This window comes from Bradyrhizobium monzae (assembly GCF_021458635.1).
Classification (GTDB): Bacteria; Pseudomonadota; Alphaproteobacteria; order Rhizobiales; family Xanthobacteraceae; genus Bradyrhizobium.
The window spans coordinates 1-225,765 of sequence record NZ_JAIRDQ010000005.1 but is presented as its reverse complement, the minus strand read 5'-3'; the positions used below and the strand labels follow the sequence as shown (position 1 = coordinate 225,765).

Here is a 225,765-nt window from a genome sequence, read left to right as displayed (position 1 = left end):
CCAGCTCGAGCACCAGCCGGGCCGGCTGGCCGTTGGCCGCCTCGAGAACATAGGAATTGGTGACCTTGGCAGGCCCGGCCAGGTCGAACACGATTCGGGAGCCACCGGGCATGACGAGCCCGTAGCGGAAGGCCTTGACCAGCCCTCGCCCGGCCCCGGTGCCCGGGCCCAGCTGAAAATTCACCTGGGGGACATCGACCACGACCCGGTAGGGATCGGCGAGCGTCGTGACGCGGAAGCTGACGGTCTGGTCGAGGTCGAGGATGAAGCGGGTCTGCTTGCCGTCGCCGGCCAGGCGCGCAGCTGTCGCAGTCGGAAAATTCGCCGTCACAACAGAGGGTTGCGATGGGCTCTCGGCGGCGCTGAGACGCGAGGAATCGGCGCACGGCAATGCCGCGGCGCACAGAAGCGCAACCCCCAGCAAAACCCTTTGATTTGTGCGGCTCGCCACCGAATCCGTGCCTCCGAGCAGCCCTCTTTAACGCAATAGAACCACAGGGTTAATCGATCCTTAATGACGGAAACGCGAAACTCTTCGACTGTGACCAGCGTGCGACGCTCCCTTGCACGGCTGGCCCATTCCTCGTATGTACGGATTGCTGACGGCCAATAATTTTCCGGTTGTGTCGCATTCAGCCTCCCGGTGCAGCGCCGGAACTCCCAAGGTTTGGGAATTCCAGCGTTTTTCCGTTCCCCTCTAAGACCAGCGCGGTGCGCGGCAGCGAGGTGGAACGGGGCAAGCCCCGGCGGCGGACGGTTTCCGGTTACCACGCTGTATCCGGGACAGTTTCGACAGCGACGCGGCCAGTTACCCGATCCCTTAATCCCAAGGGGGCGGTTCGTGATCCCAGGGCGAGCGCGCACGCGCCATGCCTGGCCAGCAGCAACTGATTAGGGGCGGCCCCGCCGCCCAATGTTTCATACGGGCCGACGCTTGATGCGCCAGACTGTGCCGACGAATTCTGAAGGACCTTTCGCGACGCTGCGGAGTGACACTCCCGCGCGCCGCTTCGGTCCTCCGGCTTCCGATTCGGCGAGGCGCGAGAGACGGCGTTTCGGCCTTCCCCTCACCCCCGAATCAGGTGGACCGTCGCGTCACCCGGCAGCGCAGCTCGCGCCCACGGTCGATCGCGCCCGCCGCCGCCAAGAGTTAAGACATGCCCAACAAGATGTTGATCGATGCCACCCACCCGGAAGAGACCCGGGTCGTCGTGGTCCGCGGCAATCGCGTCGAAGAGTTTGACTTCGAGACCGCGCAACGCAAGCAACTGCGCGGGAACATCTACCTCGCCAAGGTCACAAGGGTCGAACCCTCGCTCCAGGCCGCTTTCGTTGAATATGGCGGCAACCGCCACGGCTTCCTGGCCTTCAGCGAAATCCATCCCGACTACTACCAGATCCCGGTGGCCGACCGGCAGGCGCTGATCGAGGCCGAAGAACAGGCCCATCGCGAAGCCGAGGAAGAGAGCGAGAACCGCTCTCACGGCCGCCGCCGCTCGCGCCACCGCAATGCCCGCCGCCGCGGTCAAGGCGAACGCGTCCGCAGCGACATCGTCGAGGGTCTCGGCGCCGATCCGGCCGCACAGCCGGTCGAGGGCCAGGCCCTGCCGGAGCATGCCGACGGCGCTGCGCATGAGGGCGAGCATCTGCACGCCGCTGCCGAGCATCACGGCGAGCACGAAGGTCACGACCACGATCATCATGACCATGATCACGACGATCACGGGCATGACGATCACGAGCACGATGATCACCATCACGCTCATGATGACGAGCACCATCACGCTCATGATCATGAAGACCATGGCCATGACGACGAGCACGATCATCACGACCACGCTCATGCCGAGGATTCGCCCGCGCCTGTCGCCGCTATTGGCGCTGAGCCCGTTGTTGCGGCCGAGACCGTTGAGGCCACCGTCTCTGAAACGCATGCCGAGGCTTTTGCCGAAGCCGTGACTTCCGTCACCGAGCCGGCCGATGCCGTCTACGCTGCCGGTGAGAGCACTGAAGCCCCGCATCAGGATGCGGAAGCCAGGGCCGACGAAGACGACGAGGACGATGAAGACGGCGAGGAAGCCGAAGAGGAGCACGTCGAATCCGTCGGCGGTGACGACGTGCTCGAGGAAGTGCCGGAGCGCACCTTCCGTCCGCGCCGCCAGTACAAGATCCAGGAAGTCATCAAGCGCCGCCAGGTGATGCTGGTGCAGGTGGTCAAGGAGGAGCGCGGCAACAAGGGCGCGGCGCTGACGACCTACCTCTCGCTCGCCGGCCGATACGCCGTGTTGATGCCGAACACCGCCCGTGGCGGTGGCATCAGCCGCAAGATCACCTCCGCCCAGGACCGTTCGCGCCTGAAGGAAGTGGTGCAGGATCTCGACGTGCCCGAGGGCATGGGCATCATCCTGCGCACCGCGGGTGCCGCCCGCACCAAGCCCGAGATCAAGCGCGACTTCGAGTACCTGATCCGGATGTGGGAGACGGTGCGCGACCTGACGCTGAAGTCGCAGGCCCCGACGCTGGTCTACGAGGAAGGCTCGCTGATCAAGCGCTCGCTGCGCGACCTCTACAACAAGGAGATCGACGAGATCTCGGTCGCCGGCGAGTCCGGCTACCGCGAAGCCCGCGACTTCATGAAGATGCTGATGCCCGCCAATGTCAGCGCGGTGAAGCAATATCGCGACGGCCAGCCGCTGTTCTCGCGCATGGGCGTCGAAAGCCAACTCGACGCGATGTTCTCGCCGACCGTGCAGCTGCGCTCCGGCGGTTACATCGTGATCAACCAGACCGAGGCGCTGGTCTCGATCGACGTCAACTCCGGACGATCGACGCGCGAGCACCATATCGAGGACACCGCGCTCAAGACCAATCTGGAAGCGGCCGAAGAGGTCGCCCGACAGCTCCGCCTGCGCGACCTCGCCGGCCTGATCGTCATCGACTTCATCGACATGGACGAGAAGCGCAACAACCGTGCGGTCGAGCGCAAGCTGTCCGACTGCCTGCGGCAGGATCGCGCGCGCATCCAGGTCGGACGCATCTCGCATTTCGGCCTGCTCGAGATGTCGCGCCAGCGCATCCGTGCGAGCGTGCTGGAATCCTCGACCGATCCCTGCCCGCATTGCGGCGGCACCGGCCATGTCCGTTCGGTGTCCTCGGTAGCGCTGCAGTTGCTGCGCGGCCTGGAAGAGATCTTGATGAAGGGCGCGACCCACAACCTCGTGGTCCGCACCCGCACCGACGTCGCGCTCTATGTGCTGAACCACAAGCGCGGTCATCTGCGCGATCTCGAAAACGGCTTCAAGGTCTCGCTTTCTGTCATCGCCGACCCCAGCGTCAGCGGACCGCAAGCCTATCTCATCGACCGCGGCGAGCAGGTGCATACGCTCGAAGCCGCCAAGGCGCTGCTAGCGGCCCAGGCCGCCGCAAGCCCGCCGCCGCTGGTCGAAGAAGCCTATGACGACGAGGAGCTCGATGCGGAACTGGAATCCGAAGTCGAGACCGAGGAGACCGAAGGTCTCACCGAGGAGCAAGCTGCAGGCGATGCATCGCCCGAGCAGGACGGCCAGCGACGCAAGCGCCGTCGCCGCCGGCGCGGTCGCGGCGGTCAGCGCGACGGTGAGGCGCGCGAGGATGGCGCCCCCGCCTCTCTTGAAGGGGCCGTAGCGGCCAGCGAAGGCGAAGAGGATGCCGACACCGAACAGGAGGGTGAGGAAGGCGAGGACCAGGCCGCCCGTGGCGAGCAGCAGGGCAACAGCGATCGTCGTCGCCGGCGTGGTCGCAGGGGCGGGCGTCGTCGGCGCGGTAACGGCGAGGAAGGTCTCGCCGGCTCCATCGGCGACGAGCTCACCGGCAATCAGCCGTCGGAAGCAACCGAGGCGGTCGCTGATTTCGACAGCTCCGGCAGCGAGACCGCTCCGTCGATTGCGCATTCGGAGCATATCGCGCCGGTCGAAGCGTCTCAGCCCGAGTTTCAGTTGCAGGCACCGGTCGAAACGCCGGCGCAGCCCGCGCCTTCCGCCGCTGTTGCTGAGGAAGAGCCCGCATCCGACGACAAGGCGGCGCGACGCCGCTCCACCGTCCGGGAGAAGGTGAGCTTCCTGTCGAGCCCGAGCGAGCCGGCCACCCCGGTTGCGGCAGCGCCGGAGCCGGTTGCTCCGCCCGCGCCCGAGCCTGCTACGGACGTGGCAGCCGAGACGCCAGCGGCCCCGCGTCGCGCCGGCTGGTGGTCGCGCCGTTTCGGCAGCGGCGAATAGAACGAAAACCAGATGAAACCGCCCGGTCAAACCGGGCGGTTTTGATTTGGCGAGGTCATATCCAATGCAAAGCGCAATCATTCTCGGCGGCGGCATGGTGGGCGTCGGCGCCGCCTTGCATCTGAGGCAACGCGGCTGGACCGTCTCGCTGGTCGACCGCAGGGAGCCCGGCCGCGAGACCAGCTACGGCAACGCCGGGATGATCCAGGCGGAGGCGGTGCGGCCCTATCCGATGCCGCGCGACCTCGCCTCGCTCGTGAAGATCGCGACCGGCCGCACCAATGACGTGCGCTACAGCTTGTCCTCGCTGCATCGCCACGTCGAGCCGCTGCTCCGCTATTGGTGGCATTCGGCGCCGAAGCGGCATCGCGAGGCGATCGCCGCCTGGGCGCAGCTGATCGCCTATGCGACCCCCGAGCACGACATCCTGATCCGCGAAGCCCATGCCGACAATCTGATCCGCCGCGCCGGCTATCGCGCACTGTTTCGCGATGCTGCTGCGCTCGACCATTCGATCAAGGCCGCAGAGGAAGACCGAAGCGAGTTCGGCGTGAATTATCGCGTGCTCTCGGGCAGCGAACTGACCAAGGCCGAACCGATCCTGCGCGCCGACCTTCCCGGCGCGATCCATTGGCTCGACACCTGGACCGTGTCCGATCCCGGCGCCCTGGTCACCGCCTATGCCAATCTGTTCGAACGCCTCGGCGGCATCATCGTGCTCGGCGATGCGCAGTCGTTGCAGCAGACCGCGACCGGATGGTCGGTCGACACCGACAATGGCCGCATCGATGCCGCCAACGCCGTCGTGACGCTCGGGCCGTGGTCGCCGGATCTCCTGCACAAGTTCGGCTACCGGATTCCGTTGGTGCGCAAGCGCGGCTACCACATGCATTACAGCGGCGGCGCCTCGCTCGATTTGCCGCTGGTCGACAAGGGCCAGGGCTACGCCATGGGACCGATGGCCAAGGGCATCCGCATCACCACAGGCGCGGAGCTGACGGGGCCGGATGCGCTGGCAACGCCGGTGCAGCTCGCCAGCGCCGAAGCCTCCGCACGCGAGCTGATCGATCTCGGCCAGCGCGCCGAGCCCGAGCCTTGGTTCGGCACCCGCCCCTGCACGCCCGACATGGTGCCCGTGCTTGGCCGTGCCCCACGCCACCGCGGCCTCTGGATGAATTTCGGCCACGGTCACCAGGGCTTTACGCTGGGCCCCGCCACCGGGCGCCTGCTCGCGGAGATGATGAACGGCGAGACGCCCTCGATCGATCCGACGCCGTACCGGCCGGAGCGGTTCTAGCTCTCCGCTTTCGCGGCGAGCACTGAGAGCGCAGCCGTCAGAAGCATCAGCGGGTCATCGCCCACGATATCACCGCCCCCGACATCAGAGATGCCGGTTAAACGCGCGAGGCCGCGAATTCCGTCAGTCGATCTGCGTGGCCAGAATTTTTCTGATCCGCTCGGAATGCTCCGGCGTCGCCGGGTTGTAGACGACCATGCCGAGATCGGGCCGGCCGTCGACCGAGAACGCCGAATATTCGAACGCGATCGGACCGAGGACGGGATGGCGCAGATGCTTGACGCCCTCGCCATAGTTGCGGACGTCGTTGTCGGCCCACAGCCTCGCGAACTCGGGACTCTGGCGACACATCTCGTCGACGAAGTCGGCGACATGCGAGACCGCGCCGGCGCGCGCCGCGTCCGCCCGGAACGCCGCGACCACGAAGCGGGCCACGCTGTCCCAATCATATTGCGCGGCCCGGATGTTGGGCTCGCTGAAGATCAGCCGCAGGATGTTGCGCCGTTCCGGCGGAAGTTTTGAATAGTCGGTCAGCACGAGCGTCGCCGCGCGATTCCAGGCGACGACGTCCCAGATCGCGGTCCTGATGATGGCGGGGCTGGTCTCCAGCGCATCGAGCACGCGCTGAAGCCGTGGCGAGACGCCCTCACTTGCCTGGTAACGGACTTCGGGCGGACGGCCGAGCCCGATCAGGAACAGATGCTCGCGCTCGACATCGGTCAGCATCAGCGCGGCGGCGATGCGGTCGAGCACGTCGGCCGACGGCGCGCCACCGCGGCCCTGCTCCAGCCAGGTGTACCAGGTCGGGCTGATATTGGCCCGCTGCGCGACCTCCTCGCGCCGCAGCCCCGGCGTACGCCGGCGACTACCGCCGAAGCCGAAGGCAGCCGCGTCGAGCCGGGTCCGGCGGTCTTTCAGATAGGTCCCGAGCAGGTTCTCGCTGGAGGTATCGCTCATCCTGTTAGCTATTATACCCTGATAATATTACTACTTTACCCGGATAATCCTAGCGCAGATGCTGTCTCACACCAACCTGGAGATTGCTCATGCGTGTATTCGTCACTGGCGCCACCGGCTTCGTCGGCTCTGCCGTTGTTGCCGACCTGATCGCCGCCGGCCATAGCGTCACCGGCCTCGCCCGCTCCGATGCGGGTGCCGCATCGCTCGCCGCAATGGGGGCAAAGGTCCACCGCGGCTCGCTGGAGGACCACGCCTCCTTGCGCAGCGGCGCCGCCGGCTCCGATGGCGTGCTGCATCTCGGCTTCAACCACGACTTCTCGAAATTTTTGGACAATTGCGAGCTCGACCGCCGCGCCATCGTCGCGCTCGGTGAAGAACTCACGGGCTCTGACCGCCCGCTCATCGTCACCTCCGGCGTGGCGCTACTCGCGCCTGGACGTCTCGCGACCGAGGATGACGAGGCGGCACACGGCTTCCCACGCGTGTCGGAATCGACCGCGCTCTCGCTGGCCGGCGTCCGCGCCGCTGCGGTGCGACTGCCGCCAACGACGCATGGCGAAGGCGACCACGGCTTTGTCCCGATCCTGATCAACCTCGCCCGCCAGAAAGGCGTGGCGGCTTATATTGGCGACGGCATGAACCGCTGGCCCGCCGGGCACCGCTTCGATGCGGCGCGCGTTTACAGGCTGGCGCTCGAGCAAGGCGCAACCGCACCGCGCTATCATGCGCTCGCCGAGGAAGGCATCCCGTTCAAGACGATTGCCGAGGTCATCGGCAAAAGACTCGGTGTGCCAGTGGTCTCGAAATCGCAGGACGAAGCGGCCGAACATTTCGGCTGGTTCGCGCAATTTGCCGGTGTCGACGTGCCGACATCGAGCGCGAAGACACGCGCCCTGCTCGGCTGGGCGCCGAAAGAAAAAGGGCTGATCGAGGATCTCGACCAGCCCTATTACTTCAAGGCCTGACGGCGCATTACGCCGCGCGATGCAGCTTGCAGATCAGTCCGTCGTGACCGCGGTCTCGAGGTCGGTCGGATCGATCTGCTGGCTCAATCGCGCATTGAGCTTGTCGCGATCGAGCTCGCCCTCCCACCAGGCGACGATCACGCAGGCCACACCGTTGCCGCAGAGATTGGTGAGTGCGCGGCACTCGCTCATGAACTTGTCGATGCCGAGCACGATCGCCATGCCCGGCACGAGCCGGGGATCGACCACGGCGAGCGTCGCGGCCAGCGTGATGAAGCCCGCACCGGTGATGCCGGAGGCCCCCTTCGAGGTCAGCATCGCCACCACGAGGATCGTGAGCTGCTGGCCGAAGGTGAGATCGAAGCCGAGCGCCTGTGCGATGAACAGGGTCGCCAGCGTCATGTAGATGTTGGTGCCGTCGAGGTTGAACGAATAACCCGTGGGCACCACCAGACCGACCACCGACTTCGAGCAACCGAGCCGTTCCAGCTTCTCCATCAGGGATGGCAGCGCGCTTTCCGACGACGAGGTGCCGAGCACGATCAGCAGCTCGTCCTTGATGTAGGCCAGGAACCTGAAGATCGAGAACCCTGCAAACCGCGCGATGGTGCCGAGCACCACGATCACGAACAGCGCCGCGGTCAAATAGAACGTCGCGATCAGGCCCATCAGATTGAGGATCGCACCGGTGCCGAACTTGCCGATGGTGTAGGCCATCGCACCGAACGCACCGAGCGGTGCGGCGCGCATCACGATGGAGATGACGCCGAACACCGCATGCGCGGCGTCGTCGATGAAGCCGCGGATCACATGCCCACGCTCGCCAAGACCCATGATCGCAAAGCCGAACAGCACCGAGAACAGCAGCACCTGGAGGATCTCGCCTTGCGCGAAGGCGCCGACCACGGTGTCGGGAATGATGTGCAGGATGAAGTCGACCGACTTCTGGCCTTCGGCCTGCTTGGCATAATTGGCGACCGCTTGCGCGTTGGCGGCAGCATTGCCAAAGCCAGCGCCCGGCTTCACGACGTTGCCGATGATGAGGCCGATGACGAGCGCGAAGGTGGAGACGATCTCGAAATAAACCAGCGCCTTGACGCCGATGCGGCCGACTTTCTTGGCATCCTGGATGTGCGCGATACCGGAGACCACGGTGCAGAAGATGATCGGCGCGATCACCATCTTGATCAGCTTGATGAAGCCGTCACCGAGTGCCTTGATCCAGTCGTTGGTAGCAACCGTCGGCCAGAGCCAGCCGACGATCGCGCCGAGCACGATGGCGATCAGCACCTGGACGTAGAGAATTTTATACCACGGCTTGGCGGCGCTCGGTGCGGCTGGCGCGCCGGTCATTGTTGTCGTTGTCATTGTTTCACTCCCCCTCAAAATTCAGAGCCAGCCAAGATCAACTTGGCCGGCCCTGTCAATTGGAACATTCCGTACAGTGAAATCTAGCCGCGGCGATCGACGATCCGTCGCGCCGCCGGCATCAGCGCAGCGCCTAGCGCATTCTTGACCACGGAGGCCGCAATGAACGGCGCGACGCCAACCAGCCAAGCCTTATTTGCGCCAAGGCCGATGCCGTAGGCCAGCCAGCCGAAACCGGCGATGAAAATCACGACATGGCCGACCGCCATGGCCGCGAACAGCAGCACGACGTTGCGATCCCAGCCTCGTTCGGCGAACCAGCCGATGACGAAGGCAGCCAGCACGAAGCCATAGAGATAACCGGCGGTGGGACCGATCAGCGGTGCGATTCCACCGACCGGACCGGCGAACACCGGCAGGCCCATCGCGCCTTCGGCGAGGTAAGCGATCATGGTTGCGCTGCCAAGGCGCCAGCCATAGGCCGCGCCGATCATCAGCACGACCAGGGTCTGCAACGTCATGGGCACGTAGGGCAGCGGCAGGTTCACCTTGGCCGACAACGCCATCAGCGCGGAGCCGAGTCCCACCAGGACGACGGCGCGCAAGGCGCCGACGGTCTCACCCGGTCGGGTCGGCCACATCACTGCGGCAAGAGGAGAATGCGACGTGGCGGCGGACTGGACGGTTCGGTCAGACAAGATGCACTCCGGAAGGCTGTTCGAAACTGGCGGCTATTTAAGCCAGTGAGCGATCCGGTCAACTGCCTCCCGCATCTCGGCAGCCGAGCGCGCATAGGAGAATCGGATGAACGAGCGGCCATGGATCGGATCGAAATCGACGCCCGGCGTTGCCGCAACGTGGGCCTTCTCCAGCATCTGCTTGGCGAACTCGAAACTATCGGACGTGAAGTCCGAGACGTCGGCATAGAGATAGAACGCGCCATCCGCGGGCAGGAATTTGCTGAGGCCCGCCTTGGGCAATCCCTCGATCAGGATGCGCCGGTTTTCCTGGTAGCCGTGCTTGATCTCCTCCATCTCGGCCGCACCGTCGAAGGCGGCTTCGGCCGCGATCTGCGACAGCGACGGCACCGAGATCGAGAGGTTCTGCTGCAGCCGCTCGATCGGCCGCACCAGAATCTCGGGCACGACCATCCAGCCGACGCGCCAGCCCGTCATGCAAAAATACTTCGAGAACGAATTGATCACGAGTGCGTGCGGAGACAGCTCTGCCGCCGTCACAGCGGGAAATGCATAATCGAGTCCGTGATAGATCTCGTCGGAGATGAAGCGGATGCCGGCATCCTCAGACGCCGCGATCAGGCCGGCGAGCGCCTCGCGCGACATCATCGTTCCCGTCGGATTGGCGGGGCTGCCGACCAGCACACCCTTCAGCGGCGCCTTGCGATGGACGGCGAGCAGCGCCTCGCCGGTCAGCGCGTGACGCGTCTCGTCGGTGGTCTCGATCAGCACCGGCTCGCAGCCGAGCGCGGTGAGGATGTGACGGTACGGCGGATAGCCCGGCACTGTCACCGCGACGCGATCGCCGGGCTCGAACATCGACAGGAAGGCCAGGATGAACCCGCCGGAGGAGCCCGTGGTCACCACGATTCGCTCCGGGCTGACGGCACAGCCATAGGCATCGCGATAATGCCGCGCGATGCGCTCACGTAAGGAGGGGATGCCGAGCGCCGAGGTGTAGTCGATCCGCCCCGCAGACAGCGCGGCCTGCGCCGCCGCGATTGCGGTCTTCGGCGCGCCGGCCGCGGGTTGGCCGACCTCCATGTGAATGACATCGCCGCCGTCCGCCTCGATCCGGGCCGCCGCGGCCATCACGTCCATTACCATGAACGGGGGAACATCACTGCGGCGGGAGGGCTCGAGCCACTGCCCCACGCGGTTCCTCAATGTCGCATCGTGCATCGATTTCTGCTATTCGCTGGCCGACCGGTCCGTTCGGTCCGGAAAACGGGCGCTTGCGCCCCAGACTAGCCGCATTATACGGCTCATAAGGGCATATCGCGTATCCGGTCCGCCGCCAATCGCCAAAACCAATCACAAAAGCTGCATTCCAAGTCCGCTTGCAAAGCCCGTTTGACCCAGACCGTTTGATGTTGCTCCAGATCGCATTGCGCAAAAAGGCCTCCGCCCTCACCGCCCTCGTCTCGGCGGCAGCGATCGCGCTGCTGCCGGTCCCGGCGACGCAGGCGCAGGAAGGCCGCGGACCGCCGGTCCTGCGCGACACCGAAACCGAGCAGCTGTTGCGCGAATATACGCGCCCGATCCTGCGGGTTGCCGGCCTGGAGAAGCAGAACATCCAGATGGTGATCATCAACGACAGCTCGTTCAACGCGTTCGTCGCCGATGGCCGCCGCATCTTCGTCAATTACGGCGCGATCCTGCAGTCGGAGACGCCGAACCAGCTGATCGGCGTGCTCGCCCACGAGACCGGGCATCTGGCCGGCGGCCATCTGTCCAAGCTGCGCGAGCAGCTCGCCAATGCCCAGACCCAGATGATCATCGCCATGCTGCTCGGCGCCGGCGCGCTCGTAGCGGGTGCGAGCCGCGGCTCCAGCAATAGCAATAACGGGCTCGCCAATGCCGGCGCGGCCGCGATCGCCGGACCGCAGGAAATGATCCGCCGCTCGTTGCTATCCTACCAGCGCCAGCAGGAAGAGAACGCAGACCGCGCCGGCGTGAAATTCCTGACCGCGACCCAGCAGTCGCCGAAGGGCATGTACGAGACCTTCAAGCGCTTCACCAGCGAGAGCCTGTTCGCGGCACGCGGCGCCGATCCCTATCTGCAATCGCACCCGATGCCCGCAGAGCGCGTCGCAGCGCTTCAGGAGTTCGCCAGCACCAGCCCTTATTGGGACAAGAAGGACGATCCCGCGCTGCAGCTCCGCCACGACATGGTGCGCGCCAAGGTTTCCGCCTTCATGGAGCGGCCGGAGCTGGTGTACCGCCGCTATCCCCTGACTAATGACAGCATGCCGGCGCGCTATGCCCGCGCCATCAGCACCTATCTGCATGGCGATTTGCGCAGCGCGCTGACGCAGATCGACGCGCTGATCGCGGTGCAGCCGAACAACCCGTACTTCTACGAGGTCCGCGGCCAGGCCCTGCTGGAGAGCGGCAAGCCGGCCGACGCGATCGCCCCCCTGCGCAAGGCTGTCGCACTCTCGAACAATGCGCCCCTCATCGAGATGTTACTTGGGCAGGCACTGGTTGGAACCGATAATAAGGCCTACACGGACGACGCCGTTCGGATTCTCCGTGCCGCAGTGGCGCGGGAGCCCGAGGCCCCTCTCGGCTACATGCAGCTCGCGATGGCCTATGGCCGAAAGGGAGACTATGCAGAGGCGGATCTCGCCTCCGCCCAGGCCGCCTACTTGCGCGGCGACAACAAGACCGCTCGCGAGCTCGCCACGCGCGCGAAAACCCGTTTCGCCGTCGGCACGCCCGGATGGGTCAAGGCCGACGACATCGTGGCGTCTAAACCGCCGCGCAACTAGCCTGATCACGACACTAACCTGATCACGACATCCGCCACTATGACGTCACGACACTGCGATTAAGTCCGCCGGGACGTTTTCGACACCTGCTCTGGATAAGAGGATTTGCCAATGCCTTCGCTGCGCCTGCTTGCTCCCGCGCTGTTTGCGCTTGCCATCTTCGGCGCAACGGGACCGGCTTCGGCCGACAGCTTCTCGGATGCCCAGCGCACCGACATCGAGGCAATCATCAAGAACTACCTCGTCAGCCATCCCGAGGTGCTCGAGGAGGCCATGACCGAGCTCAGCAAGCGCCAGGCCGATGCCGAAACGAAGAAGCACGAGGCCAGCATCGCGCAGAACTCGGATGCGATCTTCAACTCGCCGCGCCAGGTCGTGCTCGGCAACAAGGACGGCGACGTCACCTTCGTCGAGTTCTTCGATTACAATTGCGGCTACTGCAAGCGCGCGATGGGCGACATGCTCGACCTGATGAAGGCCGATCCCAAGCTGAAGGTCGTGCTGAAGGAGTTTCCGGTGCTGAGTCAGGGTTCGGTCGAGGCCGCACAGGTCGCGGTCGCCGTGCGCATGCAGGATCCCTCCGGCAAGAAATATCTCGACTTCCACCAGAAGCTGCTCGGTGGTCGTGGCGCCGCCGACAAGGCACGCGCGATGCAGGCGGCCAAGGAAGCCGGCCTCGACACCGCGAAGATCGAGAAGGACATCGCGAGCCCCGAGGTGCGCGCCACCATCGAGGAGAATTTCAAGCTCGCCGAAGCGATGGGCATGAACGGCACGCCGAGCTACGTGATCGGCAAGCAGATTGTGGTCGGCGCCGTCGGCCTCGACGGCCTCAAGGAAAAGATCGGCGTTGCCCGCTGCGGCAAAGCGACCTGCTGACCACGCTCCACAACGTTACGCATGCGAAAAGGCCGGCTGAAAAGCCGGCCTTTTCCTTTTGCGCCAAACCTTGGCGCAATCCTGCAAGCTCGTTCACCTGGCGTTCAACAAACAAATCCTGCGGAACAGGAGATGTTTCGGAACAAGTGACACCTCCTCCCGTTGTCGGCGCGGGCAATGACGCAAAGAAACACCTGAGGAGAATTCAATGTCGAACCGCTTTATGATCTCGGTTGCCGCAATTGCACTGATCGCCGGCACCGGTCTGGCGAACGCACAAGGCACGATGAAGAATGACAGCGGCGGCGCCGGCGCGCAGCCGATGCAGCACTCGCAGCCGGCCGGCGGCGCCGCTGAACATGGCGCAACAGGCAAGGAATCCGCAAGTCCGCAGAAGGGCACCGTGGGTCAGGCCGGCGGCGCCATGAAGTCCGGCGAAGAGAAGTCCTCCGGCGCGATGGAGAAATCCGGTGCGGCAGAGAAATCCGGCGGGATGGAGAAGTCCGGCGCGATGAACAAGAACGCGGCTGACGAGAAGGCCGGCGCGGCCAAGGGTGAGCACGCCCAGAGCGCGCAGGACAAGTCAGCCCAGGACAAGTCGAAGAGCATGAGCTCTGAATCATCGACCAAGTCCGGCAGCAAGGACATGAAGGCCGAGGATAACAAGGCCGGCGCCGCCAAGAGCAACAATGCCGAGAACCGTCCGGCTGCGACCGACAGCAAGTCCCAGACCACGACCGGCAACGCCGCGACCTCGGCGACCGCCGCTCCGCCGGCGGAGAAGCGGACCCAGATCGTGTCGGCGATCAAGTCCGAGAAGATCGAGGAGACGACCAACGTCAACTTCAACATTGCGGTCGGCACGACCATCCCGGCGAGCGTTCGTTTCCATCCGCTCCCGGCACGGATTGTCGAAATCTATCCGGAATGGCGCGGCTATGACGTGATCTTCGTGCACGGCCAGTACATCATCGTCCGTCCGCAGACGCGCGAGATCGTCTACATCATCGAGGGCTAAGCCGCCTCGCTGACGTCCCAATGAGCCCTTGCCGAGCGATCGGCAGGGGCTTTTGGGCTATCGGACAGCCTCCTCCGCTGGTCCGGACCGGAAGCCATGCTTTGGACTGGTTAACAAGCAATTTCCGTAGTTTCCGCACAGGTTTTTGCACACCGGATGAAGTGCCTGAAGCGGTCCTGGAGGCCCTTCAAGGCTTCCCCTGGGTCACTTTGTTACCTATAACCCCCGCCACGCCGAAACACGCGCCGGGACACGAATGGCCGAACCAGCAACCGACACGATCCTCGTTCTCAACGGGCCGAACCTCAACATGCTGGGGACGCGCGAGCCCGAGAAGTATGGTCATGCGACGCTGGCCGACGTCGAGGCGCTATGCCGGGAGACGGCCGCGACCTTCGGCCTCAAGGCCGATTGCCGGCAGTCCAACCGCGAGGGCGAGCTGATCGACTTCATCCACGAGGCGCATGCCCGCAAGATGAAGGGCATCATCATCAACGCCGGCGGTTATTCGCACACCTCGATCGCGTTGCACGACGCGCTGCTCGCGGTGCAGATCCCGACCGTCGAAGTGCACGTGACCAACATCCACGCCCGCGAGAGCTTCCGCCACCACTCCTACACGGCGCGCGCGGCTTTCGCCTCGCTCTGCGGCTTCGGCATCGAGGGTTACCGCCTCGCCATCCAGGGCCTTGCCGCCAAGGTCGGCATCAAGCCCAAAGCCTGACGCTCCCCCATCACACAGAACATTCGGATCAAAGAACATGGCGCGCCAGCCAGACGACAAAGCAGCCGCAAAGTTTTCCAGCGAGGATTCCGCACTGGTCCGCGAGCTTGCTCTGCTGCTCGATGAGACCAGCCTCACCGAGATCGAGATCGAGCGCGCCGGCCTGCGCCTGCGCGTCGCCCGCAACATCAGCGTCGCCGCGACCATGCCTGTTCCGGTCGCGCATGCAGCGCCCGGGCTTGTCGCAGCACCTGCCGCAGCGCCCGCGGCTGCCGCGGCTGACATGTCGAAGCATCCGGGTGCCGTGTCCTCGCCGATGGTTGGCACTGCCTATTGGGCGCCGGAGCCCGGCGCCAAGCCGTTCGTCGAGGTCGGCTCGAAGGTCTCGGTCGGCCAGACCCTGCTGATCATCGAAGCGATGAAGACCATGAACCAGATCCCCTCGACGCGCGCCGGCACGGTGACGCAGATCCTGGTCGAGGACGGCCAGCCGGTGGAGTTCGGCGAGCCGCTCGTCATCATTGAGTGAGGGAGTGGCGAATAGCGAGTAGCGCATAACTACTCTGCCTTATTCGCCATTCGCTATTCCCCATTCGCCCGTGAGGCACCATGTTCGACAAGATCCTCATAGCCAATCGCGGCGAGATCGCCCTTCGCATCCTGCGCGCCTGCAAGGAGCTCGGGATCGCGACCGTCGCCGTACACTCCACCGCCGACGCCGACGCCATGCATGTGCGTCTGTCGGACGAGAGCGTTTGTATCGGGCCGCCGCCATCCAAGGACAGCTATCTCAACGTGCCCGCGCTGCTCGCGGCCTGCGAGATCACCGGCGCGGACGCCGTGCATCCCGGCTACGGCTTCCTGTCTGAGAATGCGCGCTTCGCCGAGATCCTCGGCGAGCACAATCTGCAATTCATCGGCCCCAAGGCCGAGCACATCCGCCTGATGGGCGACAAGATCGAGGCCAAGAAGACCGCGAGGAAGCTCGGCATCCCCGTGGTGCCCGGCTCGGACGGTGCAGTTGGTCCCAACGACGATGCGATGGCGATCGCCAGGAAGATCGGTTTTCCCGTGCTGGTGAAGGCGGCGGCCGGCGGCGGCGGCCGCGGCATGAAGGTCGCGCAGAGCGAAGCGGATCTCCAGGTGGCGCTGTCGACGGCGGCCAACGAGGCCAAATCGGCCTTCGGCGACGCCTCCGTCTATCTGGAAAAATACCTCCAGAAGCCGCGCCACATCGAGATCCAGATTCTCGGCGACGGCCGCGGCGGCGCGATCCATCTCGGCGAGCGCGACTGCTCGCTGCAGCGCCGCCACCAGAAGGTCTGGGAGGAAGGCCCCTCGCCCGTGCTGGCTGCGGCTGCGCGCGCCAAGATCGGCGAGACCTGCGCCAAGGCGATGCGCGAGATGAAATATCTCGGCGTCGGCACCATCGAATTCCTGTTCGAGGACGGCGAGTTCTACTTCATCGAGATGAACACGCGCATCCAGGTCGAGCATCCCGTCACGGAGAGCATCACCGACATCGATCTCGTGCTGGAGCAGATCCGCATCGCCGCCGGCGGCGACCTGCCGGCCAAGCAGAGCGAGATCCAGATCATCGGCCACGCGATCGAGTGCCGCATCAACGCCGAGAACCCGCAGACCTTCCGCCCGTCGCCGGGTCGCATCACGCAATATCATCCGCCGGGCGGGCTCGGTGTCCGCATCGATTCCGCGGTCTATCAGGGCTACACGATCCCGCCTTATTATGATTCCCTCGTCGGCAAGCTGATCGTCCACGGCAAGACCCGCGCCGAATGCCTGATGCGGCTGCGCCGGGCACTCGACGAGATGGTGGTCGAGGGCATCGAGACCACCCTGCCGCTGTTCCGCGACCTGGTTCGCCAGGACGACATCATCAACGGCGACTACCACATCCACTGGCTGGAGCAGTACCTCGCCGGTAAGACGGAACCGGGTTCAAAATAGCTTCTGGCCGCAAGGAACCCTTTGCCTTCATGGGCGTTTTGAGCACTCAGCACTGCTCGAAGGGGGCTCTTTGAATTGCACTGGTGTCAGGCGAGACCGTCGTGACAGCTGAGGAGCAGCGGCGGCGCGCATTTTGGCAAGTCCTGCTGTTCACAGCCGGCCTCCTCGTGCTGACCTCGATCAGCGCAGGCTCCGTCTACCTCGTCAACGAGGCGCGCGACGACAACAAATGGGTTCTCCACACCATCGAGGTGGAGAACCAGGTTAATGCGTTGCTGCTCGAGGTCCGTCGCGCCGAGAGCGGCGCGCGCGGCTACCTGCTGACGCGGGAGACGAATTTCCGGAACGACCATGACAAGGCCGTCGCCGCGATCATCCCTGCGCTCGAAAGGCTGACGCGCCTGATCGGCAACAGTCCGGCGCAACGCCAGAGCATCGAGCAACTCAGCGCCGCGATCCAAACCCGCCTCGGCCAGTTCGCGCGCGAGATCGATTTCGTCGGCCAGGGCCAGCCGGAGAAGGCTGCGGCGCTCGCCAGCGAAGCCGCCACCGCCGGCACCACGATCACCATCGGCAGCGTCGCGAGCGCGATGATCCGCGAGGAGGAGCGTCTGTTCCGGCTTCGCTCGATCAGCGCCGACCGCAGCCAGACGCTGGCTGCCTCCCTCACCGGCATTGGTTCCGGTCTCGTCGTGCTGCTGGCCCTGATCTCGATCTGGCTGGTACGGCGCTCTGCCCGCGCCCGCGACGACGCCGAAACACGCCTGCGGGACGCCAATCTCAATCTGGAAACCACCATCGACGAGCGCACAGCAGACCTGCGCGAAGCCAACGACGAGATTCAGCGCTTTGCCTATATCGTCAGCCACGACCTGCGCTCGCCGCTGGTCAACATCATGGGCTTCACCAGCGAGCTCGACGAATTGGGCAAGGACATCTTTCGACGGATCGGAGGGCTCACGGGTGTGCCGGCAGGCGGCCCGCCCGTCGATGTCGCAGAGATTCCGCTCGACGGTCCCGACAAGCAGATGTCGACGGATTTTTCCGAAGCGCTCGGCTTCATCAAATCCTCGATCGCCCGGATGGATCGGCTGATCTCGGCGATCCTCAACCTCACCCGCGAGGGCCGGCGCGAGTTCCAGCCGGAGAAGATCGATACCCGCGACTTTATCGAGGCCATCGTCTCGTCGGTGGCGCATCAGGCGGCCGAGGCGCAGGCCGAGATCCACATCGAGCCGCTGCCGAATATCGTCAGCGACCGCCTTGCGCTAGAGCAGATCTTCTCCAATCTGATCGATAACGCGATCAAGTATCTGAAGAACGGGGTCCCCGGCGAGGTCAGAATTCGCGGGCGCACCAAGCTCGGCTACGCTATCTTCGAAATCAGCGACAACGGCCGCGGTATCGATCCGAAGGATCATCAGCGGATTTTCGACCTGTTCCGCCGGGCTGGAACCCAGGACAAGCCCGGCCAGGGCATCGGTCTTGCCCATGTACGCGCACTTGTGCGCCGCCTCGGCGGCACGATGTCTGTATCGTCGGAACTGAACGCGGGCAGCACCTTCACGATCACGCTGCCCATCTCGTGGAACGCCAGCAACCGGAACGCCGACCAATGACACTGCCCGTCACCATCATCATGATCGAGGACGACGAGGGCCACGCCCGGCTGATCGAGCGCAATATCCGCCGTTCCGGCGTCAACAACGAAATCGTGTCGTTCACCAACGGCACCGAGGCGATGAAGCATCTGTTCGGCGCCGACGGCACCGGGCTGAAGCAGAAGGGCAACGCGCTCCTGATCCTGCTCGACCTCAACCTGCCCGACATGAGCGGGATCGATATCCTGAAGCAGATCAAGGAAAACAAATATCTCAAGGCCTCGCCCGTGGTGGTGCTGACCACGACCGACGACAGCCAGGAGATCAAGCGCTGCTACGAGCTCGGCTGCAACGTCTACATCACCAAGCCCGTCAATTACGAGAATTTCGCCAATGCCATCCGGCAGCTCGGCCTGTTCTTCTCGGTCATCCAGGTCCCGCCCGCCGCCTCATGACCCAGCGCATGCCAACCCTGCTTTACATCGATGACGACGGCGCGCTGGCGCGCCTGGTCGATCGCGGCCTGACGCGGCGCGGCTACAAGGTCATCCATGCCGCGAGCGGCGAGGAAGGCCTCGAGCGCATCCGCACTGCGACTAGCCAGCGCAGCATCGATGTCGTGGCGCTCGACCAGTACATGCCGGGTCTCGACGGGCTCGAGACGCTCGAGCAGATCATGGCGATCCCGGATGCCCCGCCGGTGGTGTTCGTCACGGCGTCGCAGGATTCCAGCATCGCCGTCACCGCGCTGAAGGCAGGCGCAGCGGACTATCTGGTCAAGGACGTCAAGGGCGACTTCATTCCCCTGCTGCACGTCGCGGCCGAAGGCGCGCTGCGCCAGGCCGCGTTGCAGCGGGCGCGCGAGGAAGCCGAGGCCGAGATCCACGCCTCGCGCGACCGTTACGCCGCGCTTGCCGCCGAGCGCGAACTGTTGCTGCGCGAGGTCAATCACCGCGTCGGCAATTCGCTCCAGATCATCGCCTCGCTGTTGCACCTGCAGGCGAGCTCCGCTGCGCAGGACGAGGTCAAGGCCGCGCTGACCAACGCGATGGGCCGCGTCGCCGCCGTCGCCCAAGTGCACCGCCGCCTCTACACTTCGCAGGATCTGAAGAGCGTCGTGCTCAACCAGTATCTGGACTCCCTGCTCGAGGATCTCCGCCGCTCCGCCGAAGGTAACCGGATGTCGCGCCTGACGGTGAAGGCCGAGCCGATCGAGATCGACCCGGACCGCGCGGTCGCCGTCGGCATCATCGTCAACGAGCTGGTGATGAACGCGGTCAAATACGCCTATCCCGACGGCGCCGGCCCGATTCATGTCGAGCTGACCTCGCAGGGCGACGATCTCTTGCTGTCGATCACCGACGACGGCGTCGGCGACAACGTCAAGGCTGATCCGCGCTCCACCGGCATGGGCCAGCGCATCGTCGCCGCGATGGCCACCAAGCTCGATGCCACCGTCGAGCGCGATCCCGCGCATTCCGGAACTCGCATCATCCTGCGGTTCCAGCGCACGCCCGCAGCCCCCGGCAAGGCGAGCACCGCGGCGGCTGGTTGATCCCGCATCCGGAATTGCCCCCCATCGCACGCGCATCGCGATCCTGCTATGATCGGACGCTATGACTTCGCGCGACTCCGCCTCGTCTGAAATTACGCCGGCCGTGCTGCTGCGCGCCTATGCCTGCGGCATCTTTCCGATGGCCGAGAGCGCCGACGACCCGACCCTGTTCTGGGTCGAACCGGAAATGCGCGGCGTGATCCCGCTTGCCGGCTTTCGCGTCGCTTCGCGGCTTGCGCGCACGGTGCGCTCGGATGCGTTTCGCGTCACCGTCAACACCGCGTTCAAGGCGACGATCGCCGGCTGCGCCGCGCCGCAGGCCGGACGCGAGGACACCTGGATCAACAAGCGCATCCGCGACCTCTATGGCGGGCTCTACGAGCTCGGCCACTGCCACAGCGTCGAGGCCTGGCAGGGCGACGACCTCGTCGGCGGGCTGTACGGCGTGAGCCTGGGGCGCGCCTTCTTCGGCGAGAGCATGTTTCACACCGCGCGCGACGCCTCGAAGGTCGCACTGGTGCATCTGGTCGCGCGGCTGATCCATGGCGGCTTCGAGCTGCTCGACACGCAATATGTCACGGAGCATCTCAAGAGCTTTGGTGCGGCCGAGATCTCGCGGCGGCGCTACACCGCGCTGCTCGACAAGGCGCTCGCCGGCGAGCCCGGGGATTTCCTGAGCCTCTCCGGCGGCGAAGCGATCCCGGGCACACGCGCGCTCGAGATCATCGCCTCGCGGCAATAAGTCAGATTATCGGCCGAAGCCCGGGGATTTGGCCTAGCGGCCAAACCCGGGAATACCGAACAGACCCGGCCGCTGCTCCGGCGGCGGGGGTGGCACCGGCTGCTGCTGCTGGATCGGCGGCAGAGGCTGCGGCGGACGCTGCTGCACAGCCTGCTTGGGCGCGGCCTTCTTTTGCGCTGGCGGCGGCGGTGGCGGCGCAGGCTTGGTCGCGGGATCCGGCGCCGCGGTCGCAATGGTCTGCTGCGGCTCTTTGCAGTCGGTGAGCCAGATATCGTAGATCGGGTGCTCGACGCCGTGCAGGCCGGGGCTCGCGGCATACATCCAGCCGGAGAAGATCCGCTTCACCTCGCCCTGCAAGGTGATCTCGTCGACCTCGACGAAAGCGTCAGTGTTGGCGGCTTCGGTGGCGGGCCGTGTATAGCAGGCGTCGGTCTTCACCCGCAGCGCGCCGAATTGCACGGTCTCGCCGATATCCTCGTCGAAATTGATGATGCGACCGGTGATCTTGTCGAGGCCGGAGAAGGTCGCCTTCTTGTTCACGATCTTCTGGGCCGGCGGCTCGGTGACGACCTCGTCGCCCGGCTGAAGGGTCGCAGGCGCCTGCGGCACGGCGCCCTGCTGCGTCCCGCCCTTCTGCTGCGGCTGGCGCTGGCCGGGCGCTCCCGGAGCAGCACCCGGCGGCGCAACCGCGACGGGCGGCTGGTTCTGCGGAGCGATGGCGGTGCCCGGGGGCGGCGCCAGCGGTTGGGTCTCGACCGGCCCGGGCATGACGTTCCCCTGGCGGCTCGGCGGCGGCATCGGGCGCGACGGCAGCACGCGGCCCTGCGGCGGCAGCTCAGGCACCTCTTCGTCGTCATCAGGGGTCGGCTGCGGTTGCGGCTGCCCACCACGGGGGATCGTCCCCGGCGGCCGCAGCGGCGGCGGATCGGAGAAGATCGTGCCGATCTGCGCCTGCGCAGGCGTCGCTACCGTCAAAGCGGCAGCGGCCAAAAGCGCCGCAAGACCTGTCAGGGTAATGGTTCGAAACATAATCTCGTGCGGCTTCAACAGCGAATCGGGCTTGTTGGACATTCTACAGGGGATACCGCCGCTCGCAGGCCATCCGGTTAACACGGCGAATACGGCGGGGAAAGGGCGGCCGTAGCTTGGTGGCGTCACGCGACGTCATTAGCGATCACGAGCGCCCTTACCTCTATGAGCTTGGTGAATGTCTAGCGTGGCGATTAATCAGCGAGGTCGCCAGCAGTGCGCGCACCAAATCCCCAGCGAGCCCAGCCAGCGGCCCCTAGAAAAGGTCTCGCCCTCAAAACCATTCAAACCCTTGTCCAGGCCGCTCAGCCGGGCATGTGGGCGCACGAACGCGGGCTGTGCCTTGCGGTCGCCAAAGTGGCTCAGCCTTCTGGGCGCTCCGCTATTCGACGGAAGCCGGACGGCGGCGGCTGATGACCCTACAACAATACCAACCGATCGATGCAGCCGGACTGAAGGCCCTCGAATGGCAGGGCTGCGGAACTCCGCAAGCTGATCAAGGCAGGACGCGACCCGTTGGCCGAACGAGACGCGGACAACGCCGCTACCGCTACGACGGCCACGACGGTCAGCCGAACAGCCGTCGATACATTCGAGGAAGTCGCGCGCGACTACATCGCTCAACAGAAGGATGGCTGGAAAAATGCCAAACACCTTCAGCAGTGGGAAAACACGCTCGAAATCCATGCATATCCGATCATCGGCAAGTTGCTCCCGCACGAGATCACGACCGATGATGTGTTGAAGGTCTTACGACAGAACCACGAGCGCGCGGGAAAGACAGGCACGCTTTGGACGGGCGCGCGCGAAACAGCATCGCGACTCCGTATGAGAATCGAAACCGTCATCGGCGCCGCGAAGGCGAAAGGGATAACCAACTCCGACACGCGCGAAATCTGGATCAACCATCACAACCCAGCGCAATGGAAGGATCATCTTGAACATTGGCTAAACGGGAAACAATCAAAAGGACATTTCACCGCGATGGACTGGAAAGACGCCCCCGCATTCATGATCGAATTGCGCGAGAAACCCGACTACCGCGCAAAGGCATTGATGCTGACAATTCTTTGCGCAACGCGCACAAACGAAACACTCAACGCGCAACGGACCGAATTCGACCTAGACAATGCGATCTGGATCATCCCCGAGGAACGCATGAAAGGTCCGAGAGGCACACCCGGCTGAATTCGCAGAACTGCGTGCAGCGTGGCTACACCAGCAGTTTAATTGAAGGGGTAGGACGGCCGCGCCCTCCTCCCGCGCCATTGTCGCCGCACGTGAAATTCGGACATACATCAGAATGACTAGCCATCTCACTCGTCGTGACGATGGAACTACAAATAGTCACCGAAAGCCCGATCCATCTAGGCCGTGAACCTATAAACGCGCCGGGGCGGACGGCTCGCTGGAGGCCGCTATGTCCCCATGGCTGGCTTTCTGTTGCACAGCAGCGCAGCGCCGCTAAGGGCACACCTTCCCTCTTGCCTTAGCGATCCGCGGCGAGAACCCGGCACCCCAGGCGGGGGGCTAGCGCCCGCTGAGACCGCTTGCTGGACGTTCGTCTCGTTCCGGGCCGTTCGCACCGATTGTTTTCCCTGCAAACTTGATCCAACATTGCCACCTTCAGCCGAGCACGGGAGACATCTGTGGCTCGCGTCATTTTTATCCTGCTGGCTCTCACCGCAACCGCACACGCTCAAGCGGTAGTCTTCACCTTTGACCAGTGGGCGCGACTGTCGCCTGGATTGCAGGAGATTTACATTTCGGGAGCACTTGACGCGGTTTTCACAATCGCTGTTCCGGCTCAAGCGGGTACCGCCAAGTTTTACAATGACTGTGTTGTGAAGAAGCAGATAAAGGCCCACGACATTGTTCAAGAGATGCAGGTCATTGTCCGTTCGCGGCCTGAGCTGTATCCCAAGCCAGCTACGGCCGTATTATCGCAGTCACTGATAAAGTTATGTGGCACGCCAAATCCTGAGTGAAGTGGCAATGTTTGACCGAGACCTTTGAGCCGTTGCATGGCCAATCGCCCCCGGGCGCGCAGCTAGTCGAGACATTCAAGCGGCGCCTTGTTGCCCGTTACACGGGGCATTTTGTGTGCTCTGTGGGCTACACGTCAATTGTATTTCATTCCTCTGCCTATTTTGCCTAGATTTCCCGCAATCTCGGCGTAAGGGGTGAAACGTCGCGAAAAATTTCGGGGGGATCGTCAATGCGGTGCCTTGGATGGGTTTGGGGACGCGGTTTTTCTCAGCTGCGCTTGTGCGTTGGAGCGGTTGTCGCTCTGCTATCGCTTCCCACTCAAATGGCTCGCGCCGATGAAGGCGGCGTCAGCTTCTGGATACCCGGATTCTTCGGCAGCCTCGCGGCGGCCCCCGCGCAGGCGCCGGGATGGCAGATGACCTCGATTTCTTATCATACCTCGGTTTCCGCGGGCGCTGATGTTGCTCGCGCGCGAGAGTTCGAAATCGGTCGCCTTAACGGAGTTCTGGCGGCAAACGTGAGCGCCAACGTCAATGCAAGCGTGAATGTTGAGTTTTTGGCCGCGACCTACGTCTTCGCGACACCGGTCTTGGGCGGTCAGGCTTCTACCACCCTGTTGGCAGGCTACGGTGCCAACTCCACATCGCTTGCGGGAACGATCACGGGAACATTGACAGGGCCGAACGGCGGCACCTTTCCCTTCGGGCCGCGCTCCGATGCAATCAACAGCACGATCGTAGGATTTACCGACCTCATCCCGCAATTCGCGATCAAATGGAATGCCGGCGTCAACAATTACATGGCCTACGTCACCGCGGACCTCCCGGCTGGCGCGTACGACTCAATGCGGCTTGCAAATATGGGGATCGGGCACTGGGCGATCGATGCCGGCGGCGGCTACACCTATTTCGACCAACAGAAGGGGCATGAATTTTCGGCGGTGCTCGGATTCACATACAACTTCGTCAATCCTGCGACTCAATATCAGAATGGCGTTGACATGCACCTCGACTGGGCTGCGTCGCAATTCCTGACCAAGCAGTGGCAGGTCGGACTTGTCGGTTATCTCTATCAGCAGCTCGGTTGCGACAGCGGCTCCGGCGATCGCGTTGGCTGCTTCCGGTCGCGCGTGGTCGGCGTTGGCCCGCAGGTCGGCTACATCTTTCCGATCGGAGACAAACTGCAGGGCTATCTCAACCTGAAGGCCTACGGCGAGTTCGCCAACGAAAATCGGCCAGCGGGCTGGAACCTCTGGCTAACGTTCAACCTTTCGCCCGCGGCGACACCGCCGACGTCCTCAAGGCCGATGTTCACGAAATAGAAGCGCCGGAGCCAACGCATCACTGTGATGGGGAGGTTCTGGCGCGACTTCCGCCGTGGGTCCAAAATGCGAAGAACTCAACCTGAGCAAATCTAGTCGGTTGTTCCTCAATAAGGGGACGTCAACGAGAAGCTCTGCAAGAGGGGGTCGTCGGACATTGATTGCATCAATCCGCATCTACGCGCTAGTCGCGCGCGGGCACCGGCTTCGGCGTGATGGTCGCCGCTGGAAGCGGCGTGCGAGTCAACTCGGAAGACGCTAACGGCGTGAAATCTGGGTTCTGGTCGTTGCCGACCCGTATGCCGGAATAGGCGACGAGCCCGTCAGCGGTAGCGACCGCGTCGCCCGAGCGTAACGAGCCGTCCATCGCGAGATCGACTGACGCAAGACCGGCGGGATTGTGGCCGTTGCAGGTGCAATCGGTTCGCAGCGCCTTCCGATAGGCAAAGGCGTTTTCGCTATCGGCGTATCGTTCGCCGGTTGCGGCATAGGCTCTGTCGATGCTGGAGCCGAAGAAAACTTTGGTCGGGCTTGCCGGACAGAAGGCTTGGCACATCTGCGCCGGCGAGGCCGCGCCGCGCATCAGCGGAAAATATTTGCCGTCGCAACTGCGCACGCAGAAGGCAGGTCCCGCGCTTACGACGGCCGGCCGCGGCGGTGGTGATTGCGGATTGTTTTTGAATGACGAGGTCTGCTGCTGTTGCTTCAGGCCGCCACCGAAAAAGAAATCAAGCAAGCCTTCGGCCGCACTCATTTCGGGCGTCAGCGCCACGGGGCCAACGATGGCGACAGCAACAAGCATGCGGCGCAGCTTGCGCTGAAAGGACAATTCGGTACGCATCGCTTGCTCCACCTGACGCAACGAACTCCCTTCAGCACTAAGGGCGCTTGCGGCAATCGTGGATACGAAACACGCTCTAAGCTGGGCGGAGAAGGGGAAAGAAATAGGCGAGTGGGCGCGGCAAGGGCCAATTTCGGCCGTTATGGGGCGCCGTCGGAGCCGTGATCCCCCCGGAGTTCGCGCCGCGTTGAAACCGACCGAAGTCCGGTTCGGGTCATTCGCGACCACGTTGAATCGGCAGCAAGTCTCGCGATGTCCGTTATTGCGCCGAAAGCGGAAGTAAATTCAGAGCATCTGAGCCCGCGCAACAGGTTATGAAGGTCTGCAAAATGGACCGCCGGTCAGATCACACTCGCGTCCGATACAGGTGCAACGAAACGTGCGGGTCCACCATGTTGCGCTATTGCGATGTCGGGCGGAAACATCATCCGCCGCGCTTCTGCGCAAACGCTTGAAATGACTTGCGATGATCATCACAATAAATTTTCATTCACCAAACGACTAGCCAGTGTCGCCGATGCGATCACCGCTTGGGCCGTCGAAAAGTCGCAACCGTTATGGCAATCAACGCCAGAGTGCCTATCGCGAAAGGTCCATCGGCAGCACCACGTAAGATGCCGAGAACTTCAATTGAAAGATGGTTTGCCGCGCTTTTGCGGTGGTTCATTGAAGCCCGGAACGTGATCCTTGGCGAGATGCCAAGCCAGCTCCGACCAAGCAATGGCCGTTTTTGCCGGATCGAATTGAAACGCGTTGGTAGGATCGAGGTCATAGTGGGCAAAAAGAGCCCTCATTTTCCTCTCGTGAAGCTGGCGAACTTCGTCGTCGCTCGGCCGCGTGAGCAACGTCCATCTCGGAATCGGCTCCGCTAAAATCCCATCGTAAACTGTCTTTGGTCTGCCCGCTTTTGGCATGGGGTTCGATCTCAGGCGCTGAAAGCCCCACTGGACGTTGCCAGAATCGGTCGCGCTGAGGAGATTAGCCCCACCTTTGCGACTGCGAATACCCCCGAAGGGGCACCGCACCCTTTTCCCTTAGATGCTTGGTTAGTCGCTATTGGTGAGCGAAAACCGCCAAACATTGAAAATATTGGCTTTTTGGCCTTGACGGGCGGAAAGGGCGGCATCTCTGCCCTGCCCACCGCCGGCGTGACAGGCCGGGTGCCGAATGGGATAGTTGGCGGCCTCTCCCCGGGGCAGAAGCGGGCATTGCCCCCCGAAAATGACGTCCAACGATAACCTGAACCTCAAGGGGGTCCCTGCCCATGCCCGTCGTGCTCGATCCCGATGCCGCCGCCGTCTACAAGGCTTTCCAGGAGGCCGGCCGCCCCGCCTACGAGACGCTGACCGCCGCCGAAGCCCGCGCTTATTACCTCCAGGGCCGCGTCGCCACCAACCCCGAGCCGCCGGAGCTCGCGCGCGTTGCACCGCTGTCGATCCCGGCGCCGCACGGATCGATCCCCGCACGCATCTACGTGCCGAAGCAGCCGCGCCTCAAGGATGGCCTGGCGCCTGCGCTGGTGTTCTTCCATGGCGGCGGCTGGGTGATCGGCGATCTCGACAGCCACGACGTCGTCTGCCGGCAGCTCGCCGACGCGGGCGCCCTGATCGTGATCGCGGTCGATTACCGCCTCGCGCCCGAACACAAATTTCCAGCCGCCACCGACGATGCGATCGCCGCGACCAAATGGGTCGCCGCGCACGCGCGCGGTCTCGGCATCGACGCCGCGCGCCTCTCGATCGGCGGCGACAGCGCCGGCGGCAATCTGACGGCGGTCACGGCGCTTGCCGCGCGTGACGGCGATGGCCCGAAGCTCGCCGGCCAGGTACTGATCTATCCCGCCGTCGACTTCGCCATGACGCACGACTCGCACAGCGAGCCCGAGACCAGCGTGCTGCTGACGCATAGTGTGATCCGTTGGTTCCGCGACCACTATCTCAACGGCACCGCCGACATCCACGACTGGCGCGCCTCGCCCGCGCGCGTCGAGAATTTGGCCGGGCTGCCGCCGGCCTATGTGCTCACGGCCGGCGCCGATCCCTTGCGCGACGAGGGCGACGAATACGCCGCACGCCTGAAACAGGCCGGCGTCAACGTGACCTATAAGCACTTCCCCGGCCAGTTCCACGGCTTCCTCACCATGGGCAAATTGCTGCGAGAGGCCAATGTCGCCGTGAGCGAGATCGGCGCGTGGCTGAAGGCACTGGGCTGACAGCACCATCATTCGAATGTCGTCTGCGCTCAAAACTGTCTTCGCCCTTCCGATTCGCGGCCTGAGCTGGCTTGGCGGCCAGGGCACGCGCGCGGTGGCGTCCGTCGTGTTCATCGCGGCCGCAGTGCCGCCGCTCGGCGCGCTGCTGCGTCCCTACGTCACCGAGGCGATCCTCGTTCTGCTCTGCATCTCCTTCATGCGGGTCGATCTCGCCGCGCTGTACGGACATCTGCGCCGGCCCGCGCTGGTGGCGACCGCCACGGCCTGGACCACGATCGGCGTGCCGCTGATCGTCGGACTGGTCGCGCATGCGACCGGGCTCACCGACCGCGCGCCCGGCCTGTCGCTGGCGCTGATGCTCCAGAGCATGGCATCGCCGATGATGGCCTCTCCGGCGCTGGCAGCGCTGATGGGCCTCGATGCCACGCTGGTGCTGGTCACGCTGGTGAGCGCAACCGCGATCGTGCCCTTCACCGCGTCGCTGTTCGCGAGCCTGTTCCTCGGCGGCATGCTGAGCATCTCGCCGCTCACGCTCGGGCTGAAGCTGCTCGGCATCCTCGCAGCATCGCTGCTCGCCGCAACCGCAATCCGCTGGATCTTCGGCGCTGAGGCGATCCGGCGCCACAAGCAGCCGATCGACGGCTTCAACATCATCATCCTCCTGATCTTCGCGTCCGCGATCATGGGCGATGTCGTCAGCGATCTGGTGGCGCAGCCGGTCTTCACGATCAGTCTCGCAGCTCTGTCGTTCGCGATCTATTTCACGCTGCTCGCGGTCACGACCTTGCTGTTCCGCCGCATCGGCTATGAGCGCGCGCTGGCGCTCGGGCTGATGGTGTCACAGCGCAATCTCGGCCTGATGCTGGCCGCGACCGCCGGCGCACTGCCGCCCACCACCTGGCTCTATTTCGCGATGACGCAGTTTCCGATCCATCTGTCGCCGTACATGCTGACGCCGATCGCGCGGCAGCTGACGGCAAGAGCGGAGAGGCCCGCTACGGCTGCAAGCGAGACGGCCTCATCGACCTGACAGCCAAACCGGGCATCGCGTCAGCGTGTGGAATAAAATAGGACAAAAAACACGACTAGAGCGAATGCCACTTCCATGCCCGATATGGCTCGATCAAGAGTGGTGTAGGTTTTTGGAAAACGCCGTCTTGCCAACTGCCCAAGGCAAAACGCTATCGCTGCAAGCGCGACGAATAAGAGCAAGCCGACTGACTTCGTCCACATGAATCCATGCCTACCCCGCCCGCGCCGCGCGCCGCAGCGCCTGCGGCGGCTGGCCGAAGGCGCGGATGAAGGCGCGACGCATGCGCTCCGGGTCGCGGAAGCCGGTCGCCTCGGCAACAAGCTCGATCGCCTCGCGCGAGGACTGCACGCGTTCGCGCGCGACCTCGATCCGCAACCGCTCGATCGCCTTCGACGGCGTCGTGCCGGTCTCCGCGGCAAAGGCGCGCGCAAAGTGCCGCGCGCTCATGCCGGCGCGATCGGCGAGGTTTTCCACCGTCAGCGGCGCGTCGAGATTTTCCCGTGCCCATGACAACAGCGCGCCGAAGCGTCCGTTCGGTGTCTTCAATTCCAGCAGCGACGAGAACTGCGACTGGCCGCCGCTGCGGCGATGATAGAGCACGAGCTGGCGCGCGGTCGCCTGCGCGATCTCCTCGCCATGGTCCTCGGTGACCATCGCCAGCGCGAGGTCGATGCCGGCGGTGATGCCCGCCGACGTCCAGACATTGCCGTCGCGGGTAAAAATCTGGTCCGGCTCGAACTTCACCTGCGGATAGCGCGCGACGAAATCGCGCGTGCGGCCCCAATGCGTGGTGGCGCGGCGGCCATCGAGCAGGCCGGCCTCAGCCAGCACATAGGCGCCCGAGCAGACGCTGGCGACCCGCACGCCGCGCTTCGCCAGCCGCTGCACGAAGGCAAGCGTGGTCGGACAGCGCGCCGCCGCCGAGACGCCCACGCCGCCGGCCACGACCAGCGTCGTGATCGCGTTCGCCGATTTGAAATCGCGCGCCATCATCTCGACGCCGGAGGACGAGCGCACCGCGCCCGCATCCACCGCCAGGACCCGCAGCGCAAGTGGCTTGTCGCTGGCACGCGCCGCGATCTCGAACACCGAGATCGGGCCGGCCGCATCGAGCAATTGGAAATCCGGGAAGATCAGGATGCCTATCATGGTCATGTCCGAAAGTGAGGGAATTACGCCATTTTGGACAGGAGCGCATCATGCCAATTTGCTGACGTCAAGCTCTTCATTGGAGGTTTTCATGTCGGCACCGCTCAAGATCGGACTTCTGGTGTTTCCGCACGTCACCCAGCTCGACTTCACCGGTCCGTTGCAGGTGTTCTCGTCCGTGCCCGGCGCGACGGTGCACCTGGTCTGGAAGACGCTGGACCTCGTGCCGAGCGATTCCGTGCTGATGCTGAAGCCGACCGTAACGTTCGCCGACTGCCCGCAACTGGACGTGATCTGCATTCCCGGCGGTTTCGGCACCGATGCTCTCCTCAACGACGAGGAGACTCTCGACTTCGTCCGCGAGCAGGCATGCAGCGCCAAGTTCGTCACGTCGGTCTGCACGGGATCGCTGGTGCTGGGCGCGGCCGGGCTCCTGAAGGGCTACAACGCCGCCACCCATTGGAGTGCGATGGAGATGCTGACGCTGTTCGGTGCGACCCCGACCAAGACGCGCGTCTGCGTCGACCGGAACCGCGTGACCGGCGGCGGTGTCACCGCTGGAATCGATTTCGCGCTGACGCTGGTGTCGCTGCTGGTCGATCGCACGACGGCGGAAGCGATCCAGCTTCGGCTCGAGTACAATCCGGCGCCCCCGTTCAATTCAGGCTCGCCCGACACGGCATCCCCCGACGTGCTCGCCTTGCTCAGAGAGCGCGGCGCGCCCGGGCAGGCCCGCCGGCTTGAAGCGGTCAAGCGTGCGTCGGCGCGGGTGATGTAGCGCACGGGTCTCAGCTCTCGTGCCCCGGACGCACCGCAGCGCTTCTTCAGCGGTGCGCTGCAGAGCCGGGGCCCATGCATCAGCGAATGCGTGGCCCGATGGGTCCCGGCTCTGCGCAGCAGCGTAAGAACGCTTCAGCGCGTCCGGGACACGTGCCTCACCCCAACCAAAGAAAAAGGCCGCTCGGTTTCCCGAGCGGCCTTTCCTGTCTCACGGCGGCTGCACATTTCATCGGGCGATTTCGGAGCTTCCAGACCGGGGGCCTATCTCCCGATCGAGTCCTGGTCGGCGGCCGCTGCATTTCGGGACAGTCGCGAGCTGTTGCCCGAACCGAACGCGATGGTCTCCCATCTCCGTAAGATGGGTTCATTGAGCCGCATCGCTCGCGCCGGCGCAACGCCCCGGTCGCAGGCATCCCCACTGATCCCGTTGTCCACAGCGAAGTAATCAGGATGCGTGTGCATCCAATCCCGGGATGGAGCCAGCCTCGATCCGCACTTACTCCCCGGCACGGGGCGTGCCGCCGATCGCTTCGTGCGCGCATCTTATTATTCCGGCCTGCTCGCCAAGGACGGGGATGCTCCCACGTCGCTCGCAGGCCTGTTCAGTGTGATCCGCAACGTCTCGGTGCCGACAGGCATCGCGACGCCCGGCGAACCCAACATTTCGTCGACGCTGTGGCGCACGGTCGCAGATCAGAAGAATCTGATCTATTATTTTGAATCCGCTCACACGCCGAATACCGTTGGCACCGACTTGAAGAAGTTTGACCTGTCTGCCGGCGCCTACCAAGAGGCTGGAGCTCACGGGCAGCGAGATCTATTCAGACGAGGTCTCGGCTCAATTCAAGCCGGCCGCTCCGTCCAAGCTGCACTGAAGACCTGTTCTTCGGAATTCCGCATAAGCTGAAATCCAAACGTCGCACTAACGAAATTCGAGGGAGCCGGCAAATGTGCACACGGGTGATGTTTCAAGGCGACAAAGCGGTTCTGACTGCGCGCTCGATGGACTGGAGCGTGGATCTCAAGAGCAACATCTGGGTCTTCCCGCGCGGCATTGCGCGCGACGGGCAGGTGGCCAAGAATCCAGTCAAATGGACGTCGAAATTCGGCAGCGTCGTCGCCGGGGTTTTCGACATCGCAACAACCGACGGCATGAACGAAAAAGGCTTGACCGCGAACCTGCTCTGGCTTGCCGAGTCAAAGTACCCGGAGCCCGACGACAGCAAGCCGGGCCTGTCGATCGCGGTCTGGACGCAATACGTGCTCGACAACTTCGCGACCGTGGCGGAGGTCGTCGAAGGCATGCGGAATGCGAATTTCCTGATCACGACAGGCGCGTTCCCGGGGCAGGAGGAACTAAGGGCAACCCTACATCTGGCGGTGTCCGATCCGTCCGGTGACAGTGCGATCTTCGAGTTCATCGACGGCAAGCTGGCGATCCATCACGACCGCTCCTATCACGTGATGACCAACTCTCCGACGTTCGATCAGCAACTCGCGCTCAACGCCTATTGGCGGAACATCGGAGGCGCAGTGATGCTGCCCGGCACCAGCCGCGCCGCCGATCGCTTCGTGCGGGCCACCTACTATTCGGAGCTGCTGCCAAAGGATGTCGACACGCCGACGGCAGTGGCAGGTATTCTCAGCGTGATCCGCAACGCCTCGGTACCGATCGGCGTCGCCACGCCGGGCCAACCTAACATATCAACCACGCTATGGCGGTCGATCTCGAACCAGACCAGCCTCACCTATTGTTTCGAGACGGCCCGAACGCCCAACACGTTCTGGATCGACTTGAAGAAGTTCGATCTGTCGGATGGCGCGCCGACGAAGAGACTGGAGCTGACGAACGGCCAGATTTACGCCGGCGAAGCGTCGGAACAGTTCAAGCCGGCCGCTCCGTTCAAGTTGCGATGATCGTTGACGCGAGGCGTTGCGGCAGAGTGCAGCCAAATGGCGTTTTGAGATGCCATCGGAACTGGCATCTCGTTCGTCTTGCGATTGCAGCTTACCCGTCCCGGGCACGTTCGGCGCGCATGTGAGGAATCGTTCCGGCTCCGTCGGAACGGAAAAGCTCTAGCCGGGCGTCCAGGGCTGGTAGTCGCCGGTCGCCTTGGGGCGCTTGCCGCTCGCGAGCGTCGAGCCGGACGGACGGTAGGCCTTGGCCGTACCCGTCGGATTCGGCTGGTGCGGCTTCTCCCATTCGCGCGGCTGGTAGTTCTGCTCGGTCGGCGGCACGTCGACGACGTGATGCATCCAGCCATGCCACCCCGTCGGGATACGGCTGGCTTCGGCGTAACCATTGTAGATCACCCAGCGCCGCTCGAAGCCGAGCGTGGGGTCGATCTTGCCGCCGGCCGTCCGGTAGTAGCGGTTGCCCTGCTCGTCCTGGCCAACCAGCTCTCCGAACCGACGGGTCCAGAGTTGGGTGCCAAAGGTCTGGCCGTTCCACCAGGTGAAGAGCTTCAGGAAGAATTGTTTCATGCGGCAAGGGCCCTGCTTCGTGGGGTCCTGATGCCATCCGGGCGGTCAAATGTCCAGTTCGCCCGGTGCGGTCGTGCCCAGCCCTAACGCGGTGACACGGGCATTCGGGATGCCGCAAATCGGTCATGATCCGTTCATGCCGGGTACAGCGCCGACATGGAAATCTGCCCCTCATGCGCAAACCGGCGTGATCCCAGGAACTGCAGCCCTTTCAAGGGATTTGCTTCTGGGAAAAGGGAGTTTGAACATGAACAGTCTGAGAGTTTTGAGTGCAGCCGCAGCGCTGGCACTGGTTCTTCCGATGGCAACCCCAAGCTTCGCCCAGGGTCCCGGCGGTCACGGCGGCGGCGGCCACATCGGCGGCGGCGGTGGCGGTGCTCATTTCGGTGGTGGTGGCGGCGGCGGAGCCCATTTCGGCGGTGGCGGTGCCCGCATGGGCGGCGGCGGCTTTAGCAGCGGTCCCCGGATCGGTGGTGGCGGCGGCAATTTCGCGGCCGCGCGCCCGAGCGCCGGACCCGCCTTTAGCGGCGGTGGCGGCAACTTCGCTGCGGCCGGAGGCCATTGGAATGGCGGCGGCGGCAACTGGCACGGCGGCGGCTGGCGCCATCGCGGTGGCGGCTTCTGGCCTGGCTTCGCCGCGGGTGCGGCGATCGGCGGCCTCGGCTCCTACGCCTATTACGGCGGCGGCTATTACAATGACCCCTACTACGACGACAGCTACTATGACGACAGCGCGTCGGTCGCCGTGGTGCCCGACACTGGCGGCGATTCGTCGGCCTATTGCGCTCAGCGCTATCGGTCCTACGACCCGGCATCCGGCACCTATCTCGGCTACGACGGTCTGCGTCATCCCTGCCCGTAACGCAGCCTGACGACCAACAACTATGAGCGGCACCGACCAACGGCGCCGCTCATTTGTTTTGGCCGCCTCTCGGCGAACAAGACGGCGAGAACGGTTCGCATAGACCGCGCATGAACCACGCGCCCGGCGACGATAGGTCCTGCGATCTTCCGCGCTGAGCTCTTGCACGTCTTGTCGCGAACGCACCCACGCGTCGTCATCCCGTCGGGTGACGTACGCCGCACGCCCGGAGAGCAGCTTTCGCGGATCGCGCGGATTTGCCTCAACCTGTCATTGAAGTCCGATGAAATTCACCTGCCACCCGGAACCTGCAGAGGCGCTATGCATTTCGCCGTGCATATCTACTTCGGCCCAATCCAAAATTGACCCGGCGCACGATTCGCCTATATCACCAATCGCTGTGGGGACTTCGATCTACTAGGAAGGGTCATGCCGCGTATTCTCGTGGTCGATGACGATCCGATGGTCGGCGCGACCATCGAGGTCCTCCTCCTGCGCCAGGGCTTCGACGTCACGCTTACCGACGGCGGCGAAACGGGGCTTGCTGCGCTCGAAGCGCAGACGTTTGATGTGATGCTGGTTGATATCTTCATGCCGCATATGCGCGGCTTCGAATCCATCCGCATCTTTCACGAGCGTGCGCCGGCGATCCCGTTGATCGCCATGTCGGGCTACGCCTTCGCCTCATCCGCCTCGCCCTCCCCGGACTTCCTCCGCATGGCGCTGGAGCTCGGCGCATCGCGCTGCCTGCGCAAACCGTTCACGCCCGGGACGCTGTTGACGACCATCCGGGAGTGCCTCGGCGAGAGCGCGCCGCCGAAGGACCAGAAAGAGGCCCCTTGATACCCTCGCAGCGCATCATTCTCGGTGCTGGACTTGCCATCCTCCTCCTCATCACCGCCGCCTCGATCGGGCTCGACGTCAAGTCGCGGTCGGACGCCGCCTGGGTCAATCACGCTGTCGAGGTGCTGAAGAAGATCTCCGATGTGCGCCTGCAAGTCAGCCGCGCCGAGAGCGCGGCGCGCGGCTACGAGATCTTCCACGGCAACGGTTTTGTCGAGGAATTCCAGGCCTCCCGGAGCCGGATCGCACCGGCATTGGCCGACCTCAAGCTCGCCATTCGCGACAATCCGGACCAGATGGCGTTGCTCGAGGCCACGGAGCCTCTCCTCCTTCGCCGCCTTGAGGTCGCAGCCGAAGCGCTTCGGCTGCGCGCAAGCGGCGATGACGACGGCACCAAGGCGTTGCGGGACCGCGCCGAGGGTCGCGGCCTGATGGAAACTCTCACGGGAAATCTGGAGCGGCTCGCCGGCGGCGAAGAGCAGCTGCTGGCCAGCCGCGAAGCCGACTCCCGCCGGACCGGGATCGTGCTGCTCGGCATCGACGTGATCGGCGCGCTGGTGATTCTGCTGCTCGTCCTGATGTTGACGCGCGAGAGCCAGCGGACCCAGATCGCCCTCAAGAGCACGCTGCTTGAAACCACCGCGGCCAATCAGCAACTCGAAGCCGCCGTTGCCGAGCGCACCGAGCATCTCGTCACCGCCCATGACGAGCTGCGCCTGTCGGTCAACGTGCTCCAGAGCACGTTCCGCAGCATGGCGGAGGCCGTGCTGGTGATCGACACCGAGGGCAACGTCCTTTTGTCCAATCCGGCCGCGGAGCGCATGCTGCTGCACCGCACCGGCATGAACCTGCGCAATCTGCGCGCACTGTCCGATGTGTTCCGCGGCGACGGCGTCACGCCGCTCGAGTCCGACGAACTGCCGTCGGTGCGCGTGCTGCGCGGCGACGCGTTCGAAGCGCTGGAGATGATCGTCCGCCCGCACAGCGGCAACAACGCGCGCCATCTGATGGTCAGCGGCCGGCCGATGCGCGACGGCCAAGGCGGCATCTCCGGCGCCGTGCTGGTCTATCACGACGCGACCTCGTCGCGCGAAACCGAGCGGCAGCTGCACCAGTCGCAGAAGCTCGATGCGATCGGCAAGCTCACCGGCGGCGTCGCGCACGACTTCAACAACATGCTGACCGTGATCTCGGGCAACACCGAGACTCTGGTGGCGAGCCTGAAGGGTCAGCCGGAGCTGCAGCGCACGGCGCGCCTGATCGATGATGCCGCCGAGCGCTGCGCCGAGCTGATCCAGCATCTGCTGGCGTTCGCGCGCAAGCAGCCGCTGCAGCCGCGCGACGTCGAGATCAACGCCGCCATCGCCGACATCGCAAAACTGTTGCGCCCCACCCTCGGCGAGCAGATCCAGATCGAGACCGTGCTCGAGCAGGGCCCGATGACCTCGCACATCGATCCGTCGCGGCTCACCAATGCCGTGCTCAACATGGCAATCAACGCCCGCGACGCCATGCCGAACGGCGGCAAGCTCCTGCTCGAGACCCACCGCGTCGTGCTGGACGAGGCTTATGCGCAAGCCAATGCCGAGGTGCGGCCCGGCCCCTATGTGATGCTCGCCGTCAGCGACACCGGCACCGGCATGCCGCCGAGCGTCCAGGACAAGGCGTTCGAGCCGTTCTTCACCACCAAGGCGGTCGGCAAGGGCTCGGGTCTCGGCCTCTCGATGGTCTACGGCTTCGTCAAGCAGTCCGGCGGCCACATCAAGATCTACAGCGAGCAGGGCCACGGCACCACGATCAAGCTCTATTTGCCGCCGGGCGAAGGCACGTCGGAAGCGACGGCCGCGATCGCGCCGCAGGCCGAAGGCGGTGCCGAGACGATTTTCGTGGTCGAGGACGACACGCTGGTGCGCAACTTCGTCACCGCCCAGCTGCAGAGCCTCGGCTACAAGACGGTCGCCGCCGCGGACAGCCGTGCCGCGCTGCAACTGATCGAGGCCGGCCAGGCGTTCGATCTCCTCTTCACCGACGTCGTCATCCCCGGCGGGATGAGCGGCCGCGAGCTCGCCGACGAGGTGGCGAAGCGCCGGCCGGGCGTGAAGGTGCTCTACACCTCCGGCTACACCGACAACGCCATCGTCCATCACGGCAAGCTCGACGACGGCGTCATGCTGCTGACGAAACCGTATCGGAGAAACCAGCTCGCGGAGATGATCCGGAAGGCGCTGGGTGGCGGCGGGATGGCGGCGGGCTAACGCGTCGCCAGCACCACGGCCGCGAGCGTGAAGACCAGCGAGGCGATCTGGCCCGGCCCGAGCGGCTCTCCCAGCGCGAGTGCTGACGCCACGACGCCGATCACCGGCACCGCCATCGTGCCGATCGCAGCCACCGAGGCCGGCAGGCGGGCGAGTGCTGCGAACCAGCTGACATAGGCGATGCAGAACTGCACCACGGTCGAATAGATCAGCAACCACCAGCCGATTGGCGTCACCTTGTCCAGGTGCGAGGTCTCGATCAGCAGGCCGACGATCGAGATCGGCAGGCAGCCGATCCCGATCTGCCAGGCGGCTGCGGTGACCGGCGGCAGGTGGATCGGGTACTTCTTCGAGAATACCGTGCCGACGGCAAAGCCGATCGCACCGCACAGCGCCATGATGATGCCCGGCAGCTTCTCCGTGCTGGCGGCAACGCCGTTGCCGCCCATGATCGAGGCGAGCCCGGCAAAGGCCATCACCAGTCCGAGCGTGCGCAGCACCGTCGGCCGCTCCCCGAGCACGGGCCAGGCGATCAGCGAGGCCCAGACCGGCATGGTGTAGGCAATCAGCGCCGCCTCGCTCGCCGGCAGCCAGAGCAGCGCCAGCCCCATCAGCACCATCCAGCCGGTGACGTTGAGGATGGCGGCCGTCGCCAGCCGCGGCCAGATCGCGGGCGCGAGCTTCAGGCTGTCGCCGCGCACCAGCGCGAGTGCTGCCAGCAGCACGGCGCCGAGCACGCCCGTGACCCCGCGCAGGGTCAAAGGCGGCAGCTCACCGAGCAGGAACTTTGTCACCGGCCAGTTGAAACCCCAGCCGATCGAGGTGATCGCGAGGAACATCAGGCCGGCCGGGGCGATGCGCGGTCGCGCATCCCGACGAGTCGAATCAAGCATGTGGGTATCCGGCGGAAATCGGGGTCAGATTGGCGCGGATTTAGGCCCCGCACCACCACCCCGGCGGACATGCCTGCCCTCACCGTCCGTAGCCCTACGTGAGTCCCGCCCACGCAAGCCCGGACCTCAAAAATATACCTGCCCTGTGAACAGCGGGGCGAAGGGTCCATATCGTCGCGGGATGCAAATTTTTTCGGTTGGGAATCCCTGAGGACTCACTGATACTTGGCTCAACAACAGGTGAGGGCTTGCCCCCTGTTATCCCCCGCAATCCACCATATTTAGTATTTGATTCAGGAACTCGCACTAGTTCTTGACGGGCGCAACGGAGAGTCCTAGCTTTCGATCCGTTCGGCGCGAGTGAGTTTGCGTCCCGCCGGCACTCCCCCAAAGGGTCCGCTAAACTGCACTCCGCCAAGCCAGACGAAGGCAGCGGGATGAGGGCTTGTCTGCCCGCAGATCGCGGACTTTTCGGGCGCCAGAACGGGCCGGCAACAGGCTCGGATGGCATTGGTAGACGGTGTGACGGTGTGGGGCGTTTGAACGCATGTCGGGCTCGTCGCTTTGGGGCGGATGGGCCTGGGCATGCCGGCGGATGATCGGTGCGCGCATCGAGGAATCGCGTCGGGAGAAACTGGGCCGGATCCACCGGCTGAACTGCGGTGCCTTTGGGCCGATCGGGCCTGGGTGGAAACGCGAAATGAAATGTCGACCCGGATGCCTGAACCGAGGCAGCCCGGTCAAAGAATAGGACGGGGCAAGACCATGCGGATTGAGCGGCGCCACACCACTTCGGGACAGTCACCTTACGCCGGGATCGATTTCCGGCTGACCACGTCGGAGATCAGGAATCCCGACGGCTCGGTCGTGTTTAAAATGGACGGCGTCGAGGTCCCGACCGAATGGTCGCAGGTCGCCTCCGACGTGCTCGCCCAGAAGTATTTCCGCAAAGCCGGTGTCGCCGCGCGCCTGAAGAGGGTCGAGGAAGAGTCCGTCCCCTCCTTCCTGTGGCGCTCGGTGCCCGACACCGAGGCTCTCGCCCTCCTGCCCGAGAAAGAGCGTTTCGTCAGCGAGCTCAGCGCAAAACAGGTGTTCGACCGCCTCGCCGGCTGCTGGACCTATTGGGGCTGGAAGGGCAATTATTTCTCCTCCGACGAGGACGCCCAGACCTTCTACGACGAGCTCCGCTACATGCTCGCCATGCAGATGGTCGCGCCGAACTCGCCGCAATGGTTCAACACCGGTCTGCATTGGGCCTATGGCATCGACGGCCCCGGCCAGGGCCACTATTACGTCGACCCCTTCACCGGCAAGCTGACAAAGTCCAAGTCGGCCTACGAGCACCCGCAGCCGCACGCCTGCTTCATCCAGGGCGTCGGTGACGACCTCGTCAACGAGGGCGGCATCATGGACCTCTGGGTCCGCGAAGCCCGCCTGTTCAAATACGGCTCCGGCACCGGCTCCAACTTCTCGCGCCTGCGCGGCGAAGGCGAAAAGCTCTCCGGCGGCGGCCGCTCGTCCGGCCTGATGAGCTTCCTCAAGATCGGCGACCGCGCAGCCGGCGCGATCAAGTCGGGCGGCACCACGCGCCGCGCCGCCAAGATGGTCGTCGTCGACGTCGATCACCCCGATATCGAGACCTATATCGACTGGAAGGTGAAGGAGGAGCAGAAGGTCGCCGCCCTCGTCACGGGATCCAAGATCAACCAGAAGCACCTCAAGCTGGTGCTGAAGGCCTGCGTGAACTGCGAAGGCTCCGGCGACGACTGCTTCGACCCCGAGAAGAACCCTGCCCTCCGCCGCGAGATCAAGCTCGCGCGCCGCAGCCTCGTGCCTGACAATTACATCAAGCGCGTCATCCAGTTTGCAAAACAGGGCTACAAGGACATCCAGTTCGACACCTACGACACCGACTGGGATTCGGAAGCCTACCTCACCGTGTCCGGCCAGAACTCCAACAACTCGGTCTCGCTGAAAGACGATTTCCTCCGCGCTGTCGAAACCGACGGCGACTGGAATCTCGTCGGGCGCACCACGAAGAAGATCACCAAGACGCTGAAGGCGCGCGACCTCTGGGAAAAGATCGGCTACGCCGCCTGGGCGTCGGCCGACCCGGGCCTGCACTTCAACACCACCATGAACGACTGGCACACCTGCAAGGCGTCCGGCGACATCCGCGCGTCGAACCCCTGCTCCGAGTACATGTTCCTGGACGACACCGCCTGTAACCTGGCGTCCGCGAACCTGCTCACGTTCTACGACACAACGACAAAACAGTTCGACGTCGCCGGCTACGAGCACCTCTGCCAGCTCTGGACCATCGTGCTCGAAATCTCCGTCATGATGGCGCAGTTCCCCTCGCGCGCGATCGCCGAACTCTCCTACGAGTTCCGCACGCTCGGCCTCGGCTACGCCAACATCGGCGGTCTGCTGATGACCATGGGTCTCTCTTATGACTCCAAGGAAGGCCGCGCGCTCTGCGGCGCGCTGACCGCCGTGATGACCGGCATCACCTACAAGACCTCGGCCGAGATGGCGGCCGAGCTCGGCACCTTCCCCGGCTACAAGAAGAACGCCGCGCACATGCTGCGCGTCATCCGCAACCACCGCCGCGCCGCCCACGGCCAGTCCAACGGCTATGAGGCGCTCAGCGTCAACCCGGTGCCGCTCGACCTCGTCTCCTGCCCGCAAGGAGACATCGTCACGCGTGCGCAGGCGGCCTGGGATGCGGCGCTCGAACTCGGTGAGAAGCACGGCTATCGCAACGCCCAGACCACGGTGATCGCGCCGACCGGCACGATCGGCCTGGTCATGGATTGCGACACCACCGGCATCGAGCCGGACTTCGCGCTCGTGAAGTTCAAGAAGCTTGCCGGCGGCGGCTACTTCAAGATCATCAACCGCGCGGTCCCTGCGGCGCTGCGCGCGCTCGGCTATCGCGAGAGCGAGATTGCGGAGATCGAAGCCTACGCCGTCGGCCACGGCTCGCTGTCCAACGCCCCCGGCATCAATGCCTCGACGCTGAAAGCCAAGGGCTTCACCGACGAAGCCATCGCCAAGGTCGAAAAGGCGCTTCCGACTGCCTTCGACATCAAGTTCGCCTTCAACAAGTGGACCTTTGGCGAAGACTTCATCCGCGACCAGCTCGGCATCGGTGCCGAGGCGATCGCAGCCCCCGGCTTCGACCTGCTCCAGGCCGTGGGCTTCACCAAGCGCGAGATCGAGGCGGCCAACGTCCACATCTGCGGCGCGATGACTGTCGAAGGTGCGCCGCACCTGAAGGCCGAGCACTACTCCGTGTTCGACTGCGCCAATCCCTGCGGCAAAATTGGAAAACGCTATCTGTCGGTCGAGAGCCACATCCGCATGATGGCGGCGGCGCAGCCCTTCATCTCGGGTGCGATCTCCAAGACCATCAACATGCCGAACGACGCCACGGTGGAGGACTGCAAGTCCGCCTACATGCTGTCGTGGAAGCTGGCCTTGAAAGCCAACGCGCTCTATCGCGACGGCTCGAAGCTCTCCCAGCCGCTCAACTCGCAGCTCATCAGCGACGACGAGGACGAGGACGATGCGGTCGAGGCGCTCTACGAGAAGCCGATGGCGGCGCGTGCCACCCAGGTCTCGGAGAAGATCGTCGAGAAGCTGGTCGAGCGCATCATCGTGATGCGCGAGCGCGAGAAGATGCCGGATCGCCGCAAGGGCTACACCCAGAAGGCGGTCGTCGGCGGCCACAAGGTCTATCTCCGGACCGGCGAATATGACGACGGCCGTCTCGGCGAGATCTTCATCGACATGCACAAGGAAGGTGCCGCGCTTCGCTCCTTCATCAACAACTTCGCCATCGCTGTCTCGCTGGGCCTCCAGTACGGCGTGCCGCTGGACGAATATGTCGACGCCTTCACCTTCACCCGCTTCGAACCAGCGGGCCCCGTGCAGGGCAACGACAGCATCAAGTACGCGACCTCGATCCTCGACTACGTCTTCCGCGAGCTGGCGGTGAGCTACATGTCGCGCTTCGATCTCGCCCATGTCGATCCGACCGAGTCGAATTTCGACGCGCTCGGCAAGGGCGTCGAAGAAGGCAAGGAGCCGGAGGAGCCGAACCACCAGGCGACCAGGCTGGTCTCGCGCGGCCTCACCCGCTCCCGCACCGACAATCTGGTGGTGATGCGCGGCGGCTCCGCGGCCATTGCCTCCGGCAGCGACAACGCGCCCGCCGGCGGCAACAAGGTCACCTCGCTCGCCTCCCACGGCGCCACCGCCCGCGGCGCGGGCGATACCCTGGAAGGCGCCGTCGCCCTGAAGCAGGAAGCCAGCCACGACCTCTCCCCCACGGAGAAGCTCGAGGCCCTGCAGTGGAGCAAGGCCGGCAGCGCCGCGCAGACCGCCGTGCCCAGCAAGGCCGAGCGCCGCGCGGAAGCCAAGGCCAAGGGCTACGAAGGCGAGATGTGCAGCGAGTGCGGCAACTTCACGCTGGTGCGCAACGGCACGTGCATGAAGTGCGATACTTGCGGCAGCACGACGGGGTGTTCGTGAGCGTTCGATACGACGTGAGGAGATAGGAACACAGAACTGCGACCCCAAACGAAACTGCCTTCGCAAAGCAGCCATTCGAATGGATACGTCGCATCCCGAGACCCGACCCGCCGCTAAAGTCTGGTAGATATGAGCTTCCAGAGATATAGCGGCGCCCCTCGGGGCGGCTCGGGGCTACCGATGACGGTTCTAGAACGTCGGAGGTGGGCCGATGCACCTGTGAACGACGGCTTATTCGTTCGATGGGACGTGAGACGCAACCCAAACGGATTGCGCCGGCGTGATCCGAGGGCATTCCAATGCGAAAACCTCAGATCATCATCGAAGTCAGGGTGAATGTTGCGCTGTGCCTCTTCGGAGTCGCAGCGATCATCAAAGCCCTGATGTAAAGATAGAAGCAGAAGTCCACTCATGGACTTCTGCTTCTTTATTTTAAGTTTGTTTTGAGCTCTGACGGGCGAAACGATGCTTGTAGAGGCCGCGGCGAAAGCGATCGGCTTCGCAGGGGCGCAATCTGACCCAATTGTTGCGGGGCGCCTGTCATTCGGTTGCGCCATACTCTCACTCGGCTCACAGGTTGCGTAAACTGCGGGGAACAATGCGCAAGAATAGAAAAAAGCGAGCAGGCTCAAATCGGTCGGCTCAACAAACGCCCCCACGCAACAAGGCCTATTTCGAGCAGCCGCCACAGCGAACACGAGACGACAGTTTCTCGCTTTTCCACTACACCACGCCTTCAGGCCTGATCGGCATCATTGAGACAAAATCTCTTTGGGCCACACATGCTAGTTTTCTGAACGATACGACGGAATGCCAACTGCTCAGTCGCCTTTTGACGCCGCAAATTGAGGCCGATTTCAGAAAGCTCGTTCCTAAGTTGATGGAATGCGGTGCCTTTCGGCCAGAGATTCAATACGCCTTGCGAGGCGACGCATTGACTACCGAGGCGGAGAAAGCAACTTCAGCCATCCTAAGGGCTGTTGATCGTACCTCACCGATTCACATTACGTCGTTCTGCCGGCACGCGGTGGGCGCACCAGAGTGTGATCACGGGCTGCTAAGTCAGTGGCGCGGCTACGCCAAAGGAGGCTTTGCAATCGAATTTGATGAAAGCCAACTGGACGACTTAATTCTGGAGGAGACAAACGCCCACTCGTATCAGGGCCTCATAACCAGGCAGGTCGAATACCATGATCATCGGAAGGCCGCAAAGATCGACCGGTTCGAAGGTTTGGCTGCAGCCACATTAAAAGTTGGCTTTCGGGAGAACACTCCAAATCTAGCTGCGCGGCCGGAAGTCAGCCAGCTTCTCGGAGACCGTGACCTCGAATCCTATATTCGGGCCTTTGTCGAAGCGGTACCGTTTTTGAAGAGCCCACGCTTCGCCGAAGAGAACGAATACCGCATCGTTGCGCTCCCAACGCGATCGGCGAAGCTCGTCGCCAGCATTCGCGACAAGCGCCCCTGGAAGGAGATTTCCTTTCGCGAGGGATGGGGCGGCACCATGGTCCCGTTCGTGCGACTATTCAAGGATCTCAAAAATCCTCTACCCATCAAGAAGGTCATCGTCGGCCCACATCGCGATCAAGAAAATCAGATGCTTGCGGCCAAAATATTGTTGGAGAAGCACGGGTTTGATGTTCAGGTCGTAAAATCGGATACGGCTCTCAGAAGCTAGCTCGTAGGATGGGTTGAGCCCTTGCGAAACCCATGCTGTTTCCGCGCGGAGGAACCTTTGATGGGTTTCGCTTTCGTTCTACCCATCCTACGAGCTTCTTCTCAAACGAAGGCCAGCCACCCGAGCCGCCGCATATCCACGTCAAAGGCGGCGGCCGGGATGCCAAGATCTGGCTTGAGCCGGGCATATCAATAGCCGACAGTTATGGCTTCAATCCGCGGGAACTTTCGAATATCCTGCGCGTGGTGGAAGACAACCGCGATCTTCTTCTGAAGGCTTGGCATGACCATTTCGGCAATTAGCGTCCGCTTCGACGAACACACGATGTGGGTCGAACTGTCCGATGGAAGGACACTCGGGATCCCGCTCGCGTGGTTTCCGCGCCTGCTGCATGCAACGCCAGATGAACGCGAGCAAGTCGAACTCAGCCGCGTCGGCCTGCACTGGGAAGCGTTGGACGAAGATATCTCCGTTGCTGGCCTGCTCGCAGGACGCGGCGACGTAACGCGCTCCACGGAGCACGCAGCCTAGGCGGCCGATCCGCCCCACGGGCGCTTCCCCGCGAAGCTGGAATTGCGGCGCTGGACTGCACCCTTGAAGTGAGACACGATAATTTCAGCTCGTAGGATGGGTAGAGCTGCAGCGAAACCCATCAACCGCAACCACAGGACGATGATGGGTTTCGCAAGGGCTCAAGCCATCCTACGAGCTGTCACCGGAATCGTGCGGCCATAATCGCAGTTTGGTTCCGGCTTCAATGCTCATCGATACCCCACCGCCGAAATTGCCTTTGCGCTCGCTCCCTTCCCTCCTAAACTCCCAACCCAACCGGCATGGGTTCCGACGGGCCCGGTAGAAGCGGAGTCGAGTTATGCCCAAACCGGAAAGCTTCCCGATCGAGAAGATCTTCGTTCCCACGAAGCAGAAGAAGGCTATCAAGCCCGAGACCGTCGGGGAGATCGCGGAGAGCATTCTGGACATCGGACAACAGGCTCCCATTTCGGTTCGGCTCGACGGAGACCGCCTCGTTCTGGTCGAGGGACTGCATCGGCTCGAAGCCTGCAAGGCGCTCGGCGAGACAACTATTGTCGGTGTCCTGGTCCCGGCCGAGCTTGCTCAACCCAAGCCGCTGCTCGCCGAACGACCCGAAGTCGAGGCAGAGCGCATCAAGATGGCGCGATTGAAACAGTTGCGCCTCGAGAAGGAAGCCGCAGAGGCATCGACGGCTGCCTTGAAGAGCGTCAACGCAACGGAAGCGCCGCGCGCCCGTCCGACGAAAGGCGTCCGCGACAATCTGAAGGCATCACCGGGCCGGACTGCGAAATCGGCACCGAGAACATTGTCGGACTGGATCACGCAGCAAAAGGGCAGCGGCGGCCGCTATTGATTGCCGGCTGCAAATTCCGGAGACAGTGCACCGAGGCCGCCACAATTTCTCCTTCGCACGCGCGTTGTGTTGGACGGTGGCGAGGCCTATCATTCCTGCGATCGGACTGCCGCCCTCCCATTAGCGCCCGACTGGATGGAGCGTGCATCGGTGCCTGAAGCGGACGACTCCAAACCTGATACCGGCAAGCCTGATGCCGCCAAACCTGATGCCGCCAAACCTGATGCCCTCAAGGCGGACGAGGTCCGCGCCGATGGCGGGTTGGCGCGGGCCTATGACCAGATCAAGAGCGCGGAGCAAGATCTTGCGCGGCTGGACCGGCTGGTTTCCGGAATGGAACACGGCAACGATCGTCCGCGGGTCTCGCAGGCAAGTGCCGGCGCGAAGGCGGCCAAGACTCCCGAGGACGAGACTCCCAAGGACAACGCGCCGGCGCCGGGTAGCCAAGTGCGCAATGAAGGCCTGCGGGGAGATCGGCCCATGCTACGCGCTTTGGTTATCCTCGTGCTGGCGATCGGCCTTCTCGGTGCCGCCTTCGCTTCGCAATATCGCGATGAGGCCAAGTCAATCAGCAAGTCGATCATGGCGCGATGGGCTCCGCCGGCCGCCAGTCAGCCACCACGAGCCTCCGCGGTCGAAAGTCCGGCGCAACCGCCGGCGGTGCAACTTGCTGCTGCCGATGAGTCAACGCCGGTGCCCGCGCCGCCGCCCAGCAAGGAAACGGAAATCGCTCCAAAAGCTGACGCTCCAAGAACTGCTGATGCGCCAAAAACCGGCGCCCAAGCCCCTGACCCGTCATCGTCCGACCTCGCGCAATCGCTCAAGACCATCACCAGCGAGCTTGCGAGCATCAACGGAAAGCTCGAGCAACTGAAGAGCCGCAGCGAGCAGACGCTGCGCGAGCAGGCCGACGCCATTCAACAGCTCAAGGCGGCGCAGGAGAAGGATGCGGCGGACAATGCGCGCCTCGCCGCGCAGGTCCAGGCGCTGCAAACGCAACTGACGGCTCCATCGGCGTCTGCATCCGCGAAACCCGTCGTGCGGAGCGCGGTGAGCAACGACACGGCTGCGCCCGCACGGCCGCACGTGCAAGCGGCCGCACCCCGACGGCCCAGGCCTCCGCCGCGAGGACCCTGGATGCCGCCGCCCTATATGGATCCTTACGGCGACCCGGATTGGTGAGCTCGCAGAAGTCACGCTCCCCCCAAGACCCATGCCAAGCAAACGCAAGCGCCTCCTCCCCCGCCTTCGCAGCATCCGGCGGGCACGAAAGACGTTTGCGCGGGCGCCGCGGATGGTTCGGATCGTGGGCAGCATAGCGGTGTTGCTCGCGATCGTCGTGCTGGTGAACATCGCCTATCAATTGATCCGCAAGCCAACCGAGCTCTTCGTCTTTGCCGGCAACACTCTCGACAAGGAGCCGGCCGAGACCTGGCGCCAATACGGCCCCCTCTTCCGCACCTATTCCACCGCGACGGTCACGCCCGAATTGCTGGCCGCACTGGCGCAGGTCGAGAGTTCAGGCAATCCGGTGGCCCGCACCTATTGGCGCTGGCGATGGAGCTTCAATCCCCTCGCGATCTACCGGCCCGCCTCCAGCGCCGTCGGCCTCTTCCAGATGACCGATCCGGCCCTCACCGAGGCCGCGCGGTTCTGTGTCCGCGACAACGCGGTCACGGCGTCAGGCTGCGGGTTCAGGGGCCTCTACCCGCGCGCGATCCCGAGCCACGCTGTCGAGCTGGCATCGGTGTATCTGGACCGCCAAGTGGCCCTGGTTCTCGACCTCGCCGGCGACGTGAAGGCGAGCGCGCGCGAGAGGCAGGATCTCGCCGCCTTCATCCATCTCTGCGGCGCGGGTCCGGCCACGGCCTATGCGCGCCGCAAGTTTCAGATGATCGCGGCCGAGCGCTGCGGCGATCACCTCGTCGCGGCGTATGTCGCGAAGGTCAACGCGATGAAGCCGCAGTTTCAGCGCCTTGCGGCGGAGGACGACAAGTAGTGTCGTAGGATGGGTGGAGCACTTGCGAAACCCATCCGACAAGCTTCAGACCGTCGCTTCCGTATCCGGCATTGCACTCTTGCCGTCGCCCACACCTCGCTGCCGGCTGCCGGCCGAAAAGATGTCGTGGACGAGGCCGAGTTTCCCGAGCCCGAGAATGATCAGGCCGTTGATGTCGATCTCGTACCAGGCGTGCGAGAGGTAGGCATCGCGCGGAAAGCGGTGATGGTTGTTGTGCAGCCCTTCGCCGAAAGTGAGGATCGTGGTCACCAGCTCGTTGGTCGTGCCGTCGTTGAGCTCATAGCGGCGATAGCCATAGCGGCCGTCGCTATGGCAGACCGAGTTGACCAGTGACGTCGCCATGGTCATGAGGTAGCTGCGGAACAGGCCGGAGAACAGCACGCAGCTGATCATCGTGTGCACGCCGCCAAAGGCGTAGCCGATGCCGCCGGGAATGATGATCGCCGACAGCGCGTACCAGTACCAGCGCGTCCTGGTGAAGAACATGGCGATCGGGTCGGCCAGAATGTCCCTGGCATAGTATTCGGAATCGGTGGTCGCCTGATCCCACACCCAGCCGCCTTGCGCATGCCCCATCCCCTTGGCGAAGGAGCCAATGCGGTTGCCGTCGCCGTCATAGTAAGGGCTGTGGACGTCGCCGGGCTTGTCGGAGTGAAGATGGTGCCGCCGGTGGTTGCTCACCCATTTCAGGATCGAGCCCTGCACCGCCATCGTGGCGATCGCAGCGAGGATCGTCCGCATCACCGGACCGGCCCGATAACTCCGATGCACGAAGTAGCGGTGCATGAAGCCGATCCCCATCGTGGTCAGCATGAACATGCCGGCGAAGACCGAAACCTCCACCCGCCCGATGCCTTGCCAGAAGGCCCAGATCAGCGCGCCGATCGAGCCCAAAATCATCAGGGCGAACGAGATGTAGGAATCGCGAAATTTTGCGTCGACCACCGGGCCGTCGACCAGCACGCCGGGCGGCATTTTCGGGGCCGGAGAGTCCTCCGACGCCACGCGCTCAATTACGGTCATTCCAGCCGGTCCATTCCCTAGAAAATCTCGTCATCTGCAACGTACGGTATCGACGGGGGTCATTTCTAGCAAGGCCGGGGAAGCGTGGAGCCGGAACACAGGTTAACGGCAAATAGCGCGTCAGTGAAGGTGCCGTAGGGTGGGCAAAGACGCAGAGCGCCGTGCCCACGAGCCAGTTCTACGGCCGGGAATGGTGGGCACGCTTCTGCTTTGCCCACCCTACGAGAGCCGATCGTTCCGAGAGCCGGGCTCTACCACCAATACGGCCAGCGCCACCCCTCATAACGAACATAGGACGGCACGAACGGCGGGCCGTAGGCATCCACCCGGTCGTCTTCGGGTCGATAGCGATAGCGCGGAACAACATTGTAATCCCACGGCGTCGGCCGGAGCACGGGCGCCGTGACGACGAGCCTTTCTTGCGGGGCGCGAACGACAACGGCCTTCCTCGCCCTGGCCTCAGCGCCTGACATTCCGAGGCTGCACAGCACTACGGCCGTTCCGAGCGCACATGCGACTGTCCTGATCTTCATGCGTTGGTCTCCTTGCCCGGGAAGAGTGCAAAAGGACGCAAAGCAAGGCAAGCGAATTTCGATCACGACTTGGTAGCGGCGTAGCCCGTAGCAGCCGTTCGGCCTAGGCCGCCCTTTGCGGCGCGTTGATATCCTTTAGGCTCTGATCGCTTTGATGGATGGCGAGAATATTGATGCCGAGAGCGAAGGCCTTGTAGCCGTTGTCGGCGAGCCATCGCTCGAGTTGCGGGATGTCCGTCTTGATCTTTTCAATCAGCAGGATCGGGTGGTTCTTGTTGATGGTGTCCCGGGCCCCGCTGAGGGCTTCCATCTCCATACCTTCGATGTCGATCTTGATGAAATCGACCCGCGGCAGATTGAGCTCGTCCAGCGTCATCTTCCGGACGACGACGGTGTTGTCGGCGTAATTGATGGGCTGGCCGATGAATTCGTTGTTCGGGCGCTGCTGCAGTTCCAGGCTGCCGAAGCTCGACGGCGTGAAGTAGTCCGGATTTGGAATTGGCAGCGTGCCGGATTCAGACGACACGGCCGCATGCACGGCGAGCGCATTGAAGCAATTGTTGATCGCGATGTTGCCGGCCAGCGCATAGTAGATTCGCTCCTGCGCCTCGATCGCGATCACCGAGCCCCAGCCGGTCATCGCCGAAGCCCATTCGATGGTGTGAACGCCGATATTGGCGCCGCAGTCGATCGCGATCACGCCGTCCCCGTGGTGCTTGCGCCGCAAGGCCAGCAGCTCGAGCGCGATCTTGACTTCGCCGGGATCGAAAGCGGCCGCGTTGAGGATCTGAAATCCCACGCCATAGCCGCGGTCGGGGGCGACCATGCGATAATCGAAACGATTGACGATCATCGTTCCATGGCTGGACGAGGCCATGACAAAGGCCAGCTTTTGCCCCGCGATCGGCATTGTCGAATCTCCCCCTCAGAGTAGCTGCCTCTATCCCAACGCCAGCTTATGCGGAGCTTGTCCTGATCCCCTGGGATGGCAGAGCGGTCGCATTTGAAAGTGATTTCCCTGCGGCCATATGCGATCGCCCCCAAAGAGCGACCCGGCGCGGTCGATTGCCTTTCGGGCTCAGGTGTGGTCCACCAGCGCATCGGCCAGACCGGGCGCGATCAGCACGGCGAGGCCGACGTACACTCGAACGTTGCGCGAGAGCGCAATCTCCGGGAGGGATCACCATGAACGGCAATCGGTATTATGGCGTCCGCGTCGAGGGCGCGAAATACGGTGTGGGCTTCGGCTCGGCGCTCGCCGTCGCGATCTCCTACACCAACAACCACTCGATCCCATGGGCGATCATCCACGGGATCTTGGGTTGGCTCTACGTGATCTTCGTCGCGTTGTTTCGCTGACGCCCCGCCACTGTCCCTGCTTAGCTCCGAGATCGAGACCCATCATGACCGACGCCACCAAATGCCCCAACTGTCAGTCGGAGCACGCCTATCAGGATCGCGGCCTCTGGATCTGCCCGGAATGCGCCCATGAATGGAGCGCTGCGGGCGATGCGGCCGCACAAGCACCGCAGGAGGCAGGTGTGCGCGATGCCCATGGCAATGTGCTCACTGACGGCGACAGCGTCATCGTGATGAAGGACCTCAAGGTCAAGGGCTCATCGTCGGTCGTCAAAGGCGGCACCAAGGTGCGCAATATCCGTCTCCAGGACGCGACCGACGGCCACAACATCGCCTGCAAGATCGACGGCATCGGCGCCATGAACCTCAAGTCGGAGTTCGTTAAGAAGGCATGAGTTTCCGGGCGGATGCGGCTCCTGCAGCCCGCCGGCAAAGAGCGGTTCGTCGCAGCGCGCTTTATCGCTGCCTTTGCGCGAGGTAGAATCCGCACAGCACCGTGACGAGGCCGGCGGCCTGCAGCGCCGTCGGCGGCTCGCCGAGCAGCAGCCATCCCGTGAGCAGCGTCAGCGCCGGCACACAGGCCGGAAACACGGCCGCACGCGCAACGCCGAGGCGCTGCACCGAGACGGCAAACAGATAGAGCGCGGCAGGACCTGCGAGCACGCCCTGCGCCAGCGCCTGGATCGCGTTCTCGGTGACGCCGAGCGCGGCAACGTGGGCGAGACCGACGGTCGCGATGTAGATCGGCAGCAGCAGCAGCGACAGCACGTTGATGACGAGCGCGGCCGACACCGCCGAGACGCGCCAGTGCCGCAGCAGCGCGCCGAAGCCTGCGAACATCAGGCCGGTCAGCACGAAGATCAGATCGCCCTGGACGCCGTCGACGCCGATATGGCCGATCGATTCCGCGCCGATCACGCCGAGCCCGCCGACGATGACGATCGCGCCGGCAACGCGCGAGGCGGAGATCCGCTCCTTCAGGAACAGAGCGGCCAGCAACAAGCCGCCGAGCGTCGCACACGAAGGCTGGATCACGCTGCCATGGCCGAGCGGAACGAACTGGAACCCGGTGTAGGAGATCAATGACATCACGGGGCCGCCGAGCACCATCAGCGCAAGACCCCTCGCCCAGCCGATGCCGCAGAGGTCGGAGATGCCGGCGCGCCACACCAGCGGCAGGAAGGCGATGCCCGACCAGACGTAGCGATGCACCAGGAGATCGACTGGCGTGAAACCGACCTTGAGGCCGTGCCGCGTGCCGGCAAAGCCGAGCGCCCAGAACAGCGCGGCCAACAGCCCGCAAACGACGCCGAGAAGCGCCTGCGTCGCATCGTTCGTTTGAGTGAGAGCGTCAGCGCCGCTCGTTCGCTGATCCATGGCCCAAGCCATATGTCAGTGCGCAGGTCGGCTCAACCCGCGCGGTTGCAGGGCTGGCACGCGATGCGACCTTTAGGCCGCATCGAAAGCTGCGGCTCGCCGCAATCGGACTCGGTCATCCCAGCAGCACTTCCGCGCAGATGCGCATCGCGCGCGCGATGAAGCTCATCAATGAAGGTGCGCTCGACGAGGACTCGGGGTGACGCCCGCAACGCGGCTCGGCATCTCATCGCGCCATCTGGCGCCGCTGTTCGAACGCCATGTTGGCGCGACGCCACAGCAGCTTGCGAAGACGCTTCGCGTCCGGCGCGCCAAGCGCCTGCTCGATGCCGGCGAGCACACCAGTGCCGAGGGTCTAATCGCTCAGAAGAAGCCGGGGCTGAGATCGAGCCCATAAGTCAGGCTCAGCACGAACACGAACAGCGCGGCGGCTGCGAACATTGCGAGATTCCGGACGATGAATTCGCGCGGCGAATTGGCGACAACAACGGCTTTTTGCGCAACAGGCATGACGGGCTCCATTATGAAAACGATTCTTGGCCGCCAATATGCGGCGCCCGCATCAAGCGCTGCGATCTGCAAAACAAGTATTAAGGAGATCACACTCGTTTTGAACGCCGGTACACAAGTCGCGCGTTGCGAGGAGTTTTTCCGCCGAAGGATTCTCAGGCAGCGCATCAACACGCGATAGGAGATGAAAAGCGCCCACGGCGTGATCGATCAATTCACCGCGATGACATGACGGCCGCAGACAAAATAAATGGCCGGGACGAGCCCGGCCATGACGTCGTGAAGGTTTTGGTACCGGGCTCCCGGCCCAGCGCAATGCCGGTCTTAGCGGGCGGAGCCCACGGTCGCAGTCTTCAGCTTGCGCGGCGTCAGCACGGCGGCCTGAAGCGCCGTCACGCTGGTGGCGGGCGCCGCCACCTGCTGCTCGACATGGGCGGCGCCGAGCACGCGAACCTGCATGGGCGAGGCCGGAATGCCGTTGACCTCATAGGCCGGCAGCTCGGCGGCAAAGGTGGCAGTCGTGCCCACGAGAGTGAGGACGGCGACTGCGATCGACAAAGTTTTCTTGTTCATGGTGATGCTCCAAAGAGAAGTTCGGAGCACATGTAAGTCCAATTTGCTGCATTGCGATATGCGTTGTTGCAACGCAATATCGCACGCTGTGCATAGCAATTTGGTCAACGCGCCGGACGCCTTGGGCAAATCGCCTCGCCCGTTGCTGCGCTTTCAGCGGAAGAATCGCAAACAGGAGGCCCCTACTTCAAAGCGGTCGCCAATGCTTGCAGCTTTGCGACGAGATTGGTGCCGAGTGCATAAATGACTTCAATAATCGCGAGCGCAATGCCCGCTGCGATCAGGCCGTATTCGATTGCTGTGGCACCGGATTCATCAGCCACGAACTCAACCAACGAGCGTTTCAATTTCACAAGCATATCCTTCCCAGATGCACCGGACGTTGCCGGCACGCGAGCAATGCACTTCCACAATCCAAGATTGAGTAAATCGGGATAGCTCAATTTGATGGACATACGAAGGCGAATTTGCCTGCTTTTCCTGCCCATGGACGCCGGAAGCCACGCGGGAACCAAAGTTGCATTCCAGCAACACTCGCGTGAAAAGCCGTTTTGAGGGGATTTGCGCCGTTGCACCGCCACATCGTTCCCCGAACAATTGACGCGCCGCGTGCTTGGCTGTGCAATCTGGTTCGCTGACGAACCTTGGAGGCAGGGATCATGAATGATCGGCGGTCTCTTCTTGTGGCGGTCTCGTGCCCCTCGGCCGTGATGGCCGGCTGGCTGGCGCTCTCCCTCTCCGCCTACGCGCCTGCCTTGATCGAGAACAGCGGCGCCAATGTAGCCGCCGTCTCCCACGCCAAAGATCTTACCCATCTCGAGCTTGCCGACATCCCGCGCGCGGCGACGATCGATGATGGCATCGCCCTGACCGCCGACATCGCCGCCGCCGCGGCTGCAACACCGAGCGTGGCACTAGTCGAAGCACCGCCGCCCGAGACGCCCGCTCCCGCCGTGCAACTCGCCTCGGCCGACCCAACTGACATGGTTGCGGCCTCCTCACCCGCGCCACAGATCGCACCTGAACCGGCTCCGGTCGCAGGCGAGGCCGCCGCCGTTATCAGCGAAGCTGCCCCCGTCGCGAGCGAGGCTGAGCCCGCGCCGGAGCCCACCGTCAAGCTTGCATCGGCCGATCCCGGCGACGTCGTGCCGTCGGAGGCTCTGTCACCCGCGGCGATCGCGAGCGGGCCCGTGGCGGAAAGCAAGGCGTCGCCGCCTGCCGATACCGTGGCCGTGCTCGACGAATGCTTCGTCATGGATGCCTGCATCGATCGCTATCTCTGGGCGCTCTATCAGCGCACGCCGAAGGAAGACTCGATCAAGGTCGAGGACCGCCGCGCCGTCACCATCAAGCGCAGGGGCAAGAAGGTCACGGTGATGCGCAGCTTCACCAAGCTCGTCGACGAGGATTTTGCCTGGAAGGATCCGAAGGCGGCTGAGCACGCCAAGATGGCGCTGATGGATTACGTCATCGGCGGTATGGACAAGAGCTTCAAGCAGAAGCTGTTTCGCACGCTGCTCGCGGCCGAAGCTGCCGGTCTCTCGCCGGGAATCACCAGCGCATTCCGTGACGACTATCGCCAGGAAATCGCGAGTGGCCTGAAGGCCGCCTCCAACCGCTCCTATCACGGCGGCAGCCTTCGCGGCGGCTACGGTCACGGCATGGCAGCCGACATCGTCAGCACCAAGGGCGACAACCGCGCACAGCGCTGGGTCTCGACCGAGGTGTTGTGGAAGTGGGTTGACACCAACGGCAAGGCGCTCGGCATCGGCAGGCCCTATCTCGGCCGCGATCCGCCGCATGTCGGCGCGATTGACGGTGCGGAATATATCTCGAAGCGCGGCGTTGCGACCGACCGCAAGGAAGCTGCCAACACCAAACCAAAGAAGGCGCGCGCTTTGGCCCGCGCCAGGCTGCCGAAGGCCCAGGCGGCGCGGGAGCAGAAGAGCCCCGCAAAGCCGCAGAAATCGGCACAATCCGCCGCGAAGCGAACGACCTGAGCCGTCGCTCAGTTTCCTGAGGCCGGCAAGGGCACGAGACGCATCTCTTCCGATCCTGCGGCTTGCGTGCGAACGAGCACGGCAAAGATGGTCTCGACTGCAAGCCGCACCGCCGCCTCGATTGCCGTGCCCTTGGCGAGGTGCGCCGCGATCAGGCCGGTGAGGAGATCGCCGGTGCCGTAGGGCCGGATCGGCAATCGCGGCGTCGCAAAGCGCGATAATTGCCCGTCAGCACACAGGATCGTCTCCACCTGCCCCACAGACGTGTCGGCGAGCGTGCAGCCGGTGACAACGACGTCGATCCGGCGTTGTCCCGTAATTGCAGCCGCTGCAGCACGCAGGCCGTCCGTGTCTGCGATCTTGACCCCGGAGAGCAGCTCGAGCTCGAACTGGTTCGGCGTGATCAAATGTGCGGCCGGCAACAAGCGGTGCCGCACCACGTCCAAAATGCCGTCGGCGACATACACGCGGCCGTCGTCGCCGATGACGGGATCGCAGAGATAAACCAGCTTCGAATTGCGCGACAGCGCCCGCTCGACAAAATCGGCGATGACGACGGCGTTGTCGGGCGAGCCGAGATAGCCGGTGACGAGCACGGCCGCCTCATCGACAAGGTCCCGCTCCTCGACACCTCGCAGCAGATCGGCGATGAGCTCGGCGTCGAGTACGCGACCCCGCAAGGTCGGATAGCGCGGATGGTTCGACAGCAGCGTCGTCGGCACTGCGGCGACGTTGACGCCCTCCGCCTGCATGGCGTGGACGGCAGCGCTGTTGCCGACATGGCCGTGAACCACCTGGCTTTGAATCGAGATGACGAGCATGCAGAGGTCCGTAGGATCAAAAACTCGATGTGGCAAGCGTAGCCCGGATCACGAAACGTCGTACCCGAGTCCCGGTCGCAGCGCCTGCATCTTCCGCGCCAGTCTCGGCCCCTGAGGTCGTCAGCCCCCTGTCGCAGGCTCGTCACTCACACGTGATACTTGCTCCCGACAAAAGCCATGTTGCGCGTGGTAAACATACCTACCGCGCGGTATCTTTCGTGCGCCACGCTCGAGATCGCCATGACGTCCGCTTTCACCTCCTATGCCGCGCTTGCCCTCGCCATCGTGTTCGAGGTGACGGCGTCCGCCTTCCTGCAGCAGTCCGCGCAATTCACCCGGCCCTGGCCGACGCTGGCGATGGTGCTGTTCTACGTCGCCTCGTTCTACGCGCTGTCGGTCGCGATCCGTGTCATTCCCTTGAGCATCGCCTATGCGATCTGGGGCGGGGTCGGCATCATCCTGACTGCCACCGTCTCCTTCGTGATGTTCCGCCAGATGCTCGACGCCGCAGCCTTCGTCGGTATCGCCCTGATCGTTTCCGGGGTCGTGGTCATCAACCTGTTCTCGCAGACGACGGCGCATTGATGCCGGCGAGTGCCTATACGCGCGCCAAGCAGCCCGAGCAGGTGCGGCGCGCCCTGCTCGACCACGCCGCAGCGATTGCCATGGACCACGGCGTTTCCGGCGTCACGGTGCAGGCCGTGGCGGCGGCGGCCGGCGTCACCAAGGGCGGGCTGTTTCATCATTTCGGGAGCAAGCAGGCGCTGATCGAGGGCCTGTTCGCCGATCTGCTCGCCCGCGTCGATGCCGAGATCGACGCGGCGATCGAGGCGGATCCGAAGCCACGCGGCAGTTTTACGCGCGCCTATGTCAACGCGGTGTTCACCGGCAGGGCGTTTGGCTTCGCCACGCCCTGGGCCGCGCTGAGCATGGTGGTCGTCACCGATCCGTCGCTGCGCAAGCTCTGGAACGACTGGATGAAGGCGCGCCTGAAACGCCACGGCGCCACCGATGCGGCGCCAGAGCTTCAGATCGTGCGTCTGGCCGCAGACGGCGCCTGGCTGTCCTTCGTCACGACGGGACAGACGCGCATGAATGCCGATTTACGCGCCGTGCACGACCGCCTGATCGCACAAACCTCTCGGCGCGGGTAGCCGGGCGACGACTACTGGCTCTGCGCCGGCTTAGGCGGACGCGGCTTGGATCGGGGTGACTTTGCGCCAGACTTCGCCGGAGCACCTGGCGGCGGCGTATCGACCGACACCAGATAGGCCGCGAGCGCCTTGGCGGTGTCGGGGCCGGCCGAATAATGGTCCTGCAGGAACCAGGACAGGGTGAGGGTGTAGCGCCCTTTCGCAAGCCCCCGCGGGCTGCGATGGCAGGCAGTGCAACCGTCGGCGAACAGCTTTTCGGGCGATTTGCCGGCGTCGAGATTCTGCGCGGACGCAAGCGGTGCCGTCAGCACGATCGCGGCCGCGGCCATGGTCCCGAGAATCACCAGAGGCGCGACCAACTCGTGCCCCGGTCGAATGAGCGATCTCAATGCCGTCCCCTGGACCGTCCCGCGATCACGCCGCCAGCAACTGATCGAACTCCGGCGGTGCATAGGCCTTGCCGTCCTGATCGGTGATGACGACCCGCCATCCTTCGCTCGCCCAAACCTTCGCCTTCGCCACGATGAGCAACCGGCTCTCACGGGCAAAACTGTACTTCTCATTGTCGCGTTCTGCGATCATTTTATAGGCCAATGCTTGTCCCCTTGCGCTGCCCTGCACCCGCTCTCCTCGTGGCAGCGGGCTTTGGCGGCAATTCGCCGGGAGCGTGGCAATTTGGTGCCGTCCGCGGCAGCATTGTGCGCCGGCACCGGTTCCAGCCGAGCGACGGAGCCAATACACCGCATCATCAATGAGATTCTGCTTGCCGGGAGCTTGTTCGCCGCCCTGCCCGGATAGAGGCGTCAGCCGGGCGCCGGCCCATCGCCGCCGCGACGGAACCGATAATGCCGAGCCGATCCGCTCAGTGCACGCGGATGACGTGTGGACGTCCGAGATCGATCAGACCCTGCACAGCCGATAAACGGTCGTCCAGGGCAGCAATGGTGAGCAACAAATTGTTGCGACGCTCGTCCAGCATCCCCATTTCGGCGCCGGAGAGCTTCGTGCTCGTCCGCTCCTTGTGGATGCCGTCAAGGGATTTGCGCAAGCCGGCAATCAGCCCGGCCAGTTGCTTCGCCTCTTTGGTCATCGACCGCTTCGCGACATTTTGGCGGCGCGTCTCCGCCTGACTTTGTCTCATCTTCATCCTCCCGTGCCCCGCTGCCCCGAGTGGATGCTTACAGCTTTGAGTACACATATTACGATCGATGAAATCTGGCCGCGAAGAACCTTCTTAAATTGTACGTGCACGGAACCGTGGCAACCCAAGCAAAAGCCCGGCGCGCAGGCCGGGCTTTCGTTGAGCAATGCTAGTGCTTCTGCGGGCCGCCGTGGGGAGCCGCATTGACGTGCGGAGCGCCTCCGCCTCCGCCGGGATGCGGCATCGCAGGTGCAGCCGCACGCGGTGCCGGCATCTGCGCATGAGCATTCATCGGCGCACCATGGCTGACGTTCGGCTGAGCCATATGCGGCATCGCGGGCCGGGCTGCCGGCGCAGCCGACATGCGCGGCGCTTCATGTGCGCGCGCCATCGGCTGCGCGCGCACGGCGGCGCGGCTTGCCGCCTGTTCGTGCATCATCCGCGCCTGCGCATCACGGGCATTGCGGCCGTGCACCGCGGTCCGCTCGTTGACGAAACGCTGGCTCCGTTCGGCACGATTCCGATCGACACCAACCGCAGCGTCGCGCTTTGCGATGGTCGCATCATGCCGCGCCGTCGCGGCGTCACGGCCGGAGACTGCGACATTGCCCTTGACGGTCTCCTTGGCATGCGCGTCGCGACCCAGCGCGACCGCAGCGTCACGCGTCGCTGCACGTCCGATGCGAGCGGCGCGCGGATCGATCGTCATTCGCGTCGCGATGCGCTCATGCGAGGTCCAGTAGTTGTTCCAGTAGGCGTGGCGGCGATACCAGGGGCGCCCCTCGTAGTAGCTCGACCAGTACGAGCTCAACACGAACGGGACGACGGGCACGTCGACCTCGTCGGCATAGTCGGGCAGATAGACGTAGTGATTGCGGTAGAGATATTCGAGATATTGCGACGACACCCAGCCACGGTCGTCGGAGAAGCTCACGTCGCACCAGGCATTGCCGCGCAGGCAACCATGGATGTTGACGCGGGCGCCCTCGGGGACGCGGTCGACAAGGGGAAAGCCCGCCCCCGGCCCGGCACGCAGACCGGTCGAGACGGTGACGATGCCCGGCGCGGCCAATGCAGCCGTCGGCGCGAGCAGCAATGCGGCAACTAAAGCGGTTCTCAATCTCATGGCGTAGTCCTCCTCTGAGAGGCGGAACGCGCGAATGGAATGAAGCGTTCCGCGCGCAAATGTCGCATCAGCCAAAAGATTGAGAGGCGCGCCGCGTACGCAGTTCAATATTCATCCGCCGTTCATCGGCGCTACGCGTTTCGCCTCACCTGCAACATGAAGGCGTCGAAATACGCGGCGAGCGCCGTGAAATCATTGAGCGGCAGCACCTGTGCAACGTATTGATCGGGGCGCACCACGACCATGCAGCCGACCTTCCGATCGATGCCGCGCGTCGTGAAAACGTCGTACCCGCCTTTGAGGTCCGGACAAAACATCTTTTCGTAGTCGAGCAAGCCATAGCGCCCTTTGCGCGGCAGCAGCAGCGTTGGCATCGCCTCGATCGCGAGCGCGCGATGGTCCTGCTGAAACACCGCACGCAGATCGAGCACGGAATCGATGTCGGCGCCGGCTGGCGTGTATCGCCTGAGCGGCGATTCTCCGGCTTCGGCGAGGAAATTGCACAGCGCACGAATGGCGGAACCGGCAGCGGCCGGATCTTCGGCGCCGGAGAACGCATAGAGGCGAAAACGGCCATCAGCCTGCGCCGCGTGGCCGAGATGAACAGGTTTCGCATCCCCGAGCCGTATGACAGGCGCGGAATGGAAGCGCCTACCGATGACGAGGCCTTGCGCGAGATGCTGATGCGAGGTTGCGCCGGTGAGGATCGACGGCGTGTAGTGCGTCGCCGTGCCCGCGGTGTAGCGGCCGTGCCTGACAAAATAGTCCTGCGTCTTGGCGGCATCGGCACCGCCGGCCTTGGCCGCGGAAGCGAGAATCCCGGCCCATTCACGATCGAAATCGATCAGCTCCTTGGCGACCGCCTGCCGTTCGGCGGAATAGGAATGCAGCAGGCTCGGTGCACTTTGTTTCCGCAGAACGGCGGCGAGCTTCCAGCCGAGGTTGAAGGCGTCCTGCATCGAGACATTCATGCCCTGCCCGGCCTTCGGGCTATGGGTATGGCAGGCATCGCCGGCAATGAAGATCCGTGGCAGGCGCGTCTCGGTCTCGGCCTCCGGCACGTCGTCGAACTTGTCGGTCAGGCGCTGGCCGATCTCGTAGACCGACCACCAGGCGATCTCCTTCACCTCGAGCGTATGCGGCTTCAGGATCCGCTGTGCTTTCGCAATCACGTCATCAGCGGTGATGTTGCGGTTGGCCACGCGCTCGCCAACGTCGAGTTTTGCCAGCTCGACGTAGAGGCGGACCATGTAGCCGCCTTCGCGCGGAATGATGAGAAGACTGCCGTCCTTTGCCGACTGGATCAGGGCCTTGAAGCGGATGTCAGGGAAATCGGTCACCGCCAGCACGTCCATCACGCCCCAGGCGTGGTTGGCGGAATCGCCATGCAGCTCGCGGCCGATTGATTTGCGCACCGTGCTGCGCGCGCCATCGCAACCGACGACGTAGCGTGCCCTGATGGTCTCGACCGTACCCTCGTTCGCAGCATCGACGCGTTCGAGGCGTACAGTCACGGCGTGGTCATCGCGACCTGCGGCCGGATCGATCGCGAGGTCGAGCAGGCGCCGGCTGTAATGCGGTTCGAGCTTCGCCTGTGATTTGCGCATCACGTCGAGAAAGCCGTCATGGATCCGCGCCTGGTTGAGGATGACGTGCGGGAATTCCGACAGCCCATCTTCGACATCCTGCACACGGCCGCTGCGGACGATATTCTCCCGCACGTTCTCGTCCGGCTTCCAGAACGTCGTCTCGTTGACCCAATAAGCCTCCTTCAGCACGCGCTCACTGAACCCGTAGGCGTGGAACATCTCCATGGTGCGGCAGGCGATGCCGTCGGCCTGGCCGACTGCGAGCCGGCCCGGCTTCTGCTCGACGATGCAGGTCTTGATGTCCGGGAATTGCGCGAGCTGGGCCGCGAGCGTCAGGCCCGCAGGGCCACAACCGACGATGAGGACATCGACTTCGTCGGGAACGTTGCCTAGGGCACCCGAAGCCTGAATGCGTTCGGCTGGATCGGCAATCTCGGGATCGCCAGGCTGGAATCCATTGAGATGGAATTGCATGAGCACCTCTCCCGTTGACGTCTCGTTGGATATTGCTCAGTATGCTGACTATCAGTATACTTGTCAACGATCGTCCACCGTCCCTGCCCTCACGGAGAATTCGGTGAAAGACAACAACGACATGCCCGGCCATCTGGCGCGCCGGTTCCAGCAGATCGCGGTCGCCGTGTTTCTGGCCGAGGTCGGCGACGCCGGCTTCGACCTCACCCCGGTGCAGTACGCAGCGCTTGCGACCATCAAGGCCAATCCGGGGCTCGACCAGGTCACGCTCGCGGGACTGATCGCCTATGACCGGACCACCATCACCGGCGTGATCGATCGCCTCGTGCAAAAGGGCCTCATTGAGCGCCGCGCCTCAAGCCGCGACCGCCGCGCCCGCGAGCTCGAGATCACCGACGAGGGCCGCCGCACGCTGCGCAAGATCACGCCCGCGGTCGAGGCTGCCCAGCAGATCATGCTGCGCGGCCTCAGCGCGAAGGAAGGCGAGGATTTGATGCGGCTCTTGCGCAAGGCCATCGCCGCGGGCAACGAACTCAGCCGCGCTCCCTTGCGCGAGGCCTGAAGCGTTTTCGAGCGAAGTGGGCACTGGTTCTCGTCAAGAAAATGCGACAGACAAAAAGCCAATCCCCCGTAGTTTTGTACGTATTTGTCGCAGACCCGCGAAACCTGGAACTAACCTTGGGCGGTTACGGTTGGCGTCAATTCCGCGCTTAACGCGCGATTAACTTTGCCGGTTTGGAGTTTCGGATGTTCAGGGTCGCCATTGCTACCGCAACCATCGCGCTGTCCACCGGTCATACGCTCGCGAATGGGCATGGCGGCGGCGGCGAGGCCCCTGCTGCGCCGAAGGTCGAGGCGGTGCCAGCGCCCGCACGCTTCGTTCTGACCAAGCAGGGCCCCACGCTCGTCGATCTCAAGGGCATGACGCTCTACTTCTATGAGCGTGACACCAGCGGCAAGACGTCGAGCTGTGATGGCAAATGCGCGGAGGCCTGGATTCCACTGGCTGCCCCCGCGAATGCCCAGGCGGCCGGCGATTTCACGCCGATTACCCGCAACGACGGCAGCAAGATGTGGGCCTTCCGCTACCGCCCGCTCTACACGTCCGTAGCCGACAAAACGCCAGGCGAAGCCAATGGCACGGCCACGACGTTGCAATGGCGCGTCGCTCGGCCCGGGGATTAAGGCGCAAACGGCGCGCGTCCGTCACTGCCTGACGTGCCCGCGAGCTTCGCATGGGCTGCAGAATCGACCGAGGCGTAATTCACCTCCGGATTCCAGTGCAGCACCGTGTACAGCACCACACCGGCCAAAATCGATCCGTAGAAACCGAGCGTGGCCCAACGCCACTTGCGCACGACGCGATGGTCGTCCTCATTTAATCGATCAATGAAATTTTGCATGATGCCTCCAATGGCAACGAGCCATTGAGACATAGCGCAGCCGGCGCGAGACGCCTGTGAAGCAGTTCACCTTTGCAACGGCCTGGTCGTCGCTCTACGCAGTCCTGTCATTCAAGCTTCGGTGATGCGGCTGACGTGACAGATCAGGTCAGCTGCCTCACCCGCGCCAGTTCGGCCCTGCCTGCATCTGCGCGTTCTGCCCTGGCGGCAGCACCACGACGGTCGCGTTGAGCTTCACCCGGTCGAACAGATCGATCACGTCCTCGTTGCGCATCCGGATGCAGCCCGACGAGATCGCCTGCCCGATATATTCCGGCTGGTTGGTGCCGTGGATGCGGTAGAGCGTGTCCTTGTTGCCGGTATAGAGATAGATGCCCCGCGCGCCGAGCGGATTGGCGGGACCCCCGGCAACGCGTGCCGGATACGGCCCGAGCCGCGCCTGGATCTCGGCGGTCGGCACCCAGTCCGGCCATTCCGCCAGACGGCCTACGCGCGCGACGCCCGAGAAGGCCATCGCCTCCTCGCCCACCGCGACGCCGTAGCGGATCGCCTTGCCGTCGGGCAGCACGTAGTAAAGGTAGCGCGCATCGGTATCGACCAGGATCGTGCCCGGCTGCTCCTTGCGCGGATAATCGACGATGTGACGGAGATATTGCTCAGGCACATTCGCCTGGGCGTAAGGCGTGTGCGCCAGCAACTGGCGGTCGCGCGCCGTCATGCTCGCATCCGTCGATGGCGAGAGCGTCGTCTGCATGCAGCCGCCGAGCGGCAGCAAGGCAACGACGAACAAAGCGAGTAGAGATCTTGGCACCGCCGGCCCCCCGATAGCGGATAGCAGCACCCCCAGCAGCGCTAGAATGCTGCCCAAATCGTGCTGAAAACAAGGCAACGTGGAACACGTGCCCGTGTTCGGCGCGCCGGGTTCCATCACCACAAACGGCGGAAGACGGTCGCGATGTCTCCATCGCCTCGCCTTGCTTTGGTCAAACCCGGCTGGACTCGTGCGACATCGGCCTATGCCGAACAGAATGGGATGGGCCCACGCAACCGATCGGCTCGCGCCAATGCGGACGACCAGCGCTTCACAGGAGATGCGATGCTCGCGACGTTGAACAGCCGGCAGATCGTCGATGAGATCGTGAAGGACACGATGAGAGACAACGATCCGCACGACGCGGTCCAGATTTCGCCGGACGTGGTACTGGCTTCGCGCGTGAGCAGCGAGGCGCCAACGCTGGCACCCGAGTTCACGGCCCGACCGGAGCCCAAGATGGATCTGAAGTTCGTCGCGGAGCCCAAAATCCAACCTGAGCCAAAGGTCACTGCGGTCCTGGCGCCGCAAGCGGCAACACCCTCGGTCGACACCGCCGTGCGCGTGACGGCCAGCGATGGTCACAGCCGGCCGAAGCGATCGGCCGCCGGCAAGTGGTTGCGCGGCGCGTTCCTCACGTTCCTGTTTGCGGGCGGCAGCGCTGCCGCCACCATCGGCTGGGAGAGGCATGGCGACACGGCCAAGCAGATGCTCGCCGAATGGACACCGGCCTTGACATCGCTGCTGCCTTCGACATCGCAGACAGCGCCGGTCGCAGCCACGCAAGCCGCCCCGCCCGTCGCACAGGATCAGGCCACCGACCAAACGGCGGTAACACCTGCACCAGTCGCTACCGCCGCTGCCGCGCCCTCCGCGACACCTGCCGATGCCACGCAAACGGTGGCGTCAATGACACGCGACATCGCAGCGATGGCGCAGCAGATCGAGCAGCTCAAGGCCAACATCGCGGAGTTGAAAACAGGTCAGGAGCAGATGGTCCGCGAGATGGCCAAGCCATCAGCGCCAAAGCCGATCGCCGAGGCGAAACCGCCGGTCGACCCGCGCGCGCGCGTGTCCGCGCTACCGCCGCGCGCTGCGGCGCCGATGCAGCCGCCGGCGCGCAGACCTAGGCCGGTCGTGTCGCACACCTACACGCCGGCTTATTCGCCGCCACCGCTCGCACCTCCACCGCCGCCGTCGCAGGCTGCCGCGGCCCCGCCGCCAGTGGCAGCGCCGGTCGCGACGACACAAGCGGTTGCCGATGATGACGGACCTGTCGTGCGTCCACCGATGCCGGTGCACTAGCGCTGCATCAAACGACAACCCAGGCTGTCCGACTCGATGCGATGATGTGAGTCCGTGCAACTACGGTGATGCGCCAAGGTACGCAAAGAGAAAAGGCCGTCGGGATCTATGCCGCCGGCCTTCTCTTGCAGCTGCCGGTTCCCGGAGCCCGGTTCTGCTGCAATTCCATGCCTTATGATCAGGCCGACATATTTAATAAAATCTTAACGCACTCGAACGCTGCACATCATTTCTGCGCCATAAGCACAGAGATTGCGCGCTCCGTTCATCGGATAGATATCGACTCAGTGGTACAATCCCTCATGCCTTGAAGACTTCCGTGGAAGGCTTCTTTTGGAAATTCGGACCGTCACACCGGGGAATTCGGATGCCATACTATTCCTTCGATCTCGTGGTTGGTGAAGAGTACAAGAACCAGGGCGGGATCATTCTCGAAGACATCGAGGTCGCCTCCGATCGCGCCGTTCAGCTCGCCACCGAGCTGTCGCAGGTGAAGCCTGAGCTGCAGCGCAAGGGTTGCGCGGTGCGCGTCACCGATCGCGATCACAACGAAGTCTATCGCACGCCGCTCGATCCTGTGCCGGCTTGGCGCCGATAGATCGTTGGCGAGCTTCACGGCCGCGCCCCCCATTGCGGAGCGGCGCTCCAGCCGCTAGCCTCCCCGAAAATCTGGGGAGGTAAAAGGATGCGGTACGGTTTCCTGATGGCAGGATTGTTGCTGATCGCAGCTCCAGCCCAAGCGGCTGACGACCATCCGCGCTCGACCTACGTGACCCTGGTCCTGCAAGCCTTCGCCGCCAAGGTCCAGTGTCCGGGGACAGACGTCGTCTACCAGGATCTGGTGCAGAAGGCGCAGCAGATGCAGCTGCCTGACGGCACCACCGAGCAGGTGCGCAAGGCGATCGCCTTCATGCATACCGGCGGCAAGATGGGCGAGAAACAATCTGACGACGTCATGGCCGAGGTCGCGGTGGCGACGCAAGCGACCGATCTCGACCAGCGCCGGCTCGGCATGAGCAATTGGTGCGAGAAGCAGAAGACCAACCTCGCCGGCCTGATCCGCAGCAAGGGCGGCTAGGCCCTCTCCCACCGTTAAGCACGCCGCGACGGAACCGTCGCGGCGGCCCATAATCGTCACATTCCTGGCCAGCATGCGGGACGTCTTCAAACCGGAGAACCTCATGCGGATCACTCATCTCGTCTTCGCCGGCGTGCTCGCGGCGAGCGCCATGCTGACGGCGCCCGCGCTGGCGAAGAATTCCGATGCCCAGAAGGGCGAGGACAAGGCGACCTCATCGTCCTGCAGCGCCTATCAGCAGGCCGCGGACGGATCCTGGGAGCAGCTGCCCTGCAAGGAGACCGGCGAGCGTGCGCAGCCGCAGACGCAGCACAAGCCGATGACGCAAGGCACCGAGCAAGGCGAGCGCTAGGCCCCTGGCTGAGCGGGAACCGGCCGATGTCGGCCTGCCCGGGCTGATCGCCGATCAGCTGTGGGCAGGTCCCCGCATGATCTTCATGGCATCGGCGATGTGACGCCATTCCTTGGCTTCATCGGCCTCACCCCGACCTTCGCAGGCCTGCGCCTGCTCGGCGGCCTTCGCGATCGCAGCAAAGCCATGCCGTTCCAGCATCTGCCGCGCGACGGTGTGAACCTGGACCTCGGACATCATGGGCGCTCTCCCGTTTTGGTAGGCCGCGGTGCAGCGCTCGCGTCCCGCGGTTTTCCGATAACGATCAAGTCGCGCGTCTCGTTCCGCTTCCCAGGCCCAAACGACAAAGGCGGCCCGCTGTACCCAGCGGACCGCCTTCTCACCCACCCCAAAACGGGCTGTTGTCAGTCGCGTCCCCTACGCGACCGCCACACGCTTGCGCTCGAAATCGTTGGGCACTTCGATATCGACCTCGAGGGTCGACACGTCGTCGCCGCGCTCGAGCCGGACGATGACCTTGGTCGGATCCAGCGTGACATGCTTGGAGACGACGGCGAGAATTTCCTCACGCAGCACGCCGAGCAGATCGGGCTGGCCGCGCAGTCCGCGTTCATGGGCAAGCAGGATCTGCAACCGTTCGCGAGCGACCGGTGCAGAGGTCTTTTTGCCGCGGAGAAGCCGAAGCAGACCCATGCTCATGCAGCCCTCCGTCGCAGCAGGCGATCCATAAAGCGCTTGCGTTCGGACGGCACCTGCATCGGCACGCTATCACCGCACAGCCGCCGCGCCGCGTCGATATAGGCCCGCGCGGGCGCGCCGTCGGCATTCGACAGCGTCACCGGCGTGCCGACGTTGGAGGCCTTCAGCACGTCCTGGCTCTCGGGAATGATGCCGAGCAAGGGCGTTGCGAGGATCTCGAGGATGTCGTCGATGGTCAGCATCTCGCCGCGCGCGGCGCGCGAGGGATCGTAGCGGGTGATGAGAATGTGCTTCTCGACCCGCTCGCCCTTCTCGGCCCGCACGGTCTTGGAATCGAGCATGCCGATGATGCGGTCGGAATCGCGCACCGAGGACACTTCAGGATTGGTGACGATCACGGCCTCGTCGGCAAAGCGCATCGCCATGGAGGCGCCGCGCTCGATGCCGGCCGGGCTGTCGCAGATCACCCAGTCGAAACGGCTGCGCAGATCGGCAATGACCTTGCCGACGCCCTCTTCCGTCAGCGCGTCCTTGTCGCGTGTTTGCGAGGCCGGCAGCAGCCAGAGGTTCTCCAGCCGCTTGTCCTTGATCAGCGCCTGCGGAAGCTTCGCCACGCCCTGCACCACGTTGATGAGGTCGAACACCACGCGGCGTTCGGCGCCCATCACGAGATCGAGGTTGCGCAGGCCGACATCGAAATCCACGACGACGACCTTGTCGCCGCGTTGCGCCAGCGCAGCCCCCAGTGCGGCGGTCGTCGTCGTCTTGCCGACGCCCCCCTTGCCTGATGTCACGACCAGTACCTTACTCATCTGAAATGTCTCCTTTGCTGGTCAGTTCAGTGCTGTAATTCGCATGGTGTTGCCCTGCAGCCAGGCCTGGGCCGGCTTGCCGCGCAACTCGGCGTCGATGTCGTCCGCAGTCTGATAAAACCCATCGATTGCAAGCAGTTCGGCCTCGATCTTCTGGCAATAGATGCGCGCGCTCGTGTGACCGTTCACGCCCGCCATGGCGCGGCCGCGGAGCGCACCGTAGATGTGGATGGAACCGCCGGCGACGACTTCGGCGCCGGAGCCGACCGAGCCTAGAATGGTGACGTCGCCTTCGGGGAAGATCACGGTCTGGCCGGAGCGCACTGGGCTATCAAGCAGCAGCGACGTGGGCTTGGCCTCGACCTTCGCCTCTGGCTTCTTGGGTGCGCTGGGCTCGATCACGCAACTGCGCCCGCCCGACAGCAGCGGCGGCATCGACGGCGTCAGCCGCGCCTCCTCCACGCCCTCGATGCCGAGCACGCGGATGTTGCGATCCGCGAGGCTGGTGAGGAGATGGCCGATACCGGACTGGCTCAGATCGACCGAGGACAGGTCGATCACCACGGGCCGGCCGGCGAAGAAGCCCGGCGACCGCGCGATGGTGGCGTCGATCTCCTGGAGCCAGTCCTGGATCGGAACCGTCGGCACGAACACGAAGGCCACATAGGAGCGACCGCGCAGGCGCACCATTTGGCGTTGGACTTTTGCTACAGCCTCCATAGCGGCCGACTCGTTCCCCGTTATTGAATGGTTAACGATGGGGCCGACATGGTTAACGGCTGGTTAATTTCTCCGTGGGGTTACGTGGGGATGGGCCGGCGGGCGGCCGGGCGCTCTCACCCAGCACATAGCTGTCATCGCCCGCGAAAGCGGGCGATCCAATACTCCGAGACGGTCATGGGTCAGCCGATAGGTTGCGGCGTACTGGATGCCCCGCCTTCGCGGGGCATGACACCGGTGCGTGAGGCGAGCGCGACACTCCCCTACTTCTTCACCTTGCTCGCATCCATCTTGATGGCGGGATCCAGCATCTTGGTCGAAAACGCCGTCGTCACGTCGAACGGCTTCTCCATGCCTAGATAGGTCTGGACCAGCTCATAGTCCTTCTTCATCCGCTCGCCGTCGATCCAGCCGAGACCCTTGGTGGTCGTGAACTCGTCCGTCATCAGATATTTGATGCGCTCCCACTGGCGCTCCTGGTTCTCCTTGTCGAGACCGGAGACCTGGTCGAGCAGCGCCTTCAGGCACGGCGCGACGTCGGCAACGCAGGCCGCAAAGGCCTTCTGCGAGATCCGAACGAAGTCCTCGACCAGCTTCGGGTTCTTCTGGAGATAGGCGCCGTTGACGATCAGCGAATTGCCGTAAGGGTTGAGGCCGATATCCTTCCAGTTGACGTAGCCGAGGTCCTGTCCGAACTCGATCACCTTCAGATCGTGCTCGTTGTAGAAGTCGCTGATGATGTCGACGGTGTGGCTCTTCAGCGCGGCGATCTTCGCGGTCGGCCCGATATTGACGAAACTGACGGAGTCGGGCGCGAGACCGGCGGCCTTGGCAAAGGCGGGCCACATCACGCGCGAGGCGTCACCGGGCGGATTGCCGATCTTGTGGCCGGCGAAATCCTTCACGCCGTTCACGCCGTAGCTTTTCAGCCAGTAGAAAGTCTGGCCGGTGTTGGCGTAGATGCTCATCAGCGCGACATCGTCGGCGCCCTTGCTCTTGGCAACCAGCATGGTGGCGAGATCGGCGATGCCGAAGGCGGAGCCGCCCGCGCCGACCTTGGCGGCGGATACGCCGGAGCCCTTGCCGACCTCGATGGTCAGGTCGATGCCGGCCTTCTCGTACCAGCCCTGCGCCTTGGCGTAATAGAACGGCGAATGGTCGGCCGTCGGCGTCCAGTTCAGGATCAGGTTGACCGCTTCGCCCGCGCTCGCCGGCATTGCCGGCAACCCCAGCGCCAGAGCCACAAAAGCCGCCTGCAAACGCTTCATCGTCCGTCTCCCATTGCCGCGACCCGGCTTGTCGCTCTCGCCGTGTGACGCTACCAATGCAACTAGCCCGTCTTCAACTTGTCAACTGTTTGGTTGGAAATGCCCGCAAAACGTTCAGGCGACACCGTGCCGCAGCGGCGCGACCCCGTCGCGACGCGCAAGAAGCTGCTCACCGCGGCACGCCTGGAGTTCGCCCGGCACGGTTTTGCGGGCGCCCGCGTCGACGAGATCGCCGAGCGCGCCGGCGTCAACAAGCAGCTGGTCTACCACTACTTTGGCGACAAGGACGCGCTCTACCTCGCCGTGCTCGAATGGGTCTATGAGGATATCCGCGAGCAGGAGCGCAAGCTCAATCTCGAGGGTCTGCCGCCGGACAAGGCGATCCGCCGGCTGATCGAGGGCTCGTTCGATCATCTGGCGGAAAACCCTGATTTCATCGTGCTTTTGAACGACGAGAACCGCGGCGGCGCCCGCCACGTCCGCGGCTCGACGCGGCTGGAGGCGATGCATTCGCCGCTGGTGAAAAGCGTCTCCCACATCCTGCACGAAGGCGTGCGCGCAGGAATGTTCCGCAAGGGCATCGACCCGGTCCAGCTCTACATTTCCATCGCGGGCCTCAGCTATTTCTTCTTCTCCAACACGCCGACGCTGTCGGCGATCTTCGGCAAGGACCTGTCGAGCCGCACCGCCCGCCGCGCCCGGCGCCGGCATGTCGCCGATCTGGTGCTGCAGTCGCTCCGGCCGTAATCAACCAACTGGTTGAAACTCGCGCCAAGCCCGGTTAGGCTCGGCGTTGCGGCAGTGTCGCCGAGGCAACAGGGAGCAGACGGTGACAGGTGACGGAGCCAGCAGTCCGGCGCGCAGCGTGGCGATCGTCCTGATCGTGCATCTGGCGGTGCTCGTGCTCTGGCAGGTCCTGGTCGATGCCTTCCACGTGCCGAAATTCATCCTGCCCTCGCCGCTTGCGACGGTGCATACGTTGGGAACCGCCAGCTATGCCTGGGGCGCCAATACGCTGGTGACGGCGCTCGAGATCCTCGGCGGCTTCACGCTCGGCGCCTTCGTCGGCGTGGCACTCGCCGTGATCTTCAGCTGGGCGCCGCTGTTGAGCTTGGTGCTGTTGCCGCTGTTCGTGACGCTGAACATGATCCCGAAGGTCGCGCTCGGCCCGCTCTTCATCGTCTGGTTCTCCTACGGCATCCTGCCGAACATCCTGATCGCCTTCAGCATCTGCTTCTTCCCGATCCTGCTCACGACAGCGCGGGGCCTGCGCGAGGTCGAGCCCGATCTGCTCGATCTCGTCAAATCGCTGCGCGGCTCGCGCTGGACGCTATTCCGCAAGATCCAGTTGCCGGGATCGCTGCCTTACGTGTTCTCCGGCATGAAGGTCGGCGCCATCCTCGCGGTCGCCGGCGCCATCGTCGGCGAGTTCATCGCCTCCGAGCGCGGGCTCGGCTACCTCATGATCCAGGTGCAGTCGTCGCTCGACACGCCCGCGATGGTGATGGCCGTCGTGCTGCTGACCTTGCTCGGCGTCGCCCTCTACGGCCTGGTGCTCGTGCTCGAACGCATGTTCGTCGTGGGCGATGCAAGACAAACCTGAAACGGCAGACTTAGCTGAAGGACTTCCCCCATGCTCCTCACCCGCCAGACGCTGCCGAAGACGATCCCTGATATTGCGGCCCTCGATGATCTCCTTTGCCGTCCGACGCAGGCGCTGATCGACGACCTCAAAAAGGTCGAAGGCGACATCATGATCCTCGGCGTCGCCGGCAAGATGGGGCCGACGCTGGCGGGGCTTGCCAAGGCCGCCGCCCCCGAACGCCGCGTCATCGGCGTCGCCCGCTTCAGCGACGCTGACGCCAAGGACTGGCTGCAGGCGCGCGGCGTCGAGACCATGAGTTGCGACCTGCTGGATGAGACCGCGATCAAGGCGCTGCCGAAGGCGCCGAACATCGTCTTCATGGCCGGCCGCAAGTTCGGCGCCGAGGGCGATCTGTCGCTGACCTGGGCGATGAATGCGCATGTGCCGGCGCTGGTGGCGCAGGCCTTCCCGTCGTCGCGGATCGTGGCGTTCTCGACCGGCTGCGTCTATCCGTTCGTGCCCGTCGACGGCAAGGGATCGAGCGAGGACATGGCGCCGAACCCGCCCGGCGAATACGCCCAGTCTTGCGTCGGCCGCGAGCGCATGTTCGAGTATTTCTCGCACAGATTATCGACGCCGGGCCGCCTGTTTCGGCTCAATTACGCGATCGACATGCGCTACGGCGTGCTGCACGACATCGCGACAAAAGTGCTGACGGGTGCGCCAATCGACGTCAGCCTCGGCCACGTCAATTTCATCTGGCAGGGCGACGCGTCCGCGCAGGCGCTACGGTGCCTGGCGCATTGCACGGCGCCGACCTCGCCGATCAATGTCAGCGGCCACGAGATACTGGCGGTGCGCGATCTCGCCCAGAAATTCGGCGCGCGGTTCGGCCGCGCGCCGGTGCTGACAGGCAAGGAAGAACCGACGGCGTGGCTGACTGACACGTCGAAAGCTGTCGAACTGTTCGGCCTGCCGGTCGTCGACACCGAGCAGCTGATCGCCTGGACCGCGGACTGGGTCTCCCGCGCCATGCCGAGCCTCGGCAAGCCGACCAAATACGAGGTGCGCGATGGCCGCTATTGACGGGCCTCCCGTCATCAAGCTCGGCCTGGATGATGCCATGGCGGGGCTTGTGCTCTCGACGGAGGCGCACTGGAACCAGACCGAGGAGGATTGGCGCGTCTTCCTGCGCGACGGCGTCGTGTTCGGTATTCGCACCGGCGTGCTACTGGTCGCAACGGCCGCGCTGCTGCCCTACTCCGGCAACAACGCCTGGATCAGCATGGTGCTGGTGACGGCCAGCCACCGCCGGCGCGGCCTCGCCACGCGCCTGGTCGATGCCTGCCTGGAGACGGCACGCAAGAACGGCATGACCAGCTGGCTCGACGCGACGCCGGACGGCGTTGCCGTCTATGGGCCGCTCGGCTTCACGCCGACGCTGCAATTGCGGCGGTTGAAGCTGGTGAAGTCCGCGCGCGCCGAAGCGCCGCCATCTTCATCCGGGAGCATCGACGCGCTTCGCGCGCGTGACCGGCGGGCGACCGGGCTCGATCGCACCGCGCTGCTGTCCGCTTTCGCACAGCGCTCCGGCTCGCGCATCGTCTCCGCGAACGGAGCCATCGCGCTGGTTCGCGACGGCCGGACCGCCCGCCACCTCGGCCCGCTATTCGCCGACAATGCCGCGGCAGCGCTGGCCCTGGTTGATACGATCGTACGCTCCGAGACCGGCCCGCTGCTGATCGACGCCGTCACCCCGCAGGCCGCGTTCCTGGAAGGATTGACTGCCTCGGGCTGGACCATCGAGCGGCCGTTCCAACGGATGCGGTTTGGTCCCGCCACCACCATGGCTGATGAAATGCCATTCGCCGTCGCCGGCCCCGAATTCGGATAGGACACCATGCACTATAGCCAGATCAACAGCGACGTCCGCAAGCTGATTGCCGAGGGCACCGTGCTGCCGGCGCATCCATTGGCGCTGACCGCCGGGCGCCAGCTCGACAAGAAGCATCAGCGCGCTCTGACGCGCTATTACATCGACGCCGGTTCCGGCGGCCTTGCCGTCGGCGTGCACACCACGCAATTCGCCATCCGCGATGTCGGGCTCTACCGGCCCGTGCTGGAGCTCGCCGCCGAAACCGCCGCGAACTGGACCAAGCGTCCGCTGGCGATGGTCGCGGGCCTTGCCGGCCCGACCCGGCAGGCCATCACCGAGGCGCGCACCGCGCGCGACATCGGCTATCACGCCGGCCTGCTCAGCCTCGCCGCGATGAAGAGCGCCTCCGAGGACGAGATCATCGGGCACTGCACGGCCGTTGCCGCCGAGATCCCGCTGGTCGGGTTCTATCTTCAGCCCGCTGTCGGCGGCGTCATCCTGTCGAGCCGGTTCTGGCAGCGCTTTGCCGCGATCGACAATGTCATCGCGATCAAGATCGCGCCGTTCAACCGCTATCGCACGCTCGACGTGCTGCGCGGCGTCGCAGCCGCCGGCGCGCTCGACCGCGTCACACTTTACACCGGCAACGATGATCACATCCTGCTCGACCTGATGCTGCCGTTCGACCTGCGCGACAAGGGCATCACCACGCGCACCTACTTCAAGGGTGGCCTGCTCGGCCACTGGTCGGTGTGGACCGCGAGCGCCATCAAGCAGTTCGAACGCTGCAAGGCGGCGCGTCACAGGGACAGCGTGCCGGCCGATCTGCTCGCGCTCGATGCCCGCGTCACCGATTGCAATAGCGCCTTCTTCGACGTCGCCAATAATTTTCACGGCTGCATCGCCGGCTGCCACGAAATACTGCGGCGCCAGGGCCTGATGCAGGGCCTATGGTGCCTCGATCCGAACGAAGGCCTCAGCCCTGGCCAGAAGGAGGAAATCGACCGCATCACCCGCGAGCATGCAGACCTCAGCGACGATGCCTTCGTAGCCGACAATCTGAGCAAATGGCTGGCATGAGCTCAAAACCCTTCATCAGCCTGCAAGGCGTCCGAAAGGTCTATCGCAGCGGCGGTGCCGAATTTCTCGCGGTGTCCGACGTCACGATGGACGTGCAGGAGGGGGAGTTGGTCTCGCTGGTTGGCCCGTCCGGCTGCGGCAAGACCACGGTGATGAAGATTCTTGCGGGCTTGCACGGCGCGGACGGCGGTACGGTAAGTATCGGCAATGCCAACAGCCCGTTCGATCCAACCCGCGACATCGGCATGGTGTTCCAGCAGGCGTTGCTTTTGAAATGGCGCACCATCCTGGACAACGTGCTGCTGCCGGCCGAGATCGTGGGCCTGCCGATCAAGGCCGCGCGCGAGCGGGCGCGCGATCTGCTCAATCTGGTCGGGCTTGCCGGCTATGAGCAGAAATATCCGCGCGAGCTGTCCGGGGGCATGCAGCAGCGCACCGCGATCGCGCGCGCCTTCATCCACGATCCAAAGCTGATCCTGATGGACGAGCCGTTCGGCGCGCTGGACGCGCTGACACGCGAGCAGATGAATCTGGAGATGCTGCGGATCTGGCGCGAGAGTGGCAAGACCATCATCTTCGTCACCCACTCGATCCAGGAAGCCGTGTTCCTGTCCTCGCATTGCGCAGTGCTGACCGCGGGCCCCGCAAAAATGGCCGATTACTTCCCGATCGACCTGCCCTTCCCGCGCGACCTGCCGCTGAAGACGACCGACGCGTTCGGCGTCTATGCGCGGCGGATTTATGCGAAGCTGGGATTGGGCGCGGCGTAAAGCAGCCACACGGTAGGTGCCGTAGGGTGGGCAAAGCGCAGCGTGCCCACCAATGGCAAGTGACGCAAAGAACGTGGGCACGGCGCAACTGCGCCTTTGCCCACGAGAGACCAGTGCGCTCAACCCTTGCGCATCTTGCTGAGCAGATAGTTGTCGTAATAATTCTCAGCGATCTGCGTATAGAACAGCAGCTCCTTCTGATACGCGTCGTGGCTGTCCTTGGTGCGCTTGAACAGGTCGCTCTTGGAAGCGAGCTCGTTCAGATGCTCCTGGGTCGCGTTGTAGCTGGCCTCCATCACGGGCTGCGGGAACGCCTTCAGCTCGGCGCCGTTCGCGATCAGGCGCTTCAGCGCCGCCGGGTTCACGCTGTCGTATTTCTCGAGCATCCAGGCCCCGGCCGCGGACGCGGCCTGATTGACGATCGCCTGGTACTGCTTCGGCAGGCTCGCCCATTTCTCGTCGTTGACGATCATGTGCAGCATGGCGCCGCCTTCCCACCAGCCTGGGAAGTAGTAATATTTTGCGACCTTCTGGAAGCCGAGCTTCTCGTCGTCATAGGGCCCGACAAACTCGACCGCGTCGAGCGAGCCCTTCTCCAGCGCCGCATAGATGTCGCCGCCCGCGAGCTGCTGCGGCACCACGCCGAGCCGCGCCAGCACATGGCCGCCCATGCCGGCGATACGGAATTTGAGGCCCTTGAGATCGTCGACGGTCTTGATCTCCTTGCGGAACCAGCCGCCCATCTGGGTGCCGGAATTGCCGCAGAGGATGGCGTGGGTCTTGAACGGCTTGAGCGCCTCGTTGGTGAGCTCAGCGCCACCGCCGAAGTACCACCAGGATTCCTGGTGGCGGTGGTTCATGCCGAATGGCGCGCCGGTGGCGTAGGCCAGCGCCGGCTCCTTCCCGATGTAGAAATAAAGCGGCGTCTGCGCCATTTCGACGGTGTTGACGCTGACGGCATCGAGCGCCTGCAGGCCGGGCACCAGCTCGCCGGCGGCGAAGGTCTGGATCTGGAACTTGTTGTCGGTGGCTTCAGCGACGTATTTCGCAAAGGTCTGCGCCGTGCCGTAGATGGTGTCGAGCGACTTCGGGAAGCTCGAGGTCAGGCGCCATTTGATCTCGGGCGCGCTCTGCGCGATCGCAGGTGCAGCAACCAGCGTTGTCGCGCCGGCGACCGCGCCGCCCTTGAGGAATGTACGGCGTTTCATCGTGGGGTTTCTCCCTCTGAGTCGGGCTTGAAATGGCCGGCGTAAGCCACGGTCCTGGCGGACCGTTTGCCTGTTCCTGCCACGCAGTTTTAGCCATGACAAAGAGGGGGCGGCCTGCCAGATCCGGACGTCGCGGATCGCTCAGGCGTCCCCGAGAAAGATCGACAGCGCCTGCCGCAACTCCTTATAGGCGCGCGGTCCGATCTTGGCCGCGAGTGCCTTGTCGCTTTCGGCAGCCGCCGGCCTCAGCCGGCCCAGCAGCGCCGTGCCGGCCTCGGTCAAATAGAGCACGTAATAACGGCGGTTGACCGCCGACGCCGTGCGCCGCACCAGGCCGCGGCCCTCCAGGTGATCCACCAGCCTGCCGAGCCCGGCCCGCTCGATCGATAGCAGCTGCGCGACCGCGAGCTGGTTGACGCCGGGATTGGCGTCGATCACGCAGAGCACTGAAAATTGGGCGGGACTGATCTCGAAGGCCGCCAACTGCCGGCTGAATTCCTTGAAGATCCAGAGCTGCGCCCGGCGAATGGAATAGCCGAGCAGTTGCGAGAGGTCGCCCAGCGCAAGCGGTTTCGCCTTGGCCGTCTTCGTGCCGGGCACGATGCGCGGCGCCGGTCGCGACGGCTTGGTCACGCGTGCCGTCCGCTGCGGCCGCGCGATCCGTTTCCTGACTCGTGGCTTCTTCCTCACTCGAGCCTTGCCTGGCTGCATCGCCGCCATCTTTCGCAAAGCCGGCATAGGCGATCCGGCGGTATCCCTGGGATTCGGACAGCGAGTCTAACGCAACGCTGTCGGATCGAGAAGTCGAGTGGGATCCCGCCTCTCGTGCATACAGCTTCTACGACAGGTTGCACGGCAATATCGCGCATTGCGTCATGTTGACACGGCAACATGGCTCGCCTAAGGATCGTGAAAGCCTGCCGTACCACGAGCAGGTTCAAGGGGAGCGAACGTCCGTGCCGTCATCAGGGGTGGGCGACGATCCGCGTGCCACAGCGCATCGCGGCGGAGCGGTTTTGCGCGCAACCGCAATCGCGTCATGGCTCTTTGCCGGCGCACGCGCATGTCTCCCGACAGCGATTCAGAAAACGTCTCTGGCCACCCGACGCCTCGCAAGTTCGCGGCGCGCCGGATGCTTTCGTTCAATCATCAGCGTTGAAACTGGGAGGGCATGACATGAAACGATTTTTCCTCGCCTCGACGATCGTCGCCACATGGGCGTCTCTCGGCCCGCAGGCGGCCGCACACGGACTGCCGCCGAGCGGCGTGGCGCCGCGCTCGTCCTGCACCGCCCTCACCGGGCTCACCCTGCCGAACACGCAGATCCTGAGCGCGACGCAGAAGTCGGGCTATTGCAACGTGGTCGGCATCATCAACAAGCGCGTCTCGACGCAGGACCCCGATCACTTCACTTACGGCATCGGCTTTGCGCTCAACCTGCCCAACACCTGGCACGGCCGCTTCGAGATGATGGGCGGCGGCGGCACCGACGGCAGCCTCAATGCCGACCCGCAAGGTGCGTCCGGCGTCGAGCTCGGCCAGGGCTGGGCGGTGGCGGCCGATGACGGCGGCCACGAGGACAGTGCGACCAACGTGGTCGGCGGCTATCAGGACGACGACGCCAATGCCGGCGGCTCCGCGCATTTCGCCATCGATGCGCAGGCACGCCGCGACTACGGCTACAACGGCATCGAAAAGACCGCGACGACCGCCAAGCAGATCATCTCCTATTTCTACGGCCTCGAGACCGTCTATTCCTACATCATGGGCTGCTCAAACGGCGGCCGCGACGCGATGGTCGCGTCGCAACGATCGCCCTGGCTGTTCGACGGCGTGATCTCGCAAAATCCCGGCTTCAACCTGCCGCAGGCCGGCCTTGCGGAAGCCTGGAACGAACAGGTGCTCGGAACGCTTTCAACCAGCAAGGACGTCAACGGCCAACCCTATATTCCCGACACATTCCCGCAGCAGGACCTTCAGGTGGCATCGGCTGCGATCCTGAGCGCCTGCGACGCGCTCGATGGCCTGGTCGACGGCATCATCGACAATTACCACGCCTGCACGGCCAGGAAGGTGTATCCGGCACTCGCGAGCTACACGTGCGGCACCGGCTCGCACGGCAGTACGCCGCATGGCGGCACCTGCCTCACCAGCGCGCAGGTCGATGTGCTCAAGAAGATCTACACCGGGCCGGTCAATTCAAAAGGCGAGCGGCTCTATTCGAACTGGTTCTGGGATGCCGGCATCTGGACGCCGCCGACCGCGCCGGGCGCAGGCTGGCAATTCTGGAACGTCGTCACTGCGCCGGTGCCTGGCGTCAACACCGCGATCAATTTGACGCTCGGCGCCGGCGCCGTCCCGATGATCTTCCAGACGCCGCCCGTGGTCACGCCCGTCAACGGACCGACCGGCCAGGAAGCCTTCGTGTTCAAATTCAACTTCGACACCGACGCGCCGAAGATCTTCACGAAGACCGCGGCCTATCCTGAAAGTTCGATGGACTTCATGGCGGCAGTTGCAACCGATTTGCGTCCGTTCAGGTCGCGCGGCGGCAAGCTGATCATCTCGTCCTCGGTCAATGACGGCATCTTCTCAGGCGCCGCGATCGCCCGCTGGTACCGCAAGATGAACCAGCGCATGGACAATCACGCGACCGATTTCGCGCGGCTGTTCATGGTGCCCAACATGGCGCATTGCGGCGGCGGCGCGGCCACCACGAGCTTCGCGACCAACGAGCTCAGGGCGATCACGGACTGGGTCGAAAACGGCATCGCGCCGGACCGCATCGTCGCGGCCAATACCAACACCACCTCGCCCTACCCGACCGGCGGCGTGTTCGATCCGCGCATTGCGCAGAACTTCCCGACCGGCGGCACGCGGCCGCTCTGCGCCTATCCCAGGATTCCCGCGTACAAGGGCCACGGCCTGACCAGCGATGCCGCCAGCTTTGCGTGCGTCGATCCCGGCTTCAGCCACGGCGGCGACCACGACTTCCACGACGATGACGACGGCCACAGCGGCGACAGGCATTGAGCTATCGCTTACTCTCGTGCCCCGGACGCAGCGCATCCGAGGCACGGGATTGTTCAGGCCAGCGCTCTCACCTCGTCATTGCGAGCGCAGCGAAGCAATCCAGAGTCTTTCCGCGGAGTCTCCTCGGCGCGTGCGCGCGTCATGGCTTCGTCGCGGCAGCCGCGAAGCCGGTTCGAGGAGAACGACGTTTGCTCAGAGCAGCTTCGCGCTCACGAACAGCGCGCGTACCGCGTTGGTTGCCTGCACCACGAGGATGGCATTGTCGGCGGCGCCCTCCAGCGCGTGGACGGCGTCGTCATGCAGCGAGCGGAATTCCATCCACTCGACCGATTTGAAGTTGGTGAGGAATTGATAGGCCTGGCCGACAGTCGCGATCGCCAGCGTGTCACCGTTCAGCTTGATCTTGAACGTCGTGCGCAGCGGGGTCTCGGAGCTTGCTGGATCACTCATGGGCTGCTTCTGGACGACAACGGCTTAACGAAGGGAAAACGGCAGCCCCGCCGTCCGGCGAATATCAGGAATCGGAGCTGGCGCGCTGCGCAACGGTCGCCGATCCGCTCAGGCGCGGCACCACGACCAGGCGGTTGAACTCGCCATTGTCATAGGCCTTCATGAAGCGATCGTAGTCCTTGATCGAGACGCAGCCGTTGGAATCGCCGCGTGGTCCGAGCATGTAGGTGTGGGTGAGCAGGCCGACGCGGCCAAGCGCGCTGGTGCCGTCGGTCGGCGTCAAGCGCAACGCGCGGACACCGTGGAACAGTTTTTCGCGCGGCTTGAGGTCGTAGGTTGCAGGCGGGGTCGCGCCGACCATGCGCTGGTCGACATGCTGGGGGTCATCCATCAGCGCGCCCATGCCCGAATGGGCCTCCAGCGCGACACCGCTCGGCAAATAGAGTGCCTTGGCCGAGATGTCATACACCGCTGTCCGCGAGTCGTAGCCAAGCGCGCCCAGATCCGGCGCCTTGAGGAACAGACCGCTGTCCGGCGTCAGCGAGGCCAGCTTGATCTTGTCGGTGAATTTCTCGAAGAAGTTGCGGTTGTCGACCCTGGGATTGGTATCGGCAAAGGCCTGGCTGGAGGCGATCTGGGCGGAGAGATCCGCCTGAACCGGCCGCGAGCGCGGCATCGGCACGGCGTCGGCACGTTGCGAAGACTGCCTCTCATCAACCGCTGTCCGGTCGTCGTCGGTCAGGGTCGAGCGCCAGTCGTCGCCCTGGAGCTTTTGGGCCAGCATCGCCTTGGCATCGCGCAGCTTGAGCTCCACCACGTTCAGCGCCGAACGCTCCAGCCTCCGCACGCCGGACTGGCTGCCCGACAGCGAGGTAAACCGGTCGTTGAACGAAGGGGAATTGGCCGGCGGCAGCGCGGCGGTGACCAACGGGGTGGAATCGCCGATATCGGTGACCCACGCGGCGGCGCCCAGCGCCAGCGCGAGCGCAGCCATAGACAGCAATATTGTCTCGGCTCGCCCAATTCGGCGGCGCGGCAACAGCCTTTCGGCGCTTGCGCGGTCGGAAACCATTAGATCCCCAAAATCGACCCCCGGGGGGCCCAACCCCCGCCCGGAGACTCTGTACCAACTACCACATTGGGAGCCAAAAGTTAGGCATAATCGCGGCCGGCAAGACCACGGGAGGTATCCAATGACCGATCCTTTCGATCTAGAGCGCTTCCTCAGGGCCCAGAACCCGGTTTTTCGCGACGTTTTGGCGGAGCTGTCCCGCGGCCGGAAGCAATCTCACTGGATGTGGTTCATCTTCCCGCAGGTCGCCGGCCTCGGCCTCAGCACCATGTCGCAACGTTACGCCATCGGCTCCCGGGCGGAGGCCGAGGCCTACCTCGCCCACCCCGTGCTCGGCCCACGCCTGATCGAATGCACCCGCCTCGTGCTTGCCGTCGACGGGCGAACCATCAACGCAATCCTCGGCGCGCCTGACGATGCCAAATTCCGCTCGTCGATGACACTGTTCGGCGCGGTTTCCGCCGAGCCTGTTTTCGACGAGGCGCTCGCCAGATATTTCGCCGGCGAGCGCGACGGCGCGACGCTGGAGATCCTGGCTTCTCTCGATCGCAAGGCCAACTGACTGCGACATCGGCGGCCACCAGCGTAAACCCGAGATTAACGTCGCCTGCCTATCTTCCGAGCAAAACAATTCTCCCCGCGCCAATTGCCGGACAGATCATGAAAATCGGTACGCTGCTGACCACCGCCATCGTCTCGCTCTCGACCGTCGGCGGCGGCCTCGCCGTCTACGTCGCCGTCACGAAATACCAGACGATGGACAGGATCGCCGAGGCGCAAGGGCGGCTCGCGATCGTCCGCGCCGTCAGCGACATCCCGCGCTATCTCAACCCCGAGCGCGGCTTCGCCACCAACATCCTCTACGGACCGGCGACCGTCGACCCGGCGCAGCTCGCCGAACACGACAAGCTGCGCAAGCAGACCGACGGCGCGCGCGACAAGATGAACGCGCTGCGCAAGGAGCTGCCCGGCTCCTTCGACGACGGCAACGCCCTCGGCAGCCACATCGACGGCATCAATTCGAAATTCGGCGCCCTGCGCGACGCCATCGACAAGGCGATCGCGGGACCGGCGGATGTGCGCAAGGACGCCGCCAGGAAGATCGTCGCCGACAATGCCGTGCTCAACGCCGGCGTGACCGCGCTGCTCAACGAGCAGGTCCGCCGCATGGCGATCCTCAACGGCGATGCCTACCGCCAGTCCAACTCCGCCAACATCGCCATGACGCTGCGCGACATCGGCGGCCTCAATGCCAGCGTGCACAAGAACCTGGTCGGTGGCAAGAAGGTTGGGACCGATGCCGAGAAGGCCGATGTCGCCCGCATGCAGGGCCGCAGCGACCAGATCGTGATGTCGCTGATGGAATTGCGCGGCAATCCCGCGACCCCGGCCAATGTCGGTGCCGCGCTCGAGACAATGAATGCACGCTATGTCGAGGAATTTGGCGCCGAGCTCAAGATGGTCAAAGACGGCGCCATCAGCGGCAAGTACGAGCACGATGTCGAGACTTACTACGCAGCCTCACAAAAGGGGCTGGGCTCCATCATCGGCGTCCGCGACGCCTTCTACGACAACGCCGAGCAGATCCTCGCCGGCGCGTCCGCCGCCGCGCACACCAGCTTCACGATCGCACTCGCAGGCCTCCTCGCCGTGCTGATCGCCAGCGCCGGCCTCATCGTGATGGTCCGCCGCCGCGTCTGCGCTCCGATCGTCGGCCTGACGACGCGGATGTCACGGCTCGCCGACGGCGACGTTGCGGAAGAGATTCCCGGCGCCGAGCGCTCCGACGAAATCGGCGCGATGGCCTCCGCAGTTCGGGTGTTCAAGGACAACATGATCCGGGCCGACAAGCTTGCCGCCGAAAAGCAGGCCGAAAGCGACGGCAAGATGCGCCGGGCCCAGGCGCTCGATGGACTCACGCGCGCATTTGAAGCCAAGATTACCGAATTGGTCGGCGGCCTGTCCCGCGCCTCCTCCACCATGGAGACCACGGCGCAGTCGATGACCTCGACAGCCGCACAGACCAACAGCCAGGCCGCGGTCGTCGCCGCCGCCTCCGAGCAGACCTCGACCAACGTGCAGACGGTCGCAAGCGCGACGGAAGAACTGACCTCCTCGATCGCCGAGATCGGCCGTCAGGTCGCGCAATCGACCGAGATCGCGGCCCGCGCCGTCGACAACGCCCGCCGCACCGGCGACACCGCCCGCGCGCTCGCCGACGGCGCGCAGAAGATCGGCGACGTCGTCACGCTGATCCAGAGCATCGCCGAACAGACCAACCTGTTGGCGCTCAATGCCACCATCGAGGCCGCCCGCGCCGGCGACGCCGGCCGCGGCTTTGCCGTCGTCGCGTCCGAGGTGAAGTCGCTGGCCGGCCAGACCGCCAAGGCCACCACCGAGATCTCCGAGCAGATCACGGCGATCCAGGCCGCGAGCGACGAGACCGTCACCGCGATCCGCAACGTCGCCGACGTCATCGCCGAGATCGACCAGATCGGCACCGCGATTGCGGCCGCGATCGAGCAGCAGGGTTCGGCGACCCGGGAGATCTCCCGCAGCGTCCAGGAGGCTGCCCGCGGCACCCAGGAGGTCAACACCAACATCACTGGCGTGCAGCGCGCCGCCGACGACACCGGTGCCGCCGCGCAGGAGGTGCTCGGCGCGGCCGAACAGCTCTCGACGCAGTCGCGCGATCTCGCCGGCCAGTTCGACCGCTTCCTCGGCGAAGTCAGGGCGGCGTAAGCCGCAAGCGTTCAATAAGGCGGCGGCTTGCGCGCGCGTTGCGCTTTCGCCGCCTCGATCCACCAATCGAGGTCATCGGCGAAGCGCGGGAACGAGCGTTCCAGCGCCTTGCCGCCCTCGCCGATCGGCTCGCTCTCGGCTGACAGCGTCTGCGCGATCGGCCCGACACCGATGGTGCTCGAGATCACCACCATGCCCATTTCCGACAGCGTGCCGTGCCACGCGGTCGAAGCGCGCGCGCCGGACAGGCGGCCGGCGGAATAGCTCACGATCGCGGCCGGCCGCCAGAACCACTCTTCCAGGAAGTGGTCGGTGAGGTTCTTCAGGCCGGGCTGAATGCCCCAATTATATTCGCCGGTGACGAAGACGAAGCCGTCGGCGCCGCGGATCTGGCCGGCGAGCTTCTCCAGCGCCTCGGGCGCCGCACCTTTGGGATATTCCTTGTACATGCGGTCGAGCATCGGCAGGCCGATCGCCTTGGCGTCGATCAACTCGACCTCGTCGCCGCGGCCGCGCAGGCGATCGATGACGAAATTCGCAAGGCGGATGCCCATGCGGTCGGACCGGTAGGAACCGTAGAGGACGAGGATGCGATTGCTCATGTCCTGCAGGTTAGCACGAAAAGCGCGGGACGGCCCCAGCCGATTTGCAGCGCTATCGTTTTCGCCCGAATTCCAGCGTCTGCGACGGCGCCTCGCCGAACTGGTCGCGATAGCTGCGGGAGAAATCGCTGAGATGCCAGAAGCCGAAGGCGAGCGCGACGGCCTTGACGCTGTCGGCACCGGCGAGCAGCCGCTGGCGCACCAGCCACAGGCGGCGCAGGCGTAAATAGCGGTGCAGGCTCATGCCGCGATAGCGGCGCACGACGTCGTGCAGGGTGCGGACGGACAGGCCGAGCTTGCGCGCAATCTCCTCGCTGTAGATCGGCTGCGAGAGATCGTCGGACAACAGCGCACGGATATCCTGGAACAGCTTGAACTGCCGCTCGTCATTCGGCCGCTGGGTCCAGCGCGCGGGCACGACATTGGCGAACGCGGCATCGACGGCACCGAGCAGGGACTCCTTCATCGCCGCTGCCTTCAGCGGCGCCTCGGCTGAAGAGATCGGCTCCGACGCAGCCGCCAGCACTTCCCTGACCACCTTCCGCAGCCAGTGCAGCGCCAGGGGACTGGTCTCGAAGATCTTGAAGCTGGAGCTCGTCTCGGGCCAGCCGCGATCCTTCACCTCGGGCCTGAACACGACCGAGGCGATTTGTCGCTGCACCTCCTCGATCGTGTTGTAGGCCGCGCCGCTGCTGCCGATGACGATGACGGCGCGGTCGCGCTGCGCGCCGTTGAAGCGGATCGGGATTTCGAGATCGTCCATCGCGAAGCCAACCGCCGTGCAGTCGGCAATGAGCTGCGCGTCCACGACGCGCGGAAATGCCCGCGTCATGTTCACGTCGCAGCCGGGCAATTGCAGAATGATCTGCTCGGTCGCGATCCTTCGCACAAACGGCGTGAACTCGAAATTCAGGCCGCGGATCGCGTTGCGAAACTCATCGACATCTGCAAAACGAAATATCTTTGGCGCCAGTGGCGCAGCATCAATGTTGTTCATGGCAAATGAAAATACGCGCCAGGAAACGACGCGTGTTCGGCAATGCGCCGATCTGAATTCCCCCTTCCGGCTCCCCGTGAGACCGACAGACTCATTCGAGCCCGCCTCGACCAGTTGGCGGGGGTCCAACGCAAAGGACAAGGAGCGGCGTCGCCTCCTGCCAAATTTCGATAGCGTTTCCGGCGAAACAGGCGGTGCGCTGATACCCCGCAGCGGCGATGTCTCAATTTCAAATTAACGCATATAGGGCGGAATGGAGGGCGTTAGTTCGTCGAAATTTATTTTGAGTACAGGCCCCTGCCATGATGGCAAATTCGCCTGCTGATATTCTGGGTGAATTGGAGGAAGCGGTCGCAACCTGTCCGCGGGACCGTTGCGCGCGTATCCTGTCCGGCATTGTGCAGTTGCTCACCGGCAGCCGCGATCGTTCCCAGGAACTGCTTTCCGGCGTGGTCGATGGCGTTCTGCTGCGACTGACAGAACGGGTCGAGGCGAGTGCGCTGATCCAACTCAGCACGACTCTTGCCGATCTCAAAGTCGCTCCGCCGGAGACATTGCGGCGCCTTGCCTCCCACGACAACGCGGACGTGGCGTGTCCCGTGCTGCTCGGATCCCAGGCACTCTCCACGGCCGATCTTGCGGTGATCGCGGCCTCGTGCGGCGAACGGCATCAACGCGCGATCGCGGCGCGTGACTGCGTCGAGCCCGATGTGGCCGAGGCGCTGATCAGGCGCGGCGAGCATATCTGTCTGGCGCTGATCAAGAACCCCGGAACACAATTCTCCGAGGCCGCTTTTGCCACCCTCGCCGCGGCCGACCAGGACGGCGAGATTGCGAAGGCGCTGGTGCTGCGGCCCGGCACCCCTGACTTGATCGTGCGGAAGCTGCTCTCCACAGCCCCCGCCAAACCCAATGCCTCCGCCGTTCCTCCCGCGCAGGCTGCCGTACCGACTCCGCCAAAGCCGCGCTGCTCGGCCGATTACGCGAACGCGCGGCCCGAGATCATTGCGCTCAGCCGCGTCGGCAAGCTCAACGATTCCACTGTGAACCGCTTCGCGATCCGCGGCGAGACCGCCAATCTTTTCGCCGCCCTGTCGGTACTATCAGGCGCACCGATCGAGATCGTCGAACATGTCATGAGCGATGACGATTGCGAGGGCCTGGTGATGGCGTGCCGGGCGGCGCGCCTGAACTGGGCGACCACGCTCGCGATCCTGAGCAATCGCAGCGGCGCGCGGCTCTCGTTCGCCCAGCGCGAGCGCGCGCAACTCATCTTCGAAATGCTTCTGTTGTCGACCAGCCAGTGGGCGGTGCGCTGGGGGGAAATCGCAGCAAGCGCCAACACAAACGATCCGGGAAATCGCGGCGCGAAAATGGGGAACAGCCGATGAGATTCGACGGTCGCAAGGATTCTCGCGTGAAAATGGAGCACCGGCAACCCGTCAATTTGATGGGATCGGACGGCACGTGGCGGCGCAGCTGCGTCTTGCTCGACGTGTCCAACACCGGCGCCAAGATCGAGGTCGAAGGCACACTCGACGTGCTGCAGGCCAAGGAGTTCTTCCTGGTGCTGTCGTCGACGGGTCTCGCCTACCGCCGCTGCGAGCTGGTCTGGATCGACGGCACAATGGCCGGCGTTCACTTCATCAGCGCGGACAGGAAGAAGCGGGCGGCGGCTGCGCAGACTGGCGCCCAGAGCAAATAGGATCGAACTTCATCAACGTCGTCCAACCGTAATCATGGCGATGTCATCCGCGCAGAACGCGCGAACCATAACCAGGCCTATCAACCCCGACGGCAGCGGCTATCCGGATGCGTTGGTCGGCGAGAGCATCAACGACATCGTGCGCATTCTCACGATATCGGACTTTTTCGCCGCGCTGATAGCGCACCGCACGACAAGCCGACGATGCCGCGCAACGAGGCCTATGATATTCTCTGCGGGATGACCGGAAAGCTGGAGAAGGCGCTGGTCGCATCCTTCAAGGAGCTCGCACTGTCACGCTGAGCGCGCGCGAAACCAGCGGGCGGGCAACAACGTCACGGGTGCGTCTAGTGCGTCGCCCGATATTTGATGCGGCGCGGGATCGAGCGACAAGCCAGTCCTTCGGCGAGCAGCTTCATGTCTTCGCGCCGGCCACTGCGGACCAGCCTGCTGAACTCTTCAGGTGTAAAAGGAAGGCTGGGATCATCATCGATCGGATGCCGCATCCGCGGACCGAAGAACCATCGAACCAGGCTAGCCAGCCGCCGCATGTCAATTCCCTCGCGCCAGCAACAAACCTTCAAGTCCTCATATTGTTCCTCCTGCACGGCAAAGATTGCAAGAGGCCGTGACGAGTCCGCACGAAAAATTTCGCGAGGGAATAATCTCCTCCGGCCTCTTGGGTGTCAGTCGGCAAAACCAACGTAGCGGACGAACTCGTCATTGCCTTCGCGATCCGAACGAACGGCATTCGCGGCAAAGTTGTCGTCAGGATAGCCCATTGCAACGCAGGTCATGATGACCTCGTCTTCCGGGATCTTTGCGACTTCGCGCACGATGTCGGAACGCATGATGCCCTGCCCGTTGACGACAGAGCCGAGCCCGCGGTCCCAGGCTGCCAGCACGATGCCATAGCAGAGTGCGCCGAGATCGAAATGGCAGACGGCGCCGGGATCGAGCACGCGATCGTAGGTCAGCACCAGCGAGACCGGCGCGTCGAACTGGCGGAAGCCGCGCAGCACCCAGTCCTGCCGCATCGGCTTGTCGTCGCGTGCAATCCCCATCGCGCCGAACAGCTTCTTGGCGATGTCGACTTGGCGGCTGCGATGCACGCCCTGGTACTCGCCATGGCTGATGATGTCGCGCTTGACCTTGGCCCCGCCGACCATCTCCTCCATGTTGCGGCGGCGCACTTGTTCCAGCGGGCTGCCTGTCAGGACGTGAACATGCCAGGGCTGGGTGTTCATCGACGACGGCGCGCGCTTGGCGCTATCGATGATCGCCTCGACCACGGCGCGCGGCACCGGCTGCTGCTTGAAACCGCGCACGCTGCGGCGCGACTGGACCAGCGTTTCGAATTCCACCTCAGGACCTCCCTGCCCGTTCATTCATTTGCATGGCATCTGCAACACCTCTGCGGTTGCCGATGCGACCCGCGAAATCTATGCTAACCCGCAAGCAAGACCAAGAACCCCTGTGGCCACGCCACACCCGTGAGGATCCCATCATGGCCGCACCGCTTGATCCCGTCATCGCCCAGATCATTCCGCTGCTGCCGCTGCGCGATCCCGCGACGATGACGCCACAGAGCGCCCGCGATGCCTTGCGCGCACTGGCTGCCTCGCGCGCGGCCGTACCGCCGCCGCCCGTCGATGCCGTGCAGGATATCAGGGTGAAGGGCGGCGCCGGGCCACTTGATGCACGCGTTTATCGCGCCGGCAGCGCGCCCGCGCCCACCGTTGTGTTCTTCCACGGCGGCGGCTGGGTCGCGGGTGACCTCGAGACCCACGACCGGCAGGCGCGCAATCTGGCGATCGAGATCGGCGCGGTCGTGGTCTCCGTCGACTATCGCCGCCCGCCGGAAACGCGCTTTCCCGGCGCCTTCGAGGACGCCTTCAATGCTGCGAGCGACGTGTTCAACCGTGTCGCGGAATTTGGCGGCGACGCCAAGCGTCTTGGCGTGGCCGGTGACAGCGCCGGCGGCAATCTCGCGGCCGCCACCGCAATCGCCTGCCGCGACGCCGGGATCAGGCTTGCCGCGCAGCTCCTGGTTTATCCCGTCACCGACGTCGTCGGCTTCTATGCCGACGCGCGCGAGAACGCGCGCTTTCCGTCGCGCGCCGAGAACGCCGAAGGCTACTTCCTCTCGCGTGCCGTCATGGAATGGTTCGCCGGCCATTATCTCGCTGACGCCGGTCACGCCGCCGACTGGCGGGTCTCTCCGCTGCGTGCCGCCTCGCTCGCAGGCCTCGCGCCCGCGATCGTGACCACCGCCTGGTACGATCCGCTGCGCGACGAAGGCACAGCCTATGCGCGGGCGCTGGAGACCGCCGGCGTGCGGGTGAAGCATCATGAGGGCGCCGGGCTGATCCATGGCTATTTCGGCCTCGGGGACGCCTCCGAGGTCGCCCGTGCCGAAGCGCAGCGTGCACGCGCCGACTTCAAGGCGTTGCTCGCGCGCGGGGTCTGATTGCGTTGCAGCCTGGCGGATTCGTATTGCAACCTCATCTGGTCCGTATCGTCGTCTGATCGTAGCCTTGCTGCTATCGGTGCAAGCCGTCTCCGCCGTGCCACAGACGGTCTATTTCCGCAGCGCCGACGGCGGCACGACGCTCACCGGCTATCTGTTCCAGCCGAGCACGCCCGGCCCCTGGCCCGCCATTGTCATGCTGCACGGGCGCGGCGGACCGTATTCCAGCAATGACAACGAAAATTGCACCTTCGTTGGCGCCGGCACCGCCTCACCCTGCAACGTGAACACCTTGTCGAAGCGCCATGCGATGTGGGGTGACTATTGGTCGGCGCGCGGCTACCTCGCTTTGCTGCCGGACAGTTTTGGCCCGCGCGGCAAGGCCAATGGCTTTGGCCGCTTCACCCATGGCGACCCTGACCGCGCCGACGTCAACGAGACCAATGTGCGCCCGCTCGACGCCGAAGGCGCGCTCGCCTACCTGCGCGGCCGCCGCGATGTCGTCGCCGGTCAGATCTATCTGCAAGGCTGGTCCAACGGCGGCAGCACCGCGCTGAACGTGATGATCCGGCAAGGAAACCAGCAAGGAAACCAGCAGGGCGACCAGCCAGGCTTTCGCGGCGCCCTCGTGTTCTACCCGGGCTGCGGCCAGACCGCCCTGCTCGCATCGACCATCTCGACCACAGCGCCGATCGCGATGTTCCTCGGTGCCGACGACGAGGAGGTCTCGCCCGCGATCTGCCAGCACGTCGCCGACCGGTCGCGGCAGGCGGGCAGCCCCATCGATGTCACCCTCTATCCCGGCGCCACCCATGATTTCGACGAGCCATCGTCGCTGCGGCAGTCGGCACCGGGGAATCAGGCCGCCATGGACGATGCCCTCGTCAGCGCCGCAGGCATCCTCGATCGTTGGAAAAAATGAAGCGAGGACCGATGCCGCGCCGCGATCCTGCTTGATTGCGCCACGATTCCGGGCTCCAATTCCCGCGCCATCTTTTGGTTTAGGGAGACACCCATGATGAAGCGAATTTTCCTGGCTGCGATCGTTGCCACCTTTGCAGCCGGCTCGGCGCTTGCTGACGACACCTGCGAGAGCAAGGCCGTCGGCAAGGACGGCAAGGCGCTCGCCGGCGCAGCCAAGACCTCGTTCATGAAGAAGTGCAAGGAAGACGCCTGCACGCCCAAGGCCGTCGGCTCCGACGGCAAGGCCCTCGCCGGCGCCGCCAAGAACAGCTTCATGAAGAAGTGCGAGATGGGCGCGTAAGGCGCCACGACTTCGCTGCTTCTTTAGCGGGCATTCAGCGAACGAACTCCGTCGTGGCCGGGCCAAAGCGCGAAGCGCGTCTTCGCGCAGATGTCCCGGCCATCCACGTTCCGCGCACTGGACCACCCGAACCAATCCATTCGAAGTATCACAACCCTAGACAGATAGCCGCGGCTGACGGATCATGGAGTGCTGAGCGAACGGGGGCGCATCGACGAGGCATTCCAGGAAAGGGACGTCAAGATGTGGCAACTTCGAGTGCGTCATCAGATATTGGCGACAGTGAGCTTGCTCTTTGCGCTGCTCATTAGTCTTCAAGCCGCGAACGCGAGGGGCGTCGGTCTTCCCAACGTCATGGTTCTCGCAACTGGCGGCACGATCGCCGGCACCGGAGCGAGCAGCACCACCGTGGTCGGTTACACCGCAGCCACGGTCGGCATAGACACCCTCCTGAACGCCGTTCCCGAACTGAAGACGGTGGCCAACGTCAAGGGCGAGCAGGTCTTCCAGATCGCCAGCGAGAACATGAACAATGACTACTGGCTGAAGCTTGCCAAGCGCGTCAACACGCTCCTCGCGCAAGACGATGTCGACGGGATCGTGATCACGCACGGCACCGATACGATCGAGGAAACCAGCTATTTCCTGAACCTGGTCGTCAAGAGCAAAAAGCCCGTCGTCATCGTCGGCGCCATGCGGCCCTCGACAGCGATCAGCGCGGACGGGCCAATCAACCTGTTCAATGCGGTGATCCTCGCGGGCAGTGAAGAGGCGGTCGGCAAGGGCGTGCTCGTCGCTCTCAACGATCAGATCAACGCGGCGCGCGAGGTCACCAAGAACAACACCTCGACGGCAGACACCTTCCGTACGCCAGAACTCGGCTTTCTCGGCTACATGCAGGGCAACAAACCGTATTTCTATCGCCAATCGACGCGCCGGCACACGATGGACTCCGAATTTGACGTGTCGAACCTCGACACCCTGCCGCAAGTCGATATCGTCTACGGCTATGCCAACATGAACCGCGTCGCGGTCGACGCTTTTGTCGCCGCCGGGGCCAAGGGGATCGTGCATGCTGGCGTGGGTGACGGCAGTCTTGCCCGGCCCGCGGTCGAGCCGGCTCTCGACGAGGCCCACAAGAAAGGTGTCGCGATCGTTCGCAGCAGCCGTGTCGGCAACGGCATCGTCGCGCGCAATGGGGAAGCCAAGGACGACGAACACGACTTCATCGTCTCGGATACGCTCAATCCGCAGAAGGCACGAATTCTGCTGATGCTGGCGCTGACCAAGACGACCGACAGCAAGGAAATCCAGCGGATGTTCTACACTTACTAGACCATCCCAAGCTTGGACCACCGAAGTGCGGTCGCCCTACTCCCGCTTGAAGCGGTAATCGAAGGCGGCGCCGAGCGGCTTGATCAGGCCCACGGTCGGCGCCGGAAAATGGATCGGCAGGATCAGCGTGTCGGTGTCGGCGACGGAAGCGAAGAACTTCCGTCGCGACACCGCCGACTGCTGGGCATCCCAATCGGGCTTCGCCGACCAGTCCGGCTCGCGGCACTGGATCTGATGATGCATGAGGTCGCCCGCGACCACTGCGCGTTGTCCCCTCGAGAAAATGTTCACGCAGCAATGACAGGGCGAATGCCCGGGCGTCGGCGTCAGCGTCACGGTGTCGTCCAGCGCATAGTCATCGTCGACCAGCAGCGCCTGCCCCGCCTCGACGATCGGCAAGCAATTATCACGAAAGACCGTGCCGGGCGGATTGTTGCCTTTGGCGTTCTCGGCTTCCCAGGCCGCATATTCGCCCTTGTGGAAGACGTATTTCGCGTTCGGGAATGTCGGCACCCAGCGGCCATCGCGTAACGTCGTGTTCCACCCGGTGTGGTCGATATGCAGGTGCGTGCAGAAGACGTAGTCGATCTGCTCGAAGCCGATGCCGAGCGCAAACAATTCGTTGCGCCAGCGCTCCTTGCCGGGAAAGTCGAACGGCGGCGGATGGCCCTTGTCCTCTCCGGTGCAGGTATCGACCAAAATGGTGTAGCGCGGCGTGCGCACGACGAACGTCTGATAGGTGATGACCATCATGCCGCGCGCGGCGTCGAACACCTCCTGCTCCATGGTCGGCAGATGGTGCTTGAACACGCCGTCGTCATAAGCCGGGAAAAAATCTTGCGGCCGCCGCCACGGCCCTTCCCGCTCGATCACCGTATCGATGGTGATGTCGCCGATCCTCAGCTGCTTCACCCGCCCCTCCCGATTTTTCTCAAGCGTAACGAACGAGTTCGCAGCGTTCAAGGCGCGCGGGCGCAGGCCTGCGTTGCCGGGTTCCACCACTCGCGCGAGAGAAATTGAGTTGGACTCTTGCGACAACGATCGCGCAGCGACGCGCGCGCGTCGCTCAAGCGTCATACGCGCGTCGTCGGCCGCACTCGATACTCGGCGTGTCATTCTAGGTGAAACGCGCACAGATTGTGCAGCAAGAACACGGGGCAGCACGTGGACAAGAAAAGGTTTTTCTCCCTGATATCGTCGCTCTCGCTCGCGGCGTCGCTGGCCGGCACTGCTGTGCCTGCCTATGCCGATGAAGACGGCAACGACCGCGACCGCGGTTCCGACAACGGGCGCGACCACGATCACGGCGGACATCACGGACATCGCTCGCCGCCGGTCGTCATCATCTCGCTCGACGGCGCAAAGCCTGACTTCATCCAGCAGTTCATCGCAGAAGGCGTGCTGCCGCGCGACGGCGGGCTGGCGCGGCTGAGCCGCCATGGCGCGATTGCCGTGCAGAACATCACGGCCTCGCCCTCGCTCACCGCGGTCTCGCATATCGAAATTGCGACCGGCTCCACCGCCGTCCACAACGACATCCCCTCCAACACGTTCCAGGCGATCGCCGGGCCGAGCACCTCGAGCCTCAGCGGCTTCGCCGCGCCGATCGGCGGTTACCGCGAGAGCCCGCTCGGCCCCACGCCGCGGCCGACCGCGTTGCCGCTGTGGGTGCAATTGCGCCAGCAGGGCAAGAAGGTCGTCACCGCGACCTGGCCGGGCGGCGACGGCGCCGACATCTTCATCAACGGCACGGTGGTGCAGCCGGCGCAGCCGGTCCGCGTCACCGACTACACCGTGCCCTTCGGCGCCTTCGGCGGCCTTGGCGCTCAGGGCTTTTCGCTCACGCAGACGGACTTCGCACCCGATCCGGCGGTGGCCGCGGCGCTGCAGGCGGCCGGCCGCTTCTCGTTCAGCCCGGTGCTGGCAACGTCCAATCCGATCGAGACGTTCTCCTGCGCGTCGGCCACGACCGCAACCTGCACCAGCGCGGCGACGCTCGATCTCAAATACGCGATCCGCGTTGCCGCGCTCGACACCACCAACGACAACAAGGTGAACTACGACACGCTGGTGTTCTTCGACGCCACGCGCGGCATCACGGCGGGACCGTTCGCGCCGCCGGCGACGGGACCGGCCTATGTCAAGTTCGGCGGCGAGAACGCGCCGTTCTTCTTCGACGGCAGCGGCTCCAGGGTCGGCGCGGCCTATTTCGTCTCGCAGCTCGCGCCGGATCTCTCGGTGGTGCGCTTCGCCCGCTACGGCGCCAACTTCATCCCGCGCAACGCGCCGGTGCTGGCCGATGTCGACGACATCAACAGCAGCATCGGGTTCTGGCGTCCGCAGGCCGATTTCCGCATCCCGGAGCGGCTGAGCCCGGGCTTCGCCAATTTTCCCGACGTCGAGATCGAGGCGATGTTCGAGGACATGGTCAAGACCTTCGTGCGCTACCAGGCCGAGATCGCCGAGCGCGCGATCAAGAACCATCCCGATGCCGACCTCGTGATGGTCTATATCGAGCAGCCCGACGGCTCCGAGCACCAGTTCCTGCTCACCGATCCCCGTCAGGGCACCAATCCGAAAGACCCGAACTCGATCGGCGCCAACCAGGATCCGGCGAAAGTCGCGCGCTACGCCTCCTACATCCGCTTCGCCTATCAGACCGCGGACAAGGCGGTGAAGCGCATCGCTGATGCGGCCGGCCCCGACAGCAACGTCATCGTCGTGTCCGACCACGGTTTTGCGCCGTTCCACACCTCGGTCAGCATGACCAACATCCTGAAGAATGCCGGCATCGACACCACCAAACTGGCGATCCGCACCTCAGGCCCCGCGGCCAACATCTACATCAATTTGCAGCAACGCGAGCAAGGCGGCACCGTCGATCCCGCCACCTACCAGGCGCTGCTGGCGCAGATTACCGCCGCCGTGCAGAACGCGGTCGACCCGAATCCGAAGTTCAACGGCTCGCTCGAGAACGCGAAGATCTTCACGGTGGTCGAGACCCGCCCCGCGCAGTGCGAGGCCGGGCTCGGGCAGTGCACCAGCAAGACCATCGGCCAGGATTTCGGCGATGTGTTCGCGCTGATGGCGCCAGGCTACAATTTCGACGGCATCCAGAGCCCCGGCGTCGCGCGCCTCGGCGATGCGCCGTTCAACGCGGCCACGACCGCATTGTCGATGCCGAATTTCTACGGCGCCCACGGCCACGATCCCAAGCTGCCGGTGATGAGCGCAACCTTCATCGCCTCAGGCCCCGGGATCCGCGACAACACGACCATCCGCCGCATGCGCAATCTCGACGTCGCCCCGACCATCATGCAGATCCTGGGCGTCAGGCCGCACGGCGTCGATGGCGAAGTGCGGCGCGAGATTTTGCGGTGAGCGATCGCGCGAAATCCGGGCTACGCGGCCGGATCTTGTAGGATGGGCAAAGCGCAGCGTGCCCACGATCTGCCGCAGATCAGAACGAGATGGTGGGCACGGCGCAAGTGCGCCTTTGCCCACCCTACGAGAGCTGCGTCGTTGCGGGGTCCGAGGCCCAGCGCTAGCTCCGCAACCCCGGCGCTTCCTGCCCGGTGCGCGCGACGTATTCGGTGTAGCCGCCGCCGAACTGGTGGATGCCTTCCGGCGTCAGCTCGAGCACGCGGTTCGACAGCGTCGCCAGGAAATGGCGGTCATGCGAGACGAACAGCATGGTGCCCTCGAAATCCGACAGCGCAGTGATCAGCATTTCCTTGGTGGCGAGGTCGAGGTGGTTGGTCGGCTCGTCCAGCACCAGGAAGTTCGGCGGGTCGAACAGCATTTTTGCCATCACCAGGCGCGCCTTCTCGCCGCCTGAGAGCACGCGGCAGCGCTTCTCGACGTCGTCGCCGGAGAAGCCGAAGCAGCCGGCGAGCGCGCGCAAGGATCCCTGCCCCGCGGTCGGAAACTGGTCTTCCAGCGACTGGAACACGGTGCGCTCGCCGTCGAGGAGATCCATCGCGTGCTGGGCGAAATAGCCCATCTTGACGCTGCCGCCGACCGCCACCGTGCCCTCGTCGGGCTCGCTCGCGCCCGCAACGAGCTTGAGCAGCGTCGACTTGCCGGCGCCGTTGACGCCCATCACGCACCAGCGCTCCCGGCGGCGGATCATGAAATCCAGCCCGTCATAGATCCGCTTGCTGCCATAGCCCTTGAACACGTTCTTCAAGGCGACGACATCCTCGCCCGAGCGCGGCGCCGGCAGGAAGTCGAAGGCAATCGTCTGGCGGCGGCGCGGCGGCTCGACCCGCTCGATCTTGTCGAGCTTCTTGACCCGGCTCTGCACTTGAGCTGCATGGGAAGCGCGCGCCTTGAAACGCTCGATGAACTTGATCTCTTTCGCAAGCATCGCCTGCTGGCGTTCGAACTGCGCCTGCTGCTGCTTCTCGTTCAGCGCGCGCTGCTGCTCGTAGAACTCGTAATTGCCGGTGTAGGTGGTGAGCGAGCCGGAATCGATCTCGACCACTTTGGAGATCACGCGGTTGATGAACTCGCGGTCATGCGAGGTCATCAGCAGCGTGCCTTCGTAGTCGTGCAGGAACTTTTCCAGCCAGATCAGGCTTTCCAGATCGAGGTGGTTGCTCGGCTCGTCGAGCAGCATCACGTCGGGGCGCATCAAAAGAATACGCGCCAGCGCCACGCGCATCTTCCAGCCGCCGGAGAGCTTGCCGACGTCGCCGTCCATCATCTCCTGGCTGAAGCCGAGGCCGGACAGCGCTTCGCGCGCGCGGCCGTCGAGCGCGTAGCCGTCGAGCTCCTCGAAGGCGTGCTGCACCTCGCCATAACGGGCGATGATCTCGTCCATCTGGTCGGCCTTGTCGGGGTCGGCCATGTCGGCCTCGAGCTGGCGCAGTTCGGCCGCGACCTCGCTGACGGGACCCGCGCCATTCATCACCTCGGCCACGGCGCTGCGGCCGGACATCTCGCCGACGTCCTGGTTGAAATAGCCGATGGTGATGCCGCGGTCGGTGGACACCTGCCCTTCGTCGGGCAGTTCCTCGCCGGCGATCATCCGGAACAGGGTGGTCTTTCCGGCGCCGTTCGGGCCGACGAGCCCAATCTTCTCGCCCTTGTTGAGGGCGGCGGAGGCTTCGATGAACAGGATCTGGTGGCCGGCTTGCTTGCTGACGTTGTCGAGGCGGATCATGGGGTTCTTTTGGGGGAATTTTGCGTTGCAGCGTAATAGGCCATGCCGGCCCCCAGGGGAAGCCCGGCCGACCCCGGGTTTGTCCCTTCCTGACAAATCCTTAGCAATTTTCGGCCAGAAGCGCTGACAGCGCCGTCCTGCGATTCTGACGGACGTCCGTAGAGCTGAAAATGCACCTTGGGGGGACTGCTGATGAAAACTCGCTTTGGCCTGGCGATGGCCGCCGCACTGATGCTCGGCGGCCAGGCCGCAATCGCCCAGACCCTGCCCGACTACATGGCGCCGATTTCCGGCAAGACCAACGCCGCACCGGGCGATGTCGCCACCAGGGACGTGCTTGCACTGAACACGGCGATGTTCGAGCTCTATGGCGATGCTGCCAAGGTCTTCCAGAAGAACATCCTCGACAAGCACCCCCTGATCCTCGGCCTGTTCTCCGGCGCCGGCGGACGGCTGATCCTCTATCGGCCAGGCCAGCCGCCGCTCGACGCGCCGCAGGTGCCGATCGTCTATCAGCTGCTGAAATCGGTCGGCCACAGCACCATGGCGCTGGCCGAGGTCGTCGGCCCCTATGTCGACAATCCCGACAACAAATCCTGGCGCGGCGCGATGCTGGCCTTTCGCAGCCGGATGCAGTCGGCGCTGGACAGCATCGACGCCACGCCGATGCAGGCCGACTGGCGGGACAACAACCGCACCATCCTGAAGAACAACATCGCCTTCATGGACGAATGCCTCGCGAGCGGCGTCATCCCGTTCGCCAAGCTTGAGGCCTTCGGCAAGCGGCAGGCCCCGTTTCTTGCCAAAAACGTCGCGTGGGCGGCGCAGACCCAGGTCGCGCACTGGATGGGCGTGCTGGCCGACTGGAAGACGCAGCTTGGTCCCGACTGGGCGAAGACCTATGCCGCCAGCAACACCATCTACGTCGCGCGGCAGAACAACGTGATCTTCAGCGTGCTCGCGCAGTTCTTCGGCCCCGACGCCATCAACTCGCGCCTGCTGCTGATCGAGACGGTCTCGTTCACCACGACGCCATCGGACATGCTGGAATCGCTGACGCGGATCATCGCGGACCGCTCGGTCGGGGCGCTGTTCTTCGGCAATTATCATTTGATGGACTACGAGCTGATGGGAGGCGACGCCCGTGCCGCCATCATCGCCGAGACAGGAAAGCGCGGCATGACGCCGTTCCTGCCGCCGCTGGTTCCGTTCGGCTCCAGGCAATGGCCGACCTTGGTCACGCCCGGCGCCGGCCCCGCGACGATCGTCGACCTCAAGTAAATCCTTGCGCCAGATGAGAGGCGGCTGCGTGCGTGGCAGCCGCCTTCACCTCTCGTAAACGACCGCCCTGTTCTATTCGCGCAGAGCGAATCATGACAGCTTCAGGCCAGCGTTGGCGCGTATTTCTGCCGGCGATGCCGTCAGCATCTTGTGCCCCAAGAGACCTTGTACAAGGACGAGATCATGCGGCCCTCGCGACGCGCGTTCGTGAAGTGGTTATCGGCGGGCGGCATCTCGGTCAGCCTGTCGCATCTTGCTTCGGCGGCCAGCGCGCCCTTCGCGGCCCATGAGACGCTCCCCGGACGCGGCAACTTCAATCCCGCGACCAAAGGCGCAGGCCGCGTCGACGGCGCCGCAAAAGTCACCGGCGCAAAGCTCTACGCCTCCGACTTCCGCGCCAATGATATGCCCGGCTGGCCGCAGACCACCTCGCACGCGATTTTGGTGCGCGCCAATGACGCCACCCATGTCTACACCGGCATCGACCTCGCCCGCCTGTCGGGACCGCTCAAGCCGTCGGTCGTCGTCACCGCCAGCGATCTCGACCGCATCGGCACGGAGGTGCCGGAGTTCTATGCCGGCGATCTGTTCTGCCCGCTCGGCAAGACGCCGCTTTATCTCGGCCAGCCGGTCGCGCTTTTGATCTTCGAGACATTCGACGCTTTCGACCAGGCGCGGCTCGTGTTGCGCGACGGCACCTTCGTCAAATTCGGCGAAGAAACCGGCCCGGTGATCGCGCCCGATTACGGCTCCTATCGCTTTACCCGCGTCGCAGGCCCCTCGCCCGACAAGCCCGACGTCTATTCGCCGATCCAGGCCGGCTGGGTCTCGCCGAAGAAGGTGCAGAGCGCCGCACTGCCCGTGTGGTCGCCGCTCGCCAGGGAGATGCCGGCCGATTACGTCAAGGCGGCCAAGCTTGGCGAGCAGATCCGCTCTGAGTTGGCCGCGGACAACGCCTCTCTGCTCGTGCTCGACCGCGAGTTCGAGACCCAATCGGTCGACCCGATGTTCCTGGAGCCGGAATGCGGGCTCGCCTGGTACGCCGGCAAGGAAGGCAATAAGGGCGGCAATCTCGAGCTCGTGCTCGGCGTGCAGTCGCCCTATGAGGCCGCGGAGTCGCTCGCGCACCTGCTCGGCAAGGCTCGCGCGCCTTACAAGCCCTCGCACATCAACGCGCAGTTCGCCCATGTCGGCGGCGGCTTCGGCGGGCGTGATCACACGCCATTCATTCTCTATGTCGCGCTGGCTGCGATCTGCTTTCCGGGCAAGCCGGTGCGGCTGGCCCACGATCGCTACCAGCAATTCCAGGGCGGCATCAAACGCCACCCGATCAAGATGCGCTCGCGCATCGGCATCGACCGTTCGACCGGCCTGATCAAGGCCTTCGCCGCCGACCACGTGCTCGACGGCGGCGGGCTGCAGAACTTCTCCGCCAACGTCGCGGTGGTCGCAGCCACCGGCGCGATCGGCATCTACGACATCCCCAAGGTCGACGTCACCACGATCGCGCTGCATTCGCGCGGCGTCACCGCCGGCTCGATGCGCGGCTACGGCACGCTGCAGACCATGACCGCGCTCGAAGCGCTGATCGACGAAGCGGCCTCCGAGCTCCAGCTCGACCCGATCGAATTCCGCCGCCGCAATGCCTTGAAGCAGAACGGCCGGACCATGACCGGCAATCCCTACATCGTCTCGGTGCGCACGCCGGAAATCCTCGACAAGCTCGAAAAGCATCCGATCTGGCAGCGGCGCGCGCAGCTCCGGCAGACCACGGGCGACCGGCTGGTCGGTACCGGTGTGGCCTGCGTCACCAAGGACTACGGCTCCGGCGCGGACTGTTCGCTTGGCCGCGTCGAGCTCGGCGCCGACGGCAAGATCGCGATCTTCTGCGACCATGTCGAGATGGGCAACGGCATCGGCACGGCGCTGGCGAACCGCGTCGCGAGCCATCTCGGCGGCATTGCCGACGAAGTCTCGGTCGCACGCGTCGACAGCTACGACGTGCTCGGCCTGGTCACATCGGGCGATCCCTACACGATGGACCAGAGGACCCAGGACGCCGCGGAAAAGAACCCGCGCTGGGTGCCCTCGATCTCCTCGGCGACATCGGCCTCGATCGGCGCCCATGTCGGCACGCACTCGTCATCCGAGGCTGCCCGCGTGATCTTCCGCTTTGGCCTGTGGCCCGCTGCGCTGGAGCTGTGGGGCATTCCCAAGACCGATCCGCGCGCGCGGCAATGGGCCAATGCGAGCTGGCAGAACGGCCAGCTGACGATGGCCGGCCTCGATCCGCTGGCGCTGCCGACGCTCGCTGCAACCGCGCATGCGCGCGGCTTCGTCACCGGCGCGGTCGCGCACAGCTTTTCGCGCTGGGCCTGGTCGCGCGCGCGATTTCCCCTGTTCGGCGAGCAATATCGCGCCGAGATCGACGCGCTCGCGATCCGCCGCGGCAACACCAAGTTCGAGCGGGTCAATCGCGTCAGCGTCAAGTTCCCGCCGACCGACAACAATCGCATCGGCACCGCCTACACCTCGATGTGCGGCACGCTCGTCCGCGTCGAGATCGCGCGCGCCACCGGCGCGATCCGCATCGCCAAGGCCTACAGCGTGTTCGAATGCGGCACCGCGTTGGTGCCCGAGGTGGTGATGGGACAGTCCCACGGCGGCTTCGCCATGGGCGTCGGCTACGCGCTGTTGGAAACACTGCCTCCGTTTGAGGGCGGCCCCGGCAACGGCGAGTGGAATCTCGGCCGTTACCTGGTCGCGCGCGGCTCGGATCTTCCCTTGCGCGATCTCGAGATCGAGATGCTGAAGCCGCTCACACCTGACGAAGCGCCCAAGGGCATGGCCGAAGTCGTCATGATCCCGATCGTGCCGGCGCTGGTCAACGCCATCCACGACGCCACCGGCCACCGTTTCCGCGCCCTGCCGGTCACGGCCAGCCTCTTGAAGGGAGTTTTGGCGTGACGACCCTCAGCCTCACGATCAACGGCCGGAAGCATGGCCCGATGGACGTCCGCGACGATCTCTCGATGAACGATTTCCTGCGCGAGATGCTCGGCATGACCGGCACCAAGTTCGGCTGCGGCGCCGCGCAGTGCCTGAGCTGCGCCATCATCGTCGACGAGCCCGATGGCTCGAGCTACACTAGTCCGACCTGCGTCGCGCCCGCCGTGAATTTCGACGGCAAGTCGATCCGCACCGTCGAAGGACATGCGAACGACGGCCAACTCTCGGCCCTGCAACAGGCCTTCATCGATCATTTCGCCTTCCAGTGCGGCTATTGCACCGCCGGCTTCCTCAACGAAGGACAGGTGCTGCTCGAACGCCTCGCGCGCGCGCCGGTCGCCCGCGAGGCGCTGGAGCAGACCATTGCGGACGCGCTCGACGGGCATCTGTGCCGCTGCACCGGCTACATCAAATATCACGAGGCGGTGCGCGACGTGATCCTCGCCGATTCCAGCCGCTATCTCGTCGCCACCAAATGAGTGCGCCAACGATGATCACCACGCGCGTCAAGATCATGGCCGCGATGGCGGCGCTGACGAGCAGCCTGTGCGCCGGCTACGCGGCATCGGACACGACGAGCCACGGCCTCGCCTCGCCCGAAAGTTTTGCTGGTATCGCCGACACCGAAAAGCGCTCGGCCGCGATCTTCACGGAGCTCGGAAAAGTGCTGACGCATCCGCGCTGCACCAATTGCCATCCGGCCGGCGACAGCCCGCGCCAGGGCGACAATCCCCGCCTGCATCAGCCGCCGGTGACGCGCGGCGCAGACGGCCATGGCCCCGAGGCAATGCGCTGCCACACCTGCCACCAGAAGGCCAATTACGAGCCCGGCCGCATTCCCGGCCATCGCGAATGGCACCTCGCCCCGCGCGAGATGGCCTGGGAGGGCAAGACGGTCGGCGAGATCTGCGAGCAAATCAGAGACCCCGCCCGCAACGGCGGCCGCAAGGTGGAAGAGTTGATCGACCATATCGGCAAGGACACGCTGGTCGGCTGGGCCTGGAAGCCCGGCTTCGGCCGCGCGCCGGCGCCCGGCACACAGGAGCAAGCCGGTGCGCTGGTGGAGGCGTGGGTGAAGACCGGAGCGGCGTGCCCTGCGCCGTGATAGGGCTGGCGCGGGCATTCTTGAATGTCAGCTTCCGGGGTTAAAGCGGAAGTCGCCCTTGTTGGCCGGCACCGGCAGCTAATGACCCCATTTCCGACATCACCCCTCCGGCACTTCCGCCAGCCGCAGGCCCTGAAAGATGCGCTTGCCCCAGGCGAGGTAAACTGGGTTGTCACTGTAAGTGGCGTTTCGGAGGCGGCGGAGGGTGAAGCTCGGAACGAGCGCAAGCAGCGTCTGTGCAGCGGCTTTCGCCTCATCCAGCGAGCCAACCAGCGCGAGCGCGGCGGTCAGCCCAAAATGCGCGTTGACGTCATTCCGGTTGGCCTCGATGCTGCGGCGGAAATAGCCGACGGCTTCAGCATCCGCGTTAACATGCAGCTTGGCAAAGCCGATTATCATGAGCCAGCGATGGGCGAAGACATCGCGAGGAGAGAGGCGAAACGCTTCCTTGATATGGGCCTCAGTCTCTGCACCGCAACCCATGTTCAACTTAGCGCTGCCAATCTGCGCATGCGCCTCGGCCAAATTGTGATCCAACGCCAACGCTTTCTCGAATTCAGCGATACCCTGAACGGCGCGGTTTGTGCAATTTTGCGCAATGCCCAGGACCAGGTGGGCATAGGCATGGTTGGGCGCGAGGGATAGCGCCTTTATTGATATCGACTCGGCCGCTGCGAAATGCGCGGTCCGGTCGTCATCCATGTAGCTCACACCAAGTATCAATTCGACGCCCGCCATCCAGACCATCGCGTCGACATTCTTGTGATCGCGAGTTAAGGCCCTTTCAAAAATATCCCGCGCTTGTAGCACGCATTCGGACGTCCATCCTTTGTGCAACAAAGCTTTACCTTGGAAATACAAGTCCATCGAATTGGGGTGCGGAGAACGTTCTGACCGCCTGGCCTCCTGCTCAGTGAGCTGCGCGTCGAGCGTATTGGCGAGACGCGATACGATCTCGTCCTGCATATCGAACAGATCGGCAATAGGCTTATCAAATCGGTCCGCCCAAAGATGGGCGCAAGTCTCCGCGTCCACGAGCTGAACGTTCACGCGAAGTCGATCACCGGCGCGCTGCACAGAACCTTCCAGCGCGTACCGAACATTTAGCTCACGACCAATCTGCTTGAGATCGGCTGCCTTGCCTTTGTAGGTGAATGCAGTGTGTCGCCCAATGACGAACGAGCCTGAGATGCGCGACAAATCCGTGGTCAAACTCTCGGTCACGCCATCAGCGAAATAGTCTTGCTCGGGATCTCCGCTAAGGTTGGCGAAGGGCAAAACGACGATTGAAAGGTGGCGTCGCGAAAGCGGTCTCGGCGCTGCCTCGTCGTCCTGCTCCACAGAGCCAAAGGCGCCGGTTACGGCTCCTGCCCCTTCCTGAACCTTGCCAACGAAACGGAAGCCCTTGCGCGAGAGTGTCTTGATCAGGTGCTGTCTCTCACCCGTATCGCCGATTGCACACCGAGCACCACTGATGCGCGTCGTTAGCGCGGCATCCGAGACGATGCGACCATTCCAAACGCCAGCGATGAGCTCATCCTTACTGACGACACGTTCCCTGTTGCGGATCAAATAGTTCAGAAGGTCGAATACCTGCGGCGAAACAGAGATCGTCTCAGCTCCCTGCCGCAGCTCCCGCCGGTCCGTATCCAGCGTGAAGTCCGAAAAGCAGTAAAGCATATGCGCCCTCCTGCGGTACGATCGCACCTTAGCAGAGCTGCGATGTAAGCAGACGGTAAGAAGAATGGAAGCCGCTTGTAAAGCGCTTCCTAGGACCTCAGTGCATCCTCGTGCGCGGCTGAACAGTTGTTTGACTTAGATCAATAGCTGCAGTCCGGCTCGCCTCGCCGATCCAGGCATGAAACATCCGAAGAAGACCCAGCATTATAACCAGGAAGAACGACCTCCCGCGCTTTCGCGAAGGAAGAGGCGCGCCGCGTCATCGAGAAATACGTCAACGATCTGCGAGAGAGAGATCGTGAGGAAGCTTGGTCAGCGCCTCAACGGAGGCACTAACCGATGCGCGGCGGCGATTTGCGCAGGATGACCGCCCCTTCAGCAGGTGCGAACAAGATACGTTTGATCCAAGTCAAAGTTCTACGTGGGGCAACCGATTTTAATTGGTGGCGACCGACGGCGGCCACGAATGAAGTTGAATTCGCAATAGGAGAGTCAGACCCATGATTACTGCGCGACGTTCATTCACGTCTTTTGCTTTTGCGGGCAGTCTTCTATCCAGCGTCACACTCGCCATGCCCGCCCTGGCTCAGACGTCGGCTGCGGAAGCGCAGCAGCTAGCTTGTAGGATGGGTTGAGCCCTTGCGAAACCCATCGTTCTTGTTTCGTGATGGCATTCCGTCATGACCGCGTACCAACCCGGTCGAGCATGCTCGGGTGAAACGCGTGCGAGATTGGGTATCGTCTTCGTTTCACCGTCACGCCGAGCTCGGTCACGATCCGGTCGACTGGGCGGACGATCAGTCCGAAGGCGGTCTTCGATATGGCGCGTCAGGTTGGCGATGGGTTTCGCAAGGGCTCAACCCATCCTACGAGCTGGAAGGTCCCACAGGTGATCAAGACCAGCCCATAGCGACGAATGCGACCTGCTCAGGAAAGGACTCGGCTCGGCGGGACACGAGGGTAGCCCGCCGAGAGCTGGATGAGCGCAGTTGTGGACCTTTAGAAGACCTTCGCGTCAGACGCTGTTGATGACGGCTATTGGACTGTTGCCAGACCACCGACGGCCAATGCAGCGCAGCCGCTTTCGACTCACTGCAGACTCCCGCGATTTTTCTGCGCCGAGCCGCGGCCCATCGATAGCTTCCAAATCAAAAAGTGCCCTTAACCGCTCCGCCGCATGTGCTAATGTTTCCATTCTTGAACGTGTCCTTGGAGGGCACATGCGACGGCGAGAGTTCATCGGGCGTTTTGGACTTTGTGGCGCTGCAGCAGTCGCATCGACATCATTTGGTCGAGGCTCGAACGCGCAATCTGTGCTCAAACGTCCGCTTATCGCTTGGGTAGGAGCCGCGCCTCCGGGCGTAAAGACACCTCAATTCATAGTGGATTTGACATTTGGCAATTTTGTTAAGGGACTCTTGGAGTTCGGTTACGAGCAAGGACGTAACATTGATATCATTCGTCGAACCGACATCTTCCGGGACCGGATACCATCCATCGAGGAGCTGGTGGCTACGGTCAAACCCGATATCATCGCTGCGCCTGCAACACTCGAAGCCGTCGCGGCCCGAAAGGCATCATCGACAATACCGATTGTCTGTGCCGCGCTTGCGGACGCGATTCATCTTGGCCTGATCGCCAGTGAAGCTCGCCCAGGAGGAAACGTAACGGGCATCGAGCCCTACATCGCGGGATTGCCCGCCAAGCAGATCGAACTCGCGCGAGAAATCTTGCCGTCGGCGCGGCGCGTCGGACTGCTTACCAACGTGAATGATCCCAAAGGGCCCCCTCAAGTCGGCGACCTGAAGGCGGCTTGCAGGGTTTTAAACCTCAGCGTGGTAGACGCCGATACCAGCACGGCGAAGGATATCCCGAATGCGCTTGCTGCGCTGGCAAACGAAGATGTCGATGTCGCCGTTGTCCTTCAGACCAACCTGTTACTTAACATGAGCGAGCTCATAAGCGCTGTCGCCCTTGAAAAGCGGCTGCCGACCGTCTTCGGATATCGCGAGCACGTTATGCACGGAGGGCTCGTCAGCTATGGCGTTGATCTGCGCTGGTGCTATCGCCGCGCGGCCTATTTTGTAGACAAGATTCTCAGAGGTGTTCGACCGGGTGACCTGCCCATCGAATTTCCAAGCGAACTATGGTTGGCAGCCAACCTCAAGACGGCAAGAACTCTCGGCGTGAACTTACCGGCAGGTCTGCTCGCACGTGCAAACGAGGTGATCGAATAGTACGCAATTTGCCACGATGCATGAGTCCGATGCCGACCCAAGCCGATATCCAGACGCTAGGCTTTAATGTCGCCAGCTGACAGCAAGGCAGCCGCGAGGGCCTTGAGAGCACACCGCTTACGCCCGTCGCATCAACTTGAGCGAGGCCGCCAGCCGCAAACTGCGCTTTCCCGCGAGTGCCATGCCTTCGAGCTCGCCGCTGTCTTCCGTGCAGGTCCCGGAGAAGCCGATCCCGACCTCGTAGCCGCCGAAGACGGGATTATCGCCCTTTGCCGGCGTGTGCTCCTGGTTCAGCATCTCGCCTTTCCAGCGGCCGTCCGCCGACGAGTAAGAGCCGAGGTAGTAGAAGAACGCGTCCCCACCGAGGATGCGGCCGTCGATCAACAGCATCACGCCGGAGAGGCCGGCATCGACGCCGTCGAGCGCGCGCAGCTGCATCGCGTAGAGCCCGTTGGCGATGCTGCCCTGCCCGATCGCGCCGCGCGGCGACAGTGCCTCGTCGTCGAGCGGCGCGAGGTTGGCCCAGAACACGCCATCGGGCATCGCGTCCGCCTTGCCCTCCAGCAGGATCGTCGATCCCTCCGTTCGGCCGCGCACCTTGATCCCGGTAACGTCGGCGCCCATCAACGGCTTGAAATTGGGGTCGTCATTGTGGCGCTCGGTGATGACCTCGGCTTCGATCACGCCGTCCTTGACGTCGTAGCTGCCGAGATGCGCAAAGGCGGAATTGCCGCCCAGCATCTTGCCGTCGTGCAGGCACATGATGCTGCGGCCGAAGGCGCCGTTGATGCCGTATTCAACCTTGTAGAGTCCGTCGAGCAATGTCCTGAACCCGCAAAATCAAAAAGAATCGCGGGCGACATAGCACCGTCCTCAGAACAAGGCCATCCGGCTTATCCGCGCAGGGGCGGGAGCCGATCTTGCCATGGTACCAGCATGCACCTGTTTTGCCCGACGGGTCAAGCAAATTTCGTAAAATCCGTATTTGACGATTTCGAGATCTAGCTGCCTTGAATTTCAACCACTTGGCTACTGTGCACGGGGTTGTTTTCGGCTTTTCTAGAAGCACAGCGTGGTGACGAGCTTGCCCTGCTTGTCCTTGATCGCATAGGGACAGCGCAACCGCTCCAGCGCCTTCTTGGCGTCCTCGTCGCCAAGCGCAGCCGCACGCTCGTAATAGGCCTTTGCGGCATCCTTGTCCTTCGGACCGCCGCGGCCGCCCTCGGCGAAGGCGCCCATCCGCTCCAGCGCGCCGGGATGGTTTTGCGCCGCCGCCTTCTCGAACAGCGCGCGCGCCGCGACATCGTCCTTCTCGCCGCCATTGCCGCTGGCGAGCATCAGGCCGAGCTGGTACTGCGCCTCCGCGTTGGTCTCGGCGGCCTTGCCGAGCAGCGTCCGCGCCTGCGCCGGATCGGCGGGCGCGCCACCGCCGGCGTTGCCGAGCGCCGCGAGGTTGGAGACGCCGCGGGGATTGCCAGCCTGCGCCGCCTTCTCGAACAGTTTTCGCGCTTGTGCTTCATCCTTCGCGATGCCGGCCCCGGTGCCGTAGGCGACACCGAGCTCGACCATCGCAGCGGTGGAGCCCTTGTCAGCCGCCTTGCGCCAGGCGGCGATCGCCTCAGTCGTCTGCCGGTTAGCCGCATAGGCGCGGCCGAGCGCGAACATCGCACGGCGCGACGAGCTTGCTGCCTGCTTGCAGAATTTGATCGCGGTCGCGACGTCGGCGACTGCGATGTCAGGCGCGCCCTTCACGTCGGCCGGCTTGTCGGGATCGCTCGGATCGGCGGCGACGCGGTCGCACAGGACGAGATCGGCCGATTGCGCATGCGCAGCGACGGGCGCGGCAAGCGCAACGAGGATGGCAAAGAGACAAGTCCGCATGGCCGTCACGTTGCGTCCGCGCCCCGCCAATTTCAAGGCTCGAGTCCCGATTGCCGCAGCACAGGCACGACCTCCGGCGATGCCAGATAGCGCAGCAGCCGGTCCGCCGCCTCGGCCTGCTTCGCATCCGCCATGCGGCCGGCGGAGAACACCGCCGGCGTCTGCAGCTCGTGCGGGACCGGGCCGATCACCTCGACGCCCTCGACCTGCTTCAGTTCGCTGATCTGCTGCACGGCAAGGTCGGCCTCGCCACTGACGAGCCGCTCGGCGGTAAAGCCCTGCTCGACGATGGTCGCCTTGGCGTTGACCTCGGCCGCGATGCCCATCCGCACGATCAGCTGGGCGAAGTACACACCGCTCGCGCCGAGCCGCGAATAGGCGACGGATCGCGCCGCGAGCAGCGTCTTGCGCAGCGCGGCCTCATTGGCGATGTCGGGATGGGCTGCGCCGTTCCGCACGGCAAGGCCGACATAGGAGCGCGCGAGGTCAACTGCGCTGTCCGCGATCACCCGGCCCTCGCCGATCATTTCGTCGAGCCCCTCGCGCGTGAGGATCACGAGATCGGCAGTCTCGCCGGCGCGCAGGCGCTTGAGCAACGCCAGCGTCGGCGCGAAGTCGGCATCGACCCGAATGCGGCTCGCCACCTCGAACGCGGAGGACAGGCTAGGCATCGCGCCCATCAGGCCGAGCGTCGAGAGCATGCGAACTTTTTCCATGTGCAATTCCCGTGAACGATCAGGCGCGATGCATCAACTTGAGCGCAGCCGTCAGGCGCAGGCTGCGCTTGCCGGCCAGCGCGGTCGCTTCCAGCACGGCCTCCTCGCCGTCATAGCTGCCGGAGAAGCCGATGCCGACCTCGTGGCCCCCGAAGATCGGATCGTCCTTGGCGGGCGTGTGCTCCTGGTTGAGGATCTGCCCCTTCCAGCGGCCGTTCGCCGCGGTGTAGCTGCCGAGGTAATAGAACGAGGCATCGCCGCCGAGGATGCGGCCCCGGTTGAGCAGCATCACGCCGGTGAGCCCACCGTCGACGCCGTCGAGCATGCGGAGCTGAATCGAATAGAGGCCGTCGACGATCCCGGCCTCGCCGACGCCGCCGGCGATCGGCATCTCGTCTTCCGTGATCGGCGTCATCAGCGACTGGAAGGGCACCCCGGGCAACTCCTTGAGCTCGCCCTTGAAGCGGTAGAGATCACCGTCGGCAGAACCCTTGGCGATCAACGTCGCATCGTCGGTGCCGGCCATGGCGCGGTAGTTCGGATCGGGGTTGTGGCGGACGGTCTTGATGACGATGTCGATGCCGACTGCGGTCTTCTCGTAGGTGCCGATATGGGCGAACGCCGAATTGCCGCCGAGCATCTTGCCATTGCCGGCATGCATCACGCTCCGGCCGACACTGTCGCCGAGCTGAAATCGCACCTTGTAGAAGCCTTCAAACACCCGCCGTGTCCCCGGCCCCGCGCATCCTGCGGGCACTCTATCCCGGTTTGGGCTGACATGGACAGGCTCCAGGCCGGCATGGCCGCCAGACCCACAATGAGCACTGTCATCGGAATGCAAAAATCCGCCGGAGCCTTTTGAGCTCCGGCGGATTTGAAAGCCAACCCGGGCCAGCCCCCGGCCCGGGCCGGGAGGATCTTTAAGCCGCGGCCTTCTTGTCGGCCGGGACGGACGCGATCGTCTTCAGGATCTGCGAAGCGATCTGGTATGGGTCGCCCTGCGAGTTCGGACGACGGTCTTCCAGATAGCCCTTGTAGCCGTTGTTGACGAAGGAGTGCGGAACGCGGATCGACGCGCCACGGTCGGCAATGCCGTAGCTGAACTTGTTCCACGGCGCGGTCTCGTGCTTGCCGGTCAGACGCTTGTCGTTGTCCGGGCCGTAGACGGCGATGTGGTCCATCAGGTTCTTGTCGAAGGCCGCCATCAGCGCCTCGAAGTACTCCTTGCCGCCGATCGTACGCATGTACTCGGTGGAGAAGTTGGCGTGCATGCCCGAGCCGTTCCAGTCGGTGTCGCCGAGCGGCTTGCAGTGGAACTCGATGTCGATGCCGTATTTCTCGGTCAGGCGCAGCATCAGGTAGCGGGCCATCCACATTTCGTCAGCGGCCTTCTTGGAGCCCTTGCCGAAGATCTGGAACTCCCACTGGCCCTTCGCGACTTCCGCGTTGATGCCTTCATGGTTGATGCCGGCAGCCAGGCAGAGGTCGAGATGCTCTTCGACGATCTTGCGGGCGACGTCGCCGACGTTGGAGAAGCCGACGCCGGTGTAGTACGGGCCCTGCGGCGCCGGATAACCGGAGGTCGGGAAGCCGAGCGGACGGCCGTCCTTGTAGAAGAAGTATTCCTGCTCGAAACCGAACCAGGCGCCGGAATCGTCGAGGATGGTGGCGCGCTTGTTCGAGGCGTGCGGGGTCTTGCCATCGGGCATCATGACTTCACACATCACCAGCACGCCGTTGGTGCGGGCGCCATCCGGGAACACCGCGACCGGCTTCAGCACGCAATCCGAGCTGTGGCCTTCGGCCTGCTGGGTGGAGGAGCCATCGAAGCCCCAGAGCGGAAGCTGCTCGAGCGTCGGGAACGACGCGAATTCCTTGATCTGAGTTTTGCCGCGCAAGTTCGGAGTCGGCGTATATCCGTCGAGCCAGATGTACTCGAGCTTATACTTGGTCATTGAGCCTCTCTGTAGATGATGCGAAAGGTGGGGTGGAGAGCCCCCGCACGTTTGTACCCGGCCATCATCGGCCGGCCCAATACAAGCATTTTACGTGCCAAAAGGCCGCAGCGCGGGAGGTTTTCCACCGTGGGCGGAGCCGGCCCGCCGGCGCAAAGCTGTCCCCTCGACGTGCGTCATAGACGCGCACCTTCACGTGAGGCTGCACTGCAAAAATCCTGCGGAAAACGCCTGATTCTGGAGCACGCGGGTCCCAGCCGGAGGTTGCCGATGAAACGCGCATCAACGTCCGGCAACTTTCGCAAAGCCGCTCGCCCCTGCCTAGCAACCTTTGGAATGGCCTAGGCGTTAGTCACCGACATGGTGCCTTGAGGGATGCAGACAGTCGACTGCCTACAAAATAGGCGAGAACTGATTTCCTTTTCAGCACTTTCCAAGTCGGGATGCGCGGCCGATATGGGGATTCCAGTAACCACAATCGAACGAGTCGGGCGCACCATGGAGGCCAAGGCGCTTCGACCCAGGAGCAAATCGCAATGATGAACAATGGACTGAGTCACGAATCTGCGAAGATCTACCAATTCCCCGTCGGGGGCCGCGCGGCTCTCGCCGGACGCCGCTATGGCGATACCCGCTTCCCCGCCGATCACGCTTCGCTTCCCGCGAACGTCTCGATCTGCAGCGACAGCTGGTACCACCAGGACGCGGTCGACGAAGCAAAGCCCACATGGGAACGCTAGTGCCAGTGTCTGGTTTGAGACCGACGCGCTCTTTCAAACGCTCGGCGGAAGTTTGAAAAAGGGTCGAAACAACGAGGTTTCGACCCTTTTTGATTCCGGACCTGATTGCGGGCTCAGATCACCGCGCAGGTCGTCAGCGGCCGTTTCAGATGCTTGACCATGGCGGCCCCAGTCTTGTCGATCCTCAGCGTGATCCCGGCCCCCGAATAGCGCGCGCCCGAAATGGCCAACCGCTTGGCAAGCGTCATCGGCTCGCCGTCGATCTGGAGGAACGCACGCTTGTCGCCGTCATAAAACGCGGCAATGAACTGCGTACCATCGGCGCAGCGGTAGTTTCGGAACGTCTGCGCATCGGCCTGCCGTGCGCCGGAAATTCCAGCCGCTAGCATGGTGATCCCCCAAATAATGGTCTTGTGCCAGCCCATCATCGCCCCCTGTAATGGTCCGTCGGCAACATAACAAAAGCAGCTCCGATGTCAGACTCCCCTGCCCGTCACCTCGCTTTGCAAGGCGCCAGCAACTTTCGCGACCTCGGCGGTTACGCCACAAGCGACGGCCGCACCACGCGCTGGCGCCAGATCTTCCGCTCCAACCATCTCGGCCAGCTCACCGCCGAAGACATCGCGATCGTCCGCACGCTCGGCGTCAAAAGCGCATTCGACTTCCGCGGCGTCGAGGAGCGCGCGGCGGGCGTCTGCGTCGTGGACGACATCACCGTCCATTCGCTGCCGATCGAGCCGACGGTAGTGGCTTCGCTGCGCGCCGAGCTCGCCAGGGGCGCCCTGACTGCGCCGGTCGCGCTTGAGCTCATGCGCGAGTCCTATCGCAATTATGTCCGCCACAACACGCCCAGCTTCCGCATGCTGTTCGGCCATCTGCTGGAGGACCGGGCCCCGCTCGTGATCCACTGCACCGCCGGCAAGGACCGCACCGGTTTCGCCAGCGCCCTGATCCTCCATTCGCTCGGCGTGCCCCAGGAGACCATTGCAGAGGATTATCTGCTGACCAATCGCCACTACAGGCGCGACGTATCGAGCGTCTCCGATCTGCCCGCCGACGTCCTCGACGCGATCGGCTCGGTCAACGCCTCCTATCTCGATGCTGCTTTCGATTCCGTCGGCCGCGACTATGGCGATCTCGAAACTTACTTGCGCGACGGCCTCAAGCTCGGCGCGGCCGAGCGGACCGCGCTGAAAGAGCGCTATCTTCAGGCGTGAGCGACGGCGGGGCGCTTCACGCCGTCGGAGTTGCGGCCTTGATGATGGAATTGGTCAGGGCGAGCGATACCTGCATGGTGCTCCAATTGCTCTGATGCAGCTTCAGATCATCCTCCGGATCGAGCAACTGCTCGAACGAAGTGTTGTTCACCACGTGCCAGTGACGCATCAGCGCCCAACGCTGGAACAGGCTGACCTCGGCACTCTCCGCCGCGGTTCGGATCGCCGAAACCATCTTCTCCGCGAGATCGGCGTTGTCGTCGAACAGCATGGCCGTCACGTATTGCGGGTCGATCAGTATAACATCCATGGTTGGGTGATCGCGCAGGAGCGCCAATCCGCCGGCGATGTTCGTGACCACCTCATCGAAGTTGAACTCGTTCTGGCGAAACACGGCGTTGGTCCCGACCTGCCAGAGCACCAGACAAGGATCGTCAGCAAAGATATCGTCTTTGAACCGAGCTACCTCCAATGGCGCTTCCTCGCCGCCCTGGCCGCGGTTGAACACGTCGATCCGGATTTTCGGATGGGGATCATCATCCTTGTAGTGCTTTCTCAAATACAGCTCGAGCCGCGCGGGATAGGGAACGACGTTGCGAAGTCCGGCAGTCGAAGACGACCCCATCGCCACCACGCGCACGGACCCTCTTCCGCCCAACGCCGCCCGGAAATTCTCCAGCGGATGCTTTAACTCAACAATGCCCGGGGGAACGTCGAGAGTAGGCAAATTGTCGGGCATGAAACAATCTCCTCAACGATCTAAAGTTGCACCTATAGCCCAGCCTTGATGCCGCCGCCATTGCAAGTCCAATTCGTCTCACGCAATAGTCGGCGCGAAATGAGACGACGGAGAGTATCGTGCAGGGAAAAATCATTGTCGTGACCGGTGCGCTCGGCGCGCTTGGCAAGGTGGTGGCTGACATCGCGCAGTCACGCGGCGCGCGGGTCGCCGGCATCGATCACGCGCCCTCTCAAAGACCAGCGACGGCCGAGCGCATCGAGATCGGCGGCGTCGACCTGTCCGACGCGACGCAGGCGAAGACGGCGGTGGAGACTGCCGCGAAGCATTTCGGCGGACTGGACGCACTCGTCAACATCGCCGGCGGCTTTGCCTTCGAGACCGTCGGTGACGGCGATATCAAGACGTGGAACCGCATGCATGCGCTGAACGTGCTGACGGCCCTCAATGCCTCGCACGCGGCGTTGCCGCATCTAGCCGCTGCGAAAGCAGGCCGCATCGTCAATATCGGCGCCATGGGCGCGCTGCAGGCGGGCTCCGGCATGGGTCCTTACGCGGCATCGAAGGCGGGCGTGCACCGCCTCACCGAGGCGCTCGCCAACGAATGGAAGGGCAAGGTCACGGTGAACGCGGTGCTGCCGTCGACCATCGACACCAAGGCCAACCGCGCCGACATGCCGAAAGCCGACTTCGCCAAATGGGTGACGCCGCAGGAGCTTGCCGAGGTGATCCTGTTCCTCGTCAGCGACGCCGCGAGCGGCGTCACCGGTGCGCTGATTCCGGTGAGCGGGCGGGTCTGATCAATCCGGCACAAGCAGCCGCAGATTGCCCCTGAAACGGATGCTCTGCTTGCCCGCGAGCGCCATGCCTTCGCCATAGGCGGTCTCGTTGGTATAGGTGCCGCTGAAGCCGATGGTGACGACCTTCCGACCCCAAACCGGACGCTCGTCGAACGAGGGCGAATGTTCCTCGTTGGTCAGCTCACCCTTCCACTTGCCAACGGCGGACGTGTAGCTGCCATAGGCAAAGAAAAAGGAATCGCCGCCGCGCATAGTGCCGTCGCGCAGCACCATCACGCCCTGATTGCCGCCCTGCACGCCATCCAGCATCTCGATCCGGATGTGATAAAGCCCGTTCCTGATCGTCATATTCGCGCGCGCCCGCCTGTTCCCCGCGCAGGGGTATAGCTGGCTTGACTGCGTCCGGGCAAATGGCCGGCAACCCGATCCGGGCTAAACTGGCTGCAACTGATTCTCCGATCGGAAACTCACTTTGGAAACCGAGCTCTATCTCCCGGTCAAACGCTTCCTCGAAGAGCTTGGCTTCTCTGTGAAGGGCGAGATCGGCGGTTGCGATCTCGTGGGCCTGAGCGCCGGCGATCCGCCGGTGGTGGTGATCGGCGAACTCAAGCTCGCGTTCAATCTCGAGCTTATTCTGCAGGCGGTCGATCGCGCGCCGGCGGGCGACGAGGTCTGGATCGCCGCAAAGATGTCGATCCGCGGCAAGGGCCGCGAGAGCGACGCGCGCTATCGCAATCTGTGTCGGCGCCTCGGCTTCGGTATGCTCGGGGTAACGGACAACGGCCAGGTCGAGGTGCTGGTGAAGCCGCCGACGGCCGCGCCCCGCCGCGAGCCGAAGACGCGCTCGCGGCTCGTGACCGAACATCAGCGCCGCCAGGGTGATCCCGTGCTTGGCGGCAGCACGCGCGCACCCATCATGACGGCCTACCGCCAGCAGGCGCTGGCCTGCGCGTCCGAGCTCGCAGGCGGTCCGCGGCCCGTGCGTGAATTACGCGGGCGCTGTCCCGATGCGGGCAAGATTCTCCTGCACAACGTTTATGGCTGGTTCGAACGCGCCGAGCGCGGGATCTATCGGCTGACCGAGGCCGGCCACGCCGCGCTGAAGCGCTGGCCGCAGATACCGGTCAAGACCATCGCGCGCGAAGCATCCCTGCCCTAGCGGCAATCACTTTGGGGAATGGCATGATCGTGGTGACAGGCAGTGTGACGGTCCGGCCCGAGACGTTCGAGGAGGCACGGCGCCTCAGCCTCGAACACGTCCATCGTTCGCGCCAGGAGCCCGGCTGCATCTCACATGCGGTGCATGTCGACTGCGAGAACCCGCTCAGGCTGGTGTTCTTCGAGCAGTGGGCCGACCGCGCCGCGCTTGCGGCCCATTTTGCGGTACCTGCGTCCGGCGATTTCGTACGGGCCCTGCGGTCCCTCGCCACAGGGCCAACAACGCTCGAACTTTATGACGCCAGCAAGCTTGAGAAGCTTTGAGTGCATAGCTGAGATGCCACACCAAATTCATATTGCAATGCAACATGGGTAGCACTAGGTATCCCGGCATCAAACCGAGGCCGTTATGAGCGCAGACTGGAATACCAAATATGGCACGCGGCGCGTGCGCCACGATCCTCCCACCCTGGACGAGGCGATCTTCGCCGCCGTCGGCATTACCGACGACCAGGAGCAGCAGGCCGAAATCGCCGCCTCGCTGATGGGGATGCCGCTGGATGTCGTTCAGGCCGAGGTGAAGAAGCAGGCCCGCACCAACAGCCGTATCACCGCAACCCGCGTGATCGCCGGCGAACAGGGTGCGCAGCGCTCGATCGTGGTCGAACGCCGCGTCGTCCGCCGCTTCGGCAACGACAAGCGCACCGGCACCTGAGCTTTTACCCTCTCAGCTTCAATAAAAAGCGGACCGGCGTTGCTGGTCCGCTTTTTGATTCAGGTCCTTGAATTTCAGGCTGCGCGGTTGCCGTACATGCTGGAGATCAGCTTCCAGCAGGTCGAGTTGAAGTTGAGAATTGCGCGACCAGCCTTGAACGGCGCCGCTGCGAGATCGGCAAGCTCGGCCTCGGGCGTCTTGCCGAGATCGATCGTGCCGGTGGATTCACCATGACGGAACTGCAGATGCGCGCCGAACTTCTTGGCGAGCGCCCGCATGGCGTGATTCTCCGCCCCCGTGGTGATGCGCAGGCTCTTGTGTCCCTTCCAGCGCGCCTCCGCGATCAGGCGGCTGAACAGCACGGTGCCGACGTTCTGGCGGCGGGCGGAAGCTTCCACGCTGAAGGCGACCTCGGGCAAGGAATCGCCCTCGGGCGGATGCAGCTCGGCCGCACCACGGACCATGCCATCAACGATATAGGCGACGATCACAGTGCCGTCCTCGGCGCAGCGGGCGGCGTAGCGCTGGATGAAGCTGTCGTCGAGAAAACCGTTGAAACGGTCATGCCGGCTTGCGGCATCGAGCCTCAGCAGATGATCGCGCAACAGCGGCAATTCTTCCTGCTGGATCAGGGTCCGCACATAGCCCGGGGCGGTGCGGACGGTGTCTTCAAGTACCACGTCATAACTCCTCTTGGTGTCCCTCGAGGAGGCGTTCGAATCCCTAGGCCTCCAATATTGTGCGTCGCAACAAATCTTTCAAGACGGGAACATGCCCAAGTTTGAGGCAACGGAGGCGACCAATTCGTTAACAAAATCAAGGCCCGTAATCTTACAGGACCAACTGCGTCTGGGTCACAACCGCGACCAGCTTGCCGTCCTCTGTCTCCAGCCGGGTGGTCCAGACCTGGGTCCGGCGCCCCCGATGGACCGGGGTGGCCGTGGCGATGACGGTGGTTCCCTCCCTGGCGCCGCCGATGAAGTTGGTCTTGCTCTCCAATGTCGTCGTGCCCTTGGCATCCTCGGGCAGGTTGATCACGGTTGCAGCTGCCCCGACGGAATCGGCCAACGCCATCACCGCGCCGCCGTGGATGGTGTGATGCAGGGTGCAGAGATCGGGCCGCACCGTCATCCGCGCCACCACGCGATCCTTCTCGGCCTCGACGAACTCGACGCCCTTGAGCTCGGCGAACGGCATCTTCATCGCTTTAAGCTTTTCGAGCGGCGTCATCAGATTTCCTCCCAATTCATTGTTGTCGCAGCGTGAATGGCTTCGCGCGGCAAAGCAATGACGTCGAAGGTAATGGCCGCCGTGACATTGGCACTCTGGTCGTGTGGAACGCGCTCTCGATCCCTCAGCTGGACGCCGGGAGAGACTTCCTCCCTCACGTCACCGCATTGACGACCTGATATTCCGGCCGCCGCCACACCTCACCTGCGATCACCTCCTCGATGATCTCGGCCGCTCGCATGATCTCGCTCTCGCCGATATACAGCGGCGTGATGCCGAATCGGATGATGTCAGGCGCGCGGAAATCACCGATGAGGCCGCGGGCGATCACGGCCTGCATGGCGGCATAGCCGCCCGCGAAGGCGAACGAGACTTGCGAGCCACGGCGATCATGCGCGCGCGGGGTCACGAGCTTCAGAGACGGACAGCGACGTTCAACTTCGGCAATCAGGAGATCGCCGAGCGCCAGCGAACGCGCGCGGACCTCCTTGAGATCAACCCGATCCCAGATGTCGAGCGAAGCCTCCAACGCCGACATCGCCAGCACCGGCGGTGTACCCACGCGCATGCGCTCGACGCCGCCGGCGGCCGCATAGCCAGGCTCGAACGCGAAGGGCTTTGCGTGCCCCATCCAACCCGACAGCGCAGCGCGTGCATCATCGGCATGGCGCGGCGCGACGTAGAGAAACGCCGGCGCGCCCGGGCCGGCATTGAGATATTTGTAGGTGCAGCCGGCAGCGAAATCCGCGCCGCAGCCGGCGAGATCGACCGGCAGCGCGCCGGCCGAGTGGGCGAGATCCCAGACCGTGACGATGCCGAGCGCATGCGCCGCGGCGGTCAGCTTCGCCATGTCGTGACGGCGGCCGGTGCGGTAGTCGACCTCGGTGATGTACAGCACCGCAATCTCTTCCGACAGCGCGGCCTCGACCTCCTCCGGCGGCACCAGACGGAGCTGATGGCCAAGCCCGAGCGTCGCGATCAAGCCTTCGGCCATGTAGAGATCGGTCGGGAAATTGCCGGTGTCCGACAGGACGACCTTGCGCGATGCATTCATGTCGAGGGCGGCGGCGAGCGCCTGATAGACCTTGAGCGACAGCGTGTCGCCCACCATTACGGAGCCGGATTCCGCGCCAATCAGCCGCGCGATGCGATTGCCGACGTGGCGCGGCTGGGCGTACCAGCCGGCCGTGTTCCAGGCGCGGATCAGCTCGTTGCCCCACTCCGCGGTGATCACGCGGCTGACGCGTTCGGCAACGCCAAGCGGCAGCGCACCCAGCGAATTGCCGTCGAGATAGATCACGCCGTCAGGGAGATGAAACAGCGCTTTGGTGTCGTCGTAGACGCGAAGCCTGATCATGGTCATCCCTACAGAATCGTGCGGACGCGCCAGAGCTCCGGAAACAACTCGACCTCCAGCATGCGCTTGAGATAGCTGACGCCGCCAGTGCCGCCGGTGCCGCGCTTGAAGCCGATGACGCGCTCGACCGTCGTGACGTGGTTGAAGCGCCAGCGCCGGAAATAATCCTCGAAATCGACCAGCTTTTCGGCGAGTTCGTAGAGCATCCAGTGCGTCTCCGGCGCCTCGTAAACGATTCGCCAAGCCTGCAGCACCCCCTCGCTGAAACTGTGGGTCTCGCGAACGTCGCGCGCCAGCACCGCGGTCGGCATCTTCAGCCCGTGGCGGTCGGCGAGCCGTAGCACCTCGTCATAGAGGCTCGGCGTCGCAAGCTCGGCTTCGAGCAGCTTCGTCGTCTCCACATCGTGGGCATGCGGCTTCAGCATGGCGTGGTTGCGGTTGCCGAGCAGATATTCAATGAGCCGGTACTGGCGCGACTGGAAGCCCGAGGACTGGCCAAGCTGGGAGCGGAAGCGCGTATATTCGCTCGGCGTCATCGTGCGCAGCACATCCCAGGCGTTGTTGAGCTGCTCGAAGATGCGCGACATCCGCGCCAGCATCTTCATGGCGGGCTGCACTTCGTCCTTGGCGATAGCGCGGCGCGCGGCGCTGAGCTCGTGGATGGCAAGCCGCATCCACAGCTCGGTGGTCTGATGCTGGATGATGAACAGCATCTCGTCATGCGCTTCGGAAAGCGGATGCTGCGCACCGAGAATCGCATCCAACGCCAGATAGTCGCCATAGGACATGCGCCGGGCAAAGTCGGTCTCGGCGCCTTCGCTTGAGGGATCATAATCGCTGGACGTCATGACGGGCCCTCTCGATCGATCATCCTTGCCCTCGTCAGTCGAGGCCGATCAGCCGCGCGGTGATCGACGACGACGGATCCTTGAGCGCATCGATCACCGTAAAATGGTTGAGCCCGGGATCGACGACGAGACGCGTCGGCACGTCAAAGCCGGTCCAGACATTGGCGAACAAGTCGGACTGGCGGATGAATTCGGGCCGCTCGCTCCCGCCGACCCAGGCGGTCACAGGCGAATGTCCGCGTGGCAGATGCAGCGCCGCGCTTTCGAGCGTCGCCTCCTCCATGGTCATGCACAGTGTCTCGTTCATCCTGGTCTTGAGCAGCGGCCGCAGATCATGCAGCCCGCTGATCGATAGCGTGCCGGCGATGCGGTTGAAGACGGTGGGCTCGAGCCGGCTGTCGTCGCAGAGCATGCGCGTGACGAGATGGCCGCCGGCGGAATGACCGGCGAGCCGGATCGGCCCCGCGACGAGCGACGCCGCTTTCGCGACCGCGGCGCTCATCTCTGCGGTGATGTCGGAGATGCGCGCCGCCGGCGTCAGCGTGTAGCTCGGCAGCGCCACCGTCCAGCCGTGGTGCCGCGCACCTTCGGCGAGATCGGTCCAGGTCGACTTGTCGAAGCGCATCCAGTAGCCGCCGTGCACGAACACGACGAGGCCCTTGCTGTCGCCGTCGGGCAGAATCAGGTCGAAGCGCTGGCGCTCACCGGAGCCGTAGGCGATGTCGGGGCGAAAATCCTTCAGTCCGGCGCGGTAAGCCGCGGCCCGCTCGGCCCATTGCGCCGGCATCTTGTCCGAGCCCGGGATATGGGCCGAATTGGCGTAAGCATCATCCCAATCGCGCATTGTTGCTCCCGAGGACTCGTCCAGCGAACCGGGCACCAGTCTGCCACCGGGCGGGGCGGCATCCTAGTCTTTCTTTTAAGCTTAAAGGAATTGAGAGAGCCCTTGTTTCGGGCAGACGCGGCACTCCAGCCGCCACCCTCAGACACCGCGGCCGTTACGCCTTCTCCACCCCGCACCATTCCGCGACGAACAGCGCCATGGCCTTGGTCGTCTTCTTCAGCGAGTCCAGATCGACATATTCGTTGAAGCCATGCATCTCGCCACCGCTGGCGCCGAAGCAGAGGCTCGGAATGCCGTAATTGAGTCCGTAGAAACGGGTATCGGTGAGCGCGGTGAAGACGAGATCTTCGACCGCGCCGCCATAGACCTTGTTGAACGCCTTGCCGAAGGCGGCTTCCGGCGCGGCGGAACCGGTCAGCTCATAGCCTTCCGACAGGAAGCCCGACCATTCGACCTCCGGCGGATTGTTGGCGAGGAAGCGGTGGTTGCGCGAGGCAGCGGCAACGCAGGCCATGATCTCCTTCTGGTGATCGGCGATCGACCAACCCGGCAACACGGCAATGCGACAATCGACATCACACCAGGCCGGCACGCTGGAGGCCCAATCACCGCCCTTGATGATGCCGGGGTTGAAGTTGATGGGATGGTTGAGCGTCTTGAAGTGGTGGTCGGCCTTGGCGCGCTCGTTCCACTCGACCTCGAGCTTCTGCAGCGCGTGGACGAGATGATACGCCGCCATGATCGCGTTCGACCCAGAGCCGGCAAAGGCGACATGGGTCGGATGGCCCTTCACGCGCAGGCGAAACCAGATCACGCCGACCTGCGAGCGCACCATCTTGCCTGCGGTGGGTTCGGGGATGAAGCAGGCTTCAGCGCGGTAGCCGCGCTGAAGCGTCGAGAGTGCGCCGACGCCAGTGCTCTCTTCCTCGATCACCGACTGAAAGTGAATCCGCGCCGTCGGCTTGAGGTCGGCCGCCTTGATCGCATCCAGCGCATAGAGCGCGCCGATGGTACCCGACTTCATGTCGCAGGCGCCGCGACCGAACATCTTGCCGTCCTTGATAACAGGCGAGAACGGCGGTGTGTCCCACAATTCCAATGGCCCCGCCGGCACCACGTCGCAATGCCCCTGGAGGATCAGCGATTTGCCAGCCTCGGTGTTCGGACGATAGGTGCCGACCACCGTGCGTGCCTTGGAGAAGTCATGCTCGATCGGCCCGAAACCGCGCAGATCCCTGAGATCGTCGACATTGATGTGCCAATCGTCGACCTCATAGCCGCGCGCGCGCAGGAGGTCACCGATCATGTCCTGGCACGGACCCTCCGCCCCGCGGGTCGAAGGGATCGCGACAAAATCGCGTGTGGTCGCAAGCTGGGCTTCAAAGCCGGCATCGACGGCGTCTAGAATCCTCTGCTGCGTTTCGGCATTCATCAGGCAACTCCGGGCATCCAGGTGGTCAAGGGTGCGCGCAAGCTAACCGATTTCAGCCGTTCGGGTACTCCACAAAATAAGCATCCCGCAATGCATCTTCGAGCAGTCGGCCTTCCGAATAGCCATTCAGCGTCGCCGGCCGGCTCACGCCATCGAGCAGCCGCGGGCATGGCTCCGGCGCGCCCAGAACGGTGCGGACCGGAATGCGCTCGGCATAGATGGGCAATTCGTAATCCTCATCGTCGTCGGCGACACCCTTGGCACGGACCTTTGCGGAAGCTTCCTCGATCTCCATCGCGATGAAGGAGGTCGCCTTGATCTCCTGGGTGTTGCTGGCCCGCAGGCTCGCGGTGCGATCCGGGAAGAAGCGGTCGACCATCGCGACCACGGCACGCTCTTTCTCTTGCGCATCGGTGACGAGATAGGCGGTGCCGAACGCCATCACCGCGCGGTAGTCGGCGGAATGATTGAAGCCGCAACGCGCCAGTACGAGGCTATCGAGATGGGCGACCGTGAGGCACACCCGCTCGCCCCTGGTCTGGTTGCGCAGCATGCGGCTCGCGCTCGAGCCGTGCCAATAGAGCCGCGTTCCCTCGCGCCAGAAGAAGGTCGGCGTGCAATAGGGCTGGCCATCGATGACATAGGAGACGTGGCAGAGCATCGACGAATCCAGGATACGATGAACCGTCTCATGATCGTAGAAGCCGCGATCGTGCCGACGCTTCACCTGGTTGCGCGCCGACGTCGGGTAGGAATCCTGGCTCTCGATCTGGCTCACGGCCGCTCCTCATCGGGATTGGAAGAACTCCAGGCTAGTTGTAGTCATGCATTTGGTCTGCGATAGTGCCAATTCCATGCAAAAAATTCCGACCAATTCGCCCTCCCCGGCCAGATCGTCTTCGCCGGCAAAGCCCGAGTTGCCGCTCGATCTCGCCGGCCCGCACGTCACCGTCGGCGCCTCCTCAGCGCACCGGCTGTACCAGGCGCTGTGCGAGATGATCGTCTCTGGTCTGGTCAAACCCGGCGAGCCGCTGCCGCCGTCGCGGACGCTGGCCAAGCAGACCGGCTTTCGGCGCAACGCGGTCGTCACGGCTTACGAGCGCCTGATCGCCGACGGGTTCGCGCAAGCCACCGTCGGCTCCGGCACGTTCGTCGCAGCGCGCATTCCGGCGCGCGCCGCCACACAGAAGAAGCCAAAGGTCGTCGTCGAGGCGCCGGGGCAAGGCGCGCTTTCGCTCGGCTGCACCCATATCGACGAGCGCGCGGTGCAGCGCTTTCGCGCGTTTGTCGGCCGCCGCATGCGCGCCTTCGGCGCCGAGCATCTGCATTACGGCGATCCGCGTGGCAGCCGTGAGTTGCGCGTCGCGATCGCAGATCATCTGCTGTCGGCGCGGGGACTACGCTGCGACCCCGACCAAATCATGCTCACGTCGGGCACGCTGCACACCCTGCGCATCGTTCTCGGCGCGATCCTGAAGGCCGACGATCGGGTCTGGTGCGAAGATCCGGGCTATCCCATCGCACGCAGGACCATCGCGCAATGCGGTTATCGCACCGTGCCCATTCCCGTCGACGCCCACGGCCTGCAAATCGCGAGGGGCCGCATCGCCGCACCGTCCGCGCGCGCGGCCTATGTCACGCCATCGCATCAGTTTCCGCTGGGCGTGCAGATGTCGATGCCGCGGCGGCTGGAGCTGCTCGACTGGGCGAAGCAGGCCGGCGCCTTCGTGTTCGAGGACGATTACGACAGTGAGTTCCGCTATGACGGCGCGCCGCTGATGTCGCTCGCTGGCATCGATCACCTCCAGCGCGTGATCTACATGGGCACGTTTGCCAAGACGCTGTTTCCGGGGCTGCGCATCGGCTATTGCGCCCTGCCCGAGCGCCTGCTGGGCGACGTCACGGCCGCGCGCGCCGCGCTTGACCGCTTTCCCGGAACGTTGATGGAAGGCGCAGTCGCCGACATGCTCAATTCCGGCGCGTTCGCCGCAAATTTGAAGCGCGTACGCAGACTCTATCGCGAGGCTCGAGACGCGCTGGCCGAAACACTCGAAGCCGCATCGGATGGCGCGCTGTCGGTCCCGGTGCCGTCGCAGGGCCTGCACCTCGTAGCCCGGTTCGATCCGTCGGTTGCGCCCGCAATTGCGGCCGAAGCGAAGCAGGCCGCGGGCGCTGAGGGCTGGCTGCTTGCCGACACCTATGCGCGTGCACGTCCCCTGCCCGGATTCGTGCTGGGATTTTCGGGGCACGCGGTTCCACATCTCGTCGCCTCCGCCGAACGGCTCGCGCGGGAGGCGCGCGCTGCCTTGCGCAGCAAACGCAAGTCGGTCCGGCGGGCGTGACAAAGGTTGACTATGAGAATCGAGCGCCGCTCCCTACATTGCCGCATCGACGCCGGAACCCCTCATCATGTCACTCTGTCGCGCAGCCTGTCTCTCACTCCTGATCTCCGCCGTGCTCACGGCGGCGGCGCACGCGGCCACGGTCGGCCGCGAGCAGGACATTGTGGATCTCAAGCTTGGTCAGCGCGTGATGGTGGATGATGGAACCTGCCCGGCTGGACAGGTCAAGGAAGTTCGCGGTTCGAAGATGAGCGACAAGGGCGTCGTGCGAATCAGTTCTTGCGTAGCGCGGTACGGTCCGAAATCGAAGTAACCGCTACGTCTTTGCCGGGTCGAACATGCACTGCAGGGTCGGCTTGGCGATCTTGGTGAAGGTCGCGCCGATTTCGCTTTGCTTTGCCGCAGGCACCCAATCGGTCTCGATCGTGGGAACGCCGGTCTCGCTGATGCCGCGCAGCAGCGCCTCGCGCAGGTCGCGATCCTCGACCACGGCCGCAGCATGATCGTGCAGACAGCCGCAGACCTCCTCCGGATGCTCCCAGCGCCCCAGCATGCGCGGCGCACATTGCCGCACGAATTCGGTGCGCGGGTCCGGCAATCGGTTTGGTGCACGCACCTGCGCCTGGACGGAACTGACCGTCAAAAAAGAGAGGACCGCTGCAGCGCAGAGACGAAGGTACATGGTGGCCTTTTGCCGGCTGATTTTCTTGTTGCCGATCAGAAGCGCGCGGCGAGAACGATCGGTTGCGGCGCCGTGGTCGTGACCGGCGAGCCGCTGTACTGGAAGGTGCCGATACCGGGCAGATTACCGTCCGGCGCGCCGGCGAACGAGGAACCGACGAGCACCAAGCCGAAAGCGATGGTGAAGCTGAGCGCGCGCATGGATCTGTCCCCGAATTGCGTGGCCGGCGGTGCGCCGTCGTCGTTGTGAAGCTGATAACCATCCGCGGTTTCTTCCGTGATGCGCCCAAAGCCCAAAATGGTTTCGTTGCCAGTGAGAATTGTTTCGTCGCGCGCGGCGTGACGAAACAATTCTCGGAAAACGTCAATCATTTCAGAAGGGACGCGTGATGGTTTGAGCTCACTTGGGAACAACCGTCCACGCAGCTTAAGGTGACGCGATCACATCCAAGACATCGGCGCTTCACATGCATTTTACGGTTTTCTGCTGAAGAGAGCCGCAAACGAAGGCCCGTCGTCAACCGGGCCCACAAGAGGGATGGCCATCATGATGGCGCAAAATCGCGCAACGGCGCGCGACACGGCCGAACAGAGCGACCGCGCCGATCAACGCACTGCTTCGCCAGGGGCGATGGTCCTGCAATCAGGCCGCGGCTACGAGGCCGCGCCGCAGGCGTTCGTACGGTTGAGCGGCTCGCACCTTGCCAAACCGCGCGCGAGCCGCGATCGCATCGCTGAGTGAACGCATGCACGTCAGTGAGTGAAGAAGTCGCCGCACTTCTGGACGTTCGCGTCGGCCGGTCCCCACGGCATGATCGGCACCGTCGAGGTCGAATTCTTCGGCGATCCCTCGATCAGCCTGTCCGAATAGACCATGTAGACCAGCACGTTGCGCTTGGCGTCACAGCCACGAACGATCTGCATCTTCTTGAAAAAGAGCGAACGGCGCCGGCGGAACATGTCGTCGCCCTGCTCCATCTTGTCCTTGAATTTGATCGGACCGATCTGGCGGCAGGCGAGCGAGACGTCAGAAACCTCCTCGGCAAGACCGAGCCAGCCCTTGAAACCGCCCTTTTCCGGCACCGTGAAATGGCAGGCCACGCCCTCGACCTCGGGGTCGTCGAGGCCGTAGGTCGCGAGCTTGTCATTCGGGCTCATCCATTTGAACACGGTGGAGCGACGGAAGATCAGATCCGGCTCGTCGGCGGCCTGCGCGGACGCCGCCGGCATGGCCAGAGTCAGGAGGAATAAAGCGAGGCCTTTCAAGCGGATGCCGGAAAGACCGGGGAAACGAGATGACATGAAGTTCTCCGGTAACAAGTTCCGGCAATGTAGGCATGGGGCGGTCGCTCAGGAAGACGATGACAGCCGGGCGCGGGCGCCGTTTACCGCTCTGTGAGGCTTTTTTGCTACGTGTTGGACAAAAGTAGCTGATGGCAGAACCGGTCTGCTGGTGAACGCGTATCCCCTCTGCGACACTAATGTCTGATTTGGATTATGGATTCGAGGAATGACTAGCGTGAACGGGTCCCGTTTTGCTGCCGCGCCGGTACGGCTGTGGCAGTGTGCCATTTTGACGGCCGCGGGTGCGATCGGTACGACCAGCCAGGCAGAGGCAGCGTTCTACTACACGCCGGATTATTCAGACGGATCCTACTACTCACGACCGGTGCGGCACCCCGACGAGCCGCGGCAGAAGCGCGGCCTGGCGGCTAAGACCAAGAACGAGGCGCGCGGCGAGAAAGAGGCCGGCGCGAAGCCGCAGGGTCCGCTCGTCATCGTCGTCTCGATCGACCGGCAGAAGGTGACGGTTTACGATTCCAACGGCATGTTCGCGGAGTCGCCGGTGTCGAGCGGCATGAAAGGCCACTCCACGCCGATGGGCGTGTTCAGCATCATCCAGAAGCACAAATTCCACCACTCCAATATCTATAGCGGCGCGCCGATGCCGTACATGCAGCGGATCACCTGGTCCGGTGTGGCGATGCATGCCGGCGTGCTGCCAGGCTATCCTGCCTCGCACGGCTGCATCCGCATGCCGATGGCGTTCGCGGTGAAGATGTGGAACTGGACCAAGATGGGCGCGCGCGTGATCGTCGCGCCCGGCCAGATGAGCCCGCAAAACTTCTCGCATCCAATGCTCGCCTCGCTGCGCGTCCCGCCGCAGCCGGCCGCAAGCCTCGAGCCGACAACGAGCGTTGGCGACAAGGCGGACAAGGGTGCGCCTAAAACCTCGGTCACTGAAGCGAAGCCGGTTGAAACCAAAACCGCCAGCGCTGAAGGCGCGCTCGAACTGCGCTCCACCGTCGGCCATACCGTGATGTCGGATGTGACCACGGGCAATGCGCCGGCCCGCGAGGAAGCGGCCAAGACCGAGATCACGACCGACACCAAGTCTGCCGAGGCCCCCGAGCCGGCCAAGCAGCCCGACGCGGCGAGCACCGAAGCGAAGCCTGCTGAAGCTGCAGAGGCTCCCACGGCGACATCCGACGACAAGCCGGCTGACAAGGTCGAGACCACGAACTCCGACCTGCCGAAGGCAGAAGCTGCCACGTCCGAAACTGCAAAGTCCGAGCCGGTCAAGGCTGACGCGGTAACGACCGAGAAGAAGCCCGACGCGGCGGTGACGGCAATTGCGCCCGCGCAGGCCACTTCGCCGGACGGAACCAAGGACCTGACCCGCGTCGCCGATCCCGCGCCGTCCGTGAAGCCGGACCTGCCGAAGCGGACCGGCCAGATCGCGGTGTTCATCAGCCGCAAGGATTCCAAGCTCTACGTGCGGCAGAATTTTGCGCCGCTGTTCGATGTGCCCGTCACCATCGCGGCAAGCGACCGACCACTCGGCACGCACGTTTTCACCGCCGAGGTCGACAAGACCGATTCCAATGCGCTGCATTGGTCCGTCGTGTCGCTGCCCGTCGCTGTCCGCGCCGCTGCGCGCGAGGACGATGGACACGTCACGCGCCGCCAGCGTGGCGCCGCCGTGATCCCTGTCGCCGCAAAGCCGGTGATCACTCCCGATAGCCCGGCCGAGGCACTGGATCGCATCATGATCCCTGCCGACGCCATGGCGAAGATCAACGAGATGCTCACCACTGGCGGCTCGGTCATCGTCTCCGACCAGGGCATCAATCAGGGCGAGACCGGCGAAGGCACCGACTTCATCGTCCGCCTTTACTAAGCCTGGCACCGCGTCAGATAACGCGGTGTTGAGCGGGCCGGTCGTCACGGCGGGGTAAGCTGCGTGCCGGATCACATCCGGGGGACGCCGCCATGCTGAACCGCAGAACCGTACTCACCACGGCGCTTCTCGCAGCAGCCACATCGGCAACCCGTGCGCGGGCCGATGGCGGCATGAGCCGGATGTCCGCTTACGCATTCTCCTTCCCTGCTTTGGCCGGCGACGACATTCGGCTGGCCGCGTTCACCGGCAAGCCGGTACTGGTCGTGAACACCGCTTCGCTGTGCGGCTACACACCGCAATATGCGGGACTGCAGGAGCTCTGGAGCGAGTTTCGCCAGCGCGGCCTCACCGTGATCGGCGTGCCCTCCAACGATTTCGGCGGCCAGGAGCCCGGTGGCACCAGCGAGATCTCGGAGACTGCGCACCACCAATACGGCGTTACCTTCCCCATCACCGCCAAAGCCGTCGTGGTCGGGGCGAAGGCGCATCCCTTCTACAAATGGGCGGCCGAGGCGCGGCCGCGGGAGGTCCCGAAGTGGAACTTCCACAAATACCTGATCGGCCGCGACGGCTACATCGCCGAGGTCTTTCCGTCGGCTGTCGAGCCTGCCGACACGCGCATCAAGACAGCGATTGCCCGGACTCTCGCCGACAGCTGAGCAAACAGGCTTGGGCACAATTGGGGCGAAGCGCCAAACAGCCGTTGCAATGGCGATGGAGCACCATCTAGGCTAGGATGATCAGGGGCAGGATAGGTTTTGCCGGAGGCGAAAAGCCGCGGCGGAACAACGGGATCAATCTCGAGGACAACACCATGCGTGTGGCGGCAGGACTGATATTGGCAAGCGCGATGTCTGTTGCGCTCACAGGCGCGGCATGGTCGCAGACCCCGGCTGCGAAACCCGCAGCTGCCACGCAGGCCGCCCCCGCGGCCGCACCGGCCGCTGCTGCGGCGCCCGCCGCAGCGCCCGCGCCACAAGCCTCCGCCTTCCCGCCGCCGCCGCAACAGGCGCCCCAGCCGGCACGCGCGGCCTGCAACAATCCGAACGCGCTGGGCGTCGCCCGCACCGTCGAGATCGACACCACCGGCGGTCCCGGCTTCGGCTTCGAGCATTTCAAGGAGCTCGACTTCCTGCGCGACAAAGAGGTCGTACTGACCTTCGACGACGGCCCCTGGCCGCACAACACGGCCGCCGTGCTGAAGGCGCTGGCCGAGCAGTGCACCACCGGCATCTTCTTCTCGATCGGCAAGCACGCCACCTACGAGCCCGAGATCCTGAAGCAGGTCTACGCGGCCGGCCACACCGTCGGCACCCACACCTGGTCGCACGCCAACCTCAACAACAAGAAGCTGACCGAAGCGCAGCGCAAGGAAGAGATCGAGAAGGGCATCAGCGCCGTGAAATGGGCGCTCGGCGGCATCTCGCCTGCAGCGTTCTTCCGCTTCCCGGCGCTGCAACACCCGCCGGAGATGGTCACCTATCTCGGCAACCGCAATGTCGCGATCTTCTCCTGCGACATCGACTCCTTCGACTTCAAGGCCTCCAAGCCCGAGAAGGTGATCGAGACCGTGATGAAGGGGCTCGACAAGAAGGGCAAGGGCATCATCCTGATGCACGACTTCCAGAAGCACACCGCGGAAGCCCTGCCCGAGCTTCTGAACCGCCTCAAGGCCGGCGGCTACAAGGTGGTGGCGATGCGCGCCAAGGCGCCGGTCGCCTCGCTCCCGGAATACGACCAGGAGCTGATGAAGGACGTCAAGCTGCCGACGGTGAGCACGCGCCCGGTCAATTCCGTGGTGACGACCGTTTCCGAATAGTCGTCGCTTGTCTTTCCATTTCGAAGGTTACGTCATCGTCTCGGCGGACGGCATGCTGGCCGACGCCAGCCGCGTCATGCCCGACAGTCTGAAGTTCAAGGGCGACAAGCTGTTCTTCGAGCAGGCGCTCGATGGCGCCGCGCTGATCGTGCACGGCCGCAACTCGCATGAGCAGCAGCCGAATTCGCCCAAGCGCAAGCGGCTGATCACCACCCGCAAGATCAAGGCCCTCACCGTCGATCCGGAGATGCCGAACGCGACGCTGTGGAATCCGGATCATGCGAGCTTCGAAGAGGCTACCGCCTTTGCCGATGTCGCCTCGGGACGGATCGCGGTCATCGGTGGCCCCGCCGTGTTCGACCTGTTCATGGACCGCTACGACACGTTCTGGCTGTCGGAGGCCCCGCATGTGCGGCTGCCCGGCGGCGAAGGCTGTTTTGTGGGCGTGCCGGAGCGAACACCACACGAGGTGCTGGCGTCACATGGGATGAAGCCAGGCGCGCCGTATCTGCTCGACGCGGCCCATGATGTGACCGTCACGCCATGGCGGCCGACCAAGGGCTAAAAAATCGAAAATAACCCCATGCACAGTACCGGTGCGTTGATACCTGCGTGCAACGCATGGGGTTGCCGCGTATAAAGCTCACTGCATGGCGGGCTGGGGCAATCCCGATTTCTCGAGCTCAGCGCGCACGTTGCGGAGCACGCTGGTCCAGTCGCCGGGCTGAATTTGCCGGAACTGGCGCAGCGTCGGATACCAGGGGCTGTCGTCACGGCCGAGCAACCACCGCCAGCACCGATCGAAGCGATTGAGCAGCCACACCGGGCGGCCAAGCGCGCCTGCAAGATGCGCCACCCCCGTATCGACGCTGATGACCAGATCCAGCGCCTCGATCAGCGCCGCGGTCTCGCCGAAATCGTGAAGATCGTCCGTCCAGTCGTGCAAGGACAGACCAATTGGCGGCGACTGACTGGTCGCCGGTCCCTTTTGCAACGAGACAAAACTCACCCCCGGCAGGCCCACCAGCTCCGAAAACCGTTCGAGCGGAATCGACCGGCGCCGGTCGCCGCTCATCGTCTGATTGCCGGACCAGACGAGGCCGACCCGCAGGCCATCGAGCTGGCCGACGCGCGCGCGCCAGGCCGCCGCGCGTTGTGGATCCGCCCGGAGATAGGATGCCTCTCGCGGGATGGTGTCGAGGGTGATGCCAAGGACCCGCGGCAGACTCAACAGCGGACAATGCAGATCGAACGGCGGCAGCGGATCACCGCGCGCGACGATGCCCTCGATTCCCGGCAGCCCCGTCAGGAGCGGCAGCAACGGCCGCTGAACCTCGAGAACGACCCGTCGCCCTGCCGCAATGGCCGGCACGAAACGACAGAACTGGAGGGTGTCGCCCAGGCCCTGCTCCGCATGCAGCAGCAGGACGCGATCGCCGAGTTCTCCTCCATCCCAGAGTGGTTGGCTGAAGCCGCGGAGATGCGGATTTTTCGTCTCCTGCTTCCAGCGCCACTCGTATTCCCGCCAGCCTTCGTCGAACTGGCCCGCCAGCAACAGCGAGATCCCAAGGTTGAAATGCGCGTCGGCATAGTCGGGCTTTTGCGCGACCGCCTTTCGCAGACTCTGAATGGCTTCATCAGGCCGTCCAAGATCGTACAGCAGCGTGCCGAGATTGTTGAGCGCCTCCGGCCAGGCCGGATTGCGATCGAGGGCTGCCCGATAGCAAGGCTCCGCGTCGAGGAAACGACCGGCCTCGCGAAGCGCGTTGCCCAGGGTCAGTTGCGCCGGAACATAGTCCGGCTTCAGACGCAAAGCTTCCCTGCAGCACGCTTCCGCCTCTTCCGGCCGCCCCCGCAGACGCAGCAGATCGCCGAGATTGTTCAAGGCCTCGGGGAAATTGGGCCTGAGTTTGCAGGCTTCGCGAAGATTGAGCTCGGCGTCGTCGAGGCGCCCCAATTTGATGAGAAGACCACCAAGATTGTTACGGGCCTCCGCAAATCCCGGATTGATGCGCAGCGCCTCGCGATAGCAACGCTCGCATTCCTCGAAGGCGGCGAGATCGAACAGCACGGCCCCAAGATTACAATGGGCCTCCGCAAAATCCGGCCGGTGCCTCAGCACCTGTCGAAACTCGCTGATCGCATCGTCGAATTGCTTCCGTCTCACCAGCAGATTGGCGAGATGGAAACGGGCATCGACCTGGGTGCGCACCGCACCGAGGTCCAGACCAACGGGATACCGCAGCACGAGCCGATACTGGGCCTCCTCACCGGCAAAATCCCCGCATTCACCCAGCAGCAGACCAAGCTGAATGTGCGTATCCAGATCGCCGGGCTGATACAACAGCGCTTCCCGGTAGCTCGCGATAGCCTCGCCCCTGCGCCCGAGCGCGCGCAGAGCGACAGCCATGTTGCTGTGATAGACGCTGTTGCGAGGCTGCTGCTTGACGGCGCGACTGAAGAAATCGAGCGCCCTGTCCGAGTGACCGGTCTGGAGCGAAGCAACCCCCAGGAGGAAAATCGCGTCCGCATGATCGGGCTGGGAAGCCAGTATCTGCTGATAAACCGCCTCTGCCTGCGGCAAGCGCCCAGCGCGATGGTGCGCGAGACCGGCCTCGAGCGATCCAGCAACAGACGACGCTTCGGCATACATGACGAGGGGGCCCTATCATCGACGTGATGACTTGCTCCCGATCATTCTGCAGCAACGACCTTGCGCGAAGCTGGGCACACCGCGAACGTCCGCGCCTCAACCGCCCAGGCGACGATGACGTACGAGGCGACGAGACCTACACGTCCCCGTAGGCCGTCTCGGCCGAGCGCGTGGCGCGGCCATAGCCCATGATCATGAACAGCGCGCCGATGATGGAGAGATTCTTCAGCGCGTCGACCAGCATCTTGGCGTTGTCGGGCGCCGGCTGATTCCAGAAATCGTAGAACAGGACGGTCGACACCGCGATGTAGATGATCATCAGCATCGCAAAGAAGCGCGCGCCGAAATTCAGGGCGATCATCAGCCCCGCAACGATCTCGAGCCCGCCGAGCCCGATCGCCAGCAGCTGCGGCGTGGTCATCGCGGTCGCCGTCTCGACCTGCTTGGCGTAAGGCGCGATCACATCGGGCACCACGACCTTGGTGGCGATGAAGTCAGCGGTCGCCTGGATGGCAATGAGCTTGGTCGCGCCCGTGTAGATGAACAGCACGGCGAACAGGATTCGCCCGAAAGTCACAAACGCTGGCATGGTCGGCCTCTTGGCTCAGGCTTTTTGAGATCGGCGTCTTGACGAGAGTGCCGGGCGATTATGAAGGCTAGTGCGTCGGTTTACAAACGGGGAAATGGCGAACTGCAAGCAATTCAAATCTGGCGGCGTGCTTCCCCTCTCCCCCTGTGGGAGAGGGGAAGCACGCCGCAAAGCGGCGAGACGGGTGAGGGGTATCTGTCGGCACGGGCAACTCTGGCGCTCTCGTCTCGTGGAGAAACACCCCTCATCCGGCGCTCCGCGCCACCTTCTCCCACAAGGGGAGAAGGGTTGCACCGTCAGCGCAGCGACACTGCTCTTACGTGAACAGCGTCGGCTGCTGCCGCGCCGCGCGCTCCTGCGCTTCGACCACGGCGACAGCTGTCATGTTGAGGATGCCGCGCGCGGTCACCGAGGGCGTGAGGATGTGCGCGGGCCGCGCCGGGCCGATCAGGATCGGGCCGACCGGCAGCGCGTCCGCCAGCGACTTGATCATCTGATAGGCGACGTTGGCGGTGTCCAGCGTCGGCATGATCATGATGTTGGCCTCGCCCTCGAGCTTGGAGTGCGGCAGCACCATTTTTCGCGCAGCGGCGGAAAGCGCGGTGTCGCCCTGCATCTCGCCGTCGGCCTCGATCTCCGGATGCTTCTCTCTCAGAAGCTGCGTCGCCCGGCGCATCTTGCGCGAGGAGTCGGTGTCGTAGCTGCCGAAATCGGAGTGCGAGACGAAGGCAATCCTGGGCTTGAGCGCAAAGCGCTGAACATGAACCGCCGCGAGCGAGGCGATCTCGGCGAGCTCTTCCGCGCTCGGATTGGGCCGCACTTGCGTGTCGGCGATGAAGAAGGCGCCCTTGCTGGTGATCAGCAGCGCCAGCGCCGCATAGTCGCTGACGCCCGGCGCAAAACCGATGATCTCGCGGACATGCCGCAGATGATGCATGTAGCGGCCCTCGACGCCGCAGAGCATGGCATCCGCCTCCCCGCGCGTGACCGCTAGCGCCGCGATCACCGTGTTGTTGGTACGCACCACCGTGCGTGCCGCATCCGGCGTCACGCCGCGGCGGCCGGCGACCTCGACATAGGATTGCACGTAGGAGCGGTAGCGCGGATCGTCCTCGGGATTGACCAGGTCAAAATCCTTGCCGGCGCGGATCTGGAGGCCGAAGCGCTTGATGCGGGCTTCCACCACCGAGGGACGGCCGACCAGGATCGGCCGCGCCAGCTTCTCTTCCAGCACCACCTGCGTGGCACGCAGCACGCGCTCGTCCTCGCCTTCGGCGTAGATCAAGCGCACCGGCTGGGTCTTGGCCTTGGCGAACATCGGCTTCATGACGAGGCCGGAGCGGAAGGCGAAGCGCTCGAGCAGCGCGGTGTATTCGTCGAAATTGGTGATCGGCCGCGTCGCGACGCCGGATTCCATCGCGGCCTTCGCCACGGCCGGCGCGATGCGCAGGATCAGCCTGGGATCAAACGGACTCGGGATCAGCGAGCCCGGACCGAAGCCCTGCGTCTCGCCGGTGTCAAAGCCCTGCGAGACCGCATCCGACGGCGCCTCGCGCGCGAGTTGCGCGATGGCTTCGACGGCAGCGTGCTTCATCTCCTCGTTGATGGCGCTGGCACCGACGTCGAGCGCGCCGCGGAAGATGAAGGGAAAGCAGAGGACGTTGTTGACCTGGTTCGGGTAGTCGGAGCGGCCGGTGCAGATCATCGCGTCCGGGCGCACCTTGCGCGCCTCCTCCGGCATGATCTCGGGGGTCGGATTGGCGAGCGCCATGATCAGCGGCTTGTCGCCCATCGCCTTGGCCATCTCGGGCTTGAGCACGCCGGGCGCGGACAGGCCGATGAAGATGTCGGCGCCACCGATGACGTCGCCAAGCGTGCGCTTGTCGGTTTTCTGCGCATAGACCGCCTTCCAGCGGTCCATCGTGGTGTTGCGGCCCTCATGCACGAGGCCGTCGATGTCACAGACCCAGATGTTCTTGCGCTGCGCGCCCATCGAGACCAGCAGGTTGAGCGTCGCGATCGCCGCGGCCCCTGCCCCCGACGCCACGATCTTGACGTCCGAGAGCTTCTTGCCGTTCAGGCGCAGGCCATTGGTGATGGCGGCGGCCACGATGATCGCGGTGCCGTGCTGGTCGTCATGGAAGACCGGGATCTTCATGCGCTCCTTCAGCTGCGCCTCGATCTCGAAACATTCCGGCCCGCGGATGTCTTCCAGATTGATGCCGCCGAAGGTCGGCTCGAGCGCCGCCACCGTCTCGACCACGCGCTCGATGGTGTCGGCGGCAATCTCGATGTCGAACACGTCGATGCCGGCGAATTTCTTGAACAGGACCGCCTTGCCTTCCATCACCGGCTTGGACGCCAGCGGGCCGATATTGCCGAGGCCGAGCACCGCGGTGCCGTTCGAGACCACCGCGACCAGATTCGAGCGGATCGTCAGCGTGGCGGCTTCCGCCGGGTTCTTGGCGATCTCGGTGCAGGCGGCGGCAACGCCCGGAGAATAGGCAAGCGCGAGGTCGCGCTGGTTGGCGAGCGGCTTGCTCGCCTGGATCTCGAGCTTTCCGGGGCGCGGCAGACGGTGATAGGCCAGCGCCGCCTGGTGGAGATCATCAGAATACGACATGCGGTCTCTTGCCTCGCGTTATCCGGCCTCAATCATTCATCGCCCCGGCCGGTTCGCCGCAGTGCACACGGTATTCCGGCTCGTGGAAACCGCGATGAAGCACGGCCAACGCCTCGGTGGCAATATCCGATTGCCATCCCATTAACAGATCGCACGGTCAAATATTTGACAGCGCTGGCTTTCCCTGGACCACACAACGTTTCCCGAATATGGCAGGTTGCGCAGCGCACAACGAGCAACTGGAGCTGGGAATGAAGCGGATCCTGATCGGCCTGATCGCAGTCGCCGTGCTTGCCGCGGGCGGATGGTTCGGCTTCAACCTTTACGCCAAACATCGCGTCACCGCCGAGATCGAGACGGCCTTCGAGCAGATCCGCAAACAGGGTGGCAAGGCGAGCCACGGCAAGGTTGAATTCGACCTGATGACGCGGACGCTGACCGTTGAGGACATTGCGGTCACGCCCGGCAATCAACCGCAAGCGCAAGTCAAGATCGCCGGCATCAAGGGCACCGGCGTTCGCCAGATCGACGACACCAGATTTTCAGCCGACAGCATCGATATCACCGGCTTCGAAGTGGCCCTGGACCAGATCGGCCCTGCCAAGGCGAAGGCGTCCTACAAGATCCCGCAACTGACGATGCGCGACTATGCCGGCCCCCTTCACACCGGGACGGCGCCGGTGAATGGGCCCCTCATCGACCTCTACCGCTACGTGCTCGGTCAATACGCGAGCGTCACGGCGTCCTCGCTCACGGCGCCGACGCTGACGATGAGCTTCGATTCCGGCAGCGGTCCCGGCGGCAGCGGCGAGCTCACCTATTCCGGATTGGCGATCCAGAACCTGAAGCACGGCAAGATCGATGCAATGAAAGCGGACCGCGCCGCGATCTCGGTCGACGTCAAGCAGCCAGGCAAGCCGGACAAGCTGACCGGCGAGCTGTCGAACATCATCGTCAACGATTTCGACGCGACCGGAATCATCGCCGCGCTCGATCCGCAGGCCAGCAGTGACGAGACCTATCACCGCGTCTACCGGCAGGTCTCGGCCGGCCCCTATGCGCTCACATCGGCTCAGGGGATGCGTGTCGATATCGACGGCTTCGTGATGGAGGATATCGACCTGCAGCCGTCGAAATTCCGGCTGGCCGAGATATTTGCCGCGCTGCCGCAGGATCGATCAGCCGTTCCGACGCCGGCACAGTCGCGCGAGATGATGGAGAAGCTCGCCGGAGTCTACGAGGGTCTTCGCATCGGCAGGACCGAGGTCAGCAAGATTTCGGTTGGCACGCCGCAGGGGATTGGCAAGGTCAACGCGATCAGATACCGCGACGGCGAGTTTGCAATCGAGGGCGTCGATACGCCGGCCCCGCAGGGGCAGTTCAAGATGGAGCGCTTCGCGCTGAAATCCTTCAGCGCGGCAAACCTGATCCGCTGGGCAGCCAGCCTCAGCACTCCCGGGCGCGCGCCCGCGCCGGATCAGATGCTCGGGCTGTTTGGCGTGCTCGCGGGCGCGGAGGTCAAGGGCGTGGTCGCGCCGTTCAAGACCACCAAGAAGCTGGTCACGATCGACACGCTGAGCCTGGACTGGGGGCAGCTGGTTGGCTCGATTCCGAGCAAAGCGCATGTGGTCGCCAAATTCGTCACGCCCACCGATCCATCCGATCTGAAGCAGCTTCCACTGATCCTCGGCGGAATCGACAAGCTCGCGATCGACCTCGATCTCGGTGCAGCCTGGACGGAGTCCTCCAACAACTTCGTCCTGGCGCCGGCGACCCTCGACATCGGAGGCATCGCAAAAGCGCAATTGCGTATCGCGCTCAGCAACTGGCCGCGCGAGCTGTTTTCGGTTGATCCAGCCCAGCTCATGGGCCAGGCGGCCCGGATCGAGGCCGGCGCCCTCGAGTTCTCGCTGCACGACAATGGTGGCGTCGATCTCGTCGTGACGCAGTTTGCCCGCACGCAGAACGTCAGCCGCGACGCCGCGCGTCAGACGCTCGTCGAGAGCATCAAGGCAAGACGCGAGCAAATTGCGTCCGCCAATCCGGATGCAGACGCGGCCGTGGATGCGATCGCCCGCCTCGTCGAGACACCGGGCCAGACGCTGTCCATCAAGCTCTCCCCGCGCGCCAAGGCGCCGCTGATGCAATTGCTGCAGCTGTTGCAGACCGACCCGCAGAGCGCGCTGGCGCAGTTCAGGATCGAGGCGTCGACGGGGCTGTAGGACGCGCCCCACAGACCTCTCCCCGTCATTGCGAGCGCAGCGAAGCAATCCAGACTCTTTCCGCGGAGGGACTCTGGATTGCTTCGCTGCGCTCGCAATGACGCTGTGGAGACGCCTCCCTCCGCATCCGCCTTCGGCGAGAGCGGAGAGAGGCAAACCCTCACTTCTGCGGCAGGTTCACCCGCACATGCAGCTCGCGAAGCTGCTTCGTCGTCGCATCAGACGGCGCGCCCATCAGCAGATCCATGGCCTGCTGGTTCATCGGGAACAGCGAGATCTCGCGCAGATTGTTGGTGCCACAGAGCAGCATGACGATGCGGTCGACGCCGGCGGCCATGCCGCCATGCGGCGGTGCGCCGTACTGGAAGGCGCGGTACATGCCGCCGAAGCGGTCGACCACTTCCTGCTCGCCGTAGCCTGCAATCTCGAACGCCTTCACCATCGCTTCCGGCACGTGGTTGCGGATGCCGCCCGAGGCGATCTCGTAGCCGTTGCAGGTGATGTCGTACTGGAACGCCTTGATGGTCAGCGGGTCCTGCCCCCTGAGCGCATCGAGACCGCCCTGCGGCATCGAGAACGGGTTGTGCGAGAAGTCGACCTTCTTGTCGTCCTCGTTGTACTCGTACATCGGGAAGTCGACGATCCAGGCGAGCTCGAACCGCTCCTTGTCGGTGAGGTTCAATTCCTCGCCGACCTTGTTGCGGGCAAGACCTGAAAACTTCCAGAACTTGTCGGGATCGCCGGCGACGAAGAAGGCGGCATCGCCCTCCTTGGTGCCGATCTGCGTGCGGATCGCAGCGGTGCGCTCCGGCCCGATATTGTTGGCAAGGGGACCTGCGCCCTCGCCGCCCTCGCGCCACATGATGTAGCCGAGGCCGGGCTGGCCTTCGCCCTGCGCCCACGAGTTCATGCGGTCGCAGAACGCGCGGCTGCCGCCGCCGGTCGCCGGGATCGCCCAGACCTGGTTCTTGGGGTCTTCGAGCATGCGCGCAAAGACCTTGAAGCCGGAGCCGCGGAAATGCTCGGAGACGTCCCGCATCTCGATGGGGTTGCGCAGGTCCGGCTTGTCGCTGCCGTATTTGCGCAGCGCCTCGGCGAACGGAATCCGGCGCCAGTTCTTGCTCACCGGCTTGCCCTTGGCGAACTCCTCAAACACGCCGGTGATCACGGGCTCCATCGCCGCGAACACGTCTTCCTGCGTGACAAAGCTCATCTCGACGTCGAGCTGGTAGAACTCACCGGGCAGACGGTCGGCGCGCGGGTCCTCGTCGCGGAAGCAGGGCGCGATCTGGAAGTAGCGGTCGAAGCCCGACATCATCAAGAGCTGCTTGTACTGCTGCGGCGCCTGCGGCAGCGCGTAGAATTTTCCGGGATGGATGCGGGACGGCACCAGGAAGTCGCGCGCGCCTTCCGGCGAGGACGCCGTCAGGATCGGCGTGTTGAACTCGAAGAAACCCTGCCCCTCCATGCGCCGGCGCATCGACTTGATGATCTCGACGCGCGTCATGATGTTCTGGTGCAGCTTTTCACGGCGCAAGTCGAGGAAGCGGTACTTCAGGCGGATGTCTTCGGGATATTCCTGATCGCCGAACACCGGCAGCGGCAAATCGCCGGCCGGACCCAGCACCTCGATCTCGCTGACATAGATCTCGATCTTGCCGGTCGGCAGATCGTCATTGTCGGTGCCTTCGGGACGGCGGCGAACCTTGCCGTCCATCTTGACCACGAATTCCGAGCGCAGCTTCTCGGCCTGGGCGAATGCCGGCGAGTCCGGGTCAACCACGCACTGGGTCAGGCCGTAATGGTCGCGCAAATCGATGAACAGCACGCCGCCATGGTCGCGCACGCGATGGACCCAGCCCGAGAGGCGAACTGTCTCGCCGATGTTGCTCTCGCGGAGCGCGCCGCATGTATGTGACCGGTACCGATGCATGGTCGTCCCAAAAATGATGTCGGAGGGTTCGAATCGGACGGCCTGTCATGGCCGGTCCGAAGTTGCGGCAGGGTTTACCTCGGGAGAACCAAGGCGGCAACCAAGGGAACGGCCTGTTTTGGGGTCGGAAGCCCCATTTTTGGCCAATCCGGGCCCGAGCCTTTGCCGATCAGCATTCGAGGCCTATCTTGAGGCCATGACAGTCCATTTCCCCTTCCAGAACTCGTATTCGGCACTGCCGGACAGCTTCTTTGCCCGCGTCGCGCCGACCCCGGTATCCGCGCCCCGGTTGATCAAGCTGAACCGGCCGCTGGCGGTCCAGCTCGGGCTCGATCCTGACCTGCTGGAGACGGCGGAGGGCGCCGAGATCCTGGCCGGAAAGACGGTTCCAGCGGGGGCCGATCCCATCGCCATGGCCTATGCCGGCCACCAGTTCGGGCAATTCGTGCCCCAGCTCGGCGACGGACGGGCGATCCTGCTCGGCGAAGTCATCGACAGAGACGGCGTGCGCCGCGACATCCAGCTCAAGGGCTCGGGCCCCACCCCGTTCTCCCGCCGCGGCGACGGCCGCGCCGCGCTCGGCCCGGTCTTACGCGAATATATCGTCAGCGAAGCCATGTTCGCGCTCGGCATTCCGACCACGCGTTCGCTTGCGGCCGTCATCACCGGCGAGCCCGTGATCCGCGAGACCGTGCTCCCCGGTGCCGTGCTGACGCGCGTCGCCGCGAGTCACATCCGCGTCGGCACCTTCCAGTTCTTTGCGGTCCGCCGCGACACCGACGCGATCCGGCGGCTCGCCGACCATGTCATCACGCGGCACTATCCGGACCTGCTTCACGCCGAGCGGCCCTATCACGCCCTGCTCGCCGGCGTCGTCGCACGCCAGGCCGAGCTGATCGCGCGCTGGCTGTTGGTCGGCTTCATCCACGGCGTGATGAACACCGACAACTCTTCCATTTCCGGCGAGACCATCGACTACGGCCCCTGTGCCTTCATGGACGCCTACAACCCTTCGCAGGTGTTTTCGTCGATCGACGAGATGGGCCGCTACGCCTACGCCAACCAGCCGCGCATCGCGCTGTGGAATCTGACGCGGCTGGCCGAATGCCTGCTGCCGCTGTTCGGAGACGAGCAGGAGAAGGCGATCGCGGAAGCCCAGGACATTCTCGGCGCCTTCAGCGAGACGTTCAGCGCGGCCTATCAGGCCGGCCTACGCAAAAAGGTCGGCCTGTTCACGGAGCGTGAGGGCGACGAGGCGCTGATCCAAGATCTGCTCGATGCCATGGCCAAGAACCAGGCCGACTTCACTCTCACTTTCCGCAAGCTCGGCGATGCCGCAGGCGATCCGGCAGCGAACGACGCGCGCGCCCAGTTCATGGACCCCGCCGCATTTGATGAGTGGGCGAAGCGCTGGCGCGAGCGCATCGCCCTGGAGCCGCAGAGCGCGACTGAGCGACAAGCGGCGATGCACGCCGTCAATCCCGTCTTCATCCCGCGCAACCACCGCGTCGAGGCCGTGATCCAGGCCGCGGTGAACGATGACAATTACGCGCCGTTCGAGGAACTGGTGAAGGTGCTCGCGAAGCCGTACGCGGACCAGCCGGAGTATCCGGCCTACGCCGATCCGCCGCTGCCGGACCAGCGGGTGCTGCAGACGTTCTGCGGGACGTAAGGCAGGTCTTTCCCCTCCACTACTTCTAATCGGCTTATGCGGTGGATTACGCCTTGGGCTGATCCACCCTGCGCATCGCGGCGCTGTGGACACGTCCCGCGATCGGGAACCGCTGTCATCAAACTGAAACACACGCGCTCTAACGGCCTGTCAGGGCCGTCTTGCCGGAGGCGCCCATCCTCCAACGATCCTGACAAGCGCGCCATGCCGTTCAAATTCATCCACATCACCGACACGCATCTCGCGAACCCCGGGCTGAAGCTCTATGGGCTCGACCCGCGCGCGCGGCTGGATGCGGCGATTGCCGACATCAACAAGCACCAGTCGGACGCCGCCTTCGCGGTCGTGACCGGCGACCTCACCCATTGGGGCGAGGCTGAATCCTACGCCAATTTCGCCGTGGCGATGGCCGCGCTGAAAATGCCGTACATCGCCATGGTCGGCAACCACGACAAGCGCGTGGCCTGTCTCGACGGCCTGAAGGCCGCGCCGCGCGATCCCAACGGTTTTGTGCAGGGCACCCGCACCACCGAGCACGGCCTGTTCGTGTTTCTGGATACGCTGGACGAGACCAGCCATGCCGGCGAAATGTGCGCCAGGCGCTTCGACTGGCTGGCGAAGACGCTGGCCGCCGCGTCCCCTGAGACGCCGTTCGTCGTGTTCATGCACCATCCGCCCTTCCCGGTCGGCGTGCACGCCATGGACGAGATCGCGCTGAAGCAGAGCGCCGAATTTGCCGAGGTGATCGCGCCTTATCGTTCGCGCATCCGACATCTCTTCTTCGGCCACGTGCACCGTCCGATCTTCGGCAGCTACGGCAAGATCCCGTTCTCGACCCTGCGCGGCACCAACCACCAGGTCTGGTTCGAGCTCGACGCCAGTGCGCCGCATCTGGCAAGCCACGAGCCACCGGCCTACGGCGTCGTGCTGATCGACGATCAAAACCTCGTCGTGCACAGCCACGACTTCCTCGACACCAGTCTGCGCTTTCCCTTCGAGCCCCCTGCGGGGGTGGACGGCCGCGACTATGCGCTCAACTTCGCGGCGCGGTGAGATGAGCCTCGCAGAACCCGCGGCGCTCCCGGTCGCGGCTGTTGTGTCGCCGCGCTCTCACATCGTGGCGCGGTTTTCGGCCCGCCTCAAAGCCTCGCTGCCGGCCTATCTGCTGTTGCTGCCTTCGCTGATCTTCCTCGCGCTGTTCACCTATGGCGCGATGGGGCGCGTGCTGATCGACGCGCTGTATCAGCGCGCCACGCCGAAAGCGCCGCTGCGCTTCGTCGGCCTCGACAATATCGCCGCGGTGCTGGCGGACCCCGCCTTCACCGGCGCTGTCGTCAACAACCTCATCTACGCCGTCGGCACCGCCGTCCCGAGCATCGGGCTGGCGCTGCTGTTCGCGCTGGCGCTGGCGCGCACCAATGCCGTGACCAGCGCGCTGCGCGCCGCGCTGTTCCTGCCGGTGCTGATCCCGATGGTCGCGGCATCCGCGTTGTTTCTCTTCATCTTCCTGCCCAATGTCGGCCTGCTCGATTACTACATCGGCCGGCTGCTGCCGGTGGTGCCGAACTGGCTCGGCGATCCCGATATCGCGCTCTACGCGATCATGATCATCACGATCTGGAAGAACGCGGGCTATTACATGCTGTTCTTCCTCGCCGGCCTCCAGGCCGTGCCCGGGGACGTGATGGAAGCCGCCCATCTCGACGGCGCCGGTCCGTATCAGAGGCTGCGCTACATCATTCTGCCGGAGCTCAAGCCCACCTTCCTGTTCGTCATCGTGATCGCGACGCTGAACGCGGTGACGCAGGTCGACCACGTCTTCGTCATGACCAAGGGCGGACCGTCGAACGCCACCAATCTCGTGCTGTTCTACATCTACCAGCAGGCGGTCGAGCATTACGACATCGGCATGGCTTCGGCGGCAACGCTGCTGACGCTCGCCGCCTTGATGGCCCTCACCGCGCTCTCGTTCCGCACCATGGCGAACCGCGAGGGCGGCGCATGAAGCTGATCGACGCCCTCACCAGAGACGCCCCGCTCGCCACCCGCAACGAGATCACGCCAAAACTCGGCTTCGCGTTGACCGTGCTGCTCGCGCTGGCCTGGTTGATCCCGTTCCTGTGGATGGGCGTGGCAACGCTGCGCCCGGCGTCCGACGGCATCAATTTGATGGCCGAGCTGATGCCGAGCCTCAAGCCCACGCTCGACAACATCAGGGACGCCTGGGAGATCGGCGACTTTCCGCGCTATTTCCTCAACACCACGATCATCTGCACCGGCATTCTGCTGGTGCAGTTCTTCACCATCACGCTCGCGGGTTTCGCCTTTGCGCGGCTCGATTTCGCGGGAAAGTCGCCGATCTTCTATCTATTCCTGATGCAGCTGATGCTGGTGCCGGTGCTGCTGATCGTGCCGAACCTGCGGATCATCGCTCAGTTCGGCCTCTACGATACGCTCGCCGGCGTGATGATGCCGTTCTTCGCCTCGGCCTTCGGCACCTTCCTGATGCGCCAGGCGTTCGAGGCGATTCCGACCGAGCTGGAAGACGCCGCCCTGATCGACGGCGCCAGCCTGATCCAGCGCATCCGCCACATCTATGTGCCGCTGTCGATCCCGAGCTTCTCCGCCTTCGCCATCATCTCCGTCACCAGCCACTGGAACGACTTCCTGTGGCCGCTGATGGTGATCAATTCGCCGGACAAGCGGCCGCTCACGGTTGGCCTCTCCGTCTTCACCGCAACCGCGGAAGGCACGCAGGCCTGGGGCACCATCGCCGCAGGCACGCTGATGGTGATCGCGCCGCTGCTCATCACCTTTCTCGTTTTCCAGAAGCGTTTCATCAGCTCTTTCATCACCTCAGGCATCAAATAGGAGATTTCTCGATGCTGTTCTCCCGCAGGCTCATGCTCGGCCTCGCCATGGCAAGTGCCTTTGTCTTCCCGGCGATGGCCCAAGGTCCGACCGAGATCGACCTGTTCTTCCCCGTGCCCGTCGACGGCAAGCTCGCCCGCGACATGGGCACGTTGATCAAGGAGTTCAACGAGGGTCATCCCGACATCAAGGCGACCGCCGTCTACACCGGCTCGTACGACGACACGCTGATCAAGACGCGCGCCTCGATCAAGGCCGGCAAGCCGCCGGCCGCCGTGATCATGTCGGCCAACTTCCTGCTCGACATGCAGATCGAGAACGAGCTCACCAATCTCGACAGCCTGATCGCCGCCGACGGCAGCACCAAAGACAAGTTTTTGGGCCAGTTCTTCCCGGCACTGCAAGGCAACGCGGTGATCGACCGCTCGGTCTACGGCGTGCCCTTCCACAATTCGACACCGCTGCTCTACATCAATGCCGACAAGGCCAAGGAAGCCGGCCTCGATCCCAGCAAGCCGCCGCAGACCTGGGCAGAGCTCACCGACTGGGCCAAGAAGCTCACCAAGCGCGAGGGCGACAAGGTGACCCAATGGGGCATCGCGATCCCCTGCGCCTATGACTATTGCGGCTGGATGATGGAAACGCTCACCATGACCAATGGCGGGCGCTACTACAACGAGGAGTTCGGCGGTGAGGTCTATTACGACACACCCTCGATGCTCGGCGCGTTGACCTGGTGGAGCGACCTCGTGAGCAAGCACAAGGTCCACCCGCCCGGTGCCACGCCCGGCCCTGCCGTCAGCACCTCCTTCATCTCCGGCAACGCCGCGATGATGATGCTGTCGACCGGCTCGCTCACTTACGTGCGCGAGAACGCCAAGTTCAACTACAAGGTCGCCTTCATCCCGCGCAACGTCCGCAACGCCGTGCCGATTGGCGGCGCTTCGCTGATCATTCCAGCGGGCGTGGAAGCCGACAAGCAAAAGGCTGCCTGGACGCTGATCAAGTGGATGACCTCGCCCGAGAAGAGCGCCTGGTGGAGCCGTGCGACGGGCTACTTCGCGCCCAACATGGCCGCCTACAAGACGCCCGACATGGTCGACTTCCTCAACAAGAACCCGGACGCCAAGACCGCCGTCGAGCAGCTCGACGTCGCAAAACCCTGGTTTGCGACCTACAAGACCGTGCCTGTGCGCAAGAACCTCGAGGACGAGGTGATGCTGGTCCTCAACGGCAAGAAGCAGGCGAAGGAAGCGCTCGTCGCCGCCCAGAAGGCCGCGGACGAGACGCTCAAGCCGTACAATGCGGAGACGTCGTTGAAGCTGCCGTAAGGCTATCAAAAGCCGACGAACGAACGCCGGCGCTCCGCCATGCGGGGCGCCGAAGTCGTTTCAGCGGCCGCAGCGCCAATCCGTCGCGAGGCGCGAACGCTGCTCGCAGCCACTTCAATTCGTCGTGGTCTTGCCGCCGCGCATGGACACGAGCTTGTCCTCACGAAATCCGAGAATGAGCCAAGCGGTCTCATCGAAACCGTCTGCGAGCTTTCCCTCGTGAGAATACACGATCTGAGCAGCTTCCGACTTCGACGGCGGTCCCAACGCCGTGATGATCTCCTGACGCGACATACCTAAATGCAGCTTGCTGTCGAAGACGACGGGCGAGAACTTTTCCGGGATGATGGCGCAATCGGCCGAGGCCCCGGCGTCTTTCTCGGTGAGCTCTTCAACGATCTCCGTGACGAGATGGTCCGGGCCGCCCATCTCTCCGCTGGACACCACCCATAATCGATGCTGCGCGCGCCGATAACACAGCCAATAGATGCTATCTCCAGCGTCGCCCTGGTGTTGGATGATCCCTTCGCCCACGGCTTCGCGAACCGCGCCGAGCCGCGTCTCTTCGAAGCGGCCGGCGAATGCGCCTAGCGAAAAGCGGGTCGCCAATCTCTTCGCGACCGTCGGCAGCACGCGCTCGAACGCATGTTCGTCGAGTGGCGGCGGCGGTGTCTGCGCGGAGCAGTCGTCCGCGGGGATCGCGAAAAGGAAGAGCAGCAAGAAGAGCGTCTTTCGACCATCAACTCCGAATTGCCTTACATTGGAGACTGAGCGCTTCTGCAATAGCTCCTTTCCTTTAGCAAGGATGGCGTCAACATCGAGGTCGTCTTTGACGCACCGAGCCGCTCTGTCCGCCAGTCCTTGATATATTTCTCGCTTCAGCAGGTCGCGCCTAGGCGTCGAGAGTGCGGGCGTCAGTTTCTGTGACACGTCAGTCTATCTCCTGCGATGAAGAAAGACGCAACATATCATAGCTGACGTGTGGAGGGCCTCCCTCATCCCACCTGTCTCGTCTACGCCCAAGAGCGGAAGCAGCGGTGGTGACGCACTACATCAGCTAAGAGCCATTTTCGACGGTTTTGGTGGAGATTGCGGGCTGGCTGATGTCCGCTCCTGTCCGTAAGCCTCGTACTCTCAGATCGTTACTACGATCTCAGATCGTCACCACGATCTTGCCGAATTGCTCGTTCGACTCCAGGAAGCGATGCGCCTGCACGATCTCGTCGAACTTGAACGTTCGGGCGATGATCGGATTCAACGTGCCGTCCGCCAGCCCATCGAGGATGAAGGCCTTTGCCTTCGCAAGGCGCGCGGGATCGCGGGTGATCTCGTGCACGACGTAGCCGCGCAGGACGAGGCTTTTGGTGAGCACGTTGAAGAGCGGGAACGGCGTCGGCTCGGGGCTCAACCCGCCATATTCGATCAGAATGCCGCCCGGCGACATCGCCGCGGTCAGCGGTTCGAATGCGGGGCCGCCGACTGCATCGAACGCCACACGGACGCCGTGTGAACCGGCGATGTTCTCCAGCCGCGCACGGATGTCCTCTTCGGCCGACGCGATCACGTGCGCCGCGCCGGCATCGCGCAATGCCTGCCGCTTGGCCGAGGTCCGCGTCAGGGCGATCGGAATGGCCCCGATCCGGTTGGCGATCTGAATGGCCGCGAGCCCAACGCTGCTCGACGCTGCCGTGATGGCGACGACGTCCCCTCGCCCGAGGCCAGCGATGTTGACCAGCGCGCCGTAGGCCGTGAGATATTGCATCCACACTGCGGCCGCCGTCTCGAAGCCCAGCTCTGGCGGATGCTTCACGACGAGTTCGGCAGGAAACGTCGCGACCTCGGCATAGGCCGGCCATCGCACCATCGACAGCGGCGGCACGATGCTGACGACATCGCCCGGCGCAAAGCCGGCAACGTCCTCTCCGACGGCATCGACGATGCCCGCTGCCTCCAGCCCAAGGCCGGACGGAAATGTCGCGGTCTCGATATAGGTTCCCCTCCGCAACATGGCTTCCGCACGGTTGATCCCGAGCGCCTTGACCCTGATCTGCACCTCGCCCCGTGCCGGCGGCGCGACGTCGACGGTCTCGATGCGCAGCACTTCGGGGCCGCCATGCCGGTGAAAGCGAACGATACGGGCCATCGGATCCACTCCAGGACAATTGAACGGAATGGAGCTATGCCTCGCGTCGGTAAGCGGATAAATCGCCCAAAGAAGCGAACAGTCGAAACCTGGAGTTTTTAATCATGGACCGCCTGACCAGCATGGCCGTGTTCGTCAGGGCCGTCGATCTCGGCTCGTTCGCGGCCGCGGCCGACGCCTTCGAGATGTCCGGGCCGATGGTCGGCAAGCATGTGCGCTTCCTCGAAGAGCGCCTTGGCGTCCGCCTCCTCAACCGCACCACGCGCCGCCAGAGCCTGACTGATGCAGGCCAAGCCTATTACGAGCGCTGTCGCGTGGTGCTCAGCGAGGTCGAAGCCGCCGACGCCGCCGTCGCGGACGAACGATCGGAGCCGCGCGGCAGGCTGCGCGTGACCATGCCCGCCCTACTGGGACGGTACTGCATCGCTCCCATATTGATGAAGCTCGCGCGCAAATACCCCCATCTCGAGCTTGACCTCTCGTTCGGCGATTCGATCGCGGACATCATCGAGGCCGGCTATGACCTCGCGATCCGGACCGGTGATCTGGACGACCAGTCCGGCCTGATCACACGGCGCATCGCAAGCCAGCGCATGGTGGTGTGCGGCGCGCGCTCGTACCTGCGCGCCAACGGCAAGCCGAAGTCGCTCGACGATCTCGCCGCACACCAGGCGATCATCTACCGCCGCTCCGGGCGCGTCCGGCCGTGGCTGTTTCCGCTGGGCAGCCAGCCGCCGCGCGAGATCGTGCCGACCGGCAGGCTGCGGCTCGACGATCTGGAGGCCATCGCCGATGCCGCCGCTCAGGGCATGGGACTGGCCTGGCTGCCCTATTGGCTGGTCCGCGAACGCCTCGACGCCGGCGCGCTGATCGGTCTCTTCGGCGGACAACCAGAATTCCTGTACGACTGCCACGCGCTGTGGCCACGTTCCCCCCGAATGCCGCCAAAGGTTCGCGCCGCCGTGGATACCCTCGCCGCCGGCCTGTCGAAGCTGATGACGTGATGGCAGGCCCGAAGGCCCATTAACTCCTCGTGCACCATCCGGCCCGGCCCGCCGGCGGTAACCATTCGAATTAACAGACCCTCAACGCACAGCCGACAAATCTAACGGTGTTTCTGGAGATTTCCGCCGTGGATTTGCTGGTTTTCGAGTTCCTGGGTCTGGCGCTGGTTGGCATGTGCCTGATCGTGGTGGCGCTGCCCTGCGCCCGCAAATCCTCGCACCGGATCCGCTACGAGTAGGAATTTCGGCCGACGGGGGCGATTCCAGCCCAATGCAAGGCTCGAATTCGCTCCAACCCCCTTGACATCACAGCGCTTTCGGCAGAACGGCTGATGGCAAGTGTCATGGGCCGTTCATGGATTTGATTACCACCACCGCTGACCTCGCGGCTGCCTGCAGCCGGCTGGCCAAGCACCCCGTCATTACCGTCGATACCGAGTTCCTGCGCGAGACCACCTACTACCCGCTGTTGTGCGTGGTGCAGATGGCGAGCCCCGAGGAAGCGATCGTCATCGACACGCTGGCCGAGGGCATCGACCTCAAGCCGTTCTTCGAGCTGATGGCCAATGAGAGCGTGCTGAAGGTATTCCACGCCGCACGCCAGGACATCGAGATCGTCTGGCACCAGGCCAACATCATCCCGCATCCGGTGTTCGACACCCAGGTTGCCGCCATGGTGCTCGGCTATGGCGACAGCATCGCCTATGACGCGCTGGTCGAGAAGGTCACCGGCCACCGCCCGGACAAGACCCACCGCTTCACCGACTGGTCGCGCCGGCCGCTGACCAAGGAGCAGATGCATTACGCGGTCTCCGACGTCACGCACTTACGCGATGTCTTCGCCGCGCTCGACGCCGATTTGAAGAAGCGCCGCCGCAGCGAATGGGTCTCCATCGAGATGGAAGTCCTGACCTCGCCCAAGACTTACGACTTCCACCCCGAGCGCGCCTGGGAGCGGCTGAAGACGCGGGTGCGCAAGCCGAAGGACCTCGCGGTGCTGATGGAAGTCGCCGCCTGGCGCGAGCAGGAGGCGCAGAGCCGCGACGTGCCGCGCGGTCGCGTGCTGCGCGACGAAGCCATCAGCGACATCGCCACCCACGCGCCGAACACGCTGGAGAAGCTCGCGCATCTGCGCTCGGTGCCGAAGGGCTTTGAGAAGTCGAAATGGGGCGCAGACATCGTCGCCGCGGTCGAGCGCGGGCTGGCGCGGGACCATTCCACGCTGCCGAAGCTGGAGAAGCCGCGCAACAACAACAACGGCGCTGCGACCGTCGAGCTGTTGAAGGTGCTGCTGCGCATGACCGCCGAGCGCCATGCCGTGGCCAGCAAGGTGATCGCGACCGTCGACGATCTCGAGGAAATCGCAGCCGACGACGAGGCCGACGTGCCGGCGCTCCGCGGCTGGCGCCGCGAGCTGTTCGGCGACAACGCGCTGAAGCTGAAGCGCGGCGAGCTGGCCTTGGCGATCGAGAAGGGTCGCGTGATCGGGGTTCAGCGGGTGGAGGCGGCTAAACCGTCATCCTGAGGGGTGACGGCGATTGCGTTGGGCACGCAACTCTCAACCTCGTCATTGCGAGCGAAGCGAAGCAATCCAGACCGTCTCCGCGGACCCATTCTGGATTGCTTCGTCGCTTCGCTCCTCGCAATGACGGAGTATGACGCCCCGGCTTCCCCTACGCCCGCGGCAGCTTGGCCACTTCCGGCTTCATGTCATTCAACACGCCAGTGATCGCCGCGATCAGCTCGTCGATCTGGGCCTTGGTGACGATCAGCGGCGGGCAGATGGCGATGGCGTCGAGCATGTTGCGCGAGATCACGCCGCGCTCCTGCAGCATGCGGCTCGCCATGCCGCCGACGGCGCCCGGCGTCGCGGCTGCAGTCTTGCGGCCCTTGTCGAGCACGAGCTCGAGCGCTGCGATCATGGCGACGCCACGGACCTCGCCAACCAGCGGATGGCTGGTGAGCTCGCGCAGCTTGTCCTGCATGTAACCGCCGAGCTCGGCGGCATGGGCGACCAGGCCCCGCTCCTCGATGATCTTGAGGTTTTCCAGCGCAATCGCCGAGCCGACCGGATGGCCGCCTGCCGTAAAACCGTGGCCGAGCACGCCGATCTTGTTGCTCTCGTCGGCGATCGGCTCGAACATGCGGTCGTTCATGATGATCGCCGACAGCGGGAAATAGCTCGAGGTGATCTGCTTGGAGACCACCATCGCGTCGGGCTTGATGCCATAGGTCTCGCAGCCGAACATCTTGCCGGTGCGGCCGAAGCCGCAGATCACTTCGTCGGCGATCAGCAGGATGTCGTACTTTGTCAAGACCGCCTGAATCTTCTCCCAATAAGTCGCCGGCGGCACGATGACGCCGCCCGCCCCCATCACCGGCTCGCCGAACAAGGCCGCGATCGTATCAGGCCCTTCCTTCTGGATCAGCGCGTCGAGCTCCTCGGCCCGGCGCGTCGCGAAGGCTTCCTCGCTCTCGCCGGGCGCCCCGTCCTTGTAGAAATGCGGCGAGCCCGTGTGCAGGATGTTCGGCAGCGGCAGGTCGAACGAGCGGTGGTTGTTGGGGAGGCCCGTGAGGCTCGCCGACGCAATGGTGACGCCGTGATAGGCGCGCATGCGGCTGATGATCTTCTTGCGCTGCGGCTGGCCGAGCGAATTGGAGCGGTAGGCGATCAGCTTGAGGACGGTATCGTTCGCCTCCGAGCCGGAATTGGTGAAGAACACCTTGCTCATCGGCACCGGCGCCAGCGCGACCAGCTTCTCGGCGAGGTCGATCGAGGGCCCGTGCGATTTGGCGGAGAAGGTGTGATAGAACGGCAGCGCCTGCATCTGCTTGTGCGCGGCCTCGACCAGCCGCTTCTCGTTGAAGCCGAGCCCGACGCTCCACAAGCCCGCCATCGCCTCGAAATAGCGCTTGCCCGACGCGTCGAACACGTAGGGCCCCTCGCCGCGCTCGATCACCAGCGGACCTGCCTGCTGATGCGCGCGCGCGTTGGTGTAGGCATGGAGCTGATAGGCCACATCGCGGGCTTCTTGCGAATTGGGCAGCATGGACATTTGCAGGTATCCTCAAGTCATCACGTCGCCGGCACGGCCAACGCCATCGGTCGGTTAGCAGATTACTTGGCTATTGCGACGAGAGAAAACTTGCAACGCCAATTCGTCGGCAGCAAGCGCTCAGCAGCGATGCACAAAGCCGCACACAAGACAGCGCTCAGGCCGCGCCGTCGTCATTTCCCTCGTCGTCGGCTGCGGCTTCCCTCACCTCGACCAGTGCCATCGACAGCAGATAGACGGTCGTGGACAGGCCGATCCGGCGCGCCGCCTCGACGGCACGCGACAGATCGCTCGCCAGCTCCTTGAGCTCGTGCTCCCGAGACAATGTCCCACCCATCCAACCGCCGATCGCGTCCCTCTCAGACGGCGACGGCGCCGCTGGTTCTGATCAGTTCGGCGCTGGACTGGAGTGTAGCAAAGTTGGCGATGACATTCACCACCGACTGCTTGTAGGCGGCCGCCTCGCTTGTTCCCGGCTGCCGGCAGGCCACGGCATCGACGACCACCTGATAGCGGTGGCTGCGGTGAAATCCCTCCACCGCGGTGGCCAGGATGGTCTCGTCGAGGGAAAAGCCTGTGACCACGCAGCCCACATTGCGGATGCTGGACATGTAGTCTGCGAAACGCGAGGAGCTGTAGGCCGACGGCAATGGGTGCTCGAACGTCATCTCGCCCGGACGCGGCCTCGCCTCGGCGATCCAATCGGTCAGCCTGGATGACGGATTGAACCACGCCGCCTGCGCGATACGCTTCAAATGCATCACCGGCCAGTGATTACTGCGCCACAGCGTCAGCAACTCCAGGCAGCGCAACGTGGCGGCGTCGCCTTCGAGAATGACGTGGCGACGCCCGGCTGTCAGGTATTCGACCTGGAGGTCCGCGCAGACCAGGACCAGCGGATCGTCGTGGACGGAGACCGGCATCGCCTTGCGCCGAGTTGCACCAGTTTCAGCGGTCGGCGAGCGCGAGGTCCCGCAGCGGTGAGGTCACCGCCCGCCCCGCCGATGCGTCGAGCACGCCCGGGCGGTCCCAGTCGCCCTCGGGACGGATGATCACATAGGGATCGCTGTCCAGCGTGATGGCGTCCGGCCCCGGCTCGATCTCCAGCAGCATTTCCGTGTAGGAGAAATCCGAGAAGGTAATCTTTCGGTTATGGCCGAGCGGCTTGGCGCCGAAATGAGCCCAGAAATCGACCAGCCGGTCCTGAGCCTGACCATAGATCTTGCGGAACCCCTTGCGCTTCACATAGTCGACGCTGGCCTGAACCAGCTTGAACGAGATCCGCGAGCGCCGATATTGGTGACGCACCGCAAGCCGCTCGACCTTGGCGAAGTCGCCGAAGAAGCGCACCCGCAGACAGCCCGCCGGCTCGTTGCCGATGTAGCCGATGAAATGTGCGGCAACCATGTCGTTGCCGTCGAACTCCTCATCGAACGGACAATCCTGCTCGGCGAGATAGACCGCGGAGCGAATGGCCGTGACCAGCATGAGGTCGCTCGGATTGCGCGCAAGGCGAACGGTGATCGCGCGGGAGTCAGGCTTGGCGAGAGGAATCCTAGTGCCGTGCATCTGAAAAACTCCTTGCTTGGATGATCGCGCCCGGCATGGGCATGGGCTGCCGGTGCCAGGGGCGCTCGTAACACCAGAGGTCGGGCTGGAAGCTCGAAATGGGCGCGAAGCCCGTTGCCTTCATGATTTCACGTCCGGCCACGGTTGACGGCTGCGCATAGCAGTCCGCGCCGCGAAACCTTATCTGACGGAGATGAGCCGCGGCCTTGCCGAGACCGGCGATGCCACGGCCGGTGGCCGCAATCGCCCAGATGTAGATTGCCGAAACGTCCTCGTTCACGGAAGCGAGGTGGTGCGTTTCGGGCGCCGTCAGACAGATATCGTCGAGCAGCAAGGCATCATGCCCGCGATCGTTGAGGAACAGAAAGGCCATGCCGCCGAGCAGATTGCCGTTCCGGGTGAAGGTCAGGATGCTCTGGGGATCGAAGGCGAAATATCTCGCAAGCTCCGTCGCTCCGATCTGCACGCCCGGCACCAGCCGGTGCGCCATTTCCGAAAGTGCGGCGATTTCCCCGAATTGCGCGCAACGGACGTCCACGTCGGGGCTCAGCGGCAAGGCATCGAAATCATGCCTTGCGGCAAACGAGCCCCTTTCCATACTCATGTCGTCCCTCTATCGTTCGGGGGTTTTGTACGCCGCTATGAGGAGAAGCTTAGCGGCTGGAGATCAGGAGTATGCAGCAAGTATTGCACCGGGGCGCTGCATTGATGCAGCACCATGAAGAAGCGCTAAATGCGTCCTGGGACGATTTGAAACTCTTTTTAGCTTGCGCAAAATTTAAAAGTTTCCGAAATGCGGCCGAAGAGCTCGGGCTGACCTCCACCACATTGATGCGCCGGATCGACCGGCTCGAAGAGAGCATCGGCTGCAGGCTTTTCCTGCGCGACCAGAGCGGGCTCACGCTCACCGACGAAGGCACCGCGATGATCGCCGATGTCGCGCATATGGAGCGTCACGCCTTCAACGTCTTCCGCCGCGCCTCGCGGTCCTCGAACGATACGTCGGGCACGGTGCGCGTCGCGGTGACGGAGGGCCCCGGAAATTTCTGGATCCTGCCGCGCCTGATCGATTTCCAGAAGACCTACCGCAAGATCACCGTCGACCTGCGTTGTGCGATGGAGCAGGCCGACGTCGCACGGCTGGAGTCGGACATTGCGATCCAGCTCGAGCCGCCGACCAATCCCGACCTGATCGTCGCCAAGCTCGGCCGGCTCCACATCTATCCCTTCGTCTCCAGGGACTATGCGGACCTCTACGGCGTGCCGGCGACTCTCGCCGAATTGCCGAGCCACCGCATCATCAAGCAGAGCGCGCCGCAGGTCGACGACGGCGCCTATGCCCGCGTGCTCGGGTTGAAGTCGCTGGAAGGCATCGTCGGGATCAAGACGAACTCGTCCGTCGGCGCGCTCTACGCGGTCGAGCGCGGCGCCGGCATCGGCTTCCTGCCGACGGTGTCGATCGCGCTCGGTGCACCGCTCGTGGCCGTCGACCTCGGCGTCAGCCACCACGCCGATCTCTGGCTGACCTATCACAAGGAGTTCCGCGCCTCCGAGCGACACAAGATCGTGGTCGACTGGCTGAAGAAGATCTTCGACCCCAAGACCCATCCCTGCTTCCGCGACGAGTTCATCCATCCGAACGCGCTGGTGCCGATGATGACGGCCGCGCGCGAAGGCTTTGGATTGACGGGCTATGTCGCGGCGACGCCGAAATAGGCGCGCCTCACCACCGATACTCGAAGCCGACCGTGCCCTGATGCGACGTCAGCTCGTTGCGGAATTTGCCGTCGTAATTGACGTAGAGCCGCGCGGTGTTGGTCAGGCTGAGCGATGCCGAGGCGCCGGCGTCCATGCCGTAACGGCTCTCGCCGATGCCGGGCACGATGATGTTCTGGGTGCCGAGGCTGACCTGGACCGAGCCCAGGTCCTGATAGAAATTGTCGACGAACTTGCCATAGGCCGAGAGGTCCAGGATCTTCCGGTCGAAAATGAAGTAGCGCCCGATCTCGGCGCCGATCATGACGCGCGCGCGCGCGATCGCACTCGAGCCGACGTTGAGCGGATCAAGTCCGCCCGCCTCCTGGAACGCCGCCCCGGTGGCCCGCACATATTCGAGCGCGCCCTTGGGCACGACGCGCATCTGGTCCTTGGTCCAGTAATAGCTGATCTCGGTCAGCGCGCCGTCGACCGCGGCGCGATAGCCCGCCGTCGCAAAGCCAAAGCCGGTGTCCCGGCTGGAATGGACCTTGCCGAAACCGTGCACCACCGCAAAGGCCCAAGTCCACGGTCCCTTGTCGATAGAGCCGTTGAAGCCGATCTGGGTCAGATCGAGCGTCGCCGACTGCAGCGCGAGCGGCACGTCGATGTCGGTATGGCTCTGGTCGACGGATAAGCCGAGATTGACGCCCGGTGCGACCCGCGCACCGAAGCCGGCGACGCCGCCGAACGTCTTGCGCTCGTCGCCGACGAAATCGCCTTGCGCATCGGTGCGGACCGAAACGCCGTAGCCCTCGTACCAGGTGCGGTAGCGCGGATCCTCCGTGCTCGCCGAGGCCCCGCCACCGCCGGGGTTGCTACGGAACGCGCGATCGACGCCCCCGGAGGCCTGGTTGCCGAGACGCTCCAGGAAGTTCGAGCCGAGATTGAGCGCGCTGTTACCGGCCGATTGGTCGTAATTGGTCGCGGTCGGGACCGGGGTCGGTGACGCCGTGGGTGTCGGGGTCGGGGTCGGCGTCGGGCTTTGCGCGAAGCTGGGCGTGATCGACACCATCACGGCGAGCACAACGGCCATCGCGATTGCCGTCGCGATCCGGCGAACACGGTCCAGCCCGATGATCTGCCGTGTCCCGGAGAGCTGCGAGGTGCAGCGCATGACGACTCATCCCGAAAGCGAATGGCGGCGCGCAGGAATGCAACACAAGCTGCCGCGCGTGCGGCGATTTGTGCCGAACTGCCACTAGGGGTCAACAGGTCGGCACGCTCGGACGGAGGCTATTGCCCCTGATTGTGGTTCCGCGGCCACAGGTCGCAAATAGCACGCGGGACATCTCGGGTGCGGTCTTGAAATTCGCGCGCGGCTTGCTAGCGCGCGGTTTTCGTGTTGGAATACCGCACACAATCGGAATTGGCGCTCGGCTGTGCGTTTCGCGACATTGAGACTCAAGACTCGAACAGACTACCGGAAGCCCGTTTGTGGCGTGGCACGCGAAAAGCGGCCGCGTCTTTTTTGTATCTAGCGGAGGAGACTACGATGCCACAAAAGGGCACCGTCAAATGGTTCAACCCGACCAAGGGCTACGGGTTCATCAAGCCGAACGGCAGCGACAAGGACGTGTTCGTCCACATCTCCGCCGTCGAGCGCGCCGGACTCTCGACCCTCAATGAAAACCAGGTGGTTGAATACGACCTCGTGGAGAACCGCGGCAAAGCCTCCGCGGAAAACCTCAAGGTCTCCTGATTTCTCTCAAAGCCAAAGCGCGAGAGATCATGACGTTGCCCCCGGCTCTGCCGGGGGTTTTGTTTGGGGGCGACGAAACGCGGCCGCGCTTCAGTTCGCCACCGGCGCAACCAAAAAATTCTCCGACGCTGAACTGCCCGCGGTTTTGCAGACGTCGCCCTCGATCTTGACCTTGCCGGTCGCAAGCAGGCTCAGCGCGGCGGGATAGATGCGGTGCTCAACTTCGAGGATGCGCTCCGACAGCGTGTCCGCGGTGTCGTGATCGCTGACGGGAACGGCGCCCTGCATCACGATCGGGCCCGCATCGGTCTCGGGGATCACGAAGTGCACCGTCGCGCCGGACAACTTGACGCCGGCGCGCAAGGCCTGGCCGTGCGGATCGAGGCCGGGGAACGACGGCAACAGCGAGGGATGGATATTGAGCATCCGCCCGTACCAGGCCCTGGCGAATTCGGCGGTGAACAGGCGCATGAAGCCGCCGAGGCAAATCAGCTCGATGCCGTGCTGGTCGAGGGCGGCCTGCAGCACCTGCTCGAAGCCGGCGCGGTCCTTGCCGAACGGCTTGCTCTCGATCAACAGCGTTTTCACACCGGCCGCCTTGGCCCGTTCGAGCCCGAGCGCATCGGCCTTGTTCGAGATGACGAGCGAAATCTCTGCCGGGAAATCCGCAGCAGCCGCTGCCTTGATCAGCGCGGACATGTTGGAGCCGCGGCCGGAAATCAGGATGGCGACGCGGCGCTTCATCACAGCGCCAGTCATCACAGCGCCATGTCGAGATGGCCGTTATAGACGACGCGATGCTCGCCCTCGGCCGGGATCACGGTGCCGAGCTGCGCCACGGTCTCGCCGGCATCGGTGAAGACCCGCACGACTTCGTCGACCTTCTCGGGCTCGACGATCGCGATCATGCCGATGCCGCAGTTGAAGGTCCGGAGCATTTCGAGCTCGGCGATGCCGGCTTGCGCCGCCAGCCATTTGAACACCGGCAGCACCGGCAGGCGCGCCAGATCGATACCGACGCCAAGCTGTGCGGGCAGTACGCGCGGAATGTTGTCGGTAAAGCCGCCGCCGGTGATGTGGGCGAGGCCCTTCACCGCGCCGGTTTCGCGGATCGCGCGCAGACAGGATTTGACGTAGAGCCGCGTCGGCGTCAGCAGCGCGCCGCCGAGCGTCATCACCGGCGCGAACGGCGCCTGCGCCTCGAAGCCGAGGCCCGACTGTTCCACGATCTTGCGCACCAGTGAGAAGCCGTTGGAGTGCACGCCCGACGAGGCTAGGCCGATCACGGCGTCGCCTGCGGCAATGTCCTTGCGCGGCAGCAGCGTGCCGCGCTCGGCGGCGCCGACGGCAAAGCCGCCGAGGTCGTAGTCGCCGTCCTTGTAGAGGCCAGGCATTTCGGCGGTTTCGCCACCGATCAGGGCGCAACCGGACTCGCGGCAGCCTTCGGCGACGCCGGCGACGATCGAGGCGGTCGCCTCCGGGTCGAGCTTGCCGCAGGCGAAATAGTCGAGGAAGAACAGCGGCTCGGCGCCCTGCACCACGAGGTCGTTGACACTCATGGCCACGAGGTCGATACCGATCCCGCCATGCAGACCGGTTTCGATCGCGATCTTGACCTTGGTGCCGACGCCGTCGGTGGCCGCGACCAGGATGGGGTCCTTGAAGCCGGCCGCCTTGAGGTCGAACAGGCCGCCGAATCCGCCGATCTCGGCGTCGGCGCCGGGCCGTGCGGTGGCGCGCACCATCGGCTTGATCAGGTCGACCAGGCGGTTGCCCGCGTCGATATCGACGCCTGAATCGGCGTAAGTAAGGCCGTTTTTGCGGTCGGTCATGCCGGATTTCCAGTGGGTTTGCGGCTGGTTACGTCGAATTCCGGGGACACGCAATGGCAAGCGTGGCGCCCCGCCCTATACTATGTAGAGATATCAACCGGTTCAGCCCTCAAAGGGGCTGGATTTCGAGGTCAGACCGGGTGCCGGGAAGCGCCGCGTGAGTATTCCGAACATCATTACCCTGGGCCGCATCATGCTGGTCCCGATTATCGTCTGGGCCATCGTGTCGAGCCAAATGGAGGTGGCGTTTGCCGTCTTCTTGATCGCGGGCATCAGCGACGCCGTGGACGGTTTCCTAGCCAAGCGCTTCAACATGACGAGCGAGCTCGGCGCCCTGCTCGACCCGCTGGCCGACAAGGCGCTGCTGGTGTCGATCTACCTGTCGCTCGGGATCTGGGGCGACATCCCGCGCTGGATCGTGATCCTGGTGGTTTCCCGCGACATCATGATCGTCTCGGCGGTGATCGTATCCTGGCTGTTCGACAAGCCGGTCGAGATGCGGCCGTCGAAAGTATCCAAGCTAAACACAGCCGCACAGGTCGCCTACGCGGCCCTGGTGCTGGCCGCGCTTGCCTTCGGCTTCAAGCCGGCGCCCTATGATGTCATCCTGATGGGCTTGGTGACGATCTTCACGCTCTCTTCCGTATCGCTCTATCTCGTCGAGTGGTTGCGGCACATGAGCACGATCGAAGCCAAATGACGGGGATACGGCCCCGCAAAAGGCCAACTCCCGCCGGATATCTCGAATCTCTTCCAACCAAGCCGGCGCGCCGGCACGGAGCAAAGCAAGCGTGGCAGGCCGCGTTCAACCCCGACAATTGGCGTTCTCGCTTCCGCATGCGGAGAGCCTCAGCCGGGACAATTTCCTCGAGGGCCCTGCCAATGCCGCCGGCCTCGCTCTGATCGACGGTTGGCCGGAATGGCCGAACCGGATCATGTGGCTGGCCGGCCCCGAAGGTTCAGGCAAGAGCCATCTGGCCGCGATCTGGGCTGGGGAGGCCGGGGCTCGCTCGACGACGGCCAACGCCCTTAGTGCCACCACTGTCCCCGGCGCACTCGCGACCGGCGCACTCGTGGTCGAAGATCTCAAGGCCAGGGATTTCGACGAGCGCGCCCTCTTCCATTTGATGAACCTCGCGCGCGAGGACGGCGCCTATGTACTTTTCACCGGCCGCGAGGCGCCGGCGGCGATCGACGTCGAGCTCCGTGATCTCCGCTCCCGGCTTCGGACGATTCCCGTGATTTCGCTGGCGCCGCCGGACGACCAGCTGTTCCGCGGCCTGATCGTCAAGTTCTGCACCGACCGCCAGCTCTCCGTGGACGAAAGCGTGGTGAGTTACCTCGCGACCCGGCTGGAGCGGTCGTCGGCCGCCGCCCGGCGCGCCGTGGAGCTGCTCGACGGCGAGGCCCTGCGGCTCGGCCGCCCCGTCACCCGGGCGCTGGCCGCCGAGCTGCTCCGGGACGTCTGACCATCAGCCCCCGTTGAGCCCCTTTGCGCCCGCTTGACGCGGCGAGGCGGCGGAACATCAATGTCATCGAAACGTCATCGCGCTAACACATGCTCCGGCCGGTTTTGCGCGCAAGTCGCAAATTGGGGCGAACTGGATGGACCGACTTCTCATGGATTCCGCGCAAGCTGTTGAAACGAAAGAGAAAGCCACGGAAGCCGAGAGCGTGCCGGCGATCGCATCGAGTCCTGAGCGATTCATCAATCGCGAGCTCTCCTGGCTGCATTTCAACCGCCGCGTCCTGGAAGAATCGGTCAATCCGAGCCATCCCGTGCTGGAGCGGGTGCGATTCCTTTCGATTTCCGCAAATAACCTCGACGAGTTCTTCATGGTCCGCGTCGCCGGCATCAAGGCGCAGGTCCGCGAGGGCATCGCCGAGCGCGCCCCCGACGGCCTGACCCCGTCCGAGCAGCTCGCGCTGATCAACCGAACCGTCTCGCAACTCGCATCCGACCAGCAGGCGATCTGGGCCGATTTGCGCGGCACGCTCGCCGACGTCGGCATCGGGCTGGTCGAAGGCAAGGAGGTCACCAAGGCGGAGCGGACCTGGCTCGAGGACTATTTCCTCAGCAACGTGTTCCCGCTGCTGACGCCGCTGGCGATCGATCCGGCCCACCCCTTCCCGTTCATCCCGAGCCTCGGCTTCACCATCGCGCTGCAGCTCACGCGTGCCATCGACGGCAAGCAGATGAACGCGCTGATCCGCATGCCCGGCAAGATCGACCGCTTCATCCGCCTGCCGGGCGACGGCAAGGTGGTGCGCTTGATCTCGCTGGAGCAGGTGACCGGCCTTTTCATCAATCGCCTGTTCCCGGGCTACAATCTCCACGGCCAGGGCGCCTTCCGCATCATCCGCGACTCCGAGCTCGAAATCGAGGAAGAGGCCGAAGATCTCGTCCGCCTGTTCGAGACCGCGCTGAAGCGCCGCCGCCGCGGATCGGTGATCCGGCTCGAGATCGACGCCAAGATGCCGGAGCAGCTGCGCAACTTCGTGCAGCACGCGCTGTCGGCGGCCGACGATGAGGTGTTCCTGGTCGACGGCGTGCTCGCCATGAACGAGCTCTCGCAGCTCACCCGGCTCGACCGGCCCGACCTCGAATTCACGCCATACGTGCCGCGTCATCCGGAGCGCGTGCGCGAGCATGGCGGCGACATCTTTGCCGCGATCCGCCAGAAGGACCTGGTCGTCCATCACCCCTACGAATCCTTCGACGTGGTGGTGCAGTTCCTGCAACAGGCTGCACGCGATCCTGATGTCGTTGCGATCAAGCAGACGCTCTATCGCACCTCCAACAACTCGCCGATCGTGCGCGCGCTGGCCGAAGCGGCCGAGGCCGGCAAGTCCGTCACGGCGCTGATCGAGCTGAAGGCGCGCTTCGACGAAGAGGCCAACATCCGCTGGGCGCGCGACCTCGAACGCGCCGGCGTGCAAGTCGTCTACGGCTTCCTCGAGTTGAAGACGCACGCAAAGCTATCGATGGTGGTGCGCCGCGAGGGCGGCAGCCTCACCACTTACGTCCATACCGGCACCGGCAATTATCACCCGGTCACCGCGCGTATTTATACGGACCTCTCCTACTTCACCTCGGAACCGACCATCGGCCGCGACGCCGCGCGCGTGTTCAACTTCATCACGGGCTACGCCGCACCAAGCGATCTGGAAAAGATGGCGGTGTCGCCGCTGACCTTGCGCAAGCGCATCATCGAGCACATCCAGGGCGAAACCGAGCACGCACGTCACGGCAAGCCCGGTGCGGTCTGGATGAAGATGAATGCGCTGGTCGACCCCGATATCATCGACGCGCTCTACGAGGCGTCACAGGCTGGCGTGCAGGTCGAGCTCGTGGTCCGCGGTATCTGCTGCCTGCGCCCCGGTATTCCCGGCCTGTCGGAGAACATCCGCGTCAAGTCGATCATCGGACGCTTCCTGGAACACGGCCGAATCTACTGCTTCGGCATGGGCCAGGGCCTGCCGAGCGCGAAAGCGGCTGTGTATATCTCGTCGGCCGATATGATGCCGCGCAACCTCGACCGCCGCGTGGAGGTGCTGTGTCCGCTGCAAAATCCCACGGTGCATCAGCAGGTTCTCGAACAGATCATGGTCGCGAACCTGAAGGACAACGAGCAGAGCTGGCAATTGTTGCCGGATGGGTCCTCAACGCGTATGAAGACCGCGAAGGGCGAGGAGCCTTTCAACGTGCACAACTACTTCATGACAAATCCGAGTCTGTCTGGCCGTGGAAAGTCGCTCAAGGAATCCTCGCCGCGCCGTCTCACGCGCCGAAACGAACGCCATCAGTCCTGACCGGAGATTTTTGCCGTGAAACGGCCGCGCAAGCGTGGCGCTAGCGTCGCGGTCATCGACATCGGCTCGAACTCGGTTCGTCTCGTCGTCTACGAGGGACTGACACGGAGCCTGATTCCGATCTTCAACGAGAAGACGCTGTGCGGCCTCGGGCGTGAGGTGCAGAGCACGGGCCTGCTCGCGCCGGATGCCGTCGACAAGGCGCTGACCTCGCTGAAGCGTTTTCGCGCGCTGTGCCGCGTGATGCAGGTCGGCCGCGTGTTCGCGATCGCGACCGCGGCCTGCCGCGACGCCTCCAACGGCCCCGACTTCATCGCGAAAGCCGAGCGCATCTGCGCCGTGAAGATCGAGATCCTGTCCGGACCGCGCGAAGCGAAGCTGTCGGCGCTCGGCGTGATCTCGGGCATTCACCGCCCGGACGGCATCGTCGGCGATCTCGGCGGCGGCTCGCTCGAATTGATCGACGTGCGCGGGAACAGCGTGCGCAGCGGCGTAACGCTGCCGCTCGGCGGCCTCGCGCTGCAGGACCTCGCGCACAAATCGCTGAAGCGCGCCGACCGCATCGTACGCGACGCAATCGACGAGGTGCCGCAGCTCAAGGCGGGCAGCGGCCGCAGCTTCTATGCCGTCGGCGGCACCTGGCGCGCGCTCGCGCGCATCCACATCATCCAGAGCGGCTACCCGCTCCAGGTGATGCACGGCTATTCGATTTCGGCCGCCGAAGCGCTCGACTTTTCGCGCCGTCTGCGTCGTCTTGCAGCCGCCAACATGCTCGCCGACATCGAAGTCGTCGCGGATGCGCGGCGCCCTCTCCTCACCTATGCCGCGCTGGTGCTCGAGCACATCATCCGCGTGGCGAAGCCCAAGACCATCGTGTTTTCGACCTTCGGGGTGCGCGAAGGCCTGCTGCACGAGAAGCTGTCGGAGAGCGAGCGCAACAAGGACGGGCTGATCTGCGCGGCGGAAGAGCTGAACCAGCTGCTGTCGCGCTCCGCCAAACATGCGCGCGAGCTGATCGCCTGGACCGACCGCCTCGCGCGCGTGGTCAAGCTGCGCGAGACCGAAGAAGACCGCCGCCTTCGCCACGCCGCCTGCCTGCTCTCCGACATCGGCTGGCGCGTGCATCCCGACCATCGCGGCGAGCAGACGCTGAGCCTTGTCGTCAACGGCAATTTCGGTGCAATCACGCACACCGAGCGCGCCTTTGTCGGCCTGTCCGTGTTCTATCGATATGCCGGGTTGAGCGAAGAGAACCAGCCGCCGGTCACGATGCAAGAGCTGCTGACGCCGGCCCAGCTCGAACGCGCCCGTCTCCTCGGCGCAGCGTTCCGTGTCGCGCATCTGATCTCGGCGGCGCGCCCGGGCGTCCTGCCCGCCACGCATTTCCGCAGCCAGGGCCGCAATCTGATGCTGGTGTTCGAGCACAGGCTCGGCGACCTCGTCGCCGACCGCGTCGGCAGCCGCTTCAAACAGCTCGCCCGCCTGATCGGGCGATCCGGTTCGATCGTGCGGCGCTAGAGCATGATCCGGGAAAGCGTGAAGCGGGTTTCCCTCGCGACAAACGCGGAACGCGTTTGCGCGAAGATCATGCGCAAAAGATAAGGCTTATTCGGCAGCTTTTGCGTGCTCGAGCGCGGCGTCGTGGCTCAGCTTGCGCCGGCGCCAGATCGAGCCGACCAGCAGCACCACAACGACGCCGAGCGCGGCACAGAGATATTCGGCGCCACCGCCGCCATGGGCGAATTGCGGCGGGACGTGCAGGCTGCCGAGAATCTTGTCCAGCGAGGCGCCGAACGGACCTTCGGAGAGCGAGTGCAGCTTCGGCGCGATGCCGGGATCGGTTGCGATCACCTCGCCCGCGATCCAGCCAAGCAGCGCCGCACCAGCCCAGACCAAGATCGGCAGCTTCGAGAGCAGCGCCATGATCAGCGCCGCACCGGCGACGATCAGGGGCACGCTGATGGCGAGGCCGAGCACCAGGAGCGGCACGCTGCCATTGGCCGCCGCAGCGACCGCAATGACGTTGTCGAGGCTCATGACGATGTCGGCGACGACGACGATCTGAACCGCTTGCCACAGATGCGAGGCCGACTCGACGCCGTCCTCGTCCTCATTTTCCGGCACCAGCAGCTTTGCCGCGATCACGACCAGCGCGAGGCCGCCGACCAGCTTGAGGTACGGCAGTTCCATCAGGCTCGCGACAATGCCGGTGAAGATGATCCGGAGCAGCACCGCGGCACCCGCGCCAAGCACCATGCCCCACAGCCGGTGCCGCGGCTTCAGGCCGCGGCAGGCAAGCGCAATCACCAGCGCATTGTCGCCGGACAACAGGACGTTGATCCAAATGATCTTGCCGACCGCAATCCAGAAGGTCGGTTCGGCCATCTCATTGCGGAACTGGGTGAGGAATACCCCGATCGTGGCGGGATCGAAGATCTGCCAGAGCCAGTTCACAATCAGTCCTTTCGCCCCGTCGACTTAACTTATCGGCCGACAGCTCAGCCGACGATCTCGTTGCCCGAGAAGAACTGCGCGATCTCGATCGCGGCGGTCTCCGGGGCGTCCGAGCCGTGGGCGGAGTTCTCGCCGATAGACTTTGCGTAGAGCTTGCGGATGGTGCCGTCGGCCGCCTTGGACGGATCGGTCGCGCCCATCGCGTCGCGGTACTTGGCGATCGCGCCCTCGGCTTCCAGCACCTGGACCACGACCGGGCCCGAGGTCATGAACTCGACGAGCTCACCGAAGAACGGGCGGGCCTTGTGGACGGCGTAGAAGGTTTCGGCCTGTTCCTTGGTCATGCGGATGCGCTTCTGCGCGACGATGCGCAGGCCCGCCTTCTCGATCACGGCGTTCACGGCGCCGGTCAGGTTACGCGCGGTCGCGTCGGGCTTGATGATCGAGAAAGTGCGTTCGATGGCCATGATCTTGTCCTTGAAGAGAAAAAGGGTGGTTCGGAGTTGCGGGGCTTATATCGGCGCCTTCGCGATCCGGCAAGCGACCGCCGGAACGGCCCACGGGCGCATCGCCGCAGGTTAAGGGCCGGATTTCGACATGGATTACAACGATTTCACGCAGATGAACCCAATCTGAAGGGCCCATGAGGGTTTGGTTCAGCCTCGCTGGCATAACGTCAGGTCCATCGAAACCAAAGCCTTCCCTGAGGCGGATCGTTTCGGCGGCCTTTCCATCGACGCGATAGCCGCGCGCCGGCAGTTTTGAGGAGATCACCATGTTGAGGAAACTTTCGCTCGCTGCAGTTGCCGCGGTCGCGCTGGGTGCCGCGCTGGCTCCCACCTCCGCCTCCGCTCACTGGCATGGCGGCGGCTGGGGCTGGCACGGCGGTGGCGGCTGGCATCACGGCGGCTTTGGCTGGGGCGGACCGCGCTTCTACGCCGCCCCCGTCTCCTACGGTTACGGCGGCTGCTATGTGCGCCGGCTGGTCCCGACCCCCTGGGGACCCCGCTGGCGGCTGGTCAACCGCTGCTACTGAGACCGATATTACCTTCCTGAGGTACTGTTCCCCCCTGCAGTACCTTCCAAGCGAGGCCCCGGCGTTCCCCCCGCCGGGGCCTTGTATTTGTGCAGATACGGCGAATTCATACAATTTTTACTAGAATGCCAACATGCCCAATGCCCGGCGAAACCATTTCGGGTGCAATGACTTGGTACCGTGTCGTTACTTTACAGACACGGAACCCTGAGATGGCTGGCCATTTTGCCAATGAGAGCGAACAGATCGACCGGCGCACCAGCCGCTCGATCTGCGATGCCGTAGGCGAGCGGCTTCAGCAAAGCCTTCGTCCCGATCCCCGGCTCCCGACGCATCTCGAGCAGCTGATGGACGAGTTGAGGAAGCGCGAACGCGAGTCGCATTGACGAAAAATCGGGTTGCGTTTGATCCCGCCTGCGGTGACAAGGCCGCATGCTCTCCATCACCGACCTCTCCATCCGCCTCGCCGGACGCCTTCTGATCGACAATAGCTCCGTGCAGATCACGCCCGGCTCGAGGGTCGGCATGGTCGGACGCAACGGCACCGGCAAATCGACGCTGTTCAAGGTGATCCGCGGCGAGCTGTCGGCCGAGCACGGCTCGGTGACCCTCCCGCCGCGCTGGCGCGTGGGAAGCCTGGCGCAGGAAGCCCCGAATGGCCCCGAAAGCCTGATTTCGGTCGTGCTGAAGGCCGATCTCGAGCGCGACGCGCTGCTTCACGAAGCCGAGAGCGCCACCGACCCGCACCGGATCGCCGAGATCCAGACCCGGCTCATCGACATCGACGCACACTCCGCCCCGAGCCGTGCGGCTGCGATCCTCTCCGGCCTCGGCTTTTCCGCCGCCGACCAGCTGCGCCCCTGCGCCGAATTCTCCGGCGGCTGGCGCATGCGCGTCGCGTTGGCCGCGACGCTGTTTGCGGCCCCCGATTTGCTGCTGCTCGACGAACCCACCAACTATCTCGACCTCGAAGGCACGCTTTGGCTCGAGGACCATCTCGCGCATTATCCGCGCACCGTGATCGTGATCAGCCATGATCGCGACTTGCTGGAAAGCTCGGTCGACCAGATCCTGCATCTGGAGCGCGGCAAGCTCACGCTCTACAAGGGCACCTACTCCTCCTTCGAGGAGCAGCGCGCCGCGCGCGAGCTGCTCGACGCCAAGCAGATCAAGCGCCAGGAGGCCGAGCGGGCGCACCTGCAAGCCTTCGTGGACCGCTTCAAGGCCAAGGCCTCCAAGGCGCGCCAGGCCCAATCACGCGTCAAAATGCTGGAGCGGCTGAAGCCGATCAGGGCGCTGGTGACGGAGGACGTGCGCGAGATCACGTTTCCTGCGCCGGAAAAGATTTTGTCGCCGCCGATCATCGCCGTCGACAACGCGTCCGTCGGCTACGATCCGGCAACGCCGGTGCTCAGTCGCGTGACGCTACGCATCGACAATGACGACCGCATCGCTCTGTTGGGGGCTAACGGTAACGGCAAGTCGACACTCGTCAAATTGCTCGCTGCGCGTCTCGCCCCCTTCTCCGGCAAGGTGACGCGCGCCGACAAGCTGTCGATCGCCTATTTCGCGCAGCATCAGCTCGACGAATTGAACGAGGACGCCTCGGCCTACGACCATATCCGCAAGCTGATGGGCGACGCGCCCGAGGCGAAAGTGCGGGCGCGCGCCGGCGCCATCGGCTTCTCCGGCAAGGCGGCCGATACCAAGGCCGGCAAGCTGTCGGGCGGCGAGAAGGCACGGCTGCTGCTGGGGCTCGCGACGTTCTACGGCCCCAACATGATCATCCTGGACGAGCCGACCAACCATCTCGACATCGACAGCCGCGCAGCACTAGCCGAAGCGATCAACGAGTTTCCCGGCGCGATCATCATGGTCTCGCACGACCGCTATCTGATCGAGGCCTGCGCCGACCAGCTCTGGATCGTTGCCGACCGCACCGTGACCAATTACGACGGCGACCTCGACGAATACCGCCGCCTGGTGCTGTCCTCGCGCAACGCCGAGCCCGCCCCGCGGGAGCGCAGCACGGCGAGCGAGAAGCCGCAGCGCCCGAAATCGGACAATCGCGGCTCGCTGAAGAAGCGCATCGCGGAGGCCGAGAGCGAGATTGCGCGTGTCAGCGACATCATCGCCAAGATCGACACCGCGCTCGCCCTGCCCGACATTTTCACCCGCGATCCCAAGCAGGCGGCGCAGCTGTCGAAGGCGCGCGCGAATGCAGCGGACGCGCTGGCGCGCGCGGAAGAACAGTGGCTCGAGGCAAGCGCGCAGTTCGACGAGGCTGCGAACTAGCGTTCCCGCATGATGTCGTGCCGGTAGCGCTGCAGCGGCGACAGCAAATAGCTCAAAATCGTGCGCGAGCCGGTCCTGATTTCCACCGTCACCGCCATGCCCGGCGACAGGCTGACGAGGCGGTCCTCCACCTGCATTTGGGTGCGATCGAGCGCGATGCGGGCGCTGTAGCTGAGCTCCTGCCCGTTGGGCTCGCTGCTCTCGTGTTGCGCCCCTGGCGCGCGGTCGCCACGTTCCGGCGGACGGTCGCGCATGATGGCGTCCTGCGAGACGCTGACGACCCGGCCTTGCAGCAGGCCGTAGCGGGTGAAGTTGAAGGTGTCGATCTTGATCGCGGCGCCCTGCCCGGCCTCGACGAAGCCGATGTCGCGGTTGGAGATCATCGCCTCGATCTCGAGCCGTGTATCTGACGGCACGATCACGAGCAGCGACTGCGCCGGAGTGACCACGCCGCCGACGGTATGGACCGCAAGCTGCTGCACGACACCGTCGACCGGTGATGTCAGCTGCTGAAGCTTGGTCCGCTGCTGCGCCTTGATCAGATCGCGCGCGAGGCCATTGGCCTTCTGCTCGCTCTTGGCGAGCTCGTCGGACAGGCTCTTGCGATACTCGGCCACCGCCTGGATGCGGGTCTCCCGGATCGCGGCGACGGCGGACTCGGCTTCCTTCAAGTGGCTGCGTTGGACGCCGAGCTCCTCCTGCTGCTCGATCTGGAGCTGAAGCGTCTCGTAATACGTCAGCTTCGAGCCGATTTCCTTTTCCATCAGCGTCCTGCGGATATCGACGCGCTGCTCGGTCACGGGGAGCAATGCACCCAGCTTGTGGATCGTGGCCGCGATGGTCTGCTGCTCGGCGTTCTTCTGCGCCTCCTGGCCTGCAAGGGCCGCGAGCTTGGCGCGGTGCTCGCCGATTTGGTTGGCGAGAAGTTGCTGCTGCGTCGCGACCAGCAAGGGATCGGCATCCTCTGGCGGGATGAGACTGGCGGGGCCGTCTTCGCCCGCAGCCAGCGCGGCGCGAAGGCGCGCGACGTTCAGCCGTTCGGCCATGAGGTCGTCGTGCAGGTGATCGCGCTCCGCAGCATTCACGGTCGGATCGAGCTCGATCAGCACGTCGCCGGATTTGACCGCCTGCCCGTCCTGCACATGGATGGCGCGCACCACGCCGGTCTCGAATGGCTGCACCACCTTGCTGCGCCCGCTCGACACCACCTTGCCGGTCGCGGACGCCACGATGTCGATCGTGCCCCAGGCCGACCATGCGAGCGCCGCACAGACAAGGGCCATCAACGCAAACGCGATGGCGCGGCCGATCGGCGACGGCGGGCTTTCGGTGATCTCCAGCGCGGCGGGCAGGAAGGCGGTTTCTTCCGCGCGACGACTGTTGGCTTGCCTGAAGGGAACGACGGTCTGTTCCGGCTTGCTGGCCGGCGCGGTGCTAGCCGACCTCATAGATCCCTCCCTGGAGCCGATGCAGGCTGGCGTAGCGGCCGCCGCTCCTGATCAAGGCGTCATGCGTGCCGTCCTCGACCAGACGTCCCCGCTCCAGCGTGAAGATGCGGTCGGCGCCGCGGACGGTGGAGAGACGATGCGCGATGATCAGGACGGTGCGGCCCTTGGCGATGTCCCTCATGTTGTCGTGGATGATCCGCTCGCTTTCATAGTCGAGCGCGCTGGTGGCTTCGTCGAAGATCAGGATGCGGGGATTGGTCACGAGCGCGCGGGCGATCGCGATGCGCTGGCGCTGCCCGCCCGAGAGCGTCGAGCCGCGCTCGCCCACGACGGTGTCGTAGCCCTCGGGCAGCTCCAGGATGAAATCATGCGCGCCTGCGAGCCGCGCCGCCTCCATGATACGGTCCATCGGCAGGGTCGGATCGGCGAGCGCGATGTTGTCACGTACCGAGCGGTTGAACAGCATGTTCTCCTGCAGCACGACACCGATCTGCCGCCGCAACCAGGCCGGGTCGGTCATCACCAGATCCATGCCATCGATCAGCACGCGGCCGCCCTGCGGCACGTAGAGCCGCTGCACCAGTTTTGCGAAGGTGCTCTTGCCCGAGCCCGACGAGCCGACAATGCCGACGGTCTGGCCGGCCGGAATATCGAACGAGACGTCGTGGAGGATTTCCGGTCCGTCGAGCCGGTAGCGAAAAGCCACATGCTCGAAGTGGATATTGCCCCGCAGCGCCGGCAGTCGGGCGCGGCCCGCGGAGTAAGCCGGCTCGGCGGCACTGTTGAGGATGTCGCCGAGCCGCGCGATCGAGAGCCGCGCCTGGTGAAAATCCTGCCAGACCTGCGCCAGCCGCAGCACGGGCGCCGAGACCCGGCCCGCAAAGATATTGAACGCCACGAGCTCGCCGACGGTCAGGGCGTCCCCGATCACAAGGCGTGCGCCGACATAGAGGATGGCGGCGGTGACCACCTTGCTGACGAACTGCACCAGCTGGCTCGCCGTGTTGCCGAGGCTGGTGACACCAAAACTCGCCGAGACGTAGCCGGCGAGCTGCTCCTCCCAGCGGCGCTGCATCTGCGGCTCGACCGCCATCGCCTTCAGCGTCTCGATGCCGCTGACGCTCTCGACCAGAAACGCCTGGTTCTCGGCACCGCGGCGGAATTTCTCCTCCAACCTGCGGCGGAACAGCGGCGTCGCCACCGCCGAGATCGCGATGTAGAACGGAAACGACCCGAGCACGATACAGGTCATCATCGGCGAATAGGCGAACATCACCGCCAGAAACACCGAGGTGAAGACCAGGTCGATCAGAAGCGTCAGCGACGATGAGGTGATAAAATTGCGGATGTTCTCGAGCTCGCGGACCCGCGCCACGGAATCGCCGACGCGCCTCGCCTGAAACCAGGCCATCGGCAGCGCCAGCAGATGGTTGAACAGGCGCGCGCCCAGCTCGACGTCGATGCGGTTGGTCGTGTGCGAGAACAGATAATTGCGCAAAATTCCGAGCACGGTGTCGAACAGCGAGACGACAACGAGGCCGATGACGAGCACGTCGAGCGTGGACAGCGAGCGGTGCACCAGCACCTTGTCGATCACGACCTGGAAGAACAGCGGCGAGACCAGTGCAAACAGCTGAAGGAAGAACGAGGCCGCCACCACCTCGCCCAGCAGCCGCCGGTATTTGCCGATCGCACCGATGAACCAGGTGATATCGAAGCGGCGTCCGAGGTCGGATAGGCCGGCGCGCCGGGCCATCAGGATCAATCCGCCGTCCCAGAGCGCGCAGAGCTCGTCGCGCTCCATGAACACCGGCCGCTGCGCCTGCGGTGACTGCACCAGCACCTTGTCGGCGGACGCTTTGGCGATGACCATGAAACTGCCGTCACGCAGCATCGCGATCGCCGGCAGCGGGCTGTCGGACAGACGGCTCCATTGGGTACGATAGGTTCGTGCTTTCAGGCCGAGAGATCTGGCGCAGCGGATGATGTCCGCTGCGCCAAAACTTGCGTTGCCGGCCCGGTGCCTGAGCTGATCGCGGTCGGCCGCCACGCCTTGCAGGTGAAGCAAGGTCAGGAGCGCGTCGAGCCCCGTATCGGTCGAGACCGCGTGCGTCGTCATGGGCGTTCTCCAGGCCGGAGCGTCAGGCGTGCTGCGGCGGAGCGAGCGTCTGGGTCTGCGCCGTGTGCGGGTCGGCCAGCGGCATCGCGCCATGGCCGTCGCCGGCCGGAACGAAGCTCGCCGCCATGGCCTGGTTGAGCAGCATCGCAGCCGCCATCGGTCCCCCGTCCTGGATGAGAACGTTGCTGCCGGTGCCGCCATCGAGGACGTCCTGGCCAGCACCGCCGATCAGCACGTCGTCACCCGCCCCGCCCGTCAGCGTGTCGTTGCCGGAACCTCCGATCAGGACGTCGTCGCCGTTGCCGCCGTTGGCAACGAGCTGGATGCCGCCGTGCAGGCCCGTGGCCGTGATGACATCGTCGCCATCGAGGCCATTGATGACGATCTTGTCGCCCGCGCCGGCATCGGTGATGTTGATGTCCTGGCCAAGGCCCGACACCGTGACGATGCCGTCGTGCTCGGTGACCGTGATGACGTCGGCGCCACTGGTTCCGTTGATGGTCACGGTATCGGCGGCGCCGTCATTGGCGCCGAGGTCGAGATTGACCTGGTTGACGCCGGTGCCGGAGAGATCGTTGACGGTGATGTTGTCGGCGCCGCCGAGGGCGTTGAAGTCGATATGCTCGACCCCATTCAAGTCCATCGCGATGGACGCAACGTCGCGGGTGAACAGCACCCGACCGCCATTGGCCGAGATGTTGACGCTCTCATTGATGTTGGCCCCGTTGAATAGCAGCGTATCGGTGCCCTTGCCGCCTTCGACGGTGTCGCTGCCATCGCCGGGGTTCCAGACGAACGTGTCATCGCCGGCGCCGAGATTGGCGACATCGTTGCCGCGGCCGCCATTCACGATGTCATTGCCGGCGCTGCCGGTGATGGTGTCGTTGCCATCGCCGCCGTTGATATTGAGGCTGACGAGCTGGCCGGCCTTGATTGCGGAGGCATCGATGACATCGTTGCCCAATCCGCCGTTGACGGCAAGCACGTCACCGGCGTCGGCGTGCGCGACCGTGACTTGCGCGGCAAGCCCGTTGACCACGATCGATCCGCCTGATGTGACGACCTTGATGGTGTCGTCACCGGCACTGCCATTCACCGTCACGCGGTCCGCCGCGCCGTCGCCGCTTTGGCTGCCGGGGGCGGCACTGAGGTCGATAGCCACCTGCGTGACATCAGTGCCGGTCAGATCGTTAACCGTGATGTTGTCGGCGCCGCCGGCGGCAGCGATCTGCACGTGCTCGACATCGTTGAGATCCATGACGATATTCCCGACGTCGCGGCTGAGCAGCGCACGGTTTCCGTTCGCCGAGATCGACATGTTCTCGGCCACATTGGAGCCGTTGAACACCAGCGTGTCCGTTCCCGTGCCGCCTTCGACGACGTCGCTGCCGTCACCGGGATTCCACGTGAAGATATCGTCGCCCGCGCCGAGAAACGCCACGTCATTACCGCGGCCGCCGGTGACCTTGTCGTTGCCGTCACCGCCGATCAGGGTGTCGGCGCCCTGACTGCCGGTGATGGTGTCATTCCCGGCGCCGCCGTCGATGGTCAGCCCGATCACCGCGGCGAGCGCGGATGCATCGATGACGTCGTTGCCGTCGAGTGCCTGGATCACCAGCCGGTCGTTGGCAGCCTCGGCATTGGCGATTGTCACGACTTCCGGCAGGCCTGTCACCGTGACCGTGGTGCCCGTGGCCGTGACCTCGATGTGCTGATTGCCGTTGGTGCCGTTGACGGTCACCGTATCGGCCGCGCCGTCGCCTTGTGTGCCGCCGGGCGTGGCTCCGAGATCGACCAGGACCTGCTTGACACCGGTGCCGGTGAGATCGCCGACGGTGATGTTGTCGGCGCCACCGCGCGCATCGAACTCGATCTGCTCGATGCTGTTGAGGTCCATCGTGATGTTGGCGACATCGCGGGTGAAGCGCACCCGGCCGCCATTGGCCGTGATGTTGATGTTCTCGGCGATGTTGGCGCCGTTGAACAGCAGCTTGTCGTTGCCCGATCCGCCCTCGACGGTGTCGCTGCCGTCGCCGGGATTCCAGATGAAGGTGTCGTCGCCACTCCCGAGCTGGGCCAAGTCGTTGCCGCGGCCGCCGTTGACGATGTCGTTGCCGGAACCCCCGATCAGGAGATCGTTGCCGTCGCCGCCGGTAATCGTGTCGTTGCCGGCGCCGCCGTCGAGCGTCAGCGAAATCAGGCTGCCGAGGCCGTTACCTGCCGTGATGACATCGTCGCCGCCGCCGGCATGCAGCACGAGATTCTCCGTCGTGCCGATATCGAGGGAAAATGGCGCAGCGCCCGTCCCGTCGAACCGCACGCGGGTGCCATTCGCCGTGATCGTGAACGTCTCCGAGGCGTTGCTGCCGTTGATCTGCACCGTGTCGTTGCCGTCGCCGCCTTCGACGACGTTGCTGCCGCCGCCGGGATTCCAGATCATGAGGTCGTTGCCGGCTTCGCCGAACAGCTGGTTGTCACCGCTGCCACCGTCGAGCGTGTCGTTGCCCGCGCCGCCGAACAGCAGATCGTTGCCGCCGCCGCCCTTGATCACATCGTCGCCGGCCTGACCGAACAGCAGATCAGCACCCGAGCCGCCCGTGATCCTGTCATTGCCGTCGCCGCCGAAAATATGCACCGCGGGCATCGCGCCGTGGCTTTCGTTGACGGTGATGGTGTCGTCACCGCTCTGACCGAAGACATCGATCTCGTTGGTGTTGGCGACAGTGGGATCGCCGCCGACGGTCTTCACTTGCCCGTTATTGATGAGAATGCGGCCAGACATGTCGCGGTCGATCACGAGGCCGTTATTGGCGCTATCGCCGAAAATCGTGAGCTGCCCCGTAACCGGGGAAAAAACAGAGGTAATGGACATCCAAATATTCCTTCGATCGATCTAGCCCCCCCTCGATGCGTAGCAGCCGCCGTCAAGACAATCTTGAAGGGTTGCTTGAGATGCGCGTGATTATTCTGGAGATTCCCTCCAGATTTGCGGCAGGCCGGTCTTGGGCATCTGCGGATATGATGGCTCGCAAGTTGGGAGCTGCGGCGGCGGATCACCTTCCGACGCGCCTGCCAAGCCGAACGAAATTGCGCGTGTGGTCTCGACGCATTTGGTATTAAGCTCGGCGACGGAGTGGGCGTCGGCAAATCGCCCACGGCCCCGCTGCAGAGTCGAGAGCGACGTGTATTTTCGGCCCAATGAATATCCGCACAACGAATATTTGAGGGAGATCTCGGATGTCGTCACCCGAACCGATCAAATTCACCGATGGCGCAGCTTACGAGCGCTTCATGGCACCCTGGAGCCGATCGGCCGGGACCTTGTTCCTTGACTGGCTGGCGCCACGACCCGGACTGGCCTGGGCGGATGTCGGTGCGGGCAACGGCGCGTTCACTGAACTCCTTGTTGCGAAATCCGCTCCCTCATCCGTTTGCGCGATTGATCCCTCCGATGCGCAAATTGCGACGGCGCGCCAAAAGTTCGCGGCAAAACCGGTCGAGCTTTCAATTGGCGATGCGATGGCACTTCCCTACGACCGCGACCGCTTCGACGTCGCGGTGATGGCGCTGGCGCTGTTCTTCGTCCCCGACGCGCGCAAAGGTGCTTCGGAAATGGTCCGTGTCACCAAGCCCGGCGGCATGGTCGCGTCCTACACTTGGGACATTGTGCGGGGCGGCACGCCGACGCAGCCGCTGTGGGAAGAGTTGGATGCCCTTGGTATCCCCGCAGCGCGCCCGCCGAGCGCGGACATTTCACGTTTCGAAGCGTTGAAGGCACTCTGGGCGGAGATTGGCCTGAGCAATATCGAAACCCGTGAGTTGGTTGTCGAGCGGACATTCGCTGACTTCGACGATTATTGGTTGTCGATGGTCGTGAGCAGCCCAAGCGGCGTGATGGGAAAGCTGTCGGAAGCCCAGGGCGCTGAGCTCAAACGCCGACTGCAGGCGCGACTGCCAGCAAGCGCGAGCGGTGCGATCACGGTCCATGCCAGTGCGACGGCGATCAAGGGGCGTAAGGCCGCGTGATGATCTGGACGGGTACAAGCGGCTGATCGCGTTGACCAGTCGCAACCGGCCTTCGAGAGCAGAAGCGGACAAGACGAACGCGTTACGTCGCCGCCTTCTTCTTCGCCTTCGGCTTCACCGGTTTCGGAGCGACCTGCGGCTCGGGCGAGCCCTCGATCGCGGAGAGGCGCCCCGATGTGAACGTGTAGATGCCCGCGCGCGGACCCGTGGTCCAGGTGACAACCGCGACGCGACGGCCGGCGGCATCGCTTGAGAGATTGACATTGGAGGGCGCGCCGATGCCGCGCACCACGTCGCATTCGGTGTGGCCGAGCGCGACCGTGCCGCCCATCGGCGCGGGCGCCGTGGTCGAGGCGTTTGCATCAGCAGGTCCAGGCGGCGGTGCCATGCCGGGGCAAGCGCCGTCGGCACTGACGAGATCTTCAGCGCCAACCGGCTTGTCGGGGGTCAGCGGCGGCGATTCGATCGAGATGTTCTTGATGAACAGGCGGCTCGGCTTGTTGAACCATTCGGCGTCTTTAGCAGACGCCAGCAGATCGGTCCCGCCCGAGCAGCCCGCGATCAGCGGCGCGACAGCGGCCAATGCAACTATGAGCGACTTTTGAAGCTTTTGATGTCGCACGATAAACTAGATTCCCCGCATGAAGGAGCAGACCTAAGCGATTGTCCCAACATCACTTTGCGGCACGAAGGTGGCCGAAACCAGTCTGCCCGAGAAAGACCAAATTATCATTAACCGGGTAAGGTGGCTAATTCCGCCGCTGCCACCGGCCCCGTTCGTCCGCCTGCCAATAGGTGACCTCAAATCCGCGCGTCTTGCAATCCGTCCAGGTGCTGCGGGCCGCCGCAAGCGCATCCGGATCGTCGCCGTTGAACAGCAACACCATGCGCTCATAGGCCTCCGCGTCCTGCGGCAATTCGGCGTTGTCGACCAGGAAGCGGACATTGGCGCCGTTCGGATTGTCCGCCTCGATCGCCAGCACGATCGGCTGCTCGGCCACATCGTTCACGCGCCATGTCGCGTGCGGCAGGAAGGAATCGTCGCGATAGGTCCATAGATGCGCGTCGAGCGCATCGGCGCGCTCCGGTGAGGTCGACTGCACCACGACGCGCCAGCCGCGCTCGAGCGATTTCTCGAGAAGCGGCGGCAAGACGTTCTCAACCGTCATGTTTTGCAGATGGTAGAAGAGCACTTCGGTCATTTGCGCTCGTAATGATCCGCCACCAGGCGATCGAGCAGCCGTACCCCGTAGCCGCTTCCCCAGCTCTGGTTGATGTCGGTCTTGGGCACGCCCATCGCGGTGCCGGCGATGTCGAGATGCGCCCAGGGCGTCCCGTCGACGAAGCGCTGCAGGAACTGCGCCGCGGTGATCGAGCCGCCGTGGCGGCCGCCGGTGTTCTTCATGTCGGCGAACTGGGAATCGATCAGCTTGTCGTATTCGGGGCCGAGCGGCAGGCGCCAGACCTTCTCGCCGCTCTCGATGCCGGCGGCGTGCAGGCGCTCGGCGAGTTCGTCATTGTTGGAGAACATGCCGGCATGATCGGTGCCGAGCGCGACCACGATCGCGCCGGTCAGCGTCGCCAGATCCACCATGAATTTCGGCTTGGTCTTCTTGGCCACGTACCAGAGCACGTCGGCCAGCACGAGGCGGCCTTCCGCGTCGGTGTTGATGATCTCGATGGTCTGGCCCGACATCGAGGTGACGATGTCACCCGGCCGCTGCGCATTGCCGTCGGGCATGTTCTCGACGAGGCCGATGGCGCCGACCACGTTGGCCTTCGCTTTACGCGCCGCGAGCGCGTGCATCAGGCCGACGACGCATGCAGCGCCGCCCATGTCGCCCTTCATGTCCTCCATGCTGCCGGCCGGCTTGATCGAGATGCCGCCGGTGTCGAAGCAGACGCCCTTGCCGACGAAGGCAACCGGCGCCTCGCCTTTCTTAGCCCCGTCCCAGCGCATGATCACGGTGCGGCTCGGCCGCGCCGAGCCCTGGCCGACGCCGAGCAGCGCGCCCATACCGAGCTTCTGCATCGCCTTGACGTCGAGCACCTCGATCTTGACGCCGAGCTTGCGCAGCAGGCCTGCGCGGCGCGCGAACTCCTCGGGGAAGAGCACGTTCGGCGGCTCGTTGACGAGATCGCGCGCGATGATGACGCCGTCGACGACGGCGCCGGCCGACACGAAGGCCCTCTTCGCTGCGGCCGCATCGCCGACCGCCAGCGAGACGTCGGCGCGCAAGGCGCCCTCCTCGCCGTCCTTCTTCTTGGTCTTGTAGCGGTCGAACTTGTAGGCGCGCAGCCGCAGGCCCGAGGCGATCGCAACCGCCTGCTCGCTGGTCATGGCGCCAGCCGTCAGTTCCGCCATGATGGTCATGGCAGCGGTCCCAGCCTTGAGCTTGCCGGCGGCCACGCCGCCGAATTTCAGGAAGTCGTTGCCCTTCAGGCTCGATGCCTTGCCGGTCCCGATCACGATCAGGCGCTCGGCCTTCAGACCCTCGGGCGCCAGGATGTCCAGGGCGGCGCCGGTTTTACCCTTGAACGAGGCGGCGGCCGCCGCCCGCTTCACGAGCTCGGCTGCCCCGCCCAGCGCCTTGGCCGTCGCCGGACCAACCTTCAGAGCGTCGTCACAGAACACGATCAGGATGCCACGGGCGGCACTGGCCAACGGGACGAAGCCGACCTTGATGGCATCGGACATGGGTAACTCCTCGAAAACATGGGATTTTTACCAATCAAGCGAGCCGGCCGAAAGCCGAACCTGAATGGCGATTCACTCGTCTGCCCGCACTATGGGCGAGAAGCGCGGTCGATGCCAAGCACCGCCCGTGGCAGGGACGCCACAACGAGGGAAATATTAACCATATGTTGAGGGTGCCATGGGTCAGCCATTTTGTTGACGGATCAAAGGGATGGTAGTGAGAAGGTGAGCCTCCGGAAGAGCTGCCTGGCCGACCTTGGGGATCCCCTGTCAGGGGATTGGTTGGATAGAAGGAATTCCGGTGCGCGCGTGTTGGGGCTTTGGTGGGATTCGTGCGGTAGCGCATGGGGTCAATCGACAGGTATATTTTCCGCACGACGCTGGCGTCGTTTGCGCTCGTCCTGGTCAGCCTTACCGGCGTGATCTGGATTACGCAGGCGTTGCGCGGCATCGACCTGATGACGAGCCAGGGTCAGACCATCATGACCTTCCTCGGCATCACCAGCCTCGTGATCCCGGCGCTGGTGCTGATCATCTCGCCGATCGCGCTGATGATCGCGATCTCGCACACGCTGAACAAGCTCGCGACCGATTCCGAGATCATCGTGATGAATGCCGCCGGCTTCTCGCCGTTCCGGCTGTTCTATCCGTTCTTCTACGCCACCTGCGTGGTGGCGCTGCTGGTGGCCTTCATCGCGGCCTACCTCGCCCCCGACGGCATGCGGCGGATCAAGCAGTGGGACGCCGAAATCACCGCCGACGTGCTCACCAACATCCTGCAGCCCGGCCGCTTCGCCCAGCTCGACAAGAATCTCACGATCCGGATTCGCGAGCGTCTGCCGGGCGGCATCCTCGCCGGCATCTTCATCGACGACCGTCGCGATCCGAACGAGCGCGTCTCGATCGTCGCTGAGCACGGCGAGGTCGTGAAGAACGAGAACGGATCGTTTCTGGTGCTCAAGGACGGCAACCTCCAGCGCTTCGAGGCCGGCAAGCGCGACCCTGCGCTGGTGGCGTTCGGCCGCTACGGCTTCGACATGTCGAAGTTCGGCAACCAGGGCCATGACGTCACCCTCGGCATTCGCGAGCGCTATCTGTGGGAGCTGTTCTCGCCGTCCGAGGACGATCCGGTCTACAAGCAGATTCCCGGGCAGTTCCGCTCGGCCCTGCACGACAACTTGCTCGCGCCTATCTATCCCTTCGCCTTTGCCGTCCTGACCTTCGCTTTCCTCGGCGCGCCGCGTACCACCCGCCAGAGCCGCAACTTCTCGATCGGCGGCTCGGTGCTCGCCGTGTTCGGCCTGCGCATGGCGGGATTTGCCTGCTCGGTGATGGCCGTGAAGTCGCCCGGTCCAGTGCTGTTCCAGTACGCGATGGTCTTGGGCGCGATCGGTGTCGGGCTGTGGATGATCATCGGCGGCATCGTGGTCGAGCCGCCGCCCGGCCTGACGGAAGCCATCAACAGATCGAACGCGCGGATCGCGCGGCTGTTCGGACGGCCGGCGACCGCATGAGCATGCTCACCAACACGCTCGGGCGCTATTTCGCCGGCCGCTTCGTGGTCGCCGCACTCGGCGTGTTCGCGAGCATTTTCCTGCTGCTGGTGCTGGTCGACTACATCGAGATGGTGCGCAAGACCTCGGGGCTGGCGTCGGCGTCCGCGATCATGGTGGCCGAGACCTCGTTGTTCCGGGTACCGCAACTGCTGGAGAAGCTGACGCCGTTCTGCATGCTGATCGGCGCCATGACCTGCTATCTCGCCCTCTCCCGCCGGCTCGAGCTCGTGGTGGCGCGCGCCGCCGGCATCTCGGCCTGGCAGTTCATCTCGCCCGCGCTCGGCAGCGCGCTCCTGATCGGCGTGATCGCCACCATCGCCTACAATCCGATGTCGGCTAACCTCCGCGAGCTTTCCAAGCGCATGGAGGCGGAGCTGTTCGGCTCGGCGCCTGGCGGCGGCATCCAGGACGCCTCGGGCTTCTGGCTCAACCAGGTGACCAGCGACGGCCAGACCATCATCAACGCGGCGCGCAGCGAGCAACAGGGCGTCCGGCTGACGGGACTCACGCTGTTCCGCTTTGACACAGAGCAGCACTTCAAGGAGCGGATCGAGGCGCGCGAGGCGACGCTCGAATCCGGCCATTGGCTGTTCAAGGGCGTACGCCGCTTCTCGCTCGATTCTCCGCCGGTCGATCAGGCCAGTCTCGAGATTCCGACGACGTTGACCGAAGCGCAGGTTCGCAACAGCTTTTCCACACCCGAGACTGTGTCCTTTTGGCAACTACCGAGCTACATCCGCTCGTCGGAGAGCTCGGGGTTCGCGACAGCCGGATATCGACTCCAGTATCACAAGCTGCTGGCACAGCCGTTTTTGCTCGCCGCCATGGTGATGCTCGCGGCGTCCGTGTCGCTGCGCTTCTTCCGGATGGGCGGCGTACAGAAGATGGTTTTGAGTGGCGTGGGCGCAGGCTTTCTGCTCTACGTTCTGTCGAAAGTGACTGAAGACTTGAGCAAGGCTGAGTTGATGCATCCGATCGCTGCGGCGTGGTTGCCCGTGGTGGTGGGCGGCCTCACCGGCTTTTTGGCCTTGCTGTATCAGGAGGACGGATAGTGACGGCCGTCCGCCGAGGACACGTATCTGGTTTCACGTTGCGCACCCCCGTGCGCGCGAACGGATATGGCTTGTCTGTCCGCACGCTCCTGCTTGCCCTGATCGCGACCGTATCACTCGCCGGCATGATCGATCTTGCCGCGGTGACGCCGGCTGCCGCCCAGAGCTACACCTACAATCCGCTGCCGCCGCGTCCGCGGCCGCCGAAGGCCGCCAATGACGGGCAGATGCTCGTGCAGGCGACCGAGGTCGATTACGACTACAACAATTCGCGCATTTCCGCGGTCGGCAACGTCCAGCTGTTCTACAACGGCACCAGCGTCGAGGCCGATCGGGTCATCTACGACCAGAAGACCAAGCGGCTCCATGCCGAAGGCAACATCCGCATGACGGATGCCGACGGCAAGATCACCTATGCCGAGATTCTGGATCTCTCCGACGACTACCGCGACGGTTTCGTCGATTCGCTGCGCGTGGACACCGCCGACCAGACCCGCATGGCCGCGACCCGTGCCGACCGATCGAGCGGCAACTACACGGTGTTCGAGAACGGCGTCTACACCGCCTGCGCGCCGTGTAAGGACGATCCGAAGAAGCCCCCGCTCTGGCAGGTCAAGGGCGCCCGCATCATCCACGACCAGCAGGAGAAGATGCTGTATTTCGAGACGGCGCAGCTCGAATTCTTCGGCGTGCCGCTCGCCTACATGCCCTATTTCTCGACGCCCGATCCGACCGTGAAGCGCAAGACCGGCTTCCTGATGCCGGGCTTCACCTCCTACACGGCGTTCGGCTACGGCGTCGAAGTCCCGTTCTACTGGGCGATCGCGCCCGACATGGATGCGACCTTCAGCCCGCGCATCACCTCCAAGCAGGGCGTGCTGTTCCAGGCCGAGTTCCGCCAGCGCCTGATGGACGGCGCCTACCAGGTCCGCGTCTACGGCATCGACCAGCTCAATCCCGGCAATTTCGCCGGCCAGCCGGGCGACCGCCAGTTCCGCGGCGGCATCGAGACCAAGGGCCAGTTCGCACTGAACGACAAATGGGTCTGGGGCTGGGACGGCGTCCTGCTCTCCGACTATTATTTCATGTCGGACTACCGCCTGTCGGCCTATCGCGATCCGCTCGGCTCGTTCCTGAACCTGCCGACGGATGCGCTGTCGCAACTCTATCTGACCGGCGTCGGCAATCGCAGCTTCTTCGACGCGCGCACGATGTACTGGACGAGCTTCTCGGGCAACCAGCAGCAGGTCCCGGTCGTCTATCCCGTGATCGACTACTCGAACGTGCTCAACTATCCGATCTTCGGCGGCGAGGTCTCCTACAAGACGAACTTCGTCAATCTGACGCGTAACGACGCGGTGTTCGACCCGATCACGACGACGGCCAACACCATCGGCCTGTGCACGACGACCTCGGCCGATCCGCTCGCGCGCACGCCGTCGCAGTGCCTGCTGCGTGGCTTCCCCGGCACCTACACCCGCCTGACGGCGGAGGCGCAGTGGCGCAAGTCCTTCACCGACCCGTTCGGCGAGATCTGGACGCCGTTCGCGATCCTGCGCGCCGACGCGATCAATTCCGACGTCTCCAACCAGCCGGGCGTGTCGAACTACCTGCCCGTCGGCGACACCCAAGCGTTCCGCCTGATGCCGACCGTCGGCCTCGAATATCGCTATCCCTTCATCAACGTTCAGCCCTGGGGCTCGACCACCATCGAGCCGATCGCGCAGATCATCATCCGCCCGAACGAGACCTATGCCGGCAAGCTCCCGAACGAAGATGCGCAGAGCATGGTGTTCGACACCTCCAACCTGTTCAGCGTCGACAAGTTCTCCGGTTACGACCGCGTCGAAGGCGGCGGCCGCGCCAATGTCGGCGTGCAGGCGACCACGCAGTTCGACAAGGGCGGCGCCGTCAAGGTGCTGTTCGGCCAGTCCTACCAGCTGTTCGGCATGAACTCCTACGCGGTGCAGGACTCCATCAATACCGGTCTAAATTCCGGCCTCGACAAGCCGCGCTCGGATTACGTGGCGAGCGCCGCCTACTCGCCGAACAGCACCTATACGTTCAGCGTCCGCTCCCGCATGGACGAGCAGACCTGGAACATCCAGCGCTTCGAGGCGGAAGGCCGCGCCAACTTCAATCGCTGGTCGGTCAGCGTGATGTACGGCAATTACGCGGCGCAGCCGGAACTCGGCTATTTGACCCGCCGCGAGGGCATCCTGACGACCGGCTCGATCAAGGTCGCGACCAATTGGGTGGTGACGGGCTCGGCGCGCTGGGACCTCGAGGCCAACAAGATCAACCAATATGTGCTCGGCGCCGGCTATGTCGACGATTGCTTCGTGCTGGCGGCGAACTATGTAACTTCGTATAGCTATGCTGCGGGCACCACGCCGCCCGTGCTCAGCCACGCGTTCATGTTCCAGATCGGCCTGCGCACGCTGGCGACCTCGACCGGGGCCAGCGGTTCCGCCGGCTACCAGTGAACCCGTCAAAAATGCCGGCCACCTGCTCCCGATCGCAGGATCATCTCGGCTGACATGCGAGCGACAACCATGACGACCCGACTGCCTTTCTTCCGCCTCCCCCTCCTCGTGCTGGCCTCCGTACTGGTTCTCGCCGGCGCGCCGGCGCATGCGCAGAACATTGTCGTCATGGTCAACGGCGATCCCATCACCGATTTCGACATCGAGCAGCGCTCCAAGCTCGACACGCTGACGACGCAGAAGACCCCGAGCCGGCAGGACGTCATCAACATCCTGATCGACGACAAGATCAAGATAAAGGAAGGCAAGAAATACGGCGTCGACCCCACCGTTTCCGACGTCAACCAGTCCTACGAGGGCATGGCGCAACGCATGCGCATCTCGATCGATCAGCTCACCAAATCGCTCGAGAGCAAGGGCGTGCGCCCCGACACTCTCAAGAGCCGCATGAAGTCCGAGATGGTGTGGACCAGCCTCGTGCGCGGCCGCTTCAAGGAGAAGCTGCTGATCAGCGAGAGGGAGGTCGCCGACAAGGTGCGCGAAGGCGGCGAAGAGAAGCTTCAGATCGAGGGCACCGAGTACAAGATGCAGCCGATCGTGCTGATCGTGCCGCGCGGCTCGTCGGCCGCTTTCCAGGAGACGCGGATGAAGGAAGCCGAGCAATACCGCTCGCGTGTCGGAAGCTGCGAGGAAGCCAATTCGCTGTTCCGTTCGACGCCGAACGCCACCATCCGCGACAGCGTCACCAAGACCACCGCCGACCTGCCGGAGTCGCTGCGCAAGGTTCTCGACGACACCGCGATCGGCCACCTCACGGCCCCCGAAGTAACCAAGTCCGGCATCGAGATGGTCGTGCTTTGCTCGCGCAAGCCGACCACGATCGATACGCCGAAGAAGCGCGAGATCCGCGAGAAGATGTATACGGACAAGTACGAGAAGACCCAGAAGGCCTATCTCGACGAGCTCCGCAAAGCGGCGATGATCGAATATCGCAACCGCTGATGGCCGCTCCCGCAAAGCCCCTTGCACTGACGCTCGGAGAGCCCGCCGGCATCGGCCCCGACATCACCATCGCGGCCTGGCTCAGGCGCCGCGAGCTCGGCCTTCCCGCCTTCTATCTGCTCGGCGACGAGGCGCTGATCGGGCAGCGCGCCAAAGCACTCGGCGCCGACATCAGGATCGCCGCGGTGAGCCCGGGCGAAGTCGAGACCGTCTTTGCCGATGCCCTGCCCGTGGTTGCGACCGGCGAGCGTGCGACCGCTGCGCCCGGTAAGCCCGATGCCTCGAGTGCACCGGCAGCCCTTGTCTCGATCCGCCAGGCGGTCAGCGACGTCCGTGCCGGACGCGCCGGCGCCGTCGTCACCAACCCGATCGCCAAGAGCGTGCTTTACCGCGCCGGCTTCCGTCATCCCGGCCACACCGAATTCCTCGCCGAGCTCGCGAGCGTCGATGCCAGCGTGCCGCAGCCGGTGATGATGCTGTGGTCGCCGCGGCTCGCCGTGGTGCCGGTGACGATCCACGTTTCCTTGCGGGAGGCCCTCAGCCAGCTCACGAGCGAGCTCATCGTCTCGACCGTGCGCATCGTCGCAACCGAGCTGACATCCCGCTTCGGCGTTGCGCGGCCGCGGATCGCGATCTCCGGCCTCAATCCGCATGCCGGCGAGGACGGCTCGCTCGGCCATGAGGAGCAGACCGTGATCGCCCCGGCGCTCAAAGTCCTGCGCAATGACGGCATCGACGTCAGGGGACCGCTGCCTGCCGACACCATGTTCCACGAGGCCGCGCGCGCCGGCTATGACTGCGCGGTCTGCATGTATCACGACCAGGCGCTGATCCCGATCAAGACGGTGGCGTTCGACGACGCCGTCAATGTCACGCTCGGCCTGCCCTTCATCCGCACCTCGCCCGATCACGGCACCGCCTTCGATATCGCCGGCACCGGCAAGGCCAATCCGGCGAGCCTGATCGCGGCACTCAAGCTTGCCAGCCGCATGGCGGCTGCAAACAGCTGATGAGCGCGATCGACGACCTCCCGCCGCTTCGCGAGGTCATTCGCCAGCACGCCCTGTCGGCCCGCAAATCGCTGGGCCAGAACTTTCTGCTCGATCTCAATCTCACCGCGCGGATCGCGCGCGCGGCAGCGCCGCTGGAAGAGAGCACCATCGTCGAGATCGGCCCGGGCCCGGGCGGGCTGACACGCGCGCTGCTCGCGCTCGGCGCCAAGCGCGTCATCGCGATCGAGCATGACGAGCGCGCGATCCCGGCGTTGAATGATATTTCTGCGCGCTATCCCGGCCGGCTCGAAATCGTGCATGGCGATGCCATGACGTTCGATCCGCGTCCGCTGCTCGGGCGGGAGCGCGCGAAGATCGTCGCCAATCTGCCCTACAACATCGCGACCCAGCTGCTGATCAACTGGCTCACCACCGAGCCCTGGCCGCCATGGTTCGACATGATGGTGCTGATGTTTCAGCGCGAGGTCGGCGAGCGCATCGTCGCGCGCGAGGACGAGGAGGCCTATGGCCGGCTCGGCGTGCTTGCCAACTGGCGCTGCGAGACGAAAATCCTGTTCGACATTTCGCCGTCTGCCTTCGTGCCGCCGCCGAAAGTCACCTCCTCGGTCGTGCGCCTCAAGCCGCGCGCGGAGCCGCTACCCTGCGATCGCAGGATGCTCGAACAGGTCGCGGCCGCGGCCTTCGGCCAGCGCCGTAAAATGCTGCGCCAGAGCCTGAAATCGCTCGGTGTCGATCCCGCGCGGCTTGCGGCAGCCGCCGGCGTCGATGCGACGCGGCGCGCCGAGACCATTCCCATCTCCGGCTTTGTTGCCATGGCGCGTGAATTGGCGGATATACGAACCGAAACGTGAGAATGGAAATTCCGGAGGGAAGAAAATGGCGTTGATGCGTCGGCAGTCGCTGGTCAAGTTCGATGCGCCCTTGTGCGAGACCATCGTCGATACGCCCAAGCCGCAAGCACGTGAGGTGCTGGTGCGCATCGAGCGCTGCGGCCTCTGCCATTCCGACCTGCACATCCAGGATGGCTATGCCGATCTGGGCGGCGGCAAGAAGCTCGACACCACACGCGGCATGACGCTGCCCTTCACGCTCGGCCACGAGATCGCCGGCGTCGTCGATGAAGTCGGCCCCGACGTGCCGGCGGGTCTCGTCGGTTCGAACAAGGCGGTGTTTCCCTGGATCGGTTGCGGCCAGTGCCGCGACTGCAAGAACGGCGACGAGAACCTCTGCGCGAAACAGCGCTTCCTCGGCGTCTCCATCGACGGCGGATTCGCCACCCACGTGCTGGTGCCCGACGCAAAATATCTGCTCGACTACGATCCGCTGCCCGTCAACCAGGCCGCGACCTTGATGTGCTCTGGCGTCACCGCCTATGGTGCGCTCAAGCGCCTGGTCGACCGTCCGCGTCAGCGCAATCTGCTGCTGATCGGTCTCGGCGGCGTCGGCATGATGGGACTGTCGTTCGCGCAAGCGATGTTCAAGCAGCCGATCACGGTCGCCGATCTCTCGCCGGCCGCGCGCGATACCGCGCTGAAGAACGGCGCGGCCAACGCCTATGATCCCTCCGAGCCCGACGTCATCAAACGCATCCTGAAGGAGACCGACGGCGGTTTTGACGAGGTCGTCGATTTCGCGGGCAACGAGAAGTCGATGGCCTTTGCGGTCGCGGTTGCCGCGCGCGGCGGCAAGGTCGTCGTTTCCGGCCTGATGGGCGGCCAGTTCACGCTGCCGATGGTGCAGTGGGTCTACAAGCGCCTCACGGTCGAGGGTTTTATGGTCGGCACGCTTGCCGAGGCGCATGAACTGATGGCGCTCGCCCGCGCCGGCAAGATCAAGCCGACGCCGATGCGCGAAGAGCCGATGGGCGATGTCCAGAAATGGATCGACGAGCTGCGAGCCGGCCACGTGGTCGGCCGCATCGTGCTGAAGAACTGAGCTTCGACCGGCGGCGGGATACGCATCTCGCCGCCGCTTTCGTTTTGCGCCATTAACTCGGAATTCACGCGAGACCGGTTCCGCATATTGAAGCGCGACCTGCGAACTACGGTCTCATCATCGCTCTTCGGATTCCGGCGTGCCCATGCAGACCTTTTGCCGCTTCCTGGCGGACGAATTCGGCGCGACGGCGATCGCGCGTACGGTCTGATCCGCCGGCATTGCGCTGGCCAACATCGCGGTGGTCAACAATCTCGGTTCGACGCTGAAGCTGAAGTTGGGCTCGATCGGTTCGTCGCTGAAGTGAGCTCGCTACGTGCGATGCCCGGCGCGCGGAACGGCTACGGCTGCGCCGCGTTGGCTGCGCATGTCCATTCGCTGCACCGTCGAAAGCGCGTTCTTCATTGCCTGGAGCTTCCTCGAGAAGAGCGGCGAGCTCGGCTCGCCCGACACGTCCGCCAACATCATTCTCGATGCGATCGAGGTGCAGCTCAAAACCGGCGAGCGCCGGCCGCTGATGCTCGCCAACAGGGCGATCGACGCCTATCGCGACCAGACGGCCTGTTTCGAAATTCCGTAGTTCTCCGGCCCAGAACAAAGTTCGAGGCGTGGCTCGCGTGCAACGCGGGAGGCTCTTCCGCGGGGTCGGCAGAAAGTTAACGCCCGCGGCCGCCCCAGTTCCACGGATGGACCCGGGCGAACTTGCCCCAATCTGCCGAATTCCGATAGCCGGCTACCCCGGAAATTTGCATAAAACCAAAGCACAACTTGCAATGGGATGCGAACGGCCGTTCAATGCACGCATAAGCTGACAGCACATTGTATCACCTACGGTTTTGAGTGGAATGCGCATCCTTCTTATCATTCTGGGCATCTGGCTCCTGATCAACGTCCTCTTCGTCGTGATTATGATCCCGCCGCGCAAGCCCCGGAAATCGAATCAGCCGCGATCGTCGAGCGGACTCGCACCTGTCCCGATCGGCCGAAACGCCTACGACGAGGACGAAAGGGTCTCGCTGCGCCACACAATCATTGCCATTGCGATGGGGGCGCTATTCTCGCTGACGCCGCCTCTGCTGCAGGCCGTCGACGACATCAAGCGGATCATCGGCAGATACCGCAAGCCGGGGCACCGCACCGGGCCGGCAGGCCACGAACGATCCCTCGGGGCGCCCCTGAAAGAGCTCCGCGCGCAGGAGAACCCGACGCCGGCCGATGGATCGTCATCCCGTGAGCATGACGCCTCGAAGCACTGAAGCTGCGCGTCACCCAATCACTTCGCCCTAAAGGTTGGAACACCGCGAACCACCCGCGCGTTGGCCTCTCGTCAAGGCAACAACGGAGTCTGGGCGCATGACGAAGCCGCTGACACAAACGGTGCAGCCAGTTCCCGACGAAAACCAGAGCCACAAGGGCGCCGGCAGCGTGCCGGCCGTTCCCGTCGACACTACCAAAGGCCATCGCGACGACGAGAAGCAGAACATCCGTGAGCAGGCAGCCCACGGCAACCTCACCCAGAACACCAGCAACCGCCGCATGGGATAGGCAAAACCAGGGGATCGACAGAGGAGAGACAAGCTTGGTCAATCTCGGCAAATGGTACGATCCGATTTCCGAACGCTGGATCGCGCCGCGCGAACTCCGCTCTGCAACCCCTTCCCCCCGCGCCAGCGAGAACCACGTCCTCGAGCTTCAGAGGACAGTCGAGATCCAGCGCATCTGGCGCCTGTTGGTTGACTGCTGCGCAAGCAAGTAATGCTCTTGCGCGCTTGTGACGGCGGCGGAACGCAACGTCGGCCGCGCCGTTGTCATCCAGCATGACCGATCCCGCATCACCCGCCAGGCCCGTCGCAACCGCGATCCGCTATCTCTCGATCATCGTCGGCTGCGGCTGCCTGATGCTCGCCGCCATCTGCTTGGCCATCGCGTGCCAGGTCTTCATTCAAACTGGCGTGTTCGCGGAGTCCTACGCGATCGTGGGATTGATCAGCGGCGTATTGGGGCTGCTGGCGCTGAAGCTGGCGAACGTGTTGAGACAAGCTCGCTCACCCGCGCAATGCCGGGAGATCCAAGTCAAGCAGCGCTGAACTCAAGCTCTTGCCATGCTGATCGACAGCAAGCGAGCGTGTTACTCCGCCGCCCAGCGCGTCCATCAGCACAAAATTGAGCGCACCGATGGTTGGCATTTCGAAACGCTTGACGTCGCCACGTACGATGCTTGCGAACAGAAGCTTGACCCGATCGGCCGTCACGTGCTCCCGCAGAAATTCATAGTTTGCCGGATCGAAGGCAATCACCGAGATATTCGATGTGTTGCCCTTGTCGCCGGTCCGGGAATGGGCAATTTCACGCAGCTTCATGGTCATGGTCTCTTCTGAATTTGACGTCGGTCCTGAGGTAACCCGCGGCTGGGCGCTGACACTGCCTCACGCCTCGAACAGCTGGATCGCAGGTGACGTCAACTCCTTGGGCACCAGAACCGATGCCACGGCGATAATCTCCCGCGCGGACTTGAATGCACCGCCGCCTCCGGCCGGTCCGTTGGTGTAGAGCGTTTCGACCTCGTTGCCGATCAACACGGCTTCGGCAAGGCTATTGGTGCGGCCGGCCGCTCTGATTCGAACTTCGTATGGATCGTGGCCCTCGGAGAGCTCGCTGCCGTACAATGCGTTCGCCCCGATCAAGTCGAAGCGCTGCTCGTTCATTTGGACGCCGCACAATTCCAGCCTCTGCCGAACTATTTCCAGCGCCAGCCTCCCCCGCGCCAACGCGCCGGGACCGCCGTAGGACATCTGCCCCTCGCCGATGTAGCTGTCGATATAGCCTACGGAGGTCTTGTATGTCGGCGTCGCCGGCTTGCCGGTCGCGCCGGAAATGCTCACCCTGTCAGGGCCGATCTGCTTGACGGTCACGTTGGAGAAATCGGCGACCACGTCGGGCTGGATGTAGTTTGCGGGATCGTGGACCTCGTACAGCAACTGCTCCTTGCAGGTGGCTTCGGTCACGGCGCCGCCCGATCCCTCAACCTTCGTAATCACGACGTTGCCATCCTCGCTCACTTCCCCGATGGGAAAGCCGAGACGTGCCAGACCCGCGACGTCCTTCAAACCGGGATCGGCGAAATAGCCACCGGTAATCTGGCCGGCACACTCCAGGAGGTGCCCAACCAGAGCTCCGCGACCCAGCGAGTCCCAGTCGTCGTTCGCCCAGCCGAACTCGTGAAGCAGAGGCGCCAGGAACAGTGCGGGATCGCCGACCCGCCCCGTGATGACCACGTCTGCACCGGCCTGCAGCGCCCGCACGATCGGCTCTGCCCCGAGATACGCATTCGCCGATAACAGCCGATTGCCGAGATCGCCGATGCGTCCGTCGATTTCCAGAAACGGGAAGTTTCCCTGCTTGCAAACGTCCAGCACGTCGTCGCCGACGACCGCGGCAATCTTCAGGCCTGCAATCCCCAATTCCCTGGCAATCCTGGCCGTCTTCCGCGCCGCAGCCTGCGGATTGGCCGCGCCCATATTGGTGATGATCTTGATGCCCTTGGCCTTGCAGATCGCCAACACCGCACGCATGCGCCGTTCCAGCAGGGGATCGTAGCCAGCATCCGGATTTTTCATCTTCTCCTGTTGCGCCAGCGCGATGGTGCGCTCGGCGAGGCACTCGAAGCCAAGGTACTGAATGTGACCTTTCTCGGCGAGTTCGATGGCCGGCTCGATGCGATCACCCGAGTAGCCCGCTCCGGAGCCGATCCTGATCGTTCTCATGCGTGCGCCTCTCAATGCTCACAACGGGAATACGCCGAAGATAACGCATGCCATGGTCATCACGACAGATGCACCTCGCTGGGGGCGCCGCGGCTCCGGCACCTTCCGCCGCTCCGACGATTGCTAGGGAACCTGGACCAAGCAATAGCGTCAGCAAAAAGCCTGATTTCGCGGTGGAACGAACGCCGTGCAGGCCCAATTCAAGCCACATCCTCTCCGGATTTGCGGCTCATTGCCACCTAACTCTTTGTTGAGAAAGGGAAGGTAACGAGTTGCGTCATGCGTAAACGGGAGACCAGGATGGGCAACCGCACCGCAAAGTTCATATCCGCGCTGGTAGGCAGCATCATCGCCGGCGCACCGTTGGCCGCTGTTTCGCAGAACGCGCCAAGCGCACCCAGCGCCGCAAGCGCGGCCAATGCGGCAGCCGACTGTCTCGCCTCGCCGAAGGGTGTCGCGCCGCAGGGCCAGCACTGGCACTTCCGCGTGGAGCGCGGGACCAAACGGCAATGCTGGTATCTGCGCGCCGAAGGTGCCAAGGAAGGTGCTAAGGCCACGCAGAGCGCTCAGGCGACGCCCGATGCGCCGAATGCGGCTCCAGCCGCGCCGCAATCGGTGCAGAATGCGCATGCCGAATACATCGCGCCGCAGACCAGTGCTGCAGCGAGCCCGCCGGCGCCGGCCGCAGCCTCGACGCAGCAGGCTCCCAGCGCCACCGATGCCAATGCAGCGCAGCCCTCCGTCGCCACGCGCTGGCCCGATCCGGCACCCGCTTCGCCTGCGCCGCAGCCTTCAGCTGCAACGGATGCCGCACCTGCAGCGGCGTCCGCACAGCCGAACGCGAAGCCGGCCACATCCCCCGCCCCATTGACGCTCGCCGCGGCAGACGCGCCCGCGGACAAGCCAACCGGATCGGTGCAGATGCTGCTGCTCGTCATCGCCGGCGCGCTGGCGCTCGCCGGCGTCCTCGCCAGCGTGATTTATCGCTTCGCCGGTGGACGCGCGCGCGCCCGGACGGCCGATCGCCGCGTGAACTGGGATCATCGGCAGGATGACGAGGACAGCCGCGCGCCCTGGCATTCCGAGCCGGCGCCTCGCGTCGAACGGCCGCTTCCGGTGGACTTCGACGCCATGCGCCTGGAAGCCCCGCAGATCGCCGCATTCTCCAACGCCATTGGCCGGATCGCTGCGCAGAGCCGCTCCCTCGAGGTTGTGACCGCAGAGTCTGACGAGACCGGGATCGACTATTTCGACGGCGAATTCGAGATCGAGGCCCCGGCGGCTGTCCTCGCCGCCGACGACGTTCACAACGAAGAGCCGGCAAAGCACGACGCGGACGCGCAAGACGACCATGCACGCGACGACAACGGCGTCGATATCGACATCATCACGGCGATGCTGGAGCGGCTGGCGACGGAAGGGCCGCGGCTGACGCAGCCTCGCCCTGAAGCCGACCATGCTAGCCTTGAAGCTGACCTTGCAGCCCTCGCACGAAGCTCACGAGGCCGGTCCGCCGCTCGCGCTTGAGGCGCTCGGCCTTCAGGATCGACTGCACCTCGGCGAAGGCGTCATCGAGATTGTGGTTGATGACGATGTAGTCGTACTCGGCCCAGTGGCTCATCTCGTGGCTGGCGCGGCTCATGCGCTTGCGGATCACCTCGTCGGAATCCTGCGCGCGCGAATGCAGCCGCTTCTCGAGATCGGCCGCTGAGGGTGGCAGGATGAAGACGCTGACGACGTCGGCGCGCGCTTTTTCGCGCAACTGCTGGGTACCCTGCCAGTCGATGTCGAACAGCACGTCCTGCCCCGCCGACAGCGCGGCCTCGACGGGCGCGCGCGGCGTACCGTAGCTGTTGTCGAACACGGTTGCCCATTCCAGCAGCTCGTCGCCCTTCACCATGGCGTCGAACCTGGGCTTGTCGACGAACAGATAGTCGCGGCCGTCGACCTCGCCGGGCCGCATCGACCGCGTCGTCGCCGACACCGACATGCGCAGGCCGGGCATGCGGTCGATCAGGAGACGCGACAGCGTCGTCTTGCCCGCGCCCGATGGCGAGGACAGCACGAACATCAGCCCGCGCCGCTCGACACCGTCAGTTCCGTGACCGCCCGTCGTCATCGATCACTCCAGATTCTGGACCTGCTCGCGGAATTGCTCGACCACGTTCTTCATGGCAAGGCCGGTATTGGTCAGCTCGATGTCGTTCGACTTCGAGCAGCAGGTGTTGACCTCGCGGTGAAACTCCTGCGCCAGAAAATCGAGCTTGCGCCCGATCGGGCCGCCCTTGCCGATCAGCTCGCGCGCCTGCGCGACGTGCGAGGCGATGCGGTCGAGCTCCTCGCGGATGTCGGCCCTGGTCGCGATCAGGATCGCTTCCTGCATCAGGCGATCGGAATCGAAACGGTCGGAGGTGTCCAGCAGCGCGGCGATCTGCTCGGCGAGCCTCGCCTTGATCGCCTCGGGCTTGCGGCCCGGCGCGGCTTCCGCCTTCTTCGCCAGCTGCTCGACCTCGTCGACACGTTGGATCAGGATCTGGCCGAGCGAGCTGCCCTCGCGCTTGCGCATCGCCACGAGTTCATCGAGCGCCTTGTCGAAGGCTTCAGCCGCGGCAACCCGCGCGGCGTTGTCCTCCTCCTCATCACCCTCGGGCTCGGCAACCTCAATGACACCCTTGATGGCCAAAAGTCCGTCAACGCTCGGCGCGACCGCGTCGACCTTTCCGGCAATGACGGCGGCCGCCTTCAGCACGGCGTTGAGCACGTCCTCGTTGACGCGGACGGTGGCGGCCGCATTGGCACGCTTGACGCTCAGATTGGCGTAGACGGTGCCGCGCGACAACAGTTCGCCCGCGCGCTTCTTGGCGTGGGCCTCGAGCTCGTCGAACCCTTGCGGCAGCCGCACCCTGAGATCAAAGCCCTTGGCGTTGACCGACTTCAATTCCCATTCGAACGTATACGGCCCGCTAGCGCCGTGGCTTCGGGCAAAGCCGGTCATGGACGACAGCGCCATCAGGTCAAATTCTCCGGAAACATGGATTCGCGAGGCCATCAGGCCACGCGAATCTTAAGACTATTTTGCAGGAAAGTGGAATCCGCAAAGTCCCGTGGCAGGTCTGCGCAGGGGCGGACCCGGACCAAGGCCTAGCGCTGGATCACCGGCGGCGACGGCTGCACCGCGCCCTGCCGTGCGGGCGCGGGATTGGCTGGCCGCGCCGGCGGTTTCTTCTGCTGGGTCGGCTTGGGCGTGGTCGCGGTCGGTGCCGTATCGACGGCCGCTGGCGCGGCGGCGGCCGGCGCCGGCGCGTCATCGGCCGGCTCGACCGTGTCGTTCTGGATCTGCTTCTCCATCGCGCGCAACTTGGCGACGTTCTTCTGGTGCGCGTCGTAGGTCTCGGTGAAGGCGTGCCCGCCGGTGCCGTCCGCCACGAAGAAGAGGTCGCGGGTTCGGGCCGGGTTGGCGGCCGCCTCCAGCGAGGCGCGGCCGGGGTTGGCGATCGGGCCCGGCGGTAAGCCCTCGATCACATAGGTGTTGTAGGGTGACGGCTGCGTGATCTCGCTGCGCTTGATCGGGCGTCCCAGGGTGCCCTTACCGCCGACGAGGCCGTAGATGATGGTCGGATCGGACTGCAGCTTGATCTTCTGCTTGAGCCGATTGACGAACACGGCAGCGACGCGGCTGCGCTCATCCGGTTTGCCGGTCTCCTTCTCGACGATCGAGGCGAGCGTTTCCAGCTGCTCCGGGGTCTTGACCGGAAGGTCCTGGCTGCGGCGCTCCCAGATCTCCGCGAGCACGCGCTTGTGCGCCTGCTGCATGCGCTGGATCACCTGGTCGCGCGGGGTCCCGCGCGGGAACTTGTAGGTCTCCGGCAGCAGCGTGCCTTCACGCGGCAATTCGCGCACGCTGCCGGTGAAGATGTCGTTGTCGGACAGCCGCGCCACGATCTGCTCGGAGGTCAGGCCTTCCGGAATCGTGACGGAATGCTGCACCACCTTGCCCTCGACGATGGTGGCGATGACGTCACGCAGGGATGCGTTCTTCTGGAACGAATATTCCCCCGGCTTCAGGTCCGAGCTCGCCTTCAGCGCAGCCACCGCGGCGATGAACACCCACGGATTGACATCGGTCACGCCTTCCTTGTTCAGGGTCTCGGCGATGTCACGCTTGCCCGCACGCTGCGGGATGTTGACGATCTTGTCTTCCTTCAGCGGCCCCGGCGCCTCGAGCGCCTGCCGACCGTAATAATAGGCGCCGCCGGCGCCGAGCATGGCGATCAGCAGCAGGGTGATGATGGCGTTGCCGACCACGACGAACGGGTTGCGCGCCCGCTCCGAACGCTTCGGCGGCGGCGGGACCTGCTCGGGCTCGAGCGCTGCCCGCGGACTCCGGGGCGAAATGGGCGGCCTTTCACTCATCGAAGCAACCTGAATCCTGCCGGTTCAATCGCAGCCTGACAATCGCTTGCCGAGCCAAATGCACGCGCCCGAGGGTATGACTTATCGCCGAATACGGCAAAACGGTGGATTCGTTGCAAACACAAACTAATGGGCCAGCCGCCGGAGGATCACCGACGCATTGGTACCGCCGAAACCGAAAGAATTCGACAACGCGACGTTGACCTCGCGCTGCTTCGCCTTATGCGGCACGAGATCGATCGCGGTCTCCACCGACGGGTTGTCCAGGTTGATGGTCGGCGGGACGATGTTATCGCGAATCGCGAGGATGGCGAAGATCGCCTCGATCGCGCCGGCCGCGCCGAGCAGATGGCCGGTCGACGATTTGGTCGAGGACATCGCAACCTTGGAGGCAGCATTGCCGAGCAGCCGCTCCACCGCGCCGAGCTCGATCTCGTCGCCGAGCGGCGTCGAGGTGCCGTGTGCGTTGATATAGTCGAGGTCGGATGCGGTCAGACCTGCGCGCTTGAGCGCCGCCGACATGCTCCGGAAGCCGCCATCACCATCGGGCGCCGGCGACGTTATGTGATAGGCGTCACCTGACAGGCCGTAGCCAATCACCTCGGCATAGATCTTCGCGTGGCGGCGCTGGGCGTGCTCCAGCTCCTCCAGGACGAGGACGCCGGCGCCCTCGCCCATCACGAAGCCGTCGCGGTCCTTGTCATAGGGACGCGAGGCCTTCTCGGGCGTGTCGTTGAAGCCGGTCGAGAGCGCACGCGCGGCGTTGAAGCCGGCAATGCCGATACGGCTGATCGGCGACTCCGCGCCGCCAGCGACCATGACGTCGGCATCGCCCAGCGCGATCAGCCGCGCGGCGTCGCCGACGGCATGCGCACCGGTCGAGCAGGCCGTGACCACCGAATGGTTCGGCCCCTTCAGCCCGTGCTTGATCGAGACATAGCCGGAGGCGAGATTGATCAGGCGGCCCGGAATGAAGAATGGCGACACCCGGCGGGGTCCGCGCTCCTTCAGCAGGATCGCCGTTTCGGCAATGCCGTTGAGGCCGCCGATGCCCGAGCCGATCATGGTGCCGGTCGCGCATTTGTCCTCTTCGGTCTCCGGATGCCAGTTGGCATCGTCGAGCGCCTGGCCGGCCGCGGCCATGCCGAAGATGATGAAGTCGTCGACCTTGCGCTGGTCTTTCGGCTCCATCCAGATATCGGGATTGAAGCTGTCGTTGCTGCCGTCGCCGCGCACGACTGTGCAGGCGTATTTGGTCTGCAGATCGGAGACATCGAAGCTCTCGATCCTGCGTGCACCGCTTTCGCCGTTGAGGATGCGTTTCCAGGTTGGCTCGACGCCGCAGCCGAGTGGCGACACCATGCCGAGACCAGTGACGACAACCCGCCTCATATCCGAAAACTCCGAATCGAAAGATTCACGGCCAATAACAAGAAACCGGCTGACCGCTGCGAAGCGGCCCGTCCGGTTTCAATGTTGTCCCCGCGAAAATGAAGAGCCTTAGCTCTTCGCGTTCTTCTCGAGAAACTTCGTAGCGTCGCCGACGGTGAGAATCGTTTCCGCGGCGTCGTCCGGAATCTCGCACCCGAATTCTTCTTCGAACGCCATCACCAGTTCGACGGTGTCCAGACTGTCGGCGCCGAGGTCATCGATGAAGCTCGCTGCGTCGACAACCTTCTCGGGTTCAACACCAAGGTGTTCGACCACGATCTTCTTAACCCGCTCGCCAATGTCACTCATTGCATAACCTCGTGTTGTTCCCTGTAGACCCGACCCCCCGGGACGATACGAGCCGTCGTGGTCGTTGACTGCCTTCGCTTACGAACTTTGATTTGGCCCCACCTTAACCGATGGAGGCCCGGCGAACGACGGCCAAGGCTCCGCATCGCCAATATACAGGGTTTCAAAAACCTGCAATGGCGTTCTTTGCCCATCCGTTGAAGGTCCGGTTATCACACTTCAACTGCCTTGACTACACGCCTCAATTCGCTCCGAAAACGCCGTTTGCCGCATCCTGCCCGCCCATGTGGGCAGTGCGGAACGACGTATCAGATCATGGCCATGCCGCCGTTGACATGGATGGTCTGGCCGGTGACGTAGGCCGCTTCGTTCGAACTCAGGTAGACCGCGGCCGCCGCAATGTCCTCGGGCGTGCCCAGGCGATTGGCCGGAACCTTGGTCAGAATCGTCTCGCGCTGCTTGTCGTTGAGCGCATCCGTCATCGGCGTCTTGATGAAGCCGGGTGCAATGCAGTTCGCGGTCACGCCGCGCTTTGCGTATTCGGCCCCTAGCGTCTTGATCATGCCGATCAGGCCGGCCTTCGACGCGGTGTAGTTGCCCTGCCCGGGATTGCCGGTGACGCCGACCACCGAGGTGATGGCAATGATACGGCCGAAGCGCTTGCGCATCATCAATTTGGTGGCGGCGCGCGCCAGGCGGAAGGTCGCGGTCAGATTGACGTTGATGACCTCGTCCCAATCCTCATCACGAAGCTGAACGAACAGATTGTCACGCGTGATGCCGGCGTTGGCGATCAGAATGTCGACCTGGCCCATCGCAGCTTCCGCGGCCGGGACCAGCGCCTCGACCTCGTCGGCCTTGGAGAGATTGCAGGGCAGCACGAAGGTGCGCTCGCCGAGCTTGCCGGCCAGTTCGTCCAGCACGTCCTTGCGCGTCCCCGAGATCGCAACGGTCGCGCCCTGGGCGTGCAGCGCCTGTGCGATCGCGCCGCCGATACCGCCGGTCGCGCCGGTGACGAGCGCCTTTTTGCCAGTCAGATCGAACATCGAAAACTCCTCCAAAGCACGACGATCCGGAAAAGTGTGCAGCGGCTTTCCGGAAAGATCGTGCGCAAACTTAAGCTTGCTTCGCAGCAGCCAATGCATCCTTGGCGGCGGCAATGTCATTCGGACCGCCCACGGCAACGCCGACGGCGCCGTCGGCAATACGCTTGACGAGGCCCGTCAGCACCTTGCCCGCGCCGATCTCGAAGAATCGGGTGACGCCCTGCCCCGCCATGTAACCAACCGACTCGCGCCAGCGCACCGTGCCGGTGACCTGCTCGACCAGGCGGCGGCGGATCTCGTCAGGATCGGTGATGGCGCTTGCGAGCACGTTTGAGACCAGCGGCGCAGCCGGCGCCTTGATCGTGACCTTGGACAGCGCCTCGGCCATCGCGTCCGCGGCGGGCTGCATCAGCTTGCAATGGAACGGCGCGGACACCGGCAGCAGCATGGCGCGCTTGGCGCCCTTGGTCTTCGCGATCTCGACGGCGCGGTCGACCGCGGCCTTGTCGCCGGAGACGACCACCTGGCCGCCGCCATTGTCATTGGCGGCCTGGCAGACCTGCCCCTGTGCCGCCTCCTTGGCGACCTCAATGGCCGCATCGTAATCGAGGCCGAGCAGCGCGGCCATCGCGCCGGCGCCGACCGGCACGGCTTTTTGCATTGCGAGACCGCGGATGCGAAGCAGCCGCGCGGTGTCCGAGATCGTCAAGCTGCCGGCCGCAGCCAGCGCCGAATATTCGCCGAGCGAGTGACCGGCAACGAACGCCGCATCCCGCCCCACGGAAAACCCTGCTTCAGCCTCCAGCACCCGCAGGGTCGCCACAGACACCGCCATCAGGGCCGGCTGGGCGTTCTCGGTGAGCTGAAGGGTTTCGGCCGGACCATCCCAGATCGTGGCCGTCAGCTTCTCTCCAAGCGCGGCGTCGACCTCGTCGAACACGGCGCGCGCCACCGGAAAGGCGTCGGCCAGAGCCTTGCCCATGCCAACGGCCTGGGAACCCTGCCCCGGAAATGTGAATGCTGCCGTCATCGGCGCTCCCTGGATCGCTCGAGCCGTGTGCTTCGAGAACCCGGCAGCCGATGACGTCCGGCCCGAGCCTTGGTTCCCGACCATGCTCCGAAAGGGGCCGTAGACACTGTCCGGGGCCGGACTGTCAAGCCAAGACGGTGGCCTTGGCCGGCATTCAACTGCTGACGCGGCCTCTCAAAACCCGCCGGCCTTCTGATCCGCACCAACTTCGGCACCGGCCTGCGCGCGGCGCGCATTGCTGACCAATTGGCCCGGCCGGTCGTCGCGGTTCGGCTTGGCGGTAGCGAGTCGCAGCACTGCGGCGTAATTCGGCTGCACCTCCATCCGCTCCGCATGCCGGCTTTCACTGAGCAGGCGGTGCACCTTCGGCAGATTGTAGCAGGGCACGTAGAACAGCAGATGATGCTCGAGGTGATAGTTCACGTAGTACGGCGCGATGAACAGACGCTCGAGGAAATTGGCATGCGTGGTGCGGGTGTTGCGCAAGGGATCGCTGCTGTCGGGAACGACAGCATGCTCGGCGATGTTGCGGATGCGGGTGATGACCATCATCCAGGTCAACAGCGGCACCAGCCATAGCAGCGGATAGGCCCACCACACGCCGGCCGCCGTGAGCGCGGCGAACATCGCGGCGTTGACCAGGCATTGCGGCCCGAGCTTCTCCCAGAAATGCGCGGCGCGCTGCCGCCACGGCCAGTCCTTCGGCCCGAGCGCGTTGAGCAATTGCGCCTTGCGCTGCTGGTAGCCGGTCTGTCCGGTGACGTCGCGGATGAACTTGCGGCGATAGCTCAGCCTGGTGATCGGAAACGGCGCCGACAGCACCAGATCAGGGTCATCCTCCTGCTGGGTGCGTGCATGATGCTGCAGGTGATAGCGCCGATAGCTGCGCGTCTCGGCAAAGAGCGGATAGGCGCAGAGCCACTGGCTCAAGGCCAGATTGGTCTTCTCGTCCGCGGACAGGCAACCATGCGCGCCGTCATGCATGAGGATCGCCAAGCCGAGCTGGCGCGAGCCGATGATGGCGACGGCGAGAACATAGGTGATCGGATTGGGCCACCACGCGACCAAGGCGACCGCGCCAATGATCAACGCCCAGGCGTGCGCGATCATCGCGACACCCTTCCAGGTCACGCGCTGACGCACGTCGACCAGTTGATCGTCGGTCAGGAAATCGCGGGCACGCATCCGAAGCGCGGTCATGGCCTACCTCTCCTCGTTCGAATTGTTTGATGCGCCACGCTCGTCGACGAGACGCAGGCGCGCAGCATCGCCAGTGGATTTCGCCTGCTCGCCGAGCACGCGCAGCATCTCTTCGCAGAGTGCCTCGGGCGAGCGGCCCATGGCGTAGCCCTCGAGAATGACACCGATGGCGACCGCCCAGAACCGCCGCGAGCTGTCGTCGGGCGCGCGCAGCGAGCGCCAGCCATGGCGGGCGACCTGGCCCGCATAAGCCCGTGCGCCTTCGCTGTGCAGGCGTTCGATAGTGCGCTCGACCAGCGGCGCCAGATCCTGTCGCCGCCGCGTCAGCATCAACGCCTCGGCGAAGAAGGCGATCGAATCGCTGGCGGTCACGGTCTCGGCCAGCGCGTGGGTGTATTCCCGCGGTGTGCGCGCCTTCAGCGCCGCCTGCTCGGTCGCGCGCGCCAGATACAGGAGATCGCGGCAGGCGCATTCGACGAACAGCGCCTCCTTGGTGCGGAAGTAATAGGTGATCTGGCTCGGGAAGGCGTCCGCGGCGGCTGCGATATCGGTGATCGCGGTGCCCAACAGCCCCCGCTCCCGAAACAGCGGGCTCGCGGCGTCCAGCAGCAGGGAACGCATCTTGCGCCCAGCCGAGCGCGTAGCCCGCGCGGCATGTTTGGGGTCACCAGCCGTCTCAAACGGCTCCTGATCAAACGGCTCCCCGGCCGACTTTTCCGTCATCGGATCTCTCCTGACTTATTTGTATGATATACAAACAAAGAGATCAAGCCGGATGTGGTATAAGAGGACCGGTCCCACCACCCGCTCCGGTACGATCCGGGCCGAAAATCCGGCCGCAAACCTTGCCAAGCCGGCCAAAATCCGTATAACGCGCGCATCCGCAGACCCCGGCCGGGAGCTGAACGGACGGTCTCAGCAAATCATTCGTGATTTTGGTGTGGCAGGGCCAGTCGGCCCGTCGTCCCGTGTTTCCGCCTTCTGAGCTTAATCCCAGAGTCCTTTCCGAAGGTCTCTTAAGGGCTTGACGCCGGGCAATGCGCTAACACGAGGAAAGGACGACTATGGCTCTCTATGAGCATGTTTTTCTCGCGCGCCAAGACGCGAGCACGCAGCAGGTCGAAGAGCTGACTGCGCAGATGACCGGAATCGTCGAAGGTCTCGGCGGCAAGGTCACCAAGACCGAGAATTGGGGCGTTCGCTCCCTCACCTATCGCATGAACAAGAACCGCAAGGCGCACTTCGTGCTGCTCAACATCGACGCGCCCTCCGCGGCGATCGCCGAGATCGAGCGCCAGGAGCGCATCAGCGAAGACGTGATCCGCTATCTCAGCGTCCGCGTCGAAGAGCTCGAGGAAGGCCCGTCTGCGATGATGCGCAAGGCTGACCGCGATCGCGAGCGTGACGACCGTGGCGGCGGCTTCCGCGATCGTGAAGGCGGCGGCTTCCGTGGCGACCGCGAAGGCGGTTTCCGTGGTGGCGATCGTGACGGTGGCGGCTTCCGCGGTGATCGCGGCCCGCGCCGTCCGCGCGACGAAGCTGAAACCACCACGACGGATGGGGAGTAAGAACAATGGCTGAAGCTGGTGCACGCCGCCCGTTTTTCCGTCGTCGCAAGAGCTGCCCGTTCACGGGCGCGAATGCTCCGAAGATCGACTACAAGGACTCCAAGCTGCTGATGCGTTACGTCTCCGAGCGCGGCAAGATCGTGCCGAGCCGCATCACCGCGGTGTCCGCGAAGAAGCAGCGTGAGCTTGCCCGCGCCATCAAGCGCGCGCGGTTCCTGGGCCTGCTGCCCTACGTCATTCGCTAAAACGAATTCGGCCGGCGGCGATCACGCCGCCGGTCTCGACTTTCTGAACTCATAAGCCTTCCGGGTCGTCTGGTCGCCGATGGTTGGGGCAAAGCGCCTCTAACCGCTCGTCTGAGCGACAAGAATTTTCTTCAATAAAATCAACGCAACTGCTGCCGCATGTTCACGGTAGGTACCGGGCTTTTCACCCCATTTCTGCTACGAAAATGCTACGGGCGAGCTCCGTTTCTCAGGCTCTTTACTAGGGCTCCGCCTATGTGTTGGCGACGACCAAGGCTCTCCGCCTTGCGCTAAGAGGGTGCTCCCGGGAGCGGACAACAACCTGCTTTGAAAATGATCCATATGGGCTGATCGTTACCACGTCACGTTGAGCCGAAACTGGCCCTTGAAGTTGTAGACGGGGTAGTCCTTGACGATGGGAACGCCGACCTCGACGGAGGCCGCGATCTGATCGGATATCTTCTTTCCGACCCGCACGTCGAACGGCAGGAACAGGCGGCCGGTCTGACCGGTGACAGGGTCGCCGAAGTTGTAGCGGATGTCCTGGCTCGGGAAAAAGGTCACGAACCAGCGCTCCGGAAGGCCGATATTCAAGGTGGGACCGAATTGCAGGTTGCTGATGTTGCGCCTAGTCGGATCGCCGGCCACGCTGACGTCATACCGGAAGATTGGCTCGAAATAGCTCGACTTGCTGATCTCGGGCAGCGCCATGCGGAAGCCCACGATCGGCATCGTGCGCCACTTTCCCGATCCGAGAGGATCCTCCCCGGTAGGCGTGATCAGCCGCAGGCCAAAGCCGACCGCCCAGCGCGTATCGAGGTCGTGGATCACCGCGGCCTGGATGTCGGAGTCGCCGATGCCGTACAGGTAGTCGCCGTTGGGGTTGCTTGAGTTGATCGTGTTCCTGGCGAGCAGCGGCAGATCGGCGCGCGTCACCACCGTCCACGTTGGCGACAGGTAGAACGCATGGTCGTAGCGAAAGTTGAGCGTGTCGGTCGTGACGTCGCGCGTGCTTCCGGGCGCCGTCCGGTATTCGTACTGCAGCTGGAACAGGTTCGGCCGCGGGCGGAAGAAGTCGAGACCCGTGTTGTCGGCCGCCGGCGGCGGACTGGGCGTCAGCCATTAGCGGCCATAGGACCGCCGCGAGGGCGCCGAGAGTCACGCCCAGCTTTTTTCGGCTCGCGGTCGTCGCCAATTTCTTGCCCCACCATTGCCGATCGGTGCGGCCGGCTCCAGCGCGCCGGCCCGAATGGCCCCTGCCCCTAAATTAGGCGGCCGGCCGCTACCGACAATAATCCCAGAAGCCCTGGGTGCGGGAAGGATCGGTGTAGTACCAGCACATGCCGGCTGCGGGCGCAGCGCCGGCCCAGGCAGCCGCTGTCGCTGCCGACACCATGCCGATCGCCGCTCCGGCCGCGATGGCACCCCCTCTGGGCCACCCATACCAGCCGGGCCTGGCCCATCCGCCGCTTCCTCTCACGACCGTCCTGCTGCGAACGGCCACGTTGCCGTGCGGTCCGACGACGGCCGTGCGTCCGCGGTATGCGCCGCCTCGGGGGCCAACGACCGCGCCTCCACGATGCACCACGGCGCCGCCGCGAGGCCCTACATGTGCGCGTCCGCCGCGCGCCATCGCACGGACCTCAACGGTCTCTTCACGCCTCGCATCGCTCTGTGTGAGGATCGAAGCGGGATTGAGGGGCGCAGCGTGACCCGCGACCGGCAATGCCAGAATCGAAGCGAAAGCGAGGAGCGGAGCGCATCGTCGGGCGAGCGTAACGAAAACTACCATCCACGTTTCTCCCATGTGTCTTACGCAAGGGTCACGTCGAACGATCCGGGCAAAGAGCCGATGGGTCGTCCGGGGCGCTTCATTCGAGAACGGGCCTGCGTCCCTCGGGAAAGGAGGGCGCAGGCCGTTCGACTAGGGCGTCACGATGTTGAACCAGAACTCGAAATCGTCGAGAGCGGCCACGATCTGGTTGAGCTTGGCCCGGTCTCCGTCGACCTTGACCGTGCCCGACGAAATCGCGTCGTCGAGCTTGGTCTGCTGAAGGATGATCTTGTTCAGCGTGTCCCTCGACAGGGTCAGGGTCGCGTCGGCGTTGTTGGCCGTCATGTTCGCCGTGTGGTTCAGAACGCCGTTTTCCATCTCGACGAGATACTTGCCGTCCTGGCCGAAATCGAAGTTCAGCTTAGCCTTGGCGGCCCCGGCCCTCTCGGCGTTCAGACGAACTCCGAGATAGTCGAAGAACAGGTCCGCGGACATCGCGCGCACCGTGTCGGGGCTCGCCGTGTTCGGGGTCGGCAGCTTGGCGACGCCGTTGCGCAGCTCCTGCGCGCCGCTAAGGTAGAAATTGCGCCAAGGCCCGGACTCGGCCTGGTAGCCGAGCTGCTCGAGGGCGTCGGCCTCGAGGTTCTTGGCCGCCTGGTTGTTCGGGTCGGCGAACACCACGTGGTAGACCACCTGGGACACCCAGCGGTATTCGCCCTTGTCGTAGGCGGCCTTGGCCTTCTTCAGCACCTCGTCCGCACCGCCCATGAACTCGACGTATTTCTTGCTGCCCTCGACCGGTGGCAGTTCATGCAGGGTCGCCGGATTGCCGTCGAACCAGCCGAGATAGAGCACGTAGGTCGCAGCGACGTCGTGATAGACCGAACCGTAGTAGCCGCGGTTGGCCCAGACATTGCCGAGGCTGTCGGGCAATTTGAATGCGTCAGCGATCTCGCGCATCGTCATGCCCTTGTTGACCATGCGCAGGGTCTGGTCGTTGATGAATCGATAGAGATCGCGCTGGCTCTTCAAAAGCCCGGTCACCTTGTCGTTGCCCCAGGTAGGCCAGTGGTGCTGGGCGAAGACGACCTCCACCTTGTCGCCCCACATGACCAGAGCCTGGTTGAGGTACTTGGACCAGGGAAGCGGCTCGCGGATCTTGGCGCCGCGCAGCGAGTAGGTGTTGTGCAGGGTGTGGGTGGCGTCCTCGGCGGACTCCATCGCCTTCTTTTCCTCGATGTACCACATCATCTCGGAGGGTGCCTCGGAGCCCGGCGCCATCAGGAATTCGTAGGTCAGTCCGTCGATCTTTTCCTTTTGACCGGTTTCCTTGATGATGTTGGTCGGCGCGATCAGCGTCACGGTTCCGGCCGACGTGGTCGTACCGAGACCCGCGCCCACCTGACCCTTCGGGTCCGCCTTGAGCAGGTTGCCGTACATGTAGCTGGCGCGCCTGCTCATGGCGGTGCCCGCCATCACGTTCTCCGCTACCGCGGCTTCCAGGAAGCCGTCCGGGGCGTAGATCTTGACCTTGCCGGCTTTGACGTCATCTTCGGTCGTGACGCCGCGCACGCCGCCGTAATGGTCGACATGACTGTGTGTGTAGATCACGGCCTTGACGGGCTTGTCGCCGCGCTTGGAGCGGTACAGGTCGAGGGCGACCTTCGCGGTTTCCGCCGAGACGAGCGGATCGACGATGGTGATGCCTTCGCTGCCCTCGATGATCGTCATGTTGGACAGGTCCTGGTTGCGGACCTGGTAGATGCCGTCGACGACCTCGAAGAGACCGGAGATGTTGATCAATTGCGATTGCCGCCACAGGCTGGGGTTCACCGTGTCGGGTGCCGCAGCGCCGCTTCTGATGAAGCTGTATTGCTGCGGGTTCCAGATAGCGTTGCCTGCGCTTCCCTTGATGAGTTCCGACGGGAGCGGGGCCAGCAGGCCCTTGTTGGCATTGTCGAAGTCGGAGGTGTCGCTGAATGGAAGCTGTTTCAGCAGAACCGAATTGGCCTGTTTGGTCGCGTCGGTCGCGTCTCTGCGTGCGTCCTGCGTTTGCGCGGATGCGCCTTGAAGATAGCCAGCGGCCAGTATGCCGAGGATCGAAAGCTTCGCGAAAAAGCTACTTTTCATATTGCGTCTCCGGTCAGTCTTTTTGTGGATCGTCACGCTCAAACTTGGGGCCGCCCAGATGCGATAGAATTTCCTGCTCCAGTTCGACCAATAGGTCAGTGTAGTCTTCGACCTTTCGTTCTGCCGTGGTGTCTCCGTGACCAACGGCCTGTCGCCAGTGGTCTCGCGCTTTTGCGGCCTCTTCGTAGTCCGAACAGATGGCCCTGAAGGTCGCATCGCGAGCGGCGCTCCGGCGGATATCGAGTTCGCGCTGCGGAAGGCGTCCTAGGATGTATCGAAGTTCCTCCATGTGGGTCGGCCAGATCGATAGAGGTGACGCGCTGCGTGGCGATCAAGCGAGCATTGGATTGCGATAGCAGCATTGACGCTTCCGAAGATCCATTACGATTACCCCTCGGTCCGTGTCATGAATGAGATGCCACCACATTGAGCGTCTCGCGGTCCGCCGAGGTCAAGGTTCGAACGGGTTCGAACCTGTGTCGAGCACAGGTCGCGACGGAAGCGATAGCGAGCAAACGCTCGCGGTCGTGGGCCGCGACCTCCAATTGCCGGATGGAACTGTCGCATCCGTCGCTGGCATGCCCGTAACTGCGACGAATTGCCTGATCACTCAAAGGATTGGCGAATAAGAGTTAAATTGCAGCGACGGAAAATTGAATGCTTCAGAAGGTAGCAGGATGGTACCGGCACTACTGTTCACGCCATTTCGCTTAAAGTGGGTCACCGTGTGACGTACAGCGGGTCGAGTTTTCCTAGTGGGAGTGACGCTGTTGGGGAAGCGGCCCATCGCGCAGTCGAGGGGATCTCTCCGGAGATCGTGCGCGCCCAGCTCGAGCAAATTTTTTCCAGCCAACATTTTCAGGCGAACGAAAGACGGCGCGGGTTTCTCCGTTTCATCGTCGAGGAGACGCTTTCCGGGCGCGCCCAGAGTCTCAAAGGCTACACGATCGCACTGGCGGTGTTCGGCCGCGACGATTCATTCGACCCTCAAGCGGACCCTGTCGTGCGCCTGGAAGCCAGACGACTTCGACGCGACCTCGACAGTTACTACGTGGACGCCGGTCGAAACGACCCGGTCCGAATCGTAATTCCGAAGGGGTCTTACGTCCCCAACTTCGAGTGGCTGAACAAACCGTCGATTGCCGGTTCGGCGGATGAATCGGCGCTCGAGCTTCCTGCCGTCTCGGACCGAAACGGAGCGGTAGACGTCTCGCCGATCACCAGATCGAGTTCCTACCGTCGTTGGTCGATCGGCGCCGCGCTTGTCGCAGCGGTCGCCGCCGGCTTGATCATGTGGATGTCGCCGTTCGGCGCGGGTCGGTTTCCCTTGAGCACGACGAGGGAGCCCGGTGTCTTGGTGATGCCGTTCGAGCCTTTGAGTTCCGGCGAAAATACCCGCTACCTGGCCGCCGGAATGGGGCAGGAGCTGACCGCCAATCTGTTTCATTTTTCCGGCTTTCGGCTCTACACCTCGTCGTCACTGCCGGACCAGGCATCGCGATCGTTGCAGCTCGCGCGAGATCGCGGATTTTCCTACGTCGTCAACGGAAGCGTCCAGACGGATGCCGAAGAAGTACGCGTCACGATTTCGGTCGTGAACGCGACGAGCGGTGGCATCGTGTGGACCAAGTCCTACAGCCGACCGCTCGATCCGCAATCTTTTGTGAGCACTCAGAGGGCCCTCGCGGACGAGATCGCGGAAGTCATCGGCCAGCCCTATGGCGTCGTCAGGACCGACATGAGCAACGGCTCTACGGCGCCAGCGGTTTCGCACATGGACAGCTACGTGTGCGTGCTCCGCGCCTATGGCTACCGACGCACCTTTCTCCGGGCGGAGTTCGATCCGGCGATGCGATGTCTCGAACAGACCGTTCAGCGAGACCCCGGATATAGCGATGCCTGGGCAATGCTCGGATGGCTTCACCTGGATGCCGGCCGCCTGGGCTTTGCCGGCGACGACCGTCAAAGCCGGTACGACAAGGCCCAGGATGCCATATCGAAAGCCCTCAGCCTACAACCGAAGAATCCGCTCGCGCTGAAGGCACTGGCTGCCGCCTACCACTTCACTGGCCGCTATGAAGAGAGCCAGCGCCTCACGCGCCAATTGGTCGACCTCAATCCGAATGATCCGGAGATCCTGGCTCAACTCGGTTGGCGGTTATCCGTGCGAGGCAATTTCGAAGAGGGCGTACCGACCCTCCAACGCGCGATCGATCGCACGTTGAACCCGCCGAACTGGTACTTTCATTTCATCGCGGTCGGTCTGTATCTGAAGGGCGATTGGGAGCAAGCCCGCAGGATCGCGGAGCAATCCGCGCGCGGCGATTCAGGATTTAGCCAGTTGGTGCTCGCCACCGCTTACGCCGAACTTGGAGACCGGCAAGGTACGCAGCAAGCCTTGGTGAAACTGGGGCGCTACGAACCCCTGGCTCGCGACACCGAAGGATTCCTGCGTCGCCAAGGCATTGCGGATCAGACCGTAACCGCGCTCGTGGCAGGTTTGGAAAAGGCCCGCGCCCTGGCTTCTCGGTAATGACCGAATCAGAAACCCGGCGTTCCAGCACCAAGCAGACAGGGACGAGAAGAGCGGGCCGCTCCGCATTTGCCGCGAAGAACGCCGTCGAGGAACATTCGATGTTGACGTCACAAGGACTGGCGCCGGCCGTGCGGAACAACTGCATGAAGTGGTCAGGGAAACCCGCGAGCCCGACCCCGTCTGGCTGGCGCATATGCGGCGCTGGCACAGGCTCGGCATCTCGCAGCGCGCCGTTATCGAGTTCAACGGCAAGCCTGTCCGCTCAGTCCGGGAGGGCTGGTCAACGGTGGTCGAGCTGGCAGGCCTCGCGACCGAGAACAAGCAAGAGAAGGTCATCCGCCACACCATGCGCCACACCGCGATCACATGGTATCTCGACCAAGGCGTCGATATTGAGAAGGTTAGCCTCTACTGCGGAGTCTCGGTGGCCACGATCCGGAAGACCTATCGCCACGTCATGCCGGGAACCTTCGACGACCTGCTCGACGCCGCCCATCAGATTGGGCGTTGAATATCCGGGCGAAAGTGGATAGAAGGCCGGCATTGGTTTGGGGCTCCTGTGGGGAGCCTCATTCGTTTGCGACCGCCGCGAGGCAGTTCGCAGGGCTGAGCGAGCTGAGGTTTCTGCTACGGTTTCTGCTACACAGCACGAACCGATCTGCATAAGCATCTGATAATACTAGCGTTTCCGCTGGTCTCGCTCTAACCGCTCGAAGGGAGCGGGACAGCTGATGATGGTATTTGGACTGATAGCCCTGATCGCCGGCGCTGCGTCGGCCCTGATGTTCGCCTCGATCGTGTCGGGCGCGCTGATCTCGCTTGTCCTGGTTTACCTCGCTCCGCTGCCGCTCATGCTCGCCGCGATCGCCTGGGGACCGCTCTGCGGTGCACTGGGTGGCATCGTCGCGACGCTGGTTATTGCCGGTGCGCTCAGCCCGCCCCTCGCGCTCGGTTATGGTCTCGCATTCGCGCTGCCGGCCTGGTGGCTCGGCCATCTCGCGATGCTGGGAAGACCCGTGCCTGGCGGCATCGCCGGCACCGATGCGGCTTCGCCTCAGGTCGAATGGTATCCGCTTGGACGTATCCTGCTCTGGATTGCGGCGCTGGCGACGCTGCTGACCGCGGGATCGCTGTATTCGCTGGGGAGCGATGCGTCGGCCATCACCGATGCGATGCGCCACGGCCTCGCCAAAATTCTTTCAATGGTGAGCGAGACGACCGTTACGGAGAGTGATCCCCGCGTCGGCCTGATGGTCGCGGTCATTCCGGTTCTGGTCGCCGCATCGCAGATGGCGACGCTGACCTTGAATCTCTGGCTTGCCGCCAAGGTCGCGGCAGTTTCAGGTCGGCTGCATCGGCCGTGGCCGGACCTCAGCGGCACGAGCTTGCCGCCGATGACGCTGGTGGCGCTCTGTGTCGCGCTTGCCTTCAGTTTCTTCAGCGGAATGACCGGCATTCTCGCCGTCGTCGTCACGACCGTCCTGATGATGGCCTATGCGCTGGTCGGCCTTGCCGTTCTGCACACCATCACACGCGACCTCGCCAATCGCGGGATCTGGCTCGCCACCACCTACGCCATCCTCTTCATGTTCAGCGTGAGCCTTGTCCTGCTGACCGCCCTTGGGCTTGCGGACGCCGTGTTCGGCTTCCGTGAGCGCTTCCTGCGCAACCGGCAACCGCCGCCATTGCCGACAACTTAAGTCCAACCCGAAAACTGAAAACCCAGAGCACTTCAAAGGAGAACGAATATGGAAGTCATTTTGCTGGAACGCGTGAACAAGCTTGGCCAGATGGGCGAAGTCGTGAAGGTTCGCGACGGCTATGCCCGCAATTTCCTGCTCAAGCGCGGCAAGGCGCTGCGCGCCACCGCCGACAACCGCGCCAAGTACGACGGCATGAAGGCCGATCTCGAAGCCCGCAATCTTGCGTCGAAGGGCGAGGCGTCCAAGGTCGCCGAGAAGATCCAGGGCAAGAACATCATCGTGATCCGTCAGGCGTCCGAAGCCGGCCAGCTGTTCGGCTCGGTGACGGTGCGTGACGTGGTTATGGCCTTCGAGGCCGACGGCGTTGCGCTCGAGCGTCCGCAGGTGCAGCTCGACGCGCCGATCAAGACCATCGGCAAGCACTCGATCACCGTCGCGATCCACCCCGAAGTCGAAGTCGAGGTCACCGTCACCGTTGCGCGCAGCCAGGATGAGGCCGAGCGCATCAACCGCGGCGAGGATATCTCCACTCGCAACGAAGACCGCGATGCGGCCGCCGAGGCGATTGCTGCCGCCGGCGAGTTCTTCGATCCGGAAGCCCAGCACGACGACGCCGCGCCGGCGCCGGCTGCAGAAGACACCGAGAAGTAAGCCTCGCATTCACGCAAGGTTACGAAGCCCGGCGGCCTCAGGCAGCCGGGCTTTTCGTTTTGGGCGCGACATCCTCGCTCAGCATCGCGATCGAGGCGAGTGCCGTTGCCGTGTGCTTCTCGACACCGTCGATAAGGCAGAACACGTCGGCCGCGACCACGGCGACCTGACGGCCCGGTTTGATCACCCTCGCACGGCAGATCAGTTTTTCGCCGACCGCCGGCGACAGCAGATTGAGCTTGTATTCCGCGGTCAGGGCGGCCTGCCCGCGCGAGGTCGCAGCCGCAATGGTCGTGGCATTGTCGACCAGGAATGCGGTGACGCCGCCGTGGAAGAAGCCGTGCTGCTGCAGCAGCTCCGGCCGACGCTCGACCGCAATCGTGCAACTGCCCCGCGACAATTCCGACAGCTCGGCGCCGACCAGGTTCATAAAGCCCTGCCGGCCGACATTGGCATGGATGCGCTCGGCAATCGGAGTGAACTCTGGATCGGCTTCGTTGCTCATGTCGCCATTCCTTGCTTGCCTTGCCTGGTTTTGACGCGCCCGGACGGCACCAGCGCACGGATGGCGCAGGCGATCAGCGTGTCCGCCTCGCCGCGCGGATCGGCGCGATCGCGCCCGGAGAGAAAGGCCCGGCAGAAAATCTGCGCGGGGCCGATCAGCTGGCTGACGAACATCACCGGTGGCATCTGCAGAAGCTCGCCGCTTGCCACCAGCGGCGCGCGCCAGCGCTCGATGCCTTCCGCGAGCCGCGCATTCTGCGCGCGCTGGGCGTCGCGGACGTTCTCGCCCCACTCATTGCGCGAGATCTCGAAGAGATAGCGCGCCTCGCGGCGGCTCAGCACGACCCAGTCGAGATGAGCGCGGATCAGGCGATCGATGCCCTGCTCAGCTTCGGGCGCCTGGTCGAGCGCGGCGAGCATCGCGGCGTGATAGCGCCGCAGCACCTCCAGGAACAGCGCGCCCGCGAGCTCCTTCTTGGAGCCGAAGACATGAAAGAAGCTGCCGTTGGAAGCACGGGCCTTGGCGCGGATCGCGGCCACCGTCGCGCCCTCGAAGCCCGACCGGTCGAACGCCGCTAGTCCCGCAGCCAATAGATCGTCGCGAACGCCGGATGACATCGCCACCTCCTAGAGTATTACTCTAGAGTGCTGCTCTAGTGAGGGTCAATACGACACGAAGGCCGCGCTGGGGCGCGGCCTTCGCAGATCGCCGGGATTATCGGCTTATCGCGAGATTGGCGGGGCCGGCGGGCCGGACGACTCGGCGGGTGCAGGTGACGGCGCCGCCGCGGGCGCAGTCGGTGCCGGCTCGGCCGGCTTGGCCGCCGGTTCGGAGGTCGGCGCAGGTTCGGCCGGTTTGGAGACGGCCGCTTCCGCAGGCTTGGGCGCAGCCGGTTCAGCCGGCTTTGCGGCCGCCGGCGGGGCCGGTGTCACCTCCGGCACCGGATCGGGGCGCAGAGCCGGCGTTTCGCTGGCGCGCGGCTCGACCTTGGCGCTCTCCGGCTTCGCTTCTGTCGGCTTCTCGACCGGCTTGGCGCTATCGGGCTTGGACTCGTCGCGACCGGAATCGACCTTGGCACTGTCACTCTTCGGTTCGGTCTTGGGTTCGGTCTTGGACTCGCTCTTGGGCTCAGTTTTGGAATCGACCTTGGGCTCCGCCTTCGGCGCGGCTGCGTCGTCCGTCTCTGGCTTGCCGCGCCTGCTCATGCGCTTGCCCTTGCGGCCCTCGGGCGGTTGCCCGGTGGCGGCCTGGGGCTTTGCACCTTCCTTGGCCCCCTCGTCGCTCGGCCGCGCCGCCCGCTTCAGGCGGCCTTCAGGCGCCGGGCTGGCAGCGCCCTCGCCCTCTGGCTTGGCGGCCTCTTGCGAGCGCTGACGGCGCCCCTGGTGCTCGGGTGACTGCCCAGGATTCGTGTTGGCGTCCTTCTCCTTGGCGCCATCCTTCTTGTCCTTGCCATCCTTGGCCTGGTAGCGGGTGTCGGCGGCACCATTGGAGACGAGATAGGAGGCCAGCACGCCGGCCATGTCCGGGCTGGTGGTGTAGTGCTGCCGCAGGAAGCCTGGCAGCGAGCCCGGCGACACCGTCTTCAACAACCCTCGCGGGCTCTTATGGCAGGCATTGCAGGTCTGCGCGAAAAGCTGGGATGGGGCCTTGCCGGCCTCGAGGTTCGTCGCCTGCGCCAGAGCGGCATCGGAGGCGCCGATGCCGATCAGAAAAATCACCGTGGCGAGGCTGAGCGCTCGGCTCGACATTCCCATCATCTCCATTGAAATCCGACAGATACGGCCGGCATGCGGGCGCGGCGGCGGTCACCTTTTAGCCGATTGCGCTGCGAATGGAAGCGCACTCAACAAGCATGTGACCACGCGATTTTCGAATATCGGGTTTGAACACAACGCATTAGCGGTCCGGGAATAGTCTGCCTAGATTTACATGCGGACGCATGGGAACCCGTATAATCTGAGGCGTTAATGTGTGACGGCCGGGTTTGTTCGCTTCTTTTCGGGTTCGCTCGAGAGGTGTGTGTCGATGGACCGTTTGTTACGTAAGTTTTTGTCCCAATTCATCCGCCGCGGGTCGATGACGGTGACCACGGCGAGCGGACTGAAGTTCGCTGTCGGCGACGGCTCCGGCGAGCCGATCGAAGTCCGCTTTGTCACTGCCGACGCACAAAGGAGGGTCCTCATCAATCCCGAGCTCGGGCTTGGCGAGGCCTATATGAACGGCGAGTTCGTCGTCGAGCGCGGGAGCATAGCTGATGCTCTTGCGATCCTGCTCGGTCAAGCCGACCTGTTGCCACACTGGGCAAAGCCCTGGTGGCACCTGCGCTATCTGGTCCGGCACCTGAGGCAATTCAATCCGCGGGTACGCGCGCGGAACAATGTCGCACATCACTACGATCTCGATGCGCGGCTTTATTCGTTGTTCCTCGACGCCGACAAGCAATATAGCTGCGCCTATTTCGAGACGCCGGAGACCACGCTCGACGACGCGCAGCTCGCCAAGAAGCGGCACGTCACCGCAAAGCTGCTGGTCAGCCGCGGCCAGCGCGTGCTCGACATCGGCTCCGGCTGGGGCGGGCTCGGCCTCTATCTCGCCGAGATCGCAGGCGCCGACGTGACCGGCGTGACGCTGTCGACGGAGCAGTTGCAGGTTGCGAACACGCGCGTCGCCGAAAAAGGCCTGACGCGACAAGCGCGCTTTCTGCTTCAGGACTATCGCGACATCGGTGGCCCGTTCGACCGCATTGTCTCGGTCGGCATGTTCGAACATGTCGGAGCCAGATTTTACGACACTTACTTCAAGCGCTGCGCCGAACTGCTCAGCGATGACGGCGTCATGCTGCTGCACTCGATCGGCCGCTCGCAGGGGCCGGATTCGACCAATCCCTGGATCGCCAAATACATCTTCCCGGGCGGCTACATCCCGTCGCTGTCGGAAGTACTGCCCGCGATCGAGAACGCCGGTCTATTGGTCTGCGACGTCGAGATCTTGCGCTTGCACTACGCTGAAACGTTGAAGGCTTGGCGGGAACGTTTCATGGCCCGGCGCGAGGAAGCCGTGCAGCTCTATGACGAGCGCTTCGCGCTGATGTGGGAGTTTTACCTCGCCGCCTGCGAGATGACGTTCCGCAAGCAGGGCATGATGAACTTCCAGCTCCAGCTCACCAAGCGCCAGGGCGTAGTCCCAATGACCCGCGACTATATCGCGCAAGAAGAGTCCCGGTTGCGCGCTCTCGAAGGCAGCGCGATACCGAAGCTGAAGCTTGCTGGTGAATGAGTTCTAATGACGCAGGGTCGAAATCGACGAGATCCGGAAAGACGGCGGTAACGCTAGCTGGGCTCGCAATGCCGCGAGGGTTTCAGGCGCGACCGGAAGGCGCCTCTGCTCCGGCTGGGCGGCATGCTCCATGGCGGCGAGGAGCCCGGACAGCCAGAGCCGGCTACCCGCATCGCTTCGCCAAACCTGTAGCTGCCGTTCTGGCCGCATCGCTTGCCTCGTCTTCCTAGTGGCAGGATACGGGGGACAATCCCCCACCCGCCAGTCCCGTTCCCGAGGTACCCCGAAAGAATCCGGGGAGATGTGATCTGCTTCACATTAAGTCTGGTCAGTCCTGGCCTAGACCGTCGCCATGAGCAAAGAGACCCAAACCTCATTCGACGCGCAGGACGACCTCCGCACCGATTACGCCCTGATCGCCACCGGCGTCGGCGCGGCCCTGGTTGCGCTGGTCTACCTCCTGCTGGTCTGAAACCCGCGCCGAAAGTGGCCAGCGTGCGCCATTTCGCGCGCTCTTTGATAGGTCTGCGCCTCAATCCCGAAGGTTCACGGCATCCGGATTTTTCCGCGGTGCGGTCGCAGCCACTTCCAGCGCCCGGCGAGTTCCGCAAAATCAGTCAAGCGCGGCGCATGCTGCGACCGCCAATCATCCACCATTTTTAATGATCGGTTGATAGCGACGAGCTTTTGCTTCCGCTTCGGCTTGCGCCGGCGCTTTATCCCGGCCCCGCATCCGCCCAAGAAAATTGCTATCGCTCGATCATGGCCCTGACTGATTCGAACGTCCTCAAACTCGCGCCCGAAGCCGGAACTCCAGCCTATCGGAGCGCGCCGCACAATATCGAGGCGGAACAGAGCCTTCTGGGCGCGATTCTGGTCAACAACGACGCCTTCTATCGTGTCTCCGACTTCCTGGAGGCGAAGCACTATTTCGAGCCGCTGCACCAGACCATCTTCGAAACCGCCGGCAGCCTGATCCGGATGGGCAAGATCGCCACGCCGGTAACGCTGAAGACGTTCCTGCCTGCCGACACCGACGTCGGCGGCATGACCATCGGCCAATATCTGGCGCGGCTCGCGGCTGAGGCGACCACCATCATCAACGCCCAGGACTATGGGCGCACCATCTACGATCTTGCGCTGCGTCGTGACCTCATCGGCATCGGCGAAGACATGGTCAATGTCGCCTATGACGCGCCGGTCGATTTCGCCCCGCGGGCCCAGATCGAGGACGCCGAGCGCCGCCTCTACGAGCTCGCCGAGTCCGGCCGGTATGACGGCGGCTTCCAGAAATTCTCGCAGGCGTTGGCGGTTGCGGTCGATCTCGCGGCAAAGGCGTTCCAGCGCGACGGAAAGCTGTCCGGCATCTCCACAGGTATGCGCGACCTCGACACCAAGATGGGCGGCCTGCAGCACTCCGACCTCATCATCGTGGCCGGACGCCCGGGCATGGGCAAGACGTCGCTGGCGACCAACATCGCCTACAACGTCGCCAAGGCCTATGTCGCCGAGCTCCAGGCCGACGGCACCATGAAGGCCGCCAATGGCGGCGTGATCGGTTTCTTCTCCTGCGAAATGTCGGCCGACCAGCTCGCCACGCGTATCGTGGCCGAGCGCACCGGCATTCCCTCTTCCCACATCCGCCGCGGCGGCATCTCAGAAGCCGATTTCGACAAGATCCGGGAGGTCTCGATCGAGCTGCAGTCGCTGCCCTTCTATGTCGACGCGACCGGCGGCCTGTCGATCGCGCAGCTGATGGCGCGCGCGCGCCGGCTGAAGCGCCAGAAGGGCCTCGATCTGCTCGTGATCGACTACATCCAGCTGCTCTCCGGCTCGGGCAAGCGCGCCAGCGACAGCCGCGTGCAGGAAATCACGGAGATCACGACCAGCCTGAAGGCGCTGGCGAAGGAACTCAACGTCCCCGTGATCGCGCTGTCGCAGCTCTCGCGTCAGGTCGAATCCCGCGACGACAAGCGGCCGCAGCTCTCCGACTTGCGTGAATCCGGATCAATCGAGCAGGACGCCGACGTCGTGCTGTTCGTTTACCGCGAGGAATATTACCTCGCGATGAAGGAGCCGCGCCCGGGCACGCCCGAACACGAGAAATGGCGCCTGGACATGGACCTTGCGTACGGCAAGGCCGAAGTCATCATCGGCAAGCAGCGCCACGGCCCGACAGGCACCGTCGACTTGGCGTTCGAAGCCTCCGTCACGCGGTTCGGCGACCTCGCGCCTGACAGCCAGATGCCGGCTCGCAGCGGCAACGACTATTGAGTTCCTTGAACGGGACCTGCCTCTTGCGTAAAACGGCGCCATGACAATGGCGTCCGACCCGAACACGATCCCGCAATCTGGCCTTCTCTCCGCGGAGGCCAATCAGGCTGCCGCGCTCGCAGCCCACGGCGGCGTGCTCACCGTCGATCTCGATGCCATCATCGCCAACTGGCGCAAGCTCGAGAAGACCGCCGTGCCGGCCGAGTGCTCGGCGGTGATCAAGGCCGACGCTTACGGGTGCGGCACCGCGCAGGTCGCGCAAGCGCTGAACAAGGCCGGCTGCAAGACCTTCTTCGTCGCCACCATCGAGGAGGCGCGCACCGCCCGCGCGGCGGTACCGGACGCCACGATCTACGTGCTCGGCGGCTATTTCCAGAACACCGGCGAGCACTACGCCAAGATCAACTGCCGTCCCGTGGTCGGCGATCTCAACGAGCTCGCCGAATGGGACGTGTTCTGCCGCCGCACCGGCTGGTCCGGCGGCGCCGCGATCCATATCGACACCGGCATGAACCGGCTCGGGCTGACGCTTGCGGAAGCGCAGGCCATCATCCCCCGCATCAATGCCGGCGATCACGGCATCACGCTGGTGATGAGCCATCTGGTCTCGGCCGAGCAGCTCAACAGCCCCGTCAACGCCAAGCAGCTCGCGGCCTTCCGCGGCATCGCCAGCGAGTTTTCCGGCGTGCCGGCGGCGCTCGCCAACTCCTCAGGCATCTTTCTCGGGGCGCCCTTCCAGTTCGACCTGGTCCGGCCGGGCGCCGCGCTCTACGGCGTCAACCCGACGCCGGAGGCGGACAATCCGATGCAGCCCGTGGTCGATCTCAAGGCGCGCATCGTGCAGATCCGCACCATCGAGCGCGGCGAAACCGTCGGCTATGGCGGCACCTGGACCGCACGGCGGCCGACCAAACTCGCGATCATTGCGGTTGGCTATGCCGACGGCTATTTCCGCGCGGCCAGCTCCAATGACGGCACCCGCGGCGCCGAGGTGATCGTTGCCGGCAAGCGCTGCCCGGTGGCGGGCCGCGTCTCGATGGATTTGATTGCGATCGACATCACCGACCTTCCGCCAAACGCGGCGCGGCGCGGCCATATGGTGACGCTGCTCGGCGACGGCATCACCGTCGACGAGTTGGCCCATCATTTCGGCACGATCGGCTATGAGGTGCTGACCAGCCTCGGCCACCGCTACGCCCGCATCTACAAGGGCGGCAATGTCGTGGAGCCGCTCGCAAAGCCGGAGCCCGCGCAGGCGGCTGAACAGCCGCCCTCCCCGCCACCGGCGGCTCCGCCGCCGCTGCCGAGCTGAGCGCCCCTTATTTCTTCCGGCTGTCCAGCGCCGCCTTGCAGGTCGCGCTGAGCTGATCGCGCTTGGCGTTGAGGCAGGCGACGATCTTGCCACCACCCGGCGCGATGCCGGCGCAGAACTTGTCGTAATCCGCCTTGCACGCACCGCGCGGATCGGCCGATTGTGCCAAAGCGACCCCGGAGAACGCGACGACGACCGCAATGGCGGCAAAGCTCAACTTGGACATTGTATCTCCGGTAACAGAAGGCAGAAGCCGGTAGCTCTACATGAAGATTGCGACATTCAACATCAACAACATCAACCGCCGCCTGCCCAATCTGCTCGCATGGATGCGCGCGGCGAAGCCGGATGTCGTCGCACTCCAAGAGTTGAAGGCAAGTGATGGCGAATTTCCGGCAGCAGCGATCGAAAAAGCCGGCTACGGCGCAGTCTGGCGCGGACAGAAGACCTGGAACGGCGTCGCCATCCTCGCCCGCAACGCCGAGCCGGTGCTGACGCGCGACCGGTTGCCGGGGCGGCCCGACGACGCCGAGGCGCGCTACATCGAGGCCGCCGTGCGCGGCGTCATCGTCACCAGCATCTACTCGCCGAATGGCAATCCGCAGCCGGGGCCGAAGTTCGACTACAAGTTGGACTGGCTTGCGCGGCTGAAACGCCACGCCAGGACTTTCCTCAAGCAAGATCTGCCGGTCGTGCTCGCCGGCGACTTCAACGTCGCGCCTGATGAGATCGACATCTATCCGACGCGGTCATGGGACAAGGATGCGCTGATCCAGCCCAAGAGCCGCGCGGCGTTCGCCTCGCTCGTCGAGCAAGGCTGGTGCGATGCCATCCGCGACCTGCACGGGGACAAGCGCATCTACACGTTCTGGGACTACAAGCGAAACCGCTGGCCGCGCGATGCTGGGCTCAGGCTCGACCATCTGCTGCTCAGCCCTGCCCTCGTCTCACGCCTGGCAAAGGCCGGCGTCGACAAGAAGGTTCGTGGCAAGGATGGTGCGAGCGATCATGCTCCGGCCTGGGTGGTGCTTAAGTAACAGCAATGGTGGGCACGCTGCGCTTTGCCCATCCACGGAGATCGCGCCGGATCACCGCCCGTAATAGTCCTGCACGGTGTCCCACGCCGCCTTCTGCAGCAATTGCACCGTCGCCGGATCGATCCCCATCGTGTAGGAATTGCCAACCGGCGACCGGCCGGTCAGCGCGGCCAGCGTGACACAGGCCGCGAGATAGGTGCCGGCGGGGCTGGGATGCCGCTTGTCCGGCGCATACAGATTGAGCTCCGGCTGCAGCTTGCGCACGCGCGCGAAGGCGAGGCCCGCGGGAATGACGAGCGCATCGTTCGCATTGCCGGCGATCGTATAGGCCTCGGCCAGCCCTTCCGTCATTTCGGGCTTGTCTAGATAGGCCCAGGACATGAACAGCACCGGCCGCATGTCATGGGCGCGAACGATTTCGCTGTCCTTCCTGGCGAAGGTCGTGAACGCGTCCTTCAGCTGCGGATGGATCGGGCATTGGCTGCAATCCATCATCACGACGGCGTCGTAATGCTTGCCGGGCTTGTTGAAGACGACGTTGTTCTGGTCGTCGAAGGAGTAAGCACCGAGACCGCCCGGCCGCAGCAGGTTGTCCATGTCGTGCCAGTCGAGGCCGGAGCCGCCGATCGTGGCCATGGTGTTGCGATAGGCCGCCTTGTTGGCATCATCCGCCGCCCGCTCCATGAAGGAGAGGTGCCCGGGCATGCCGTTGTTGTAGTAGAAAAAGCTGTTGCCGACGAACAGCGCGGCCTTGGGAAAGTCCGGTCCAAGCGTTGTGACCTTCGGCCTGGTCTGCGCTTGCGCATTGAAACCGGCCGCAACGGCCAGACACATCGCAAGCATCGCTCGCGCAAAAAGACGCACCATGGCTTCCTCCCATTTTTCTTTCTTGGGCCGAACTTCTTGGGCCGAAACCAAATCAGCTTTCTTGGGCCGCCTCAAGAGGACGACCGTGCAGGAGCTATGCGCGGGACTGCGCCCTCACCACAGGTTCTTGCCGTCGATCACATTCACCGGCACCGCCTCGAGATCGAAATCGTCGAACAGGCGCGCATTGACCCCGACCTTGGGATTGTCGAAGTCGGGTTTTCCCGTCGACCAGTCCGGCGATTCCGAGAAAGTCCCGCAACCGCAGTTCGCACAAAAATGATGTTTGACGGTGCGGCTGCCCCAGCGATAGGTCGCGACATTGTCGGCGGGCGACAGCAGGCGAAACTGCGCCGGCGTGTAATAGGCCCACAATGCGCCGCGCTTGGCACAGAGCGAACACGTGCAGCGCGTCACGCTCGCGGGCGCCTCCGTCACCTCGAATACCGTCTCCCCGCAATGACAGCTTGCCTCGATCGGCATGACCGGCTCTCCGTTTTGTCAGGAGATGGTCATAGCCCGCACCTGCTGCCAACATGCTGTCAGCAGCGGACCAATGGCCCGGCTCACTTCAGGCCCGCCCCAGCACGGGCTGACAATTGAGCACGCCCTTTCGAGGCAGGTGGGCAGTTGCACGGACGCCGCGAAGTCTCAATTCGCGGACAGGCGTTTGGCGTTGCCGGCCACGTGCTCGCGATAGCGCTGAACAACCGCAGCCGGCGTTGCGCCCGCGAGCAGGCTCGCAAATGCTTCGAAGGCGGCAGCGACTTTCTCGCTGACCATCAGCACAGCCTCCTGCCCGGCAGCCTCATCGCCATGGCTGAGCTTCTCGCAGCGAAGCCGAACCACTTCCCTCGCTTCGACCGCAAGCATCGCGCCGGCGTACCAGGGATAGCCGTTGTCGGATCCGCTGAGCACCGCATGGCGATCGAGCGCGGAGAAGGAATGGTGGTCGGGCATCGCGGACCTCAAATTCTTTGAGCAACGCTCCGACCAATACGCTTCAAATTCTAAGGATCGAGCCGCGGAGCCGGTCGGATTGGCGAGGCCTAAACCACCCGCAATTAACCAAGGCTCTTGACGCGACGGCTCTGGTTATCATACTGGTCTTACCAAGATCAGACCAAAAAAGAGACAGGGATGGAGCTCAAGCGCGCCGCCGAAGGCGAAAAAGGGTTCGAGAAGGTATTCGCCTTCCTGCGCGAGCGCCTGCTTGCGGGCTCGCTCAAGCCCGGCGACCGCCTGATCTCGGAGCGTGAGCTGGCGACGCTGCTTGGCGTCAGCCGACCGATCGTCCGCGAGGCGCTGCGCGCCCTCACCGTGCTCGGCATCGTCGAGATCCGCGACCGCATCGGCACCGTGGTGACGCGGCCTGACGTCTCGGTGCTGAACGACTTCTTCACCTTCGCGCTCGCCCAGCAGGCGGACATGCTCGACGACGTCATGCAGGCGCGCGTCGCGATCGAATGCCAGGCGATCAGGCTCGCCTGCGAGCGCGCCAACATTGCCGACTTTGAACGCTTGCAGCGCGCGCTCGCCAAGATTGGCGAGACGATCGACGAAGCGGATGCCGGCGGCATGGCCGATTTCGAGTTCCACCGCGCCATCGTCGTGGCGTCGCATTCGGAGACGCTGACGGTGCTGCACAGTTCGATGGCGGGCCTGCTGACGCACTCGCATCGCAGCCGCCGCGAACTGGTGCAGGCCTTCCCATCGATGAAGACCTATTTGATCGACGACCACCGCCGCATCTTCGAAGCCGTCATCGCCCGCGATCCCGATCGCGCGGACGCGACGCTGCGCAAGCATTTTGCCATCGGCGACGAATACCGGCGACGTGCCGTCGTCGGCGACATCGACAAGACCAGCATCTCGGGCTGATCACGGACAGACGAAGCAAGAAACGGAAGCAACATGGGACGGAACGATAAGGGCAGCGTCGGCTTCATCGGCGTCGGCACGATGGGTCTGGAGATGGTGCGCAACCTCCTCAGGGTCGGGCACGCGGTGCGCGCCTTCGATCTTAACGAAACCGCTGTGGCTGACATCGTCAAGGACGGCGCGACGCGGGCCAGGAGCCCGGCGGATGCCGCGCAAGGCGCCGACATCGTCATTACCATGCTGCCCGACACACCCCATGTCGAGGCGACCATCTACGGCGAGCATGGCCTCCTGAAGTCGCCTCCATCAGGCAAGCTCATTGTCGACATGAGCACGATCTCGCCGGTCGCTGTCCGCCGCATTCATGCCGACCTGCAAAAGGTCGACGTCAGTTTCGTCGACGCCCCGGTCTCGGGCGGACCTGTTGGCGCCAAGAACGCCGCGCTCTCGATCATGGCCGGCGGCGATGCGGCCGCCTTCGCCCAAGCCGAGCCGTTTTTCCACGCGATGGGCACGACCATCACCCATGTCGGCGCCTCCGGCGCCGGCCAGACCGTCAAGCTCTGCAATCAGCTGATCTGCGGCATCAACATTCAGGCCATCTGTGAAGCCCTCGCGCTGGGGCGCGCCTCTGGCCTCGATCTCAATCTACTACGCCGGGTGCTGCTCGGCGGCTCCGCCGCTTCGTGGATGCTCGACAAGCTTGGCCCCGCGATGATCGCAGGCGACGTCTCGGCTGGTTTCCGGATCGATCTGCAGCTCAAGGACCTTCGTCTGGTGCAGGAGCATGCGCAGGCCGTGAGCGTCCCCCTGCCCGGCACCGCCCTCGTCACCAGTCAATATGTCGACGCCCGCGCGCATGGCGAAGGCAGCAACGGCAACCAGGCGCTGTTCCGGGTTTACGACCGCATGACCAACCAGACCACAGGCTAGATCGACCACGATGAGCCTCCAACTCGACTTTCCCGCAGTGCTGGAGCGTTGGCCGAGTTTTCTGGCGGGCGCCGCACTGACTCTCGAATTGGCGGCCTTCGCAACCGTGCTGGGCGCCTTGCTCGGCACGCTCGCCGCGGTCGGGCGTGGCTCCCACAACGCGCCGATCGCCGGCGCCTGCAAGGTCTATGTCGAGACGATCCGCAACACGCCGTTGCTGGTGCAGATCTTCCTGGTCTATTTCGGCCTCGCAAGCCTCGGGCTGAAATTCTCCGCCTTCACAGTGGCGGTCGCCGCGCTGACGATCAATGTCGGCGCCTACACTGCCGAGATCATGCGCGCCGGCTTCGAGGCGATCCCGCGCGGCCAAATCGAGGCGGCCGAGGGCTTGGCGCTGTCACGCTTCCAGATTTATTGGCACATCATCCTGCTGCCGGCGATTGAGAAGGTCTATCCGGCGCTGACCAGCCAGTTCGTGTTGCTGATGCTGGCCTCCTCGGTCTGCTCGCAGATCTCGGCGGAAGAACTCACCGCCGTCGCCAATTACATCCAGTCGGACACTTACAGGGCGTTCGAAACCTACATCATCGTCGCCGTGCTCTACGTCGTCCTGTCGCTGGTGATGCGGGCAGGCTTCTGGGGCCTCGGCCTCGTGCTGTTTCCGCGCCGTCGCCGGCTCGGCACGCCCTTGTGAGATGATCATGGGCGGGCATCTCAACATCAATCATCTGATGTTCCTCGGCCAAGGCGCGCTGTGGACCATTGGCCTGTCAATGATCGCGCTGATCGGCGGCGGGATTGTCGGCTTCGCAATCGCACTCGCGCGGATATCGCCGCTCAAATCAGTACGGGTTGCCAGCGGCGTTTATGTTCAGCTCATTCAGGGCACGCCGCTGCTCGTCATCCTTTTCCTCGGCTATTTCGGCCTCGCCGCGATCGGTCTCAGGGTCTCCTCGCTCACGGCCGCAGGCGCCTCGCTCACGCTCTATGTCGCCGCCTATCTCGGCGAAATATGGCGCGGCTGCATCCAATCAGTGCCGAAACCGCAATGGGAGGCCGCCGAAGGCCTCGCGCTAAGCCGGATCCAGCGCATGACGAAGGTGATCCTGCCGCAGGCCATCCGCATCGCGACGCCACCGACCGTCGGCTTCATGGTGCAGATCATCAAGAACACCTCGCTCGCTTCCGTCGTCGGCTTCGTCGAGCTGATGCGCTCCGGGCAGATCGTCAACAACTCGCTGTTCGAACCATTCGCCATCTACGCCATCATCGCCGTCACCTATTTCGCCATGTGCTATCCCCTGTCGCTGTTCAGCCAGAAGCTCGAACGGCGCATGGGGCGTGGCAGGTCCAACCTCGCACCAGCCTGATATGCAGCAAAA

The 225,765-nt window shown here is 64.2% G+C and carries 227 protein-coding genes and 2 pseudogenes (1 of these 229 only partly in view); 124 read left to right on the top strand and 105 right to left on the bottom strand.

What is annotated here, in order from left to right; all coding sequences use genetic code 11:
• Together K3F49_RS20375 and K3F49_RS39430 are read right to left on the bottom strand one after the other, a co-directional pair.
• On the bottom strand, positions 1-451 hold the 5' end (the start) of the coding sequence (locus K3F49_RS20375) for an N-acetylmuramoyl-L-alanine amidase (RefSeq protein ID WP_234682733.1). The gene continues 848 nt to the left of window position 1, outside the view; the window shows 451 of its 1,299 coding nt (coding positions 1-451); its start codon is at positions 449-451; its stop codon lies off the left edge, out of view.
• A 616-nt stretch (positions 452-1,067) separates the two neighbouring features.
• Complete coding sequence (locus tag K3F49_RS39430) at positions 1,068-1,934, bottom strand: hypothetical protein (RefSeq protein WP_346657333.1); 867 nt, start codon at positions 1,932-1,934, stop codon at positions 1,068-1,070.
• A gap of 21 nt (positions 1,935-1,955) precedes the next feature.
• Here K3F49_RS39430 and K3F49_RS20370 point away from each other — a divergent pair, with 21 nt between their 5' ends.
• Together K3F49_RS20370 and K3F49_RS20365 are read left to right on the top strand one after the other, a co-directional pair.
• Complete coding sequence (locus K3F49_RS20370) at positions 1,956-4,253, top strand: Rne/Rng family ribonuclease (RefSeq protein ID WP_346657332.1); 2,298 nt, start codon at positions 1,956-1,958, stop codon at positions 4,251-4,253.
• Between the two features lie 64 nt (positions 4,254-4,317).
• Positions 4,318-5,550 carry an NAD(P)/FAD-dependent oxidoreductase gene (locus K3F49_RS20365; RefSeq protein ID WP_234682731.1) on the top strand — a complete coding sequence of 411 codons (1,233 nt, stop codon included), beginning with the start codon at positions 4,318-4,320 and terminating at the stop codon, positions 5,548-5,550.
• Between the two features lie 123 nt (positions 5,551-5,673).
• Here K3F49_RS20365 and K3F49_RS20360 read toward each other — a convergent pair whose 3' ends face one another.
• Positions 5,674-6,507, bottom strand: coding sequence for a helix-turn-helix transcriptional regulator (locus K3F49_RS20360; RefSeq protein ID WP_234682730.1), 834 nt, complete (start codon positions 6,505-6,507; stop codon positions 5,674-5,676).
• 89 nt (positions 6,508-6,596) lie between these two features.
• Here K3F49_RS20360 and K3F49_RS20355 point away from each other — a divergent pair, with 89 nt between their 5' ends.
• Entirely contained in the window at positions 6,597-7,475 is an 879-nt protein-coding gene (locus tag K3F49_RS20355) for an SDR family oxidoreductase (RefSeq protein ID WP_234682729.1), read from the top strand.
• Positions 7,476-7,508: 33 nt separating this feature from the next.
• Here K3F49_RS20355 and K3F49_RS20350 read toward each other — a convergent pair whose 3' ends face one another.
• The 3 genes from K3F49_RS20350 to K3F49_RS20340 all read right to left on the bottom strand — a co-directional run bounded on the left by K3F49_RS20350 (position 7,509) and on the right by K3F49_RS20340 (position 10,762).
• Entirely contained in the window at positions 7,509-8,843 is a 1,335-nt protein-coding gene (locus tag K3F49_RS20350) for a dicarboxylate/amino acid:cation symporter (protein WP_234682728.1), read from the bottom strand.
• A gap of 83 nt (positions 8,844-8,926) precedes the next feature.
• Entirely contained in the window at positions 8,927-9,484 is a 558-nt protein-coding gene (locus K3F49_RS20345; protein WP_234683010.1) for a biotin transporter BioY, read from the bottom strand.
• A 90-nt stretch (positions 9,485-9,574) separates the two neighbouring features.
• Positions 9,575-10,762 (bottom strand): pyridoxal phosphate-dependent aminotransferase, encoded by a 1,188-nt coding sequence (locus K3F49_RS20340; RefSeq protein WP_234682727.1) that lies wholly within the window; start codon positions 10,760-10,762, stop codon positions 9,575-9,577.
• Between the two features lie 188 nt (positions 10,763-10,950).
• On the opposite strand from K3F49_RS20340, the gene K3F49_RS20335 reads away from it, so the two are divergent.
• From K3F49_RS20335 to aat, 10 genes are all read left to right on the top strand, one after another.
• The gene (locus K3F49_RS20335) at positions 10,951-12,354 is read left to right on the top strand and encodes a M48 family metalloprotease (protein ID WP_234682726.1); all 1,404 of its coding nucleotides are present in this window, start codon (positions 10,951-10,953) and stop codon (positions 12,352-12,354) included.
• Positions 12,355-12,465: 111 nt separating this feature from the next.
• Positions 12,466-13,233 (top strand): DsbA family protein, encoded by a 768-nt coding sequence (locus K3F49_RS20330; protein WP_234682725.1) that lies wholly within the window; start codon positions 12,466-12,468, stop codon positions 13,231-13,233.
• Positions 13,234-13,441: 208 nt separating this feature from the next.
• The gene (locus tag K3F49_RS20325) at positions 13,442-14,251 is read left to right on the top strand and encodes a DUF1236 domain-containing protein (protein WP_234682724.1); all 810 of its coding nucleotides are present in this window, start codon (positions 13,442-13,444) and stop codon (positions 14,249-14,251) included.
• A 256-nt stretch (positions 14,252-14,507) separates the two neighbouring features.
• Positions 14,508-14,975, top strand: a complete 468-nt coding sequence (gene aroQ, locus K3F49_RS20320; RefSeq protein ID WP_212427781.1) for a type II 3-dehydroquinate dehydratase — start codon at positions 14,508-14,510, stop codon at positions 14,973-14,975.
• A gap of 37 nt (positions 14,976-15,012) precedes the next feature.
• Positions 15,013-15,504, top strand: a complete 492-nt coding sequence (gene accB / locus K3F49_RS20315; protein ID WP_234682723.1) for an acetyl-CoA carboxylase biotin carboxyl carrier protein — start codon at positions 15,013-15,015, stop codon at positions 15,502-15,504.
• Positions 15,505-15,584: 80 nt separating this feature from the next.
• Positions 15,585-16,943 (top strand): acetyl-CoA carboxylase biotin carboxylase subunit, encoded by a 1,359-nt coding sequence (accC, locus tag K3F49_RS20310; RefSeq protein ID WP_234682722.1) that lies wholly within the window; start codon positions 15,585-15,587, stop codon positions 16,941-16,943.
• Positions 16,944-17,044: 101 nt separating this feature from the next.
• On the top strand, positions 17,045-18,562 hold the full coding sequence (locus K3F49_RS20305) for a sensor histidine kinase (protein ID WP_234682721.1): 1,518 nt from the start codon (positions 17,045-17,047) through the stop codon (positions 18,560-18,562).
• Complete coding sequence (locus tag K3F49_RS20300) at positions 18,559-18,999, top strand: response regulator (protein ID WP_234682720.1); 441 nt, start codon at positions 18,559-18,561, stop codon at positions 18,997-18,999. Before K3F49_RS20305 ends, K3F49_RS20300 begins: the two co-directional genes overlap by 4 nt.
• Positions 18,996-20,099 carry a sensor histidine kinase gene (locus K3F49_RS20295; RefSeq protein WP_234682719.1) on the top strand — a complete coding sequence of 368 codons (1,104 nt, stop codon included), beginning with the start codon at positions 18,996-18,998 and terminating at the stop codon, positions 20,097-20,099. The genes K3F49_RS20300 and K3F49_RS20295 overlap by 4 nt, the downstream gene beginning before the upstream one ends.
• 61 nt (positions 20,100-20,160) lie before the next feature.
• Positions 20,161-20,841 carry a leucyl/phenylalanyl-tRNA--protein transferase gene (aat, locus tag K3F49_RS20290; RefSeq protein WP_234682718.1) on the top strand — a complete coding sequence of 227 codons (681 nt, stop codon included), beginning with the start codon at positions 20,161-20,163 and terminating at the stop codon, positions 20,839-20,841.
• A 33-nt stretch (positions 20,842-20,874) separates the two neighbouring features.
• Here aat and K3F49_RS20285 read toward each other — a convergent pair whose 3' ends face one another.
• Positions 20,875-21,912: a DUF2155 domain-containing protein gene (locus K3F49_RS20285; protein WP_234682717.1), complete on the bottom strand. Its 1,038-nt coding sequence runs from the start codon at positions 21,910-21,912 to the stop codon at positions 20,875-20,877.
• A 474-nt stretch (positions 21,913-22,386) separates the two neighbouring features.
• Here K3F49_RS20285 and K3F49_RS20280 point away from each other — a divergent pair, with 474 nt between their 5' ends.
• From K3F49_RS20280 to K3F49_RS20270, 3 genes are all read left to right on the top strand, one after another.
• Positions 22,387-23,058, top strand: a complete 672-nt coding sequence (locus tag K3F49_RS20280; protein ID WP_234682716.1) for a tyrosine-type recombinase/integrase — start codon at positions 22,387-22,389, stop codon at positions 23,056-23,058.
• A gap of 461 nt (positions 23,059-23,519) precedes the next feature.
• On the top strand, positions 23,520-23,858 hold the full coding sequence (locus tag K3F49_RS20275) for a hypothetical protein (protein WP_234682715.1): 339 nt from the start codon (positions 23,520-23,522) through the stop codon (positions 23,856-23,858).
• 323 nt (positions 23,859-24,181) lie between these two features.
• On the top strand, positions 24,182-25,180 hold the full coding sequence (locus K3F49_RS20270) for a SphA family protein (RefSeq protein ID WP_234682714.1): 999 nt from the start codon (positions 24,182-24,184) through the stop codon (positions 25,178-25,180).
• A 184-nt stretch (positions 25,181-25,364) separates the two neighbouring features.
• Here the strand turns inward: K3F49_RS20270 and K3F49_RS20265 are convergent, their stop codons facing one another.
• Both K3F49_RS20265 and K3F49_RS20260 read right to left on the bottom strand, forming a co-directional pair.
• Positions 25,365-26,021 carry a DUF2865 domain-containing protein gene (locus K3F49_RS20265; RefSeq protein WP_234682713.1) on the bottom strand — a complete coding sequence of 219 codons (657 nt, stop codon included), beginning with the start codon at positions 26,019-26,021 and terminating at the stop codon, positions 25,365-25,367.
• A 626-nt stretch (positions 26,022-26,647) separates the two neighbouring features.
• Entirely contained in the window at positions 26,648-26,935 is a 288-nt protein-coding gene (locus K3F49_RS20260) for a hypothetical protein (protein ID WP_234682712.1), read from the bottom strand.
• A gap of 350 nt (positions 26,936-27,285) precedes the next feature.
• Here K3F49_RS20260 and K3F49_RS20255 point away from each other — a divergent pair, with 350 nt between their 5' ends.
• Entirely contained in the window at positions 27,286-28,233 is a 948-nt protein-coding gene (locus K3F49_RS20255) for an alpha/beta hydrolase (RefSeq protein ID WP_234682711.1), read from the top strand.
• Between the two features lie 16 nt (positions 28,234-28,249).
• A complete protein-coding gene (locus K3F49_RS20250; protein ID WP_234682710.1) occupies positions 28,250-29,263 on the top strand; it encodes a Na+-dependent transporter in 1,014 nt (337 codons plus the stop codon).
• 213 nt (positions 29,264-29,476) lie between these two features.
• Here the strand turns inward: K3F49_RS20250 and K3F49_RS20245 are convergent, their stop codons facing one another.
• Complete coding sequence (locus tag K3F49_RS20245) at positions 29,477-30,415, bottom strand: GlxA family transcriptional regulator (protein ID WP_234682709.1); 939 nt, start codon at positions 30,413-30,415, stop codon at positions 29,477-29,479.
• Between the two features lie 91 nt (positions 30,416-30,506).
• On the opposite strand from K3F49_RS20245, the gene K3F49_RS20240 reads away from it, so the two are divergent.
• The 3 genes from K3F49_RS20240 to K3F49_RS20230 all read left to right on the top strand — a co-directional run bounded on the left by K3F49_RS20240 (position 30,507) and on the right by K3F49_RS20230 (position 33,112).
• Positions 30,507-31,193: a DJ-1/PfpI family protein gene (locus tag K3F49_RS20240; RefSeq protein WP_234682708.1), complete on the top strand. Its 687-nt coding sequence runs from the start codon at positions 30,507-30,509 to the stop codon at positions 31,191-31,193.
• Positions 31,194-31,649: 456 nt separating this feature from the next.
• Complete coding sequence (locus K3F49_RS20235) at positions 31,650-32,102, top strand: linear amide C-N hydrolase (protein ID WP_234682707.1); 453 nt, start codon at positions 31,650-31,652, stop codon at positions 32,100-32,102.
• A gap of 41 nt (positions 32,103-32,143) precedes the next feature.
• Complete coding sequence (locus K3F49_RS20230) at positions 32,144-33,112, top strand: linear amide C-N hydrolase (RefSeq protein ID WP_234682706.1); 969 nt, start codon at positions 32,144-32,146, stop codon at positions 33,110-33,112.
• Between the two features lie 159 nt (positions 33,113-33,271).
• Here K3F49_RS20230 and K3F49_RS20225 read toward each other — a convergent pair whose 3' ends face one another.
• Positions 33,272-33,679, bottom strand: coding sequence for an NADH:ubiquinone oxidoreductase subunit NDUFA12 (locus tag K3F49_RS20225; protein ID WP_234682705.1), 408 nt, complete (start codon positions 33,677-33,679; stop codon positions 33,272-33,274).
• A gap of 247 nt (positions 33,680-33,926) precedes the next feature.
• On the opposite strand from K3F49_RS20225, the gene K3F49_RS20220 reads away from it, so the two are divergent.
• The 3 genes from K3F49_RS20220 to K3F49_RS20210 all read left to right on the top strand — a co-directional run bounded on the left by K3F49_RS20220 (position 33,927) and on the right by K3F49_RS20210 (position 37,639).
• Positions 33,927-34,541 (top strand): BA14K family protein, encoded by a 615-nt coding sequence (locus tag K3F49_RS20220; RefSeq protein WP_234682704.1) that lies wholly within the window; start codon positions 33,927-33,929, stop codon positions 34,539-34,541.
• Between the two features lie 429 nt (positions 34,542-34,970).
• Complete coding sequence (locus tag K3F49_RS20215; RefSeq protein WP_234682703.1) at positions 34,971-35,384, top strand: response regulator; 414 nt, start codon at positions 34,971-34,973, stop codon at positions 35,382-35,384.
• Positions 35,381-37,639, top strand: coding sequence for a CHASE3 domain-containing protein (locus K3F49_RS20210; protein WP_234682702.1), 2,259 nt, complete (start codon positions 35,381-35,383; stop codon positions 37,637-37,639). The genes K3F49_RS20215 and K3F49_RS20210 overlap by 4 nt, the downstream gene beginning before the upstream one ends.
• On the opposite strand, the gene K3F49_RS20205 is transcribed toward K3F49_RS20210, so the two are convergent.
• Positions 37,636-38,532 (bottom strand): DMT family transporter, encoded by an 897-nt coding sequence (locus K3F49_RS20205; protein ID WP_234682701.1) that lies wholly within the window; start codon positions 38,530-38,532, stop codon positions 37,636-37,638. The genes K3F49_RS20210 and K3F49_RS20205 overlap by 4 nt on opposite strands.
• Positions 38,533-39,297: 765 nt before the next feature.
• On the opposite strand from K3F49_RS20205, the gene K3F49_RS20200 reads away from it, so the two are divergent.
• The 7 genes from K3F49_RS20200 (at position 39,298) to K3F49_RS20170 (ending at position 48,135) form a co-directional block, all read left to right on the top strand.
• Entirely contained in the window at positions 39,298-43,071 is a 3,774-nt protein-coding gene (locus K3F49_RS20200; protein ID WP_234682700.1) for a vitamin B12-dependent ribonucleotide reductase, read from the top strand.
• Positions 43,072-43,669: 598 nt separating this feature from the next.
• Positions 43,670-44,749, top strand: coding sequence for a DUF2971 domain-containing protein (locus tag K3F49_RS20195; RefSeq protein WP_234682699.1), 1,080 nt, complete (start codon positions 43,670-43,672; stop codon positions 44,747-44,749).
• A 32-nt stretch (positions 44,750-44,781) separates the two neighbouring features.
• Positions 44,782-45,051, top strand: a complete 270-nt coding sequence (locus K3F49_RS20190; protein WP_234682698.1) for a DUF4160 domain-containing protein — start codon at positions 44,782-44,784, stop codon at positions 45,049-45,051.
• Complete coding sequence (locus K3F49_RS20185) at positions 45,032-45,280, top strand: DUF2442 domain-containing protein (RefSeq protein WP_234682697.1); 249 nt, start codon at positions 45,032-45,034, stop codon at positions 45,278-45,280. Before K3F49_RS20190 ends, K3F49_RS20185 begins: the two co-directional genes overlap by 20 nt.
• 340 nt (positions 45,281-45,620) lie before the next feature.
• Positions 45,621-46,136, top strand: coding sequence for a ParB N-terminal domain-containing protein (locus K3F49_RS20180; protein ID WP_234682696.1), 516 nt, complete (start codon positions 45,621-45,623; stop codon positions 46,134-46,136).
• Positions 46,137-46,271: 135 nt separating this feature from the next.
• Positions 46,272-47,318 (top strand): hypothetical protein, encoded by a 1,047-nt coding sequence (locus K3F49_RS20175; RefSeq protein ID WP_234683009.1) that lies wholly within the window; start codon positions 46,272-46,274, stop codon positions 47,316-47,318.
• Positions 47,319-47,349: 31 nt separating this feature from the next.
• Positions 47,350-48,135, top strand: coding sequence for a transglycosylase SLT domain-containing protein (locus tag K3F49_RS20170; RefSeq protein ID WP_234682695.1), 786 nt, complete (start codon positions 47,350-47,352; stop codon positions 48,133-48,135).
• Between the two features lie 45 nt (positions 48,136-48,180).
• Here the strand turns inward: K3F49_RS20170 and K3F49_RS20165 are convergent, their stop codons facing one another.
• The 3 genes from K3F49_RS20165 to K3F49_RS20155 form a co-directional block, all read right to left on the bottom strand.
• On the bottom strand, positions 48,181-49,179 hold the full coding sequence (locus K3F49_RS20165) for an acyl-CoA desaturase (RefSeq protein ID WP_234682694.1): 999 nt from the start codon (positions 49,177-49,179) through the stop codon (positions 48,181-48,183).
• Positions 49,180-49,430: 251 nt separating this feature from the next.
• Positions 49,431-49,712 (bottom strand): hypothetical protein, encoded by a 282-nt coding sequence (locus K3F49_RS20160; RefSeq protein ID WP_234682693.1) that lies wholly within the window; start codon positions 49,710-49,712, stop codon positions 49,431-49,433.
• Between the two features lie 103 nt (positions 49,713-49,815).
• Positions 49,816-50,622 carry an FkbM family methyltransferase gene (locus K3F49_RS20155; RefSeq protein WP_234682692.1) on the bottom strand — a complete coding sequence of 269 codons (807 nt, stop codon included), beginning with the start codon at positions 50,620-50,622 and terminating at the stop codon, positions 49,816-49,818.
• A 275-nt stretch (positions 50,623-50,897) separates the two neighbouring features.
• On the opposite strand from K3F49_RS20155, the gene K3F49_RS20150 reads away from it, so the two are divergent.
• Complete coding sequence (locus K3F49_RS20150; RefSeq protein WP_234682691.1) at positions 50,898-51,071, top strand: hypothetical protein; 174 nt, start codon at positions 50,898-50,900, stop codon at positions 51,069-51,071.
• Positions 51,072-51,115: 44 nt separating this feature from the next.
• Complete coding sequence (locus K3F49_RS20145) at positions 51,116-51,466, top strand: zinc ribbon domain-containing protein YjdM (protein ID WP_234682690.1); 351 nt, start codon at positions 51,116-51,118, stop codon at positions 51,464-51,466.
• A gap of 61 nt (positions 51,467-51,527) precedes the next feature.
• On the opposite strand, the gene K3F49_RS20140 is transcribed toward K3F49_RS20145, so the two are convergent.
• Complete coding sequence (locus K3F49_RS20140; protein WP_234682689.1) at positions 51,528-52,448, bottom strand: DMT family transporter; 921 nt, start codon at positions 52,446-52,448, stop codon at positions 51,528-51,530.
• 199 nt (positions 52,449-52,647) lie between these two features.
• On the opposite strand from K3F49_RS20140, the gene K3F49_RS20135 reads away from it, so the two are divergent.
• A complete protein-coding gene (locus tag K3F49_RS20135; RefSeq protein WP_346657331.1) occupies positions 52,648-52,845 on the top strand; it encodes a helix-turn-helix domain-containing protein in 198 nt (65 codons plus the stop codon).
• Here the strand turns inward: K3F49_RS20135 and K3F49_RS20130 are convergent.
• From K3F49_RS20130 to K3F49_RS20120, 3 genes are all read right to left on the bottom strand, one after another.
• The gene (locus K3F49_RS20130; protein ID WP_234682688.1) at positions 52,812-52,958 is read right to left on the bottom strand and encodes a hypothetical protein; all 147 of its coding nucleotides are present in this window, start codon (positions 52,956-52,958) and stop codon (positions 52,812-52,814) included. The two genes, K3F49_RS20135 and K3F49_RS20130, sit on opposite strands and share 34 nt — an antisense overlap.
• Before the next feature lie 324 nt (positions 52,959-53,282).
• Positions 53,283-53,531, bottom strand: coding sequence for a hypothetical protein (locus tag K3F49_RS20125; protein ID WP_234682687.1), 249 nt, complete (start codon positions 53,529-53,531; stop codon positions 53,283-53,285).
• A 182-nt stretch (positions 53,532-53,713) separates the two neighbouring features.
• Positions 53,714-53,884 (bottom strand): Flp family type IVb pilin, encoded by a 171-nt coding sequence (locus K3F49_RS20120; RefSeq protein WP_452101112.1) that lies wholly within the window; start codon positions 53,882-53,884, stop codon positions 53,714-53,716.
• Positions 53,885-54,190: 306 nt separating this feature from the next.
• Between K3F49_RS20120 and K3F49_RS20115 the strand changes: the two genes are divergently transcribed.
• A complete protein-coding gene (locus tag K3F49_RS20115) occupies positions 54,191-55,531 on the top strand; it encodes a hypothetical protein (protein ID WP_234682686.1) in 1,341 nt (446 codons plus the stop codon).
• Positions 55,532-55,539: 8 nt separating this feature from the next.
• On the opposite strand, the gene pdxY is transcribed toward K3F49_RS20115, so the two are convergent.
• Positions 55,540-56,352: a pyridoxal kinase gene (gene pdxY, locus K3F49_RS20110; protein WP_234682685.1), complete on the bottom strand. Its 813-nt coding sequence runs from the start codon at positions 56,350-56,352 to the stop codon at positions 55,540-55,542.
• A 240-nt stretch (positions 56,353-56,592) separates the two neighbouring features.
• Here pdxY and K3F49_RS20105 point away from each other — a divergent pair, with 240 nt between their 5' ends.
• Together K3F49_RS20105 and K3F49_RS20100 are read left to right on the top strand one after the other, a co-directional pair.
• On the top strand, positions 56,593-56,937 hold the full coding sequence (locus tag K3F49_RS20105; protein WP_234682684.1) for a DMT family transporter: 345 nt from the start codon (positions 56,593-56,595) through the stop codon (positions 56,935-56,937).
• Positions 56,937-57,506 (top strand): TetR/AcrR family transcriptional regulator, encoded by a 570-nt coding sequence (locus K3F49_RS20100; RefSeq protein ID WP_234682683.1) that lies wholly within the window; start codon positions 56,937-56,939, stop codon positions 57,504-57,506. The genes K3F49_RS20105 and K3F49_RS20100 overlap by 1 nt, the downstream gene beginning before the upstream one ends.
• Positions 57,507-57,517: 11 nt before the next feature.
• Here K3F49_RS20100 and K3F49_RS20095 read toward each other — a convergent pair whose 3' ends face one another.
• The 5 genes from K3F49_RS20095 to K3F49_RS20075 form a co-directional block, all read right to left on the bottom strand.
• On the bottom strand, positions 57,518-57,835 hold the full coding sequence (locus K3F49_RS20095) for a hypothetical protein (RefSeq protein ID WP_452101111.1): 318 nt from the start codon (positions 57,833-57,835) through the stop codon (positions 57,518-57,520).
• Positions 57,836-57,920: 85 nt separating this feature from the next.
• Entirely contained in the window at positions 57,921-58,127 is a 207-nt protein-coding gene (locus tag K3F49_RS20090; protein ID WP_234682681.1) for a hypothetical protein, read from the bottom strand.
• A 241-nt stretch (positions 58,128-58,368) separates the two neighbouring features.
• A complete protein-coding gene (locus tag K3F49_RS20085; protein WP_346657336.1) occupies positions 58,369-58,647 on the bottom strand; it encodes a hypothetical protein in 279 nt (92 codons plus the stop codon).
• A 169-nt stretch (positions 58,648-58,816) separates the two neighbouring features.
• Positions 58,817-59,773: an SH3 domain-containing protein gene (locus K3F49_RS20080; protein WP_234682679.1), complete on the bottom strand. Its 957-nt coding sequence runs from the start codon at positions 59,771-59,773 to the stop codon at positions 58,817-58,819.
• A 131-nt stretch (positions 59,774-59,904) separates the two neighbouring features.
• Positions 59,905-61,836: an FAD-binding monooxygenase gene (locus K3F49_RS20075; RefSeq protein WP_234682678.1), complete on the bottom strand. Its 1,932-nt coding sequence runs from the start codon at positions 61,834-61,836 to the stop codon at positions 59,905-59,907.
• 103 nt (positions 61,837-61,939) lie between these two features.
• On the opposite strand from K3F49_RS20075, the gene K3F49_RS20070 reads away from it, so the two are divergent.
• Positions 61,940-62,398 (top strand): MarR family winged helix-turn-helix transcriptional regulator, encoded by a 459-nt coding sequence (locus tag K3F49_RS20070; protein ID WP_234682677.1) that lies wholly within the window; start codon positions 61,940-61,942, stop codon positions 62,396-62,398.
• Between the two features lie 185 nt (positions 62,399-62,583).
• Positions 62,584-63,021 carry a COG4315 family predicted lipoprotein gene (locus K3F49_RS20065; protein ID WP_234682676.1) on the top strand — a complete coding sequence of 146 codons (438 nt, stop codon included), beginning with the start codon at positions 62,584-62,586 and terminating at the stop codon, positions 63,019-63,021.
• Here the strand turns inward: K3F49_RS20065 and K3F49_RS20060 are convergent.
• Together K3F49_RS20060 and K3F49_RS20055 are read right to left on the bottom strand one after the other, a co-directional pair.
• Complete coding sequence (locus K3F49_RS20060; RefSeq protein ID WP_234682675.1) at positions 63,018-63,239, bottom strand: hypothetical protein; 222 nt, start codon at positions 63,237-63,239, stop codon at positions 63,018-63,020. The two genes, K3F49_RS20065 and K3F49_RS20060, sit on opposite strands and share 4 nt — an antisense overlap.
• A gap of 157 nt (positions 63,240-63,396) precedes the next feature.
• Entirely contained in the window at positions 63,397-64,050 is a 654-nt protein-coding gene (locus K3F49_RS20055) for a L,D-transpeptidase (protein ID WP_234682674.1), read from the bottom strand.
• 285 nt (positions 64,051-64,335) lie between these two features.
• Here K3F49_RS20055 and K3F49_RS20050 point away from each other — a divergent pair, with 285 nt between their 5' ends.
• The 4 genes from K3F49_RS20050 (at position 64,336) to K3F49_RS20035 (ending at position 66,785) form a co-directional block, all read left to right on the top strand.
• Complete coding sequence (locus tag K3F49_RS20050) at positions 64,336-65,355, top strand: hypothetical protein (RefSeq protein ID WP_234682673.1); 1,020 nt, start codon at positions 64,336-64,338, stop codon at positions 65,353-65,355.
• A gap of 367 nt (positions 65,356-65,722) precedes the next feature.
• Complete coding sequence (locus K3F49_RS20045) at positions 65,723-65,953, top strand: DUF6894 family protein (protein WP_234682672.1); 231 nt, start codon at positions 65,723-65,725, stop codon at positions 65,951-65,953.
• An 87-nt stretch (positions 65,954-66,040) separates the two neighbouring features.
• On the top strand, positions 66,041-66,433 hold the full coding sequence (locus K3F49_RS20040; RefSeq protein WP_234682671.1) for a hypothetical protein: 393 nt from the start codon (positions 66,041-66,043) through the stop codon (positions 66,431-66,433).
• Between the two features lie 103 nt (positions 66,434-66,536).
• On the top strand, positions 66,537-66,785 hold the full coding sequence (locus K3F49_RS20035; RefSeq protein ID WP_234682670.1) for a hypothetical protein: 249 nt from the start codon (positions 66,537-66,539) through the stop codon (positions 66,783-66,785).
• 54 nt (positions 66,786-66,839) lie between these two features.
• Here K3F49_RS20035 and K3F49_RS20030 read toward each other — a convergent pair whose 3' ends face one another.
• The 5 genes from K3F49_RS20030 to K3F49_RS20010 all read right to left on the bottom strand — a co-directional run bounded on the left by K3F49_RS20030 (position 66,840) and on the right by K3F49_RS20010 (position 70,284).
• A complete protein-coding gene (locus tag K3F49_RS20030) occupies positions 66,840-67,025 on the bottom strand; it encodes a hypothetical protein (RefSeq protein WP_234682669.1) in 186 nt (61 codons plus the stop codon).
• Positions 67,026-67,202: 177 nt separating this feature from the next.
• Entirely contained in the window at positions 67,203-67,484 is a 282-nt protein-coding gene (minE, locus tag K3F49_RS20025; protein WP_234682668.1) for a cell division topological specificity factor MinE, read from the bottom strand.
• Positions 67,481-68,296: a septum site-determining protein MinD gene (minD, locus tag K3F49_RS20020; protein WP_234682667.1), complete on the bottom strand. Its 816-nt coding sequence runs from the start codon at positions 68,294-68,296 to the stop codon at positions 67,481-67,483. The genes minE and minD overlap by 4 nt, the downstream gene beginning before the upstream one ends.
• A 21-nt stretch (positions 68,297-68,317) precedes the next feature.
• Positions 68,318-69,016: a septum site-determining protein MinC gene (minC, locus tag K3F49_RS20015; RefSeq protein WP_234682666.1), complete on the bottom strand. Its 699-nt coding sequence runs from the start codon at positions 69,014-69,016 to the stop codon at positions 68,318-68,320.
• Positions 69,017-69,279: 263 nt separating this feature from the next.
• Complete coding sequence (locus K3F49_RS20010) at positions 69,280-70,284, bottom strand: ABC transporter substrate-binding protein (RefSeq protein ID WP_234682665.1); 1,005 nt, start codon at positions 70,282-70,284, stop codon at positions 69,280-69,282.
• Between the two features lie 99 nt (positions 70,285-70,383).
• Here K3F49_RS20010 and K3F49_RS20005 point away from each other — a divergent pair, with 99 nt between their 5' ends.
• The 6 genes from K3F49_RS20005 to K3F49_RS19980 all read left to right on the top strand — a co-directional run bounded on the left by K3F49_RS20005 (position 70,384) and on the right by K3F49_RS19980 (position 75,595).
• Positions 70,384-71,031 (top strand): TetR/AcrR family transcriptional regulator, encoded by a 648-nt coding sequence (locus K3F49_RS20005; protein ID WP_234682664.1) that lies wholly within the window; start codon positions 70,384-70,386, stop codon positions 71,029-71,031.
• Positions 71,032-71,113: 82 nt separating this feature from the next.
• Positions 71,114-71,887, top strand: a complete 774-nt coding sequence (locus tag K3F49_RS20000; protein ID WP_234682663.1) for an ABC transporter permease — start codon at positions 71,114-71,116, stop codon at positions 71,885-71,887.
• Positions 71,888-71,917: 30 nt separating this feature from the next.
• Positions 71,918-72,955, top strand: coding sequence for an NAD-dependent epimerase/dehydratase family protein (locus K3F49_RS19995; protein WP_234682662.1), 1,038 nt, complete (start codon positions 71,918-71,920; stop codon positions 72,953-72,955).
• Positions 72,942-73,763 carry a GNAT family N-acetyltransferase gene (locus tag K3F49_RS19990; RefSeq protein ID WP_234682661.1) on the top strand — a complete coding sequence of 274 codons (822 nt, stop codon included), beginning with the start codon at positions 72,942-72,944 and terminating at the stop codon, positions 73,761-73,763. The genes K3F49_RS19995 and K3F49_RS19990 overlap by 14 nt, the downstream gene beginning before the upstream one ends.
• Positions 73,764-73,769: 6 nt before the next feature.
• A complete protein-coding gene (locus K3F49_RS19985; protein ID WP_234682660.1) occupies positions 73,770-74,825 on the top strand; it encodes a dihydrodipicolinate synthase family protein in 1,056 nt (351 codons plus the stop codon).
• Entirely contained in the window at positions 74,813-75,595 is a 783-nt protein-coding gene (locus K3F49_RS19980; RefSeq protein WP_234682659.1) for an ABC transporter ATP-binding protein, read from the top strand. The genes K3F49_RS19985 and K3F49_RS19980 overlap by 13 nt, the downstream gene beginning before the upstream one ends.
• 119 nt (positions 75,596-75,714) lie before the next feature.
• Here the strand turns inward: K3F49_RS19980 and K3F49_RS19975 are convergent, their stop codons facing one another.
• Together K3F49_RS19975 and K3F49_RS19970 are read right to left on the bottom strand one after the other, a co-directional pair.
• Complete coding sequence (locus K3F49_RS19975) at positions 75,715-76,803, bottom strand: TRAP transporter substrate-binding protein (protein WP_234682658.1); 1,089 nt, start codon at positions 76,801-76,803, stop codon at positions 75,715-75,717.
• A gap of 141 nt (positions 76,804-76,944) precedes the next feature.
• Positions 76,945-77,436 carry a MarR family winged helix-turn-helix transcriptional regulator gene (locus tag K3F49_RS19970; RefSeq protein WP_234682657.1) on the bottom strand — a complete coding sequence of 164 codons (492 nt, stop codon included), beginning with the start codon at positions 77,434-77,436 and terminating at the stop codon, positions 76,945-76,947.
• Positions 77,437-77,979: 543 nt separating this feature from the next.
• Here K3F49_RS19970 and K3F49_RS19965 point away from each other — a divergent pair.
• A complete protein-coding gene (locus tag K3F49_RS19965; RefSeq protein WP_234682656.1) occupies positions 77,980-79,836 on the top strand; it encodes a tannase/feruloyl esterase family alpha/beta hydrolase in 1,857 nt (618 codons plus the stop codon).
• A 192-nt stretch (positions 79,837-80,028) separates the two neighbouring features.
• On the opposite strand, the gene K3F49_RS19960 is transcribed toward K3F49_RS19965, so the two are convergent.
• Positions 80,029-80,286, bottom strand: coding sequence for a hypothetical protein (locus tag K3F49_RS19960; protein WP_148777784.1), 258 nt, complete (start codon positions 80,284-80,286; stop codon positions 80,029-80,031).
• A gap of 64 nt (positions 80,287-80,350) precedes the next feature.
• Positions 80,351-81,289, bottom strand: a complete 939-nt coding sequence (locus K3F49_RS19955) for a DUF2778 domain-containing protein (protein ID WP_234682655.1) — start codon at positions 81,287-81,289, stop codon at positions 80,351-80,353.
• Positions 81,290-81,479: 190 nt separating this feature from the next.
• On the opposite strand from K3F49_RS19955, the gene K3F49_RS19950 reads away from it, so the two are divergent.
• Both K3F49_RS19950 and K3F49_RS19945 read left to right on the top strand, forming a co-directional pair.
• Positions 81,480-81,920: a DUF1810 domain-containing protein gene (locus K3F49_RS19950; protein WP_234682654.1), complete on the top strand. Its 441-nt coding sequence runs from the start codon at positions 81,480-81,482 to the stop codon at positions 81,918-81,920.
• A gap of 98 nt (positions 81,921-82,018) precedes the next feature.
• Entirely contained in the window at positions 82,019-84,100 is a 2,082-nt protein-coding gene (locus K3F49_RS19945; protein ID WP_234682653.1) for a methyl-accepting chemotaxis protein, read from the top strand.
• 11 nt (positions 84,101-84,111) lie between these two features.
• Here the strand turns inward: K3F49_RS19945 and K3F49_RS19940 are convergent, their stop codons facing one another.
• Both K3F49_RS19940 and K3F49_RS19935 read right to left on the bottom strand, forming a co-directional pair.
• Entirely contained in the window at positions 84,112-84,702 is a 591-nt protein-coding gene (locus K3F49_RS19940; RefSeq protein ID WP_234682652.1) for an NADPH-dependent FMN reductase, read from the bottom strand.
• 52 nt (positions 84,703-84,754) lie between these two features.
• Positions 84,755-85,699 (bottom strand): helix-turn-helix domain-containing protein, encoded by a 945-nt coding sequence (locus K3F49_RS19935; RefSeq protein WP_234682651.1) that lies wholly within the window; start codon positions 85,697-85,699, stop codon positions 84,755-84,757.
• Between the two features lie 302 nt (positions 85,700-86,001).
• On the opposite strand from K3F49_RS19935, the gene K3F49_RS19930 reads away from it, so the two are divergent.
• From K3F49_RS19930 to K3F49_RS19920, 3 genes and pseudogenes are all read left to right on the top strand, one after another.
• Entirely contained in the window at positions 86,002-87,090 is a 1,089-nt protein-coding gene (locus K3F49_RS19930) for a DUF2336 domain-containing protein (protein ID WP_234682650.1), read from the top strand.
• Positions 87,087-87,404 carry a PilZ domain-containing protein gene (locus K3F49_RS19925; RefSeq protein ID WP_234682649.1) on the top strand — a complete coding sequence of 106 codons (318 nt, stop codon included), beginning with the start codon at positions 87,087-87,089 and terminating at the stop codon, positions 87,402-87,404. Before K3F49_RS19930 ends, K3F49_RS19925 begins: the two co-directional genes overlap by 4 nt.
• Positions 87,405-87,492: 88 nt before the next feature.
• Positions 87,493-87,707: pseudogene (locus tag K3F49_RS19920) on the top strand (HD domain-containing phosphohydrolase); the annotation flags it as partial.
• A 44-nt stretch (positions 87,708-87,751) separates the two neighbouring features.
• Here K3F49_RS19920 and K3F49_RS19915 read toward each other — a convergent pair.
• Complete coding sequence (locus tag K3F49_RS19915; protein WP_234682648.1) at positions 87,752-87,955, bottom strand: hypothetical protein; 204 nt, start codon at positions 87,953-87,955, stop codon at positions 87,752-87,754.
• Between the two features lie 135 nt (positions 87,956-88,090).
• Positions 88,091-88,768 (bottom strand): nitroreductase, encoded by a 678-nt coding sequence (locus K3F49_RS19910; RefSeq protein ID WP_234682647.1) that lies wholly within the window; start codon positions 88,766-88,768, stop codon positions 88,091-88,093.
• Between the two features lie 143 nt (positions 88,769-88,911).
• On the opposite strand from K3F49_RS19910, the gene K3F49_RS19905 reads away from it, so the two are divergent.
• The 4 genes from K3F49_RS19905 (at position 88,912) to K3F49_RS19890 (ending at position 92,473) form a co-directional block, all read left to right on the top strand.
• Positions 88,912-89,874, top strand: coding sequence for an alpha/beta hydrolase (locus K3F49_RS19905; protein WP_234682646.1), 963 nt, complete (start codon positions 88,912-88,914; stop codon positions 89,872-89,874).
• A gap of 97 nt (positions 89,875-89,971) precedes the next feature.
• Positions 89,972-90,796 carry a dienelactone hydrolase family protein gene (locus K3F49_RS19900; RefSeq protein WP_234682645.1) on the top strand — a complete coding sequence of 275 codons (825 nt, stop codon included), beginning with the start codon at positions 89,972-89,974 and terminating at the stop codon, positions 90,794-90,796.
• A gap of 93 nt (positions 90,797-90,889) precedes the next feature.
• The gene (locus tag K3F49_RS19895; RefSeq protein WP_148777798.1) at positions 90,890-91,138 is read left to right on the top strand and encodes a hypothetical protein; all 249 of its coding nucleotides are present in this window, start codon (positions 90,890-90,892) and stop codon (positions 91,136-91,138) included.
• A gap of 243 nt (positions 91,139-91,381) precedes the next feature.
• Positions 91,382-92,473: a type II asparaginase gene (locus K3F49_RS19890; protein WP_276575401.1), complete on the top strand. Its 1,092-nt coding sequence runs from the start codon at positions 91,382-91,384 to the stop codon at positions 92,471-92,473.
• Positions 92,474-92,509: 36 nt separating this feature from the next.
• Here K3F49_RS19890 and K3F49_RS19885 read toward each other — a convergent pair whose 3' ends face one another.
• Positions 92,510-93,385, bottom strand: a complete 876-nt coding sequence (locus K3F49_RS19885; RefSeq protein ID WP_234682643.1) for an MBL fold metallo-hydrolase — start codon at positions 93,383-93,385, stop codon at positions 92,510-92,512.
• A 252-nt stretch (positions 93,386-93,637) separates the two neighbouring features.
• Here K3F49_RS19885 and K3F49_RS19880 point away from each other — a divergent pair, with 252 nt between their 5' ends.
• On the top strand, positions 93,638-95,854 hold the full coding sequence (locus K3F49_RS19880) for an alkaline phosphatase family protein (RefSeq protein ID WP_234682642.1): 2,217 nt from the start codon (positions 93,638-93,640) through the stop codon (positions 95,852-95,854).
• Between the two features lie 163 nt (positions 95,855-96,017).
• Here K3F49_RS19880 and K3F49_RS19875 read toward each other — a convergent pair whose 3' ends face one another.
• Positions 96,018-97,640: an ABC-F family ATP-binding cassette domain-containing protein gene (locus tag K3F49_RS19875; RefSeq protein ID WP_234682641.1), complete on the bottom strand. Its 1,623-nt coding sequence runs from the start codon at positions 97,638-97,640 to the stop codon at positions 96,018-96,020.
• A 192-nt stretch (positions 97,641-97,832) separates the two neighbouring features.
• Here K3F49_RS19875 and K3F49_RS19870 point away from each other — a divergent pair, with 192 nt between their 5' ends.
• The 4 genes from K3F49_RS19870 (at position 97,833) to K3F49_RS19855 (ending at position 103,035) form a co-directional block, all read left to right on the top strand.
• Entirely contained in the window at positions 97,833-98,921 is a 1,089-nt protein-coding gene (locus tag K3F49_RS19870; RefSeq protein WP_234682640.1) for a hypothetical protein, read from the top strand.
• A gap of 183 nt (positions 98,922-99,104) precedes the next feature.
• On the top strand, positions 99,105-101,888 hold the full coding sequence (locus tag K3F49_RS19865; RefSeq protein WP_234682639.1) for a xanthine dehydrogenase family protein molybdopterin-binding subunit: 2,784 nt from the start codon (positions 99,105-99,107) through the stop codon (positions 101,886-101,888).
• A complete protein-coding gene (locus K3F49_RS19860) occupies positions 101,885-102,409 on the top strand; it encodes a (2Fe-2S)-binding protein (protein ID WP_234682638.1) in 525 nt (174 codons plus the stop codon). Before K3F49_RS19865 ends, K3F49_RS19860 begins: the two co-directional genes overlap by 4 nt.
• A gap of 11 nt (positions 102,410-102,420) precedes the next feature.
• Positions 102,421-103,035, top strand: coding sequence for an Isoquinoline 1-oxidoreductase subunit (locus K3F49_RS19855; RefSeq protein WP_234682637.1), 615 nt, complete (start codon positions 102,421-102,423; stop codon positions 103,033-103,035).
• A 99-nt stretch (positions 103,036-103,134) separates the two neighbouring features.
• Here K3F49_RS19855 and K3F49_RS19850 read toward each other — a convergent pair whose 3' ends face one another.
• Positions 103,135-104,715: a winged helix-turn-helix domain-containing tetratricopeptide repeat protein gene (locus K3F49_RS19850; protein ID WP_234682636.1), complete on the bottom strand. Its 1,581-nt coding sequence runs from the start codon at positions 104,713-104,715 to the stop codon at positions 103,135-103,137.
• A 1,220-nt stretch (positions 104,716-105,935) separates the two neighbouring features.
• On the opposite strand from K3F49_RS19850, the gene K3F49_RS19845 reads away from it, so the two are divergent.
• Complete coding sequence (locus K3F49_RS19845; protein ID WP_234682635.1) at positions 105,936-106,952, top strand: ABC transporter substrate-binding protein; 1,017 nt, start codon at positions 105,936-105,938, stop codon at positions 106,950-106,952.
• Between the two features lie 117 nt (positions 106,953-107,069).
• Here the strand turns inward: K3F49_RS19845 and K3F49_RS19840 are convergent, their stop codons facing one another.
• The 5 genes from K3F49_RS19840 to K3F49_RS19820 all read right to left on the bottom strand — a co-directional run bounded on the left by K3F49_RS19840 (position 107,070) and on the right by K3F49_RS19820 (position 111,504).
• Positions 107,070-107,774: a hypothetical protein gene (locus K3F49_RS19840; protein ID WP_234682634.1), complete on the bottom strand. Its 705-nt coding sequence runs from the start codon at positions 107,772-107,774 to the stop codon at positions 107,070-107,072.
• 237 nt (positions 107,775-108,011) lie between these two features.
• A complete protein-coding gene (locus K3F49_RS19835) occupies positions 108,012-108,833 on the bottom strand; it encodes a tetratricopeptide repeat protein (RefSeq protein ID WP_234682633.1) in 822 nt (273 codons plus the stop codon).
• Positions 108,834-108,865: 32 nt separating this feature from the next.
• Positions 108,866-109,549: a substrate-binding domain-containing protein gene (locus tag K3F49_RS19830; protein ID WP_234682632.1), complete on the bottom strand. Its 684-nt coding sequence runs from the start codon at positions 109,547-109,549 to the stop codon at positions 108,866-108,868.
• Between the two features lie 19 nt (positions 109,550-109,568).
• Entirely contained in the window at positions 109,569-110,270 is a 702-nt protein-coding gene (locus K3F49_RS19825; RefSeq protein ID WP_234682631.1) for a GrlR family regulatory protein, read from the bottom strand.
• 199 nt (positions 110,271-110,469) lie between these two features.
• On the bottom strand, positions 110,470-111,504 hold the full coding sequence (locus K3F49_RS19820; RefSeq protein ID WP_234682630.1) for a glutamine synthetase beta-grasp domain-containing protein: 1,035 nt from the start codon (positions 111,502-111,504) through the stop codon (positions 110,470-110,472).
• A 536-nt stretch (positions 111,505-112,040) separates the two neighbouring features.
• On the opposite strand from K3F49_RS19820, the gene K3F49_RS19815 reads away from it, so the two are divergent.
• Positions 112,041-112,244 (top strand): DUF2735 domain-containing protein, encoded by a 204-nt coding sequence (locus K3F49_RS19815; protein WP_234682629.1) that lies wholly within the window; start codon positions 112,041-112,043, stop codon positions 112,242-112,244.
• Positions 112,245-112,357: 113 nt separating this feature from the next.
• Here the strand turns inward: K3F49_RS19815 and K3F49_RS19810 are convergent, their stop codons facing one another.
• Entirely contained in the window at positions 112,358-112,669 is a 312-nt protein-coding gene (locus tag K3F49_RS19810; RefSeq protein ID WP_234682628.1) for an MliC family protein, read from the bottom strand.
• A gap of 48 nt (positions 112,670-112,717) precedes the next feature.
• On the opposite strand from K3F49_RS19810, the gene K3F49_RS19805 reads away from it, so the two are divergent.
• Entirely contained in the window at positions 112,718-113,461 is a 744-nt protein-coding gene (locus K3F49_RS19805; protein WP_234682627.1) for a tyrosine-protein phosphatase, read from the top strand.
• Positions 113,462-113,477: 16 nt separating this feature from the next.
• Here K3F49_RS19805 and K3F49_RS19800 read toward each other — a convergent pair whose 3' ends face one another.
• Positions 113,478-114,200 carry an SGNH/GDSL hydrolase family protein gene (locus tag K3F49_RS19800; RefSeq protein WP_234682626.1) on the bottom strand — a complete coding sequence of 241 codons (723 nt, stop codon included), beginning with the start codon at positions 114,198-114,200 and terminating at the stop codon, positions 113,478-113,480.
• A gap of 119 nt (positions 114,201-114,319) precedes the next feature.
• On the opposite strand from K3F49_RS19800, the gene K3F49_RS19795 reads away from it, so the two are divergent.
• A complete protein-coding gene (locus K3F49_RS19795) occupies positions 114,320-115,000 on the top strand; it encodes an SDR family oxidoreductase (RefSeq protein ID WP_234682625.1) in 681 nt (226 codons plus the stop codon).
• Here the strand turns inward: K3F49_RS19795 and K3F49_RS19790 are convergent, their stop codons facing one another.
• Positions 115,001-115,348: a hypothetical protein gene (locus tag K3F49_RS19790; RefSeq protein ID WP_234682624.1), complete on the bottom strand. Its 348-nt coding sequence runs from the start codon at positions 115,346-115,348 to the stop codon at positions 115,001-115,003. It abuts the gene before it with no gap.
• Between the two features lie 124 nt (positions 115,349-115,472).
• Here K3F49_RS19790 and K3F49_RS19785 point away from each other — a divergent pair, with 124 nt between their 5' ends.
• The 3 genes from K3F49_RS19785 to K3F49_RS19775 all read left to right on the top strand — a co-directional run bounded on the left by K3F49_RS19785 (position 115,473) and on the right by K3F49_RS19775 (position 116,873).
• The gene (locus K3F49_RS19785; RefSeq protein ID WP_234682623.1) at positions 115,473-116,159 is read left to right on the top strand and encodes a DUF2161 domain-containing phosphodiesterase; all 687 of its coding nucleotides are present in this window, start codon (positions 115,473-115,475) and stop codon (positions 116,157-116,159) included.
• 23 nt (positions 116,160-116,182) lie between these two features.
• A complete protein-coding gene (locus tag K3F49_RS19780; RefSeq protein WP_234682622.1) occupies positions 116,183-116,482 on the top strand; it encodes a putative quinol monooxygenase in 300 nt (99 codons plus the stop codon).
• A gap of 85 nt (positions 116,483-116,567) precedes the next feature.
• Positions 116,568-116,873, top strand: coding sequence for a hypothetical protein (locus K3F49_RS19775; protein WP_234682621.1), 306 nt, complete (start codon positions 116,568-116,570; stop codon positions 116,871-116,873).
• 74 nt (positions 116,874-116,947) lie between these two features.
• Here K3F49_RS19775 and K3F49_RS19770 read toward each other — a convergent pair whose 3' ends face one another.
• The 7 genes from K3F49_RS19770 to K3F49_RS19740 form a co-directional block, all read right to left on the bottom strand.
• Positions 116,948-117,553, bottom strand: a complete 606-nt coding sequence (locus K3F49_RS19770; protein ID WP_234682620.1) for a GNAT family N-acetyltransferase — start codon at positions 117,551-117,553, stop codon at positions 116,948-116,950.
• Between the two features lie 151 nt (positions 117,554-117,704).
• Positions 117,705-118,103: a PaaI family thioesterase gene (locus K3F49_RS19765; protein ID WP_234682619.1), complete on the bottom strand. Its 399-nt coding sequence runs from the start codon at positions 118,101-118,103 to the stop codon at positions 117,705-117,707.
• Positions 118,104-118,257: 154 nt separating this feature from the next.
• A complete protein-coding gene (gene kynU, locus K3F49_RS19760; RefSeq protein WP_234683007.1) occupies positions 118,258-119,460 on the bottom strand; it encodes a kynureninase in 1,203 nt (400 codons plus the stop codon).
• Positions 119,461-119,468: 8 nt separating this feature from the next.
• A complete protein-coding gene (gene kynA, locus K3F49_RS19755) occupies positions 119,469-120,308 on the bottom strand; it encodes a tryptophan 2,3-dioxygenase (RefSeq protein WP_234682618.1) in 840 nt (279 codons plus the stop codon).
• Positions 120,309-120,342: 34 nt separating this feature from the next.
• Positions 120,343-121,152 (bottom strand): alpha/beta hydrolase, encoded by an 810-nt coding sequence (locus K3F49_RS19750; protein ID WP_234682617.1) that lies wholly within the window; start codon positions 121,150-121,152, stop codon positions 120,343-120,345.
• Between the two features lie 154 nt (positions 121,153-121,306).
• The gene (locus tag K3F49_RS19745; RefSeq protein ID WP_234682616.1) at positions 121,307-122,584 is read right to left on the bottom strand and encodes an ArgE/DapE family deacylase; all 1,278 of its coding nucleotides are present in this window, start codon (positions 122,582-122,584) and stop codon (positions 121,307-121,309) included.
• 52 nt (positions 122,585-122,636) lie between these two features.
• Complete coding sequence (locus K3F49_RS19740; RefSeq protein ID WP_234682615.1) at positions 122,637-123,362, bottom strand: pyridoxamine 5'-phosphate oxidase family protein; 726 nt, start codon at positions 123,360-123,362, stop codon at positions 122,637-122,639.
• A gap of 76 nt (positions 123,363-123,438) precedes the next feature.
• Here K3F49_RS19740 and pdxR point away from each other — a divergent pair, with 76 nt between their 5' ends.
• Both pdxR and K3F49_RS19730 read left to right on the top strand, forming a co-directional pair.
• Entirely contained in the window at positions 123,439-124,926 is a 1,488-nt protein-coding gene (pdxR, locus tag K3F49_RS19735; protein ID WP_234682614.1) for a MocR-like pyridoxine biosynthesis transcription factor PdxR, read from the top strand.
• A 67-nt stretch (positions 124,927-124,993) separates the two neighbouring features.
• Positions 124,994-125,239, top strand: a complete 246-nt coding sequence (locus tag K3F49_RS19730) for a DUF6719 family protein (protein ID WP_234682613.1) — start codon at positions 124,994-124,996, stop codon at positions 125,237-125,239.
• 3 nt (positions 125,240-125,242) lie between these two features.
• On the opposite strand, the gene K3F49_RS19725 is transcribed toward K3F49_RS19730, so the two are convergent.
• The gene (locus K3F49_RS19725; protein WP_234682612.1) at positions 125,243-125,608 is read right to left on the bottom strand and encodes a hypothetical protein; all 366 of its coding nucleotides are present in this window, start codon (positions 125,606-125,608) and stop codon (positions 125,243-125,245) included.
• A 35-nt stretch (positions 125,609-125,643) separates the two neighbouring features.
• The gene (locus K3F49_RS19720; protein WP_234682611.1) at positions 125,644-126,021 is read right to left on the bottom strand and encodes a hypothetical protein; all 378 of its coding nucleotides are present in this window, start codon (positions 126,019-126,021) and stop codon (positions 125,644-125,646) included.
• Between the two features lie 124 nt (positions 126,022-126,145).
• Between K3F49_RS19720 and K3F49_RS19715 the strand changes: the two genes are divergently transcribed.
• Positions 126,146-126,349, top strand: coding sequence for a hypothetical protein (locus tag K3F49_RS19715; RefSeq protein WP_346657330.1), 204 nt, complete (start codon positions 126,146-126,148; stop codon positions 126,347-126,349).
• A gap of 11 nt (positions 126,350-126,360) precedes the next feature.
• Here the strand turns inward: K3F49_RS19715 and K3F49_RS19710 are convergent, their stop codons facing one another.
• Entirely contained in the window at positions 126,361-126,909 is a 549-nt protein-coding gene (locus K3F49_RS19710) for a CreA family protein (protein WP_234682610.1), read from the bottom strand.
• A gap of 208 nt (positions 126,910-127,117) precedes the next feature.
• Between K3F49_RS19710 and K3F49_RS19705 the strand changes: the two genes are divergently transcribed.
• From K3F49_RS19705 to K3F49_RS19690, 4 genes are all read left to right on the top strand, one after another.
• Positions 127,118-128,788, top strand: a complete 1,671-nt coding sequence (locus K3F49_RS19705) for a L,D-transpeptidase family protein (protein WP_234682609.1) — start codon at positions 127,118-127,120, stop codon at positions 128,786-128,788.
• Between the two features lie 92 nt (positions 128,789-128,880).
• The gene (locus K3F49_RS19700) at positions 128,881-129,450 is read left to right on the top strand and encodes a glutathione peroxidase (RefSeq protein WP_234682608.1); all 570 of its coding nucleotides are present in this window, start codon (positions 128,881-128,883) and stop codon (positions 129,448-129,450) included.
• 155 nt (positions 129,451-129,605) lie between these two features.
• Positions 129,606-130,610 (top strand): polysaccharide deacetylase family protein, encoded by a 1,005-nt coding sequence (locus tag K3F49_RS19695; RefSeq protein ID WP_234682607.1) that lies wholly within the window; start codon positions 129,606-129,608, stop codon positions 130,608-130,610.
• A 7-nt stretch (positions 130,611-130,617) separates the two neighbouring features.
• On the top strand, positions 130,618-131,175 hold the full coding sequence (locus tag K3F49_RS19690) for a dihydrofolate reductase (protein ID WP_234682606.1): 558 nt from the start codon (positions 130,618-130,620) through the stop codon (positions 131,173-131,175).
• 78 nt (positions 131,176-131,253) lie between these two features.
• Here the strand turns inward: K3F49_RS19690 and K3F49_RS19685 are convergent, their stop codons facing one another.
• The 3 genes from K3F49_RS19685 to K3F49_RS19675 form a co-directional block, all read right to left on the bottom strand.
• Entirely contained in the window at positions 131,254-133,263 is a 2,010-nt protein-coding gene (locus K3F49_RS19685) for a tetratricopeptide repeat protein (protein ID WP_234682605.1), read from the bottom strand.
• 136 nt (positions 133,264-133,399) lie between these two features.
• Positions 133,400-133,852 carry a DoxX family protein gene (locus tag K3F49_RS19680; RefSeq protein ID WP_234682604.1) on the bottom strand — a complete coding sequence of 151 codons (453 nt, stop codon included), beginning with the start codon at positions 133,850-133,852 and terminating at the stop codon, positions 133,400-133,402.
• Between the two features lie 316 nt (positions 133,853-134,168).
• The gene (locus K3F49_RS19675) at positions 134,169-136,475 is read right to left on the bottom strand and encodes an NADP-dependent malic enzyme (protein WP_234682603.1); all 2,307 of its coding nucleotides are present in this window, start codon (positions 136,473-136,475) and stop codon (positions 134,169-134,171) included.
• Positions 136,476-136,726: 251 nt separating this feature from the next.
• Here K3F49_RS19675 and K3F49_RS19670 point away from each other — a divergent pair, with 251 nt between their 5' ends.
• Positions 136,727-138,697: a hypothetical protein gene (locus K3F49_RS19670; RefSeq protein WP_234682602.1), complete on the top strand. Its 1,971-nt coding sequence runs from the start codon at positions 136,727-136,729 to the stop codon at positions 138,695-138,697.
• Between the two features lie 160 nt (positions 138,698-138,857).
• Here K3F49_RS19670 and aspS read toward each other — a convergent pair whose 3' ends face one another.
• Positions 138,858-140,630, bottom strand: a complete 1,773-nt coding sequence (gene aspS, locus K3F49_RS19665) for an aspartate--tRNA ligase (RefSeq protein WP_234682601.1) — start codon at positions 140,628-140,630, stop codon at positions 138,858-138,860.
• A 196-nt stretch (positions 140,631-140,826) separates the two neighbouring features.
• Here aspS and K3F49_RS19660 point away from each other — a divergent pair, with 196 nt between their 5' ends.
• From K3F49_RS19660 to K3F49_RS19640, 5 genes are all read left to right on the top strand, one after another.
• Positions 140,827-142,302 carry a protein adenylyltransferase SelO gene (locus tag K3F49_RS19660; protein WP_234682600.1) on the top strand — a complete coding sequence of 492 codons (1,476 nt, stop codon included), beginning with the start codon at positions 140,827-140,829 and terminating at the stop codon, positions 142,300-142,302.
• Between the two features lie 204 nt (positions 142,303-142,506).
• Positions 142,507-143,355: a phosphodiesterase gene (locus K3F49_RS19655; protein ID WP_234682599.1), complete on the top strand. Its 849-nt coding sequence runs from the start codon at positions 142,507-142,509 to the stop codon at positions 143,353-143,355.
• 1 nt (position 143,356) lies between these two features.
• Positions 143,357-144,307, top strand: coding sequence for a carbohydrate ABC transporter permease (locus tag K3F49_RS19650; RefSeq protein WP_234682598.1), 951 nt, complete (start codon positions 143,357-143,359; stop codon positions 144,305-144,307).
• Positions 144,304-145,173 (top strand): carbohydrate ABC transporter permease, encoded by an 870-nt coding sequence (locus tag K3F49_RS19645; RefSeq protein WP_234682597.1) that lies wholly within the window; start codon positions 144,304-144,306, stop codon positions 145,171-145,173. The genes K3F49_RS19650 and K3F49_RS19645 overlap by 4 nt, the downstream gene beginning before the upstream one ends.
• A gap of 11 nt (positions 145,174-145,184) precedes the next feature.
• On the top strand, positions 145,185-146,504 hold the full coding sequence (locus K3F49_RS19640; RefSeq protein WP_234682596.1) for an ABC transporter substrate-binding protein: 1,320 nt from the start codon (positions 145,185-145,187) through the stop codon (positions 146,502-146,504).
• 114 nt (positions 146,505-146,618) lie between these two features.
• Here K3F49_RS19640 and K3F49_RS19635 read toward each other — a convergent pair whose 3' ends face one another.
• Together K3F49_RS19635 and K3F49_RS19630 are read right to left on the bottom strand one after the other, a co-directional pair.
• The gene (locus K3F49_RS19635) at positions 146,619-147,434 is read right to left on the bottom strand and encodes a hypothetical protein (protein WP_234682595.1); all 816 of its coding nucleotides are present in this window, start codon (positions 147,432-147,434) and stop codon (positions 146,619-146,621) included.
• 223 nt (positions 147,435-147,657) lie between these two features.
• On the bottom strand, positions 147,658-148,647 hold the full coding sequence (locus tag K3F49_RS19630) for a zinc-dependent alcohol dehydrogenase family protein (RefSeq protein ID WP_234682594.1): 990 nt from the start codon (positions 148,645-148,647) through the stop codon (positions 147,658-147,660).
• Positions 148,648-148,751: 104 nt separating this feature from the next.
• On the opposite strand from K3F49_RS19630, the gene K3F49_RS19625 reads away from it, so the two are divergent.
• On the top strand, positions 148,752-149,651 hold the full coding sequence (locus K3F49_RS19625) for a LysR family transcriptional regulator (RefSeq protein ID WP_234682593.1): 900 nt from the start codon (positions 148,752-148,754) through the stop codon (positions 149,649-149,651).
• A gap of 355 nt (positions 149,652-150,006) precedes the next feature.
• Complete coding sequence (gene rnd, locus K3F49_RS19620) at positions 150,007-151,176, top strand: ribonuclease D (RefSeq protein WP_234682592.1); 1,170 nt, start codon at positions 150,007-150,009, stop codon at positions 151,174-151,176.
• Positions 151,177-151,324: 148 nt separating this feature from the next.
• Here rnd and K3F49_RS19615 read toward each other — a convergent pair whose 3' ends face one another.
• The 5 genes from K3F49_RS19615 to K3F49_RS19595 all read right to left on the bottom strand — a co-directional run bounded on the left by K3F49_RS19615 (position 151,325) and on the right by K3F49_RS19595 (position 154,880).
• Entirely contained in the window at positions 151,325-152,707 is a 1,383-nt protein-coding gene (locus tag K3F49_RS19615; RefSeq protein ID WP_234682591.1) for an aspartate aminotransferase family protein, read from the bottom strand.
• Positions 152,708-152,864: 157 nt separating this feature from the next.
• Positions 152,865-153,044: a hypothetical protein gene (locus K3F49_RS19610; RefSeq protein WP_234683022.1), complete on the bottom strand. Its 180-nt coding sequence runs from the start codon at positions 153,042-153,044 to the stop codon at positions 152,865-152,867.
• Between the two features lie 22 nt (positions 153,045-153,066).
• Positions 153,067-153,630, bottom strand: a complete 564-nt coding sequence (locus K3F49_RS19605; RefSeq protein ID WP_234682590.1) for an isochorismatase family protein — start codon at positions 153,628-153,630, stop codon at positions 153,067-153,069.
• Positions 153,631-153,655: 25 nt separating this feature from the next.
• Positions 153,656-154,276: a GNAT family N-acetyltransferase gene (locus K3F49_RS19600; protein WP_234682589.1), complete on the bottom strand. Its 621-nt coding sequence runs from the start codon at positions 154,274-154,276 to the stop codon at positions 153,656-153,658.
• The gene (locus K3F49_RS19595; protein WP_234682588.1) at positions 154,263-154,880 is read right to left on the bottom strand and encodes a hypothetical protein; all 618 of its coding nucleotides are present in this window, start codon (positions 154,878-154,880) and stop codon (positions 154,263-154,265) included. The genes K3F49_RS19600 and K3F49_RS19595 overlap by 14 nt, the downstream gene beginning before the upstream one ends.
• 71 nt (positions 154,881-154,951) lie before the next feature.
• Between K3F49_RS19595 and K3F49_RS19590 the strand changes: the two genes are divergently transcribed.
• Positions 154,952-155,992, top strand: a complete 1,041-nt coding sequence (locus tag K3F49_RS19590) for a LysR family transcriptional regulator (RefSeq protein ID WP_234682587.1) — start codon at positions 154,952-154,954, stop codon at positions 155,990-155,992.
• 7 nt (positions 155,993-155,999) lie between these two features.
• Here K3F49_RS19590 and K3F49_RS19585 read toward each other — a convergent pair whose 3' ends face one another.
• Positions 156,000-157,148 carry an autotransporter outer membrane beta-barrel domain-containing protein gene (locus K3F49_RS19585; RefSeq protein WP_234682586.1) on the bottom strand — a complete coding sequence of 383 codons (1,149 nt, stop codon included), beginning with the start codon at positions 157,146-157,148 and terminating at the stop codon, positions 156,000-156,002.
• A gap of 378 nt (positions 157,149-157,526) precedes the next feature.
• Between K3F49_RS19585 and K3F49_RS19580 the strand changes: the two genes are divergently transcribed.
• Positions 157,527-157,733 carry a cold-shock protein gene (locus K3F49_RS19580; protein ID WP_007591938.1) on the top strand — a complete coding sequence of 69 codons (207 nt, stop codon included), beginning with the start codon at positions 157,527-157,529 and terminating at the stop codon, positions 157,731-157,733.
• Positions 157,734-157,823: 90 nt separating this feature from the next.
• On the opposite strand, the gene purN is transcribed toward K3F49_RS19580, so the two are convergent.
• Both purN and purM read right to left on the bottom strand, forming a co-directional pair.
• Positions 157,824-158,477 (bottom strand): phosphoribosylglycinamide formyltransferase, encoded by a 654-nt coding sequence (gene purN, locus K3F49_RS19575; RefSeq protein WP_234683005.1) that lies wholly within the window; start codon positions 158,475-158,477, stop codon positions 157,824-157,826.
• A 14-nt stretch (positions 158,478-158,491) separates the two neighbouring features.
• The gene (purM, locus tag K3F49_RS19570; RefSeq protein ID WP_234682585.1) at positions 158,492-159,565 is read right to left on the bottom strand and encodes a phosphoribosylformylglycinamidine cyclo-ligase; all 1,074 of its coding nucleotides are present in this window, start codon (positions 159,563-159,565) and stop codon (positions 158,492-158,494) included.
• A gap of 157 nt (positions 159,566-159,722) precedes the next feature.
• On the opposite strand from purM, the gene K3F49_RS19565 reads away from it, so the two are divergent.
• The 4 genes from K3F49_RS19565 to ppx all read left to right on the top strand — a co-directional run bounded on the left by K3F49_RS19565 (position 159,723) and on the right by ppx (position 164,896).
• A complete protein-coding gene (locus K3F49_RS19565) occupies positions 159,723-160,265 on the top strand; it encodes a CDP-alcohol phosphatidyltransferase family protein (protein ID WP_234682584.1) in 543 nt (180 codons plus the stop codon).
• Positions 160,266-160,356: 91 nt separating this feature from the next.
• Entirely contained in the window at positions 160,357-161,034 is a 678-nt protein-coding gene (locus K3F49_RS19560; RefSeq protein ID WP_234682583.1) for a P-loop NTPase family protein, read from the top strand.
• A 151-nt stretch (positions 161,035-161,185) separates the two neighbouring features.
• A complete protein-coding gene (locus K3F49_RS19555) occupies positions 161,186-163,378 on the top strand; it encodes an RNA degradosome polyphosphate kinase (protein ID WP_234683004.1) in 2,193 nt (730 codons plus the stop codon).
• 15 nt (positions 163,379-163,393) lie between these two features.
• Positions 163,394-164,896 (top strand): exopolyphosphatase, encoded by a 1,503-nt coding sequence (gene ppx, locus K3F49_RS19550; protein WP_234682582.1) that lies wholly within the window; start codon positions 163,394-163,396, stop codon positions 164,894-164,896.
• Positions 164,897-164,983: 87 nt separating this feature from the next.
• Here the strand turns inward: ppx and K3F49_RS19545 are convergent, their stop codons facing one another.
• Genes K3F49_RS19545 through K3F49_RS19535 form a run of 3 tightly spaced genes read right to left on the bottom strand, consistent with a single transcriptional unit; the run spans position 164,984 to position 166,609 of the window.
• The gene (locus K3F49_RS19545; RefSeq protein WP_234682581.1) at positions 164,984-165,832 is read right to left on the bottom strand and encodes a TerC family protein; all 849 of its coding nucleotides are present in this window, start codon (positions 165,830-165,832) and stop codon (positions 164,984-164,986) included.
• Between the two features lie 44 nt (positions 165,833-165,876).
• On the bottom strand, positions 165,877-166,299 hold the full coding sequence (ndk, locus tag K3F49_RS19540; RefSeq protein WP_027535388.1) for a nucleoside-diphosphate kinase: 423 nt from the start codon (positions 166,297-166,299) through the stop codon (positions 165,877-165,879).
• Positions 166,247-166,609, bottom strand: a complete 363-nt coding sequence (locus tag K3F49_RS19535; RefSeq protein ID WP_234682580.1) for a hypothetical protein — start codon at positions 166,607-166,609, stop codon at positions 166,247-166,249. The genes ndk and K3F49_RS19535 overlap by 53 nt, the downstream gene beginning before the upstream one ends.
• On the opposite strand from K3F49_RS19535, the gene K3F49_RS19530 reads away from it, so the two are divergent.
• The 3 genes from K3F49_RS19530 to K3F49_RS19520 all read left to right on the top strand — a co-directional run bounded on the left by K3F49_RS19530 (position 166,608) and on the right by K3F49_RS19520 (position 169,163).
• On the top strand, positions 166,608-166,868 hold the full coding sequence (locus K3F49_RS19530) for a sulfur globule protein precursor (RefSeq protein WP_234682579.1): 261 nt from the start codon (positions 166,608-166,610) through the stop codon (positions 166,866-166,868). The genes K3F49_RS19535 and K3F49_RS19530 overlap by 2 nt on opposite strands.
• 212 nt (positions 166,869-167,080) lie before the next feature.
• Entirely contained in the window at positions 167,081-167,254 is a 174-nt protein-coding gene (locus K3F49_RS19525) for a hypothetical protein (protein WP_234682578.1), read from the top strand.
• A 46-nt stretch (positions 167,255-167,300) separates the two neighbouring features.
• On the top strand, positions 167,301-169,163 hold the full coding sequence (locus tag K3F49_RS19520; protein ID WP_234682577.1) for an ABC-F family ATP-binding cassette domain-containing protein: 1,863 nt from the start codon (positions 167,301-167,303) through the stop codon (positions 169,161-169,163).
• Here the strand turns inward: K3F49_RS19520 and K3F49_RS19515 are convergent.
• Genes K3F49_RS19515 through K3F49_RS19505 form a run of 3 tightly spaced genes read right to left on the bottom strand, consistent with a single transcriptional unit; the run spans position 169,160 to position 175,602 of the window.
• A complete protein-coding gene (locus tag K3F49_RS19515) occupies positions 169,160-170,611 on the bottom strand; it encodes an HlyD family type I secretion periplasmic adaptor subunit (protein ID WP_234682576.1) in 1,452 nt (483 codons plus the stop codon). The two genes, K3F49_RS19520 and K3F49_RS19515, sit on opposite strands and share 4 nt — an antisense overlap.
• On the bottom strand, positions 170,598-172,730 hold the full coding sequence (locus tag K3F49_RS19510) for a type I secretion system permease/ATPase (protein ID WP_234682575.1): 2,133 nt from the start codon (positions 172,728-172,730) through the stop codon (positions 170,598-170,600). Before K3F49_RS19510 ends, K3F49_RS19515 begins: the two co-directional genes overlap by 14 nt.
• A 22-nt stretch (positions 172,731-172,752) precedes the next feature.
• A complete protein-coding gene (locus K3F49_RS19505) occupies positions 172,753-175,602 on the bottom strand; it encodes a beta strand repeat-containing protein (protein ID WP_234682574.1) in 2,850 nt (949 codons plus the stop codon).
• Positions 175,603-175,967: 365 nt separating this feature from the next.
• Between K3F49_RS19505 and K3F49_RS19500 the strand changes: the two genes are divergently transcribed.
• Positions 175,968-176,756 (top strand): class I SAM-dependent methyltransferase, encoded by a 789-nt coding sequence (locus K3F49_RS19500; RefSeq protein ID WP_234682573.1) that lies wholly within the window; start codon positions 175,968-175,970, stop codon positions 176,754-176,756.
• An 82-nt stretch (positions 176,757-176,838) separates the two neighbouring features.
• Here the strand turns inward: K3F49_RS19500 and K3F49_RS19495 are convergent, their stop codons facing one another.
• The 3 genes from K3F49_RS19495 to K3F49_RS19485 form a co-directional block, all read right to left on the bottom strand.
• Positions 176,839-177,339 carry a hypothetical protein gene (locus K3F49_RS19495; protein WP_234682572.1) on the bottom strand — a complete coding sequence of 167 codons (501 nt, stop codon included), beginning with the start codon at positions 177,337-177,339 and terminating at the stop codon, positions 176,839-176,841.
• Between the two features lie 166 nt (positions 177,340-177,505).
• Positions 177,506-177,958 carry a DNA polymerase III subunit chi gene (locus K3F49_RS19490; RefSeq protein WP_234682571.1) on the bottom strand — a complete coding sequence of 151 codons (453 nt, stop codon included), beginning with the start codon at positions 177,956-177,958 and terminating at the stop codon, positions 177,506-177,508.
• Positions 177,955-179,454 (bottom strand): leucyl aminopeptidase, encoded by a 1,500-nt coding sequence (locus K3F49_RS19485; protein ID WP_234682570.1) that lies wholly within the window; start codon positions 179,452-179,454, stop codon positions 177,955-177,957. Before K3F49_RS19485 ends, K3F49_RS19490 begins: the two co-directional genes overlap by 4 nt.
• Before the next feature lie 344 nt (positions 179,455-179,798).
• Here K3F49_RS19485 and lptF point away from each other — a divergent pair, with 344 nt between their 5' ends.
• The 13 genes and pseudogenes from lptF to K3F49_RS19420 all read left to right on the top strand — a co-directional run bounded on the left by lptF (position 179,799) and on the right by K3F49_RS19420 (position 190,585).
• The gene (gene lptF, locus K3F49_RS19480; RefSeq protein WP_234682569.1) at positions 179,799-180,968 is read left to right on the top strand and encodes an LPS export ABC transporter permease LptF; all 1,170 of its coding nucleotides are present in this window, start codon (positions 179,799-179,801) and stop codon (positions 180,966-180,968) included.
• Positions 180,965-182,062: an LPS export ABC transporter permease LptG gene (lptG, locus tag K3F49_RS19475; protein ID WP_234682568.1), complete on the top strand. Its 1,098-nt coding sequence runs from the start codon at positions 180,965-180,967 to the stop codon at positions 182,060-182,062. Before lptF ends, lptG begins: the two co-directional genes overlap by 4 nt.
• Positions 182,062-184,548, top strand: coding sequence for an LPS-assembly protein LptD (locus K3F49_RS19470; RefSeq protein WP_234682567.1), 2,487 nt, complete (start codon positions 182,062-182,064; stop codon positions 184,546-184,548). Before lptG ends, K3F49_RS19470 begins: the two co-directional genes overlap by 1 nt.
• A gap of 69 nt (positions 184,549-184,617) precedes the next feature.
• Positions 184,618-185,550 (top strand): SurA N-terminal domain-containing protein, encoded by a 933-nt coding sequence (locus tag K3F49_RS19465; protein WP_234682566.1) that lies wholly within the window; start codon positions 184,618-184,620, stop codon positions 185,548-185,550.
• Positions 185,550-186,560, top strand: a complete 1,011-nt coding sequence (gene pdxA, locus K3F49_RS19460) for a 4-hydroxythreonine-4-phosphate dehydrogenase PdxA (RefSeq protein ID WP_234682565.1) — start codon at positions 185,550-185,552, stop codon at positions 186,558-186,560. The genes K3F49_RS19465 and pdxA overlap by 1 nt, the downstream gene beginning before the upstream one ends.
• Positions 186,560-187,414: a 16S rRNA (adenine(1518)-N(6)/adenine(1519)-N(6))-dimethyltransferase RsmA gene (gene rsmA, locus K3F49_RS19455; protein WP_234682564.1), complete on the top strand. Its 855-nt coding sequence runs from the start codon at positions 186,560-186,562 to the stop codon at positions 187,412-187,414. Before pdxA ends, rsmA begins: the two co-directional genes overlap by 1 nt.
• Positions 187,415-187,439: 25 nt before the next feature.
• Positions 187,440-188,498 (top strand): alcohol dehydrogenase, encoded by a 1,059-nt coding sequence (locus tag K3F49_RS19450; RefSeq protein ID WP_234682563.1) that lies wholly within the window; start codon positions 187,440-187,442, stop codon positions 188,496-188,498.
• A 145-nt stretch (positions 188,499-188,643) separates the two neighbouring features.
• A pseudogene (locus K3F49_RS19445) lies at positions 188,644-188,805 on the top strand (Flp family type IVb pilin).
• Between the two features lie 60 nt (positions 188,806-188,865).
• A complete protein-coding gene (locus K3F49_RS19440) occupies positions 188,866-189,078 on the top strand; it encodes a hypothetical protein (RefSeq protein ID WP_234682562.1) in 213 nt (70 codons plus the stop codon).
• A gap of 265 nt (positions 189,079-189,343) precedes the next feature.
• On the top strand, positions 189,344-189,754 hold the full coding sequence (locus K3F49_RS19435) for a phosphonate metabolism protein PhnM (RefSeq protein ID WP_234682561.1): 411 nt from the start codon (positions 189,344-189,346) through the stop codon (positions 189,752-189,754).
• A 97-nt stretch (positions 189,755-189,851) separates the two neighbouring features.
• Positions 189,852-190,043, top strand: a complete 192-nt coding sequence (locus K3F49_RS19430) for a hypothetical protein (protein ID WP_234682560.1) — start codon at positions 189,852-189,854, stop codon at positions 190,041-190,043.
• A gap of 34 nt (positions 190,044-190,077) precedes the next feature.
• Positions 190,078-190,254, top strand: coding sequence for a hypothetical protein (locus K3F49_RS19425; RefSeq protein WP_234682559.1), 177 nt, complete (start codon positions 190,078-190,080; stop codon positions 190,252-190,254).
• A gap of 61 nt (positions 190,255-190,315) precedes the next feature.
• A complete protein-coding gene (locus K3F49_RS19420; RefSeq protein WP_234682558.1) occupies positions 190,316-190,585 on the top strand; it encodes a hypothetical protein in 270 nt (89 codons plus the stop codon).
• Here K3F49_RS19420 and K3F49_RS19415 read toward each other — a convergent pair.
• Both K3F49_RS19415 and K3F49_RS19410 read right to left on the bottom strand, forming a co-directional pair.
• Positions 190,544-190,858, bottom strand: coding sequence for an AtuA-related protein (locus K3F49_RS19415; protein ID WP_234683003.1), 315 nt, complete (start codon positions 190,856-190,858; stop codon positions 190,544-190,546). The two genes, K3F49_RS19420 and K3F49_RS19415, sit on opposite strands and share 42 nt — an antisense overlap.
• Positions 190,859-190,924: 66 nt before the next feature.
• On the bottom strand, positions 190,925-192,262 hold the full coding sequence (locus tag K3F49_RS19410) for an acyclic terpene utilization AtuA family protein (RefSeq protein ID WP_234682557.1): 1,338 nt from the start codon (positions 192,260-192,262) through the stop codon (positions 190,925-190,927).
• Positions 192,263-192,541: 279 nt separating this feature from the next.
• Between K3F49_RS19410 and K3F49_RS19405 the strand changes: the two genes are divergently transcribed.
• Positions 192,542-193,789, top strand: coding sequence for a hypothetical protein (locus K3F49_RS19405; RefSeq protein ID WP_234682556.1), 1,248 nt, complete (start codon positions 192,542-192,544; stop codon positions 193,787-193,789).
• Here the strand turns inward: K3F49_RS19405 and gmk are convergent.
• The 9 genes from gmk to K3F49_RS19360 form a co-directional block, all read right to left on the bottom strand.
• A complete protein-coding gene (gene gmk, locus K3F49_RS19400) occupies positions 193,722-194,381 on the bottom strand; it encodes a guanylate kinase (RefSeq protein ID WP_234682555.1) in 660 nt (219 codons plus the stop codon). The genes K3F49_RS19405 and gmk overlap by 68 nt on opposite strands.
• Before the next feature lie 3 nt (positions 194,382-194,384).
• Positions 194,385-195,272, bottom strand: a complete 888-nt coding sequence (locus tag K3F49_RS19395; RefSeq protein ID WP_234682554.1) for a YicC/YloC family endoribonuclease — start codon at positions 195,270-195,272, stop codon at positions 194,385-194,387.
• Positions 195,273-195,403: 131 nt separating this feature from the next.
• On the bottom strand, positions 195,404-196,675 hold the full coding sequence (mltG, locus tag K3F49_RS19390; protein WP_234682553.1) for an endolytic transglycosylase MltG: 1,272 nt from the start codon (positions 196,673-196,675) through the stop codon (positions 195,404-195,406).
• 126 nt (positions 196,676-196,801) lie between these two features.
• Entirely contained in the window at positions 196,802-198,067 is a 1,266-nt protein-coding gene (gene fabF, locus K3F49_RS19385; RefSeq protein ID WP_234682552.1) for a beta-ketoacyl-ACP synthase II, read from the bottom strand.
• A 108-nt stretch (positions 198,068-198,175) separates the two neighbouring features.
• A complete protein-coding gene (locus K3F49_RS19380) occupies positions 198,176-198,415 on the bottom strand; it encodes an acyl carrier protein (protein WP_008130699.1) in 240 nt (79 codons plus the stop codon).
• Between the two features lie 308 nt (positions 198,416-198,723).
• Positions 198,724-199,461, bottom strand: coding sequence for a 3-oxoacyl-[acyl-carrier-protein] reductase (gene fabG / locus K3F49_RS19375; RefSeq protein WP_234682551.1), 738 nt, complete (start codon positions 199,459-199,461; stop codon positions 198,724-198,726).
• A gap of 70 nt (positions 199,462-199,531) precedes the next feature.
• A complete protein-coding gene (gene fabD / locus K3F49_RS19370) occupies positions 199,532-200,491 on the bottom strand; it encodes an ACP S-malonyltransferase (RefSeq protein WP_234682550.1) in 960 nt (319 codons plus the stop codon).
• Between the two features lie 174 nt (positions 200,492-200,665).
• Positions 200,666-201,691, bottom strand: a complete 1,026-nt coding sequence (locus K3F49_RS19365) for a fatty acid desaturase family protein (RefSeq protein ID WP_234682549.1) — start codon at positions 201,689-201,691, stop codon at positions 200,666-200,668.
• 3 nt (positions 201,692-201,694) lie between these two features.
• A complete protein-coding gene (locus tag K3F49_RS19360; RefSeq protein ID WP_234682548.1) occupies positions 201,695-202,414 on the bottom strand; it encodes a TetR/AcrR family transcriptional regulator C-terminal domain-containing protein in 720 nt (239 codons plus the stop codon).
• Positions 202,415-202,755: 341 nt separating this feature from the next.
• On the opposite strand from K3F49_RS19360, the gene rpsF reads away from it, so the two are divergent.
• Positions 202,756-203,259, top strand: a complete 504-nt coding sequence (rpsF, locus tag K3F49_RS19355) for a 30S ribosomal protein S6 (RefSeq protein WP_128917556.1) — start codon at positions 202,756-202,758, stop codon at positions 203,257-203,259.
• Positions 203,260-203,264: 5 nt separating this feature from the next.
• Positions 203,265-203,504 (top strand): 30S ribosomal protein S18, encoded by a 240-nt coding sequence (rpsR, locus tag K3F49_RS19350; RefSeq protein ID WP_007592020.1) that lies wholly within the window; start codon positions 203,265-203,267, stop codon positions 203,502-203,504.
• 354 nt (positions 203,505-203,858) lie between these two features.
• Here rpsR and K3F49_RS19345 read toward each other — a convergent pair whose 3' ends face one another.
• The 3 genes from K3F49_RS19345 to K3F49_RS19335 all read right to left on the bottom strand — a co-directional run bounded on the left by K3F49_RS19345 (position 203,859) and on the right by K3F49_RS19335 (position 207,697).
• Positions 203,859-204,440, bottom strand: coding sequence for a hypothetical protein (locus tag K3F49_RS19345; RefSeq protein WP_346657329.1), 582 nt, complete (start codon positions 204,438-204,440; stop codon positions 203,859-203,861).
• Positions 204,441-205,428: 988 nt separating this feature from the next.
• The gene (locus tag K3F49_RS19340) at positions 205,429-207,408 is read right to left on the bottom strand and encodes an alkyl/aryl-sulfatase (protein ID WP_234682547.1); all 1,980 of its coding nucleotides are present in this window, start codon (positions 207,406-207,408) and stop codon (positions 205,429-205,431) included.
• A 13-nt stretch (positions 207,409-207,421) separates the two neighbouring features.
• Positions 207,422-207,697, bottom strand: a complete 276-nt coding sequence (locus K3F49_RS19335) for a hypothetical protein (RefSeq protein WP_234682546.1) — start codon at positions 207,695-207,697, stop codon at positions 207,422-207,424.
• Positions 207,698-208,225: 528 nt separating this feature from the next.
• On the opposite strand from K3F49_RS19335, the gene K3F49_RS39425 reads away from it, so the two are divergent.
• The 4 genes from K3F49_RS39425 to rplI all read left to right on the top strand — a co-directional run bounded on the left by K3F49_RS39425 (position 208,226) and on the right by rplI (position 212,298).
• Positions 208,226-209,941, top strand: coding sequence for a tetratricopeptide repeat protein (locus K3F49_RS39425; RefSeq protein WP_234682545.1), 1,716 nt, complete (start codon positions 208,226-208,228; stop codon positions 209,939-209,941).
• A 151-nt stretch (positions 209,942-210,092) separates the two neighbouring features.
• Positions 210,093-210,455, top strand: a complete 363-nt coding sequence (locus tag K3F49_RS19325; protein WP_234682544.1) for a site-specific integrase — start codon at positions 210,093-210,095, stop codon at positions 210,453-210,455.
• A gap of 220 nt (positions 210,456-210,675) precedes the next feature.
• Positions 210,676-211,644, top strand: a complete 969-nt coding sequence (locus tag K3F49_RS19320) for a DUF2232 domain-containing protein (RefSeq protein WP_234682543.1) — start codon at positions 210,676-210,678, stop codon at positions 211,642-211,644.
• A 48-nt stretch (positions 211,645-211,692) separates the two neighbouring features.
• The gene (rplI, locus tag K3F49_RS19315) at positions 211,693-212,298 is read left to right on the top strand and encodes a 50S ribosomal protein L9 (protein ID WP_234682542.1); all 606 of its coding nucleotides are present in this window, start codon (positions 211,693-211,695) and stop codon (positions 212,296-212,298) included.
• A gap of 37 nt (positions 212,299-212,335) precedes the next feature.
• Here rplI and K3F49_RS19310 read toward each other — a convergent pair whose 3' ends face one another.
• The 3 genes from K3F49_RS19310 to K3F49_RS19300 form a co-directional block, all read right to left on the bottom strand.
• Positions 212,336-212,803, bottom strand: a complete 468-nt coding sequence (locus K3F49_RS19310) for a PaaI family thioesterase (RefSeq protein ID WP_234682541.1) — start codon at positions 212,801-212,803, stop codon at positions 212,336-212,338.
• Positions 212,800-213,420 (bottom strand): TetR/AcrR family transcriptional regulator, encoded by a 621-nt coding sequence (locus tag K3F49_RS19305; RefSeq protein ID WP_234682540.1) that lies wholly within the window; start codon positions 213,418-213,420, stop codon positions 212,800-212,802. The genes K3F49_RS19310 and K3F49_RS19305 overlap by 4 nt, the downstream gene beginning before the upstream one ends.
• 105 nt (positions 213,421-213,525) lie before the next feature.
• Positions 213,526-214,551: a hypothetical protein gene (locus K3F49_RS19300; protein WP_234682539.1), complete on the bottom strand. Its 1,026-nt coding sequence runs from the start codon at positions 214,549-214,551 to the stop codon at positions 213,526-213,528.
• 277 nt (positions 214,552-214,828) lie between these two features.
• On the opposite strand from K3F49_RS19300, the gene K3F49_RS19295 reads away from it, so the two are divergent.
• The 3 genes from K3F49_RS19295 to alr all read left to right on the top strand — a co-directional run bounded on the left by K3F49_RS19295 (position 214,829) and on the right by alr (position 219,665).
• Positions 214,829-216,079: an SAM-dependent methyltransferase gene (locus K3F49_RS19295; RefSeq protein WP_234682538.1), complete on the top strand. Its 1,251-nt coding sequence runs from the start codon at positions 214,829-214,831 to the stop codon at positions 216,077-216,079.
• Positions 216,080-216,841: 762 nt separating this feature from the next.
• Complete coding sequence (locus K3F49_RS19290) at positions 216,842-218,353, top strand: replicative DNA helicase (RefSeq protein WP_234682537.1); 1,512 nt, start codon at positions 216,842-216,844, stop codon at positions 218,351-218,353.
• Positions 218,354-218,399: 46 nt separating this feature from the next.
• Positions 218,400-219,665: an alanine racemase gene (gene alr, locus K3F49_RS19285; protein WP_234683001.1), complete on the top strand. Its 1,266-nt coding sequence runs from the start codon at positions 218,400-218,402 to the stop codon at positions 219,663-219,665.
• A 7-nt stretch (positions 219,666-219,672) separates the two neighbouring features.
• On the opposite strand, the gene K3F49_RS19280 is transcribed toward alr, so the two are convergent.
• Positions 219,673-219,891 (bottom strand): cysteine rich repeat-containing protein, encoded by a 219-nt coding sequence (locus K3F49_RS19280; protein ID WP_234682536.1) that lies wholly within the window; start codon positions 219,889-219,891, stop codon positions 219,673-219,675.
• 40 nt (positions 219,892-219,931) lie between these two features.
• Between K3F49_RS19280 and K3F49_RS19275 the strand changes: the two genes are divergently transcribed.
• A complete protein-coding gene (locus tag K3F49_RS19275; RefSeq protein ID WP_234682535.1) occupies positions 219,932-220,702 on the top strand; it encodes an exodeoxyribonuclease III in 771 nt (256 codons plus the stop codon).
• 51 nt (positions 220,703-220,753) lie between these two features.
• Here the strand turns inward: K3F49_RS19275 and K3F49_RS19270 are convergent, their stop codons facing one another.
• The 3 genes from K3F49_RS19270 to K3F49_RS19260 form a co-directional block, all read right to left on the bottom strand.
• Positions 220,754-221,569 carry a DUF4886 domain-containing protein gene (locus K3F49_RS19270; RefSeq protein WP_234682534.1) on the bottom strand — a complete coding sequence of 272 codons (816 nt, stop codon included), beginning with the start codon at positions 221,567-221,569 and terminating at the stop codon, positions 220,754-220,756.
• A 114-nt stretch (positions 221,570-221,683) separates the two neighbouring features.
• Positions 221,684-222,052 carry a GFA family protein gene (locus K3F49_RS19265; RefSeq protein ID WP_234682533.1) on the bottom strand — a complete coding sequence of 123 codons (369 nt, stop codon included), beginning with the start codon at positions 222,050-222,052 and terminating at the stop codon, positions 221,684-221,686.
• Positions 222,053-222,220: 168 nt separating this feature from the next.
• Positions 222,221-222,529 (bottom strand): hypothetical protein, encoded by a 309-nt coding sequence (locus K3F49_RS19260; RefSeq protein WP_234682532.1) that lies wholly within the window; start codon positions 222,527-222,529, stop codon positions 222,221-222,223.
• Positions 222,530-222,709: 180 nt separating this feature from the next.
• Between K3F49_RS19260 and K3F49_RS19255 the strand changes: the two genes are divergently transcribed.
• The 4 genes from K3F49_RS19255 to K3F49_RS19240 are packed head-to-tail and all read left to right on the top strand — an operon-like array spanning position 222,710 to position 225,753.
• Positions 222,710-223,450, top strand: coding sequence for a FadR/GntR family transcriptional regulator (locus K3F49_RS19255; protein ID WP_234682531.1), 741 nt, complete (start codon positions 222,710-222,712; stop codon positions 223,448-223,450).
• A gap of 33 nt (positions 223,451-223,483) precedes the next feature.
• Positions 223,484-224,383, top strand: coding sequence for an NAD(P)-dependent oxidoreductase (locus K3F49_RS19250; protein WP_234682530.1), 900 nt, complete (start codon positions 223,484-223,486; stop codon positions 224,381-224,383).
• A 10-nt stretch (positions 224,384-224,393) separates the two neighbouring features.
• Positions 224,394-225,077 carry an amino acid ABC transporter permease gene (locus tag K3F49_RS19245; RefSeq protein WP_234682529.1) on the top strand — a complete coding sequence of 228 codons (684 nt, stop codon included), beginning with the start codon at positions 224,394-224,396 and terminating at the stop codon, positions 225,075-225,077.
• 7 nt (positions 225,078-225,084) lie between these two features.
• The gene (locus K3F49_RS19240) at positions 225,085-225,753 is read left to right on the top strand and encodes an amino acid ABC transporter permease (protein ID WP_234682528.1); all 669 of its coding nucleotides are present in this window, start codon (positions 225,085-225,087) and stop codon (positions 225,751-225,753) included.
• Positions 225,754-225,765: the final 12 nt, after the last annotated feature.

Coding starts and splice junctions, on each gene's coding strand:
- K3F49_RS20205 (WP_234682701.1), bottom strand. CDS start 38,532: ATGCTTGATTCGACTCGTCGGGATGCGCGACCGCGCATCGCCCCGGCC.
- K3F49_RS19830 (WP_234682632.1), bottom strand. CDS start 109,549: ATGGAAAAAGTTCGCATGCTCTCGACGCTCGGCCTGATGGGCGCGATG.
- K3F49_RS19260 (WP_234682532.1), bottom strand. CDS start 222,529: ATGCCCGACCACCATTCCTTCTCCGCGCTCGATCGCCATGCGGTGCTC.
- K3F49_RS20245 (WP_234682709.1), bottom strand. CDS start 30,415: ATGATAGGCATCCTGATCTTCCCGGATTTCCAATTGCTCGATGCGGCC.
- K3F49_RS20080 (WP_234682679.1), bottom strand. CDS start 59,773: ATGAGATTGAGAACCGCTTTAGTTGCCGCATTGCTGCTCGCGCCGACG.
- K3F49_RS19715 (WP_346657330.1), top strand. CDS start 126,146: ATGGCCATCATGATGGCGCAAAATCGCGCAACGGCGCGCGACACGGCC.
- K3F49_RS20215 (WP_234682703.1), top strand. CDS start 34,971: ATGCCGCGTATTCTCGTGGTCGATGACGATCCGATGGTCGGCGCGACC.
- K3F49_RS19865 (WP_234682639.1), top strand. CDS start 99,105: ATGCGGCCCTCGCGACGCGCGTTCGTGAAGTGGTTATCGGCGGGCGGC.
- rnd (WP_234682592.1), top strand. CDS start 150,007: ATGGATTTGATTACCACCACCGCTGACCTCGCGGCTGCCTGCAGCCGG.
- K3F49_RS20325 (WP_234682724.1), top strand. CDS start 13,442: ATGTCGAACCGCTTTATGATCTCGGTTGCCGCAATTGCACTGATCGCC.
- K3F49_RS19980 (WP_234682659.1), top strand. CDS start 74,813: ATGGCTGGCATGAGCTCAAAACCCTTCATCAGCCTGCAAGGCGTCCGA.
- K3F49_RS19500 (WP_234682573.1), top strand. CDS start 175,968: ATGTCGTCACCCGAACCGATCAAATTCACCGATGGCGCAGCTTACGAG.
- K3F49_RS19775 (WP_234682621.1), top strand. CDS start 116,568: ATGAGCGCAGACTGGAATACCAAATATGGCACGCGGCGCGTGCGCCAC.
- kynU (WP_234683007.1), bottom strand. CDS start 119,460: ATGATCAGGCTTCGCGTCTACGACGACACCAAAGCGCTGTTTCATCTC.
- K3F49_RS19985 (WP_234682660.1), top strand. CDS start 73,770: ATGCACTATAGCCAGATCAACAGCGACGTCCGCAAGCTGATTGCCGAG.
- K3F49_RS19705 (WP_234682609.1), top strand. CDS start 127,118: ATGACTAGCGTGAACGGGTCCCGTTTTGCTGCCGCGCCGGTACGGCTG.
- K3F49_RS19615 (WP_234682591.1), bottom strand. CDS start 152,707: ATGTCCATGCTGCCCAATTCGCAAGAAGCCCGCGATGTGGCCTATCAG.
- K3F49_RS20340 (WP_234682727.1), bottom strand. CDS start 10,762: ATGCACGATGCGACATTGAGGAACCGCGTGGGGCAGTGGCTCGAGCCC.
- K3F49_RS20100 (WP_234682683.1), top strand. CDS start 56,937: ATGCCGGCGAGTGCCTATACGCGCGCCAAGCAGCCCGAGCAGGTGCGG.
- K3F49_RS19595 (WP_234682588.1), bottom strand. CDS start 154,880: ATGAGTATGGAAAGGGGCTCGTTTGCCGCAAGGCATGATTTCGATGCC.
- K3F49_RS19645 (WP_234682597.1), top strand. CDS start 144,304: ATGAAGCTGATCGACGCCCTCACCAGAGACGCCCCGCTCGCCACCCGC.
- K3F49_RS19590 (WP_234682587.1), top strand. CDS start 154,952: ATGCAGCAAGTATTGCACCGGGGCGCTGCATTGATGCAGCACCATGAA.
- K3F49_RS19640 (WP_234682596.1), top strand. CDS start 145,185: ATGCTGTTCTCCCGCAGGCTCATGCTCGGCCTCGCCATGGCAAGTGCC.
- K3F49_RS19660 (WP_234682600.1), top strand. CDS start 140,827: ATGACAGTCCATTTCCCCTTCCAGAACTCGTATTCGGCACTGCCGGAC.
- K3F49_RS19805 (WP_234682627.1), top strand. CDS start 112,718: ATGTCAGACTCCCCTGCCCGTCACCTCGCTTTGCAAGGCGCCAGCAAC.
- K3F49_RS19420 (WP_234682558.1), top strand. CDS start 190,316: ATGACCGATCCCGCATCACCCGCCAGGCCCGTCGCAACCGCGATCCGC.
- K3F49_RS20255 (WP_234682711.1), top strand. CDS start 27,286: ATGCCCGTCGTGCTCGATCCCGATGCCGCCGCCGTCTACAAGGCTTTC.
- K3F49_RS19290 (WP_234682537.1), top strand. CDS start 216,842: ATGGCCCTGACTGATTCGAACGTCCTCAAACTCGCGCCCGAAGCCGGA.
- K3F49_RS19875 (WP_234682641.1), bottom strand. CDS start 97,640: ATGATCCGCCTCGACAACGTCAGCAAGCAAGCCGGCCACCAGATCCTG.
- K3F49_RS20175 (WP_234683009.1), top strand. CDS start 46,272: ATGGAGCGTGCATCGGTGCCTGAAGCGGACGACTCCAAACCTGATACC.
- K3F49_RS20150 (WP_234682691.1), top strand. CDS start 50,898: ATGAACGGCAATCGGTATTATGGCGTCCGCGTCGAGGGCGCGAAATAC.
- K3F49_RS19820 (WP_234682630.1), bottom strand. CDS start 111,504: ATGACCAAGTATAAGCTCGAGTACATCTGGCTCGACGGATATACGCCG.
- K3F49_RS20350 (WP_234682728.1), bottom strand. CDS start 8,843: ATGACAACGACAACAATGACCGGCGCGCCAGCCGCACCGAGCGCCGCC.
- K3F49_RS19360 (WP_234682548.1), bottom strand. CDS start 202,414: ATGACGGAAAAGTCGGCCGGGGAGCCGTTTGATCAGGAGCCGTTTGAG.
- K3F49_RS19365 (WP_234682549.1), bottom strand. CDS start 201,691: ATGACCGCGCTTCGGATGCGTGCCCGCGATTTCCTGACCGACGATCAA.
- K3F49_RS20265 (WP_234682713.1), bottom strand. CDS start 26,021: ATGCGTACCGAATTGTCCTTTCAGCGCAAGCTGCGCCGCATGCTTGTT.
- K3F49_RS20035 (WP_234682670.1), top strand. CDS start 66,537: ATGCGGATCACTCATCTCGTCTTCGCCGGCGTGCTCGCGGCGAGCGCC.
- K3F49_RS19975 (WP_234682658.1), bottom strand. CDS start 76,803: ATGAAACGCCGTACATTCCTCAAGGGCGGCGCGGTCGCCGGCGCGACA.
- K3F49_RS19905 (WP_234682646.1), top strand. CDS start 88,912: ATGGCCGCACCGCTTGATCCCGTCATCGCCCAGATCATTCCGCTGCTG.
- K3F49_RS20045 (WP_234682672.1), top strand. CDS start 65,723: ATGCCATACTATTCCTTCGATCTCGTGGTTGGTGAAGAGTACAAGAAC.
- K3F49_RS20335 (WP_234682726.1), top strand. CDS start 10,951: ATGTTGCTCCAGATCGCATTGCGCAAAAAGGCCTCCGCCCTCACCGCC.
- K3F49_RS19535 (WP_234682580.1), bottom strand. CDS start 166,609: ATGGTGATCTCCTCAAAACTGCCGGCGCGCGGCTATCGCGTCGATGGA.
- K3F49_RS19395 (WP_234682554.1), bottom strand. CDS start 195,272: ATGGCGCTGTCGTCCATGACCGGCTTTGCCCGAAGCCACGGCGCTAGC.
- K3F49_RS20085 (WP_346657336.1), bottom strand. CDS start 58,647: ATGAGACAAAGTCAGGCGGAGACGCGCCGCCAAAATGTCGCGAAGCGG.
- K3F49_RS19265 (WP_234682533.1), bottom strand. CDS start 222,052: ATGCCGATCGAGGCAAGCTGTCATTGCGGGGAGACGGTATTCGAGGTG.
- K3F49_RS19675 (WP_234682603.1), bottom strand. CDS start 136,475: ATGTCGTATTCTGATGATCTCCACCAGGCGGCGCTGGCCTATCACCGT.
- K3F49_RS19240 (WP_234682528.1), top strand. CDS start 225,085: ATGGGCGGGCATCTCAACATCAATCATCTGATGTTCCTCGGCCAAGGC.
- K3F49_RS19695 (WP_234682607.1), top strand. CDS start 129,606: ATGCGTGTGGCGGCAGGACTGATATTGGCAAGCGCGATGTCTGTTGCG.
- K3F49_RS19380 (WP_008130699.1), bottom strand. CDS start 198,415: ATGAGTGACATTGGCGAGCGGGTTAAGAAGATCGTGGTCGAACACCTT.
- minC (WP_234682666.1), bottom strand. CDS start 69,016: ATGGAGGCTGTAGCAAAAGTCCAACGCCAAATGGTGCGCCTGCGCGGT.
- K3F49_RS19750 (WP_234682617.1), bottom strand. CDS start 121,152: ATGCGCGATTGGGATGATGCTTACGCCAATTCGGCCCATATCCCGGGC.
- gmk (WP_234682555.1), bottom strand. CDS start 194,381: ATGACGACGGGCGGTCACGGAACTGACGGTGTCGAGCGGCGCGGGCTG.
- alr (WP_234683001.1), top strand. CDS start 218,400: ATGGCGTCCGACCCGAACACGATCCCGCAATCTGGCCTTCTCTCCGCG.
- K3F49_RS20220 (WP_234682704.1), top strand. CDS start 33,927: ATGAACAGTCTGAGAGTTTTGAGTGCAGCCGCAGCGCTGGCACTGGTT.
- K3F49_RS20225 (WP_234682705.1), bottom strand. CDS start 33,679: ATGAAACAATTCTTCCTGAAGCTCTTCACCTGGTGGAACGGCCAGACC.
- K3F49_RS19650 (WP_234682598.1), top strand. CDS start 143,357: ATGAGCCTCGCAGAACCCGCGGCGCTCCCGGTCGCGGCTGTTGTGTCG.
- K3F49_RS20200 (WP_234682700.1), top strand. CDS start 39,298: ATGCGGATTGAGCGGCGCCACACCACTTCGGGACAGTCACCTTACGCC.
- K3F49_RS19855 (WP_234682637.1), top strand. CDS start 102,421: ATGATCACCACGCGCGTCAAGATCATGGCCGCGATGGCGGCGCTGACG.
- K3F49_RS19485 (WP_234682570.1), bottom strand. CDS start 179,454: ATGTCCGATGCCATCAAGGTCGGCTTCGTCCCGTTGGCCAGTGCCGCC.
- K3F49_RS19670 (WP_234682602.1), top strand. CDS start 136,727: ATGAAGCGGATCCTGATCGGCCTGATCGCAGTCGCCGTGCTTGCCGCG.
- K3F49_RS20145 (WP_234682690.1), top strand. CDS start 51,116: ATGACCGACGCCACCAAATGCCCCAACTGTCAGTCGGAGCACGCCTAT.
- K3F49_RS19465 (WP_234682566.1), top strand. CDS start 184,618: ATGACGACCCGACTGCCTTTCTTCCGCCTCCCCCTCCTCGTGCTGGCC.
- K3F49_RS19700 (WP_234682608.1), top strand. CDS start 128,881: ATGCTGAACCGCAGAACCGTACTCACCACGGCGCTTCTCGCAGCAGCC.
- K3F49_RS19995 (WP_234682662.1), top strand. CDS start 71,918: ATGCTCCTCACCCGCCAGACGCTGCCGAAGACGATCCCTGATATTGCG.
- K3F49_RS19340 (WP_234682547.1), bottom strand. CDS start 207,408: ATGAAAAGTAGCTTTTTCGCGAAGCTTTCGATCCTCGGCATACTGGCC.
- K3F49_RS20140 (WP_234682689.1), bottom strand. CDS start 52,448: ATGGATCAGCGAACGAGCGGCGCTGACGCTCTCACTCAAACGAACGAT.
- K3F49_RS20180 (WP_234682696.1), top strand. CDS start 45,621: ATGCCCAAACCGGAAAGCTTCCCGATCGAGAAGATCTTCGTTCCCACG.
- K3F49_RS20185 (WP_234682697.1), top strand. CDS start 45,032: ATGACCATTTCGGCAATTAGCGTCCGCTTCGACGAACACACGATGTGG.
- K3F49_RS20075 (WP_234682678.1), bottom strand. CDS start 61,836: ATGCAATTCCATCTCAATGGATTCCAGCCTGGCGATCCCGAGATTGCC.
- K3F49_RS19520 (WP_234682577.1), top strand. CDS start 167,301: ATGCTCTCCATCACCGACCTCTCCATCCGCCTCGCCGGACGCCTTCTG.
- K3F49_RS20165 (WP_234682694.1), bottom strand. CDS start 49,179: ATGACCGTAATTGAGCGCGTGGCGTCGGAGGACTCTCCGGCCCCGAAA.
- K3F49_RS19810 (WP_234682628.1), bottom strand. CDS start 112,669: ATGGGCTGGCACAAGACCATTATTTGGGGGATCACCATGCTAGCGGCT.
- K3F49_RS19515 (WP_234682576.1), bottom strand. CDS start 170,611: ATGAGGTCGGCTAGCACCGCGCCGGCCAGCAAGCCGGAACAGACCGTC.
- ndk (WP_027535388.1), bottom strand. CDS start 166,299: ATGGCCATCGAACGCACTTTCTCGATCATCAAGCCCGACGCGACCGCG.
- K3F49_RS19300 (WP_234682539.1), bottom strand. CDS start 214,551: ATGTCGAGCCGAGCGCTCAGCCTCGCCACGGTGATTTTTCTGATCGGC.
- K3F49_RS19295 (WP_234682538.1), top strand. CDS start 214,829: ATGGACCGTTTGTTACGTAAGTTTTTGTCCCAATTCATCCGCCGCGGG.
- K3F49_RS19280 (WP_234682536.1), bottom strand. CDS start 219,891: ATGTCCAAGTTGAGCTTTGCCGCCATTGCGGTCGTCGTCGCGTTCTCC.
- K3F49_RS19505 (WP_234682574.1), bottom strand. CDS start 175,602: ATGTCCATTACCTCTGTTTTTTCCCCGGTTACGGGGCAGCTCACGATT.
- K3F49_RS19950 (WP_234682654.1), top strand. CDS start 81,480: ATGACCGATCCTTTCGATCTAGAGCGCTTCCTCAGGGCCCAGAACCCG.
- K3F49_RS20285 (WP_234682717.1), bottom strand. CDS start 21,912: ATGTCCAACAAGCCCGATTCGCTGTTGAAGCCGCACGAGATTATGTTT.
- K3F49_RS20260 (WP_234682712.1), bottom strand. CDS start 26,935: ATGCCAAAAGCGGGCAGACCAAAGACAGTTTACGATGGGATTTTAGCG.
- purN (WP_234683005.1), bottom strand. CDS start 158,477: ATGAAGCGCCGCGTCGCCATCCTGATTTCCGGCCGCGGCTCCAACATG.
- K3F49_RS20365 (WP_234682731.1), top strand. CDS start 4,318: ATGCAAAGCGCAATCATTCTCGGCGGCGGCATGGTGGGCGTCGGCGCC.
- K3F49_RS20170 (WP_234682695.1), top strand. CDS start 47,350: ATGCCAAGCAAACGCAAGCGCCTCCTCCCCCGCCTTCGCAGCATCCGG.
- K3F49_RS20095 (WP_452101111.1), bottom strand. CDS start 57,835: ATGGCCGCGGCCGCGATCGTGCTGACGGCACCGCTTGCGTCCGCGCAG.
- K3F49_RS19275 (WP_234682535.1), top strand. CDS start 219,932: ATGAAGATTGCGACATTCAACATCAACAACATCAACCGCCGCCTGCCC.
- aat (WP_234682718.1), top strand. CDS start 20,161: ATGACTTCGCGCGACTCCGCCTCGTCTGAAATTACGCCGGCCGTGCTG.
- K3F49_RS19630 (WP_234682594.1), bottom strand. CDS start 148,647: ATGGCCCGTATCGTTCGCTTTCACCGGCATGGCGGCCCCGAAGTGCTG.
- purM (WP_234682585.1), bottom strand. CDS start 159,565: ATGACCGACCGCAAAAACGGCCTTACTTACGCCGATTCAGGCGTCGAT.
- K3F49_RS19600 (WP_234682589.1), bottom strand. CDS start 154,276: ATGCACGGCACTAGGATTCCTCTCGCCAAGCCTGACTCCCGCGCGATC.
- kynA (WP_234682618.1), bottom strand. CDS start 120,308: ATGACGTCCAGCGATTATGATCCCTCAAGCGAAGGCGCCGAGACCGAC.
- K3F49_RS19555 (WP_234683004.1), top strand. CDS start 161,186: ATGGATTCCGCGCAAGCTGTTGAAACGAAAGAGAAAGCCACGGAAGCC.
- K3F49_RS20115 (WP_234682686.1), top strand. CDS start 54,191: ATGAATGATCGGCGGTCTCTTCTTGTGGCGGTCTCGTGCCCCTCGGCC.
- K3F49_RS19440 (WP_234682562.1), top strand. CDS start 188,866: ATGTCCATTCGCTGCACCGTCGAAAGCGCGTTCTTCATTGCCTGGAGC.
- K3F49_RS19730 (WP_234682613.1), top strand. CDS start 124,994: ATGTCACTCTGTCGCGCAGCCTGTCTCTCACTCCTGATCTCCGCCGTG.
- K3F49_RS19510 (WP_234682575.1), bottom strand. CDS start 172,730: ATGACGACGCACGCGGTCTCGACCGATACGGGGCTCGACGCGCTCCTG.
- K3F49_RS20125 (WP_234682687.1), bottom strand. CDS start 53,531: ATGAACAAGAAAACTTTGTCGATCGCAGTCGCCGTCCTCACTCTCGTG.
- pdxY (WP_234682685.1), bottom strand. CDS start 56,352: ATGCTCGTCATCTCGATTCAAAGCCAGGTGGTTCACGGCCATGTCGGC.
- K3F49_RS19335 (WP_234682546.1), bottom strand. CDS start 207,697: ATGGAGGAACTTCGATACATCCTAGGACGCCTTCCGCAGCGCGAACTC.
- K3F49_RS20355 (WP_234682729.1), top strand. CDS start 6,597: ATGCGTGTATTCGTCACTGGCGCCACCGGCTTCGTCGGCTCTGCCGTT.
- K3F49_RS19870 (WP_234682640.1), top strand. CDS start 97,833: ATGAAAACTCGCTTTGGCCTGGCGATGGCCGCCGCACTGATGCTCGGC.
- K3F49_RS19305 (WP_234682540.1), bottom strand. CDS start 213,420: ATGTCATCCGGCGTTCGCGACGATCTATTGGCTGCGGGACTAGCGGCG.
- K3F49_RS20345 (WP_234683010.1), bottom strand. CDS start 9,484: ATGTGGCCGACCCGACCGGGTGAGACCGTCGGCGCCTTGCGCGCCGTC.
- K3F49_RS19725 (WP_234682612.1), bottom strand. CDS start 125,608: ATGTACCTTCGTCTCTGCGCTGCAGCGGTCCTCTCTTTTTTGACGGTC.
- K3F49_RS19405 (WP_234682556.1), top strand. CDS start 192,542: ATGCGTAAACGGGAGACCAGGATGGGCAACCGCACCGCAAAGTTCATA.
- K3F49_RS19605 (WP_234682590.1), bottom strand. CDS start 153,630: ATGCCGGTCTCCGTCCACGACGATCCGCTGGTCCTGGTCTGCGCGGAC.
- K3F49_RS20195 (WP_234682699.1), top strand. CDS start 43,670: ATGCGCAAGAATAGAAAAAAGCGAGCAGGCTCAAATCGGTCGGCTCAA.
- K3F49_RS19915 (WP_234682648.1), bottom strand. CDS start 87,955: ATGCGGCGGCTGGCTAGCCTGGTTCGATGGTTCTTCGGTCCGCGGATG.
- K3F49_RS20360 (WP_234682730.1), bottom strand. CDS start 6,507: ATGAGCGATACCTCCAGCGAGAACCTGCTCGGGACCTATCTGAAAGAC.
- aroQ (WP_212427781.1), top strand. CDS start 14,508: ATGGCCGAACCAGCAACCGACACGATCCTCGTTCTCAACGGGCCGAAC.
- K3F49_RS19895 (WP_148777798.1), top strand. CDS start 90,890: ATGATGAAGCGAATTTTCCTGGCTGCGATCGTTGCCACCTTTGCAGCC.
- K3F49_RS19765 (WP_234682619.1), bottom strand. CDS start 118,103: ATGACGCCGCTCGAAAAGCTTAAAGCGATGAAGATGCCGTTCGCCGAG.
- K3F49_RS19745 (WP_234682616.1), bottom strand. CDS start 122,584: ATGAATGCCGAAACGCAGCAGAGGATTCTAGACGCCGTCGATGCCGGC.
- K3F49_RS20010 (WP_234682665.1), bottom strand. CDS start 70,284: ATGAAGCGTTTGCAGGCGGCTTTTGTGGCTCTGGCGCTGGGGTTGCCG.
- mltG (WP_234682553.1), bottom strand. CDS start 196,675: ATGAGTGAAAGGCCGCCCATTTCGCCCCGGAGTCCGCGGGCAGCGCTC.
- K3F49_RS19960 (WP_148777784.1), bottom strand. CDS start 80,286: ATGAGTGATCCAGCAAGCTCCGAGACCCCGCTGCGCACGACGTTCAAG.
- K3F49_RS20060 (WP_234682675.1), bottom strand. CDS start 63,239: ATGCAAAATTTCATTGATCGATTAAATGAGGACGACCATCGCGTCGTG.
- K3F49_RS19580 (WP_007591938.1), top strand. CDS start 157,527: ATGCCACAAAAGGGCACCGTCAAATGGTTCAACCCGACCAAGGGCTAC.
- K3F49_RS19935 (WP_234682651.1), bottom strand. CDS start 85,699: ATGAACAACATTGATGCTGCGCCACTGGCGCCAAAGATATTTCGTTTT.
- K3F49_RS19310 (WP_234682541.1), bottom strand. CDS start 212,803: ATGAGCAACGAAGCCGATCCAGAGTTCACTCCGATTGCCGAGCGCATC.
- K3F49_RS20040 (WP_234682671.1), top strand. CDS start 66,041: ATGCGGTACGGTTTCCTGATGGCAGGATTGTTGCTGATCGCAGCTCCA.
- rpsF (WP_128917556.1), top strand. CDS start 202,756: ATGGCTCTCTATGAGCATGTTTTTCTCGCGCGCCAAGACGCGAGCACG.
- K3F49_RS39430 (WP_346657333.1), bottom strand. CDS start 1,934: ATGCGTTTCAGAGACGGTGGCCTCAACGGTCTCGGCCGCAACAACGGG.
- K3F49_RS19450 (WP_234682563.1), top strand. CDS start 187,440: ATGGCGTTGATGCGTCGGCAGTCGCTGGTCAAGTTCGATGCGCCCTTG.
- minD (WP_234682667.1), bottom strand. CDS start 68,296: ATGAGTAAGGTACTGGTCGTGACATCAGGCAAGGGGGGCGTCGGCAAG.
- K3F49_RS19945 (WP_234682653.1), top strand. CDS start 82,019: ATGAAAATCGGTACGCTGCTGACCACCGCCATCGTCTCGCTCTCGACC.
- accC (WP_234682722.1), top strand. CDS start 15,585: ATGTTCGACAAGATCCTCATAGCCAATCGCGGCGAGATCGCCCTTCGC.
- lptF (WP_234682569.1), top strand. CDS start 179,799: ATGGGGTCAATCGACAGGTATATTTTCCGCACGACGCTGGCGTCGTTT.
- K3F49_RS20105 (WP_234682684.1), top strand. CDS start 56,593: ATGACGTCCGCTTTCACCTCCTATGCCGCGCTTGCCCTCGCCATCGTG.
- K3F49_RS19930 (WP_234682650.1), top strand. CDS start 86,002: ATGATGGCAAATTCGCCTGCTGATATTCTGGGTGAATTGGAGGAAGCG.
- K3F49_RS19610 (WP_234683022.1), bottom strand. CDS start 153,044: ATGGGTGGGACATTGTCTCGGGAGCACGAGCTCAAGGAGCTGGCGAGC.
- K3F49_RS20050 (WP_234682673.1), top strand. CDS start 64,336: ATGCTCGCGACGTTGAACAGCCGGCAGATCGTCGATGAGATCGTGAAG.
- K3F49_RS20300 (WP_234682720.1), top strand. CDS start 18,559: ATGACACTGCCCGTCACCATCATCATGATCGAGGACGACGAGGGCCAC.
- fabG (WP_234682551.1), bottom strand. CDS start 199,461: ATGTTCGATCTGACTGGCAAAAAGGCGCTCGTCACCGGCGCGACCGGC.
- K3F49_RS19245 (WP_234682529.1), top strand. CDS start 224,394: ATGAGCCTCCAACTCGACTTTCCCGCAGTGCTGGAGCGTTGGCCGAGT.
- K3F49_RS19850 (WP_234682636.1), bottom strand. CDS start 104,715: ATGCTTTACTGCTTTTCGGACTTCACGCTGGATACGGACCGGCGGGAG.
- rsmA (WP_234682564.1), top strand. CDS start 186,560: ATGAGCGCGATCGACGACCTCCCGCCGCTTCGCGAGGTCATTCGCCAG.
- K3F49_RS19490 (WP_234682571.1), bottom strand. CDS start 177,958: ATGACCGAAGTGCTCTTCTACCATCTGCAAAACATGACGGTTGAGAAC.
- K3F49_RS20065 (WP_234682676.1), top strand. CDS start 62,584: ATGTTCAGGGTCGCCATTGCTACCGCAACCATCGCGCTGTCCACCGGT.
- K3F49_RS20190 (WP_234682698.1), top strand. CDS start 44,782: ATGCTGTTTCCGCGCGGAGGAACCTTTGATGGGTTTCGCTTTCGTTCT.
- accB (WP_234682723.1), top strand. CDS start 15,013: ATGGCGCGCCAGCCAGACGACAAAGCAGCCGCAAAGTTTTCCAGCGAG.
- K3F49_RS19790 (WP_234682624.1), bottom strand. CDS start 115,348: ATGACGATCAGGAACGGGCTTTATCACATCCGGATCGAGATGCTGGAT.
- K3F49_RS20130 (WP_234682688.1), bottom strand. CDS start 52,958: ATGCCTGTTGCGCAAAAAGCCGTTGTTGTCGCCAATTCGCCGCGCGAA.
- minE (WP_234682668.1), bottom strand. CDS start 67,484: ATGAGCATGGGTCTGCTTCGGCTTCTCCGCGGCAAAAAGACCTCTGCA.
- K3F49_RS19845 (WP_234682635.1), top strand. CDS start 105,936: ATGCGACGGCGAGAGTTCATCGGGCGTTTTGGACTTTGTGGCGCTGCA.
- K3F49_RS20155 (WP_234682692.1), bottom strand. CDS start 50,622: ATGCCGATCGCGGGGCAAAAGCTGGCCTTTGTCATGGCCTCGTCCAGC.
- K3F49_RS19940 (WP_234682652.1), bottom strand. CDS start 84,702: ATGAGCAATCGCATCCTCGTCCTCTACGGTTCCTACCGGTCCGACCGC.
- rplI (WP_234682542.1), top strand. CDS start 211,693: ATGGAAGTCATTTTGCTGGAACGCGTGAACAAGCTTGGCCAGATGGGC.
- aspS (WP_234682601.1), bottom strand. CDS start 140,630: ATGCATCGGTACCGGTCACATACATGCGGCGCGCTCCGCGAGAGCAAC.
- K3F49_RS19815 (WP_234682629.1), top strand. CDS start 112,041: ATGATGAACAATGGACTGAGTCACGAATCTGCGAAGATCTACCAATTC.
- lptG (WP_234682568.1), top strand. CDS start 180,965: ATGAGCATGCTCACCAACACGCTCGGGCGCTATTTCGCCGGCCGCTTC.
- K3F49_RS19525 (WP_234682578.1), top strand. CDS start 167,081: ATGGCTGGCCATTTTGCCAATGAGAGCGAACAGATCGACCGGCGCACC.
- K3F49_RS20250 (WP_234682710.1), top strand. CDS start 28,250: ATGTCGTCTGCGCTCAAAACTGTCTTCGCCCTTCCGATTCGCGGCCTG.
- K3F49_RS19710 (WP_234682610.1), bottom strand. CDS start 126,909: ATGTCATCTCGTTTCCCCGGTCTTTCCGGCATCCGCTTGAAAGGCCTC.
- K3F49_RS20270 (WP_234682714.1), top strand. CDS start 24,182: ATGGCTCGCGCCGATGAAGGCGGCGTCAGCTTCTGGATACCCGGATTC.
- K3F49_RS19255 (WP_234682531.1), top strand. CDS start 222,710: ATGGAGCTCAAGCGCGCCGCCGAAGGCGAAAAAGGGTTCGAGAAGGTA.
- K3F49_RS19435 (WP_234682561.1), top strand. CDS start 189,344: ATGCGCATCCTTCTTATCATTCTGGGCATCTGGCTCCTGATCAACGTC.
- K3F49_RS19800 (WP_234682626.1), bottom strand. CDS start 114,200: ATGCCCGACAATTTGCCTACTCTCGACGTTCCCCCGGGCATTGTTGAG.
- K3F49_RS19530 (WP_234682579.1), top strand. CDS start 166,608: ATGTTGAGGAAACTTTCGCTCGCTGCAGTTGCCGCGGTCGCGCTGGGT.
- K3F49_RS19320 (WP_234682543.1), top strand. CDS start 210,676: ATGATGGTATTTGGACTGATAGCCCTGATCGCCGGCGCTGCGTCGGCC.
- pdxR (WP_234682614.1), top strand. CDS start 123,439: ATGCAAAAAATTCCGACCAATTCGCCCTCCCCGGCCAGATCGTCTTCG.
- K3F49_RS19415 (WP_234683003.1), bottom strand. CDS start 190,858: ATGAAGCTGCGTGAAATTGCCCATTCCCGGACCGGCGACAAGGGCAAC.
- fabD (WP_234682550.1), bottom strand. CDS start 200,491: ATGACGGCAGCATTCACATTTCCGGGGCAGGGTTCCCAGGCCGTTGGC.
- K3F49_RS19655 (WP_234682599.1), top strand. CDS start 142,507: ATGCCGTTCAAATTCATCCACATCACCGACACGCATCTCGCGAACCCC.
- K3F49_RS20005 (WP_234682664.1), top strand. CDS start 70,384: ATGCCCGCAAAACGTTCAGGCGACACCGTGCCGCAGCGGCGCGACCCC.
- K3F49_RS20295 (WP_234682719.1), top strand. CDS start 18,996: ATGACCCAGCGCATGCCAACCCTGCTTTACATCGATGACGACGGCGCG.
- K3F49_RS19990 (WP_234682661.1), top strand. CDS start 72,942: ATGGCCGCTATTGACGGGCCTCCCGTCATCAAGCTCGGCCTGGATGAT.
- K3F49_RS19410 (WP_234682557.1), bottom strand. CDS start 192,262: ATGAGAACGATCAGGATCGGCTCCGGAGCGGGCTACTCGGGTGATCGC.
- K3F49_RS19250 (WP_234682530.1), top strand. CDS start 223,484: ATGGGACGGAACGATAAGGGCAGCGTCGGCTTCATCGGCGTCGGCACG.
- K3F49_RS20230 (WP_234682706.1), top strand. CDS start 32,144: ATGTGCACACGGGTGATGTTTCAAGGCGACAAAGCGGTTCTGACTGCG.
- K3F49_RS19890 (WP_276575401.1), top strand. CDS start 91,382: ATGTGGCAACTTCGAGTGCGTCATCAGATATTGGCGACAGTGAGCTTG.
- K3F49_RS20330 (WP_234682725.1), top strand. CDS start 12,466: ATGCCTTCGCTGCGCCTGCTTGCTCCCGCGCTGTTTGCGCTTGCCATC.
- K3F49_RS19270 (WP_234682534.1), bottom strand. CDS start 221,569: ATGGTGCGTCTTTTTGCGCGAGCGATGCTTGCGATGTGTCTGGCCGTT.
- K3F49_RS19680 (WP_234682604.1), bottom strand. CDS start 133,852: ATGCCAGCGTTTGTGACTTTCGGGCGAATCCTGTTCGCCGTGCTGTTC.
- K3F49_RS19925 (WP_234682649.1), top strand. CDS start 87,087: ATGAGATTCGACGGTCGCAAGGATTCTCGCGTGAAAATGGAGCACCGG.
- K3F49_RS19965 (WP_234682656.1), top strand. CDS start 77,980: ATGAAACGATTTTTCCTCGCCTCGACGATCGTCGCCACATGGGCGTCT.
- K3F49_RS20240 (WP_234682708.1), top strand. CDS start 30,507: ATGTCGGCACCGCTCAAGATCGGACTTCTGGTGTTTCCGCACGTCACC.
- K3F49_RS19585 (WP_234682586.1), bottom strand. CDS start 157,148: ATGCGCTGCACCTCGCAGCTCTCCGGGACACGGCAGATCATCGGGCTG.
- K3F49_RS19685 (WP_234682605.1), bottom strand. CDS start 133,263: ATGTATGCCGAAGCGTCGTCTGTTGCTGGATCGCTCGAGGCCGGTCTC.
- K3F49_RS19780 (WP_234682622.1), top strand. CDS start 116,183: ATGATCGTGGTGACAGGCAGTGTGACGGTCCGGCCCGAGACGTTCGAG.
- K3F49_RS19835 (WP_234682633.1), bottom strand. CDS start 108,833: ATGCGGACTTGTCTCTTTGCCATCCTCGTTGCGCTTGCCGCGCCCGTC.
- K3F49_RS19625 (WP_234682593.1), top strand. CDS start 148,752: ATGGACCGCCTGACCAGCATGGCCGTGTTCGTCAGGGCCGTCGATCTC.
- K3F49_RS20160 (WP_234682693.1), bottom strand. CDS start 49,712: ATGAAGATCAGGACAGTCGCATGTGCGCTCGGAACGGCCGTAGTGCTG.
- pdxA (WP_234682565.1), top strand. CDS start 185,550: ATGGCCGCTCCCGCAAAGCCCCTTGCACTGACGCTCGGAGAGCCCGCC.
- rpsR (WP_007592020.1), top strand. CDS start 203,265: ATGGCTGAAGCTGGTGCACGCCGCCCGTTTTTCCGTCGTCGCAAGAGC.
- K3F49_RS20030 (WP_234682669.1), bottom strand. CDS start 67,025: ATGATGTCCGAGGTCCAGGTTCACACCGTCGCGCGGCAGATGCTGGAA.
- K3F49_RS19430 (WP_234682560.1), top strand. CDS start 189,852: ATGACGAAGCCGCTGACACAAACGGTGCAGCCAGTTCCCGACGAAAAC.
- fabF (WP_234682552.1), bottom strand. CDS start 198,067: ATGAGGCGGGTTGTCGTCACTGGTCTCGGCATGGTGTCGCCACTCGGC.